Source organism: Chondromyces crocatus, assembly GCF_001189295.1.
GTDB classification, from domain to species: domain Bacteria; phylum Myxococcota_A; class Polyangia; order Polyangiales; family Polyangiaceae; genus Chondromyces; species Chondromyces crocatus.
Window position 1 is genome coordinate 6,449,357 of the sequence record NZ_CP012159.1, and the last position, 230,686, is coordinate 6,680,042.

General features: G+C 70.1%; 143 protein-coding genes (1 of these 143 only partly in view). 52 read left to right on the plus strand and 91 right to left on the minus strand.

The window, feature by feature from the left end; genetic code table 11:
* Positions 1-237 precede the first annotated feature (237 nt).
* Positions 238-1,320 (minus strand): NAD(P)H-dependent flavin oxidoreductase, encoded by a 1,083-nt coding sequence (locus tag CMC5_RS23515; protein ID WP_050436084.1) that lies wholly within the window; start codon positions 1,318-1,320, stop codon positions 238-240.
* On the opposite strand from CMC5_RS23515, the gene CMC5_RS23520 reads away from it, so the two are divergent.
* The 3 genes from CMC5_RS23520 to CMC5_RS46040 all read left to right on the plus strand — a co-directional run bounded on the left by CMC5_RS23520 (position 1,319) and on the right by CMC5_RS46040 (position 4,938).
* Complete coding sequence (locus tag CMC5_RS23520; protein WP_082362723.1) at positions 1,319-2,281, plus strand: C-type lectin domain-containing protein; 963 nt, start codon at positions 1,319-1,321, stop codon at positions 2,279-2,281. The genes CMC5_RS23515 and CMC5_RS23520 overlap by 2 nt on opposite strands.
* 103 nt (positions 2,282-2,384) lie before the next feature.
* The gene (locus tag CMC5_RS23525; RefSeq protein ID WP_050432525.1) at positions 2,385-2,654 is read left to right on the plus strand and encodes a hypothetical protein; all 270 of its coding nucleotides are present in this window, start codon (positions 2,385-2,387) and stop codon (positions 2,652-2,654) included.
* Positions 2,655-3,600: 946 nt separating this feature from the next.
* Complete coding sequence (locus CMC5_RS46040) at positions 3,601-4,938, plus strand: serine hydrolase (RefSeq protein ID WP_050432526.1); 1,338 nt, start codon at positions 3,601-3,603, stop codon at positions 4,936-4,938.
* Between the two features lie 163 nt (positions 4,939-5,101).
* On the opposite strand, the gene CMC5_RS23535 is transcribed toward CMC5_RS46040, so the two are convergent.
* Positions 5,102-5,536, minus strand: a complete 435-nt coding sequence (locus tag CMC5_RS23535; RefSeq protein ID WP_156338821.1) for a hypothetical protein — start codon at positions 5,534-5,536, stop codon at positions 5,102-5,104.
* Positions 5,537-5,718: 182 nt separating this feature from the next.
* On the minus strand, positions 5,719-6,273 hold the full coding sequence (locus CMC5_RS23540; protein WP_156338822.1) for a beta/gamma crystallin domain-containing protein: 555 nt from the start codon (positions 6,271-6,273) through the stop codon (positions 5,719-5,721).
* A 203-nt stretch (positions 6,274-6,476) separates the two neighbouring features.
* Here CMC5_RS23540 and CMC5_RS23545 point away from each other — a divergent pair, with 203 nt between their 5' ends.
* From CMC5_RS23545 to CMC5_RS23585, 9 genes are all read left to right on the plus strand, one after another.
* Positions 6,477-6,938 carry an NUDIX domain-containing protein gene (locus tag CMC5_RS23545; RefSeq protein WP_050432529.1) on the plus strand — a complete coding sequence of 154 codons (462 nt, stop codon included), beginning with the start codon at positions 6,477-6,479 and terminating at the stop codon, positions 6,936-6,938.
* Between the two features lie 150 nt (positions 6,939-7,088).
* Positions 7,089-8,141, plus strand: coding sequence for a hypothetical protein (locus CMC5_RS23550; protein ID WP_050432530.1), 1,053 nt, complete (start codon positions 7,089-7,091; stop codon positions 8,139-8,141).
* 190 nt (positions 8,142-8,331) lie between these two features.
* Positions 8,332-10,506 carry a DUF2169 family type VI secretion system accessory protein gene (locus CMC5_RS23555; protein WP_082362725.1) on the plus strand — a complete coding sequence of 725 codons (2,175 nt, stop codon included), beginning with the start codon at positions 8,332-8,334 and terminating at the stop codon, positions 10,504-10,506.
* Between the two features lie 156 nt (positions 10,507-10,662).
* A complete protein-coding gene (locus CMC5_RS23560) occupies positions 10,663-12,969 on the plus strand; it encodes a type VI secretion system Vgr family protein (RefSeq protein ID WP_050432532.1) in 2,307 nt (768 codons plus the stop codon).
* A 27-nt stretch (positions 12,970-12,996) separates the two neighbouring features.
* Positions 12,997-13,515, plus strand: a complete 519-nt coding sequence (locus tag CMC5_RS23565) for a hypothetical protein (protein WP_050432533.1) — start codon at positions 12,997-12,999, stop codon at positions 13,513-13,515.
* A gap of 14 nt (positions 13,516-13,529) precedes the next feature.
* Positions 13,530-14,519, plus strand: a complete 990-nt coding sequence (locus CMC5_RS23570; RefSeq protein ID WP_050432534.1) for a DUF2169 family type VI secretion system accessory protein — start codon at positions 13,530-13,532, stop codon at positions 14,517-14,519.
* An 8-nt stretch (positions 14,520-14,527) separates the two neighbouring features.
* Positions 14,528-15,463, plus strand: a complete 936-nt coding sequence (locus CMC5_RS23575; RefSeq protein ID WP_050432535.1) for a hypothetical protein — start codon at positions 14,528-14,530, stop codon at positions 15,461-15,463.
* Positions 15,460-16,623 (plus strand): DUF2169 family type VI secretion system accessory protein, encoded by a 1,164-nt coding sequence (locus CMC5_RS23580; RefSeq protein ID WP_050432536.1) that lies wholly within the window; start codon positions 15,460-15,462, stop codon positions 16,621-16,623. Before CMC5_RS23575 ends, CMC5_RS23580 begins: the two co-directional genes overlap by 4 nt.
* A gap of 146 nt (positions 16,624-16,769) precedes the next feature.
* Complete coding sequence (locus CMC5_RS23585; RefSeq protein WP_156338823.1) at positions 16,770-17,696, plus strand: hypothetical protein; 927 nt, start codon at positions 16,770-16,772, stop codon at positions 17,694-17,696.
* Between the two features lie 79 nt (positions 17,697-17,775).
* On the opposite strand, the gene CMC5_RS23590 is transcribed toward CMC5_RS23585, so the two are convergent.
* Positions 17,776-18,651, minus strand: coding sequence for a CHAP domain-containing protein (locus tag CMC5_RS23590; protein WP_050432538.1), 876 nt, complete (start codon positions 18,649-18,651; stop codon positions 17,776-17,778).
* A 477-nt stretch (positions 18,652-19,128) separates the two neighbouring features.
* On the opposite strand from CMC5_RS23590, the gene CMC5_RS23595 reads away from it, so the two are divergent.
* Positions 19,129-20,142: a hypothetical protein gene (locus CMC5_RS23595; RefSeq protein WP_050432539.1), complete on the plus strand. Its 1,014-nt coding sequence runs from the start codon at positions 19,129-19,131 to the stop codon at positions 20,140-20,142.
* Positions 20,143-20,179: 37 nt separating this feature from the next.
* Here CMC5_RS23595 and CMC5_RS23600 read toward each other — a convergent pair whose 3' ends face one another.
* The 11 genes from CMC5_RS23600 to CMC5_RS23650 all read right to left on the minus strand — a co-directional run bounded on the left by CMC5_RS23600 (position 20,180) and on the right by CMC5_RS23650 (position 38,817).
* Positions 20,180-21,046 (minus strand): vWA domain-containing protein, encoded by an 867-nt coding sequence (locus tag CMC5_RS23600; protein ID WP_050432540.1) that lies wholly within the window; start codon positions 21,044-21,046, stop codon positions 20,180-20,182.
* 483 nt (positions 21,047-21,529) lie between these two features.
* Positions 21,530-24,601: a DUF2169 family type VI secretion system accessory protein gene (locus CMC5_RS48635; protein WP_050432541.1), complete on the minus strand. Its 3,072-nt coding sequence runs from the start codon at positions 24,599-24,601 to the stop codon at positions 21,530-21,532.
* Positions 24,602-24,771: 170 nt separating this feature from the next.
* Entirely contained in the window at positions 24,772-25,173 is a 402-nt protein-coding gene (locus tag CMC5_RS23610) for a DUF4150 domain-containing protein (protein WP_050432542.1), read from the minus strand.
* 12 nt (positions 25,174-25,185) lie between these two features.
* Entirely contained in the window at positions 25,186-25,851 is a 666-nt protein-coding gene (locus CMC5_RS23615; RefSeq protein WP_050432543.1) for a DUF3540 domain-containing protein, read from the minus strand.
* Positions 25,852-25,899: 48 nt separating this feature from the next.
* Complete coding sequence (locus tag CMC5_RS23620; RefSeq protein WP_050432544.1) at positions 25,900-26,949, minus strand: pentapeptide repeat-containing protein; 1,050 nt, start codon at positions 26,947-26,949, stop codon at positions 25,900-25,902.
* Complete coding sequence (locus tag CMC5_RS23625) at positions 26,927-29,677, minus strand: DUF2169 family type VI secretion system accessory protein (protein ID WP_156338824.1); 2,751 nt, start codon at positions 29,675-29,677, stop codon at positions 26,927-26,929. Before CMC5_RS23625 ends, CMC5_RS23620 begins: the two co-directional genes overlap by 23 nt.
* 64 nt (positions 29,678-29,741) lie before the next feature.
* Positions 29,742-32,204, minus strand: a complete 2,463-nt coding sequence (locus tag CMC5_RS23630) for a type VI secretion system Vgr family protein (RefSeq protein WP_050432546.1) — start codon at positions 32,202-32,204, stop codon at positions 29,742-29,744.
* A gap of 27 nt (positions 32,205-32,231) precedes the next feature.
* Positions 32,232-34,697 (minus strand): type VI secretion system Vgr family protein, encoded by a 2,466-nt coding sequence (locus CMC5_RS23635; RefSeq protein ID WP_050432547.1) that lies wholly within the window; start codon positions 34,695-34,697, stop codon positions 32,232-32,234.
* Positions 34,698-34,743: 46 nt separating this feature from the next.
* Positions 34,744-37,203, minus strand: coding sequence for a type VI secretion system Vgr family protein (locus CMC5_RS23640; RefSeq protein ID WP_050432548.1), 2,460 nt, complete (start codon positions 37,201-37,203; stop codon positions 34,744-34,746).
* A gap of 361 nt (positions 37,204-37,564) precedes the next feature.
* Positions 37,565-38,035 carry a CHAP domain-containing protein gene (locus CMC5_RS23645; protein WP_050432549.1) on the minus strand — a complete coding sequence of 157 codons (471 nt, stop codon included), beginning with the start codon at positions 38,033-38,035 and terminating at the stop codon, positions 37,565-37,567.
* A gap of 281 nt (positions 38,036-38,316) precedes the next feature.
* Positions 38,317-38,817, minus strand: a complete 501-nt coding sequence (locus CMC5_RS23650) for a CHAP domain-containing protein (protein ID WP_050432550.1) — start codon at positions 38,815-38,817, stop codon at positions 38,317-38,319.
* A 1,064-nt stretch (positions 38,818-39,881) separates the two neighbouring features.
* On the opposite strand from CMC5_RS23650, the gene CMC5_RS23655 reads away from it, so the two are divergent.
* From CMC5_RS23655 to CMC5_RS23695, 9 genes are all read left to right on the plus strand, one after another.
* On the plus strand, positions 39,882-40,892 hold the full coding sequence (locus CMC5_RS23655; protein WP_050432551.1) for a hypothetical protein: 1,011 nt from the start codon (positions 39,882-39,884) through the stop codon (positions 40,890-40,892).
* Between the two features lie 11 nt (positions 40,893-40,903).
* Positions 40,904-41,728 carry a hypothetical protein gene (locus tag CMC5_RS23660; RefSeq protein WP_156338826.1) on the plus strand — a complete coding sequence of 275 codons (825 nt, stop codon included), beginning with the start codon at positions 40,904-40,906 and terminating at the stop codon, positions 41,726-41,728.
* 32 nt (positions 41,729-41,760) lie between these two features.
* The gene (locus CMC5_RS23665; protein WP_156338827.1) at positions 41,761-41,940 is read left to right on the plus strand and encodes a hypothetical protein; all 180 of its coding nucleotides are present in this window, start codon (positions 41,761-41,763) and stop codon (positions 41,938-41,940) included.
* A 1,798-nt stretch (positions 41,941-43,738) separates the two neighbouring features.
* Positions 43,739-50,299, plus strand: coding sequence for an FG-GAP-like repeat-containing protein (locus CMC5_RS23680; RefSeq protein WP_218920049.1), 6,561 nt, complete (start codon positions 43,739-43,741; stop codon positions 50,297-50,299).
* 7 nt (positions 50,300-50,306) lie between these two features.
* Positions 50,307-50,867, plus strand: coding sequence for a hypothetical protein (locus CMC5_RS44870; protein ID WP_156338828.1), 561 nt, complete (start codon positions 50,307-50,309; stop codon positions 50,865-50,867).
* Positions 50,868-51,324: 457 nt separating this feature from the next.
* Complete coding sequence (locus CMC5_RS44875) at positions 51,325-51,501, plus strand: hypothetical protein (protein WP_156338829.1); 177 nt, start codon at positions 51,325-51,327, stop codon at positions 51,499-51,501.
* A 304-nt stretch (positions 51,502-51,805) separates the two neighbouring features.
* Complete coding sequence (locus CMC5_RS23685) at positions 51,806-52,066, plus strand: hypothetical protein (protein ID WP_050432557.1); 261 nt, start codon at positions 51,806-51,808, stop codon at positions 52,064-52,066.
* Positions 52,067-52,473: 407 nt separating this feature from the next.
* Positions 52,474-53,169, plus strand: coding sequence for a S1 RNA-binding domain-containing protein (locus CMC5_RS23690; RefSeq protein ID WP_245677710.1), 696 nt, complete (start codon positions 52,474-52,476; stop codon positions 53,167-53,169).
* A 118-nt stretch (positions 53,170-53,287) separates the two neighbouring features.
* Positions 53,288-53,632 (plus strand): pentapeptide repeat-containing protein, encoded by a 345-nt coding sequence (locus CMC5_RS23695; RefSeq protein ID WP_082362727.1) that lies wholly within the window; start codon positions 53,288-53,290, stop codon positions 53,630-53,632.
* Between the two features lie 78 nt (positions 53,633-53,710).
* Here CMC5_RS23695 and CMC5_RS23700 read toward each other — a convergent pair whose 3' ends face one another.
* A complete protein-coding gene (locus tag CMC5_RS23700; RefSeq protein ID WP_050432559.1) occupies positions 53,711-55,108 on the minus strand; it encodes a hypothetical protein in 1,398 nt (465 codons plus the stop codon).
* A gap of 198 nt (positions 55,109-55,306) precedes the next feature.
* Here CMC5_RS23700 and CMC5_RS23705 point away from each other — a divergent pair, with 198 nt between their 5' ends.
* Positions 55,307-56,896, plus strand: coding sequence for a L,D-transpeptidase (locus CMC5_RS23705; RefSeq protein WP_082362728.1), 1,590 nt, complete (start codon positions 55,307-55,309; stop codon positions 56,894-56,896).
* Positions 56,897-56,983: 87 nt separating this feature from the next.
* On the opposite strand, the gene CMC5_RS23710 is transcribed toward CMC5_RS23705, so the two are convergent.
* Positions 56,984-57,388: a hypothetical protein gene (locus CMC5_RS23710; protein WP_050432560.1), complete on the minus strand. Its 405-nt coding sequence runs from the start codon at positions 57,386-57,388 to the stop codon at positions 56,984-56,986.
* Positions 57,389-57,728: 340 nt separating this feature from the next.
* On the opposite strand from CMC5_RS23710, the gene CMC5_RS23715 reads away from it, so the two are divergent.
* On the plus strand, positions 57,729-58,787 hold the full coding sequence (locus tag CMC5_RS23715; RefSeq protein ID WP_050432561.1) for a hypothetical protein: 1,059 nt from the start codon (positions 57,729-57,731) through the stop codon (positions 58,785-58,787).
* A gap of 200 nt (positions 58,788-58,987) precedes the next feature.
* Here the strand turns inward: CMC5_RS23715 and CMC5_RS23720 are convergent, their stop codons facing one another.
* Entirely contained in the window at positions 58,988-59,422 is a 435-nt protein-coding gene (locus CMC5_RS23720; protein ID WP_082362729.1) for a response regulator, read from the minus strand.
* Positions 59,423-59,850: 428 nt separating this feature from the next.
* Here CMC5_RS23720 and CMC5_RS44880 point away from each other — a divergent pair, with 428 nt between their 5' ends.
* The 3 genes from CMC5_RS44880 to CMC5_RS44885 all read left to right on the plus strand — a co-directional run bounded on the left by CMC5_RS44880 (position 59,851) and on the right by CMC5_RS44885 (position 61,945).
* Positions 59,851-60,408, plus strand: a complete 558-nt coding sequence (locus tag CMC5_RS44880; protein WP_156338830.1) for a hypothetical protein — start codon at positions 59,851-59,853, stop codon at positions 60,406-60,408.
* A gap of 451 nt (positions 60,409-60,859) precedes the next feature.
* On the plus strand, positions 60,860-61,621 hold the full coding sequence (locus CMC5_RS23730; protein ID WP_050432563.1) for an SMI1/KNR4 family protein: 762 nt from the start codon (positions 60,860-60,862) through the stop codon (positions 61,619-61,621).
* Between the two features lie 171 nt (positions 61,622-61,792).
* Positions 61,793-61,945 (plus strand): hypothetical protein, encoded by a 153-nt coding sequence (locus CMC5_RS44885; RefSeq protein WP_156338831.1) that lies wholly within the window; start codon positions 61,793-61,795, stop codon positions 61,943-61,945.
* 57 nt (positions 61,946-62,002) lie between these two features.
* On the opposite strand, the gene hflX is transcribed toward CMC5_RS44885, so the two are convergent.
* Both hflX and CMC5_RS23740 read right to left on the minus strand, forming a co-directional pair.
* Positions 62,003-63,418 carry a GTPase HflX gene (hflX, locus tag CMC5_RS23735; RefSeq protein WP_050432564.1) on the minus strand — a complete coding sequence of 472 codons (1,416 nt, stop codon included), beginning with the start codon at positions 63,416-63,418 and terminating at the stop codon, positions 62,003-62,005.
* A 178-nt stretch (positions 63,419-63,596) separates the two neighbouring features.
* Complete coding sequence (locus CMC5_RS23740) at positions 63,597-65,024, minus strand: WD40/YVTN/BNR-like repeat-containing protein (protein WP_156338832.1); 1,428 nt, start codon at positions 65,022-65,024, stop codon at positions 63,597-63,599.
* 283 nt (positions 65,025-65,307) lie between these two features.
* Here CMC5_RS23740 and CMC5_RS23745 point away from each other — a divergent pair, with 283 nt between their 5' ends.
* Positions 65,308-65,988, plus strand: a complete 681-nt coding sequence (locus CMC5_RS23745; protein WP_063796631.1) for an STAS domain-containing protein — start codon at positions 65,308-65,310, stop codon at positions 65,986-65,988.
* Between the two features lie 187 nt (positions 65,989-66,175).
* On the opposite strand, the gene CMC5_RS23750 is transcribed toward CMC5_RS23745, so the two are convergent.
* The 4 genes from CMC5_RS23750 to glgA form a co-directional block, all read right to left on the minus strand.
* A complete protein-coding gene (locus CMC5_RS23750; protein WP_050432566.1) occupies positions 66,176-69,403 on the minus strand; it encodes a hypothetical protein in 3,228 nt (1,075 codons plus the stop codon).
* 51 nt (positions 69,404-69,454) lie between these two features.
* Complete coding sequence (locus CMC5_RS23755) at positions 69,455-70,942, minus strand: hypothetical protein (RefSeq protein WP_050432567.1); 1,488 nt, start codon at positions 70,940-70,942, stop codon at positions 69,455-69,457.
* Positions 70,939-72,903 carry a hypothetical protein gene (locus CMC5_RS23760; RefSeq protein WP_050432568.1) on the minus strand — a complete coding sequence of 655 codons (1,965 nt, stop codon included), beginning with the start codon at positions 72,901-72,903 and terminating at the stop codon, positions 70,939-70,941. The genes CMC5_RS23755 and CMC5_RS23760 overlap by 4 nt, the downstream gene beginning before the upstream one ends.
* A 73-nt stretch (positions 72,904-72,976) precedes the next feature.
* A complete protein-coding gene (glgA, locus tag CMC5_RS23765) occupies positions 72,977-74,419 on the minus strand; it encodes a glycogen synthase GlgA (protein ID WP_050432569.1) in 1,443 nt (480 codons plus the stop codon).
* A 132-nt stretch (positions 74,420-74,551) separates the two neighbouring features.
* Here glgA and CMC5_RS23770 point away from each other — a divergent pair, with 132 nt between their 5' ends.
* Complete coding sequence (locus CMC5_RS23770) at positions 74,552-75,607, plus strand: RluA family pseudouridine synthase (protein ID WP_050432570.1); 1,056 nt, start codon at positions 74,552-74,554, stop codon at positions 75,605-75,607.
* 45 nt (positions 75,608-75,652) lie between these two features.
* Here CMC5_RS23770 and CMC5_RS23775 read toward each other — a convergent pair whose 3' ends face one another.
* From CMC5_RS23775 to CMC5_RS23820, 10 genes are all read right to left on the minus strand, one after another.
* Positions 75,653-76,102 carry a hypothetical protein gene (locus tag CMC5_RS23775; protein WP_050432571.1) on the minus strand — a complete coding sequence of 150 codons (450 nt, stop codon included), beginning with the start codon at positions 76,100-76,102 and terminating at the stop codon, positions 75,653-75,655.
* Positions 76,103-76,210: 108 nt separating this feature from the next.
* A complete protein-coding gene (locus CMC5_RS23780; RefSeq protein WP_050432572.1) occupies positions 76,211-76,516 on the minus strand; it encodes a ribbon-helix-helix domain-containing protein in 306 nt (101 codons plus the stop codon).
* Positions 76,517-76,533: 17 nt separating this feature from the next.
* On the minus strand, positions 76,534-78,060 hold the full coding sequence (locus CMC5_RS23785; RefSeq protein WP_281180720.1) for a ParA family protein: 1,527 nt from the start codon (positions 78,058-78,060) through the stop codon (positions 76,534-76,536).
* A gap of 169 nt (positions 78,061-78,229) precedes the next feature.
* Positions 78,230-79,792: a bifunctional phosphoribosylaminoimidazolecarboxamide formyltransferase/IMP cyclohydrolase gene (gene purH, locus CMC5_RS23790; protein ID WP_050432573.1), complete on the minus strand. Its 1,563-nt coding sequence runs from the start codon at positions 79,790-79,792 to the stop codon at positions 78,230-78,232.
* 55 nt (positions 79,793-79,847) lie between these two features.
* A complete protein-coding gene (gene lon / locus CMC5_RS23795) occupies positions 79,848-82,343 on the minus strand; it encodes an endopeptidase La (RefSeq protein WP_050432574.1) in 2,496 nt (831 codons plus the stop codon).
* Positions 82,344-82,384: 41 nt separating this feature from the next.
* Positions 82,385-83,641, minus strand: a complete 1,257-nt coding sequence (gene clpX, locus CMC5_RS23800) for an ATP-dependent Clp protease ATP-binding subunit ClpX (protein ID WP_050432575.1) — start codon at positions 83,639-83,641, stop codon at positions 82,385-82,387.
* 310 nt (positions 83,642-83,951) lie between these two features.
* Positions 83,952-84,593 carry an ATP-dependent Clp protease proteolytic subunit gene (locus CMC5_RS23805; RefSeq protein WP_245677712.1) on the minus strand — a complete coding sequence of 214 codons (642 nt, stop codon included), beginning with the start codon at positions 84,591-84,593 and terminating at the stop codon, positions 83,952-83,954.
* Positions 84,594-84,883: 290 nt separating this feature from the next.
* A complete protein-coding gene (gene tig / locus CMC5_RS23810; RefSeq protein ID WP_050432577.1) occupies positions 84,884-86,152 on the minus strand; it encodes a trigger factor in 1,269 nt (422 codons plus the stop codon).
* A gap of 136 nt (positions 86,153-86,288) precedes the next feature.
* Positions 86,289-86,453 carry a hypothetical protein gene (locus CMC5_RS23815; RefSeq protein ID WP_050432578.1) on the minus strand — a complete coding sequence of 55 codons (165 nt, stop codon included), beginning with the start codon at positions 86,451-86,453 and terminating at the stop codon, positions 86,289-86,291.
* A 10-nt stretch (positions 86,454-86,463) separates the two neighbouring features.
* The gene (locus CMC5_RS23820) at positions 86,464-86,835 is read right to left on the minus strand and encodes a hypothetical protein (RefSeq protein ID WP_218920052.1); all 372 of its coding nucleotides are present in this window, start codon (positions 86,833-86,835) and stop codon (positions 86,464-86,466) included.
* Between the two features lie 140 nt (positions 86,836-86,975).
* On the opposite strand from CMC5_RS23820, the gene CMC5_RS48975 reads away from it, so the two are divergent.
* Entirely contained in the window at positions 86,976-88,247 is a 1,272-nt protein-coding gene (locus CMC5_RS48975) for a ParA family protein (protein WP_342673898.1), read from the plus strand.
* Positions 88,244-89,143 (plus strand): ParB/RepB/Spo0J family partition protein, encoded by a 900-nt coding sequence (locus CMC5_RS23830; protein ID WP_050432580.1) that lies wholly within the window; start codon positions 88,244-88,246, stop codon positions 89,141-89,143. Before CMC5_RS48975 ends, CMC5_RS23830 begins: the two co-directional genes overlap by 4 nt.
* Before the next feature lie 46 nt (positions 89,144-89,189).
* On the opposite strand, the gene CMC5_RS23835 is transcribed toward CMC5_RS23830, so the two are convergent.
* The 5 genes from CMC5_RS23835 to CMC5_RS23855 form a co-directional block, all read right to left on the minus strand.
* Complete coding sequence (locus CMC5_RS23835; RefSeq protein ID WP_082362730.1) at positions 89,190-90,215, minus strand: tetratricopeptide repeat protein; 1,026 nt, start codon at positions 90,213-90,215, stop codon at positions 89,190-89,192.
* On the minus strand, positions 90,212-92,968 hold the full coding sequence (glnD, locus tag CMC5_RS23840) for a [protein-PII] uridylyltransferase (RefSeq protein WP_050432582.1): 2,757 nt from the start codon (positions 92,966-92,968) through the stop codon (positions 90,212-90,214). The genes CMC5_RS23835 and glnD overlap by 4 nt, the downstream gene beginning before the upstream one ends.
* Positions 92,965-93,852 (minus strand): CheR family methyltransferase, encoded by an 888-nt coding sequence (locus tag CMC5_RS23845; RefSeq protein ID WP_063796335.1) that lies wholly within the window; start codon positions 93,850-93,852, stop codon positions 92,965-92,967. Before CMC5_RS23845 ends, glnD begins: the two co-directional genes overlap by 4 nt.
* A 173-nt stretch (positions 93,853-94,025) precedes the next feature.
* Positions 94,026-94,727 carry a hypothetical protein gene (locus tag CMC5_RS23850; RefSeq protein ID WP_050432583.1) on the minus strand — a complete coding sequence of 234 codons (702 nt, stop codon included), beginning with the start codon at positions 94,725-94,727 and terminating at the stop codon, positions 94,026-94,028.
* Between the two features lie 453 nt (positions 94,728-95,180).
* On the minus strand, positions 95,181-95,468 hold the full coding sequence (locus CMC5_RS23855) for a hypothetical protein (protein WP_050432584.1): 288 nt from the start codon (positions 95,466-95,468) through the stop codon (positions 95,181-95,183).
* Between the two features lie 60 nt (positions 95,469-95,528).
* On the opposite strand from CMC5_RS23855, the gene CMC5_RS23860 reads away from it, so the two are divergent.
* Together CMC5_RS23860 and CMC5_RS23865 are read left to right on the plus strand one after the other, a co-directional pair.
* Positions 95,529-96,449, plus strand: a complete 921-nt coding sequence (locus tag CMC5_RS23860; protein WP_245677713.1) for an ABC transporter ATP-binding protein — start codon at positions 95,529-95,531, stop codon at positions 96,447-96,449.
* Between the two features lie 38 nt (positions 96,450-96,487).
* Positions 96,488-98,164, plus strand: coding sequence for a protein kinase domain-containing protein (locus CMC5_RS23865; RefSeq protein WP_050432585.1), 1,677 nt, complete (start codon positions 96,488-96,490; stop codon positions 98,162-98,164).
* An 18-nt stretch (positions 98,165-98,182) separates the two neighbouring features.
* Here CMC5_RS23865 and CMC5_RS48640 read toward each other — a convergent pair whose 3' ends face one another.
* The 4 genes from CMC5_RS48640 to CMC5_RS23885 all read right to left on the minus strand — a co-directional run bounded on the left by CMC5_RS48640 (position 98,183) and on the right by CMC5_RS23885 (position 104,144).
* Positions 98,183-100,774, minus strand: coding sequence for a dynamin family protein (locus CMC5_RS48640; protein ID WP_050432586.1), 2,592 nt, complete (start codon positions 100,772-100,774; stop codon positions 98,183-98,185).
* An 88-nt stretch (positions 100,775-100,862) separates the two neighbouring features.
* The gene (locus tag CMC5_RS23875; RefSeq protein WP_082362732.1) at positions 100,863-102,248 is read right to left on the minus strand and encodes a cytochrome P450 family protein; all 1,386 of its coding nucleotides are present in this window, start codon (positions 102,246-102,248) and stop codon (positions 100,863-100,865) included.
* Between the two features lie 341 nt (positions 102,249-102,589).
* Complete coding sequence (locus CMC5_RS23880; protein ID WP_050432587.1) at positions 102,590-103,186, minus strand: 2OG-Fe(II) oxygenase; 597 nt, start codon at positions 103,184-103,186, stop codon at positions 102,590-102,592.
* 22 nt (positions 103,187-103,208) lie between these two features.
* A complete protein-coding gene (locus tag CMC5_RS23885; RefSeq protein WP_050436090.1) occupies positions 103,209-104,144 on the minus strand; it encodes an ornithine carbamoyltransferase in 936 nt (311 codons plus the stop codon).
* A gap of 487 nt (positions 104,145-104,631) precedes the next feature.
* Between CMC5_RS23885 and CMC5_RS23890 the strand changes: the two genes are divergently transcribed.
* Complete coding sequence (locus tag CMC5_RS23890) at positions 104,632-105,780, plus strand: PLP-dependent cysteine synthase family protein (protein WP_082362733.1); 1,149 nt, start codon at positions 104,632-104,634, stop codon at positions 105,778-105,780.
* 133 nt (positions 105,781-105,913) lie between these two features.
* Here CMC5_RS23890 and CMC5_RS23895 read toward each other — a convergent pair whose 3' ends face one another.
* Both CMC5_RS23895 and CMC5_RS23900 read right to left on the minus strand, forming a co-directional pair.
* On the minus strand, positions 105,914-106,528 hold the full coding sequence (locus CMC5_RS23895; protein WP_156338834.1) for a hypothetical protein: 615 nt from the start codon (positions 106,526-106,528) through the stop codon (positions 105,914-105,916).
* An 80-nt stretch (positions 106,529-106,608) separates the two neighbouring features.
* Positions 106,609-107,781, minus strand: coding sequence for a glycosyltransferase (locus CMC5_RS23900; protein WP_050432589.1), 1,173 nt, complete (start codon positions 107,779-107,781; stop codon positions 106,609-106,611).
* A 142-nt stretch (positions 107,782-107,923) separates the two neighbouring features.
* On the opposite strand from CMC5_RS23900, the gene CMC5_RS23905 reads away from it, so the two are divergent.
* Positions 107,924-109,294: an MFS transporter gene (locus CMC5_RS23905; protein ID WP_050432590.1), complete on the plus strand. Its 1,371-nt coding sequence runs from the start codon at positions 107,924-107,926 to the stop codon at positions 109,292-109,294.
* Between the two features lie 762 nt (positions 109,295-110,056).
* Here CMC5_RS23905 and CMC5_RS23910 read toward each other — a convergent pair.
* From CMC5_RS23910 to CMC5_RS48645, 11 genes are all read right to left on the minus strand, one after another.
* On the minus strand, positions 110,057-110,590 hold the full coding sequence (locus tag CMC5_RS23910) for a Uma2 family endonuclease (protein ID WP_342673899.1): 534 nt from the start codon (positions 110,588-110,590) through the stop codon (positions 110,057-110,059).
* 372 nt (positions 110,591-110,962) lie between these two features.
* Entirely contained in the window at positions 110,963-112,060 is a 1,098-nt protein-coding gene (locus tag CMC5_RS23915; protein WP_050432592.1) for a DegT/DnrJ/EryC1/StrS family aminotransferase, read from the minus strand.
* A gap of 79 nt (positions 112,061-112,139) precedes the next feature.
* On the minus strand, positions 112,140-112,553 hold the full coding sequence (locus CMC5_RS23920) for a sugar 3,4-ketoisomerase (protein ID WP_050432593.1): 414 nt from the start codon (positions 112,551-112,553) through the stop codon (positions 112,140-112,142).
* Positions 112,554-112,561: 8 nt separating this feature from the next.
* On the minus strand, positions 112,562-113,527 hold the full coding sequence (locus tag CMC5_RS23925) for an ornithine cyclodeaminase (protein WP_050432594.1): 966 nt from the start codon (positions 113,525-113,527) through the stop codon (positions 112,562-112,564).
* 108 nt (positions 113,528-113,635) lie between these two features.
* Positions 113,636-119,407 carry a type I polyketide synthase gene (locus tag CMC5_RS23930; protein WP_050432595.1) on the minus strand — a complete coding sequence of 1,924 codons (5,772 nt, stop codon included), beginning with the start codon at positions 119,405-119,407 and terminating at the stop codon, positions 113,636-113,638.
* Positions 119,408-119,429: 22 nt separating this feature from the next.
* Positions 119,430-124,814, minus strand: coding sequence for a type I polyketide synthase (locus tag CMC5_RS23935; protein ID WP_050432596.1), 5,385 nt, complete (start codon positions 124,812-124,814; stop codon positions 119,430-119,432).
* On the minus strand, positions 124,811-130,543 hold the full coding sequence (locus tag CMC5_RS23940; RefSeq protein ID WP_063796633.1) for a type I polyketide synthase: 5,733 nt from the start codon (positions 130,541-130,543) through the stop codon (positions 124,811-124,813). Before CMC5_RS23940 ends, CMC5_RS23935 begins: the two co-directional genes overlap by 4 nt.
* 10 nt (positions 130,544-130,553) lie before the next feature.
* The gene (locus CMC5_RS44890; RefSeq protein ID WP_050432598.1) at positions 130,554-144,896 is read right to left on the minus strand and encodes a type I polyketide synthase; all 14,343 of its coding nucleotides are present in this window, start codon (positions 144,894-144,896) and stop codon (positions 130,554-130,556) included.
* Positions 144,897-145,022: 126 nt separating this feature from the next.
* Complete coding sequence (locus CMC5_RS23950) at positions 145,023-145,739, minus strand: thioredoxin-like domain-containing protein (RefSeq protein ID WP_082362735.1); 717 nt, start codon at positions 145,737-145,739, stop codon at positions 145,023-145,025.
* A 1,535-nt stretch (positions 145,740-147,274) separates the two neighbouring features.
* Positions 147,275-148,723, minus strand: coding sequence for a hypothetical protein (locus CMC5_RS23955; RefSeq protein WP_050432600.1), 1,449 nt, complete (start codon positions 148,721-148,723; stop codon positions 147,275-147,277).
* Between the two features lie 12 nt (positions 148,724-148,735).
* Positions 148,736-148,858, minus strand: coding sequence for a hypothetical protein (locus CMC5_RS48645; RefSeq protein WP_281180721.1), 123 nt, complete (start codon positions 148,856-148,858; stop codon positions 148,736-148,738).
* Between the two features lie 528 nt (positions 148,859-149,386).
* Between CMC5_RS48645 and CMC5_RS23960 the strand changes: the two genes are divergently transcribed.
* A complete protein-coding gene (locus CMC5_RS23960; RefSeq protein WP_050432601.1) occupies positions 149,387-150,196 on the plus strand; it encodes a hypothetical protein in 810 nt (269 codons plus the stop codon).
* A gap of 12 nt (positions 150,197-150,208) precedes the next feature.
* Here CMC5_RS23960 and CMC5_RS23965 read toward each other — a convergent pair whose 3' ends face one another.
* Positions 150,209-151,588, minus strand: a complete 1,380-nt coding sequence (locus CMC5_RS23965) for a carotenoid oxygenase family protein (protein WP_050432602.1) — start codon at positions 151,586-151,588, stop codon at positions 150,209-150,211.
* Between the two features lie 294 nt (positions 151,589-151,882).
* On the opposite strand from CMC5_RS23965, the gene CMC5_RS23970 reads away from it, so the two are divergent.
* Positions 151,883-152,488, plus strand: a complete 606-nt coding sequence (locus CMC5_RS23970) for a TetR/AcrR family transcriptional regulator (protein ID WP_050432603.1) — start codon at positions 151,883-151,885, stop codon at positions 152,486-152,488.
* 100 nt (positions 152,489-152,588) lie between these two features.
* On the opposite strand, the gene CMC5_RS23975 is transcribed toward CMC5_RS23970, so the two are convergent.
* The 4 genes from CMC5_RS23975 to CMC5_RS23990 form a co-directional block, all read right to left on the minus strand.
* Positions 152,589-153,707, minus strand: coding sequence for an outer membrane protein assembly factor BamB family protein (locus tag CMC5_RS23975; RefSeq protein WP_082362736.1), 1,119 nt, complete (start codon positions 153,705-153,707; stop codon positions 152,589-152,591).
* Positions 153,708-153,832: 125 nt separating this feature from the next.
* Positions 153,833-154,996 carry an STAS domain-containing protein gene (locus CMC5_RS23980; RefSeq protein WP_245677714.1) on the minus strand — a complete coding sequence of 388 codons (1,164 nt, stop codon included), beginning with the start codon at positions 154,994-154,996 and terminating at the stop codon, positions 153,833-153,835.
* Between the two features lie 138 nt (positions 154,997-155,134).
* A complete protein-coding gene (locus CMC5_RS23985; RefSeq protein ID WP_050436092.1) occupies positions 155,135-155,767 on the minus strand; it encodes a CDP-alcohol phosphatidyltransferase family protein in 633 nt (210 codons plus the stop codon).
* Between the two features lie 49 nt (positions 155,768-155,816).
* The gene (locus tag CMC5_RS23990; RefSeq protein WP_050432606.1) at positions 155,817-158,513 is read right to left on the minus strand and encodes a helix-turn-helix domain-containing protein; all 2,697 of its coding nucleotides are present in this window, start codon (positions 158,511-158,513) and stop codon (positions 155,817-155,819) included.
* Between the two features lie 275 nt (positions 158,514-158,788).
* Here CMC5_RS23990 and CMC5_RS23995 point away from each other — a divergent pair, with 275 nt between their 5' ends.
* Positions 158,789-161,185, plus strand: coding sequence for a PQQ-binding-like beta-propeller repeat protein (locus tag CMC5_RS23995; RefSeq protein WP_050432607.1), 2,397 nt, complete (start codon positions 158,789-158,791; stop codon positions 161,183-161,185).
* Positions 161,186-161,188: 3 nt separating this feature from the next.
* Here the strand turns inward: CMC5_RS23995 and CMC5_RS24000 are convergent, their stop codons facing one another.
* On the minus strand, positions 161,189-161,596 hold the full coding sequence (locus tag CMC5_RS24000; protein ID WP_082363508.1) for a septal ring lytic transglycosylase RlpA family protein: 408 nt from the start codon (positions 161,594-161,596) through the stop codon (positions 161,189-161,191).
* 35 nt (positions 161,597-161,631) lie between these two features.
* Positions 161,632-162,156: a hypothetical protein gene (locus tag CMC5_RS24005; RefSeq protein ID WP_245677717.1), complete on the minus strand. Its 525-nt coding sequence runs from the start codon at positions 162,154-162,156 to the stop codon at positions 161,632-161,634.
* 116 nt (positions 162,157-162,272) lie between these two features.
* Here CMC5_RS24005 and CMC5_RS24010 point away from each other — a divergent pair, with 116 nt between their 5' ends.
* Positions 162,273-163,118, plus strand: coding sequence for a single stranded DNA-binding domain-containing protein (locus tag CMC5_RS24010; RefSeq protein ID WP_050432608.1), 846 nt, complete (start codon positions 162,273-162,275; stop codon positions 163,116-163,118).
* 112 nt (positions 163,119-163,230) lie between these two features.
* A complete protein-coding gene (locus CMC5_RS24015; RefSeq protein WP_050432609.1) occupies positions 163,231-165,666 on the plus strand; it encodes a hypothetical protein in 2,436 nt (811 codons plus the stop codon).
* On the opposite strand, the gene CMC5_RS24020 is transcribed toward CMC5_RS24015, so the two are convergent.
* Both CMC5_RS24020 and CMC5_RS24025 read right to left on the minus strand, forming a co-directional pair.
* Positions 165,667-166,413, minus strand: a complete 747-nt coding sequence (locus CMC5_RS24020; RefSeq protein ID WP_245677718.1) for a sigma factor-like helix-turn-helix DNA-binding protein — start codon at positions 166,411-166,413, stop codon at positions 165,667-165,669.
* Positions 166,414-166,609: 196 nt separating this feature from the next.
* Positions 166,610-167,125, minus strand: coding sequence for a MerR family transcriptional regulator (locus CMC5_RS24025; protein ID WP_245677719.1), 516 nt, complete (start codon positions 167,123-167,125; stop codon positions 166,610-166,612).
* A gap of 437 nt (positions 167,126-167,562) precedes the next feature.
* Between CMC5_RS24025 and CMC5_RS24030 the strand changes: the two genes are divergently transcribed.
* The gene (locus CMC5_RS24030) at positions 167,563-168,399 is read left to right on the plus strand and encodes an alpha/beta fold hydrolase (RefSeq protein ID WP_245677720.1); all 837 of its coding nucleotides are present in this window, start codon (positions 167,563-167,565) and stop codon (positions 168,397-168,399) included.
* Positions 168,400-168,569: 170 nt separating this feature from the next.
* Here CMC5_RS24030 and CMC5_RS24035 read toward each other — a convergent pair whose 3' ends face one another.
* From CMC5_RS24035 to CMC5_RS24045, 3 genes are all read right to left on the minus strand, one after another.
* Positions 168,570-171,014, minus strand: coding sequence for a response regulator (locus tag CMC5_RS24035; RefSeq protein ID WP_050432612.1), 2,445 nt, complete (start codon positions 171,012-171,014; stop codon positions 168,570-168,572).
* 28 nt (positions 171,015-171,042) lie between these two features.
* Positions 171,043-172,455 (minus strand): serine/threonine-protein kinase, encoded by a 1,413-nt coding sequence (locus CMC5_RS24040; protein ID WP_050432613.1) that lies wholly within the window; start codon positions 172,453-172,455, stop codon positions 171,043-171,045.
* A gap of 560 nt (positions 172,456-173,015) precedes the next feature.
* Positions 173,016-174,257, minus strand: coding sequence for an SPFH domain-containing protein (locus CMC5_RS24045; RefSeq protein WP_050432614.1), 1,242 nt, complete (start codon positions 174,255-174,257; stop codon positions 173,016-173,018).
* A 129-nt stretch (positions 174,258-174,386) separates the two neighbouring features.
* On the opposite strand from CMC5_RS24045, the gene CMC5_RS24050 reads away from it, so the two are divergent.
* The 3 genes from CMC5_RS24050 (at position 174,387) to CMC5_RS24060 (ending at position 176,699) form a co-directional block, all read left to right on the plus strand.
* Positions 174,387-175,505, plus strand: coding sequence for a hypothetical protein (locus tag CMC5_RS24050; protein WP_050432615.1), 1,119 nt, complete (start codon positions 174,387-174,389; stop codon positions 175,503-175,505).
* 61 nt (positions 175,506-175,566) lie between these two features.
* Entirely contained in the window at positions 175,567-175,983 is a 417-nt protein-coding gene (locus tag CMC5_RS24055; RefSeq protein ID WP_050432616.1) for a CopG family ribbon-helix-helix protein, read from the plus strand.
* The gene (locus CMC5_RS24060) at positions 175,980-176,699 is read left to right on the plus strand and encodes an SDR family NAD(P)-dependent oxidoreductase (RefSeq protein WP_050432617.1); all 720 of its coding nucleotides are present in this window, start codon (positions 175,980-175,982) and stop codon (positions 176,697-176,699) included. The genes CMC5_RS24055 and CMC5_RS24060 overlap by 4 nt, the downstream gene beginning before the upstream one ends.
* Positions 176,700-176,763: 64 nt before the next feature.
* Here the strand turns inward: CMC5_RS24060 and CMC5_RS24065 are convergent, their stop codons facing one another.
* Positions 176,764-177,027 (minus strand): hypothetical protein, encoded by a 264-nt coding sequence (locus CMC5_RS24065; protein ID WP_050432618.1) that lies wholly within the window; start codon positions 177,025-177,027, stop codon positions 176,764-176,766.
* Positions 177,024-177,599, minus strand: a complete 576-nt coding sequence (locus CMC5_RS24070) for an RNA polymerase sigma factor (RefSeq protein ID WP_169796636.1) — start codon at positions 177,597-177,599, stop codon at positions 177,024-177,026. Before CMC5_RS24070 ends, CMC5_RS24065 begins: the two co-directional genes overlap by 4 nt.
* Before the next feature lie 131 nt (positions 177,600-177,730).
* On the opposite strand from CMC5_RS24070, the gene CMC5_RS24075 reads away from it, so the two are divergent.
* Both CMC5_RS24075 and CMC5_RS24080 read left to right on the plus strand, forming a co-directional pair.
* Positions 177,731-181,801, plus strand: a complete 4,071-nt coding sequence (locus CMC5_RS24075; RefSeq protein ID WP_050432620.1) for an RHS repeat-associated core domain-containing protein — start codon at positions 177,731-177,733, stop codon at positions 181,799-181,801.
* Positions 181,798-183,471 carry a hypothetical protein gene (locus CMC5_RS24080; RefSeq protein ID WP_050432621.1) on the plus strand — a complete coding sequence of 558 codons (1,674 nt, stop codon included), beginning with the start codon at positions 181,798-181,800 and terminating at the stop codon, positions 183,469-183,471. The genes CMC5_RS24075 and CMC5_RS24080 overlap by 4 nt, the downstream gene beginning before the upstream one ends.
* A gap of 35 nt (positions 183,472-183,506) precedes the next feature.
* Here CMC5_RS24080 and CMC5_RS24085 read toward each other — a convergent pair whose 3' ends face one another.
* Positions 183,507-186,287 (minus strand): VIT domain-containing protein, encoded by a 2,781-nt coding sequence (locus CMC5_RS24085; RefSeq protein ID WP_169796637.1) that lies wholly within the window; start codon positions 186,285-186,287, stop codon positions 183,507-183,509.
* A gap of 220 nt (positions 186,288-186,507) precedes the next feature.
* The gene (locus tag CMC5_RS24090; protein ID WP_169796638.1) at positions 186,508-188,907 is read right to left on the minus strand and encodes a VIT domain-containing protein; all 2,400 of its coding nucleotides are present in this window, start codon (positions 188,905-188,907) and stop codon (positions 186,508-186,510) included.
* Between the two features lie 384 nt (positions 188,908-189,291).
* Between CMC5_RS24090 and CMC5_RS24095 the strand changes: the two genes are divergently transcribed.
* On the plus strand, positions 189,292-190,260 hold the full coding sequence (locus CMC5_RS24095; RefSeq protein WP_156338837.1) for a hypothetical protein: 969 nt from the start codon (positions 189,292-189,294) through the stop codon (positions 190,258-190,260).
* A gap of 31 nt (positions 190,261-190,291) precedes the next feature.
* Here the strand turns inward: CMC5_RS24095 and CMC5_RS24100 are convergent, their stop codons facing one another.
* Positions 190,292-195,553 (minus strand): type I polyketide synthase, encoded by a 5,262-nt coding sequence (locus tag CMC5_RS24100; protein WP_050432625.1) that lies wholly within the window; start codon positions 195,551-195,553, stop codon positions 190,292-190,294.
* 963 nt (positions 195,554-196,516) lie between these two features.
* Here CMC5_RS24100 and CMC5_RS24105 point away from each other — a divergent pair.
* Positions 196,517-197,497 (plus strand): hypothetical protein, encoded by a 981-nt coding sequence (locus CMC5_RS24105; RefSeq protein WP_156338838.1) that lies wholly within the window; start codon positions 196,517-196,519, stop codon positions 197,495-197,497.
* Between the two features lie 221 nt (positions 197,498-197,718).
* Entirely contained in the window at positions 197,719-199,098 is a 1,380-nt protein-coding gene (locus CMC5_RS24110; RefSeq protein ID WP_050432627.1) for a hypothetical protein, read from the plus strand.
* 9 nt (positions 199,099-199,107) lie between these two features.
* On the opposite strand, the gene CMC5_RS24115 is transcribed toward CMC5_RS24110, so the two are convergent.
* The 11 genes from CMC5_RS24115 to CMC5_RS24160 form a co-directional block, all read right to left on the minus strand.
* Entirely contained in the window at positions 199,108-201,426 is a 2,319-nt protein-coding gene (locus CMC5_RS24115; RefSeq protein ID WP_050432628.1) for a hypothetical protein, read from the minus strand.
* Positions 201,423-203,972, minus strand: coding sequence for a type VI secretion system Vgr family protein (locus CMC5_RS24120; protein ID WP_063796336.1), 2,550 nt, complete (start codon positions 203,970-203,972; stop codon positions 201,423-201,425). Before CMC5_RS24120 ends, CMC5_RS24115 begins: the two co-directional genes overlap by 4 nt.
* A 97-nt stretch (positions 203,973-204,069) precedes the next feature.
* Positions 204,070-205,080, minus strand: a complete 1,011-nt coding sequence (locus CMC5_RS42975) for a HEAT repeat domain-containing protein (protein ID WP_169796639.1) — start codon at positions 205,078-205,080, stop codon at positions 204,070-204,072.
* A complete protein-coding gene (locus CMC5_RS46045; RefSeq protein ID WP_169796640.1) occupies positions 205,070-205,231 on the minus strand; it encodes a hypothetical protein in 162 nt (53 codons plus the stop codon). Before CMC5_RS46045 ends, CMC5_RS42975 begins: the two co-directional genes overlap by 11 nt.
* Positions 205,228-205,533, minus strand: coding sequence for a hypothetical protein (locus CMC5_RS24130; RefSeq protein ID WP_156338839.1), 306 nt, complete (start codon positions 205,531-205,533; stop codon positions 205,228-205,230). The genes CMC5_RS46045 and CMC5_RS24130 overlap by 4 nt, the downstream gene beginning before the upstream one ends.
* 10 nt (positions 205,534-205,543) lie before the next feature.
* Positions 205,544-209,767, minus strand: coding sequence for a DUF6531 domain-containing protein (locus tag CMC5_RS24135; RefSeq protein ID WP_050432632.1), 4,224 nt, complete (start codon positions 209,765-209,767; stop codon positions 205,544-205,546).
* A 13-nt stretch (positions 209,768-209,780) separates the two neighbouring features.
* Positions 209,781-210,269 carry a hypothetical protein gene (locus CMC5_RS24140; RefSeq protein ID WP_050432633.1) on the minus strand — a complete coding sequence of 163 codons (489 nt, stop codon included), beginning with the start codon at positions 210,267-210,269 and terminating at the stop codon, positions 209,781-209,783.
* 22 nt (positions 210,270-210,291) lie between these two features.
* Positions 210,292-212,469, minus strand: a complete 2,178-nt coding sequence (locus CMC5_RS24145; protein ID WP_050432634.1) for a type VI secretion system Vgr family protein — start codon at positions 212,467-212,469, stop codon at positions 210,292-210,294.
* The gene (locus tag CMC5_RS24150; protein ID WP_050432635.1) at positions 212,466-214,724 is read right to left on the minus strand and encodes a type VI secretion system Vgr family protein; all 2,259 of its coding nucleotides are present in this window, start codon (positions 214,722-214,724) and stop codon (positions 212,466-212,468) included. Before CMC5_RS24150 ends, CMC5_RS24145 begins: the two co-directional genes overlap by 4 nt.
* A 51-nt stretch (positions 214,725-214,775) precedes the next feature.
* On the minus strand, positions 214,776-215,792 hold the full coding sequence (locus tag CMC5_RS24155) for a DUF2169 family type VI secretion system accessory protein (protein WP_050432636.1): 1,017 nt from the start codon (positions 215,790-215,792) through the stop codon (positions 214,776-214,778).
* Positions 215,793-215,925: 133 nt separating this feature from the next.
* The gene (locus CMC5_RS24160) at positions 215,926-216,918 is read right to left on the minus strand and encodes an NAD(P)/FAD-dependent oxidoreductase (RefSeq protein WP_050432637.1); all 993 of its coding nucleotides are present in this window, start codon (positions 216,916-216,918) and stop codon (positions 215,926-215,928) included.
* Positions 216,919-217,745: 827 nt separating this feature from the next.
* On the opposite strand from CMC5_RS24160, the gene CMC5_RS24165 reads away from it, so the two are divergent.
* Entirely contained in the window at positions 217,746-218,651 is a 906-nt protein-coding gene (locus tag CMC5_RS24165; RefSeq protein WP_050432638.1) for a hypothetical protein, read from the plus strand.
* A gap of 268 nt (positions 218,652-218,919) precedes the next feature.
* Here CMC5_RS24165 and CMC5_RS24170 read toward each other — a convergent pair whose 3' ends face one another.
* Complete coding sequence (locus CMC5_RS24170) at positions 218,920-219,186, minus strand: hypothetical protein (RefSeq protein ID WP_156338840.1); 267 nt, start codon at positions 219,184-219,186, stop codon at positions 218,920-218,922.
* Between the two features lie 915 nt (positions 219,187-220,101).
* On the opposite strand from CMC5_RS24170, the gene CMC5_RS24185 reads away from it, so the two are divergent.
* A complete protein-coding gene (locus CMC5_RS24185) occupies positions 220,102-221,244 on the plus strand; it encodes a pirin family protein (protein ID WP_082362742.1) in 1,143 nt (380 codons plus the stop codon).
* Positions 221,245-221,346: 102 nt separating this feature from the next.
* Here the strand turns inward: CMC5_RS24185 and CMC5_RS24190 are convergent, their stop codons facing one another.
* From CMC5_RS24190 to CMC5_RS24210, 5 genes are all read right to left on the minus strand, one after another.
* Positions 221,347-221,820: a hypothetical protein gene (locus CMC5_RS24190; RefSeq protein WP_050432643.1), complete on the minus strand. Its 474-nt coding sequence runs from the start codon at positions 221,818-221,820 to the stop codon at positions 221,347-221,349.
* 186 nt (positions 221,821-222,006) lie between these two features.
* Positions 222,007-223,593 (minus strand): MYXO-CTERM sorting domain-containing protein, encoded by a 1,587-nt coding sequence (locus tag CMC5_RS24195; RefSeq protein WP_050432644.1) that lies wholly within the window; start codon positions 223,591-223,593, stop codon positions 222,007-222,009.
* Positions 223,594-223,824: 231 nt separating this feature from the next.
* Positions 223,825-225,552 carry an ATP-binding protein gene (locus CMC5_RS24200; RefSeq protein WP_050432645.1) on the minus strand — a complete coding sequence of 576 codons (1,728 nt, stop codon included), beginning with the start codon at positions 225,550-225,552 and terminating at the stop codon, positions 223,825-223,827.
* Between the two features lie 189 nt (positions 225,553-225,741).
* The gene (locus tag CMC5_RS24205; RefSeq protein WP_050432646.1) at positions 225,742-226,656 is read right to left on the minus strand and encodes a DNA-methyltransferase; all 915 of its coding nucleotides are present in this window, start codon (positions 226,654-226,656) and stop codon (positions 225,742-225,744) included.
* Positions 226,657-226,994: 338 nt separating this feature from the next.
* Positions 226,995-228,689, minus strand: coding sequence for an alpha-amylase family glycosyl hydrolase (locus CMC5_RS24210; protein ID WP_050432647.1), 1,695 nt, complete (start codon positions 228,687-228,689; stop codon positions 226,995-226,997).
* A 112-nt stretch (positions 228,690-228,801) separates the two neighbouring features.
* Between CMC5_RS24210 and CMC5_RS24215 the strand changes: the two genes are divergently transcribed.
* Entirely contained in the window at positions 228,802-230,139 is a 1,338-nt protein-coding gene (locus tag CMC5_RS24215; RefSeq protein ID WP_050432648.1) for an MFS transporter, read from the plus strand.
* Positions 230,140-230,178: 39 nt separating this feature from the next.
* On the opposite strand, the gene CMC5_RS24220 is transcribed toward CMC5_RS24215, so the two are convergent.
* Positions 230,179-230,686 carry the 3' portion of an SPOR domain-containing protein gene (locus tag CMC5_RS24220; RefSeq protein WP_050432649.1) on the minus strand. It continues 305 nt past the right edge of the window, so 508 of the gene's 813 nt are visible here — the last part of the coding sequence; its start codon lies off the right edge, out of view — the gene reads right to left on this strand; its stop codon occupies positions 230,179-230,181.

Below are 230,686 nucleotides of genomic sequence, written 5' to 3' on the forward strand. Positions count from 1 at the left end.
CGCGGAGAGGCTATCCGGATCCTTGGTATTCCTACAACCCACCGACTGCAGGAACGGTCACCGTCGCGATGCTCGGATCCAGTCGTTCGCGAGGCGTCTTGCCACAGCGCGGTGCGATCCGCCGTTCTTGTCCGACTGCAGCGTCACCATGATCATGCAGGTCGACGCAGGCGCCACTGACGCACGAGGTCATCGCCCCACAGCGCGCGCTCCAGGTTCTGACCGAGCGCCCGCAGATCACGGCCGCAGACGAGACGTGCCTTCTCTCGCCGCGTCGAGCTCCTCCACGAGCTTCTCGACCAGCGTCTGCGCCGGCATCACGCGCGACCACCTCGCCCCCTGCCCAGCCCAGAGTGGCGCGAACTCGGCGCTCCCGGCGCGTGTCGCCGCCGCGTTCAGGGCCTTGCCCGCGTCGTAGGCGACCGGGTAGTCCGCCGCTGCGGGTCGACCCGGGACATCGATCTCCTCGTGGAAGCGGTTGACGATCCCGCGCGCCGGGCGCCCCGAGATCGCCGCGGTGAGCGCCGTGTTCCGCGCGCGCTCGCTGGCCAGCATGGCGCGGTACGCGGCGTCGGCAGCCGACTCCGGACAGGGCACGAACGCCGTCCCGAGCTGGGCCGCCTCCGCGCCGGCCGCGAGCGCCGCGGCAATGTCCTCCCCGCGCATCATCCCGCCCGCCGCCACGACGGGCACCGAGAGCCGCCCCGCCAGACGACGCACCAGCGCCAGCGTGTCGAGGCCTTCGTCCTCGGCTTCCGGGTCGAACACCCCCCGATGCCCACCCGCCTCCACGCCCTGGGCCACCACGGCATCGATCCCGGCCGCCACCACGGCATCCGCCTCCCGCTCGCTCGTTGCCGTCGCGAGCAGCGTGATCCCCGCCGCGCGCAGCGCCTCGATCCGGGTTCGAGACGGCAGGCCGAAGTGGAAGCTCACCACCGAAGGGCGCTCCGACAGCAGCAGCTCCAGCATGCCGTCGTCCTCGCAGAAGCTCCTGTAGATCTCCTGGAGAGCGATGGGCGGGGAGACGCCGAACTCTGCGAAGAAGGGCGCAAGGTGCCGCAACCAGGCCCCCTCTCGGGCCGCGTCACGGTGCGCTGGTCGATGACAGAACACGTTGACCTGGAACGGCGCAGACGTCGCAGCGCGCGTCTCCTGGATCATGGCTCTCGCGGTTTCCACCGTCGCCGCGCCCACCGCGATGGCCCCGAGGGCGCCCGCGTTGGACACGGCAGCTGCGAGCCGTGGCGTCGAGACCCCGGCCATCGGCGCCTGGAGAAGAGGATGCCGGAGACCGATCCGCTGAACGAGCGAACGCATGACCACCACCGCAAGGCATGCGCTCCCGGCGTGCACCGCGCAAGCCCATCCGGCATCCTGCGCCCGCTTCTGGGCCTCGTTCCGCCGAGCGGGTAAGATGAAGCCCGTGACCTCCGCCCTGCTCGACCTGCTTCGCGGCGTGCTCCTCGCATCGGTCGTCGTCGGCTGCGGACGCTCCGCCATCCTGGACACCGAGTTCGACCCGTCCGTCAGCGGTCCGGGCAGCGGTCCTGGAGGCATGGGCGCCAGTGGTCCCGGTCCTGGTGGCGCTGGGCCAGGAGGGGGAGGTCTGGGCGGCATGGGACAAGGCGGTGAGGCCCCTGTGTGCGACATGCCCGAGCCCGAGGTGTGCGATGGCCTGGACAACGACTGCGATGGGCTCATCGACGAAGGCGACCCTGGCGGCGGGGCCGGTTGTCCCACAGGGCTGTCCGGGGAGTGCGGCCAGGGCACGACGACCTGTCAGGGGGGCACGCTGATCTGCGTTCCCGATACCGGGCCGACTCCCGAGATCTGCAATGGGCTGGACGACGACTGCAATGGACTCATCGACGATGGTGTCCCTTGCAATTGCGTTCTTCGCCAGTTCCAGAACCACGAGTATGAGTTCTGCGCGATCGAGCTCTCCTGGGACGAGGCGGCGGCGATGTGCGCGCAGCGGGGCCTGTTCCTGGCCACCCTCGGCAGCCCCCAGGAGAACCAGTTCGTCTTCGAGGCTGCCAGCGCCATCTCCAGCGACAGGTGGTGGATCGGGCTGCGCAGGAACATCAACTCCGGCGCCTGGCAGTGGAGCAATGGCATGCCCGTGACCTACACGAACTGGGCTCCGGGGGAGCCGAACAACAGCGGTGGCAACGAGCACTGCGGCCAGATCAACCGCTTCTACCCGGCCAGCACCTGGAACGACGAGCCCTGCGACACGCCACTCTTCTTCGTTTGCGAGTCCTTCGGCGGGCCCTGACGTCGCCACAGGGCCCTGACCCCCTCGTGCCCGGTGCAGCGGCAGGGCGACTGGGCTATAGGGGGTGCCCTCGAAGGGGGCGGAAGGAAGAGGTCAGCCACCCATGCGTGTCAAGCTCTACGTCAGCGAGCCGGGCCTGTCGGCGTCCCGGCCTCATGAAACCCTCACCGTGAAGGACCGCAGGGCCCTGCGGCGCGCGGCGCGCCGCCTCGCCCAGGAGACCGGCAAGGTGGTCTCCGCGCGCAGCGTCCAGGCGCGCGCGCTGTTCGTGCGGCTCAACTACGGGCCGTTCACGCTCGCCGGCGCGCTGGCAGGCCAGGCCCACGCGCACGGTCCGTACGCGGTCGCCCCCGCGCAAGCCGCGACGAAGTAGCTGCAGCACGGACGGCACGGCATCTCGCCAGCGCCCTCTTCAGGATCCAGTACCGCGAGCGCACCGCTCCGAGCGCATGCCTCGAACCTGAGGGTGGGCAGTTCGCGTGCTTCTGGCGCGATTCGCATCGCCGCCCCACCCACTCCATCGCCTCGACCGTGAAATTTGCTGCAATTCCTCGGAGGGGATGAGCCTTCCCTCGAGGGAACACGGTCCCCCAGAAACTCGGCGCGAGCCTTCCCTCGGAGGAACACCGTCCCCGAAACTTCGGGGAGGGCCTTCCCTCGGAGGAACACCGTCCCCGAATCTTTGGGGTGGCCCTTCCCTCGGAGGAACACTCTCCCCCAGAATTTCGGGGCGAGCCTTCCCTCGGGGGAACACCGTCCCCGAAACTTTGGGGCGGGCCTTCCCTCGGGGGAACACGGTCCCCGAACCTCCAGCCACGGCGTTTTCCTCGGGGCACGCGATGTCCGGGCATCACGCCGCGGGAATCGCCGGGCTCCATGGGGGTTCCTCGTCGGTCGGCGCAGTGCGGGGGTCACGGACCTTCGAGAGGGATGTGGAACGTGCCCCTGGATCCGCAAGGAATGAGTGCCGTCATGACCGGACCCATGAATCCATCCCGATCGTGCCATCTAGCGTTTATCGACATATCGCCTTCGATGTTCGAATGAATGTATCGCTAACGAATCCAGAAAGAATCGTTCCGCATCGAAGGGGAGACGAGCCATTGGAAGGACACGACGCATCTCTTCCCCATCACTCCCGCGACGTGAGCGCAGACATGGGCGCCGTGCGGAACCATCGAGTCTCCGCCCAGCAATGTCGACATGCCCCGCGAGGTTGGATGATCCCCGCAGCGGGAGCCTTCCCGGGCAAAGACGAGGAGGGAGGGATTCCCCTGGGAGGTACTCCTTCGTGCCAAGGCCGGATAGGGTTCCACGCCATGATGCAGCTTGCACCGGAGCGGGCGCTCCCCGGGCGCTCCCTTTCACGCCGCACCGTTCGCGCCGGAGCGCACGTGCTGGCGCTCTCCGCGCTCTGCGCGCTAGCGGCCTGCGCGTCCACGCCGCCGCCCGAGCCGCTGGCGCCTGCCCAGTCCTCTTCCGACCCTGGCCCTCCTGCCCTCGTGACCGGCTCAACGAGCGACGTGCAGCGTGCTCCCAACCCCAGCACCCCGGAGGAAGCGCTGACGCGGTTTCTGACCGCGGAGCGCCCCGAGGAGACCTGGTTCTCGCCGGATTTCCTCGACAAGGTGCCGATCGGCGCCATCGGCAGCGTGCTCACGCAGCTCCGGGACGAGCTGGGGGCGTTCGTGTCCGTCGCCCCGGAAGGCCCGTCCGGCCATGTCGCGCGGTTCGCGCGGGGCACGGTACCGATACGGGCCAAGCTCGACGCGGAGGGGCGCTTCACGACGCTCTTCCTCGCGCCCCCCGAGCAGGATGTCGTGGACTTCGACGGGGCCATCGCGGCCTTGCGCTCGCTCCCTGGAAAGCACCACCTGCTGGTCGTGACGGACGGGAAACCCAGGGTCGAGAGCCACGGCGATGAGCCGCTCGCCGTGGGTTCCGCCTTCAAGCTGGCGATCCTCGCCGCGTTGCGTGGTCAGGTGGACACGAAGAAACGCGCCTGGAAGGACGTGGTGACGCTGAAGCCGGAGCACCGGAGCCTGCCCTCGGGCACCCTTCACGAATGGCCGGCTGGCAGCCTGCTCACCGTGCAGTCGCTCGCCTCGCTGATGATCGCTCAGAGCGACAACACGGCGACCGACGCGCTGATCGATGTGGTGGGTCGGCGGGCGATCGAGCCATTCGCACCGCACGCTCGTCCGTTCCTCTCGACCCGGGAGGCCTTCGTGCTCAAGGCGCAGACCAACGAGGCGCTCCTCGGGCGCTGGGTGAAGGCAGACGAGGCCGGGCGAAGGACGCTGCTCGCCGAGATCGATCGGCAACCCCTCCCGCCCCCCGAGGCGTTCTCGTCCGAGCCGCGGGCCATCGCCGACGTGGAGTGGTTCTTCTCGGCCCGTGAGCTCTGTGGGCTGATGGAAAAGGTCCACGACCTGCCGCTGTTCTCGATCAACCCTGGCCTCGCCAGGGCGAAAGACTGGGAGAGCGTCGCGTTCAAGGGGGGATCCGAGCCCGGCGTGCTGAACCTGACCACCCGCGTGAGCGGCAAGGGGCACACGCACTGTGTGGTCGCAACGTTCAACGATGGAAAGCCCATCGATGAGCGGCGGGTGGTGATGACCTACGGCCAGGTGCTCGCCGCGCTGCGCACTCCTTAGCGCTCCAGCGACGGCGTGTTCCTGCGACAGGGCTCCAGTGACGACTGGAGCCGAAGCAACCCATGGCGAAGTCGAAGTAATGAAGAAGAGACGGTGCCGGCCAGGTCACCCAGAGGTGGACCCCAGCGGCGCCGTCAGCAGCGCGGCTGCGCGTCGTGACGGCTCAGTCGAGCCACTTGCCCACGCCGCTGCTGGCGCAGTCTTTCTGGGCGGTCTCTTTGTCGTACTTGGGGCTCGAGTAGTTCACGAGCATCCCCATGGCCTTGCACGTCCCGACGACGTTGTCGGTCGGGCACGAGGTGACCACGTCGGCCTTCAGCGCCTTGGCGACCTCGGCGATCTTGCCGCCGTCGAGTTTGTCCTTCTCCGCCTCGGGGGCAGCGAGGACGACACACTGCCCCTCTTCACCCGTGGGCGTGAGGTAGCCGATGGCGATCATGCCCGGCTCGAGGCCCTTCTGTGGAGCCGCCGCCTTGGCCGCCGGAGCCGCCGCAGCGCCGGAAGCGGAAGGCTTGGCCGTGTCGTCGGCTGCGGTGCCACCTTCCTTGGAGCAAGCCGTCAGAGCGAGCAAGGTGACCATCAAGAACAGCGTCTTCATGAATCGATTCCTGGAGAGGCGTCTGCCGGGGTGGGCGCTGCGCGCGAGAAGGCCTCGCGCTCCATGCGTGAGGCACCCGGCAGACGTGGTGCCCCACGCGCCGGTACTCCAGCGCGCCATGCACGACAAGATGCTCTCGTCAGGACGACGCGCGATGCCTCGGCGGGAGCTGGGCCCCGTGGTCAGCGACACCGAATCTCGATGGACTCGATGTCCTCGTCGAGGTCGGGTCGACCATGCAGGTCCGCCCGCTTCGCGCCCGCGTGGTACTCGGCGGAGGGTCCCTGGAAGTTCTCGTCCCCCCAGACGATCACCGTGGCGTCAGAGCCGACCATCAAGCTCTCGATCTCGTCGTGCCAGTCTTCGTGCTCGCCGGGGAGCGCCCTCAGGTGGCTCCAGCGACCCGGACCGCAGAGCAGCACCGTGTCGTCTTTGAAGTTCTTGTCTTCCCAGATCTGGACCCAGCACGACCGGCACTCGGGGGGGGTGGTCGGTGGCGTCGCCTGGCCGGGAGCAGGGTTGGGGAGCGCCTCTGGCGGGAGTGCGATGGGTGGGGACTTCGGCCCTGAAGGGGTGTTGACCGCGACGGGCACCTCCGGCTCCACCGGCGCGGGCTGCTGCGCCGGCACGATGGTCGGGTTCGTCGCCGGCTGGCTGTTGCACGCAGCAAGCGGGAGGATGCCGAGCACGGCAGCGACGCCCAGCGCTCGACGGCTCGTTTCGATGAGCTGGTCCATCTCGGGAGGGAGCATTGAGCTGGAGGGCGTGATCGCAAGGGGACAGGTACGCCGGGGAGGTGACCGCCTCCTCGAGCGGGGGCGTTCCTCGCTCGTGGCGCGCGGGTGTCGATGACGATGTCGATGAGGCCTCCAGGGAGCATGGCCTCCGGGGCCGACGGAGAATGAGGTCCAGGAGCGCCCGACCCGCTATCCTTCGTCGGATGTCGCGCTCCGCCGTCGCCGCCTGGTGTTTCGCCGTGATCGTCGTGAAGCTGGGGCGACGCTTCCTCGTCGTGCGCGAGCGAAAGCACGGACAGCTCTGGTACTTGCCCGCGGGTCGTGTGGAGGCGGGGGAGAGCTTCGCCGACGCTGCGCTGCGGGAAACGCTGGAGGAAGGGGGGATTCCCATCGAGCTGGAGGGGATCCTGCGGGTGGAGCACAGTCCGCAGGGCGACGAGGCGCGCTTCCGGGTGATCTTCCTGGCGCGTCCAGCGGGGGACGCGCTCCCCAAGCAGACGCCGGACGAGCACTCCCTGGAGGCCCGCTGGGTGACCGTGGAGGAGCTTTCGGCGTTGCCTCAGCGGGGTCCGGACGTTGCCCGTCTCTTCCGGGAGGTCCTCGGCGGAGCGCCGGTCTATCCCCTCTCGCTCGTGCGACCCGAGGGCGAGCCGCTGCTGCCTTGACCTTCCGGGACCGCCAGGTGCGGGCCTTTCGATGCGCCTCCGGAAGACACACCGGGCAACGGACGATGCGCGACCGACGGGTTCGAGCACGCCCCGCTACATCGACACGAGGGGACGGGAGACGGACGATGTGGACTACACTCGGGGCCGATGGTGTTCCGAGAGCCCGCACGCCAGCATGCCAGGGGAAGCGTCCGCTACGGTCCGTTCCCCGTCCGGACGAGGCTCCTGATCTTCTCGTTCGCCGCTCTCTTGACGGCCATCGTCCTGACGTTCGTGGCGCTCGATCGAGATCGCCTCGTCTGCACACCCGGAGCGCGCTGCTCCCTGTCCAACACGCTCCGGACCCAGATCCACACCTTCCCTACCGCGGCCATCGGTGAGGTGCGCGTCGACGTCCGCTCGAACTCGAAGGGCGTTCCCTACGGCGTGATCGTCCTTTCGCTGGCCCCGACCCAGGAGTTCCGGCTCTCGCAGACGAGCGTGGAGGAGGCGAACGCGGTCGCGGCGCGCATCCGTGCTCGCCTCGCGGCGGGACAGAAGGTCGACGTGGAGGTGGGGGGCTCCTGGTGGGTGCTCGCTCTCGCGGGGGCTGCGCTCCTGCTCTGCTTCTCGCTGGTGGCGGCGGGGCTCCGGGGGTTCGGGGTCTTCCAGCTCGACATCCCGTCCGATCGATCGCGGCTCCGCGTGCAGCGCCGCCTCCTCGGGATCCCCGTGTCGACCCACGAGGTTTCGCTGGAAGGGGTCACTGACGTGCTCATCGAGGGAGGGGCGCTGGACGACGCCTGGCGCGGCCGTGACGAGGCGCCCACGCCGGCCGGACGCCTGGTGCTCGTCGACGCCTGGGGGGCGGTTCGACCAGTCACGTCGACGGTTTTCCCCGGTGCGGCCGTTCACCTCCGCGCGGCCTGTGCGCTTCGCGCGATCCTGGGTATGGTGCCGCAGCGGGGTGGCGTCGAAGAGCATCTCGCCTCGCTGCCCTGGATCACCACGTCGCCGGGCATGCGCGCCGCGTTCTCGTTCATCGGCGCCACGCTGGGAGCGCTCCTCGGCATCGGGCTCGTCGCTGTGGGCGTCCTCCTGGTGGGCGGCCTTCAGCCGAGCGACTCCGACACCTGGGTCTTCGCAGTCGGTGCGGTGCTCGGCGCGCCAGCCGGTGTGGTCTTCGCCCTCTTCGTCACGCGTACGCGACCGCCGACTTGAAGGTCTCCCTCGTTCCGCCGCACCACGACGGCGCGAGTGGGCATCCGTTTCCTCGCACGAGATCACGATCGACCAGGGTCCTCCGGCCAGCGTCGTCCCCCTGGACAGCGGAGATCCTCCGTTCCTCGCATGCCTCGCTGCATGGACGGGGCTACCTGCAGAGCGGGCGGTTGCCCTAGACTCATTGCGCATGGATGTCGTGTCGGCCTGTCCACTGCGCGTCGGGTCCACCCTCTGGCAGCCGCGCGCTGATGCCTGGGCGCTCACGGTCGTCTGCAAGGCCACCTACGAGCTGACACCGGGGGTGTCTCCCCTGGCTCAGGAGCAGGAGGCGCCCAACGAGACCGATAGCTACTGGGACGACGACCTACGCCGCAGCTTGCGGGTCGCGAGCGACATGGTCCCGTTCAAGCGGCGTGCAGACATCCTCCTGACCGGGAGCGCCTACGCACCGGGTCGACAACCCGTCCCGTCGCTGGTGACGCGCCTCGTGCTGGACGAGATCGACAAGGCCATCGCCGTCTTCGGAGACCGAGCCTTCACCTTCGACGGCGAGCTGCGGGAGCCCGTGCGGTTCGTGAAGATGCCGCTTCGCTGGGAACGCGCAGCCGGCGGCAGCGAGTCGAGGAACCCGGCCGGGGTGCCGCCGGACGCGCCTCCGGACGGGCGCGGCCTGATTCCGGTGCCGAACCTGCAGTCACCCGGGGTCCATGTGACGAGCCGGCGCGACGTCATCGAGCCCGTGGGGTACGGGCCCATCGCCCCCACCTGGCCAGAGAGGGCGCGCAAGCTTCACTGGTACGCAGCGCGGTGGAACCACGCTCACTGGAACGCTCAACCCCTGCCCCACGACATCGACGCCGGCTACTTCAACGCCGCCCCGCCGGATCAGCAGAGAGACGAGATCCGCCCCGACGAGCGGCTCATGCTGGAGAACCTGCACCCCGAGCACGCGCGGTTGATCACGGCCCTGCAACCAGTGACCCCTCGCGTGCTCGTCGAGCGGGGCGCCGGCGCCGTGGAGGAGCGGAGGCTCCGCTGCGACACCCTGTGGATCGACACGGACCGGTGCACGTGCTCGCTGATCTGGCGCGCCTACATCCCGCTGGATCATCCCCAGCAACCGGGCCGCGTGGTGCTCTCCCTCGTCGACGAGAGGCACGGCTCCCTCGTCGGCGCGATGTGGCGCCAGGAGACCTCCGCGAGAGCCCCGGAGAGCCCCGCACGGCCCGCCACCTGGGGGGCCAATCCCCTCGCTGGCCTGCCCTGGAGCGACGGTGGTGCTCCCCCTTCGACGCCTGCCGTGCGCGAAGCGATGGTGGTCGATACGTTGAACAGCCCCATGACGGGCATAGAGGCCTCGAAGCCAGCGCTGCCGTTCGTCGGGAACCAGTCCGGGTGGGCAAGCTCCCCTCCCGCAGCACCTGCGCAGAGCACGCCATCTCCCACGGATTCGCGTCGGGCGGGGCATCAGACCGGGCCGATGCTCATGCCCTCACGCGACGTGCTGCCTTTCTCCAGCAACCTCCCGAGCACCACCTCCGCACCACCCATCCCAGGAGAGCCTCCTGCGCTGGCGGCCGTGATGCCCCCCCCGGCCGTGCCGACCTCCGTGGTGTCCCCCCCTGTGACGCCTCCTCCTGCCGTGCCGCTGTCGCCGCTGAGCATGCCGCGTCCAGTCGCTCTGTCCGCCGTGGTGGCGCCGACCGTGGGACAGTCGCTCGGCGCCCCTGCATCGCCGTCCATGCCGACCGCGCCCGAGCACGTCACGCCGTCCGTCACCCAGGGCTTCTCGACGCCCATCACGGCGCCGCCGATGATCGGCCCACTGGCGCGGTTCGAGGCCGACCGTTCGCAAGAGCGCCCGCGCGAACCTGCCGTGATCGTCGAGTCCGCCGCGGCCCCTCTCCACGATGTGCGCGACGAGGTGAGCTTGCCCTCTCTGGAGGAGTTCACCCTGGAGCTGTGCGCCACCCTCGACGCCTCGCTGGCCTTGCGCCCCGAGGACGAGCCACGGCTCCTGAAGGAGAATCAGCTCACGAAGCCCGAGTGGACTCGGCTCCGCGAGGTGTGGGCCTCGGAGATCAAGACGGAGCTACGGCGAGGCCGGAACGGCTCACTCCGCAGGTATGATGCCGCGTACGTCGCTCAGCTCGAACGCGAGCGGGGACCCATCACCCCCGAGGACGTCGCGCGGATGAACGTGGGCACCGATCGCGGCGATCTCGACGCTGTCCTCCGCGACATCGGCCTCCCGACGCAGAGCGCCATCCGCATCCAGCGCACCTGGATCGGAAAAATGGCCAACGATGCGGCGCTCGGCGCATCGGTCCGCAAGGCCATGGCGAAGGCCAAGGCCGAGTGAACCACCCGTCATCGCCCTCGAGACCTCTGGATGGCGGGTTTCGTGTTCATCGGCCGCGCTTGCGATGGCTACATGGGTTCCATAGCATCGAGCCCGCGCACCCCGTGCTGGCCACGTACGACGACGGCCCGCGATCCATCCCAGGGAGACGAGGTCATGGCCAATCCCACGTCGAATCTCTTGTCGGTCCAGATCGAGTCCGGTGACGCCCTCGATGTGCGCACGTTCCACGTCTCGGAGGAGCTCTCCAGGCTCTTCTCCGTGACGCTGGTCGCCCATTGCACCAACCCGGACATCGATTTCGACGCAGCGGTCGGCATGCCCGCGTCGTTCACCATGGTCGCAGGCTCGAACGTCCCTGCCAAGCGGACCTGGGGGGGCGTCTGCACGTCGCTCCAGCAAGTCGCCGTCGAGGTGGACGGCGTGTCCACCTATCAGATCGAGATCGCGCCCCTGCTCTGGTTTCTGACCCAGCGGAGGCGAAACCGCATCTTCCAGCGCCTCTCGGAACTCGAGATCGTCGAGAAGATCCTCGGAGAGTGGAGCATCCCCTTCGAGAAACGCATCCTCTCCGAGCACAAGAAGCGCAAGTACCGCGTCCAGTATGGCGAGAGCGACTTCGCCTTCATCTCGCGGATGCTGGAGGACGCCGGCATCACCTTCTACTTCGATCCGACCACCACCGACAGCAAGCTCGTGCTCTGCGACGCCCCGCAGGCCAACAAGCAGCGCGCTCCGATTCATTTCCACGATGCCCCGATGGACGGTGATCACGAGTTCGTCACGGCGGTGCGCATCGGCCGCAAGGTGCGGCCCGGCAAGTACACCCTGCGCGATCAGGACTACCGCCTCCCGCCCGCCTACAAGGTGATGCAGTCGGCCAAGGCCGGGACACCTCCGGAGGAAGGCCTGGAGCGCTACCACTACGTGCCGGGCTCGTTCCTCATCGAGAGCGACAAGGGCGACGGGACGCCCGTCGCCGACGACAAGGGGAAGTACCGCGCCGACGACCGGGCTGGCGAAGAGTTCGCGCAGAAGCGGCTCGAGGCCAAGCGGGTGACGGCGAAGACGATCGACTTCGACACCAACTGCATCGATCTCGCGCCCGGCGTGGTGCTCAGCTTCCTCGATCACCCGAAGAGCGAGGTCGCGACCGGGAAGAAGCTCCTCGTCGCCACCGTGAGGTTCTCCGGCTCCCACAGCGGCAAGTGGTCCCAGAGCTGCCTGGCCGTCCTCGGCGACCTCCCCTTCCGACCTGCTCTCACCACCCCCAAGCCCAGGGTGCAAGGCGTGGAGACCGCCACCGTGGTCGGTCCCCCTGGAGAGCAGATCCACGTCGACGAATTCGGGCGCGTGCGTGTCCAGTTCCACTGGGATCTGGAGGGGGGCATGAACGACAACTCCTCCTGCTGGATCCCGGTGTCCCAGTCGTGGGCCGGTGGGGGGTTCGGTCACGTGAACCTCCCCCGCGTCGGTCACGAGGTGATCATCGACTTCCTCTCCGGAGACCCGGACCGTCCGGTGGTCGTCGGCCGCGTCTACACCAACTCGCAGAAGGTCCCGTACACGCTGCCTGGGTTGAAGACGCAGAGCGGCTGGAAGAGCCAGACCGTCGGCGGCACGGGCTACAACGAGATCATGTTCGAGGACGCGCCGGGCCGAGAGCTGGTTCGCATGCAGGCCGAGCTGGATCTGACCAAGCTGGTCAAGCGTGACGAGTCGGTGACCCTCGGCCGGGATCGGTCCAAGAACGTCGGCCGAGACGACGCCCTCACGGTCGGCAACGACCGCACCCACACCATCGGCAACGACGAGTCGATCCAGGTCGGCAACAACCAGACCATCCTGATCGGCGTCAACCAGTCGATCACCGTCGGCGCAGATCAGACAATCACCCTCCCCGCCGGCAACCAGACGGAGAGCATCACCGGCAACCGCACGTTCACGCTCGTCGGCGACCTCACCGAGACCATCGTCGGCAACAGCACGCTCACACAGACAGGGAACCAGACCGAGACCGTGATCGGGGACTCGCAGCGAACACAGCTCGGCAGCCAGTCGGTCTCTCTGCTCGGAGACCACACCAACCTCCAGGTCGGCGGTCAGACCTTCGTCCAGGTCGGCGCCCGCATGGAGGTGCAGCTCGGCAACCGCACCGACATCCAGGTCGGCAGCCGGCTCGACGTGCAGATTGGCGGCACCACCCGCGTGGAGATCGGCTCGCTGAACGAAGCGGTGATCGGCGCGCGGAGCGAGGGAACGACCGGCAACTCGACCGAGACCGTGGGCGCGGCCAAGTCGCTCACCTCGGCGACCTGGAGCGTGCAGACCGGTGAGGCGGCGATCCGAGCCGGCGCCAAGCTCGATGCTTCCGCCTCGGAGGTGATGGTGAAGGGGGGGAAGATCAACGTCGAGGCCAGCGGCGAGACGACCATCAAGGGCAGCATCATCCGACTGAACTGAGCGCCCTCCCGCCAGCGAAGACCCCTGATGATCTCTCGAACCCACGACGACATGCCTACCCACGACCCCGCCACGCCGCCCACCGAGCCGATGGCGGCTCGGGATGGACACGACGCTCCTGAAGCGACTGCCAACCCGGCCCCCCCTACGGCGCCCACAGCGGGCGTCGGTACCCTCGCGCTCGCGCAAGGGCACACGCTGATCGTCGCCGGCGGACAGGACCGAAACGTCCTTCAGCTCGTGGATCCCAGCGGCACGGCGAACCTGGAGATCTCCATCGGCCCCGAAGGCATCCGCCTCCTGGTGCGCGGCGCAGACCTCGCCCTCACGACGACGGGTGCCCTCGCGATCGAAGCGGAGCGTTTGTCGCTCCACGGGAAGCAGGGTCTCTCCCTCTCGACCGAGGGTGACGCGCGGATCGAGGCCAGCGGCCAACTCGAGACCGTGGGCCGCAGTCAGCTCATCCGCTCGGCGCGCGGCAATGTCCGCGTCCAGGCCAACGACGACGTCGAGGTCGCGGGTGAGCGTATCCGGCTGAACTCCTGACGGGCGCGAGGGACATGGAACTCCAGAACCACACCCCGTTTCCTGCCCGCCTGTTCCGCACGGCCATCGACGATGACCGCATCGCGGCCTCGATGGTGACGAAAATCACGTACGATCTCCGCGGTACCGAGCTCTCGCCCAGCGAGGAGCAACCCTGGATCCTCTCCGCCGAGCCCTGGGAGAGCGAGTACGGCCTCATCGACACCGATCAGCTCTTCTACCGGGGCGGCGTCGATCTCTTCCTGTTCGGCCACGCCCGCCCGGAGAAGCGTGACACGAAGAGCTTCACCCTCTCGGTCCACGTGGGCACCGCGTGGAAGCGCGAGGTCGCCGTCTTCGGCGTGCGCGTGTGGCGCAAGGGCGTCGGCGGTCTCCTTCCCACGGCGCCGCTCCCCATCGACACCATCCCGCTCACCATGGGCTTCGCGTATGGCGGCAAGGATGCGTGGGACGGCCTCGACATCCCCTACCCCATGAACCCCGACGGCATCGGCTGTTACCTCTGGGAGAACAGCGCCGAGGGCAAGCCGCTCCCCAACCTGGAAGAGCCCGATCAGCTCATCACCACCTGGGAAGACCGCCCCCTGCCCGCTGGCGTGGGCCCCTTGCCCCCCATGAGCGGCATCCGCCTCGCCCGCCTCGCCGGGCCTGCCATCAAGGCGCATGTCGCTGGCAAACCGAACCCCATGGGTGAGGGAGACCCCATCGTCTTCGACGCCACCTTCTTCAACGCGGCGCACCCCCGCATGATCGTCCCCTCCATCGAGCCGGGTACGCGCATCGCCATCAGCGGCGTCACGGGGCGTGGGCCGCTCCTCGTGGATCTGCCCGACCTCCGCCCGCGCGCGCGGGTGCGCTTCGAGGACGAGGTGGACGAGCGCCCCCTCGCCATCGATCAGGTCGGCATCGAGGCGGACAAGGGACGCGTCTTCATCAGCTACCGCTTCCCCTTCCGCTACGTCGTCGTGCCCGAGCAGCTCCGGGAAGCCCATCTCTTCATCTGAGGCCGGCCATGTACTGCAACGTCCTCGTCCATGTGAACCCGATGATCGGCCTGGATCCGCACACGGCGCTCCCGCCGCCGGTCGGCTTGCCCATCATCCCGATCCACGCCCACATCACCGGGGCGATGAACCACTTCGCCATCTGGGGCTTCGCCACCGCGCAGGACAGCTCCAAGGTCCTGTGCGACGGCAACAAGACCATGCAGCGGGGCACGGACATCGGTTTCTTCATCGTCCACGTCCCGATCCCGCTCATCCCTCACTTTCTGCTCCCCATCTGGAACACGCTCACCGGGTCCAAGTCCGAGTTCGGCGTCAACGCCGTGCACGTGGAGGACAAGCCCGTTGCCGTCGCCGTCGCCAAGGTCGTCAACTTCAACCTGAACTGCTTCGGCTCGACCTCTATGCTCCCGGGCGTGGGGGTCGTCATCACCTGGACCAGCGTGCAAGCGAACATGACGCTCGCCGACTTCCTGGCGGGCCTCGTCGCGGCGGTCATCGATTGGGCGGTCCAGTACGGCATCAACAAGCTGACCGGCAGCAAGATCTTCGGGAAAGGCATCGACCGCATCACCGCCCCCCTCTGGCGCCGCATCGCGCCCGCGCTGTTCGAGCGCCTCCCCGCTGGCACCATGCTCACGTCCGCGCTCCACGCCACGGGCTGGAACCGCTACCTCGCCTACTTCGTCGGCAGCCTCCCCGCGGCAGTGATCGGCATCTTCGGGCACGGCTCGCCCCTCGGCTACGGCGCTCCCTGGTCGCTATCGAACCTCATCGACCCTTCGAAGAGGGCGAACGACGCCGTGTACACGTACCTCAACAACAGCTCGGTGCCGCAGTATCCCGGCACCGACGAGACGCCTGCGCCCGCGCCTGCGCCTGCGCCTGGACCGACGCCGACGCCAGGTCCCACGCCTGGCCCAACCCCCACCGGGTCGCGATGAAGGAAACGCTCACCCTCCCTGGCCCCACCGCCCGCCAGCTCTCGGCCAAGGATCCGGACGGGTCGCAGATCCTCTCCGTCGTCTGCAAGCGCACGTACCACGTCGACAGCCGCGGCCGCCTCTTCCGCGCACCGGAGCAGGTCCCTCTGTTCGACGAGGTCGTCCCCCACCCGGACAACCCCACGATCCTCGTGCACGACACGGATCTCGTCGCGTACAAGCCGCTCACCGACATCCTCGTGCTCGGGCACGCCCATGCGCCGAGCCGCGCCACGAGCGTGCTCACCGGCGTGCGCGTCGGCAACCACGCCAAGCAGGTGCTCGCCCTCGGCGATCGGCGCGCGTCCCTCTCGCACACCGGCCTCGTGCTCTTCTCGGAACCCGAGCCCTTCGAGCGCATCCCCCTCGGGTACGACCGCGCTTACGGTGGCATCGACACCGTGACCGAGGCCCGTCTCGGCGATCCCACCGCAGCCCTCAAGGCGTGCATGCCGAGCGAAGCGCAGGGCCCTGGCGCCAGCGAGTACAGCTACCCGCGCAACTTCGCGGGCAAGGGCTACCTCATCGAGCCCACCCCCGAGGCCGTGGAAGCCATCGCGCTGCCCAACCTGGAGGATCCCAACGACCGCCTCACCTCCGAGCGCATCGTCGTAGGCAACACCCGCGCCTGGCCCAGGATGCCCCTCCCCGCTTCGTTCGGCGTCTTCGACTACGGCTGGTTCCCCCGCCTCGGCTACCTCGGCGTGGTCCCCCTCCACGCGCCGGAGTTCGCCGTCTTCAGCGAGGTGCGCCAGGGCTTCGCGCCCGCGTCGATCCTGAAGGAGACCTTTCTGACCGAGGATCCCCAGGTCGACTTCCGGTTCATGTGTTGCGGCTCGCTCGGTCTCTCGGTCCCGTTCCTCGCTGGTGACGAGGCCGTCGTGCTCTACAATCTCCACCCGGAGCTCCCGAAATGGGAACTCCGCCTCCCCGGAGAGCGGCCGGAGATCTTCACCGACGGCCGCAGCGGCAAGCTGAACAAGACCGAGCCCATCCTCCAGACCCTCATCCTCGAACCCGATCACGATCGCGTCACCGTGGTCTGGCGTGGTTGCGCGAAAGCAATCAGGCCCTACCTCCCGATGGAGCTGGAGAAGATGCCGTTCCGGGTGGCGTGGTGACCTCGGAGCGCAAGAAGAGCGCGAGCACCCCCTACCGGACACCTCCAGCGACCAGCGTCGGCGTCCGACGCTTCCAGTACGGGCCGTTTCCTATCCGCCCCGGCCTCCTCGCGTTCGCCCTCTCGACGATCTTGCTCGGGGTCGTCATGTCCGCGGGTGCATTCGACCGGACCCGGATCGTCTGTACGCCGCACGAGCGCTGCCTCGTGGCGCCCGAGGTGGGCTCGAAGGACCACTCGTTTCCCACCGACGCGCTGGAAGAAGTACGCGTCGACGTGAAGCGAACGTCGAAAGGGGAATCCCGGGGGAACCTCGTCCTGCGCGTGACCGGCGTCGGCGAGATCGTGATGTCTTCCACGGGCGTCCAGGAGGCGAACACCGCGGCCGATCGCCTCCGCACGTACCTCGGCGCCGGCCAGCGAGCCGACGTGAAGCTCGGCGGCTCCTGGGGCCTCCTCGCGGCCGGCGTGGCCATGCTCGGCGCTGGTCTCGCATCGGCGTTCCCCTTGCTCCGCGGCTTCGGCTCCTTCCGGATCGACCTCCTCCAGGATGGCTCGGGGCTCCTCGTGCGACGACGCCTCCTCGGCCTTCCTCTCTCGTCCCGGCGGATCCCCCTGGAGGGGATCACCGACGTGGTCGTCGAGGGGGGCGCGATCGACTACCTCTTCCGGCGGCGCTACGAAGTCCCGATCGCTGCCGGACGCGTCGTTCTGGTCCACGAGGACAGCGAGGATCGACCGCTCACCGCGCACCTCGTCCCTGGCACCGTCGTCCACCAGCGTGCGGCCGACGCCCTTCGCGTGATGCTGGGCTTCGAGGACGAGCCCGATCCGCGCCTCGCCGCGTTGCCCTGGATCACCACCCCGCCCAGCCGACGGTTCCAGTACGCCTTCATCGGAGCGAGCTGTGGCGCCATCCTGGGCACCGTGGCCGCTGCGGCGGCCAGCGCCTCCCTGCGCAATGCTGGGCCGGAAGCCTGGAGCCCCTGGCTCACGGGCACGGGCATCCTGCTCGGCGCTGCCGCCGGCGTCGCCCTCGTGCTGTACGCGACGCGCCCGCGCCCCCCCGCCTGAACCGGCCCGGAGGGCGACGTGCACGCAGAGCAGGGGGCGGCGCTCGGGGCCGCGTGAACCCCGAGCCCGACCCCACCCCTCACTTCACGGGCGACACGTACCCGATGATCGAATAGCCCGTGCCCGCCGTGTTGTTGTGATCGACGAAGCCCGTCTCGAAGACCTCACCTCGGCCATTGAAGTTGTTGTCGTAGTTCCCGTGGACGATCTTGAACTGGTTCCCGCTCACCTCGGAGATGATCGCCACGTGCGCGTTGTTCCCCCACAGCACCGCGTCGCCGACCTTGGGCACCACGTTCGTCCCCTTGGCCTTCCAGGTGCCGTTGTTGGTGCCGTACGTCCGGAATGAGGTCACCGCCGCACTCAGGTTCGTCGTCTTCGCCCCCGACTGCCCCCACACATACCGAACGAAATCGGCGCACCACTCCACGCAGCCCGTGCCGAGCTGGGCGCTGAACGTGCTGCAGTTCGGCGCGGCGGCCTCGTAGCCCTTGTAGGACCTGGCCTTCGCGACGATCGCGGCGCCGAGATCCCCGGTGCTCCCGCCCCCACCGGAGCCCCCACCTCCGCCGCCGGTCTGGCCACAGCGGGGCACGCCGGGGATGAAGCTGCTGTAGCCGGTGTACACGTAGGCATCCGTCACATAGCCACCCTTTGCAGGCAGGAAGTTCCAGATCGACGTGCCTTCGATCACCGTCCCCGTGGTCTGGCACTCGATGCCCACGCTCGCCCCCGCATGGACCACCCCCACGATACTGCTGCTCGTATTCGGTCCGGACCGCACATTGACCGAGTCGCCACCCGTATTGAAGATGGTCCCCGTCGCATTGACTGCCGCTTGTTCGGCCATTCCGATCTCTTCGTCTTCGAGATCGAATTCGTCTTCCAGGTCGGCGACGCAGCCGACCAGAGTTCCGAGCCCAGCGAACACCAGCATGAACCGAGAAAAGGACATGAATGCCTCCGAGAGAGCGTGCAACGCCGCATGGGTGACCTGCTGCGTGCCTGCCGCAGGGACGCCGAGGCGCGCTCCATTCGAGACAGGCTGACCAGCGGTGGGTGGGTGTCTCTCTCTTCGAGAGCAATGGCAGTGCCACGAGCGAACAATCGGCCGTCAACCGATGTTTATTGAGAATGCATTGTCGCCGCTGTCCTACACTGGATCCATCGCTATCGAACAAGCTCGGGGAGCATCGATTTGCGTGCCCATGCGGCAACAATGCAGCAGGACTCGGACCATGTGCAACTTCTGCCGGTCAATGCGTCGACCACCTGGATCTCGGCCAGGCCATGTGGTTTTGACCAGACCGATGTAGCCCTGAGTCGACGCGTGGCGCACACCCTTCAATGCGTATCGACGCAGTGCGGCTGGTGAGGCGCTCCTCTGGCGCAAAGCGTCGAGACCTCACGCAGCAATGCGTTACAAGGGGCCATGACCGAGAACCAAACATTCCCCTCCGGCCGCTCACTCCGCCATTTCCCTCACGGCGTGGGCCTCCTGGCATGCCTCTCCCTCGGCTGCGTCGCGCCCATCGCCGAGATCGAACAGGACCTCGGAGTCGCCATGGAAACCTCGGAGGACGAGCTCCAAGGCAGCGCGCTCGAGCTCTGCCCCATTCCAGGGACGCTCGGCGAGCACCTCTCCCATGGCAATCGCTTCGACTACGACCCGCCGGGCATCACCACGAGACGCATCAAGGGTCGCTACGAGCCCGGTGATGGCACCGTGCGCTGGCGAGAGCGCCACGCCGCCGGCAGCTACCTGAAGAAGACGGTGGTCCAGGGGCAGGTGTCCCCCGCGTCTCCCTCCGAGGCCACCGTCACGTACGCCGCCACGACCCGAGAGCGCGACGGGTCCGAACGCACCACCGACGTCGAGGAGATCTGGCAAGACTGCGCCCTGATCCGGTGGACGCGCGACGGCGCCAGCGCCCCCTGGCTGGCTCAGGAAGGCTCCTGGGACGGCCTCCGCTACGCGTACACCCAGGAGCGCATCTCGCGCGCCCGTGGGTACGTCATTCTGCTGGAAGGCGTCCGTCATCCCGACGGGACGTGGAGCGAGGTGTACGAAGACGGCTCCTACCCGCAGGTCGACGAGACCTGGGCCATGGACGCGGGCGGGAACCTGACCATCTCGTGGCTGCGCAACTGGGGGGACTCCTTCACCGAAGGCGCTCACCAACGCTTCTTCGACGGCTCCCAGCATCACCGCGTGGACTACGACATGGAGGCCTGTGCGCCGTGGATCGAGTTCGACGTGGACCACGCCGGCCATGGCACCGGGGAAGCAACCCTCTGCAAGTCGAGGGAGATCCTCACCCCGGAGGGCGAAGAATCGGAAGAGGTCTACTACGTCCCCTGCACGGTGACGGTGACCGCCGGTGTCTGCACCCAGTCGTGCGACGACGGCTCGACCTCCTCCTGTTCCGCGCTGCTCCTCGACTGAAGCGCGACCCAGCGAGAGCCGCTGAGCCTGCAGCGTCTCAGCGCGAAGAGCTCACCCCGCCGCTCTCCCGCGCCAGCGCCTGCATGAGCTCACCGTCCTGATCCGGACCGACGCCCACCGTGTCGAACCGGACCCCTTGCCGCATCGCCAGACGCGCCTCCACGAGCAAGGTGTGCCGGTCCCCCCCGACATTCGCCAGCCCATCCGAGAGGAACACCACCCGCCGCGGCCGCATCGAGTACGCCGTCCGGAGCGCCGGCACGGCCGCGGTGGCGTTCTCCGGCCGCAGGTTCTGGATGAACGAGATCGTCGACAGGCGCGAGATCGGGTTCATCGTGACGAGCTGCGGCGCGAGCTGCGACGCGTGGTCGTGGAAGAAGACCAGGTTGTAGCGCGTCCCATCGGGCAGCATGCTGATGGTGCTGATCAGCTCCGCCTTCGCCGCCTCGAGCTTCGAGTCCTCCACCTGGAAGAGCGAGGGCCCCAGGCCGAGGAAGCCCCCGGGCGCCGGGTTGGTCGCCAGGTTCATCGCCCGCGCCCCGAGCAGCGCCAGCCCTGCGACCGGGTTGGTCACGGGCGGAGAGGTCGTCGCCGACTCCATCGAGCCCGACTGATCGAGCACGAACACCACGTCCTGCGCGCCTTCGAGGGGGATGCCGTAGAACACGGGCGGCGGCCTCCAGGGAACGCCGACGGGCGCGGGCGCAGGCGGGGGCGCATCGTAGGTTCCACCGCCGTGTGCATGCCCCCAAACGCCAACGCCGCCCGTGCCCTGGCCGTGCACGCTGATCACGGGCACCGGCGCCACGACGCGCGCCGTGGCCCGCCCGCGGACAGCGCACCCCGTCGAGGCCAGCGCGAAGAGAGAAGCGACACAGAGCAAGGGGAGCGATGAACGAAGCATCGAGAAGACCTCCAGGCTGAGGGTTCTCCTTCAGAGCATGTGGCGTACCAGCGACGCGCGACCCGCTGCACGCCCTCGCCCATCGCATGTCACGCGCTCGTCTCGTGGCGTGCTCGCGCCCCTCGCGCGGTCCCCTCACCGCGGTCGCCTTCCCCTGGCATCTGCTCGTCCCGGAGCGCTCCCGCCGCGCATTCCATGTGTGGCTTCCAGCAACGCTTCCGTGCGTGGCGAGCGTTCCGCCGCGGTCTCGTCCTGCGATCGAGGGGGGTCCAGTCGGTGTGGCATCGACCCGCGTCGTGGTCGGGCTCTGCTCGCTGGAGCCGCCGTGGGTGGTGTGGGCCATGGCGGCTCCGCCGCGGCGCTGTCAACCAGCGTTTACAGCGCGCAGGGGAGCCGTCCGCAGAGCTGTCAACCAGCGTTTACAGCTGTCTCGCCGGGCAACATCGCGAACACCGGAGCATGCGCCGTGGGCGCCGCCGTGGGTCAGCGCCGCTTCGGTGCCGGCATCGTCGCGAGGGCTGCCGCCGCCTGGCTCGCCGCGGTCCTGTCGGAAGCGACGCGCTTCGTCCACTGCCGCAGGAGAGGCATCAGGGCAGGCCGCTGGATCGCGAGCGCATCGAGCGTCGGGTTGATCTGCCCCTGGGCCAGGCTGAGCACGATCTGCGTGTACTCGTCCCCGCGGATCGGTCCACGGAACCCTTCCACTGCGGCGACGTAAGCCCGGTCGCTGTCCGTCTGCAGCCCATCGTCACCCCGCTCGGCGGCTGCACGGAGCGCCTCCTGCCAGTGCTGCTCGACCGTCTTCCAGGAGCGCTCGGTCAGCGCGTGCGCCTGGAGCACCTCTGCGCGGGGGACCTTCGCTTCGACGATCTCGGCCGTGATCGTCGCGAAGCGCTCGATGGGGTAGTCGTCCAGCGCCACCTCGCCTTCGGGCGCTGCTGCGGCGACGACGTCACCCGGCGCCGGCTCGCTGTTCACGTCACGCAGCTGTCCGGCCAGCGGTCCGATCATCGGCGGCTCGGGTGGACCCCCGCCTGCCGGAGGTGCCACCGCGCCTGGCGACACCGCCAGAGCCCCGAGGGACAACGACGGAGGCACCTCGCTCGTCGAGATCCCAGGCAGCGGCGGGGCCGACCCCTTCGCCCCCCCGGAGACGGACGTCGGAGCGGCCGCCTTCGAGAGCGCAGCAGGCGCCTGCGTCGGGCCCAGGGCCCCCACGGCCCCCGCGGCCCCCGGAGGAGACGCCGTCGCCCTCGGCGCCGCGGTGGGCGCAGGCGGAGGCACCGTTCTTCTGGGATCCCTGGGGGAGGGCCGCACCTCGGGCCCCCTCGTCCCTGCCGCCCCAGGCCGGGGCACGGTCGCTCCTGTCCCCGTGGCGAGCGGCGGCGCAGAGGCGAGCGCCGGCCGCGGCGCCTCGATGGAACCCGTCGAGGCCGACCTCCCCGGCGCTGTCGTCGCTGTCGGCAGAGGGGGCGGAGGTGCCATCTGCGGCGCCGAGACCGCAGGTGGTGCCGTCACGACGGGCGGAGGCGGAGGTGCCGTCTGCCCTGCCGATACGGTCTGCGCTGCCACGGCTGGCGGAGGAGGCGGAGGTGCCGTCTGCCCTGCCGAGACCGCAGGTGGCGTTGCCGCGACCGGCGGAGGAGGCGGAGGTGCCGTCTGCGCTGCCACGACGGGCGGCGGGAGCGGAGGCGCCGCCCGGGGGCCCATCATCGGCGGAGGGGCAGGCGGTGCGGTCAGCGGGGGCGGAGGCTCCGTCCGAACGTCGAGCGGAGGTGGCGGCGGCAACCTGGCCAGCATCGCCGGAGGCGCAGGCTGCGGCGCCGGTGGCTCGGGTACAGTGGCCCCGGGCGTCGACGACGCCGACCTCTGGCTTCCCGCCTTCACGAACGGCAGCGTCGCCCGTTTCTGCATCTCCTCGGGCGTGAGCTGCAGCGTGCCCGTCGTCTCGTCGTCGATGAGATCCAGGGCCACGAGGGGCGCCGAGATCGTGTCACCTGGCCCTCCGGCGCCGAAGCCACTTTCCCTGGGCGCCGGGGCGCTGGCCGCTCCCGCACCGAAGCCCGGCGTCGCTGCGAACCCCGAGGTTGCCTGCCCTGGTGCCCCCTGCCCTGGCGTCGTCGCAGCCTGTCCCGGCGTCACCTGTCCGGAGGCTGCCGGTCCTGGCGCTGGCCCCCCTGGCACTGGCCCCCCTGGCGCCCCGAACCCACGCGCTGTGCCCTGCTGCGTCTTGTACCCCTGCGCCGCCATCGCCTGGCCCACGGTCTGACCCACGGTCGGCTGCGGCGGCGGCGTCTGGCTCGGCCCGCTGGGCACGCCGACCCCCTGGGCCGTCCCCCCTTGCCGCGGCGCCGTCGACGGCCCCAGCCCTTGCGACGTCATCATCAGCTTCTGGAAGCTCGTCAGCGGTGGCACTGCGGCCTGCGCTGGACCCGACCCCGCGGGGGCGGAAGGCGCTGCGGGCTGGCTCTTCACGAACGGCAGCGGCGCCGCCAGCGTCACGTCGAGGCTCTCGCCCGGCCGCAGCACCTTCGTCGCCCCATCCACGCTCTCGTCGCGCCGCGGCTCCACCTTCCGCTGGGACAGCCCCATCTCGCAGGTCACCATCACCCGCCCCGCTTCTTCCGGCGACGACAGCGGCACCCAGCCCCGCCACGCCAGGGTGCACACCCCGCGATCCGTGTCGATCACCAGCGTGTCGCAGCGGAGCTGCACCTCTTTCGGCGTCGTCGCGCCCCGCTCCACCATGGCCCGCGGCGTCACCGGGCTGAGGCGCGTCGTGAGCTTCGGGAAGTACGGGTGCAGCCCCTCCAGCACGATGCGCTCGTCTCCCTGGAGCTGCTCCACGCGCTGATCCGGAGGCGCGGCGTTGAAGAATGCCTTGTCGATGTCGACCGGCAGCGGGCTCGCGTTCCAGTGCCGGTGGTCCCACACGCCGGCGTTCTTGCGCAGGCGGGCCATTCGCTCGGGCCAGATCGGCGCGATGGGACCGAAGCCCACGGGCGGGATCCGGTCCACGGGCCCCAGGAGCCGTAGCCCTGGCGGCTGCAGGTTCGGCAGTGGCCTCAGGTTCCGCGCATCGGGCGGCGCGTGCTGCGGCATGCCCACCGGGTTCGACGTCCCCGGCCCACCGGCGGCGCGCTCCCAGCGCAGCGCCACCCGCGAGAAGCGCGGTTCGGCCAGCAGCCGACCCTCCGACGACCAGGCCCGCTCTCCGTGCACCTCGATCGACTTGTCGATCGCCTCGCCCACGACGAGGCGCACCAGGAGCGGTCCGCCCGCGTGATCCTTCGGCGCGTGCGCGTGACCGACCAGGTAGACGTCGCCATCCTGCTTGAAGGGGACCAGGTCGCTCGCGGCGCTCAGGCTGCGCTGCTCGTCGTCGTTCCAGTAATCGTCGCTCTCGTTCGGATCATCCTGCACGTCCGCGAGTACGGACTCGTCGGGCTGCAGCGCGTACGTCGCCTTGCAGACCACCGTGAGGATGTAGACCCCTCTCATGGGCTGCCAGACGACCGACGCGACGCGCAGCGGGCTGGCTGAGACGACCTCCATCAGGGCCGCGAGTCTATCGCAGGGCTTCCACGAAGCGGCCGGAAAGTGCGGGAAAAAGGCTGCCCGCTCGCTCGCGACCCGGCACCGGGCACTCCGTGCGCGTGCGCGCGTCGAAGGCGCGTCGAGCGGGGCGCTCGAGGCGTCGAGGGCAGGACGTGGAGGTCAGGCGGTCAAGGCGCGAGCAGCAGCACCCGCACCTGGCTCGGGACGATGCGCATTCCCGGTGCGTTCGTGCTGTTGTGGATGTTGACGCTCGTCAGGCGCGTGGCCGGCAGCCCCCCCACCAGGACCGAGAACGCCGCCGTCAGGCTGCGGGTCGGGCCCATGACCGTCCCCGAGGCCACGCCCGTGGCGATGCCGGGATTGTCCCCCATGCTGATGGGGATCATCGTCGCCATGTTGTGGGCCGGGGTGCCGCCGTAGAGCACCGTCGGCACGAAGGGGACCCCGAGCGGTCCGATGGAGAGGTTCGGGTACGGGATGGGGATCGGCGCCGGCGCGGGAGGCGCGGGCGTCATGCACACGTCCGGAAACCCGATGTTCAGCCCGCCCATCTGCGTGTTCGCAAACATGATGTGCCCTCCTCAGCCGAGCTGAATCTGCTTTGCGTCGACCTTCACGAGCTCCTCGGCATGGACCACCGCGTGCTCCGCGCGCAGCGCCATCGTCGTCTCCGCCGCGTAGTCGATCTTCTTCGCCTTCAGGTGATCGATGTCCTCCACCGTGCGGAAGGACCGCTTCACCCGCTGCGACACGCGCTCGAACACGGCGTCGCACACCGAGCCGACCGTCTTGATCGCCTGCACCTCGGCCTTCAGCCGATCACCGAGGTAGCCGAGCTGCTGGACGAAGACCGTCCCCTCGAGCGCGCTGACGCTCAGGGCCTTGCCCACCAGGCTCAGGGAGTCGCCCGAGGTCACGTTCACCCCGCGGGCCGCCCGTAGCCCGAGCTTCCCCTTGCCGACGCGCACCTCCAGGTCTCCGTCGACCTCGATCGTCGTCGCCTCGGCCTCCTCGCCGGGTCGCTCTTCCCCGGTGAGCACGGCGAGCACGAAGCCCCGCCCCTCGCGCCCGAACGAGATCAGCACCTCGTCGCCCACCCGGGGTGCCACCAGGCAGCTCCTGGCGCGCCGCGCCACGCAGTCGAAGTCGCCGATGCGGATCGTCAGCGCCCCCTCCTTCACGTCGACGACCGTGCCTTCATCGAGCGTCACCGGGTGACGGGTCAGCTTGCGTGCGAGGTTCTGCATACTTCTCCTCCAGACTCCGATGAACGTCGAGCGAACGCGGATGCCGTCCTAGTAGGGCGGGTTCCAGTCTTCTGACTCGGCCACCTCTGCCTCGTCTCCGAGGGCCGCGACCCGGCTGCACCAGAGCGTAGCCTCGTCTTTGACCCGGTGGAAGCGCGTCCGGAAGACCTTCGCCCCCGAGAAATCGGCAGCGGAAACGTCGGCATGCGAGAAATCGGCGTACGTCAGATCGCAGCCCACGAACTTCGCCCCCTCGCACTGCGCCCGGTGGAAGATCGACTCCCCCACGGCCGATCCCGAGAGATCGGCGAGCGGCATCCGCGCGTCCGAGAACAGCGAGCGGTTCAGCGCCGCCTTCTGCAAGCTCGCCCGGTCCAGCCGGGCCTCGACGAAGATCACTTGCTGCGCCTGCGCCCCATCGAACCGGGCCTCCTCCAGGATCGCCTTCATGAAGTTGCACTGCCGCACGATCGCCCCCTCGAACGACGCCCCCGTCAGGTCGGCCTCGATGAACTGCGAGAGGGTCAGGTCCATCCCGGCGAAGCTCATCCCCTGGAGCTTGGCCGCGATGAACAGCGTGTTGTCGAAGCGCGCCCCGGTGAAGTCTGCGCCCACGAGCTCCGCCTTGTAGAGCGTCGTCTGCTTCAGGTTCGCCCCGGCGAGCCGCAGCCCGGGCACCACGCACTCCACGATCCCTGCCCGGTCCAGGTTCGCCTCCCCCAGGTCCGCGCGCGTCATGTCGCAGTGCGCGAAGCCACCCACCACGAGGTCTGCCCCCACGAAGCGCGCCTCGGTCAGATCGCACTCGTGGAACTTCGTCACCCCCATGTACCCGTGCTCCAGATCGGCGCCCCGCAGCACCGACCCGCTCACGGTCGCGTGGCGCAGGTTCACCCCCGCCATGCGCGCCCCGTCCAGATCACAGCCGCTGAACAGCACCTCCTTCAGCAGGCTCCCGCGCAGATCCGCCCCGCGGAACGACACCTTCTCGAAGATGCCGCCCGACAGATCCACACCGGCGAGATCCAGCCCCGACAGGTCGACCTCGGAGACGACCTCGCCGCTCTTCACCAGGTCAACGAGGGCGCTCTTGTCCATGACTCTCCTTCTTCGCGCTCTCCTGATCCTTCTTCGCGTTCGCCTGCTCGGCCTGCTGCTGCGCCTGCGGATCCACCGTCGCCGGCTTCCCGGGCCCGCCACCTTCCCTGGGCGAGACCCGCACCTGCGTCACGTTCGCGTCCGTGAAGCACGTCCTGTCGTCGCCCACCGCCCGCAAGAGGTCGGCGCGGAACAGGTTCGCCCCCGTGAAGTCGGCCCGCCCGAGCTTCGCCTTCAGCAGCACCGCCCCCTCCAGGTTCGCCGCGACGAGCCGCGCCCCCGTCAGGTCGGCCCGTGAGAGCATCACGTTCTTCGCCACCACCCGGTACAGGTTCGCCTCCCGCAGCACGCACTTCGACATGTCCGACGAGTTCAAGCTCGCCCCCGTGAAGTCGGCCCGGCTGAAGTCCGTCTCCCGCAGCGTCGCCCCGTCGATCATCGCCCCCGTCAAATCCGCTCCCACGAACGAGCACGGCTCTGCCAGCCGGATCCCCCGTAGATCCGCCTTCAGAAACGACGCCCCGTCCAGCGTGCAGCGCACGAGCGCCGCGTGCTCCAGCGTCACGTGCGCGAGGTTCGCCGAGCGGAGATCCACCTCCGCCAGGATCGCGTGGCTGAACGTGGACTCCCGCAGATCGCACCCGCGGAGCTGGTTGCCTTTGAGGATGCACTTGTCGAAACGCGACAGCGTCAGCGACGCCCCGTCGAGCACCACGTCCGACAGGTCCGCCTTCTCGAACGAGACCCGGTGCAGCGACGCTCCGGTGAAATCCGCCTGGCTCAGCACCGCGCCCCGCAGCGTCACGTCGTCGAGCCTTGCCCCCCGCGCGTACGAAGCGCCCAGGTTCGCCTCGCTCAGATCCGCGCCCGAGAGATCCACCTCGGTGAGATCGCTCCCCGCCAGCACCGCCCGCGAGAGCCGTGCGCCGGCCAGGTTCGCGCGCGCGAGGACGGCGTTCTCCAGGAAGGCCTCGGTCAGGTCCACCCCCCGCAGATCCATGCCCGACAGGTCGGCCCCGCTCAGATCCTGCCTCGAGAGGCTCCTCCCGGCCGCGTGCGCCTCCGCCACCCGCCGCCGCAGCTCCGAGCGCGCCGGCTCCTCCAACCGAGCTGGCCGGTACTCCGCGAGGTGCGCCCCCGACAGGTACGCCTCCCGCGCCTCCTCCTCCGCCTGCCGCAGCCTCGCTTCCGTCTTCGGATCGGCGAGCGTCGCGTCCAGATCCGGCGTCGCCACGTTCGCGTTCTGGCAGAGCGTCTGGATGTCCCGCAGCCGCTCCATCTCCTTGTCCGCGGAGAACTTCGGCGGCCCGGCCCCCTCCTTCTTCGACTTCGCCACCGCCGCGTCATAATCGCGCCCCGCCTCCGCGTAGCGCTTGCGCGTGTCCGCGACGAGCTTCTCCTGCGCCGCGTCCATCTTCCGCTGCGCCTCTTCCAGCTCGCGCTCCGAGCGCTCCACGAAGCCCGGTAGCTCCTCGAACGTCGGCGCCGAGAGCACCTTCGGCCCCTCCGCGTCCGGCACCGTGCTCGGGTCCCCGCCCGCCGCGATCACCTCCGCCCGCACCTTCTCCGCCTCGCGCCGCGCCCGCTCCGCCAGGTTCTTCTGGAGGTGGTTCTCCCGGCGGGTCAGCTCGAACATCGCGTCGATGTCACCGCCCCCGCCCCCACCGCCGATGTTCGGTGGCACGAGATCCCCGTCGCGGAACACCTCCGACGCCTCCCGCTTCGGATCGAGCCGCCGCTTCAGCACCTCGCGGTAGTGCTCCAGCGGACGCCGCTCTGCCGTGTCGTCACACGCGACCAGGAGGTGCAGGATGTCGTCCGCGTCGTCCTCGGCGACCCGCCACAGCCCCCGGAACGACAGCGCAACCCGCTCCAGGTGCGGAAAGATCTGCACCGTGTCGAGCCGCATCGGGATCTCGTGGAATGCCTCGCCTTCGGCCGAGCGCTGCGTCACGAAGCAGCGGCCCACGATCCCCGGCAACCGCCCTTCCAGACGTGGCCGCTCCGGGTGCAAGTTCTCCAGGTAGATCGCCTCGCCTCCCTCGAAGAAGCCTGCCGGGAGCTGCTGATCCTCCGGCGCCGCGTTCCACATGGTCAGGTCCATGTCCTTCGCGAAGCCCGGGAGCTGCTCGCGCATCCACTTCCGGTCGTAGGTGCCCATCTTCGGCCATCGCTGTGCCCACAGCAGCTCGTACGGGCCGAACCCCGCCGGCGCAGGCCGGTCCGAGCGCGACTGGACGAGCGCCTTCGGGTGCTCGATGTTCGGCAAGGGGTGGACCTCGCGCCCGTCCTCGCCCTTCACGGGCGCGACCCCGATGCCCGTCGGGTTCAGCGCGTATCCCTCGCCACCGAACGCGCGCGTGTACCGGATCGGCATCTCGGTGAACGGCGTGGCCTCCCCGGGCACCCCGTCACGCCGCCACACGCGATCGCCGATCACGTACAGCGACTTGTCCAGGCTCCCCACCTTCGCCCGCACCGAGGCCGCCGTTCTCGGCACCGCCCCAGCCGTGTAGCAGCGCCCGTGCACCAGGAACTCCCCGCGCTGCTTCGGCATGCACTCGTCGAGGATGGCCTCCTTGCCCAGCTCCGCCGCCGAGAGGCGCCAGAGATCCACCTCCGGCAAGAGGCGCCGCTCCGCGCCCAGATCGCACAGAACCAGGATCGTCGGGACGAAGTAGTACTTGTGGTCCAGCTCGAAGGTCCGCGTCAGGACCCCGAGCTTCATGGGCTTGATCGTCTTCAAGGTGCGTTCACGTCGTGGAGAGAAAGGCGCGCGTGCACGGGCGCCTTCAGGTGTACGTGTGCATGCCGGAGGGGTGGATCAGCACACCGATGGCGACCAGCCTCACCCCGTTCTCGTCGAGCTTCGCGCCCTCGGCCGTGCTGCGCAGCCCGACCGTCTTCAGGTTCACCCCGTTCAGGCCCATGCTCGTCCCCTTCGCCGACGCCGACACGCCGGTGAACGCGGACGACCGACCCGTCGCCGACATCCTCACCATGAACAGGTTCAGCTTGAGGCCCACGAGGTGGATCTGCACCGGCGCGTCGATGTCCAGGTTCGCCGCCGTGTGCGTGATCGGCCCGGCTGCCACGTGGATCGCCGCCGCGCCCACGTCGATCGTCTCGTCGCCCCCGATCTCCGTCTTCACGCTTCCCCCCACCAGCACGCCCTGCATCGCCCCGGCCTGGATGTTCCGGCTCCCCGCGACCGTCGTCGTCTGGTTCCCCCCGTAGTTCTGGAATGCCAGCGCTCCCACGGTCTGCGTGCGCGTCGCCCCGTAGCCTTCGATCCACCCCGCGGCGATGCTCGTCGACCGCGACGCCCCGTAGGACTCGACCACGCTGCCGCCCACCCCCTCCACGAGCGACCCACCCACCATGTTCACGTGGTTCGCGCCCGTGGTCCTCACCTCGTTCGCGCCGATGATCATCGCCCGGTTGCCGCCGATCACCCGCACCTGGTTCGCGCCGATGATCTCCGTCTGGTTTCCGCCCACGGTCAGCGTGTCGTTCGCCCCTACGCTGACGGTCTGGCTCGCCCCGATCTGCTCGGTGTTGTCGCCGCCCACCGTCATCAGTGCGTTCGCGCCCACGTTCTCGCAGCGCTCGTTCCCGACCACCACCGTCACGTCCTTGCCCGCGTTCACGTAGATCCGCTCCGAGCCGGCCGTGTCCTCGAAGGAGATCTCGTTCCTGACCCCGCCGCCCGGCAGCGCGAGCGACCACAGCGAACTGTGCGTCGGCGCCGTCTGCGGCGGGCGGTTCTTGCCGTTGTACACGCGCCCGGTCACCACCGGCCGGTCCGGATCCCCCTCCTCGAACTCGACGATCACCTCGGTCCCGATGCGCGGGTGCCACAGACCGCCTTGCCCACCGCGTGCGAACGGCTGGCTCACGCGCACCCAGGAGCTCGACGGCTCCTTCGCCCGCCGCGCCGCGTCCGTGTCCCAGTGGAACTGAAGCCGCACCGACCCGAGGGACGCTGCGCCGCCCAGGTTCACCTCGGCCCCGCTCGTCCCGGGCTCCGCCGTCACGAACGCCGTCTGCGCGCCCACGATGCGCGGCCGGGGCGTCACCCGCGCTGGCTGGAACCGGCTCTCCTTGACCCCCTTGCCCCGGCCCCGGCACGCGCACTCCAGCTCCATGTGGAACGGCTCTCCGCCGCCCCCATCGACCTGCACCGACACCACCCCGTCCTGGTGCCCCTCCACCCGCAAGCGCGTCACCAGGTACTCGCCCTCGTACCTGTCCTTCGGGTGCTCCAGCGTGAAGATCGCCCCCGCCGACAGCACCCGCGTGCTCCCCTCGCCCACTGCGAACGACGCCTCGGTGTGCAAGCGATCCAGCCGCGCTTGCGCCAGCGGAAGCCCCAGCTCCTGGCTCTCCAGGAAGCTCCCCGGAAACACGTGCTCGGCAAGATCCCCGTCGCCGCCGTCCTTCGCCTCCGCCGAGATGTCGAGCGCCGGGTTCTCCCAGTTGTGCTCCCCGAGCCGCACCGCCTTCGCGCGCAGCCGCCCGCCCAGGCGGAAGTGCCGCATCTCCCGCGCGTCCTTGCCCGGCCCGAGCACGTCGTCGTCGGCCACCCGCGGCCGGCCCGCGTCCGTGTCCGACAGGACGAGCAAGCTCACCTCGTCCCCGTGCTCGACGTGGAAGCTGACGCCCTCGTCCTCCAGGAGTCGCGACACGAAGTCGAGGTCGCTCTCGTTGTACTGGACCACGTACGGCCGCGCCTTCGGGTTGTCGAGCCGCGCGCCCTTGCCGATGCGCCAGGTGAACCGCTCCTCGGCCGGCCGGTACGAAGGCAGGCCCACCGGCGCATCGAGCATCGCGCCGGACACGAGCTTCATCCCCGCGTCGTCACGCAGCACCGTCTCCACGATCTGTCGCAGCGTCTTGTCCACGAAGATCCGCGAACGCTTCCGGTGGCGCGCCCGCGCGAGCGGCGCCTCCAGCACCACCCGGTAAACCGCCCCCTCGGGCACCTCGGCGGCGTCCTCGGCCTCGGTGATCACCCCGTGCACCAGCTTGAACGCGGGCTGCGAGCCGGTGCTGATGCGCAGGCTCGCACGGCGCCCTACCAGCGAGAGGGGGTCGAGATCGTCGTCCCCCGTCGCCGCGAGGAGCAGCACCTCGTAGCGGAACACCCCGCTCATCGGCTCTTCCCCGCCGAACCGCACCACGCGGAGCCCACCCCACGACCCGAGGGCCCCGCCCTTGCTCTCCCACCCGAAGACGAAATCGTCGAAGCTCATCGCCGTCCCCGTGCCTCTGCCGGCCGCTCAGAGTTTGATGATGAAGGCGCGCCGCAGCTTCACGCCCTTGGTCTGGAGGTGCGCGCCATCGATCCGCGTCAGGAGCCCGTAGGTGTCGATCTGCACCCCCGAGTACTCCAGGTTCAGCCCCGTGGCACTGAGGCTCACCCCCGTCGTCGACGTCGCCAGCCCCGTCGCACCGAGCGAGATGCCACCGACCGTCACGTTATGCATCATGATCTTGAACTTCGCGTCGTTGATGTCGCTCCGGTTCGCGTCCGACGCCGAGTAATGCGGCGTCAGGAAGGCAGCCACGCCGCCAGCCGTCAGCGCGTGGTTCCCGCCGACCTCGGTCTTGATGTTCCCCGCCACGATCCGCACCGCCGCCGCGCCCACGTCCGTCTGCAGGTCGGCGCAGGAGGCGTCCCGGTTTCCCCCCACCAGCTTGATGTGCGCGGCGCCGAACGACTGCGTATGCGCCCCTGCGATCGTCGTCGCCCGGTCTGCGCCCACATCCTCGCTCTCCGACGCGGCCACCGTGGTGGTCAGCGACGCGCCGATCGTCTCCAGCACGCTCCCGCCCACGTTTTCGGTGCGCGTCGCCCCCACCGTGATCACCTGGTTCGCGCCCACGAGGTGCGCCTCGCTTCCCCCGATCATCGTCAGGCTGTTGCCCCCGATGGTCGTGGTGACGTTCCCCCCGATGAGGGCCGTGTCGTTCCCGCCCACGGTGACCGTCTCGTTCACCGCGATGCTGACCGAGCAGCTCCCCCCGATCTGCTCGTCGTCGTTCGCGCCCACGACCATCGACGCGCACGCGCCCACCGTCTCGGACCGGTCGTTGCCGACGTCGGTCTCCATGTCCTTGCCGGCGTTCAGGTAGATCCGCTCGGCGCCCGCCGAGTCGTCGAAGGTGATCTCGTTGTGCGCGCCGCCCCCCGGGCTCGCGTCGGACTTGAACGTGCTCAGCTCCGGCGCCCCGCCCCCGTGCGGCTGGTTCACCCCGTTGTACACCCGCCCGATCACGATCGGCCGATCCGGGTCCCCCTCCTCGAAGGCGACGATCACCTCCGTCCCCACCCGCGGATGCCAGACACCGCCCATCCCGCTGCCTGCGAACGACTCGCTGACCCGCACCCAGGCGCTCGCGGGCTCGCGCGCGAGCCGCGCCTCGTCCGTGTCCCAGTGGAAGCGCACGCGCACCGCGCCCACGTCGATCCCGTCCGGCCCCCCGACGTGGATCTCCGCGCCCTGTGCCCCGGGCGCGGCCACCACCACCGCCGTCTGTGTGCCCAGGATCCGCGGCTTCGGCGTCGTCCGCGCCGGCCGGAACCCGCTCTCCCGCACCGCCGCCCCCTCACCCCGCCGCGCGCAGGTGAACCGCACCGCGAACGGCTCGATCATCGACGCATCTGCCTGGCTCTGGAGCACCCCCGACTGCTCCCCGCGCACCTCCAGCGCCGTCACCAGGTACTCCCCCTCGTGCCGCGCCTTCTTGTGCTCCAGCGCGACGATCGTCCCTGCCGACAGCACCCGCAGCTCCCCCTCACCCCGGGCGAAGCGCGCCTCCGTCTGGTAGCGACCGAGCCGCGCCTCCGCGAGCAGCTTCCCTTGCCCAGCCTGGTCCGGGTAGCCCCCCGGGTACGCCTGCTCGAACAGCGCCGCCCCACCGTCGCCCGCCTGCATCGCCATCGGCAGCTCGGGCTGCTTCCAGTTGTACTCCCCCAGCGCGACGCCCTCGGGCCGCAAGCGGCCCCCCGAGAAGAACGTCCGCACCTCCCGCTCCTTGATGGCCGCGCTCACGATCGCCGGCGCGAGCCGCGTCCGCCCCGTGTCCGCGTCGCTCAGCACCAGCAAGCTCGTGTCCGCGCCGTTCTCGACGTGGAACGCGATCCCTTCTTCCTCCAGCAGCCGCGCGACGAACGCGAAGTCGCTCTCGTTGTACTGCACCACGAAAGGCCGCACCCGCCGGTCGTCGAGACGCGACGGATCCTGGATCCGCCAGGCGAACGCCTCACGCGCCGGTGAGAACCCCGGATCCCCTTGCTCCGGCGCGGGCGCCTCGCCGCTCCCCTTCTGCACCCGAGGATCCCCGAGCAGCACCGCGTCCACGATGTCCCGCAGCGTCTTCTCCAGGAAGATCCGGCTCCGCCGCCGCCACGTCGCCCGCGTCCACGTCGGCGCGAGGATCACCCGTATCGTGCGCCCTTCGGGCAGCGCCGCGAGTTCCTCCGCCTCGTCGACGAGGCCGTGGACCACCTTCCACGCCGGGATCGACCCGGTCGCGATCCGCAGCGACGCCGACTTGCCCGGGAGCGCGCTCACCTGCACATCGCCCATCCCTGCCGCCTCGCGCGCGAGGAGCACGATCTCGTAGCGGTACGCCGACGACATCGCCTCTCGCCCGTGGAAGCGCACGACCTCCAGGGCCGACCACGCGTCGAGCCCGCCCTCGACGCCCTCGCACGCGAACGTGAAATCCCGGTTGCTCATCCGCTCTCTCCGATCGCCGCCACCGCGCTCCGAGCCCTGCGCACGCTCAGCCTTCCACGTCCGGACCGCCGCCCTGGTGATCCACGCCCGAGGCGAGCATCCCCACCGCCGCCAGCTTGATGATCATCCCGGCCCCGTCCTTCTTGAAGCCGTCGGCGCTCTCGCTCACGTACGACTTCGACTTCTTCACGCCCGTCACCGACCGCGACATCCCCAGCGCTTCCAGCGACACCACGTTGATCGACAGGCTCGACCCTGCGGCCGAGATCTTGCCTCCCTTGATGTCGTGCTCGAACGCCGCCGTCGTCAGGTGGACCGGTGCCGACCGCACGATGTTCCCGCTCACCGTCAGGTCCTGCGGGCCCGCGCTCGCGTCGATCAGCACCGCACCCACCCCGAGCGTGCTCGCTCCACCGACCACCGTCGTGTAGTTCCCCCCGATGGCCATCAGCCGCGCCGCGCTCACCTCCAGCGCGTGCGACGCGCACGACTCCGTCACGTTCCCCCCGACCGACACGCTCATGATCGAGCCGAAATCCTCCGTCACCGCCCCGCCCACCGTCGTGATCCGCGCTGCGCCGTAGGTCTCGGTCACCACCCCGCCCACCGTCTCGACCTGGTTTCCCCCCACCTGGACGAGCTGCGCCCCGCCCACCAGGTTCACCTCGTTCGCGCCCACCGTGTGCGTGTGGTTCGCCCCGATGATCGCCGTCGAATTGCCACCGATGGTGATCGTCTGGTTCACCCCGATCGACAGTGAGTCGTTCGACCCCACGCTCTCCGTCCGGTTCGCACCGATGGTCTCGGTGTTGTCCGCGCCGACGATCATCGAGGCGTTGGCCGCGATCCCCTCGCGCCGGTAGTTCGCCACGTCCGTCGCCTGATCCTTGCCCGCGAACACGTGCAAGAGCTCCGAGCCCGCCGCGTCGCCGAACATGATCTCGTTGTACGTCCCGCCCCCCGGGGTCGAGAGCGACTTCATCGAACTCTCGTGCCCACCGACCCGCGCGGGCAAGTTCGCCCCGTTGTAGAGCCGTCCCACGACCACCGGCCGGTCTGGATCCCCCTCCTCGAAGGCGACGATCACCTCGTCCCCCACGCGCGGATGCCACACTGCCCCTTGGCCGGGCCCGGCGAACACCTGGCTCACCCGCACCCACGCGCTCGACGGCTCCTTCGCGAGCCGCGCCGTGTCCGAGTCCCAGCGGAACCGCACGTGAACGCACCCCACGGCGAGCCCATCCGGCCCGCCCACGTTCACCTCGGCGCCCGACGCGCCGGGCGCCGCCGTCACCACCGCCGTCTGCGTCCCCTGGATGCGCGGCTTCGGCGTCCGCAGCGCTGGCCGGAAGTGCGACGCTTCCACCCGCGCCCCCTCCCCGCGCCGTGCCAGCTCGAACCGCGCCGCCCACGGCTTCTCCTGCGCGTTCGACGCCTGCGCCAGCACCCCTTGCTGCTCGCCGCGCACGTCGAGCTGCGTCACCAGGAACTCCCCCTCGTGCGTCGACTCGTCGTGCTCCAGCGCGAACACCGATCCCGCCGACAGCACCCGCACGGCCCCCTCGCCCACCGCGTAGCGCGCTTCCACCTGGAAACGCTGCAACCGCGCCAGCGCCAGCGGCGCTCCTTGCTCCGGCCCGTCCGGATAGCCGCCGGGGTAATGCACCTCGAGGAGCGCATCCGCCGCCCCCTCGCCCGCGGAGACCCCCATCGCGAGCTGCGGCTTCTTCCAGTTGTACTCCGCGAGCGCCACCCCTTCCGGCCGCAGCCTCCCGCCGAGTCGCAGCGCCGCGACCTCGCGTCCGAGCACATTCGCCGCGAGCGGCCCGCCGGCAATGCGCGCCCTGCCCCCATCGTCATCGGCCAGGACCAGCAAACAGGCCTCCTGACCATTCTCGACGTGGTAGCTGATCCCTTCTTCTTCGAGCAGCCGCGAGACGAATGCGAAATCACTCTCGTTGTATTGCACGACGAACGGGCGCACCCGCGCGTCCTTGATCCGCCCCGTCGCCTGGACGCGCCATGTGTACTGCTCCGTGGCTGGCGTGAAGCTCGGCCCTCCGACGTCCTCGTCCACCTCGGCGCCATCGCGGCGGGTCACCCGCGGATCGCCCTGGAGCACCGCGTCGACGATGGCCTCCACCGTCTTGTCGAGGAAGATCCGGCACCGCGTCCGGTGCAGCGCCCGCGCCCAGGGCGGGCTCAGGACCACGCGGTAGAGCATCGCGTCGGGCGCCTCGAACAGCTCCTCGGCCTCGACGACGATTCCGTGCACCACCTTGAACGTCGGCACCGATCCCGTCGCAATGCGCAGCGTCGCCCGCAAGCCCAGAAGATCCCGCGGATCCACTTCCGGATGCGGCGCCTTCACCGCGAGCGTCAGCTCATAGCGGTACAGCTCGGAGATGGACTCGCGACCCTGGAATCGCACGACCTCCAGGTGACTCCAGGCACCGGCCGCTCCCCGGTCCACCTCGCACGCGAACGAAAAGTCGACATCCGCCATCCGCCCGTCCTCCGAAGGCCTGCGCGAGCAGCCGGCACACATCCTCCCAGGTGGTCGCCTTCTCTACAAGCGCCGTCCTGGCCCTCCGATGCAGAACCGCAGCACGTGGGCTGTAAAATCCGGCCGCAGACGCATGGCGCTGCATTGCACAGCACATCTGCGCTGCGTCTCGCGCTGCGCAGCTCGCGCACGACGGACCTTCTGCGTCGTGGTCTGCGAACCCGAAGCCGTGCGACCCGAGAGCCCTTGAAGGCACCCTCGGGTCGTCGCGCAACGCGTCACGTCGGAGACACGCTTTCCGTCACGCGATGGGGCTCCTGGCGTGCCCGAAGCACGCCCCTGGCGCCCCAGCGGCGTGCCCTCACGGCCGGAAGTAGCCCTGGATCTTCAGGCCTGCCTTCGTCCCGGAGCGGGTGCCGCAGCTCCCGTTGGGCCAGTTGCCCTCGGCGATGTGGATGGTCGAACCGCTGACGGAGGTGACGTACGCCACGTGCCCCGCCGAGCTGCCGCTGTTGATCACGGCCACGTAACCTGCCGCCGCCGTCTGCGTGTTGATGATGTTGAGCTTGTCCTGGTACGTGTTCAGCCCGAAAGGCAGCTTCGGCTGACGGCACCGGGCGTACAGCACGCAGTTGCTGCACTGATTGCACGTTGCATTCGACGTGTCCCCGTCGCCAATGGCCAGCTCCTGGTCGTCGGTCTCGACGGCCTCGCCCAGCTCTGCGGCTTCGAGCTCGTCCCCCGCGTCCACATCCACCGCACACCCCGACCACACGAACGCGCTCATGGCGAACACCAGGGCCGACGCTCCGCACTTCGCAAACCACTTCATGGCGTACCTCCTGCGATGACGTTGCAATGGTCACACGACACGCAGCCGCGGGTTCGGGCGGCTCGGGACGGCTCCAGGCGCAACCCACCCGCACGAGCGGCGAAGGCGCTGGGCGCTCACGCGACAGGACGCGCTCGAACGCGCGGATCACCAGGACCCGAGCGAAACGAGCGCACCGAGGCGCATGCAGAGACTCGTTCGTGGGGAGATCGGCCTGGTCTCTGGCCGGATTCGCCTGGCGCCGTCCCCCCCTCGCGGCGCCATGGTGTGGACGAACGTGATCAGGGCTTGAAGTAGCCCACGATCTTCAGCCCGGCCTTGGTGCCGGAGCGGGTGCCGCACTTGCCGTTGGGCCAGTTGCCCTCGGCGATGGTGATGGTCGACCCGTTCACCTTGGTGACATAGGCCACGTGACCGTAGGAGCTGCCCGAGTTGATGATCGCCACGTAGCCGGCCTTCGCGGTCTGCGTGTTGATGATCGCCCGCTTCTGAGCATACGTCGTCAGACCGAAAGGCAGCTTCGGCTGGCGGCAGCGGGCATACAGCACACAGTTGCTGCACTGGTTGCAGGTGGCGCTCGACGTGTCCGTGCCGATCGCGATCTCCTGCCCGTCCTCGCCGATCGCCTCGACCTCGTCATCGAACGCCTCGGTGGCCTCGGCCTCCTCGATGCCCAGCTCGAGCCCCTCTTCGGGGTCCATCTCGACGGCACAGCCGAGGGCCGTGAAGGAGCCAGCGCCCAGGATGAGGGCGATCGCGCTGCACTTTGCCAACCACTTCATGACGATTCTCCTGTGAATGCACGAGCAAGAGCACGGCAACCACCTCTGGCTGCCTGGGGGTCGGGCTCCTCTGCCGCATGGATCATGCGTGATGGGCCCTCGCGGCCCCAGCGCATCGCGGTCACGTGGTGAGGTGTGGACCTCGTCCTTGCTCCGCCCATGCTCCTGGGACACTGCGTGGAGTGTGCACGCGGGTATAGGACTTCGACACGCGAACCGTCAATGCCATTTGACGCCCAACCATGCGAGCTTCCTGCCGTTCCATGCGGTTTTTGCCTCCGCAGATCATTCCACCTTGCCAGCCGAGCGCTTCACCGTGTGACCGTGTAAATGGTGCGCACTGCGTATGGTGCGCACTGCGTAACGCAGCGCAGTCACCGGGGATTCCGGGCACGATGTCGGCTCGCGTCATGGGGTGGAGACGCCTGTGGGGAGCGCACATCGGTGGTGCGCCATGAGGGCCCATTCCGCGTCGATTGCAGGCGACAGCGATGACCATTTCGCAGCACCTGCTTTCACCCGGGAGATCGGGTCACCCCGGTCGCGCGGCGATGGAAGCGACAGCGGTTGCCATTCCCAGCGGTTGCCATTCCCAGCGGTTGCCATTCCCAGCGGTTGCCATTCCCAGCGGTTGCCATTCCCAGCGGTTGCCTTCACCTGGTGAAAGCTCCGACCCGCGCACGATGCGCGCACGACGGATGAACCACGGATCGGAACGCGACGAACACCTGCCCCTCTCCCCCACCACGGGGCGACATGTCGACCGGCGCGACGGGCATGCATGACAGATGGCCATCTGCTTCGCGAACATCACGATGCGGCAGCATGCTCGTTTGATGCATTGCATTGCTCGTCTCATTTTTTTCCTTTCGCACGGACTCGTGCATCCACAGGGCCGAATCCAGCGCTCTCTTTGCCATTGCCATAGAGACGCTTTCTTTGCCGACAAAAGCACTTCCAGTGTCGACTTTCGTCGCCGCACGGACCCTCCGGGTCTTCATCGTCGCAATTGGGTCCTGGTCACCTTGACCGCACCGGGCGCAGCACACGAATGCTCACACTCCGTGACCTCGAAATCACTTCAGCTCCTGGCGAGCCTGGGCTGCCTCGTCGCCCTGGTGACGTGTGGACGTGCCGACGAGCAGTGCGAAGGCCCCTGCTGCGCGGGCGCCTGCGATCCTTGCCGCGACGGGCGCTGCGACGACAAGGACGCGCTCGGGTGGGAGCCTCCCGTGCTGCTCTGGTGGGGTGACGCCGGCGCGCCTGCGCCAGGCTGCCCCGCCTGGGCCCCCGAGGTGGTGTTCGAGGGCGTCGACGGCCTGTCCGCGAAGCAGGAGTGCCCGTCGTGCTCCTGCGGCCCTGCCGCGTGCAAGCTGCCGGCAGGCATGGTCGTGTGGAACGAGTTCATGTGCAACGCGCATGACGTGCCCGACCCGGAGTTCATCCCGTATCTCGCGCCCGACCCCTGGGACGGCTCGTGCGTGACCCGTGAGACGATCCCCAAGGACACCTTCCGGTCGCTCCAGTTCCTGAGCACGACCTTGAGCCCGTGCTCGCCGATCACCGGGCCCGAACCCGTGGTGGCGGAGCCGGTCTGGGAGACGCAAGCGCGCGCATGCGGTGCCGGGAAGATCGCTCCCGAAGACGAGCGGCCACCGGAAGCGCCGCTCACGCCAGCCGGGTTCAAGGAGTGCTTGTGGCGCCAAGGAGAGCCGGGGCCTTGTCCGGCCGATCATCCCGACCGACGGATGTTCTACCGCGAGATCGAGACGTCGCTGACCTGCACGGCGTGCACGTGCGGAGAACCGACGGACGCGAGCTGCATCGCGCTGGTCCGTCTGTTCCTGCGTCCGGAGTGCGACATGACGCCGGGACAGTGGAGCGGGATGGCCATGGACCTCGTGCGCTCTCCTTGCACCGGCACCCTGGGAGGCACCATGAGCCTCAGCATCGGGAGCATGAACGCGATGTGGTACGAGCAGCAGCCTGGCCGCTGTGAACCCGCGGGGAGCGAACCGATCGGTGAGGTGTGGGCGAACGAGCAGACGACGTTCTGCTGTGCGGAGGCGAGATGAGTGGCCAGGAGATGCATCACAGCAGAGCGAAACGTTCGAGGAGCGCGACGTGGTCCGCCCTGATCGCCCTCGCGGCGTTCACCACGTTGCTCCCGGCGGCCTGCAAGACCGGGCGGGTCATGATCTATACCTGCCCTGAACCCTGCGAGACCTGCGACGACCCCTGTCATCCCTGCATCGAGGCCAAGGGCGAGTGCGTGCCAGAGACGCTGTTCGGCTGGGTGGGTCCCGTGCTCCTGTGGGCTGGGCGGCGAGATCTGGAACCACCGCCGTGCCCGGAGCATGCGCCGACGCGCATGTACTACGGCTACGATGGCCTCACGATCGAGCGGGGCTGCCCGTCTTGCTCCTGTGGCCCCATCACGTGCATGCCTCCGAGCACCATGGCTGCGCGTGACCAGCCCGTCTGCACTGGTGATGGGCCGAGCGATGACGATCTGCACCTGCCCGTTCCTGAGACCTGGGATGGTGCGTGCCAGGACGTGCCTGCCATCGCCGAAGCCGACATGGCCGCGCTCGTCGCGTCGGAGGCGCGCGTGGGCGTCTGCAAGCCCAACCTCGGGATGGTGCCTGCGTCGGATGCCTTCGCCTGGGACTTCCACGCGATGGCCTGCGAGAGAAAGCGCATACCGCGCACCTGTCACGACGGCGTGCAGTGGTGCGCGCCCCAGGCCGAGGGGACTTTCGCCAGTGTGTCTATACCCGCGGAGATGAGCCGAATTGCCCTGCCGGCTATTCGAAGCGGCGCGTGTTCTTCGACGGGATCGACGGGTCCCTCGCGTGCTCCCCCTGCACGTGCGAAGCGCCTGCGGTCAGTGCCTGCGAAGGAATCCTGACGGCGTTCAGCGATCCGGAATGCAGCCAGGTGGTGACGCTCGCCAACGTGAGCCTCCAGCAGCCAGCGTGTTCGGATCAGGTGCAACCCGGGGGTCTGCGCAGCCTCTCGCTGAGCTGGCTCCTCGACGAACCTGGCGCCTGCACCCCACGCGGTGGGAGCCCGACCGGCAGGGTCGACGCCGAAGGCCCGACCACCTTCTGCTGCCTCTGAGAGGAGTTCGTCAGTCATCGCGCAGGAGGCTCGCCGGGTCACGCTGCGGCCTGATGTCAGCGCTGGAGTACGTCATCCGACGCAGCAGGCGTCGGGGCGCCACGACGCTTCACGGTGGTCCAGGTGTGCGGCAGACGACGACGCCTGCGCCTTGATTCTCCCATGCGCCCCGACCCGCAGAGCACCGCCCGAGTCCCGTTCGAGGATTGCTCACGTCATCGAGCAGCTCTCGTGCCCTGCGCCGGCGTGCCCCGTGAAGCGGAGCTGGCTCACGCCCACGACAAGCAAGCGCCTTGCACGAGGTGTTCCAGGCGATGCCCGATGGTCGTGCTTCTCGGCTCAGCGGAATGGCTTCCACGCTCGGTCGTCAGCCCCCTCGTGCTGGCGGGAGGAACTCACGCGCAGGTAACGCACGACGACACGGGCGCGGCTGTCGCGTGCTGACCCGTGATGGTCTCGTAACGGTCGAGAATCGCAGCGCTTCGAGGCGTGAAAGACACCTTCGTGGGGAGGAAACGAGTTCTCGTGCCAGTGAATTTGCTGTTCTGATCCGTCATTGCGCTCATCGAGCCAGCGGTTTTGCTTCTCTGGTCAGTGGTTGCGCTTCTCGTGACAGCGAATTTGCTTCGCTGGTCGGTGGTCGCGCTTCACGTGACAGCGAATTTGCTTCGCTGGTCGGTGGTTGCGCTTCACGTGACGTCGAAGGAACTTCGCTTGCCAGCGAACCGCGTTCACGTGACAGGGAACGTCCCTCATCCGACCCTGTGCGCAACCTTGCCTCAGCGAATGCTCGTTCACGTGACGTCGAACGCGCTTCACGTGCCGTCGAAGGAACTTCGCTTGGCAGGCAACGCCGTTCGCGTGACGTCGAACGCGCTTCACGTGCCGTCGAACGCGCTTCGCTTGGCAGGTAACGCCGTTCACGTGACGTCGAACGAATTTCCCTCGGCAGCGAAGCGCATTCACGTGACAGGCTCTTCGCACCATCCTCCCGCATGCGCGAGCCTGCCTCACTGGTGTCGATTCACGACTCAGCGAATGAATTTCGCTGAGCGTCGATCCGCCTTCACGTGCCGTCGAGCCGCCTTCACGTGACGTCGAACGAGTTTCACGTGCCGTCGAACGGATTTCGCGTGGCGTCGAACGAGTTTCACGTGACGTCGAACGAACTTCGCCGAACGGCAAAGGCATTTCACGCGCCAGCAACCGCGCTTCACATGCCGTCGAGCATCCATCCCTCGTCAGTCATCCAGACGCGACGCCACGCACCAGCTGACCCCCCCGCCAGAAAGCACTGGAGGCGAGGTGGAATACGCTGACCGTACGCCCGAGGACCGCGACGCGCTGCTCACGCTCCTCGAACGCACATGGTCCCAGGTGACCAGGAGCGGTCCGGCAGGGGTCACCTCTGCACCGATCCCCTCGGTCGCACAGCCCTTCGCCACGTGTTCGACTCGTCCAGACGAGCCCTTTTTCAAGGAGGAAGCGTCCGATTCGCGTCCCCATCACGTCGAACTCACCCTGGCTCTCTCTGGAGCCGAGGTCGCACACGCCAACGACACGCCCGCACCAACCTCCACGGGCACAGCGACCATCGCAACGTGATGCTCGTCCGCCCTGTGAAGGCTGGCCAGGATGCGAGGGAGGTATCGTTTCGCACGTGTTCACTCTGGAGATCGCACACATCATGCCGATGTCGGCCTCAAGCAGTCAGCATGCTTTCCGCTTCGTATCGGCTTCCTCGCCGCATACCCCTCGGCGCCGTCCCTTCCCCCGAGCGCTGCTTCTCCTCATCGCCGTGCTCGTCGTCGGCGCGTGCAGTGACGCGGGCTCTCTGCTCCTCTGGTCGAGCACCTCCCAGGCCCTCTGGGAGGCCTCCCCGAGCCCGCCGATCCCTCCGCTCCTGTGCCTTGGCCCTGACGACGGTCCCTCCCCGTTCCCGCCTGACCTCGCGCAGGGGCCCACCGCCGCAGCAGGCACCCTTCCAGGCTCCTTCTCGGTCACGAGCACGGGCGAGGCGACGTACACGATCCCGGTTCCCACGCTGCCAGGCCGCGCCGGCGTCGAGCCTTCGCTCGCGATTGCCTACGACAGCGCGCTGGGCGAGGGGCTCCTCGGCATCGGCTTCCACCTGCAAGGCCTCTCGTCCGTCGATCGCTGCCCTCGTAACGTCGCGCAAGACGGTCACATCGCAGCCGTCCGGGATGCCGAGGACGACGCGCTGTGCCTCGATGGGCAACGGCTCGTCCCCGTGGACCCGCAGCCAGGACGGGCGCCGAGGGAGTACCGCACATTCCCGGACAGCTTCACGCGCGTCGAGGCCGACTTCGCGGAGAGCGAGGGGTGGCCGGCGGAGCGTGGGCCAAAGCGGCTGCGGGCACATAGCAAAGCGGGGCTGATCTACGAATACGGTGGAGAATCGTCGGGCCGGGTGCTCGCGCGGGAGCAGGTGGTGCGGTCGTGGCTGCTGACGCGGCTCAGCGACCGGGATGGCAACACGATGGAGGTGGTCTACCGGAATGACCTCCACGCGAAGGGCTATACCGTCGAGCACGCGCCGCAGCGGCTCACGTACACCGGGCACCCGAGGGTGCCGGCCTCGCGCACGGTGGAGTTCACGTATGGGCCGCTGGAGTCGGCGGACGTACGCGTGCTCTACGCCCGCGGGATGGAGCTGCGCCGCTCGCTGAGCTTGCGCTCGATCCAGATGTTCGGGCCGGGGCAGGTGCTCGCCCGAGAGCTGCGCTTCGGTTACGGGCATGGGCCGGCGACGGGTCGTTTGCGGCTGGAGGCGGTCCGGGAGTGCGGGGGAGATGGGACGTGCAAGCCGCCGACGCGCTTCACCTGGCACACGGCTGGAGCGGCTGGGTACATGCAGCAGCAAACGCCTGTGGAGGTGCCGCTGTCGGAGCGCGGGACGCTGATGACGATGGACGTCAGCGGCGATGGCCTCGACGACCTGGTGACGTCGGACATGGTGGTGGAGGCCGGCACGGAGCAGCCGATCACCCGCTGGTCAGTCGCGCTCAACCGGAGCCAGGAGTTGACGCCGGCATTCTTCGAGGCGGCCGCCTCCGGGCAGGAGCAGCCGCACTTCATCGACGGGGAGCCGCCGTACCAGCCGGAGCTGGGGACGCCGCTCGACTACGACCACGATGGCCGGATGGACCTGTTTCTGCACGATGTGCACGGGCAGGCGCTGACATGGGAAGTGCTGCTGTCGGATGGCGATGGGACGTTTACGCGGCGGGACACCGGCGTCCCGCGTCCCTTCACGATGGGCATGACGCCGGCTGGGTTGCGCAGCCCGGATGCGTCGACGCACCTGGTGGATGTCGACGGCGATGGGATGGTGGACCTGCTCCAGTGCTACCAGAGCGCGCACGAGCAGCTCTGGTATCTGCACCGCTGGACGGCGGCGGCAGGAGGCTTCGCGCCGCACGGGGATCGGGTGCATACGCTGACGCCGTACCCGTGCCACGCCGAGCTGCACGCGATCGATATCGACGCGGATGGGCGGGTGGACCTGGTGATGCAGGAGCTGGTCCTCGTCGGGAGCCAGGTGCGGGCAGGGTCGCAGTACGTCGCGTTCTCGTACGAGCTGTCCGATGGAGCGTGGACGCGCGCGCTGACGGGGCTGCGGCTGACGCCACCGGGTGACCGGGTGTTCTTCCTCGACGTCAACGGGGATGGGCTGCCCGATGCGGTGCAGAGCAACCGGGACGATGAGCAGCTGTACACGTCGATGAACACGGGCGCGGGCTTCGTGGATCCGGGGCCGAGCCTGGCGACGCCGACGCTCGGAGCCGCGAGGTTCGTTCGTTTCGCGTCGGTGCTCGATCACAACGCCGATGGGCGGCAAGACCTGCTGCTCGCGATGAGTGATGGGGGCTCGGAGTCGCTGCCCGCGTGGAAGGTGCTTCAGGCGACGGGGAAGGTCGGGCCAGGGACGTTCGAGGTGGTCCATCCCGGGCTGCCGATGGGCATTGTGCTCCAGCAGGACGAGCTGCCCACGCCCGACCACCCGCTCACGCCGCGGGTCACCGATGTGAATGGGGATGGGGCGCAGGATCTGCTCTATGCGTTCAACAACCAGGTCCATGTGTTCGAGAATGTCCTCGGTCAGGAGGATCTGCTCGCGGCCGTGACGGACGGCATGAATGCGCATGACCCGGAGGACGCCGAGTACCTGCCCAACGTGCAGATCCGGTACGACCACCTGATCGATCGTGCTCGGACGACGGCGGGCTTCGAGGACACGACGGGAATCCCGTCACCCGAGCAGCGCACCTACCGGCCTCTGGAGCACAGCGATGAGGACCAGTGCCGCTATCCGGTGCGGTGCGTGGTCGGGCATCGGCGGGTGGTGAGCGGCTATGTGCTCAACAATGGCGCGGACCGGCCGCGCACCTTTCAGGTGGCCTACCGCAATGGCCGCCACCATCGCCTGGGCCGCGGGTTTCTGGGGTTCGGGACGAGGATCGTGCGTGACCTCGACACCGGCGCGGGGACGGCAGAGTTCTACGACAACGTCACGTTTGATGGGGCGTTCCAGGCCTTTCCCTTCCGAGGGCAGGTGCAGCGATCGTGGCGCTGGAGCCCGAGCTTGCCGCTGGACGCGCACAGCGCAGAGCCGGTGTCGGTCGAGCTGCTGACGACGCGGAGCTACCCGGCGCTGATCCCCACGCAGGCGGGGACGTACTTCACGCTCTCGCTGCTGGAGGGGAAGAGCCGTCATCAGGGCACGTTCTCGCCGGGGAGTGGAAAGACGCTCGAAGAAGCCGTGCGCGCTCTGGAGGGGGATCTCGCCTCGCGGATGAGCGACACGCTGCGCACCGTCAGCGACTTCGATCTCTACGGGAACATCCTCGCCGAGCAGACGCAGACTGACGGCGTCGACCTCGAACTCTCGGTGACACGCACCTTCGAGAACGACCCGCTCTCCTGGCGCCTCGGCGAGCTGACGCGAGAGACGACGTGCAGCAAGGCGGGCGGCGAGACCCAGTGCCGGGTGATGCACCGAAGCTATGACGCGCGCGGGCATGTGCGCCTGGAACGCGTTGGGGGCGAGCCCTTCGACCCGGAGATGCAGCTCGATGTCTGGTTCTCCCGGGACGCGCTGGGCAACATCCACAGCACCCGGTCGCGCGACGGGACGGGGCAGGTACGGGCGACCTGCACCAGCTACGACGCGCTGGGCTTGATGCCCCATGCGCACCGCAACCTGGAGGGCCACCAGAGCTACACGCGCTACGACCCAGCACTGGGCGTGCTGCGCGCGTCGGTGGACCCCAACGGTCTGGTGAGCCGCTGGGCCTACGATGGTTTCGGCCGGGTGACGCTGGAGAGCCTCCCAGGGCGCATGCCCACGTCCATCCGGCGTACGTGGACGAAGGACGGTGGAGCGGCTGGCAACGCCTGGAACCTGAAGGTTCGCACCTCCTCGGTGGGCGGCCAGGACGAGACCGTGCAGTTCGATGGTCTCGGGCGTGAAGTGCGCTGGTGGTGGCAAGCGCTCGACGTGGGGGCAGAGCAAGCGCCGCGGATGATGCAGGAGGTCGGCTTCGATGCGCGGGGCGAGCACCTCGCCTGGCGCTCGCTGCCGATCGCGGATCCTGCACCACCAGGCAGCGTGCAGCTCCGGGAAACGTGGTCCTACGACGGAATGGGGCGGGTGCTCCGGCACGTCACGCCGTGGGGGGCGGAGACGACGCACGAGTATGTCGGGCGGGACGAGGTCATCACCGCGCCTGGGCAGGCCGTCACCCGCATCGCCAGTGATCCGCTCGGCAGGCCCATGGCGGTGGGCGATCCTGAAGGTGGCGGCACCCGCTACACCTACGGTCCCTTCGGCGGGCTGCGGACGGTGACCACGCCTGCTGGCGCCACGACGTTGACCGAGCGCGATGCCTTCGGTCGGGTGCGACGGCAGCTGAGTCCGGACCGGGGGGTCTCCACAGCCCACTACGACGGCTATGGGCAGAAGATCTCGTCGCTCGATGCGGCAGGACGCGAGGTCACGACCAGCTACGACACGCTGGGTCGGATCTACAGGCAGGTCGACGAGGACGGCGTCACCGAGTTCCGGTGGGATGACGCGCAGCATGGGATCGGACAGCTCGCGCTGGTGGTCAGCCCGGGGGGCCATCGGCTGCGCTATGGGTTCGACCACGTCGGACGACCAGCGACGACGACGCTGGAACTCGGCGGCGAAAGCTTCACCAGCCGGCTGTCCTACGATCTCAGCGGGCGGCTCAAGCGGATCGAGTACCCGAGCGCGCCGGGGATCGGCAGCTTCGCTGTCGAGCGGGAGTACGATCCATATGGGCGGCTGCGGGCACTGAAGGACGCAGGATCGGGCGCGGAGTTCTGGCGGGCAACGGCCATCGATGCAGGGAACCGGATCACGCGGGAGCGCTTCGGTGGGGGGACGGCCACGACGCTCCGCACGTTCGATGCGGCACGGGAACGGGTGAGCCGCATCGAGACGCAGGCGTCGGGCGTGCATGTCCAGCAGCTCTCCTACCTCTGGAACGATCGCCGCAAGCTCGTCGAACGCTCCGATGGCATCCACGCCAACGTCGAGCGCTTCCGTTACGATCTCCTGGACCGGCTGACGTGTGCGCAGTTCGGGCTGATCAACGCCGCCCTCTGCCAGCGTCCGTTCACCTACGGACCCGACGGCAACCTGCTTCAGAAGCCCGGCGTCGGCGCTTACGAGTACGACCCGGCGCAGCCCCACGCCGTCGCCCGGGCTGGTGGCGCCTTCTATGGCTACGATGCCGTCGGCAACCAGACCTCGCGACCCGGCGCGACCATCGCCTACACCGCGTTCGACCTACCGAAGCGGATCGCGCTCACCAGCGGCGACACCGTCGACTTCGAGTACGACGGCCTCCAGCAGCGGGTGCGCAAGACCACGGCGACGCAGGAGGTCGTTTCCTTCGGTGAGCTGTATGAGCGGGTGACCGATGTCGTCACGGGGGCCGTCGAGCATCGCTACCATGTCCGCAACGACGAGCGCGTCATCTCTCTGGTACGGCGCTCGGCAGCACAGGGCACGCGCACGCTGCACGTCCATGCCGACCACCTCGGGTCCATCGATGTGCTCACCGACGGCATGACCGGGACCGTCGCTGAGCAGCGCAGCTACGATGCCTTCGGAGCACCGCGCCACCCGGACTGGGGCTCGGGGCAGACGGCGTCACCCCACGAGCTGTCCTCGCTGGGCTTCACCGGGCACGAGGCAGACCTCGACCTCGGCCTCGTGAACATGAAGGGCCGCATCTACGACCCGAAGCTCGGCCAGTTCCTCACGCCGGATCCACTCGTGCCGCGACCTCTCTTCGGGCAGAGCTGGAACGCGTACTCCTACGTACTCAACAGCCCGCTGTCGCTGGTCGATCCCAGTGGGTTTCAAGAGCAGCCACCTGCAACGGAAGACGGATGCTCGCAGGGCTGCACCGTCTGGGTGTTCGGTCCCCCGCGCGAGCCGAAGCCGCCCGCGCCGCCCAAGGTCGTCGAGGGCAACTTGGAGGAAGCCGCGGGCGCTGGTTCGACGCAGACGCCGGTGGATGTCGGGACCTCCGGGGTCCGCGGTGGGTGGAGCCCCCAGCTCCCGGCCACGTTGCAGGCCCTGGGTCGCGGCGACGCCATCGCTCGGCGCATCATGGATGGCGTCCGCATAGGCATGGCCAGGATGCTGCTGGAGTCTGCCAAGCTCGGCATCCTGGGTGGCGCCAGTCGCGTCTACGTCGCGTACACGACGATCACGGCCGCCTGGAATGGCTACAAGGAGAGCGGGATCCCCGGCGCCCTCGATGCCGTCAATCCCGCCAGCCAGATGGTCGAAGCCGGCGTGGAGGCCTACGAGGCCGCCGCCGCGGAGGACTGGGAATCCGCGGGCGCCAGCTTGTTCAAAGCCGGGTCGATCGGCATGTCTATCCTGGCCACCGCTGTTGGGGTGGGTGGAGCGCTCACCGCCACCGTAGGGTCCACAGCAAAGGCGGCAGGAAGAGCAGGGGCGAGGCCCACAGGGGGTGTACCGAATCCGCACGGTAGCCGGGGGGGGCCGGCCCACCGAGCGACGATTGAGCGGCGTATCGACGAACTCAGGACCCAAGGCCATCAACACGTTGGCGGAGGGTCCCTACCAGAAGAAGTGATCCCGACACCGGGTGGGTCGAAAACATTCCGACGCCCTGACATCACGATGCTTGCCCCGGATGGCAGAATGTACCGGGAGAACGTCGGCCGAAGCGCAAACGGGGGCCATCCCGTTGCACGTGAGCTACGAGCCTTGGATGATATTGAGGCGGCGACAGGCCAGCGACCTGGCTACACTCCTTACGATCGGTGAGGCACCAGTGGCATCGAAGTCGAAACAGGCATTCATACTTCCGGACGAGTTCTTTGCCCTTCTCGCAGAGCTCACGTCGTCGATGAACCTGGTCGTGGTGCTGCAGCGTAGACGCAGCTTGCGTGAAGCTTGGGATGGGGACCGTCATGCGTTGGCTGGCACAGTTCGCGTATTTCTTGCGGTTGCGGGGACAGTCGACAGTGGTTCGCTGACCGATGAGTCCGCGCCTTCGCGGCTTGGTTGGGTCATGGCTGACGTTCCGAACATTGAAGACGAGAAGCTGTTCGCCATTCAGGTTGGCGCGCGTGGTGATTGGTTTGACAAGGCAACTGGAATGGTGTGTGAGAACAACGAAGCATTGAAACAATTCGGCAGGGTTTGGAAGAAATTCGCACAGAGACTCCGCTTTCCGACGCGAGCGCGCAACATGACGACTGAAGCGGAGTCGTCCTATGCATCAATAGGCTACAGCGCCGGTGCGGCAGATTGGTTCCGTCACGGCAACAGGCTCAGGCAGCGCGGAGTGGAGAATATCGAATTTCTGATTCCTGAAACCATGAGCGGATGATCGTCGCGAGCGCCTCGACAGCGGGGTGCATGATGGGCTGTCCAAACACCACGGCTGGCGCTCGCTGGTTATCGGGACGAGGTCATCACGGCGCCCGGGCAGGCGGTCACCCGCATCGCTGGCGCTCCGCTCGGCAGGCCGATGGCGGTGGATGATCCCGAGGGGGGGATCATCCGGTACACCTACGGTCCCTTCGGGGGGCTGCGCACGGCGACCACACCCGCTGGTGCCGTGACGCTGACCGAGCGTGATGCGTTTGGCCGCGTTCGACGAGAGGTGAGCCCGGACCGCGAGGAACTTCGTCAAGGACTTCTTGGCAGCGTGCCTGACCGGTGCCTGTGCGGACACGAGACGCGCGGCGCAGGCAGCTATGGCTGGACGCTACTTGCCCTTGACGAGTGGATGCCCCTCTTCGAAATCCCAGACGCCAGCGGCTGGCCAGGCTCTGACGACGTGGGTGTTGCTCGTCATCGCCACCCACTCACCCATCGTGATGGCGTATCCAGACGCCGACATTTACCTGTTCCCGCCGGAAGGAATCGAAAAAGTGCGCTACGAGGAGACGCAGCATCACCAGCTCACGCGGGATTTTCTGCTTCACCGGGAGCGGTATCTCGAGCAGCTCTGCAAGTAGCAGGCTGGTCGAGCTGGGATGCGCACGCTCACGTACGCCTACGGTCCGCACGGGTTTCTGGTCAGCACGACCCAGCCATCCATCCTCCCCAGAGCATGCGCGGTAGCCATCGACACCGATGCGCTACCTGATCGCGCACGACCTGCGGCTACGCTGCGTCACCGAGCAGTTTGCGCATCTGCTCGCCATCGCTGTCGGCTGAATCGATGTTTCTTGGCCCGATGAACCCCAGACTGACCCACATCGTGCTGCATGCGGTGTTCGGTCGCGACCGGTGCTACCTGTTCCAGCGGAGGTAAACACCATGAGTGAGGCGGCGAGCCCCATCGCGGAGACATTGGCTGCGGTCGTGAAGGAGTTCCTTGCCAAAGGGTCCAGGTTTGCTCAGACGAAACCAGTGATCCTGGAAACCCTGCGACGCCTGGGCCCCCACCGCCGAGATGAGCTCAAGACGGAGCAAGCCGTCCTCCGCGCCTATTACGCCATGTTCAAGAACGGTACGCTGCACTGGGGGTACGACGCCAACAACCCGGGGCCGCCGTTCTTCCACGTGGCGGACGAGTGACCGAGAGCCCCGCGCCTGGCGACGCCGTTCGAGAGCATCGCCAAGCTCGCTACTCTTCGACCGCAGCCACGCTGCTGAGCGTTCACGAAACCCTGCAAAACGAAGCCTCGCAGCCTCTGGCGCCGTGACATGCGGTGTCCTCGGCCGCGACCCGCACCGAGCAGGGCGAGCCGGTTCGACGCTCCTGGCAGAGCGAGCCTGATGCGCCCCTCGGAGGAGGCAAGTGCGCTGTGGCGAACGTGGTGCCGCTGGCGAAACGTGTCGACGTCGTCGCTCAACTCGTCGAGGTCGTCCGGAGCCGACGAGGCGTGGGGGCCAGGTCGGCCAGGGCGAGCGCCGTGCGCTGGATCGGGGGGCGCTTCGCCGGCTTCTTCCTCGCGGGCACGGGTCGCGCTATGAAGCGGCCCATGCCCCAGGATCCCAAGGAATCGTTCGCCTCCCTGTTCGAGCACGGCACTGGCGGGGTGCGGCCGTCGCGCCGCCACCAGGTCGGGGACCAGATCGAGGTCACCATCGTCGCCATCACCCGCGAGGCCATCTTTGCCGACCTGGGCGGCAAGCAAGAGGGGGTGTTCGAGCGGCCGGCTCTCTCCACGCCGGACGGGGCCGTGCAGGTGGAAATCGGGTCCCGGGTCTCGGCCCAGGTGGCCGGCTTCGACAAGGAGACGGGGCAGGCGCGGTTGAAGCCGCTGGTGGTCCGCGCAGCGCCCGACGGGTCGGCGCCGCAGAAGGCGGCGGGGCCGGTGCTGGTGGAGGGCTCGCACATCAAGGGGAAGGTGGTGAGCATCGAGCGGTTCGGCGTGTTCGTGCAGATCCAGGGGGCGCCGCCGCGCTCGGGGCGGGGGCTCGTGCCGACCGCCGAGACGGGGACGCCGCGCGGTGCCGACCTGCGGAAGGCCTTCACGGTGGGGCAGGACGTGGAGGCGAAGATCCTGAGCGTCGACGAGGTGGGGCGGATCCGGCTCTCGTTCGCGGCCCTCAAGTCGGACGCGGAGCGCAAGGAGTTCGAGTCGTTCGCGAAGGGCACCAAGAAGGAGCAGAACGCGAACCCGAGGAGCCTCGGCACCCTCGGCGATCTGCTGTCCAAGCGCGGCAAGCGCTGACGCTCCGGCCGGGCCCGCGCGGGGCCTGGCGACGCATCTCCCTGCCCGCCGTCTCCCTGCCCGCCGTCTCCCTGCCCGCCGTTTCCCCATCGTATCCTGAGCTGGGAAGGTGGGACGGATGAACCGATCCGAGTTACGCAAGCGCCGGGCGTCCGGTGAGCACGACCTCCGTGGTGTGGACCTGAGCGGCGCGGATCTGCGAGGGTTCGACCTGCGGGGCGCTGATCTTCGCGGTGCCGATCTGACGGAGGCCGATCTGCACAGCACCGATCTGCGCGGCGCCGTGCTGGCGCAGTCCTCGTTCGACGGCGCGAGGCTCACCGGAGCGCGCATGGATGCGAGCACCTGCGAGCGCAGCGGCTTCTCGCCGGACCAGGTGGAAGCGCTGCGGCGGCGAGGTGTCGAGTTCATCCCCCTGGAAACGCTGGCACGGCCGGAGCCGGATCGAGCGCTGGACTCGTGAGCTTCGCAAGCGGCTCTGGAGAAACCTCGACGGCACGCCGACCGAGCCCTCCTGTCGGTGGGGGCTGCGGTCGACGCGTCAGCGCTGGGCGAGGAGGGACGCGACGGCGATGGCGGCGGGCACGGCGGTCGACAGGCCAGCGAGGAGCATCGCCACGGGGGACAGGCGGACGCTGAGCCAGGCGCGGGCGGCGCGCCGGAAGGCCGGTGGGTCGGCCGGGACGAGGAGGCCGACGCGGCGGAGGGCGCCGCGCTCTTCGTGGCGGACGGCGCTGTCGGGGTACGGTGGGGTCTCCGTCGAGGCGCTGCCCCGGGGGGCAGGTAGCTCGTACCAGGACCGGGCGGTGAAGGGCTCGTCGTCGGCGACGCCGGGAGCGACGGGGACCAGGGCGCCGCGCGGGAGCAAGGCGTCGCCGAGGTCGGCGTCGTCGCGCACGGCGCAGAGGTGGATGCCGTGGTCGAGGGCGACGTCGGCAGGGCCGCCAGGGAGCAGGGGGTCGAGGGTCAGGGGGGTGTCGAGCTCGCGCCGCAGGGCGCGGCGGCGGCGCAGGTGCCGCGCGAACCAGACCGGGGCGAGGAGGTAGGCGAGGCCGCCGAGCGGGAGGGCGAGGACGCCGAGAAAGAGGACCGGGAGGAGGGCGTGGAGGCGGGTCGGGGCCGTGAAGGCCGCGGCGGCGCGCTGGATCTGGAAGGGGGGGCTCGCGGGCGGGTAGAGCTGGACGACGCGGACGGCGGCGAAGTGCTCGTGACTGATGCGCCGGAGCTGGACGAGGGGGGTGTTGGCGTGGGGGTTCTGCGCGGCGCTGGCCGTGGGGTCGCCGATGAACTCCAGCGTGGCGAGGTCGGGCGTGCGGGGCGGGAGCAGGTAGCGGGCGGTGCCGTCGTCGAAGGCGATGGCGCCGAGGGGGGACCTGGACCAGCGGAGGTCGCGCAGCTCGGAGGCGGGGGTGGGCTCGGGCCACGAGGGGGGCCAGGCGCGGCAGGTGGGGCGGGCGCTGGCGTCGTCGACGACGGTGCAGAGGCGCGGCTGGCCGTCCTCGGGTGGGAGATCGGGGGCCGCGATGAGGCCGTCGAGGGCGCGGCCCGAAAGGAGGCCGAGGAGGATCCAGCGGCCTCGGCCGTCGAGGGCCGGCAAGGCGATGTCGGGCTGGCCGTCGACGGTCACGCGGATGGCAGGGCCCTGGAGGGTGCGCCAGCTCGCGGGCGCTTCGAACGAGGAGGGGGGCGGCGAGAGGGGGCTGTCGGCGTCGATGCGCCAGCGGACGTGCGGGATGGAGAGGGCGTCGCCGAGGAGGAGGCCGGCGAGCGAGACGGCAGCACCCGCCGTGAGCTGGACGAGCACGCGCAGGGTGCTCGGCGCGCGGCCTTCGCGGCGGGGAAAGAGGAGGATCGCCGTCACCAGGGTCCACAGGACCGCGACCAGGAACCACGCAACGAAATGGCCGCGGACGAGCGCGTCGACGACCCAGGGCCGCATGGGGACGCACGTTAGCCGCTCCTGCTTTCCTCCACGAGGGGCTCGTTGCCGGACGCGCGCGCCCGAGAGAATGCGCGGCGACGTCGCGGGGCCATGGAGAATGCGCGGCGATGTGGCGGGGCCCGGAAGAATGCGCTGCAACGTTGCGTTCGAGGGGCGGCTCGACTTACACCACGGCGGGCCCTCCTCCGTCCCGACATGCGCCTGCTCACCTGCGTCACCTCTGCTCTGCTCGTCACGGCCTGTGCGCCAGCCCAGGACCCGCCAGGGCGGCTCGCACACGGCGACGCCCAGGCGGCGGCAGGGATCGGGCTTCTGGCACCGGGCGCGCCGGGCGCTGCCGAGGCGTCGTCCGCGGCGGTGATCGCGGCGGCGAACTCCGGGCGCGAGGGCGACAGGGACGCGACCTTGCCAGGTCAGGGCGCGAAGATCGCGAGCATCGCGATGCGCACGTGGATCTACGTGGCGCCGGACGATCGGTCGACGAAGCTCGGCTACCTGCGCGCAGGCGCGGTGGTGGATCGGGCGGAGCTGTCCGCGGGGACGACGGGGTGCGCGGGGGGCTGGTACCGGATCGCGCCGCGCGGCTACGTGTGCGTGGGCAAGGGGGCGTCGCTCGCGCTGGATCACCAGGTGGTGGCGGCGGCAGGGCGCGGGCCGCTGCGGGGTGAGCCGGCGCCGTACCACTACGTGATCTCGAAATCGCCGGCGCCGCACCTCTACTTCCGGCTGCCGTCACGACAGGACCAGGAGCGGACGGAGGGGTCGTCGCTCGGGGTGCATCTCGCGCGCATGGGGGGTCCACGGGATCTGCCGCTCGATCCGGTGCCGGAGTTCCTGAGCGCGGGGCGTGATCTGCCGAAGCCGTACGGGGCCGAGGAGAAGCTGCACTACTCGGTGCACACGGGGCGCGCGAAGGAGAGCTCGGCCTACGGGCTGGCCACGGCGTTCGAGTGGACGGGGCGGCTGTTCGGGCTGACGACGGAGCTGGATCTGATCCCGCTCGATCGGACGAAGCCAGCGCGCTCGAGCCAGCTCCGGGGCCTGGTGGTGACGCCCGCGCAGTGGGCGGTGGTGGAGTCGCCGCCGCAGGTGTCGGTGGACGTGAAGTTCGAGCCGGAGCTGAAGGGCGCCGCGGCGATCGTGAAGTCGTACGGCGCGGCGCTGATGCGGCCCGACGATCGGGGGGAGTTCGAGAGCGCGGGGCTGGCCGGGCACCGCTCGGGGTGGCTGCTCACGGGGCGGACCCACGGGGGGCGCAGGGGGCTTCTGGAGACGGCCGAGGGGTCGTGGATCGGCGAAGGGAGCCTGGTGATCTCGCCGCGGCGCGACGATCCGCAGGGGTACTCGAAGAGCGGCCGGAAGTGGATCGACGTGTCGATCAAGCGGCAGATGGTCGTGGCCTACGAAGGGGACCGGACGGCGTTCGCGACGCTGGTGTCGACGGGGCGCGGGGGCATGGGTGATCCGAAGACGACGCACGCGACCATGCGGGGCGTGTTCCGGATCCACACGAAGCACGTGTCGACGACGATGGACGGGGACGACGAGGCGACCGAGGCCTTCGATCTGCGCGACGTGCCGTACACGCAGTACTTCCACGAGGGCTACGCGCTGCACGGGGCCTACTGGCACGACGAGTTCGGCAAGGAGCGGAGCCACGGCTGCGTGAACCTCGCGCCCGCCGACGCGGCGTGGCTGTTCGACTGGACGGAGCCCTCGGTGCCGCTGGAGTGGCACGGGGCGATCAACATCGACGGCGGGACGCTGGTCTGGGTCCACGGCTGAAGCGCTGACGGCGCGCGCTGGCGAGATGCCGCGCGCTGGGTGGGGGGCGCGAGCGGGCGGGCCGAGAGGCGTTCGGGTCGAGTCGCGTTACTGGCAGCTCGCGGGGAGCTGGGCGCCGAGCAGGAAGGAGCGCAAGGTGCCGAGGGCCTGGCGGCCTTGCGGGGAGTTCACCAGGCCGTCACACGCCGCGGCGGCGGAGAGGTAAGCGCCCTTCTGCTCGGGGGGCGCAGAGGCGGCATTCTGGCGCAGCGCCTGGCAACAGCGGCGCACGCCGGTGGGGTCGCCCGTGCCCACGATCGTCTTGCCCGCGTCGGCGCCTGCGTCCTCACCCGCGTCCACGCCGGCGTCTTCTTCGACCGCGAGTTCCATCGTGGTGGTCGTGGTGGTGGTCGTGGTGGTGGTCGCCACGGGCACCGGCAGCTCGTCCTCGTCCTTCTTGCAGCCGACGACGAGCGCGACGGCGAAGCAGCCCGTGAGCGCGAAAGGCACCATGAGACGTCGCGTGGAGTTCATCTGGCCTCTGGATCCCCGATGGATACTGGAAGTTAGGAACTTCTTTGCGGTCGGGTGAGGACGGGACGTCGCACGGCGCTCCCCTCCCCTCGCGATCGGCTGCTGGAAGCGTACGGAGCCACGGAAGTCACCGCAAGCTGGGGCTGGCCTCCCGGCCCGGGGAATCAGGAGAATTTTTCATCGGACCGAGAAACATGAAGGCTCCCGATCGTGTCCAACGTTAGGCAGCGCATCGACCTCCCCCGAGCACCGTCTGGCCCGCGCGCCGCATGGCTGTCGATGCTGCGCGCGCACTGCATGGAAGGAGCAATCCGGGGTCATGAGCAACGCGCAGAAGCTGTTTCCGAGCATCGGGTCCGTCACCTCGTCGGGAGCGCGACGGATGGAAGGCTCGACGGTGTACTCGCTCCAGGCGCTGATCCGGAAGAACGCTTCCATGGCGGCGATCGCCGGGGATTCGTACGCCGCCTTGCCTGCGTCGCGGGCGGAGGACGACTCCGGGATGATCGATTTCCGTGCGCTGCAAGCTCAGCAGCACGAGGTGGTGCAGCACCTCGATGTGTTCCCGCTGGGCGTGCCTCCGGGACGACACGCGATGGCCGATGCGGCGAGCAAGGGGATGGCCACGGCCAGGAGCCCAGCGTTGCGTGGCGCGGTGGGGGCCTGGGTCACGGGCAGCATCATCGCGGGGCTCGGCATCGCGGTGGCGGTGGGGATGCGGAGCTCGGCGGAGGCGCACGGTCCAGCAGCAGCGACAGGGGTGGCCGCAGCAGCGCGGGCGGCTGCGTTGCCCGTGCAGACGGCGTCGTGGTCCGACGGCGCACGCGAAGCCCGGGGATCGAAGGCCGCCATGAAACGTTCGAGCAAGCGGTTCACGTCGTCCACGGGGCGGCGCGCGCCAGGCCCTGGGGTGAGTCAGGCACCGGGAGCTGCGGGGTCGATGGGCATGGCGGGAGGGGTCGCGGGCGGAATGGCGAACGCGGCCTCCGGGACGATGGGCGTGGAGATGGGCGTGGAGATGGGCAGGGCGATGGTCAGCGCCACGGGAACCACCTCGAGCGCGACGCGAGGCGAAACGGCCGGAACTCCCGGCGCCACGGCAGGGAGTGGGCCGGGGATGAAGGGAGTCCAGGCCGAGCCCGTGGCAGCGCTCTCGACGGCTCCGACCGGGCCTGTGGCGGCGCTTTCCAGGAGCCCGGCAGGGCAGCACGCAGGCGGGACCAGCGGCGTCGTGGGATCGAAGCCAGGAACCGGGGGGGAAAACGCGGGGAGCGCGTCGACACCGGAGAAAGCGGGGAATCAGGTGGTCGCGGAGAAGGTGGTGGATGCCTGCCAGGGAGATCTGATGTGCGCGATGCAGCGCGCGGTGAAGCGGTAGGCAAACGCGGACGTCGAGGTGGCCCGCTCCGTCGAGGCAGGTGTGCACGCTCGTGCCTTGGCGCTCATCGAGCGCGTGCGGCGCGAGGATGACCTGTGCGCAATCGTGTCAGCCGTCGAACTGGACCTCACGCTGGGTCGCAGCGCAACGTCGCGGACCTTCCACGCGCTTCAGCTCGGCCGAGGTGGGGTCGAGGTGGCTCAGCTGAGCGCGGGCTGGCTCATGTGCTCGGCGACGGCTTCGATGAGGCGGTTGAGATCGAAGGGCTTGGCGATCGCGGCGCTGGCACCGATCTCGCGGGCCCAGCGGCCGGCATCGACGGCGGCGGTGATCACCAGGATGGGGGCGTGCGGGCCGGGGCGCGCGGCGTACGCGCGCGCGAAGGCCCAGCCATCCATCACCGGCATGCGCATGTCGAGCAGGATGAGGCCGGGGACCTCCTGGTCGAGGAGGTGGAGGGCCGCGGCCCCGTCGGAGGCGCAGAGGACGCCGTAGCCCTCTTCGCTGAGCGCGATGCGGAGCATCTCGCGGATCTCGATGTCGTCGTCGACGACCAGGATCGGCTGTCGCGCCTGATGCGCGCCGTCGGCTCCGGGCGTCGCGCTCGGCTGGTCATCCTGTCGCACTCCCTTCACGCCGGTCCCCTTTCCATGGTCCCCACGTCAGCGGGTTGGCCTCCCAACGATACCTCCGTGGCGCGGAGGCGTTGAAGCGCTCTGCACTCCGTGCGTGCTTCATCGACGCGATCGTCGCGCACGGCGGCGCGCAGGCCCCTTCCATCGATGCCCCGGACGGCGAGGGTGATTCGCGCGATGTGGATTGGCTCGAGCCCGGTTCTCTGGCACCCTGGTATCTGCGGGACAATTGCGCTGGCACGCCGGCTCAGGGGTGGGGAGGCGGGATGGGGGCGGAGGTCCACGATCCGATCATGGTCGATTGTTCACCGTTCGGCAGCCACGAACGGTGTTCCCAGGGGTCGGCGTGGCGTGGGCGACGGGCGGGTCGATGGGCGCTCGGGTGTCCACCGTGCCGGCTGGCATCCCGCTCGCACCTTTCAGCCGAGATGCGGCAACGACATGAGCAGAGCGCCCCGGGTGGCAAGGAACTGCGCAGCACGAGGTGGTGCCCTTCCTTGCGGGGGTGGTCGCTGCTCGTGTCGGCGTGTCTCGCGCTCTCATGGGGCGCAGGCTGTCGCGAGGACCGCACGAACGCCGAGGTTGCCCGCTGGACGCCGGAAGAGGTGCTCGGCGACTCGGTGTGGGAGGCGCCGCCGGGAGCACTGGCGGCGTGCCCGTGCCTGGTGGAGGTGGCGACCACGGAGATCGGTGAGGTCCCTGGAGGGGTGACGGTGACGGTGCGCGCCCAGAGCGAGGCCGCCGTGGCGGAGATCCAGGCGCGCGCGCGCTTGCTCTCCCGGGTGGCAGGGCGAACCCAGAGCGGGGGCGATCCTTGCCCGGTGGTGGCGAGCCGGACCACGGTGGCGCCCGAAGAGCTGCCGGATGGGGTGAGCTTGCTGGTGAAGCCGCGCGACGCGGCAGATCTGGCGTGGCTCCGCGCTGAGACGCGAGAGCGCCTGCGGGAGCTGACCGCTCTCCACGCAGAGCCCGTGGCCGGGCGGTAGGCGCGAGACGGCGACCTCGGGGGATGCCGTGGTTCTCCAGGTTTCCTGCTGATCCATGGACCTGCGACGGTCTACCTTGCGCTCGTAGGCAAGTCGTTCCTCGCGTCGTTCGACGCCATGGTCCCCGCGCTTCACGAGCACCCCAAGGTGGAGGTCCACGAGGTGGTGAGGCCTCCAGCATCACGCGCCGACGTGGCCCGTACGAGGCGGCGCGCGCGAAGCGTCGGCACGTGATCGAGACGTGGTCGGCGTCTCGTTCCCTGGACGCGATCGTGGCCGATCTGGAGAAGGACGAGGGGCGCTGACTCCCTCGGCATGGACTCGTCCTCCCCTGCCCCGCTGACCGCACCGCGCGCGCCGTCCTTCGCGGACCGATCCCACCAGCCAGCACGTCGCGTCGGCTCGTGCCAGGTCGAGACAGGCCGCGGGCCGCCAGGTACCGTGCGTTGCCATGGGCAAGGCGTTTCTTGAAGCGTTCAACACGATGGTCGAAGCACTCCGTGCTCATCCCAAGGTGGAGGTGTACGAGGTGAAGGTGGCCGCGCCGGCGTCGGACGCCGCCATCGCCAGGGCCGAGGCGCAGCTGAAGCGCTCCTTGCCCGACGACGTGCGCGCGTTCTACCTGGCGCACGACGGCGTGTTCCTCACGTGGGGGCTCGCGGGGCGAGCGGTGCAGGATCCGCTGTCGGCCTTCGAGTTCCCCGACTACGGCGCGCCACCCGGGGTGATCAACCTGCTGCCGATCGATCGTGTGTTCAGGCGCTTCTGGGTGGAGCAGTCGTTCATCAACTGGTACGAGCGGCCCCACACCGCGATCTTCGGCGTGGCGGCGCAAGACGCCGACGACGAGCAGCGTGTCCGCGCTGGGCTCGTGGACAGCTTCGGGAACTACCACCACGCCGACATGGTGTTCGGCCCACCCGATCAGCCAGCGCGGATGCTCGTCGCGGGCGATCACGGCGCCGATCTGATGTCGTCGAACGTGTCGAGCTTCGCGACCTACCTGGAGGTGACGCTGGCGATCTGGGGCACGGACCGCATGCGCGCCTACAAGTCCCGGAGGTACGGTCGGCCGAGCGTGCTCGAAGGGCCGCCCATGCGCCCGTCGCTGGACGAGATCATCGCGCGCCTGGAGCGTGACGGCGACGACGATGAGGGCGACGACGAGGGGATGAGCGAGGACGAAGGTCTCGACGAGGAAGGGACGTCGTGATCTCTCCCGCGTCATCGACGAGGGGCCGCTCAGGACGCGAAGATGAGGCACCTCCTTCGAGCGGAAGGTGGGCGCGTCAGGTCCAGGTGGGCTGTGTGTGCGGTGACGAGGCCGCCTCCCGGCTGGGGCGCGGATGAGGGCCGTCGCGCGGGGGCATGGTAGGCTGGGGCGATGGCGCTGAAATGGATCCTCGTCGCGGTGATCGCGGGGCTCCACGTGCTGGCGGTGGTGCTGAGCGCGATGTTGCGGCGTCGGCGCCGGCTGCGGCAGCTCCGCGAGGCGGCAGGTCGACGGCTGTGGGAGGGGTTCCTGAAGCGGCGCTGAGGGCTGCGGAAGGGCGCTGAAGTCCGAGGGCGCGTCGAACTCCGCCCTTGATGCGGCTCAGCGCGAGAGCAGGCTGCGGAGGCGCTCGAGGGCGGCAGGGTGAGCACGGACCTGGAGGCGGCCGCCGTGCTCGTCGTAAGCCTCTTCGAGGACGCGGGCGTTCTCGTAGATCTCGCCGATGAGGTTCTGCTTGCCGTACGGGAGGAGCAGCTCACCGTCGACCATGGCGGCCTCGAAGAAGGCGACGATGCGATCGCGCAAGGCGGCGACGTCGGTGGGGTTCTTCGCGGAGAGAAAGACGGCGTCGGGGTGGAGGGCGCGGAGGGCGTCGAGCTGCTCGGGGGCGACGCGGTCGACCTTGTTCAGGAGGAGGAGGCTCGGGACGTCCCCTGCCCCGATCTCGCCGAGGACGCTGCGGGTGACGGCGAGCTGCTCGGTGTACATGGGGTCGGAGGCGTCGGCGACGAAGAGGAGGAGGGACGCTTCGAGGGCCTCGTCGAGGGTGGAGCGGAAGCTGGCGACGAGGTCGTGGGGGAGTTTCTTGATGAAGCCCACGGTGTCGGAGACGAGGACGCGGGGCTTGGCCTCGGGGTGGAGGGCGCGGACGGTGGTGTCGAGGGTCGCGAAGAGCTTGTCGGCGACGAGGACCTCGCTGCCGGTGAGGGCGCGCATGAGGGAGGACTTGCCCGCGTTGGTGTAGCCGACGAGGGCGACGCGGCGGGCGTCGCGGCGGAGGCTGCGGCGGGTGCTCTGGTCGCGCTGGACGGCGGTCAGCTCTTCCTTGAGCTCGGCGATGCGGTCGCGGATGCGGCGGCGATCGAGTTCGAGGGCGCTCTCGCCCGCGCCCTTGCCGCGCTGGCGCTCACTCGTGCCGCCGGTCTCTCGGAGGCGGGGGGCGACATAGTTGAGCCTGGCGATCTCGACCTGGAGGCGGGCCTCGCGGCTGCGGGCGTGCCGGTGGAAGATCTCGATGATGACGCCGGTGCGGTCGAGGACCTGGACGCCCGTCGCGCGCTCGAGGTTGCGGATCTGGCTGGGAGAAATGTCGTGGTCGATGGCGACGAGGGTGGCGCGGCGGCCAGTGTCGGGCGCGTCGTGCTCGGGCGCGTCGTCGTCGAGGTCGTCGCCATCGAAGGCGTCGGCGTCGATGTCCTCGTCGTCGTCGCCTTCGGCTTCGCGTTGCTCGGCTTCCCAGCGGAGGCGGGCTTTGTCCTTGCGCTGGGGAGCGCTGGAGGCGAGTTCACCTTCTCCGCCGGTGTAGGCGGCAAGCTCGCGAAGCTTGCCGCGGCCGAGGACGGCGGCCGCGCCGAGGGCCTCGCGGCGCTGGGAGAGGGTGGCGATGACGTCGTAGCCGAGGGTCTCGACGAGGCGGCCGAGTTCGGCGAGGTCCGCCGCGTGCTGCTCGTGGTCGATGCCGGGGAGCTGGACCGAGACGAGGACGGCTGCGGGGCGTTCCTGGGTGTGGGTATGCATGAAGCGCGAGAGAGCCCTACCCACCCACCTCTTCGGGCGCAAGGGCTGGCCCGGCGATCGAGGGGTCGTGCCGGGCATCGATCGGTGAGGGCGGCGGCAGTTTGGATGAGGGCGCAGTGACGCGGGGGCGCGCGTGTCCGCAGCGCCGGGGGCGCTTTCGGACGGGAGCGCCGGTGTGTCAGTGACGCCGAGCGCGCCTTCGGACGAGGGCAGCGGCGAGACCGAGCGGGATCAAGGTGAGCCACCAGCGGGAGGAGACGGCGGTGGCTGGCGCGGAGCAGCCGCCCGAGCTGTCTTCTCTGGGGCCACCCGAGGAGGAGCCGCCCGCGCCGGTGGTCGTGGAGGAGGAGGTGGTGGTCGTCGGGGATCCGTCGCAGCTCTTGGCGCCGAGGAGGAGCTGGGTGGGGCCCCACTCCTCGGCGCAATTGCGGGTGAGGCCGCTCTGGTCGTCGCACTCGAGGGGGCCGCAGACCTCGTCGAGGTGGAGGACGGGGGTGAAGGAGCGGCCGCCGTTCTCGGAGAGGCCGACGACGAAGCCGTCACGGAACTCGTCGGCGCAGGCGTAGAGGCCGCGTTCGGTCCAGGTGAGGCACTTGACGCCGATCTCGGCGACCTGCTCGAACTGGAAGGTGGAGGTGGGAGCGACCCAGAGGCCGTCTTCAGGGCCGCCGATCGCGACCTGGCTGCCGTCGGGTGACAAGGCGAAGCCGAGCATGTCGCCCTTGCCCTCGAAGAGGGTGGTCCAGCTGTCGCCCGCGGTGTCGGTGTAGATGAGGGCGTCGGAAGGATCGCCCGGGGCGCGGTTGAGGCGGACGTACACGACGTCGGGATCCATGGGGTCGATGGCGCCGATGTACGGGAGGCTGTTGTCGTCGCTGCCCGGGATGTCGACACGCTCCCAGGTGGCGCCGCGGTCGGAGGTGCGCTGGAGGACGCCAAGGTAGTCGGGGGCGCCGTAGCGACCGCTGATGTAGACCCTCTCGGGGTCGGAGGGCGCGGGATCGAGGGTGAGGGCGAGGAATTCGACGGGGAGGTCGATGCCCGCCTGGGTCCAGGTCGCGCCGCTGTCCGTGGTCTCCCAGAGCTGGGTGAGGAACTGGCCAGCGTCCACGCCGTTGCTGGCGACGGCGACGACGCGCGAGGCGTCGAACTTCTCGACGGCGAGGTCGACGACGTAGCGGTTGCGGAGGGAGGGGTTCATGGTCCAGTCGCAGCCGCCGTTGACCGAGCTGCTGAGGCCGATGAAGAGGCCGGCCGTGATGCGGCCGTCGGCGAGAATGCCGAACATGGGATCCTCGAAGCCGCCAAAGCCGACGACCTTCTCGCAGGTCCACCGCCACTCCCCGCCGTGATCGTGGGTGGTGATGATGCCGTAGGTGGCCCGGACGAGCACGTGGTCGGGATCGTTCGGGTCGACGACGAGAAGGCCCGCCGCGGGGTAGCGGCCGTTGGCGTGGACGTCGTCCGCGGCGAGGAGCAAGGTCGCCGCCGAAACGACGGCAGCCGCAAGGCGGTGGGCGCGCCTGGGTGCGTGTGTCGCAGGTGCGAGGCGGGTCACTCGCGGCAGGCGGGAGGAGGGACGGAGCGGGAGGGAGGAGGCGGGCACGGGGCGATGCTATCGCAGGCCGGGGTCGTACGCCCACGGGTCGTCGGGGGAGCACGTCGTCGTCACATCCGCGAGCGCGTTCGTGGACGTCCGAGCGAATGTTCGGTGAGGTCTGCGGATCGTCGGGGAGCGCGGGTCGCGTGGCCGTGGCAGGCTGTTGACGCTCCGCGCCGGCCCGCATAGACGGAGGGATGCCCCACCGGGCTTCGTGGCGGGCAGGGTCCCCTGCTCGGCGGGCGGGCGTGGCCAGGATGAGGCGGTGCAGGCCGCCAGCAGGACGTCGATGAGCGAAGACAACGAGACGGTGACGATCCCCCTGGCACGGCTCCGTCGGCTGGTGGAGGCCCTGTCCTACGCTTCGGTGGAGGCGTTCGAGGAGGCTCGGTCCCTGCTGGAGTCGCCGACGGAAGACGATTTCGGCGAACTCGAAGGCATCATGGCCGTGTTCCTGAAGGAGCTGCAGTCCGCTCAGGATCTGCGGGCCGCGCAGGAGCAGCAGCGGCTGTTGATCGAGCGGCAGCAGCTGGCGATCCGGGATCTGACGACGCCGATCATCGATCTGTGGGACGACATCCTGACCTTGCCGATCGTGGGCGTGGTGGACACGCAGCGGGCCGCGGAGATGACGGAGCGGCTGCTGGCCCGGGTGGAAGAGCGCGGGACGCGGTGCGTGATCATCGATGTGACGGGCGTGAACGTGATCGACACGATGACGGCCGCTCACCTGGTGCGGATGGTGAACGCTTCGCGCCTGATGGGTTCGTACTGCGTGGTGACGGGGATGCGGCCCGAGGTGGCGCAGACGCTGGTGCAGAGCGGGGTGGAGGTGGCCGGGGTGGAGACGCTGCGGTCGCTGAAGGAAGGGCTGCGGGAGTGCTTCCGTTACCTGCGCTCGGACGCGGGAAGCGTGCGGGTGGGCGGAGAGAACCGGCCGCGCGACACCGAGGTGCAGCCGGCGGGATGAGGCTGGCTGCGGTGGGGGGCTGAGGGAACGCCGAGCAGGGGTGGGGTGAGCCGACGACGGGGCGGCGCGGCGCCAGGGGCTGGCGTGGCGAGGGGTCGCGAGAAGCTCGATGTGGGGTTGAGGGGCTGAGGTGAGCCTGCTGCCGGGCCGAGGAGAGCGGCACGGCAGCAAGGAGCATGGCGTCGAGCTACGGCGTCACGCAGGCGCCGCTGTCGTCGCAGACTTCGGGGTCGTCGCAGGTGTCGGGTTGGCCGTCGAGGGAGGCGTCGGGGAGGCAGGTGCCTTCGGCGCCCGGCAGGTCACAGGTATGGCAAGCCTCGTCGCAGGCCGTGCCGCAGCAGACGCCGTCGGCGCAGAAGCCGCTGGCGCAGTCGTCGTCCTCTGAACAGGTGATGACGAGGGCCGTGCAGGCGCCTGCATCGTCGCAGGCCTCATCGTCGCCACACTCGTCTTGCTGCCCATCGAGCGCGCCGTCAGGGGAGCAGGTGCCTTCGCTGCCGGGCACGTCACAAGCCCAGCAGGCGTCGTCGCAGGCCGTGGCGCAGCAGACGCCGTCGACGCAGTGGCCGCTGGCGCAGTCGCCGTTGGCTGAACAGATGGCTCCCAAGGCGGCAGTGCACGTGCCGTTGCTGCACTGTTCGCCGGGGTCGCAGGTTTCTTGCTGGCCGTTGAGCGAGACGTCGGGTGAGCAGGTCCCCTCGCTGCCGGGCACGTCGCAGGCGCGGCAGGCCTCGTTGCAGGCGGTGGCGCAGCAGACCTCATCAACGCAGAAACCGCTGGCACAGTCGCTGTTGACCGAGCATGCAACCCCCACGTCAGCCGTGCACGTGCCGTTGCTGCACAGTTCGTTGGGGTTGCAGGTGTCTTGCTGGTCGTCGAGTGAGGGGTCGGGGGAGCAAGTCCCCACGCTGCCCGGCACATCACAGGCGTGGCAGGCTTCGTTGCACGCGGTGGCGCAACAGACCCCATCGATGCAGACATCGCTCGCGCACTGAGCGGCCGCGTTGCACGTCTGGCCGTCCACGCGCTTGCACGCGCCATCGTCGCAGACCTCGACGTTGCTGCAGGTGTCTTGCTGGCCATTCTCCAGGGGGTCAGGCGCGCAGGTGCCCACGCTGCCCGTCACATCACAGGCGTGGCAGGGCTCGTTGCAGGCAGTGGCGCAACAGACCCCATCGATGCAGAAGCCACTCGCGCAGTCGGAGGGAGAGTTGCACTGGGAGCCGCCCTCGCCGCTGCACGAACCGTTGTGGCACACCTCGCCGGGGTTGCAGTCGTCTTGCTGTCCCTCGGCCGTCGGAGAGCAGGTGCCCACCAGCCCCGGGACGGCGCACGACTCGCAAGCGTCGCCGCAGACCTCGTTGCAGCAGACGCCGTCGGTGCAGTAGCCGCTCAGGCACTGGGCGCCGTTCATGCACAGCAAGCCAGTGGGGAGCCTGCACTCGCCCATGCCGTTGCACTGAGCGCCTCCCGTGCAGGTATCCGTCGTACCCAGCGGGAGCGGCGTGCACTGGCCTTGCGGGTTACCGCAGCTCACGCAGTCCCCGTAGCAGGCCGTGCTGCAGCAACGGTCGTCGACGCAGAAGCCGCTCGCGCAGTCGACATTGGCGGAGCAGGTCTGGCCGGGAGAGCGCTTGCACACGCCTGCCATGCACACCTGGCCGCCATTCTCCGAGCAGGCGGTGCCGTCGGGGACCGGCGGGTGCGACGGCGTGCCGTTGGTGCAGAGGTCCTGAGTGCAGGTGTGCCCGTCGTTGGGGAGATCCAGGTCGAAGGGATCGAGCTGGATGCCGCCGTTGCCCGTGCATACCGGGCGCCGGCAGTCGCCAAGCGTCGTGTCTTCCTGCGGTGTGCCCGCGGGGACGTTCGTGAAGCCGCAGGCGCCAGCGTTGCACGCCGCGAGGATGCAGACGTTGCTCCCTGGCTGGCATTGCGAGGCCATCGTGCAGTCCACACAGGCCCCCATGCCGCTGCAAAACCGGCCGCCGTTCTGGTTGCAGACCGAGTTGAGCGGCACGTAGACCGTGTCGGGCATGTCCCCGTTGCAGATCTGAAGCGTGCACTGGTTGCCGTCGTCCTGGGGCGTGTCGGTGCCGAGCGTCACCGTGACTGGAGTCTCGGAGGTGCCGCTGCACTGGACCTGCTTGCAGTCCCCTGGCTCCTGATCGTCGTCGGGGAGCGGAGTCCCCGCAGCGGTGTACGCCCAGACGCACTGCTGGCTCGGGTTGCACACCCGTTCGCCGCAGAACGTCCCCTGCCCGCACTGGTCGTTCGCGGTGCAGCCCACGCAGGCGCCGGCACCGTTGCAGTAGAGCTGGTTACCGCCGCCGCACGGGGTGTTGAGGGAGGCGTCGACCGAGCGCGGCTGACCGTTGTTGCAGTCCTGGATGGTGCACTCGTTGCCATCGTCGACGAAGTCCGTGTCGTCCGGCATCGACACCTCGGCACCGGCGCCGTCGCACACCCGCACCTGGCAATCACCGACCGTCTGGTTCGGCACCAATGTGCCAGCTCCAGTGAACACCTGGCCACACACGTGGTTCACGCAGGTGCGCGTAGCGCAGGCGCCGTCATCCGGCAGATTCACGCAGTCGCTGGCGCTGTTGCACTGGCCACACGTCCCCGCGCCGTCGCATACGTCGCCGGACGAGCCGCACGAAGTCTGCGCCGGCAAGGGGACCTGCGTCGGGGTTCCCCCGTTGCAGAGGCCCTGCATGCAGTCGTTCGCCGGAGCCGGCGTCTCGGTCTCATCGACGATCCGCTGCACCTGACCGCTGGAGCAAACGGTGACGCCGCAGTCGCCTTGCTCCTCGACATGACCGATGGGCGGCTCGCCATGCCTCGGGGTGTTCACGCACTGCGAGGTGACCGCATCACACGCGTCGTCGGTACAAGGGTTGCCGTCGTCGCACGAGGGCTGGTCGGGTCCGCACGGGACCACGCACTGACCCGCACGGCAGGCGCCCTGCACCGTGCCGACGGCACATGCGTCGCCATCGGGTTTCGGTGTGTTGCGCGGCTCGCCTTCGACGCACGTGTCGAAGGTGCAGTCGTTGCGGTCGTCGAGCACGTCGCTGTCCGTGGGCTGCTCGCTCGGCTGGCCCCCGACGCACATCAGCACCCGGCAATCTCCTGTGAGCTGCTGCGCCTGCGGGCCGTCAGGCACGAGGTCGGCGCTGCACAGGTTGTCCTCGCCGCAGGTGTCGACGGTGCATGGGTTTTTGTCGTCGCAGTGCGCCGCCGAGGTGCAGGAGCGCTGGTCGCCGGTGCTGGCCGTGCCGCTGGTGGGGAGGCCGCAGCCTCCGAAGCCGAACAGGAGGGCGAGCAGCGCGGAGAGCGAGGCCGCCGCGACGACCCCAGGGCCTCGTCGGTTCAGGCGGGAGCGAGGACCAGGGAGAGAAGTTCGGACGGACATGGGGCAGTTTCCTGCTGGCGAGGATAAGCCAGTTCCGCCCGATTGTGGTCGTCAGCGGCGCTCGATGAGGCAGACGCTCTTGTCCGCGAGAGAAAGCGTCGCGATGCGGTCTGGCGTGACGGCGATGCGGGCGTCGGTCGCGGTAGGGCCGATGGAAAGGCGGGCCGTGATGGTGGGAGGGTCGCCATCGAGGATCAGGAGGGTGCCGGGATCGACGGCAGCGCGCCCCGCGAGGGCGATGAGCGCGGTGCGGCCGTCCGGGGTCTGCGCGGTCGCAACGGGCGCGGTGTCGAGGGGGAGGCGCGCGAGGAGGGCCCCGTCAGGCTCGCCGAGGACGAGGGCTACCCCCGCGGTGTCGACGAGGATGAGGTAGCGGTCGAGGAGGCGCGCGACGCCAGCGAGGCGGCCTTCGGGGGCGGCCGCGAGGAGGGTGAGGTCCAGGGCATCGGGGGAGATGTGGACCAGCTGAGATCCCTGGCGATCGAGGAGGGTGCGCCCTCGCCACGGAACCGAGGTGTGCGGGTCGGCGGGGACCACGTCGAGCGAGGGGGCGGTCGGCAGGAGCCGCGGCGTGGGGTCGAGGTGGAGCGCGAAGGCTCTACGCGACGTGCCGAGGGGCTCCACACGTGGGTCGAACAGCTCGAGCGTGCCGGGGCGCGAGGGGTCGAGCGCGGGCAGGATCATCAAGACCAGCTCGGGGTTGCCAGGCACGAGGCCGAGCTGCTGGGGAGGGCGCGGGAGGGAGAGCGTGCCGGCCATGCGCCAGTCGGCGGTGTCGGTCGAGGTGCCAGGGCCGATGAAGCGGGTGACGCGGCGGCCCGTGGCGCTCGCGGTCAGGAGGACACGGCCCTGTCCCAGCAAGAGAGCGTCGCTTGCGGGACCGCCGGCGTCGAGGAGGGTGAGATCCCAGGTGCGCAGGTCGATGAGAGGGAGCGGGCCCTGGGCGTCGAGGGCGACGAGGTGATGCGGTCCGAGGCGGTGGAGGCGGGCGGGTCGGCCAGGAAGAGGGAGGCGGCGGCGCGTATCGGGGGCGTCGGGCTGGATGGCATGGAGGGCGCCATCGGTGTCGAGCACGAGGAGGGTCGCACCGTCCTCGGTGAGGGCGATGTCGCGGGGGACGACGCCGAGGGGGATGGTGCGAGGTGGATGCCAGGTGGCGGGGCGCGCTGCGTCGGGTGGGACGGGGGTCGAGGCCACGGAGGGACGCGCGGCAGGGGGGAGGTGCGGGGCGCTGGGGGCGGCGTTCGAAGGGAAGGAGTGGACGCGATCGGGCACGGACGAGGTGGAGGTCGATGGCGCGGGAGCGGGAGCGAGAGCGGCGCGATCGGTGTCCGCCGGGAAGGTGAGGAGGCCAGCGAGGTGGGCGCCGCCGAAGCCGAGGGCGGCGCCCGTGGCGAGGAGGGCGCAGGCGATCCCGAAGAGCTGGCTCTGTCCGAGGGGAAAGCCCGGGCGCGGACCGATCCACTGGCGGCAGGCGGGGCACTTGGAGGCGCCGAGCTGGATCGAGGAGCCGCAGCGGGGGCACGTCGGCTTCGTCATCGCAGCACCACGATGCGGCGGGTGCTCGGCGCGAAGGCAGTGGCGAGGTGGCCGCCGAGGCCGTAGCGAAGGCGCTGGAGGGGTTCGCCTCGCACCAGGGGGGTCAGCGTCCGGGTGGAAAGGTCGAGGGCGGTGACGCCCGGCGACGGGGCGTCGAGGAGAACGAGGGCCTGGGTGCGATCGGGGGCGAGCGCGAGCTGGAGGATCGGGGCGCCGAGGTCGAGCTGCGCGACAGGGGTCAAGGTGGTGGCGTCGAGGAGCGTGAGGCCGGTGGAGCGGCAGGCGACGAGGAGGAGGTCACGCCCAAGGGCGAGGTCGATGGCGTCGTCGCAGGTTCGGGCGTGAGGGCCGACGGGGCCGAGGGAGGCGCGAGAGCCGAGGTCGAAGCGGACGAGCTCGCGGCGGGCCAGGAGGAGGGCGACCCCGAAGGCGCCGTTGGGCGCAAGGGCGATGGCGGAAGGCCGCTCGGCGAGCTGGATGCGGTGCGTGGGGCGCGCGTCGGGCTCTCGCTCGGTGGTGGCGTGGAAGGCGACGAGGGCGGCCGGGTGAGGCTCGGGTCGCGAGGCGGGAGGGGCTGGCCGAGGGCGCGAGGTGGCAGAGGGAGACGAAGGAGGCGCGGGCGAAGCCAGGATCAGGGGGCCCTCGGCGGCGAGCGCGTGTTCGCCGGTGGCGTCGAGTGTGAGCAGGGTCATGGGGGCCTCCAGCGCAGGGCGGTAGACGCTGTCCAGGCGGTCGTGCGCGAGGCGGAGGAGGGTGCGGCCCGAGGGGTCCGGGAGGAAGGCAAGGCCGCGGGCAGAGGCGATGGCGATGGGCGGGAGCGCGCTCCAGGTGAGCTCGTGGACGGCGAGGGGCCGCGCGGTGGGGACGTGCACGGTCGCGAGGCGCAGGCGCGGCGTCGCCGGGGAGGCCAGAGGGGTGAGAAGGCGCGGTGCGACGCGCTTGCCGGAGGGCGCTGGATCGGCGTCGGAGGGACGCTCGGGGAGCACGACGAGCATGAGCTCGGAGCCATGGACGGGGAAGAGCGCCTGGGCGCGACTCAGCTCTGGCAGGGTGACGCGGTGAGCGCCTCGCAAGTCGACGATCTGCAGCGCGGCACTGGAAGCGACGGCGAGGCGATCGGGGGCGATGGCGAGGACGTCGGTCGCGTTCGGTGGGGCCGTGAGCGTGGCTGCGACCTCCAGGGTGGTGAGGTGAGCTGGTGAAGGCCGCGATGGTGTGGGCGGCACGTCAGGGGGGGGCGCGGAGGAAGGGGCCGAGGCGCTCGGGGCAGCGGCCGGCAGAGGCGTCTGAAGCGCGCGGTCACGCTGCAAGAAGGGGGCGAGGACGAGGGACAGCACGGTGACGACGCCGAGGGCCGCGGCCCCAGAGAACACCTGCTCGCGGCGCGTCGGCCCAGGCGAGAGGCGGGTGGGCTCGCCGCACGCGGGGCAGGTCGACGCGGCAGGGGTCAGGGACTCTTTGCAGTAGGCGCACGGGGCGGCGGGAGCGCCACGTCGACGCACGGTGGTGGCGCCGGCCGAGGCACCAGGGAAGACGACGGCGGCGACCGTCCACTCGGCGCGGATGCGTCGCGCGGCGAGCGCGATGGCGGCGGAGGTGGAGAGCTTGCCAGCCTTGATCGCCTTGACGAGGAAGTCGCCCCCGACGGGGCCCATCACGCCATCCTCGTCAGAGACGAACCAGCGCAGGAGTTCCCGGACGTGGGCCGGCAAGCCCGCGACCTCACCCGGCGGGAGCGGGGCCGGACTGCCTTCGGGGGGCTCCGGGAGATGCGGCGCGGGAAGCAGATCAGCGACCGGATCCCACGCGGCGCCAGGGAGCCAGGGGTGCCCCTCGGACACCCGGAAGCGGGCGCTGACCCCGATGGTCCCTTCGGAGATCGCGCTGCGGACTTTCTCGATCGAAAGAGGTCCGTAGCCACGTCCCTCGTCGAGGACGTATAGCTCTACGCTGGTCGGCACCGTTCGAAAGGCCGGCGCCCGTCGAGGAAGCCAGCCTGGATGACTCTACCCGAAGTCGCTGGCGGCCGGGCGCCTACGCTTGGAGCACCGAGCGATAGACCTGCGCATACCGCCGGGCGGGGCGATCCCAGCCGAGGTCGAGTCGCATGACGCGGCGCCGCACGGCACCCCAGCGGGGGTGGGTCAGCGCGGCGATGGCACGCTGCGTGGCGCCGATGAGCCCTTGTGCGGTGGGCTCGTCGTAGAGGAAGCCCGTCCCCGTCTCCAGCGCCGGATCGAGGTCGATGACCGTGTCCACGAGACCGCCTGTGCGGTGGGCCACGGGAACGGTGCCGTAGCGCTGGGCGTAAAGCTGCACGAGTCCGCAGGGCTCGTAGCGGGAGGGCAGGAGCGCGAGGTCGGCACCGGCAAGGAGACGGTGCACGACGGGCTCCTTCACGCCACCGAGGTACGCGGCACGACCCGGGGCTCTGGCCGCCGCGGCCTCGAGCTGCGCCATGAGGGCGGGATCGCCTTCCCCTGCGATGATGACGCTCGCGTCCCCGCGCAGGATCTTGGGCAGCGCCGCCGCGAGGAGGTCACTCCCCTTCTGCTCGACGACACGGCTGATCGCGACGAGGAGGGGGCGCTCGGGCCGGATCTCGAGGCCGATCTCCTGGAGGATGGCGCTCTTGCAGCGGCCCTTGTTGGCGATGTCCTCGGCGTCGTACCGCGCCACGAGGGAGGGATCGGTCATCGGGTTCCACACGGCGTAGTCGATGCCGTTCACGATGCCCGAGAGCTTCTTGGCCTGGGAGCGAATGACGCCGTCGAGACGGAAGCCGAGCTTCGTCGTCTGGATCTCGCGGGCGTAGGTGTCGGAGACGGTGGTGAGGGCATCAGCCGCGAGGATGCCGCCCTTGAGGAAGTTGAGCTGGCTGTAGAACTCGAGCCGCTCGGGGTGGAAGTGATCGTCGCCGAGGCCGAAGGTGGCCAGCGCCTCGCGCGGGAAGAGGCCCTGGGAGGCGATGTTGTGCAGGGTGAGAACCGACCGGGTCGGCATGACCGAGCGCTGTTCGCGCAGGAGGTAGCCCGCCATCGCCGTGGGCCAGTCATGCGTGTGGAGGACGTCGAACGGGGTGCCCGTGCGGGCGCGCTGGCGGGCGACCTCCACGACGGCGCGGGAGAAGAGGCCGAAGCGGCGGGCGTTGTCGGGGTACTCTCGGCCGTCTTCGCCGTAGATGCCTTTGCGGTCGAAAAGGCCGGGGATGTCGAGCAGGAGAAGCTCCACCCCGGAACTCAGCCGGCCGTCGTACACGGTGACCTCGGCACGCTCCCCGGGGCCGTCGAGCACCATGGGGGTGAGGCGGCGAGCGAGCATGAGGCCGCTCGACTCGAGCGCCTGGTAGCGCGGGAGCGCGATGGTCACGCGGTGGCCGAGCAGTCGGAGAGCCTTGGACAGCGAGGCGACCACGTCCGCGAGGCCGCCCACCTTGATCATGGGCGCGAGCTCGGAAGCAGCGAAGAGGATCTCCATGCGGCGGCGGGTGTACCACGGAGCCTCGGAGCCGTGGCCCCCCTTTTGAGGGGACCGGAGCGCGCCCCGCTCGGAGCGCGGCGGTGTCCCGGAGACGAACCCCGGGACACCCTGTACAAGACACGGACAGGCATGACCCGGATCAGCGCGCGGCAGCTCGAGGCAATGGAAGGGCCCTTCGGCCGAGGGGTACAGGTGGTGCGGCCGGCGGAGGTGCCCGAGGGGTCGGTGGTGACGGTCCTCCGGGTGCCGCCCGAGGCCGCAGGGATGCGCCTCGACCGCTTCGTGCAGACGCAGCTCCGGAGGACGAGCCGGACGAGGGCCGCGACGATCGTGGCGCGGGGTGCCTACTCGCCGGACGCGCGCCGGTTGCGCGGTGGCGATCGGGTCCGCGCGGAGCAGTGCGTGCTCTTGTGGCGGGAGCCGTGGGACGAGCAGGCGCCATCCGTGGAGATCCCGGTGGTCTTCGAGGACGAGGATCTGGTGGCGATCAACAAGCCGCCGTTCATCCCGGTGCACCCCACGGCGCGCTACCACAAGAGCACCGTGGTCAAGATGCTGGAGGCGGCGCGGCAGGGTGAGCACCTGTACCTCGGTCACCGGCTCGACCGGGAGACGAGCGGCGTGCTCCTCTTGTCGCGCAACGCGGAAGCCGATCGGCGCGTGAAGTCGCAGTTCGAGGCGCGCACCGGGGTGGTGAAGCGCTACCTCGCCATCGCCTGGGGCTGGGCGACGGAGGAGCACTTCCGGGTGGAAGTGCCGCTGGAGCTCGATCCCACACACTCGACCAAGGTGAAGATGCGTGTCGCGCGGCCTGGCGCCGGGCTACCGTCTGCCACGGCCTGCGAGCTGGTCGAGCGCCGCGTGCAGCCCGCGTCAGGGCGCCACTACAGCCTCATCCGATGCACGCTGGAGACGGGAAGGCAGCACCAGATCCGGATGCATCTGAGCACGGTCGGGCTACCGCTGGTCGGCGACAAGCTCTATGGCCCCGACGACACGTTGTTCACGCGCGGGGCCGACGGGTTGTTGACGGACGAAGACCGGCAGACGCTGGAGCTCGAACGGCACGCGCTCCACGCGGAGCTGCTCGAGATGGAGCACCCCATCCGGGGAGGCCGTGTTCGCTTCGAAGCACCGCTCGCCGGGGATCTGCAAGCATTCTGGGACCAGCTCGCGCCCGCCTGAGACGCCACGAGAGACGCTCACGGTCTCCCTGCCGAAGGCCAGCCCTCAGTGGCTCGGTGCTCCACCATGATGAGAGTCGCGGTTGCGCGCCTCCTGGTCGCTCTCCCGGAGCCGCTGCGTCTCGCGCGGGTCGCGCTTGAAATAATGCCGGTTACCTCGGATGCCTGCCGTACCGAAGGCCCCCAGCGCGAGCGCGACGAGCACCGTGATACAGACGACCGCCGCAGTGTCCCAGGCTTCCTTGGACGACGAGGAAGGCGTGGATTGGGGCACCTCCCGCTTGGGCGTGAGCAACGGGTCCTGGATCGCCAAGTTCGCGTGGCCGGGGGTGCTTCTGGACGCGACGATGACGGAGGCCCGTGCGGCTTCCTCCGGGCCTGCAGGATGCGCGTCAGGCAGCAGAGTGAAGGTCCCCAGCGCGAATGCCAGCGCCAGGAGCGCCACGGCGTGCCCTCGCGCAGCACGCTGGGCGCGCCCGGTGGGAGGTCCGGTCACGCTTCGTCCCCAGCAGGAGTCCGACCTTCTGCTCTCCCCTCCCCTTCTGAGACACCTGGAGCCCATTCCAGGAGGGGAATTGCAAGGGACGTACCCCCTCCCGGAAGGTCAGAGTCCGCGCGGAACTTTGTCGAGATCGACCTGAGAGAGTGCGTGCCGGATGAGGGCACTCCGGTTGGCCTTGGTGATGCCGCGGGCTTTCAGCGCGTTCACCATCTCGTCCAGCCGCTCTAGGTCCTCGGTGTACAGCGAGATGCAGATCACCTTGTAGTGCTGCGGTCGTTCGGCAGGGAGCGCCTTGGCCCGGGGGCGTGCTTCTGCCGGCGTGTAAAAGGCGCCCGAGAGCACCCCCTCCACTTCGTCGGGATCGAGCAGGGTCCTCGCGGTACCGCCGCGCTCATCAACGCCTTTCATCTCTGCCTCCCGCTCGCTCACGCGCCCGCCGCTGCGGCGCCGGCCCGGCTGCCCGAAGTCGTTCGCGGGGCGCTCGACGCCTTCGCGTTCCCTGCCTCCGAGCCGGCTTGACCCCGCTCGCGGCTCTCGATGATCCGCTCCACCACGGTGAGGTAGTCGTCCGCGGCGGGCGTCCCCGAGGCGTACTCGAAGATGGTCTGGCCCTGTGCCGGCGCCTCTTTGACCTTGATGGCCTGGCGGATCGGAGGAAGGCAGCGGTCACCGAAGTGCTGCTGCAAGGTGCTCACCGCCTCGCGTGCGATCTTGGCGCGCCCATCGAAGAACGTGGGTAGGACGCCCCAGATCTGGACGGGGTGGTGGAGAAGCGCGTTGACGTTCTTCACGGTCTTGATGACCTGCCGCACGCCGACGAGGGAGAGGTAGTCGCAGGCCACCGGGACGAGCACGCTGTCGGCGAACACGAGAGCGTTCTGGTTCATCAGCGACAGGCTCGGAGAGCAGTCGAGGACCACGTAGTCGTAGCCCGCCGCCGCAGCACCGAGCCTGTCGGAGAGCACGCGGTCGCGGTTCTGCCGCCCGGCGAGGTAGAGCTCGCCAGCGGCGAGGGTCTCGTTCGAGGGGAGCAGGTCGAGGTTGGGGCGCACCGTCTTGGTGGCGTCAGCCACGCGCAGACCCATCACGAGCACGTGATAGAGCGACCGCTCTGCGCTGGCGCCGAGGGACACCGACACGTTGCCTTGGGCGTCGGTGTCGACGAGGAGCACCTTCTTGCCCTTGCTCGCGAGGCCAGCGGCGACGCTCACGGCCGTGGTGGTCTTGCCCGTGCCCCCCTTGTGGTTGAACACGGCCAGATACCGGGGCACGGCCTGGGGAACCGGGGCAGCAGCCGTCCCGGCAGGCTGCGTTCCTGCACCGCGGCGTGCATTCGGTGACGGGACGACGGGCACGGCGACCGCCCCGCCCTGGCGGGCCGGGACCTCCGACGCCTTGCTTCGAGGCGCGGGGGTCGCAGAGGCCGAAGATTGAGGACCCGGGAGGGCCGAGGCGCGCCGCACATCCGCGGAGCCGCCACCAGCAGCGGCCGGGCGAGTGGCTGGGGCGACGCTGGAGGGGGCGCGCGCAGAAGTCTGGCCGAGGCTGGAGCCGCTCGACAGGGGGAGCGGCTCGGCTCCTTCCTGGAGTCCTTCAGCGGCCTCGGCTCCTTCCCGCATCGTCGCCGGGGGCGGCTCGGAGACGGACGCGGCGATGTCTCCGAGACGCACCCCATTGGCCTCGCGCACGACCTGGGTCCTGCACTCGAGGGAGCAGGCATAGTGCCGTTTGCCGGACACGTAGAGGACCTGAGATACCAGGGAGGGCGAGAAGCGCTTGGCGCACGCATCGCACGTGGCCATCGCCTCGCCGTCACCACCGAGCTGGCTCTTCTCGAGGCACTTCTGCGAGCAGAAGAAGGAGAAGCCCCCGTCCTTCTCCTCCATCTGGTAGCGGAACTGGACCTCGAAACCGGTCCCACAGATGCTGCATGTCTCGCTGATTCCAGCCACAGCCTCGCTCCTTGGCGACATCCCCGGAACGCCGGGGCTCGAAACACAGTCGGGTCACGGAGAGGCGCTCGGAGCACCCACCGTGTCGCCGACCATCAACATATAGAAGAACTCGTGGCCAAATTTTCGGCTTCGATATTTATCTGGCCAGCGCGTGAAGTGGAATACTTCAGTGTCGGAAGTGGCGAACGCCGGTGAACACCATGGCCACCCCGGCGCGGTCGGCGGCGGCGATGACCTCGGCATCCCTCACGCTGCCCCCAGGCTGAACGATCGCGGTGATGCCGTGCTCCGCGGCCAGCTCGACGCCATCGGGGAACGGGAAAAAGGCGTCTGACGCGAGAGCGCTCCCGCGCGCCTTCTCTCCTGCTTTGCGGCACGCGATCCGCACGCTCTCCACCCGAGACATCTGCCCTGCACCCACGCCGACCGTCGCCGTCGTCGAGGCGAGCACGATCGCGTTCGACTTGACGTGCTTGCAGACCTTCCAGGCGAGGTCGAGGCCCTCCAGCTCCTCCTCGGTGGGGGCCCGCTGCGTGACCACCCGGCCTGCCCTGACTTCCCCAGCGCCGGTGGCATCACGCTCCTGCACCACGATGCCGCCTCCGACCCGCTTCCAGGTCAGCTCCCGGTGCGCCGCCTCCAGCCACGCGCCCGTCGCGAGGACCCGCAGGTTCTTCTTGCCCCGCAAGAGTTCCAGGGCCTCCTCGGCGTAGCTCGGGGCCACCACGCACTCCAGAAAGGTCTCCACCAGCGCCTCGGCCGTCGCGCGGTCGACCTCGCGGTTGAGCGCCACGATGCCACCGAAGGCGCTGAGCGCGTCCGCCTCACGCGCAGCGCGGTAAGCGGTCACCAGATCGGCCGCCACAGCGACCCCGCAAGGATTGGTGTGCTTCACGACCACGGCAGCGGGCGCCTCGAAATCACGCACCGCCTCCAGCGCGGCGTCGACGTCGACCAGGTTGTTGAACGACAGCTCCTTGCCGCCCGCCCCCAGCGACTCGCTGCGCGCTAGCGTCCCTTCGACGGCCCGTCGCTCTCGGTAGAAGGCTCCACTCTGATGGGGATTCTCGCCGTACCGCAGCGGGTACGCGCGCTCGAACGCGAGGGTCAGGTAGCGCGGATGTGCATCGCGTGCCGTACCCTCCTGCACCTCGGGCAACGCGGAGAGATACCCCGAGACGGCTCCATCGTAGGCCGCCGTGTGCGCGAAGGCCTTGGCCGCCAGCCGACGCCGGGTCGACGCCGACACCTCTCCGCTCTGCTCGAGTTCGTCGAGCACCACCTCGTAGTCGCGTGGATCGACCACCACCGCCACGCGGTCGTGGTTCTTCGCGGCGCTCCGCACCATCGAAGGACCACCGATGTCGATGTTCTCGATGATCTCCTCATGCGCGGCGCCAGGCTCCGCAACCTTGGCCTCGAAGGGGTAGAGGTTGCAGACCACGAGATCGATCGTCTTCCCCCCGATCCGCTGCAGGTCTGCCTCGTCCACGGCGCCCCGCATGAGGATCCCACCGTGGACGCGAGGGTGGAGGGTCTTCACACGACCGTCCATCACCTCGGGAGAGCCGGTGTAGTCCTCCACGGGCACCACCGGAATCCCGGCAGCCACGAGCGCTCGCTGTGTCCCCCCCGTCGAGAGGATTTCGATGCCCCGGGCCACCAGCCGGCTGGCCAGTGCGGCCAGCCCCGTCTTGTCCGACACGGAAATCAGCGCACGTTGAATCATCTCGGGGAGGGCCGTAGCCCCTCCCGATGCTGGGCGCCAGTGACGATCCGGTGAACTAGACGGCGGGAGGCGGAGCAGCCGGGGTCGGCTCGCCGACGGGCGCAGGCAAGGGCTTCGCAGCACCGTCCGGGGTCCAGGGCTCTCCGTCCCGGTACTCGACGACGCTCGTGGCGGGACCGAAGATCGCGATCGGATCGGGCAGCACCAGCGCCTCCCGCAGCACGTCGTCCACGTGCTCCACGAGCACGAGGCGCAGGGACTTCAGCACCCGCCGCGGCACGTCCCGGAGATCCTTCCGGTTCTCCTTGGGCATGATCACCGTGGTGATGCCCCCGCGGTGCGCGGCGAGCAGCTTCTCCTTGAGCCCACCGATGGGGAGCACCCTCCCCCGCAGCGTGATCTCGCCCGTCATCGCCAGATCGCGGCGCGCGGGGACCTTCATCATCGCGCTCACCAGCGCCGTCACCATGGTGACACCTGCGCTCGGCCCATCCTTCCGGACGAAATCCGGGAAGTGAATGTGCACATCGACCTTCTGGTAGATGTCCGCCTCGAGGCCCAGGCGATCGAGGCGCGAGCGCACGTAGCTCATCGCTGCGTGCCCGCTCTCCTCCATCCCCTTCTCCAGGAGCCCGGTGATCACCAGCTTCCCCTTGCCAGGGACGACCGTCGCCTCGGCCGGCAGCAGATCACCACCGACGCTGGTCACTGCGAGGCCATTCACCAGGCCCACCTCGTCGCGCTCCTCACGGCGCCCGAGCCGGTACTTCGGGACGCCGAGGTACGTGGGCACGTTCTTGGCGAGGATCTGCATGGGCTTGTCCTTGCCCTCCGCGACCACCTTCCGCGCCACCTTGCGGCACACGCTTGCAATCTCGCGCTCCAGGGAGCGAACCCCGCTCTCCTTCGTGTAGTGGTGCGTGATCGTCCGGATGGCGCCGTCCGTGAAGTCGAGCTGAACGTCCTCCAGGCCGCACTCCTTGCGCTGCCTCGGCACGAGGTACTTCACGGCGATGTTGAGCTTCTCGAACTCCGTGTACCCGGAGAGCTGGATGATCTCCATCCGGTCCTGCAGCGGAACCGGGATCCCCGACAGCGTGTTGGCCGTCGTGATGAACATCACGTCCGAGAGATCGTAGTCGAGATCCAGGTAGTGATCGTTGAACGTCGAGTTCTGCTCCGGATCGAGCACCTCGAGCAGCGCCGCCGCCGGATCGCCCCGGAAGTCGGTCGACATCTTGTCGACCTCGTCGAGGAGGAACACCGGATTGTTCGTCCCCACCTTGCGCAACGACTGGATCAGCTTCCCGGGGAGCGCACCGATGTACGTGCGCCGATGCCCTCGGATCTCGGCCTCGTCACGCACACCGCCAAGAGAGAGGCGCACGAACTTGCGCCCCGTAGCGCGGGCGATGGACTTCGCCAGGCTGGTCTTTCCCACACCAGGAGGCCCAACGAAGCAGAGCACCGGCCCCTTGAGCTTCTTGGTGAGGGCCTGGACCGCCAGGTACTCGAGGATGCGCTCCTTGATCTTCTTCAGACCGTAGTGATCCTCGTCGAGGATCTTCTCGGCCTCGGCCAGGTCGTACCGCTCCTCGCTCTTCTCGTACCAGGGCAGCTCGAGAATCCAGTCGATGTAGTTGCGCACCACGGTCGCCTCGGCGCTCGTGGGGTGCATCATCTTCAGCTTCTTGAGCTCCTTCTTGACCTTCGCGGTGGCCTCTTTGCTCATCCGCTTGGTCTTGAGGCCCTCCTCGATCTCCTGGATCTCGTTCTTGAACTCGTCGCGCTCGCCACCACCCAGCTCCTTCTGGATGGCCTGCATCTGCTCGTTGAGGTAGTACTCCTTCTGCGTCTTCTCCATCTGCTTCTTGACGCGGCTCCGGATCTTCTTCTCCACCTGGAGAATCTCGATCTCGGCCTGCATCAGCTCGATGAGACGCTCGAGACGCTGACGAGGGTCCTCCATCTCGAGCAAGCTCTGGCGGTCGGCCAGCTTGATCGCAGGGAGGTTGGCGATGATGGTGTCCGCGAGCCGCGACGCCTCGTCGATGCTCTGCACCGTCATGAGAACTTCGGGCTGAATCTTCTTGTTGAGCTTGACGTACATCTCGAAGGTCGACTGCGCCGAGCGCATGAGCGCCTCGACCTCGACCCCGGACGCGGCCGTCTCCGGCACCTCGTCGTACTCGACCAGGAAATAGGCGTCGGTCTGGAGATACCGACGAACACGCGCCCGCCGCTTCCCTTCGACGATGACCTTCACCGTGCCGTCTGGCAGGCGCAACAGCTGCATGATCGCGCCCACGGACCCGATGGTGAAGATGTCCTCGGGCGTGGGATCGTTCGTCTTGGCGTTGCGCTGCGCGGCGAGGAAGATCTCCTTGCCGCGCCCCATGGCCTCGTCGAGTGCGGCGATGCTCCGCTCGCGACCCACGAAGAGCTGCGAGACCATGTGAGGGAAGACGATGATGTCGCGCAGGGGAAGCAACGGCACCACCCCACGCTCGGGGGTGCCTTTGCTCCGCTCACTCTCGTTCTTGAAGAACATCCGCCGGCTTTCTGGGGTGGCTGATTGGATGCGGCGGCGCGTTAAGCGAGCTCCGCCTCCTTCGTATAGACGATGATCGGAGGCTCGTGCTTGAGGATGACGTCCTCGCTGACCACCACCTCCTTGATCCCGGTACGCGACGGGATGTCGTACATGATGTCCAGCATCGAGTTCTCGAGGATGGCTCGAAGTCCGCGCGCCCCGCTGGCACGCTCGAGCGCCTGACGCGCCACCGCCGTCAGCGCGCCGCGCGTGAACTTGAGCTTCACGCCGTCCATCTCGAACAGCTTCTGATACTGCTTCACCAGGCTGTTCTTCGGCTTGGTGAGGATGTCGATCAGCGCGTCCTCGTTCAGCTCGTGGAGCGTCGCGACCATCGGCAAGCGGCCGATGAACTCGGGGATGAGCCCGAACTTCAGCAGATCCTCCGGCTGAACCTCGCTGAGCAGCTCACCCAGCTTGTATTCCTTCTTCGACTTGATGTCGGCGCCGAAGCCGAGCGACGCCTGACCGATGCGGCGCTGGATGATCTGGTCGAGACCGACGAACGCGCCGCCACAGATGAACAGGATGTTCGTCGTGTCCACCTGCAGGAAATCCTGCTGCGGGTGCTTGCGGCCCCCCTTCGGTGGCACGTTGGCGACCGTCCCCTCGATGATCTTGAGGAGTGCCTGCTGCACGCCCTCACCCGACACGTCACGGGTGATGCTCGGGTTGTCGCTCTTGCGGCTGATCTTGTCGATCTCGTCGATGTAGACGATGCCGCGCTGCGCTCGCTCGACGTCGTGGTCGGCGTTCTGCAGCAGCTGAACGATGATGTTTTCGACGTCCTCGCCGACGTAGCCCGCCTCGGTCAGCGTCGTGGCGTCCGCGATCGCGAACGGCACGTTGATGATCTTCGCCAGCGTCTGCGCGAGCAGCGTCTTGCCCGAGCCCGTCGGACCGAGCAGCAGAATGTTCGACTTCTGCAGCTCGACGTCGTCGGAGGACACCCGGCTGTCGATGCGCTTGTAGTGGTTGTGCACCGCGACGGAGAGGATCTTCTTCGCGCGGTGCTGCCCGACCACGTACTCATCGAGGATTGCCTTGATGTCGGACGGCTTCGGCACAGGCGTGGAGCCCGCGTAGGGCTCGTCCTTCTCGACCTCCTCCGCGATGATGTCGTTGCAGAGCCCGATGCATTCATCGCAGATGTAGACCGTCGGTCCTGCGATGAGCTTCTTGACCTCCTTCTGGGATTTTCCGCAGAAAGAGCAGCTCAGATTGCCGTTCGAGTGATCGTCCCGCCTTCGCTCCACTTCGACCCTCAGCTGGTGTGATCGCCGCGCCCTGCGATGAGAATTCCGCTCAGGTCCGGGAAACCACGCTCCGATTCTAGAACGGTGTACTTACCGTCGCAAGCGAACGGGGATCGCTTCTCCCCGTCCCTGCGCTCGGGGACGCTCCGATGAGCGAGCCCAGCAAGAACTCGCTCACGCACCGACGTCATCACTTCGAGATCTCGATAGACGGCCAAACCAGCAGGGCGATGCGCACGCATCCGCCCCCCCCATCCGTGGCTGCTGCATGAAGCGACAGACGAATCGTCCTGCGAGCCGCGATCGGCCCCTACTTCTTGCGTGCCGGGAAGACCTCGTCGATGAGGCCGTATTCTTTCGCCTGGGCTGCGCTCAGGTAGAAGTCGCGCTCGACGTCCCGGGCAATGTCCTCACGACCCTTGTTGGTCGCGTCGACGAGGATGTCGATCAGCGTCTCCTTGATCTTCTTGATCTCGCGCGCCTGGATCTCGATGTCCGTGGCTTGCCCACGCGCGCCGCCCAGCGGCTGGTGGATCATCATCCGCGAGTGGGGGAGCGCGTAACGGCGCCCCTTGTGGCCGGCCGCGAGCAGCACGGCGGCCATCGAGGCGGCTTGACCGAGGCACATCGTCGACACCGGGCACCGGACGTACTGCATGGTGTCGTACATCGCGAGTCCGGACGTGACGACACCGCCCGGGCTGTTCACGTAAACCTGGATCTCCTTGTCCGGATCCTCGCTCTCGAGGAACAGGAACTGCGCGATCACGAGGTTCGCGAGGAAGTCATCGATTTCTGCACCGATGAAGACGATCCGGTCCTTGAGCAGACGGCTGAAGATGTTCCACTCACGCTCCCCGCGGTGGGTCACCTCCGTGACCGTGGGGATGATGAGCGCGCGCTCCCGCTCCACCTGCTCGAGGTGCGGCTGCTCCCGCTCAAGGAGGTGCATGGCTTGTGTGCGGTTTTCGACTCGACGGGTCATCCGGTGCTCCGAGGGTTTCTGCCGGTCGTCGGCAGGTCCCTAGAACTGGGCCAGACTCCGCACGACCGCAAGTATTTGGGCGCTGTTCAGGATTCGCAATCGACCGAGGCTGCCGAGCTGGACCTGGCCCGACGAAGGTGCACGCCAGTCACAGCTCGGCTCCGGACGAACATCTTCCGTGACTCGGTCTCGATGGGGCTCTCGGGTCGCGCTCGGTCCCGAGAGCCCTTGACGTGCGGGCTGACAGAGGCTGGGTCTCAGGTCGCCTCGGTGACCTTCGCCGCTGCCTCGATCATGTCGAGGATCTTGTCTTCGAGGATCATGCCGATGAGGATCTCGCGCTTCTTCGGATCGCGGTACTCGGCCTTCACCTTGGCGACGTTCTTGCCGGTCTGCTCGGCGAGCTCCTCGTAGCCCTTCTCGATGTCGGCGTCGGTGATCTTGACCTCCTTCGCCTTCGCGATCTCGGCCATCAGGAGACCAGCGCGCACCTTCATCTCGGAGTCGAGACGGACCCGTGCTCGCAGCTCGGGCGTCGGGTCGATGCGCTGCCCCTGGCGGCGCGCCGCGGCGAGCAGCTCACGCTCGGCGAGCTGTGCCTGCTGATCGACCAGCGACGGCGGCACCGGAATCGGGTTCGCCTTGCAGATCTCGATGACGAGCTGCTCAGCGACGGTGTCGCTCGCCTTCTGGGTAAGCTCCTTCTCCACCTTCGTGCGAAGCGACGTTCGGAGCGCCTCCAGGCTGTCCTCACCACAGTCCTTGGCGAACTCGTCGTCCACCTCGGGGTAGATCCGCTCGCGCAGATCCTTCAGCGTGATGTGGAAGACTGCGTCCTTGCCGCGCAGCTCGGGGTTCTGGTGCTGCGCCGGGAAGGTCAGGGAGACGTCCTTGTGCTGACCTGGCGTCATCCCGTCCAGCGCCTCTTCAATCTCCTTGAAGAGCTGTCCGGAGCCCACCTCGGTCTCGACCTCCTGGTCCTTCTGACCCATGGACTGACCGCTCACCTCCAGCTGGAAGGTGATGGTCGCGACATCGCCCTTCTTTGCCGGGCGCTCCGGATCGGGAGCCTGGAGCGTTGCGTGCTTCTGGCGCAGCGCGGTGACCTCGGCGTCGACCATCTCGTCGGACGCCTTCACCGAAGGACGCTTCACCTCGAAGCCCTCCCACTTCACCTCTGCGATCTCGGGGCGAACCTCGAAGCGAGCCTTGTAGGAGAAGGACTCGTCGGGGCGGAGCTCGGTCGGCGCTATTGCGGGCTGCGACAGCGGCTGGATTTCCTTCTCGGCGAGCGCCTTGTTCAAGGTCGCATCCACGAGGCGCTGGGCGACGTCGGCGTGGACTCGGCCTCCGTACAGGTGCGAGAGCACATGGCGCGGCGCCTTGCCCGGGCGGAAGCCACGGACGCGCGCGGTGCGCTGCAGGAGGGAGTAAGCCTTGTCGACCTCGCTCCGTACCTGATCGGCAGGCACCTCGACGAGGAACTCCAGGAGCACGGGGGACAGCTTTTCGACGGTGACTTGCATGGCGTATGAGGGCGGTCCTCGTGCCACGCGCCGCCGAAAGGGTCAAGACAGCCGTGAAGTCCGTGAAAAAAAAGGAGCCCCGGCGGAGAGGCGTCCGCCGGGGCTCGGATCCCGGGAAGGATCACAGGGAAGGCTTTCAGTAGTCGTCGTCAGAGCCGTCGAAGCGGTCTTTCTCGAAGTCGAGCTCCGCGTCGAAGGCCCCCTCTTCCACGATGTCTTCCAGCGAGAAGCTCACGCGGCTGGGGCAGAGGTAGTCACGCTCGAACTCGGCATAATTTCGGTAGGTCCTGGGCAGCGTCATCTGTGTCTCCTCACGGCAACGACACGGCAACCACCGAGACGACACGCCGATGGGGTCGGGCGGCTCGGTACAGCAGGGGCTCTGATCCGGCGGAGAGAGGCTGGGTGGAGCGAACGAGCGGGATCACCGGCGCGAACGTCGCGCTGGCGTCGACGCCGCCACGGCTCCAGAACCCTCGCGACAGGATCCGGTCGACCGACCCCCCATCGAGAGACGAAGTCAGCACCTCACCGAGCCGGAACTGCTGGGTAGGCTGCCGAGCAGGACGCCGCGCCGTCGGGTTCTCCCCGCGACCCCGCTTCCACCTCGACGGTGCGACGACCACCAGCCGACCTGGTATCCCAGCAGCCGGCGACCCACTCACACCTACATCCAGCGACATGTCGGTCACTGTAGAGGCTCTCCCGTGGTCGGTGAAAATTCCTGCGTTGATTCATGGGGTGATGGTGTGGTGTAGAGCGTCCCCGCATCTTTCAGCGAGGAGCCGCCTCGTGTATCTGCCTGGGCGGACGCGACATCACGATGCCCGCACCCCGAGATGGGGGCTCGCCCGCCAAGCAGGCTGCAGCCACCCCGAAACCCCCGACGCTGATCTTCGCCGTAGCCAACCAGAAGGGAGGCGTGGGGAAGACCACCACGGCCGTCAACCTGGCCGCCAGCCTGGCGGCTGCCGAGCACCGCACCCTCCTCGTGGACTGCGATCCTCAAGGGAACGCTTCCAGCGGCGTGGGCGTGCGGCCCCGCAGCATCGAGCTGTCCATCTACGACGTGCTCATCGGCCGCGCGGCGCTCTCCCAGGCCACGCTCCCCACCGAGGTGCCCCTGCTCGAGGTCATCCCTGCCACGCAGGATCTGGTGGCCGCCGAGCTGGAGCTGGTCGACGCCCCCGATCGCGCCAACCGCTTGCGTGACGCCATCCGCCCGCACGTCGGCGACTACGCTTTCGTCGTGCTCGATTGCCCCCCCTCGCTCGGCCTGCTCACGCTGAACGCGCTCACGGCCGCCCACCGCGTCATCGTCCCACTGCAGTGCGAGTACTTCGCGCTGGAGGGACTGACGCACCTGATGGCCACCATCGACCGCGTGCGGAGCGTGTTCAACCAGGAGCTGACCGTCGAGGGCATCGTCCTCACGATGTACGACGGCCGAACCTCGTTGACCCACCAGGTGGCCGACGAAGTGAAGGGTCACTTCCGGGTGTTCAACGCGATCATCCCCCGCAACGTGCGCCTCAGCGAGGCCCCCTCGCACGGCAAGCCGGCGCTGCTCTACGACGTTCAGTCGAAGGGAGCCCAGGGCTACCTCAGCCTCGCCCGCGAGATCCTGGAGAGCCACTACGGCCCGATGAAGCGGCCGCGCGCCAAGCCCGCAGCGAAGCCGACAGCACCCGAGGCGCAGAAGTCGGCCACCACCAGCGCGGCGACACCTCCCGCCACCAACGCGCAGGAGCCGGGCGCAGAGAAGCCAGCGTCTCCTGAAGCCCAGAAGCCGCCCGCCGCCAGTGCGACGAAGGCACCCGTCACCAGCGCCCAGGAGACGAGCGCCGCGAAGCCCACGTCCGCCGAGGGCTCCAGGCCAGCCGCCGCACGAGCAGCCAAGACCCCCGTCACCGAGGCGCCCAAGGCCCCCTCCACGAGCGCCGCGAAGACTCCCCTCGCCGAAGACACCAAGGCTCACTCCGCCAGCGCAGCGAAGCCCCCTGTCACCGAAGCTCCGAAGCCGCCCGCCACCGGTGCGGCGAAGTCCGAGCCCGAGCGACGCCCCACGCCCAAGGACACCCGATCGCGAACATGAGTGTGGATCTCAAAGGACAGCGCCGGGCGCTGGGACGGGGGCTCGACGCCCTGCTGCCCGCCCCCGTCGCTGCAGGCACGGCCGAGAGAAGCGTCTTCCTGTGCGCGATCGAGAAGATCGTCCCCCAGAAAGGCCAGCCGCGGCAGTACTTCGACGAGACGGAACTCAAGGAGCTGACCGCCAGCATCCTGGAGCACGGCCTCATCGAGCCGCTCGTCGTGCGGCGAGGGCAGCCCAGCACCGACCAGTTCGAGATCATCGCCGGGGAGCGACGCTGGCGCGCAGCGCAGCGCGCCGGCCTCCGCGAGGTCATCGTGGTGGTCAAGGACGTCTCCCCCAAGGAGGCATTCGAGCTCGCGCTCGTCGAGAACGTCCAGCGCTCCGACCTCAACCCGATCGAGCTCGCCGAAGCCCTCGATCGCCTCCTCCGCGAGCACGGATACACCCAGGAAGTGCTGGCGGAGCGGGTCGGCAAGGAGCGCTCCACCATCACCAACACCCTCCGCCTCCTCAAGCTCCCGCAGCGCATCCGCACCATGGTGATCTCGCGCGAGCTCAGCGAAGGCCACGCGCGCGCGCTCCTCGGCGCCCCCGACGACAGGGCGATGGAGGACATCGCGGACCGCACCATCCGGGGCAAACTCCCGGTGCGCAAGGTGGAGACGCTGATCCGCAACGCCAAGGCCCGCGCGGCCGAGCGCTCCAGCGACGACACGCCCGAAGAGAAGGCCAAACCCCCCGCGAAGGCCGCGTCCACCCGGGACCTCGAGCAGCGCCTCACGCGCCGCCTCGGCACGAAGGTCGAGGTGCGCGATCAGGGCGGCAAAGGCGAGCTGGCCATCCTGTACAGCTCCCTCGACGAGCTGGACCGCATCCTCGCGCTCCTGGAGCGCTGAAGACGGGGGCGACAGGGCGGCCGCACGCCCTGCTCCCCCGGGCCCGTCACTTCTTCCCCAGCTCCTTCATCTTCTCGCGCGCGCGCTTCCCGATCTCGGAGTCGCCCCCCACCTTCGAGGCCTGATCGAACGCCGCGAGCGCGTTCTGCGTCTTCTTCTCCCCCAGCCACGACATGCCCAGGTAGTAGTGCGCCGGCGCGAATTTCGGGTCCGCCTTGATCGCCGCCTGATAGTCCGCGCGGGCTCCCGGCTCGTCCTTCAGCTCGTGGCGGCAGGTCCCGCGACGCACGAAGAGCTCCGCCGCGTCCGGTTTGAGCTGGATCGCCCGGTCGAACGCCTTCACGCAGTCCGCATAGGCCCCGGCGGGCCCCAGCATCCGGCCGACGCTCGCGATCAGCGCCACGTCGTCACCAGCGCCCGCCAGCGCCTTCCGGAGCTGCTCCGCCGCCTTCTCTCCTTGCTTCGCCTCGAGCAGCATCCCCCCGTAGGCGAAGTGCAGCTCCGGGCTCGCCCCCTTGCTCAGCGCTGCCTCGTACTCCTTGCTCGCCTTGTCGTAAGCCTTCTTCAGGCTGTAGGCGTACGCCAGGTTCTGGTGCAACCGCGTCGCGTCGGCGGCCTTCGCCACGGCGGGCGTCATCGCCGCGATCGCCTCGTCCGGCCGCGCCGGCTCCTCCAGGTAGATCGCTCCCAGGTTCACCGCCGCCTCGGCGAGCGTCGGATCGATCTGGAGCGCGTGCTTGTAGTGCTTCTCCGCGCCGGCGAGATCCTCGGTCTTCTCGCTCACGAGGCCCAGGTAATACGCCGCCTCGGCGCTGTCCGGCTTCAGCGAGAGCGCTTGCTCCAGGTGCGGCTTCGCCTCCGCGAAGCGCTCCGCCTTGATCTCCTCGATCCCTTGCGCGAGCGCCTTGTTCGCCGCACTGGCCGACGGGCTCTCCTCCGCGCCGAGCGGCGGATCTGCCACGAGCGGCTCCTCGGGCGGAGGCTGCGACGCGCCACACCCCACCACCACGAAGAGTCCACCGACCAGCGTCGCGACCCCTGCCCGACCCCTGTTCCCGTTCCGCACCCTCATCCGACGATCCCTTCCTCTCTCTCCGTCTCGCGCAGCACCGCCTCGATCCGCTCCCGGATCTCGGCCGTGCGTCGCCCTGGCGCGATCTTCTCCCCCCCCGCTTCGTTCACGTAGAACACGTCGGCCACCCGTGTCCCCTCGGTGTTGATCTTCGCCACCGCGATCGAGAGCCCCACCTGGTACAGCGCGTCGGAGATCGTGAAGAGCAACCCTGGCCGATCCCGGGTGAAGATCTCCAGCACCGAGTGCCTCGGCGAGGCCCGGTTGTCCACCTTGACCTGGGTCCGCACCCGCGGCGACTTCCGCTCCCGGAACGACGCCGCCCGCTGCTGCACCAGCGCCGCTCCCTCCACCTCCCCCGAGAGCACCGCGTGCATGTCGCGAACGAGCTTCGGGATCGAGCGCGCCACCCCCTCCACCCCATCGCCCCGATCACGCACCCAGAAGAGATCCACCGCCTGGATCTGCCCCGCCCCCGTCGTCCGCGAGTGGATCTGCGCCGCGTGCACCACCAGACGCGATGCGGCGATGGCCGCGGTGAGCGCCGCGAGCAAGCCGGGACGATCCCACGCCGCCACGCACAGCTCCGCCGCCTCTGGATGACGCGACGGCACGAGCGCAACCCTCGCCAGCGCCTGCGAGCGCTCTTGCTCCCACGCCACCGTCGCGTGTGCCGCGATCGCCGGCGCCCCGTTCGACAGCAGGTAACGCTCGGGCATCGAGGCCAGATAATCCCTCGTGAACGCGTGCAACTCCGCCCGCTCCGCCTCCTCCGCGAGCGGCACCGACGCCACCGCCCGCGTGGCCTCGGCCACGGCCCGATCGAGCCGCTCGTCGTCGACCACCTGCCCGGCAAGGGAGGCATCCGCCGCCAGGTACAGCTCGTCCAGCATCCGCGCCTTCCACGACGTCATCGACGTCGGGCTGGTCGTCGACAGATCCGCCACCGTGAGCAGGTACAGGTTCCGCAGCCCCTCGCGCCCGTTCACCTCGCGGCAGAACTCGGCGATCGCCGCCGGGTCGTCCAGATCCCGCCGCGTCGCCACGTGGTACATCACCAGGTGCTTCAGGATGAGGTGGCACGCCTCCGCCACGTCCTGCGGTGGCAACCCCAGCCGCGCCAGGATCCCCTGGGCCATCTCCGCACCCCGCTGGCTGTGCTCCGTGCCCCCGATCGCCTTGCCCACGTCGTGCAGCAGCGTCGCCGCGAACAGCACCTCGGGCCGGCTCACCTCCGCCGCCAGCCGGCATGGCAGACCGAACTCCGCCGCCAGATCCCCGCGCGTCACCTCGGCCAGCCGATCCACGGCCGCCACCGAATGAACGTCGACCGTGTACACGTGGTACACGTCGTGGTGGACCCGCCCGACCACCGGAGAGAATTCCGGGATCATCGCCAGCAAGAGCCCCAGCTCGTGCATCTCCCGGATGGGCGAGCCGCTCTTGAGCTGCGTCTCCTTGCACGTCACGAGCAGCGCGAGGAACCGCTGCGCCGCCTCCGCGCTCTCTCGCAGCGCAGCGCAGAACGCGGGCTCCGCCGACGCCCGCGCGATGGCCTCCCGCGTCGGCCCCAGGAGCGGCAACCCCCGCTCCACCGCGACGGAGAACGCGCGCAGCGCGAGCGCCGGATCCGTGCGCAGATCCGGCGGGTTCGCCAGCGCCACGCACCCATCGAAGAGGCGCAGCCCACCGCCCAGATCCTCCTCGTGCCGCCGCCGTCGCGTCAACGTCGGCGTCGCGCGCGTCAGGAGCATCTCCAGCGTGCGGGAGATGGTGCGAGCGCTCCGGTAGTAGTCGCTCATCATCCGCTCCACCGCTTCGTCCCCGGCGCCGTAGCCGAGCGCCGCCGCGCACGCCTCCTGCTTGTCGAACGTCAGCCGATCGTTCCGCCGGTTCGCCCCCGCGTGGAGCAGGTTGCGCAGCCGCCACAGCGTGTCCTCGGCCGCCCGGATCTCTGCCGCCTCCCGCGTGACCAGCGCCCCGAAGCGCACCAGCGCCTCCACCTCGCCCGCGCCCCAGCGCGCCTTGCTCGCCCACCGCGCGATGTCGAGATCCCGGAGCCCCCCTGCCCCGTTCTTCACGTCCGGCTCGAGCAGGTACACCGACCCACCGAACCGCGCGTGCCGCTGCTCCACCTCTTGCCGCAGCCGCTCGATGAACAGCGGCAGCTCCGAGTGCGCGAGCAGCCCGGTCACCGCCCGCTGCCAGAGCGACTCCGACAGATCCCGATCCCCGGCCAGGTGCCGCCAGTCCAGCAGCGTCGTCGCCGACGGCAGATCATCGCGCGCCGACGCGATCAGGTCCTCGATGCTCACCACCTGGTGCCCCACCGAGACCCCCATGTCCCAGAGCGGATACAGCAGCGACTCCACCACCGTCGCCGCCTCCTGCACGTCGCGCGCGATGATGCGCAGATCGAGATCGCTGCGCAGCGCGACGGCGCCTCGCCCGTAGCTTCCCACCGCCGCCAGGGCCACCTCGTCCCAGATGCTCCGCTCCGACGCCCCCCATCCCCCCTCGCGCGGCTCCCGCGTCGCGGAGAACAGCCTCACCAGCAGATCGTCCACGAGCCGCGCCCGCTCCCGCCCGAGCGCGATCCCCACCTGCGCGATCGCCTCCGCCGACGCCTCTCCTGGCACGGCGACCACGCGCGTCACCTGCTCGTCCAGCGCCGCGCGCCCCTCGGCATACGCCGCCCGCAGCTCGGCCACCGCCGACGACGGCCCCGCATGCACCCCCACGACGAAGCTCATTTGCCGCCTTCCTGACCCCCGTGAGGCGGAGGCCACGTCAGCGGCGGTGGCGGCTCGCTCCCCGTACGCGCGCCGACCCGGAATGCCGTCACCCCCGACGCCAGGCGGGCCGTCGCGATCCCCACCCCGCACAGGCGCGGCACCTCGCTCGCCGCCGTGAACAAGAGCCCCCGCGGATCCAGCTCGGCCATCAGCCGCCGCGCCACCGCCTCCCCCGCGGGCGAAGCCAGGTACAGCAGCACGTTCTTGAACAGGATGATGTGAAACCCGCCCCGCGGGACCGTCGACACCAGATCGCAGACCTCGAAGCTCACCAGCGAGCGCAGCTCCTTGCACACCTGCAGCGCCGACCCGTCCACCTCACAGTAGCGCCGCACGTATGCTGGCGGCAGGTGACACGCCGCCTCGGCCGAGTACGTCGCCTCCCGCGCGGCCGTCACCGCGTCCTGCGACCGGTCCACCCCGAGCACGCTGAAGCGCCGCCCCGCGCTCGCCAGCACCATCGCCAGCGTGTACGCCTCTTCCCCCGTGCTGCATCCGGCGGAGAGGCCCGCGATCGGCCGGTTGGGCAAGGTCGGCACCACCGCGCTCGCGATCGCCTCCCAGGCCAACGGATCCCGGTAGAACCGCGTCTCTCCCACCCGCAACGCCGCCACGATCTCTTCGACGGCCGACTGGTTGCGCCGGAGACGCTCCGCCGCCAGCAGCGCGCTGACCCCGAGCCGCTCGGCCTGACACTGCAAGATCGTCAGCACACGATCCCGCACCCAGCCCGGTGCAGCCATGGCCCGCCCCACGCCATGGGTCTGCTCCGCGGCCGCGAGCGCGAGGTCGACCGCGCGATCGACCTCCTGTGACGTGACCTCACCCTGGGGCATGCCCATCCGGGGGCGCAGCTTATCACCCCCTCATCGCACGGGTACCCTGACACAAGGGGATTCCGAAAACATCGAGCTGCCCCGAGCACGGCCTGTCGGGGGCGAACCGACGCATGCTCGGGAGTCAGCCCCCCGGATGCTCGGGGCCGGGGAGCGGTCGACGCCTCCGGACGCGGCGATCAGTCCACGAACATGATGGGCGTCGGGGGGACGCAGGTCGGCTGCTGGAACGAACAGACATGAAGATCGAGGAGCTCGCCGTCCTCGCGCAGGACGAACTCCTGCTCACCGGGAGCCACGCCTTCTCGTTGATGCACGGCATAGACGTGCGTCCCCTCCAGGAGCCCTCCGGGGAGCCGGTCGAAGAGCGGCATCTTCTGCTCGGCGGCCGCTGACGCCTGCGGACCCACATGCGTGATGAAGGCGGAGCCGACACCGTAGGCCCCGGACAGGTCGTCGACACTCAGGGTTCCATCGCTACCCCCAGGCGCAATCCGGATGCTGGCCACCCCGAAGGTTGGCCAGTCGTGCTCGCAGGTGCAGGGCGCCGTGTCGAAGCAGTCCCACATACAGTTCAGGGACTCGTAGGGCGGAGGCGAGATCACGCTCAGGGGGATCTCGACGCGCGCCGCAGCCCCGTCGAAGGCTTGATGGTACGCGATGGCCATGGGTACGATCCGGTTGCTGTAACCGCTGGCTTGCCAGACCACGGCCACGCGGCCTGACGCGATCTCGAGGCCCTCGGCGACGGGCTTCACATCGAAGCACAGAGAATCCGACGGGCAGGGCGTATCGGGCGTCGCGGACGCGTTCGGGTCGTCACCGCTGCATCCTGTGAGGGTCGCCAGCAGCGAAACGGCAAACAGGGCTCGTGCACTCATCGGGTCGCCTTCCTTGTGGTTCCATTCACGTCCGCTGCTCTCGACGGCGTGCGCAGGCTCCTGCGCCCGCGGCTGGAGAGCGCGGTTCTGTCGGACGCACTCAGCACGTGTCGTGCCGCGGAGACGAAACGGCTCGAACGACGGGCATCCAGCGAGACCCCGGACAGGATGACGCCTGACGGAGGCAGATGTCGACGTTCGCTGGCGGATGTGTCGACCGTCGTTGATGCGGTGAACGGACCACAGAGGCAAGAAAGGCTCAGCGAGGATCGCACAGGCGAGCCGTTCGCTGGCCTCGACCCCGGAACACAGGGCTGGGACCACGGCCCACAGCCCCCGCGAACGCGGCTCAGCGTTCGCACCTCCGCCTGGAAGCCCGCGGAGGCCCCGCGCTGCGACCGGAATGGCCGCCCGTCGGCCCCCGGAGCCCCGCTAGCCCCGCTCCCGGACGCCTCAGCCCAGGAACCCGGCGCGCCGCGCCCCGCCGGACTTCGTCCCCCCCTCCAGCGCCACGGCGAACACCGCCTTTGCCGGCACCAGGAACGTGTCGCCCTTCGAGGTACGGGCCCGCACCAGGGCGCCGGTGACCAGCAAGGCCTCCACCCGGGTCACGTTCAGCCCTACCCCCTCGTGCGCCGCGTGGAGCGTCAACGTCCGCCCCTCCGGCAGCACGGTCCAGCCGTCCTTCTCCGTCTTCGCCTCGGCCGCGTCGAGGGCCACCTTCAGGATCTCGTCGATCATGGGAGCGGTTTCCGCCTCGGCGGCTCCCCTGTCAAGCGGCGTGGTAGCCTCCGGCCGACCATGTTGTTCAAACGGAAGGCCCCTCCCCCTCCGACAGGGGCCCAGGACGGCGGAAAGGGGCCCCCTGAAGGCCGCGCCATGCCCCCCGGCTGGCTCGACGGCGACCACCTCTTCGTCGACGACGTCAAGAAATCGTTCGGGTCGACCCACGTCCTCCACGGCATCACCATGCACCTCCGCCGCAAGGAGACCGCGGTCATCATCGGCGGCTCCGGCGCGGGCAAGACCACGCTCCTGCGCATCCTCATCGGCCTCGAGCGCGTCAGCAGCGGCCACATCTGGGTCGACGGCGAGGACATGGGCGCCCTCGACGACTACGAGATGAACCGCATGCGCCAGAAGTTCGGCATGGTCTTCCAGTATGCCGCGCTCCTCGACTCGCTCACCGTGTTCGACAACGTGGCCTTCCCCCTCCGCGAACACCGCAAGCACATGAGCCGCAACGACATGCGCGACAAGGTCGTCGGCATGCTCAACATGCTCGGCCTCGAGAACAAGGAAGAGCGCACCCCCTCCGAACTCTCCGGCGGCCAGCGCAAGCGCGTCGGCCTCGCGCGCGCCTTGATGCTCGAGCCCGACATCCTCATCTACGACGAGCCCACGAGCGGCCTCGACCCGCTCACCAGCCGCATGGTCGACGACCTCATCGAGGAAACACGCGACCGGTTCGGCATCACCAGCGTGGTCATCTCCCACGACATGGCGAGCACGTTTCGCATCGCCCACCAGGCCTTTCTCGTCGTCCAGGGCCGGGTCATCGCCTCGGGCACACCGGACGAGCTGGCTCACGGCGACAACGAAGAGGCCAAGGCGTTCATCGCCGCCTCGGGCGTGGCGACGGATCGTGTACGGCGAGTCGGTGAGACGAACGATCACGAGGGCGCCGCCGTAACGCATCAGGACCGGAGCGCATCGAAGTAGAGGCGAGCCGCGCCTGCACGGGTAACCTGATCTTGGACATGACCGCCGTCTCCCAGCTCATCGGTCAGACGGTCGCTGGCCGCTTCAAGATCACCGGCGTCATCGGCGAGGGCGCCATGGCGGCCGTGTACCTCGGCGAGCAGGACAGCGAGCCCCGCGAGGTCGCGCTCAAGATCATGCGCCCCGAGATGCTCGGGGACGCCACCTTCGTCGGCCGGTTCCGCCGCGAGGCCAAGGCCGCGTCCCGCCTGGATCACCCGAACACCGTCAAGATCCTCGATTACGGCGTCGACGGCCGCCTGCCCTACATCGCCATGGAGCGCCTCTCGGGCGAGGACCTCTTCGACCTCCTCGCCCGCGAGCAGCGCCTCTCCGAGCGCCGCGCCGCGCAGATCCTCATCAGCATCTGTCGCGCCCTCGAGGCCGCCCATGGCCGAGGCATCGTCCATCGCGATCTCAAGCCAGAGAACATCATGATCGTCCCGAGCCCGCTGGCCGCCGGTGCGGAACAGGTCAAGGTGCTCGACTTCGGCATCGCCAAGCTCGTCGAGACCGACGCTGCCCCCACGAACCCGGGCGACGCCCCGCCTTCCAGCGTCGGCACCGTGACGCTCACCCGCGTCGGCCTCACCGTGGGCACCCCCGCGTACATGTCCCCCGAGCAATGCCGGGGCGAAGCCGTCGACGGCCGCAGCGATCTCTACACCTGCGGCATCCTGCTCTACCTCCTCGTCACCGGGCGCCTCCCCTTCCCCGCCGTCGGCTCTCCCTGGGACATCGCCATGGAGCGCCTCCGCCGCCCCCCACCCGCGCCGAGCACCTACGCCCCGCGCATCCACCCTGCGCTCGAAGCGACCATCCTGACTGCGCTCTCCATGTGGCCCTCGCAGCGCCACCAGTCCGCGCGCGAGCTTCGCGAAGAGCTCACGAACACCCTGCCCGATCTGGCCACCGAGCCGCACAGCGGCCTGGCCTCCATCGCCGTCCTCGACGCCGACACCCTGCCCATCTCCATCCGCAACCGCCAGCGCGCCATGGTCCGCTCCCCCCTCAGCGAGCGCGTGGAGGTCGGCGAGCGCCGTGTGGAGGTCGGCGAGCGCCGTGAGCGCTCGGAGAGCACCCCCCCCGCGGCCGCGCCGTGGCTCCCGAAGCACTTCGTCGCCGATGCCGACGGGACGTCCATCACCCCCGACCGCATGCGGGTGATCATCACCGCCAGCGAGATCGACGCCGCCCTCGATCTGGAGGACGGCGAACCCTCCCTGCGCACCCGCCTCATCCCGCAGTCGATGGCCGAGGAAGCCCTAGGTCACCTCCGCGCCGCGCCCCTTCGCACCGAGCGTTCCCGCCTCGCCCCTTCCCCCGAGCGCTCTCGTTCGGCCCCTTCCCCCGAGCGCTCCCGCGCGGCGCCTCCCCTCGAACGCACGCGCACGACCCCCTCTGCACAGTCGACTCCCCCTCCTCCTGCGCCCGCGCCTTCCCCCGAGCCTCCCGCCCTCGAGCGTCCTCAGCTCGCTCCCGTGCGCGCGCTCCCCGCCTCCGATCCACCACCACGCCCCGAGCTCCAGGCCCCTCTCCAGCGCGCCCACCCCACGACCCGCCCCCCACCACCGAAGCACGTCTCGAGCACCCTCGCCGCGCGCCTTGTCGTCCCCCTCGCCCTGCTCATCGGCGTCGCCCTCGGCCTCCTCGCGTTCTTCCTGATGACCCGCTGACGCCCGAGCGCGCCCCTTTCAGCTCGAGAACCGCACCTTCTCCTCGGCCCCTTCCCCGAGCGCCGCCTTCACCGCTTGCGCACGCAGCTCCAGCGCAGCGCTCGGCGGCGACGGCACCACCTCCTCCGCCTCCGAGAGCAGCGCCAGCGCGAACGCGTCCACCGCCGCCTCCACCACCCCCTCCAGCGACTGATCCGAAAGCTCCGCCGGCGCCGGGTGCACCGACACCACCCCCATCAGCACCGCCCGCACCTGGGCCCGTGCCCGCGCCTCCGCGCGCCCCTCCACCGTCACGCCCTCGGGCATGAACGGCTGCGCCACCTTCGCGATCTCCACCGACAGCGGCCCGGACAGCCGCGCGATGAACCGCTCCTGCGCGTACGCCCGCATCCCCGGATCCCGGTGCTTCCGCTCCTCGGGCAGCTCCGCGATCGGCCGCAGATCCAGCGCGAGCTGCCGCCGCGCCCCGCTCACCGCCTGCTCGATCGTCCCCGCCAGCGCCCGCCGCTCCCGCCGCAGCGCCACCCCGGCCGCGCGCAGCCCCTCCGCCCGCGCCCGCGCCCGCCGCGCCGCCTCGCGATCTTCGGCCGCCCGCGTCGACGAAAGCGCCTCCAGCTCCGTCGCGATCTGCGACGCCTTCCGCCGCAGCCCCCGCTCCCGCAGCGCCTCGCTGTGATCCACGATGTGCTCGCTGAACAGCGCCTCCACCGCGGCCCACCCGCTCTCCACGAGCGCCGCCTCGTCGCCCATCCGCCCCTTCAAGGACAGCTTCGCCGAGAACGCGATCGGCGCCGACAGCGACACCAGCCGCGTATCGGCGAGCCCTTGCCGCACGTGCTCCAGCACCTCCGCGAGCCCCCCTTCCCGCAGCCGATCCGCCTTGTTCGCCAGGATCTGCGTCGGCACCCCCAGCGCCTGCAGGTCGGCCAGCACCTTCCGCTCCGACTCCTTCATCGGCGACGTCGCATCCAGCAACCACACCGCCACATGCGCCTCGTCGAACGCCTGCCGCGCCCGTGCCGCGTGATCCGGATCCGGCGCGTTGAACCCCGGCGTGTCCAGGATCTCCACCCGCTTCAGCCGCTCGATCGGCGCGTAGATGAACACCCGCTCCGGCGCCGCCCCCTCCGCCTCCAGCGCCCGCAGCGTCACCTTCAGCTGCCCGTGCGGCACCACCCGCTCGTGCGCCCCCCGCGCCACCACGCGCGCGAACGGATCCGGCGCCCACGCCACCCAGTGCATCGTCGCCGTCGTCGGCAAGACCCCCGTCGGCGCCACGTCCTCCCCGAGCAGCGCGTTGATGAACGTGCTCTTCCCCGCGTTGAACTCTCCCACCACCGCGACGCGCAGCGGGCGCTCCCGCTCCACGGCCAGCGCCTCGATCGCCGCCACCAGATCCAGCCGATCCAGCGCCCGCGCCGTCCGCCGCAGCTCGCTCAGCACCTCGGGCCACGAAGCGGGCGAGAGCGCGTCGAAGTCGGCCCCGGGCTCCGCCAGCGGGATCCACCCACGCACCACCGCGTACCGGAGCTCGTCGGCCCACCCCGCGCTCTCCCCGACCACCGCGTCGAGCGCGTCCAGCGCGCGCTCTCCTTGCCCCGCCGCCGACAGCCGTACCGCCTCCACGATCTGCCAGAGTTCCGCCGGGAGCAGCGCGCGATCCCGCGCCGCGAGCAGCTGCAACGCGTCCAGATCCCGCGTCTCCACCGACAGCCGCAAGAGCGCCACCGCGGCAGCCCGGTCCCCTGCCGCGAGCCCTCGCGCCAGCGCCTTCCGCGCGTCCTCGCGCCGCCCCTCCGCCGACGCGAACGCCGCCGCCCACGCCGGCTCGTCGAACACCCCGAGCGCCCGCACCACCTGCCGCGCCCGATCCACCACCACCACGTCCCGCGACGCCGACACCATCGCCGCGCACAGCGCCGCCGCACCAGGCGCCTCCAGCAACAGCCCCCGCAGCCCCAGATCCAGCGCCTCCTCCGGCCTCCCCTCGATCAGCGCCAGTTGCGCCCGCACCAGCGCCGAGCGCCCGTCCACCGGCGCCGCGTCACCGAGCGACCCCGCCGCCTCCCGCGCCGCCTCCACCTCCCCGCGTGCGAGCGCGCACTCCGCCCGCCGCAGCGCCACCGAGGGATCCGGCGCCCCCAGCCCGCTCGGGATCCGGTCCAGCCACCGCTGCGCCCGGTCCGGATCGCCCCCTGCCAGATCCAGATCGCACAGCTCCAGCAGCGCCTCCCGCCCTGCTTCCCGCTCCTCGGGCGCCGACGCCGCCCGCTCCAGCGCGTCCCGCGCGCCAGCCCACCCGTTGCGCAGCCCTGCGCGCCCCAGCCGCAGCCACACATCCGCGCGCCACGGCACCTTCTTCGACAGCTCCCCCAGCGCCGTCACCGCCTCGTGATCGAGCCAGGCCTCCTCGGCCGCCTCGGCCCACAGCGCGAACCCCACCGCCGACCCTGGCAAGCTCGCCAGGATCGTCCGCGCGTGGGCGCGTGCTGCCAGCGGATCCCCCTTGGCCAGCGCCGCCTCCGCGGACAGCCGCTCCTCTTCGAGCCCCAGAGCGAGGATCTCCACACGACCGAAGAACCGAGAAAGCGCCTCGACGAGCCTGGCCATGGCCGAGATGAAAGGCCCTTCTCGGTGGGCGGATCAAGACCGAAGGCACGGCCGCGCGGACGGCACGGCCCCGCCTCGGCCCTGCGGCTCAAAACAGCACGGGGATCTCGTCGAACCCGCGCAGCACCTTGTGACCCCAGCTCATCTCCTCCGCCGGCCGCGAGAGCCGGAGCGACGGAAAGCGATCGAACAGCACCTCGAACGCGATCTGCCCCTCCAGCCGCGCCAGTGGCGCCCCCAGGCAGAGGTGGATTCCCCGGCCGAACGCCACGTGCCGGCCTGCATCGGGTCGCGTGATGTCGAAGGCCTCCGGGTGATCGAACCGCGCCGGGTCGTGGCTCGCCGCCGCGAGCCCGCACATCACCCGGCTCCCTTTCGGGATCACCGTCCCGGCGATCTCCACGTCCTCCTTCGCGATCCGCCCGGACACCGTGTCGACCGGCCCCCAGAACCGCAGCGTCTCCTCCACCACGCCGCGCGACAGCGAGGGCGACGCCTTGAACCGCTCGAGCTGCTCGGGGTGCGTCAGCAGCGCGAACACCCCGTTCCCGATCAGGTTCACCGTCGTCACGTGCCCCGCCACGTAGATCAAGAAGACCATCGACAAAAGCTCGTCCTCGCTGAGCGCATCCCCCTCCTCCTTCGCGTGCACCATGCGGCTGATCAGATCCTCCGCCGGCCGGTCGCGCCGCTCGACGAAGAGCGCGCGCAGGTACGTCGAGAACTCCTGGAGCTTCCCCAGCGCCGCCTTGTCGAGCCCCCGGCTCCCCCGGTTGATCAGCAGATCCTCCGTCCAGTGACGCACCCGATCCCGATCCGCCTCGGGGATCCCCAGCAGCTCGCTGATCACCGTCACCGGCAGCGGGTACGCGAACGCCTCGACGAGATCCATCCGGCGCTCTCCCGCCTTCTCCCCGCGCGCCGCCGCCGCCGCCTCCGCCTGGTCCAGGAGCCCCTGTGCGAGCTGCACGATCCGCGGGCGCAGCGCCTCCATCGCTTGCGCCGTGAAGCTCGGCTGCACCAGCTTCCGCAGCCGCGTGTGGTCCGGCGCGTCGGTCGTGAGCAAGCTGTCCCGCAGCGGCTTCAGCTCCTCGGCGACCACCGGCTCCTCCGCCAGCTCCTCGGCCGACTTCAGCGCGTGCGGGCACGACGAGAACCGCTCGTCGCGCAGCGCCTCGAACACCTCCGCATACCGGCTCAGGAAGAACACCTCCTTGCCGTAGATCTCCTGGAACGCCGTGCGCCCCTCCGGGTTCTCTTCCTCGTCCGATCCCGTGCTGACCGGGATCGCCACCCGCACCACCGGCCCCTTCTCCCGCAGCGCCTCGTACGCCTCGTACGCCCCTCCCAGGAACTCCGGATCGCCCACGTTCAGCACCGGGATCGACTCACCGCCCTGCGCGTCACGCCTCGACACATCCTCCGTCACGGCACGCAGCGCGCGGGGCTGCTCCTGACTCGCTCTCGTCTCCATGGTGTCCCCCCTCGTTGGTCCCCTGGCTTGAACGGCAGGAGCCTCGCCCGCAAGGCACGAGACGCCCTTTCGCCCCGCGCAAAGCCTCGCATGACCCGCCCGAGCGACCCGGGCGCACCCAGGACGCGAGCCCACGGTGACGCTGTGAGATCAGGTCAGAGACCTGCCCACGCATGAGGTGCCCGGCCTGCGGACGTCCCCCTCACCGGAGCCTCGGATCCCCTGCGCCACGCAGCGACCCGCTCCTCGACGGCCGTGAGCGGTCGAAGCGCACGCATCGGCGCGGAAAGCATCAGGTGGATGCGCACACGTCGGCGCATCGGCGCGTCGCGCGGAAGTCGTCAGTTCGACGGCCGGTACAGCACATCCGAGCGGAGCACGTACTTCGTCCCTCGCGTCACGGACTCCCCCGCGTGGAGCACCATGTGCTGGAACAGGAGCGCCGTCCCCGTCCGGGGGACGATCGTCCGCTGCTGCTCGGGGAAGGTCGTCGCCCCGCCCTCGAACCCCTCGTTCAGGTAGACCATCAGCGTCAGCAGGCTCTTCGCGCCGTCGTCGCGGAAGTACGACTGATCCTGGTGCAGCCCGAAGTGCTGGCCCACGTCGTAGCGGTAGATGCGTGCCGGCACGTGCACGCCGACCACCTCCATCGGCACCAGGGAGCGCCCGTGGACTTCTGCCTTCATCTGCCGTGGCACGTGCGGCAGGACCCGTCGGTACAGCTCCTCCGAGATCGCGGGCTTGCGCAGCACGGCCAGCAGGTTGTTGCGGATCCGCTTGTCCACCACCCGCCCCGACGCGCTGTTCACCGTGCTCGGGATCCAGGCCTCGTCCGGTACCCCGGAGAGCAGCTCGGCGCATTCCGCCGCGGTGTACAGCGCAGGGACGGTCCAGATCAGGGGATGCGTGAAATCGTAGTGACCGGCGTACATCCCCATGGCTATTTTTCGACCTCGTCGATTACACCTGCCGCGCGCACCACAGGAGCACGGCCATCGCGCTCGTCATCTTATGGTACGCCTGACGGAAAGCAATGCTCTGCGGGCCGTCGAGCACCTCGTCCACCACCTCGTAGCCGCGCATTGCGGGCAGGTCGTGGAAGAACAGCGTCCCCTCGGGCCGAGAGACGCGGCGCATCACTTCCTCGGTGATGGTGTACGGCCTGAACTTGTCGAGCCAGTCCGTGTCCTTCTTCGACGCGCCCATCGTCAACCAGCGCGCCGTGTAGACCACGTCGACGTCCTTCGGCAGGTCGTCCATCCGGTGGTGCTGGGTGACGCTGGCCCCGCGCTGCGCCGCGAGCGCCTGAGCCTGCTTCACCGTCTCCTCGTCCAGCCCGTAGCCCGGCGGCGTCACCAGCGTCAGCCGCATCCCCGGCGTGAGCCCCACGGCCAGCGCGAGCGCCGAGGCCGTGTTGTTCCCCTCGCCCAGGTAGAGGATGTGAATGCCGTCGAGCCGCCCCTTCGCCTCCTTGATCGCGCTCAGGTCGCCGATCACCTGCGTCGGGTGCTCATTGTCGCTCATCGCATTCACCACCGACATCACGCCCTGGGCCCCGAGCGCCTTCATCTCGTCGACGGATTCATTCGTCCGCACCACGAGGATGTCGAGGAAATTGGACAGCACCCGGCCCGTATCGGCGAGCGTCTCGCCCGTGACGATTTGCAGATCATTGGGACCGTACGCAATCGTGTGCGCGCCCAGCTTCATCGCCCCGACGGTGAACGCCGTGCGCGTCCGCGTCGACGATTTGCGGAAGTAGATCCCGACGACCTTTCCCTCGAGCGGCTGTCCTCCATCCCACTTCCCCGTGGCGATATCAGTGGAAAGGTCCACCAGACGTGCCAGGACGTCGGGGCCCAGCTCGGCAATCGAGAGGACGTGTCGCGCGCTCATCGCTTCGTTTCCTTCCGTGGCGTCGATCATGAGGGGAATTTGCGCGAGGTGCTGCGTCACCCGAGGCCACGCGGCAGCGTTCGCGATCCCGTGAGCGCGTACCTCAGCCGTGCTGGGCCCGTCAAGCGCCGCCCCGAAATGCCCCATACGCGACGCCATGACGCGACGCCATGACGCGCACGTCGACGCCATGACGCGCGCGTCGGTCGACGCATGACGCGCACGTCGGTCGACGCATGACGCATGACGAACATGCGCATCGACACACGGAAGACACACATCGCGACGCATGCGTGAAGCTCCGCACGACGTGCGCACGCGACCATAACCTTTTCGGGAGCGCGGGCCCCAAAGGGGATGACACAGGATGTGCGTTCCGTTAAGTCTTTCTGTATCGCGCCGCTCCCGTGGCGAAGCGGCGGATCCCCAATCGACGGCCTGCGCGGGTGATTCGACTTCCTGCCGCGCACCAGGGTGAGGACACAGCATGCGGGTGGAGCAAGAGACGCCGAAAGAAAACATTCAGCGAGAGCGTACCCAGTCACTCCGCGGCGCGGCCGAACCAGCGCCGCGCTCGGCGGATCCAGCGCCGCGCTCGGCGGATCCAGCACCGCGCTCGGCGGATCCAGCGCTGCGCGTCTGCGACAGCGTGCTCGACGCCATTGGTAACACGCCTCTCATTCGGCTCTCGAAATTCATTCCGTCACCGAGCCCCCAGTGTTTCGTCAAGTTCGAGGCGATGAACCCCGGAGGCAGCTCCAAGGACCGATCCGCGCGCGAAATGCTGCTCGCGGAGGAGCGCACCCGCGGCCTCGAACCCGGCGCCGTGGTGATCATTTCCACGTCCGGCAATATGGGCATCGGCCTGGCGATGATGTGCGCCTACAAGGGCTACAGGCTCATCGCAATCGTCGACCCCAAGATCTCTCCGGTCAATGAGAAGATTCTGCGCATCTACGGCGCGAAGATCGTCAAGGTCGTGGAGCGCGATCAGCACGCCGGGTATCACCTCACCCGCCTGAAGAAGGCCGAGGAGCTGCGCAACAAGTACCCGGACGCGATCTACATCGACCAGTACGACAACCAATGGAACGCCGAGGCCCATTACCGCACCACGGGCCCCGAGATCGCCCGCGCCCTCGACGGCAAGGTGGCCGCCATCGTCATTGCCGCAGGCACTGGCGGCACGGTGATGGGCATTGCGCGCTATTTCAAGGACCATTACCCCGAGACGCACATCTGGGCCGTGGACGAGCATGGATCGCTGGCGCTGCCCGCGAACAGCATCCCCCAGCCGCGCTATCTCAATGGGATGGGCGCGAGCCAGCGGCCCGCGAATTACGACTACCCCACCTTGCCGAAGTACCTCGACAAGCAGCACTACGTCGGCGCGGCCGAGTCCATCCAGGCAGCGCTCGATCTCGCGCGCACCGAGGGCATCCTCGCGGGCGGCTCGGGTGGCGCGGTGGTGACGGTCATGAAGAACGTCATGCGGCACGCTTACCGCAGCGACCAGAACGTGGTCGGCATCCTCCCCGACCACGGTTCGCGCTACACCGCCGACTTCTTCGACGAGGAGTGGCTGTCCATCCGCGAGCTGCCCGTCTCGCTGGCCGTCGACGGCGACGAGCCTTGACGCGCGTCCCCCTCCGCTGACGCTCGTCTCCCTCAGCCGACGCTTGTGGCCTCACGACGGCGCTTCCGCCTTGCCGAGGCGCGTCTACCCCCCGCTGACGCTCGTCTCTCTCCGCCGATGCTCGCCGGCCTCGCTATGGCGCTTCCGCCTTGCGAAGCTCCACCGCCGCCTCACGCACGAGGAGTGCGTCCGGGCCTGCGACCCGCAGCATGGCGCGCACCACGTCCCCCTCGCGCTGCCCGGTCAAGATGCCGGTCATCGCAGCGGGATCGGTCGGGTCGTTGGGGTTCACCGAGGCACGGAGAGCACCGTCGTCGAAGCGGCCGGTGATCGTCGCCGCGCCCAGCGCGCCTTCCGCCTTCCCGCGCACCTCGCCGCCCGGCTCGATGGTCAGCGTGATGGTGCCCGGCCCTGCGGCGACCTTGCCATCGTCCTTCTGGCGGGCCTTGTCGCTCACCTTCGCGGGGTAGGTCACGACGCCCTTCTTCGCGTCGTACTTCCCTTGCCATTGCTCGACGAGTGGCGCCTTCGCCGCCGCGGCGGCCGACGCGGATGCAGAGAGGCCTGACGCGCTCGCGCTCACGCCCGCGCTCACGCTCGCGGCGGGCGGGGCCGCAGCGCCGCTCGCAGCCGGAGGCGCCTCCTGCGCCGGCTTGCCGTCCTCGCATCCTGCACCGATCGAAGCCAGGCCCATGACCGCGAGCAAGAGCAGGATGCGCGGTTTGCGGGTCGCGTGCGTCGCGTGCATCGCATGCAATGCCCGTCCTGCCTGCGTCGCGGGCGGCACCTGTCCCGCCTGCCTCACCTTCGTCCGGGGAAACCCGTGCATCACGCCACGCCCTTCTGCGAGAGGCCTTCCAGCAACGAGACGACATGCTCGGGCCCGGGCATCGCCGCGATGGCCTGCTTCACGGCGGCGGCGCGCTCGCGGTAGCCCTTCTCGGCGAGCATCTGGCGGACCTGGGCGCGGAGGGTCTCGGCGGTGAGTTCGGCCGGCACGATCGACGTGGCCACGCCGAGCTGGGCGCAGCAGCCCGCCTGGAAGGGCGCGTCTCCGCCCACGGGCAAGAAGAGCATCGGCACGCCCATCGACAGCGCGGCCATCACCGTGTTGTAGCCGCCGTGGGTGATCACCAGATCGCAGCGCTCGAACATCAAACTCTGCGGGATGTAGGGCTCGATGTGCACGTTCGCGGGCTGCGGCCCGAAGCGCGCCGGGTCGAGGTTGCGCCCCACGGTCAGCACCAGGTGGATCGGCTCGTCGCGCAGCCCTTCGAGCAGCGCCTCGAAGATGCCGGGCGTGCTGTTGAACACCGTCCCGAGCGAGGCATAGACCGTCGGCACGTCCCCGAGCTGCTCGGTCCACGCGGGGAGCTTCGCGCCGTCGATGTTGTCGAAGATGCAAGGGCGCACCGGCTGGCTGATGGGCAGGAGCGGGATGTTCTCCGGCTGGTAGCCCGTCGGCAGGATGTGCAGGTAGAGGTCGCCGTACATCCGGATCATCCCCGGATCCGGCGGCAACCCGTGCTCGATCCGCAGCGCGTCGAGCATCTGGTTGAAGCCGAAGTCGCGCAGCATGTCGGTCGGGTAGAACAAGCTGATGCCCGCCGTGGCGAGCGGCACGCCGAGGATCTCCGCCGCGAGCGAGCCCGCAGGCTCCCAGTACTCGCGCACGATCACGTCGGGCGCGAACGCCCTGCCGGCGGCCACCAGATCCGGCAGCATCGCCTTCAGGCCGACGTTGTAGAAGATGTTGAGGAAATAGCCCGTCTGCGCGTCGACGCTCAGCCCCTCGAACTCGGGGAACGATGTCTCCGGCGCCGACTCGAGCCAGTCGATCCCCACCGGAATCGCCTGGAACCCTGCCGCCTCGATGGTCGCGCAATAGGGCCGCGAGGTGGCGAAGGCGACCTGATGCCCCGCCTCGACCAGTGCGCGCGCGAACGGCACCAAGGGGTTGAAGTGACCTGCCGCAGGCTGCGTCGTGAACAGCACCTTCATGATCGCGGCGGACGCTAGCACACGCCGATCGCTGCGAGGTCTGGAATCCAGGCATTTCCGCGCTCGGTTGACGGTGCGGAGGCCGCAGATTACCCTCGGCCCCCCATTCTGACGCATTCACGGCACCCCGAGGGACCGACCGATGGACAGCCCGTCCGATAGCAGCAATGCCGGGGGCGAGCGCACCGGCGGCTCGCAAGGCAATTTCATTGCCGTCCTGCGCATCCGGGATTTCAGGCTTCTATGGCTGGGTCAGCTCATTTCGCAGACGGGCGATTATTTCGCCTATACCGCGATGATGCTGGTCGTGAGCCGCTTCTCCACGCTGCGTGGCGACGGCGAGGGCGATCTGGCCCTGGCGATCTCGTCGCTGATGATCGTCGCCGCCGTCCCGCGCCTCCTGTTCGGTGCGCTCGCTGGCGTGTTCGCCGATCGCTGGCCGCGGCGCCGCGCGATGCTCTTCTCGGACGTGCTGCGCATGGGCATGACGCTGCTGCTCATCCCGGCGTTCCTGTTGAAGAGCCTGACCGCGGTGTACCTGCTGGCGTTCCTGATGTCGACGGTCAGCACCCTGTTCACCTCGGCCAAGGGTGCCGTCTTGCCCCTGCTCGTCCCGCAGGAGCAGCTCATGCCAGCGAACACCATCTCGCAGGTCTCGATGATGGCCGCGAACTTCATCGGCCCTGCCCTGGCAGGCGCCGTCTTCAAGATGCTGCCGAGCGAGAAGCTCTGGATGGTGTTCATCCTCGACTCGTTCTCGTTCTTCGCTTCCGGCGTGGCGCTCTGGCTCATGTCGACGGCCGGAGACGTGCGCACCGACCGCGCGAAGCTCGCCACGGCGGGCGGCCCGCTGCGCCGCGTCGTCGACGATCTGCTCGTCGGCCTCAAAGCGCTCACCCAGAACCGCACCATCTCCGCCCTGGCGATCGTCTGCACGATCTCCTTCTTCGCCGCCGGCGGCCTCCAGGTGCTGTGGTTCGTGCTGCTCAAGACGCGCTACGGCTTCGTCCAGGAGAGCGAGCTCGCCTTCCGCAACAGCATCGTGGACATGGCGTTCTTCACCGGCATGGTGCTGGCGAGCGTCGCCGTGGGCAACGTGCTCTCCAGCGCCGCCCCGAAGTGGCTCATCTTCTGGGGCCTCGTCGTCAGCGGCGTCGCGACGGCGATCGCCGGGCACATGCCGAGCTACTGGGGCCTCGTCGTGTCGGTCGTCTGCCTCGGCCTCTTCGTCGCGCCCATCCAGGCCGGCATCAGCACGCTGACGCAGCTCGTGGTGCCGAACGATCAGCTCGGTCGCGTCGGCGGGAGCATCAGCACCGTCACCGAGGCGGCGATGATGAGTTCCCTGGCGCTGGCGGGCGTCGTCCCGAAGACGCTGGGCCTGGCGAACACGTTCCTCGTCGCGGGGGCGCTCTGCTGGCTCGGCGCCCTCCTCGCCTGGATACGGTTGCCGGCGGTCAAGGCGCAGCGCAACGCGCCCACGGTGACCCCCGGAGAAGCGCAGCCTGCCTGATCCGCGGTGGGCTCCCCCACCTCAGTCCATCGTCGACCTCACCTCGGCGCCCTCGACCCGTCCACCGACGGGTCCTCGCCCAGCCCACCGTGTCCAGGCCCCTTTGACCGGTCGAACACCCCCAGGTCACACGTGCAGCACCCCCTTTGGCCGGTCGAACACCCCCAGGTCACACGTGCAGCACCCCCTTCGACCGGTCGAACACCCTCAGGTCACACGTGCAGCACCCTCTTTGACCGGTCGAACACCCCCAGGTCACACGTGCAGCACCCCCTTTGACCGGTCAAACACCCTCAGGTCACACGTGCAGTACCCCCTTCGACCGGTCGAACACCCAGAGACCACGCGATTCCCCCTGGAAAACGCACGCTCAGCCCCTCTGGGACCCGCCTCGCAGGCAGCCGGCAGAGGGGTCGATTCTGCTCCGGACGCGACGAATTGCGTCCACGCGAGATGTCCGTAGGGCAGATGGACACATCCATTCCGCCACGAACGGTTCGGATCGCATCCCAGGATGCCTGACAGGCGCACCCGACGAGGAACGGGTGACGCCGATTCCGACGGGATGACCGTCCGGTCGGCTGGAGGGTCGTCCGTTCGGAGGGAAGCCCACAGGTCTTCCGTCCAGCAGGTGGATCAGCGAGCGGCAGGTGCGTCTGTCAGCGTCACGACCGCTCTCGTCGCCCCGCGCTCATGGCACCCGTGTGGGCACGGCTCGGTGCCGTCCGCGACTTTGCCTGGGTCGGGTGAGCCTGTGCCGCCTCAGCCTTCGTGGCCGCGAGGTGCAGGGAGCTTCTCGTCCCAGAGGATCGAGAGCGGCAGCTCGATGGCATCGAAGGGCGCGGCCCGCACGACCACATCGCCTTTGACCAGCAGCTCGGTCTCCCATCGCTTCCGAGGGCCCAGGTGCTGGACCTCCAGCGTGCGCTTGATGGGGTCGACCAGCCAGACCCAGGTCACGCCTTCGCGGGCGTAGATCGGGAGTTTGTCGAAGCGGTCGTCGGTCGCCGTGCTCGGGGAGAGCACCTCGCAGATCCAGTCCGGAGCGAGGGAGATCGCCGCCGTGCTGGGTCGGGTGGGCATCCGCTCCCGACGCCAGCCGGCCAGGTCGGGCACCAGCACATCGCTGTCCAGATGCAGCTCTGGCTCGTCGAAAATCCACCATCCCCCCGGACCACCCATCCCGAGCCGGAACGGGGAGCCCAGCATCATCCCCAACGTCGAGGAGACACTCACGTGTGGCGTGGCGGGGCGCGGCGACATGAAGAGGGTGCCCGCGATGATCTCCCCAACCATGTGCGGAGGTACAGCCTCGAGATCGGCGTACGTGGCAACAGCCGGTAGTTTCTTCGCCGGTTCAGCCATTGCGGTCTCCGAGGGGTCTATTTCCTTCCAGCATGGTCATCGACGAATGGCCGCGAGACGCGCGCTGCCTGTTTCTCGGCATTTTCGAGGTCGCTGAGGGGTCTCGGGACGGGGTCTCCAGAGCGTAGAGGACTGTCCGACGGCTATCAACACGTGTTGGTGGTGTGTCGGCTGGCACGATGGGTCGCTGGGAGCCGGCGACGGTGACGTCTGGCCGCTCGGGAAAAGCGTGGCGGACGGTGACGACCGGCTGCGCGTGACGGCTTTCCGCCCGAAGCGCAGACTTTTCCCACGCAGGCGCGCTCAAGCGAAGCGATGGATCGCCTGGATGACGTGCTCCACGGCGTCGTCGGCGAGGTGCGGCCCCATCGGGAGGCTCAGCACTTCGGCCGCTAGACGCTCGGTGAGCGGGAGCGGGGGGAGGCCTGCGAGATCGGCGTAGGCGCCAGCGCGGTGCGGGGGGACGGGATAGTGGATCTGCGTGCCGACGCCCTCGCGCTGGAGGTGCGCCTGGAGCGCGTCACGGCGGGTCGAGCGGATCACGAAGAGGTGCCAGACCGGCTCGGCCCACGCAGGGACGTGCGGCAAGACGAGGCCGGGAACGTCGCGCAGCGCCTCCAGGTAGCGCTGGGCGATCCGGGCGCGGCGCGCGTTCCAGGTGTCCAGGTAGGCGAGCTTCACGCGCAGGAAGGCGGCTTGCAGCTCGTCGAGGCGGGCGTTCATGCCGATCACGTCGCTGTGGTACTTCACGCGCGAGCCGTAGTTGCGCAGGGTGCGCAGGCGATCGGCGAGGTCGGCGTCGCTCGTGACCACGCCGCCGGCGTCGCCGAGGGCGCCGAGGTTCTTGCCCGGGTAGAAGCTGAAGCCGGCGGCGAGGCCGAGGCTCCCGGTGCGCCGGCCGCGGTAGCGCGCGCCCTGGGCTTGCGCGGCGTCCTCGATGACCAGGAGGCCGTGGCGGGCGGCGAGATCGAGGATCGGGTCCATGTCCGCGGGCTGGCCGTAGAGGTGCACGGGCAGGATGGCGCGGGTCTTCGGGGTGATCGCGGCGGCGAGGCGCGCAGGGTCGAGGTTGTGCGTGCGTTCGTCCGGCTCGACGGGGACCGGGGTCGCGCCCGCGTGGGTGACGCCGAGCCAGGTGGCGATGAAGGTGTTCGCGGGGACGATGACCTCGGCGCCAGGGCCGATGTCGAGGGCGCGCAGGAGGAGCACGAGGGCGTCGAGGCCGTTGCTGACGCCGATGCCGTGCGTGGCGCCGCAGTAGGCGGCGAACTCTTGCTCGAAGGCCTCGACCTCGGCGCCGAGCACGTACCAGCCGCCCTCGGCGACGCGGGTGTAGGCGGCGTCGAGCTCGGCGCGCAGCTCGTCGTGGGCGGGGCGCAACTCCAGGAACGGGACCTTCATCGCATTGTCTCCAGAGCGTTCGGGCGGCGCTGCGCCTTCATCCGGCAGGCAGCGTGAGGGACCGGGCTGCGCGACGTGCTCATCGCGATGCCCGGGTCGCGGCGAGGAAGGTTTCGTGATCGCGGATGTACTCGGCCTCGTCGTAGGGTTCCGAGGCGAGGATCAGGCACGCGGCGCCCGGGGAGAAGTCGTACAGCTCGCGCCAGAGGATGGGCGAGAGGTGGAGCGCGCGGGTGGGCGAGTCCAGGAGGAGGTCGTGCTGGGTCTCGCCGTCGTCGAGGCGCATGCGGAAGGAGCCCGCGAGCGGGATGAAGAGCTGCTCCAGTCGTCGATGGGCGTGGCCGCCGCGCTCGGTGCCAGGGGGGACCTGGCAGATGTAGTAGACGCGGCGGATGGCGAACGGGATGTCGCGTGACCCCTCGACGAAGCCCAGGAGGCCGCGCGGGTCTCGGTGCGAGGGGACGTCGAGGAAGCGGAAGGCGCCGAGGGGCACGAGGGGTCCTAGTCGAGCGTGGTGCCGACGCCCTGGGCGCGGGCCTTGTCGTGGAAGTGGCGGGCGATGGCGATGTCGAAGACGGCCATGCCCATGGGGTTGAACAGGATGGGCTGGGCGGGCGCGAAGCCGGCGAGGGCGCCGTGGCAGACGACGTCGACGATGCTCTTCGTGCCCTCCTTGGTGAGGCCCTTCTCCTTGTGGAACACCTCGATGTCGGTCGCCTCGCGGTTCACCTCGTCCCAGTCGTCGACGATCATGGCGTCCTTCATCTGGTCGAAGACGTGGACGGTGTAGTCGCGGAGCGAGACGTTGAGCTGGAGGGAGCCCGGCTTGGCGGGGCGATCGATGTAGGGCGCCGAAGAGACGGTGCAGGTGATGAAGACGTCGGCGTCGTCGTAGGCCTCCTGCCAGGAGCGGACGAGGCCGACGTGCTCGGGGAGCTGGCCTTCGGCGTGGAGGTCGATGGAGCGGGGGTCGTAGATGGAGACCTTGCGCAGGCGGGCGCCGAGCAGCTCCTGGCACATGGCGAGGTGGTAGCGGCCGATGGGGCCGAAGCCGGTGATGCCGACCTTGACCTCGTCGGGGGTGCGGAGCTGGTCGAAGAGGCGGAGGAGGAGTCCGCTGACCGAGGCGGTGCGGATGACGCTGAGCAGGGCACCGTTGACGATGCAGATGGGCGCGCCGGTGTCGGCGTCGTTGACGACGACGACGCTGTGCGCGCGCGGGATCTGGCGGTCGAGGTTGCCAGGGAAGCTCGCGATCCACTTGATGCCCGCCGCGTTGACGTCGCCGCCGAGGAAGGCCGGCATGGCGATGATGCGGTTCACGGGGTTGCGGTAGCGGAGGTACGGCTTGATGGGCTGCGCGAAGTCGCCGCGATCGAGGCAACGGACGGCGTGGTCGATGGAGGAGATGGTCTCGTTCCAGTCGATGCCGAGGGTGTGGAGGTCGCGTTCGGAGAGGTAGAGCATGGGTCGTCCTGGGTCAGGGTGAGGCCTTGGGAGCCGTCGTCCTCGGTCGGCTCGGGGCCTCGGGTCCGTGGGGTACAGCGAAGGTCGCGGCGCGCGTCCCGTCGAGGCTCATAGCTCGATTTCCACCATGTCGTCGTCCTCTTCGACCGCGGCGCCCGAAGGATCGCCGTCGGTGCCGGAGGTGTTCGATCCGCCCGTGGGGTTCGCGGTCGGTGCGAGTATGCGCGCGAGGTGCGCCTGCTCCCACTCGGTGTGGAGGTGCGCCGCGAGGGCGGCGACGGTCGGGTGCTTCCACACGAGGGTGGAGGCGAGGCGGACGGTGAGCGCAGCTTCGAGGCGGGTGCGCAGTTCGAGGCCCATGAGCGAGTCGAGGCCGATGCTGGTCAGCGCCGTCTCGCGCTCGATCTGCGCGGGGTCGAGGCGGGCGACGCTGGCGATCTGTTCGACGACGACGCGCTCGATCATGGCGGCGCGGGCCTCTTCGGGCGCGGCGCTCAAGGCGGCGTCGATGGAGACGGCGGGTGCGGCCTTCTGCGCGCGAGGGCCGCCGCGGACCAGCTCGGCGAGGCGGGTGGAGGTGGCGGCGCGGGGGTGCCTCGACCACTGGCCGCCTTCGAGCGGGATGACGCCGATCTGTGCGGGCGAGGTGGCGCCAGCGTCGAGCAGCGCGCCGAGGATGGCGGTGCCTTCGTCGGGCTGGATGAGGCGCAGGCCGGCGTGCGCGTTGCGGGCGCTGGCGGTGTCGCGGCGGGTGAGGTCCGCGGCCATGCCGACCTCGGCGAAGGCGCTCCAGTCGATGCTGACGGCCGGGAGGCCGAGGGCGCGGCGGTGGTGCGCGAGGGCGTCGAGGAAGGCGTTGGCGGCGGCGTAGTTGCTCTGGCCCGCCGAGCCGACGAGGGACGCGGCCGAGGCGTAGAGGACGAAGAAGTCGAGCGGGAGGTGCCGGGTGAGGGTGTGCAGGTGCCAGGCGCCGTCGGCCTTGGGCTCGAAGACACGCTGGAGGCGTTCCCTTCGCTGGGTGAGGAGGGTGCCGTCGTCGAGCACGCCGGCGGCGTGGAGGACGCCGCGCAAGGGGGGCATGGCGACCGCGGCGGTGTCGAGCATGGCGGCGACCTGTGCGCGGCTGGCGACGTCGGCCTGGGCGGTGACCACGTGGGCGCCGGCTTCGCGCAGGGCGCGCAAGGCGTCGATCTGCGCCGGGGTGGTGGCGCCCTTGCGCCCGACGAGCACGAGGTGGCGCGCGCCGCGCCCGACGAGCCAGGCGGCCGCCGAGAGGCCGAGGCCGCCGAGGCCGCCGGTGATGAGGTAGGTGCCGTCGTTGCGGATCGGCGTCGCGTCGGGCTTGGCGGCGCCACGGCGCGAAAGCGGGCGCTGGGCGAGGCGGCCGACGTGGCGGGTGCCCTCGCGGAGGGCGATCTCTTCGTCGGGGCCGTCGGTGAGCAGCTCCTGCGCGAGGGCGCTCACGAGCGCGTCCTTCGTGCGTGAAGCGCTGGAGGCGCTCGAAGCGCTGGAGGCGCGCGGGGCGTCCGCGGCGGCAGAGGGCGGCGCGAGGTCGACGAGCTTGCAGGAAAGCTCGGGGTGCTCCAGGGCGAGGGTGCGTCCGAGGCCCCAGAGGGGCGCTTGCGCGACGGCGACGGGGGCGGTGGCGTCGCCGAGGCGCTGGGCGCCGCAGGTGACGAGCCAGAGGTGGGGCGTCGCAGGGCGCTCTCGTCGGGCCAGCGCCTGGGCGACGTGGAGGGCGCCGGCGAGGACGTCGAGGGGGAGCGGCGCCGCAGTGGTGGCGCGTGAGGCGTCGGTGGCGAGCGCGGTGTCGGGCGCGGGCGCGTCGAGCTGGGCGTCGACGCCTCGGAGGTACACGACGCCGTGCAGCGGCTGCGGGAGATCGCGCTCGATCGCGTCGAGGAGCCCGTCCATGGCCTCGGGCTGCGCGAGGGGGGCGGTGTAGTGGTGAGGGGCCGTGCGCGCGAAGGTCTCACCGCTGGCGACGCGCGCGCAGGTGTCGCCACGCGCTTCGAGGGCGGCGGCGAGCGGCGCCGCGAGGCCTTGCTGGTCCTCGACGAGGAGCCACGTGCGAGGGCCGGTGGACCCGGTGGGGGCCGCGACGAGCGGCTCGGGGCGCCACACGGGCTCGTAGAGCCAGCCCGACCAGCGAGAGGCGCCGGTGGCGGCGAAGTCCTCACGGGTGGCGCGCTTGAGCCGCAGCCCTTCGATCTCGGCGATCACGCGACCGCTCGCCTCGAACACGCGCAGGTCGACTTCCTGGACCTCGGTGATCTTGGTGTTCGCCTCGGGGCGGGCGCGGAGCACGGCGTGGCTGAACAGGGGGCCTGCTTCCGTGCGGCCGTGGAAGCGCAGGCGCTCCAGGGCGAGCGGGATGAAGGCGGCGTCGGCGTCGAGCGAGGGCAGCGCGCCGGCGACCATCTGGAAGCAGGCGTCGATGAGCACGGGGTGGAGGAGGCCGAGGTCTTCGCCGAGCGCGGACGGGGCGCGCAGCTCGGCCAGGGCCTCGCCGTCGCCGCCGTGGAGGATGTGCACGCCGCGGAAGGCCTCGCCGAGCTGGACGCCGAGGGGCCAGAGGGTCTCGTAGATGGTCTCGGGAGAGACCTCGCGGGTGCAGCGGGCGCGCACGGCATCGAGCGCGGGGGGCGCGTCACCAGGCGCCGCGCTCGGGGGAGACGGCGCGCGGAGCACGCCCGAGGCGTGGCGGCGCCAGGTGGGTTCCGTCTCGTCCTCGGCGGTCTGGCTGGCGACCTGGAAGGGGGCGCCGCTCGGGTCCACGCCGTCGAGGGCGAGGTGGAGGCGGACGGCGTCGGGCACGACGAGCGCTTGCGGGAAGACGACATCGTCGAGCACGCAGCCGCTCTGCCCGAACAGGGTGTCGCCCGCGCAGAGCAGGAGCGCCAGGTGGTACGCGCCCGGGACCACGACGTCGCCGTAGATGCGGTGGTCGTCGAGGTAGGGTGTGAGCGCCGGGCTCACCGACGAGACGAACTGCACCTCACGCCCCGGGCTGGGGAGCCGGCGCCCGAGCAGCGGGTGGGCGCGCGAGGTGGACGAGGCGAGCTGCGCCAGCGGGTCGAGGGGCGGGAGCTCCAGCCAGCAGCGCTTGCGCTCGAAGGGGTAGGTCGGGAGCGGGAGGCGCTTTCGCACGTACGGCATGTCGAAGCCGCGGAAATCGACGGCCACGCCGCGCACGTGGAGCTTGCCGAGGCTCTCCAGCAAGATCTCCCAGTCGTCGCGCCCGCGGCGCAGCGAGGGCAGCCAGAGGGAGGCGCCCTGAGGCGCGCACTCCATGGCCATCCCGAGCAGCGTGGGGTGCGGTCCGATCTCGACGAAGATCTCGCACCCGCGGGCGGCCAGGGCGGCGACGCCCTCGGCGAAGCGCACCGGCTGACGGATGTGCTCGCGCCAGTACGCGGGCTGGGCGATCTCGTCGCCAGCGATCGCGCCGGTCACGTTGGACGCGAGGGGAACGTTCGGCGCAGTGAGGCGCGCCTCCTCGACGATCCGCTCGAAGGCGTCGAGCATGGGCTCCATGAGGTGCGAGTGAAAGGCGTGCGAGACGCGCAGCGGCTTCACCTCGGCGCCGCGCTCGCGCAAGGTGGCGCACGCGGCCTCGACGGCGTCCCGCGCGCCCGAGAGGACGACGCTCTCGGGGCCGTTCTGCGCGGCGATGGAGAGGCGATCGGCGTACGGGAGCATCGCCGCGCGCACGGTGGCGACGTCGGCGCGGACCGAGGCCATGGCGCCGTCGCCGGGCAAGGCGCTCATGCGCTGGCCGCGCTCGACGAGGAGGCGCATGCCGTCCTCGACCGAGAACACGCCGGCCACGCAGGCGGCGGCATACTCCCCCACGCTGTGACCGAGCACGGCGTCGGGGACGACGCCCCACGAGCGCCACAGCATGGCGAGGGCGTACTCCAGGGCGAAGAGGGCCGGCTGGGTGTACACGGTGTCGTCGATGGTGACGCCGTCCGCCCCGCCGAAGAGGATGGGCTGGATCGAGCGCGCGGTGAGCGCGTGGTAGATGGCGTCGCAGGCGTCGAGGGCGGCCCGGAAGACGGGCTGCGTGTCGTAGAGCGCCGCGCCCATGCCCACGTACTGGGCGCCCTGGCCGGTGAACAGAAAGGCGATCTTCGGCCGCCGGGCGGTGGGATCCGCCGCGCCGAGGAGGCAGCCCGCGGGCAAGCCGGCGGGCGGGATCGTCGCGCGCGCCGGGGCGCTCGCCACGGAGATGGGCAGCGCCGCGAAGGTGCGCAGCGTCTGCTGGAGCTCGTCGCGCGTGCGGGCGACGAACGCCAGGCGGTGGGTGAGGTGGGTGCGCCCGCTGGCCACGGTGTGACAGACGTCGGCGAGCGACGCTTCGGGATCGGTGTCGAGGTGCCTTTCGAGCCGCCCGGCTTGCGTCCGGAGCGCCTCCGCGCTGCGCGCCGAGAGCGTGAAGAGATGTGCCGGCCGCTCGGCGGGAAGCGACGCCGGGACCATGACGGGCGTGGGCTCGTACGGGCGGGGGGCCTCCTCGACGATCACGTGGGCGTTCGTGCCGCTCAGGCCGAAGGCGCTGACGCCGGCGACGCGCGGTCCATCGTCGGACGGCCACGGGCAAGCCTCGGTGGGCACCCGCAAGGCGAGCGCCTCCCAGGCCACGTGCGGGTTCGGCTTCGTGAAGTGCAGGTGGGCCGGGATGGTCCGGTGCTGGAGGGCGAGCACGACCTTCATGAGGCCGGCGATGCCCGCCGCGGGTTCCAGGTGGCCGATGTTGGTCTTGACCGATCCGACGAGGAGTGGCGCGGCGCCAGTGCGGTCGCCGAGCACCCGTCCGAGCGCTTCCAGCTCGATGGGATCGCCGAGCGGGGTGCCGGTGCCGTGCGCCTCGACGTAGCTCAGCTCCGCGGGCGAGATGCCGGCGTTGTCGAAGGCGGTGCGGAGCAGCGCTTGCTGGGCGTTGCCGTTCGGGACCGTGAGCCCGCTGCTCGGGCCGTCGTGGTTGACGGCCGAGCCGCGGAGAAGGGCGAGGATGGTGTCGCCCTCGGCGAGCGCGGAGGAGAGGCGCTTGAGAACCAGGACGCCGCAGCCCTCGCCGCGGGCGTAGCCGTTGGCGCTGGCGTCGAAGGTCTTGCAGCGGCCGTCGGGCGACAGCGCACGGGTCCTGGCCAGGAACACGGTGGTGGCCGGGGAGGTCATCACGTGGACGCCACCGACGAGGGCCACGTCGCACTCGCGGGCGCGGAGGCTCTGGCAGGCGAGGTGCGCGGCGACCAGCGACGAGGAGCAGGCGGTGTCGATGGACATGCTGGGCCCTTGCAGCCCGAGCACGTACGAGAGGCGGCCTGCGGCGAACGAGGCCCCTCGCCCGGTGCCGTCGTACACGTCCATCAGCTCCATGCGCTCGGAGGTCAGGGTGACCTGGCCGTAGTCGCCCTGGCTGATGCCGACGAAGACGCCGGTGCGCCCGCGCGGGAGCGCCGCCGGGGTGAGGCCGGCGTTCTCCAGCGCCTCCCAGCTCACCTCGAGGAGCAGGCGCTGCTGCGGGTCCATGCGCTCCGCCTCGCGCGGCGAGATGCCGAAGAACGCCGGGTCGAACCCATCGACGGCATCCAGGAACCCGCCGTGCCGCGTGTAGGTCTTGCCCACGGCGTTCGGGTCCGGATCGTAGACGGCGTCGTGGTCCCAGCGATCGCGGGGCACCTCGCGGATCGCGTCGGTGCCGCGCACGAGCAGCTCCCAGAAGCGCGCCGGGGTGTCACAGCCGCCCGGAAAACGGCAGCCCATGCCGACGATGGCGAGCGGTTCGCTCTTCTCCTCCTCGGACGCGCAGAGTCGGGCTTCGAGATCCTGGATCAGCAGGAGGGCCTGCTGGATCGGCGAGATTTGCGTCATGTCGCGGCTCGGGGTTGGAAGCTCAGGATTGCGGTCGGAACCGGGAGACGAATTTCTCCGAGATGACGCCGGCCACCTCGTCGTCGGAGAGCTGCGCGACCCGGTCGACGTCGTCGGGGGACGGCTCCGGGCGCAAAGCCCATGTGCGGGTCGAGAGCGGCCCCGAGGCCCGCGCCGAGGCGGGCGGCAAGCCCCGCGTCGACGGCGGGACCAGCGAGCGCATGGACGCGGGCGGCAGCGTCTGCGAGGAGGGCACCAGCGAGCGCATGGACGCTGGCGGCAGCGTCTGCGAGGGGGGCACCAGCGAGCGCATGGACGCGGGCGGCAGCGTCTGCGAGGGGGGCACCAGCGAGCGCATGGACGCGGGCGGCAAGGTGTACGACGGCGGGAGGGTGTGCGTCGAGATCGGGGCGCCAGCGCGCCGGGTCGAGGGCGGCGCGCTGTCGGCGAACAGCTCGACGAGGTGATCGGCGAGCTGGGTGACGCTCGGGTGGTTGAAGATCAGGGTGGGCGAGAGGGGGCGCTCCAGGCTGGCCTGGAGGCGGTTCTTCAGTTCGACGGCCATGAGCGAGTCCATGCCGAGATCGGCGAAGCCGCGGTTCGGATCGAGAGGTTGCGTCGGATCGCGGCCGAGCACGGTGGCGACCTCGGTGGCCACGTGGTCGAGGAGGAGGCTCTGGCGCTCGGTGGGCGTGGCGGCGCCGAGCTTCCGGACCAGGCCCGCACGCGCGGAGGGGTTCCGCGGCGTGGTGAGCGAGGTCCGCGGGAGGATGTCGCGGAGCAGCGAGGGCTGTCCGTCGGCCTGCGCGAGCCAGGTGTCCCAGGCGATGGGCAGCACGGCGGCCTGCGGCGTCCCGTGGGCGAGGAGGCGCTCCAGGGCGACGAGGCCCTGCTCGAAGCCGATGACGCCGAGGCCTCGATCCTGGAGGCGCTCGCGGAGGCGCAGCTCGAGCTTCGCGGCCATGCCGGCTTCGGCCCAGGGGCCCCAGTCGATGCTGAGCGCAGGGAGGCCGAGGGCGCGGCGGTGGTGCGCGAGGGCGTCGAGGAAGGCGTTGGCCGCAGCGTAGCTGCCCTGCCCTGGCGCGCCGAGCATGGACGCGGCCGAGGAGAACAGGACGAAGAGGTCGAGCGGCTTGCCGGCCGTGAGGGTGTGCAGGTTGAACGCGCCCGAGACCTTGGGCGCGAGCACGCGCGCGAAGGAGGTCCAGCCGAGGCGCTGGATCACGCCGTCCTCCACGATGCCAGCGGCATGCACGACGCCGCGGAGGGGGGGCATGGTGGCGTCGAGGTCGGCCATGAGGGCCGCGGCGGCTTCTGGATCGGCGACGTCGGCCTGGAAGAGGCGCGCCTCGGCGCCAGCGTCGGCGAGGGACGCGAGCGCGGCGCGCGCGGCCGGATCGTCCGGACCGCGGCGGCTGACGAGGGCGAGGTGGCGGGCGCCCTGCGCGATCATCCAGCGAGCGACGTGCAGGCCGAGCGCGCCGAGGCCGCCGGTGATGAGGTAGGTGGCGTTCGCGTGCAGCGGGGCGCTCGGCGCGGTCGCGCGCTGGGCGGGCACGAGCCGGCCGACGTAACGGATGCCGTCGCGCAGCACGATCTGGTCGTCGGCGTTGCCGGTGGCGATCTCGGCGAGGATCGCGGCGGCGTCGTCCCCTGCCCTCCCCGCGGGCGGGAGATCCAGGAGGCCTCCCCAGGCTTCGGGCAGCTCCAGGGCGACGACCCGGCCGAGACCCCAGAGCGGCGCGGCGGTGAGCGCGAGGGGCGACGGCGTGGCACCTGCGGCGACGGCGTTGCGGGTGACGATCCAGGTGCGGGCGCCGTCGAGCAGCGCGCTCTTCGCGAGGGCCTGGAGGAGGTGGAGCGCCGATGAGCATGCGTCGTGCTGCGCCGTCACGAGGGCGTCGTGGGTGAGGGCGTACGTGGCCGGTGCGTCCACACAGAGCAGGTGGACGACGCGGGTCAGGGTGCGCACGCCGTCCTTGCGAAGCGCGTCGACGAGGGCATCGAAGTGCTCCGGCGCGCGCGGATCGAGCTGGAAGGCGTGCTCGCCGAGGGGCTCCCAGGTCGGGCCCGGGTGGACGAGGACGCAGCGCTCGCCACGTTCGCGGAGTTCCCGTGCGAGCGCCTCTGCGGTGTCACCGTCCGCGTCGTCGCCACTGCCCTGCCCGCGCGCAGCGAGGAGGAGCCAGGCGCTCGACCCGCGCGAGGCCGGGGGGTCGTCGGCGGCGTGCGCCGTGCGCGGGCGGGGCTGCCAGGAGAGTTCGTAGAGCCACGGCTGGACGGCCTCGATCGCTGCTTGCTTGCGGTGCTCGGCGACGAGCTGGTCGAGGACGCGAGGGAGCAAGCGCTCCTCCTCGGCGGAGAACTTCACGCCTCGGGTGACGTGCGCGGCGAGCGCCGGGACCTCTCCGCGCTGGATCAGATCGAGCACGGCGGTGGTGGGGGCCGTGAAGGTCGGGGGGGTGGCGCTGGCCGCGACCCCCGGCGACGTGTCGACCACACCGCGCGTGGACGCGGCGATGTCGAAGGCCACGCCGGTCGGGCCGGGCGCCCCGGTCGCGCGGGTCGTTCGCGGGGTCGTCGCGGCGCTGGCGGCGATCTCGTGCCAGGGCTTCGCCGCGCGCGACCAGTAGCGCTGGCGCTGGAACGGGTAGGTCGGGAGCGGCACGCGCTTGCGCGGGTACGGGGCGTCGAAGGCGCGCCAGTCGACCTTGACGCCGCTCACGTGGAGGCGCGAGAGGCTCTCCAGGAGCACCCGCCAGTCGTCGTGTCCCTTCCGCAGGGAGGGGAGCCACAGGTCCCCCGGTTCGACGCCGCACGCGGAGCCCATGGCGACGAGGGTGGGGTGCGGGCCGATCTCGAGGAAGATGCGACACCCGGCGGCGCGCAAGGTCGCGATGCCCTCCTCGAACCGCACGGGCTGGCGGGCGTGCTGCTGCCAGTACACCGGGGAGCCGAAGTCGTCGCCGGCGAGGGCACCCGTGACGTTGGAGACGAGGCCGATGCTCGGCGGCGAAGGCGGAACCTCGACGGCGAACTCGCCGAGCGGGGCGAGGATGGGCTCCATGAGGGGCGAGTGGAAGGCGTGGGAGACGGTCAGCGCGCGGGCTTCGACTCCCTGGGCGCGGAGCGCGTCGCAGACGGCCTCCACCTCGTGGCGCGCGCCGGAGACGACGACGTTGGTGGGGCCGTTGATGGCGGCGATGGAGACGCGCGCGAGGTGGGGCTCGATGGCCGCCTTCGCGGTGGCGAGATCGGTGCGGAGGACGGCCATGGCGCCGTCGCGGGGCAAGGCCTGCATCAAGCGGCCCCGCTCGACGCTGAGGCGGAGGCCGTCGTCGAGACTGTACGCGCCGGCGACACACGCCGCGGCCAGCTCGCCGACGCTGTGACCGAGCACGTAGTCGGGCGTGATGCCCCAGGACTTCCAGAGCGCCGCGAGCGCGAACGCCACGGCGAAGAGCGCGGGCTGGGTGAAGGCGGTGTCGTCGAGGGGCGAGGTGTGGCCCTCGTCGGGGTAGAGGACCGAGAGGAGCGCGCGATCGAGCTGCGGGCGCAGGAGGGCGTCGCACTGGAGGAGGGCGTCGCGGAAGACGGGCTGGGTCTCGAAGAGAGACCGCGCCATGCCGACGTACTGGGCGCCCTGACCCGTGAACAGGAAGGCGATGGGCGCGCGGCCCAGGGCGGGCTCGACGAGGCCTTGCACGCTGCCGGGCGGCGTCTCGCCGCGGGCGCAGGCGTCGAGCGCGCGCTGGAGCTCGGCCGAGGTACCGCCGATGACGGCGAGGCGGTGGTCGAAGTGGGCGCGGCCCGTGCTCGCGGTGAAGATGAGATCGCCGAGCGGGGTGTCGGGGTGGCGCGCGAGGTGGGCGGCGAAGCGCGCGGCCTGGGCGCGCAAGGCGTCCTGGGTGCGGCCGGAGAGCAGGAGGAGGTGCGCGGGGCGCTCGGGCGCCGGGGTCGACGCTGCCGCAGCGGACGACGCTGCCGCAGCGGGGGACATGGCGACGGCGGGCGCAGGGGTCGGGGCTCGCGTCGGGGCTCGCGGTAGCGGCGCCTCCTCGACGATGAGGTGAGCGTTGGTGCCGCTCATGCCGAAGGAGCTGACACCGGCGATGCGGGGCGACCCCCCGGCAGGCCAGGGGCGCGTCTCGTGCGGGAGCACGAAGGGGGTGCCTTCGAGGGAGATGCGCGGGTTGAGCGTGTCGAAGTGGAGGTTCCGCGGGATGGCCTGGTGGTGCAGAGAAAGCACGACCTTGAGCAGCCCGGCGATGCCCGCGGCCGCCTCGGTGTGGCCGAGGTTGGTCTTCACGGCGCCGAGGATGCACGGGGTGCCGTCCTGGCGCGGAGCGCCGAGGACCTTTTCGAGGGCCTCGAACTCGATGGGATCGCCGAGGGGGGTGCCCGTACCGTGGGTCTCGACGTAGGCGATCTGGGCGGGCGTGACGCGGGCGTTGCGGTGGGCCTCGCGGAGGAGAGCCTGCTGGGAGAGGACGTTGGGGGTGGTGAGGCCGGTGCTGCGGCCGTCCTGGTTGACGGCCGAGCCGCGGATCACCGCCCAGATGCGATCGCCGTCGCGCTGGGCATCGGAGAGGCGCTTGAGCGCGACCATGCCGCAGCCTTCGCCGCGGACGAAGCCGTTGGCCTGGGCGTCGAAGGCCTTGCAGCGGCCGTCCGGGGAGAGGCCCTGGGTCTGCGCGACGAGGTGCATGGTGAGCGGCGAGAGCAGGAGGGTGACGCCGCCCGCGAGCGCCATGTCGCTCTCGCCCAGGCGCAAGCTCTGGCAGGCGAGGTGCACGGCCACGAGGGACGAGGAGCACGCGGTGTCGAGCATCAAGCAAGGCCCCTGGAGGCCGAGCACGTACGAGAGGCGGCCAGCGGCGAAGCAAGGGCCGTTGCCGGTGGTGGCGTAAGCGTCGATGTCGTCCCACGAGGAGGTGACGACGTGCTGGTAGTCGTGGGTCATCATGCCCACGAAGACGCCCGTCTTCGATCCGCCGAGGCGATCGGGTGCCACGCCGGCGTGCTCCAGCGCCTCCCAGCTCACCTCGAGCAAGAGGCGCTGCTGGGGGTCGAGGTCCATGGCCTCGCGCGGGGAGATGCCGAACAGCTCGGGGTCGAAGCCGTCGATGGTGTCGAGCAGGCCCGCCCAGCGCGCGGCCGGCGTCGCGGAAGGGATGACCCCTTCCGGCCAGCGGTCGGCCGGGATCTCGCGGACGGCGTCCGTGCCCGCTTCGAGGACGCGCCAGTAGGCCTCGGGGTCCTCGGCACCACCCGGGAAGCGGCAGGCGAGACCGACGATGGCGATGGGCTCGGAGCGCGCGCGCTCGGCGGCGGCGAGCTTGGCCTCCATCTTTTCGAGGGCGACGAGGGCGCGATCGAGCGGCGATGGACCGGCGTTTGGCTTCATTGAAGGAGCGCCTCCAGGGCGGCGAGTTTGTCGTCGAGCAAGGCCGTCTTTTCGTCGTCGGTGAGATCCTGGAGCGCGGCCATCCGTTCTTCGGTGGCAGCTTCCTCGTCGCGCGCGGCGGGGTCTTTCGCCGGCGTGGCGTGGAGGGGCGTGGGCTCGGCGGTGAGGTCGAGCTTCTCCAGGAGGTGCGCGGCGAGCGCGGCGATGCTCGGGTACGTCCAGACGAGGGTGGCGGAGAGGGTGATGCCGAGGATGCTCTCGAGCCGGTTGCGTAGCTCGAGACCCATGAGCGAGTCGATGCCGAGGCCCTTGAGGGGCGCCTCGGGCTGGATGCGCGCAGGGTCGACGCGCACCACGCGGGCGACGTGCTCGCAGAGGAGCTGCTCGACGAGGGCCTGTCGCTTCGCCGGCGTGCGCGCCCGGATGGCCGCGAGGATGCCCTCGTCGCCGGTCGGAGGCTTCCTCACGGCAGCGCGCCCGACGAGGCGGGCGAGGCGCGGCGCGCTCGCGATCTGCGGGTAGAACGCGACCCACTGACGGAGGTTCACGCGCGCGACGCCGAGGTGCGCCGCCTCGCCCGCGGCCCCTGGCGCGCCCGCACCACCGCCGAGCAGTCGGCCCAGGAGGGATGCGCCCTCCGCGGGGGTCAGGTGGCCGAAGCCCTGCTGGGCAAGGCGGCTGTCCGTGCCAGCACGCGCGGCGATGCCCGCCTCGGAGAAGATGCCCCAGGCGATGCTCAGTGCGGGAGCGCCGAGGGCACGCCGGTGGTGGGCCAGGGCGTCCATGAAGGCGTTCGCCGCGGCGTAGTTGCCTTGACCAGGCGCGCCGAGCAGGGCCGCCGCCGAGGAGTACAGGACGAAGAAGTCGAGCGGTGCGCTGCGGGTCAGCTCGTGCAGGTTCCAGGAGCCCGCGATCTTGGGCTGCATGACGCGGTGGAAGCGGGTGAGATCCTGGGCGGCGAGCAGGCCATCGTCGATCACGCCGGCTGCGTGCAGCACGCCCCGGAGCGGCGGCATGGTGCGCTGGAGGTCGTCGAGGAGCTGGGCGAGCTGAGCGCGATCGGCGACGTCGAGGGCCGCGATCCGGACCTCGGCGCCGGCCGCTTCGAGCGCGCGGACGGCCTCGATCTGGGCGGCGGTCGCCGCGCCGTTCCGGCCGAGGAGGGCGAGATGGCGCGCGCCGCGCTCGACGAGCCATGCCGCGACGGACAGGCCCAGGCCACCGAGGCCGCCCGTCACGAGGTAGGTGGCGTCGGCGCGCACCAGGGTCGCTCCCGCCACACCGACGTCACCTGCCGTGTCCACGGCGTCGCCCGGGGAGGCCGCAAGGGTGGCGCTGCGGCCGAGACGGCCGACGTGGCGTCCCGTCGCCCGTAGCGCGAGCTCGTCCTCGCGGACGCCGGAGAGCAGCTCGCGCACGAGCGCGTCCACCTCGTCGGGCGGGGCGTCGGGATCGAGATCGACGCGGGAACAAGGCAGCTCCTTGTGCTCCAGCCAGATGGTGCGCGCGAGGCCCCAGAGCGGCGCCTGGGCCACGGAGACGGCACGCCCGCTGGCATCGACTGCCTGAGCGCCGCGCGTGACGAACCAGAGCCGCGGCGGGGTGCGGAGGTTGCTCCGGGTGAGGCCCTGGACGAGGTGGAGCGCGCTCCCGCAGATCCTGCGCTGGTCCCGGTCGAGGGAGTCCAGCGTGGTCCGCTCCGCAGGCGTCGCTTCGAGGGCCCACAGGTGGAGGATGCCTGCGCACGGGACCCCATCCGCGAACGCTGTCCGGAGGAGGGCGTCGAACGCGGCCGGAGCGTCGATCTCGACGCGGTGGACCTCCAGCGAGGTCGAGGAAGAGGCCGAGGAGACGGCGCGGACGACGCTCTCTCCCTGGGCCGTGAGCGCTGCGGCCAGAGGCTCGGCGAGGCCACCGTCGTCGCCGAGGATCAGCCACCGTCCCCGGGGCGCGCGTGCCGCGATGGGACCGTCGGCGGGGGCAGCGAGCGGCTCGCGCTCCCACGTCGTGGTGAGCAGCGAGGTGTCGTCCGTGGCCGCTTCCGGCGGCGGATCGAGGCGCTGGAGGCGGAGGCCGTCCACCTCGACGAGGAGCCGACCGTCCGCCCCGAGGAGGCCGAGATCGGCCTCGAAATGGCCCTCCTCGACGCGCGCTTCAGGGATGCGGCCGTGGCTCCACAGCTCGCCGTCGGGGCGGCGATGGATCTGCAAGCGGCGGAGGCCGACGGGAATGGCCGGACGACCATCGTCACGGGCCTCGACCATGGCCGCCATGAGGACGTGGAAGCTCGCGTCGAGGAGCGCCGGATGGATGCGGTACGCAGCGCGCTGGGCGGCGACGTCCTCGGGCAGGCGGATCTGGCAGAGCGCCTCCCCTGCCCCCTTCCAGGCGCGGAGCACACCCTGGAACGCGGGGCCGTAGGTGATGCCGCGGTCGGCGAGCGCCTCGTAGTAGGCCGCGCGATCGAGCTCCGTGGCGCACCGAGCGCGCACATCGGCGAGCGCCTCGGCGAGGCGCCGGGGCTCGGCGCTCGGCGTGGGGTCGAAGGTCGCGAGTACGGGGGTACTCGTGGCTTCGGGCTGCCAGCGGATCTGTCCCGTGGCGTGCACCGTCCACTGGACGTCGTGCAGCCGCCCTTCGGCCCCCGCGCGGCTCGCGATGCGGAACGAGGCCACGCCCGGCCCGTGCAGCTCGATCACCGTCTGCACCGCGATGTCCTCTCCGATGCGGAAGGTCATGGCCTCGCGGAAGGACACCTGCTCCAGCGCGAGGGTCTCCACGCCGAGGGCGTCCCACGCGGCGGCCACCGCCATCTCGAGGTAGGCCGAAGCCGGGAGCACCGCGGCGCCCTGCACCTGGTGATCGGCGAGGTACGCGAGCGCCGACGGGCCGATGGAGGTCTCCCAGAAGCGGGTCCCGGGGTGGAGCGACGAGGTGAGCCGGGCGCCGAGCAGCGGGTGGGCCCCCACGACCGCGTGGCTCGCAGCGGGCGCCATCCAGTAGCGGCTGCGCTGGAAGGGATAGGTCGGGAGCTTCGCGCAGCGTGCCGTCGCCGGGCTCATGGCGGCCCACGCAATGGGATAACCGCGGGTGTAGAGGGTGCCGACGGCTTCGAGCAGCGTGGCGCGCTCGGGTTGCTCGCGGCGCATGCTGGCGGCGACGGTGACCTGCCCGGGTCGACGGAACGTGGACTCGATGGCGGGGAGCAGCACCGGGTGGGGGCCCAGCTCGACGAAGAGGGTGATGCCGTCGTCGTGCAAGCGCTGGACGGCGCGCGCGAACTGGACGGGCTCTCGCAGGTTACGACCCCAGTAGGCGGCGTCGAAGCGGCCCCCGTCCTCCAGGGCCCCGGTGACCGTGGAGTAGAGGGGACACCGCGCGGGCTCGGGGCGCAGCGACCCGAGCGCGTCGACGAGCCTCGGGACCAGGGGATCGACCTTCGGGCTGTGCGCGGCGACGTCGACCTTCACCCGGCGGCAGAAGATGCCCTCGGCTTCCAGGGTGGCGAGCAGGGCATCGAGCGCTGCGGGGTCGCCAGCGATGCCGATCGAGCGCGGGCTGTTGATCACCGCGATCGAGAGCAGGTGCTCGCGTCCGGCGAGGCGCGCGGTGGCTTCCTCCTCGGTCAGCTCGACGACGCCCATGGCGCCCTGCCCGCTGATCTCGTGCAGCAAGCGGCTCCTGTGACAGACGAGGCGCGCCGCGTCCTCCAGGCCGAGAACCCCAGCGACATGCGCCGCAGCCACCTCGCCGACGCTGTGGCCGACCACGGCGTCGGGCGTGACGCCCCAGGACCGCCACAGGGCGCTCAAGCCGATCGCGATGGCGAACAAGGCGGGCTGCACGACGTCGATCCGCTGGAGCGCGGGGGCATCGGGATCGCCGCGCAGCAGGGCGGTGACCGACCAGTCCACGTGGGCGCGAAGGGCAGCGTCGCACGCGGCGATGGCCTCGGCGAAGACTGGCTCCTCGGCGAGGAGCTGCCGCCCCATGCCCACCCTCTGGCCACCGTAGCCAGGGAAAACGAAAGCGACCCGGGGGCGCACCTCGGAGGTGAGCCGAGCGCTGCTCGTCCCGGGGTGGGCCTGACCCTGGGTGAAGGCGCGGAGCGCGGCGCCGATCGCTTCGCGATCCTGTCCGACGACGGCGAGTCGGTGCTCGTGGTGGGTGCGGCGGGTGCCGGCGGTGAACACGAGGTCTTCGAGGGCCCGCGGGTCGTCGCCGAGGCCATCGAGGTGCTGCTGATGGGCCCGCGCAAGGGCGGTGAGGGCCTCCGGGCTGCGGGCGGAGAGGGGCAGGACGAGGGGGCGCTTCGCAGCGTCGTCGGAGGGCGCGGCGTGCGCGTCGGTGTTTGCGGGGGGACGCGGGGCCTCTTCGAGGACGAGGTGGGCGTTGGTGCCGCTGATCCCGAACGAGCTGACGCCGGCCATGCGGGGGGCGCTGCCCGCGGCCCAGGTTCGCTCTTCGCGCGGCAGGGCGAACGGGGTGCCATCCAGCGAGATGCGGGGGTTCAGCGTGCGCAGGTGCAGGTGGCGCGGGATGACCTCGTGCTGAAGGGCGAGCACGGTCTTGATGAGCCCCGCGATGCCGGCCGCGGCTTCGAGGTGGCCGATGTTCGTCTTGACCGAGCCGAGGGTGCAGGTGGACCCGTCGACGCGCGGCGCGCCGAGGACCTCCTTCAGGGCCTCGAACTCGATGGGATCTCCGAGCGCCGTGCCGGTCCCGTGCGCCTCGACGTAGCCGATCTGGGCAGGTGAGACGCGGGCGTTCTCCAGCGCTTGCCGGAGGAGCGCCTGCTGCGAGAGCACATTGGGGGCCGTGAGGCCGGTGCTGCGGCCATCCTGGTTGACGGCCGAGCCGCGGATGAGGGCGACGATGGGATCCCCGTCGCGCAGGGCGTCGGAGAGGCGCTTGAGCACGACGACGCCGCAGCCCTCGCCGCGGACGAAGCCGTTGGCGCTGGCGTCGAAGGCCTTGCAGCGGCCGTCGGGCGAGAGGCCCTGGGTCTTCGCGAGCAGGCGCATCATCACCGGGGAGAGCAGCAGGTTGGCGCCGCCGACGATGGCCAGCTCGCACTCGCGGTTGCGCAAGCTCTGGCAAGCGAAGTGCGCGGCGACGAGCGACGACGAGCAGGCGGTGTCGATCGACGCGCAGGGGCCCTGGAGGCCGAGCACGTACGAGATGCGTCCGGCGGCGACGCTGGAGAGGTTGCCGGTCAAGGCGTAGGCATCCAGCTCGGGCATGGCGCGGGTGAGCACCTGCCGCTGGTAGTCCGTGGTCGCGATGCCGACGAAGACGCCGGTACGGCTGCCGACGAGGCGATCGGGCGCCTGCCCTGCGTTCTCCAGCGCTTCCCAGGTGACCTCGAGGAGCAAGCGCTGCTGGGGATCGAGGCTCTCGGCCTCGCGCGGGGCGATGCCGAAGAAGGCGGGGTCGAAACCGTCGACCGCACCGAGGAAGCCCCCCCAGAGCGTCTCCGGGGGTTCGTCGGTGCCACCGTCGGTGCGCCAGCGCTCCGAGGGGATGCGCTGGATGCCGTCGACGCCCTCGCGCAGGGCGCGCCAGAAGGCCTCGGGGTTCGTCCCGCCGCCAGGGAAACGACACCCCATGCCGAGGATGGCGATGGGCTCGCTCTGGGCCGCTTCGAGCTTCTTGAGCTGCGCCTTCAGCTTCTCCGTCTTGACGAACTGCTGTTCCAGGAGCTGACGGAAGTTGACCGGTTCGGGCATGTGACTCTCCTCAAAGCTCCTCGCCTTGACCATCCAGCTCGCCTTGGACCAGGGCGGCGAAGTCCTCGTCGGACATGCCGGCCAGGTTCTGCTCCATCAGGTCGTCGTCGGCTGCGCCTTCCGCATCCGCGGCCACCTCGATCGCCACGTCGGGCCGCCCCGCCGCGTCGGCGCCTGCACCCGGCGCACCAGCGGTCCCTGCTCCGTGACCGATCTTGCTGCCGAGGTGCTCGGTCAGGGTGGCGATGGTGGGGTACGTCCAGACCAGCGTCGCCGACAGCGTGAGGCGGAGGCCGGCCTCGATCCGGTTGCGCAGTTCCAGGCCGGTGAGCGAGTCGATCCCGAGGCCCTTGAAGGGCGCATGGCGCTCGATGCGCGCGGGTTCGAGCTGGAGCACCTGGCCCACCTGATCGCGGAGGAACTGTTCGAGCAGCCCAGGGCGCGCCTCGGAGGGCGCGGCGTGCAGGGCGTCGAGCACGGCAGAGCGGCCACCGCCGCGCGGCTTGCCCCGGGTGGCGTCGCGGGCGAGGTCCGAGAGGAGCGGCGAGGAGGCGGCCTGCGGGTAGAACTCGATCCACTGGCGCACGTCGAGCGCGAGGACGCCGAGCTGGTCGCCGCCGACCGCGAGGAGGTGGCCGAGGGCGTCGTTGCCTTCCGCGGGGGAGAGGCCGCGCATGCCACGCTGCGCGAGGCGGGAGCCGCGGTTGTCCTGCGAGGCCGCGAGCCCGACCTCCGAGAAGGCGCCCCAGTTGACGCTGAGGGCAGGGAGACCGAGGGCACGCCGGTGGTGCGCGAGGGCGTCGAGGAAGGCGTTGGCCGCGGCGTAGTTGCCCTGCCCGGGTGAGCCGAGGAGGGAGGCGGCGGACGAGTAGAGGACGAAGGCGTCGAGGGGCAGCGCCTTCGTCAGCTCGTGAAGGTTCCAGGCGCCCGCGATCTTCGGGGCCATGACCTTGCGGAAGCTCTCCAGGTCCTGTGCGGTGAGGAGGCGGTCGTCGAGCACGCCGGCGGCGTGGATCACGCCGCGAAGCGCTGGCATGCGCTCGGCGATGCGCGCGAAGGTGGCGGCCAGCGCGCCGCGATCGGCGACGTCGACGGCCTCCGTGAGCACGGTGGCGCCCAGCGCTCGAAGCTCGGCGAGGGCGTCGTGCTGCGCGGTGGTGGTGGGGGCACTGCGGCCGAGGAGGGCGAGGTGGCGTGCGCCCGAGGTGACGAGCCAGCGCGCGAGGGAGAGCCCGAGCCCGCCGAGGCCTCCGGTGATGAGGTACGTGGCGTCGGCTCGGACCGCGAACGCGGGGTGCGCCGCAGGCCGGACGGGGACGGTCGGGGAGTCGAGGGTGACGACGATCTTGCCGATGTGGCGCGCGTTCACCATGTGCTGGAAGGCGTCGCCGTGGGCCGCGATGGGGAACGCGGTGTGCGGGAGCGGCTGGAGCGCGCCCTGCTCGACGAGCGCGAGCATCTCCTCGAACAGCGCGCGCACGCGCTCGGGGCGCTTGCGGCTCATGTCCATGAGGTCGACCAGCGCGAAGGAGAGGTTGCGCAGGAAGGGCCGCAGACCGAGCTGCGCGTTGGCGACGTAGTCGCGCATGCCGAGCTCGATGAAGCGGCCATGGTCGCGGAGCAGCTCCAGGCTCTTGGGGATGAAGTCGCCCGAGAGGGAGTTCAGGACCACGTCGACCCCCTCGCCCTGGGTCCAGGCCTGGATGTCTTGCACGAAGCGCAGGGAGCGGGAGTCGGAGATGTGCTGAACGCCGAGGGCGCGCAGGTGCGCGTGCTTCTCCGGACTGCTGGCGGTCGCGAAGATCTCGGCGCCGACGTGGCGTGCCCACTGGACGGCAGCGAGGCCGACGCCCCCCGTGGCCGCGTGGATGAGGATGCGCTCCCCCGGAGCGAGCCGCGCGACGTGCGCGAGGGCGTAGTACGCGGAGAGGTGCGCGATGGGGAGGGTCGCCGCTTCCTCGGGCGTGAGGCGTGCGGGTTTCGGCAGCACCAGGGTGGCCGGGGTGGTGACGAAGGAGCCCATGGTGCCGCGGGCGACGGCAACGACCTCCTGGCCTGGCTGGAGGTGGGTGACGCCCTCGCCAACGGCGACGACGACGCCCGCGCACTCGCCCCCGAACGGGAGGGGCTCGTCGGGGTTGGCGTTCGGAAGCGCGCCGAGCGCGAGAAGCACGTCGCGGAAGTTCATGCCCGCGGCCTGGATCCGGATCTCCACCTCGCCGGGCCCCGGGGGGCGGCGCTCGGTGGTGCGGAGGGCGAGGCGATCGAGGACGCCAGGCTGGTCGCTCTCCAGGCGGAACGCGAGGTCCGCCGCCGGCACGAGGGTGGGCGTGTCGACGGTCGCGGACGCCTCGGGGGCGCGTCGCTGGAGCCGCGCAGCGAAGCGGCCATCGAGGCGCAGGGCGATCTCCTCTTCGTCCCGCGTGCTGGCGAGCAGCTCCTGGAGGAGCGCGTCGGCTTCTCCTGGGGTGGGCTGCGCCGCGAGATCGATGCGGGTGCAGTCCAGCTCCGGGTGCTCGTAGGCGATGGTGCGGGCGAGGCCCCAGAGGGGCGCCTGGGCGATGGAGACGTCGCGGTCCGAGGCGCCGACGCGATGGACACCGCGCGTGACGAGCCAGAGGCGCGGCGGGTTCCTCGTCACCCTGCGGGCGTGGGCTTGCAGGATCTGCAAGACGCTGCCGCAGAGGGCAGCCTGGTCGTGCTCCAGCGAGGCCAGGGTGGTGGCCGCGGGCGAGGTGGCGTCGAGGCCGAGCAAGTGGACGATGCCGCGGCAAGGGACGCCGTCGGCCGAGGCGCGCTCCAGCAGCGCGTCGACCTCGGCGGGGGTGGAGAGGTCGCTCTCGACGGCCTCGACACCGGCCGGAGGCGCCACGCCACGAGGGACGACGGCGAGGGCCGGGATGCCCTGCTCGACGAGGGCCGTGAGGAGCGCCTGCGCGGTGCCGCTCCGGTCCGCGAGCACCAGAAAGCGTCCCGCCGTGGGTGACGCGGCAGGCACGGGCGCGAGGGCCGGCTGCCAGTGCAGCGAGAGGTAGAGGTCGTCGTCGGTACGCCGAGGTGCCTCCAGGAACTGCACGCGCAGGCCGAGGGCCTCGGCGATCACCTGGCCATTGCCATCCAGAAGGAGCACGTCGCCCTCGACGGCGCGCGCGTCGGCGGGCAGGTCACGCAAGCGCGCGTGACACCAGACCTCGGCGCCAGGGCGCTGGAAGAGGCGGACGCGCTCCAGCGCGACAGGCACGGCCGGGCCGCCAGGGCCCGACGCGGACACGGCCGCGCTGAGCGTCTGGAAAGCGGCGTCGAGCAGGGCGGGATGGAGCGCGTACGGCTCACCGGGATCCGCCGGCTGCAAGCGGGCGAGGGCCTCGCGGTCTCCTCGCCAGAGCTGCTGGACGCGCTGGAACGCCGGGCCGTACTGGAGCCCTTGCGCACCGAGCGCCTCGTAGTGGTGCGCCGCCTCCACCGGGGTCGCGCACTGCCCCTGCAAGGCTTCGAGGGACGTCCGTGGCGGGGTGACCGCGCCCTCGGCCGTGGGGGTCGCCGCGCGCACCAGCACCGAAGCGTGGAGCGTCCAGTCCCGCGCCGTCGCCTGCGGGTTCAGGCTGGAGATGCGCACCGAGAGGCCCCCTCCCCCTTCCTCGGTCAGCGCGATCTGCACCGTGGTGGGCTGCCCTTCGTGCAGTGTCAGCGCCTCGTGGAAGGTCAGCGTGTCGAGGACGTGGACGCCAGCGCCGAGGGTACGCTCGGCAGCCGCGAGGGCCATCTCCACGTAGGCCGCACCGGGAAGCACGGCGGCTTCCTGGATCCGGTGATCGGCGAGCCACGAGGGAGCATCCGTTCGCAGCTCGGCTTGCCAGAAGTGCGTTCCAGGCTGCGTCGATGACGCGAAGGCGCCACCCAGCAGCGGGTGATCCCCTCCGCGGGGGGCCCCGTCGCGCGTGGCCTCCGGGTCGGACACGTCGTCCAGCCAGAAGCGCTCCCGCTGGAAGGGATAGGTCGGCAGGGAGGCGCACTGGCCTCCCTCGGGGTACAGCCCCTCGAACCGGACCGGGTAGCCGCGCGCGTACAGCCCTCCCAGCCCGCTGAGCAGCGACCCGCGCTCGTCCTGGCCGCGTCGCACGCTGGCGACACCGGCTGCAACGTCTTCCCCCGCCTGCCGCAGCATCGGCTCCATCGCCGGCAGCAGCACCGGGTGCGGGCCCACCTCCACGAACAGCGTGTGACCGTCGTCCAGCAGCTGCTGCACCGCGCGCGCGAACTGCACCGGCTCACGCACGTTCCTCGCCCAGTACCCGGCCGTGAACGCGCCGCCCTCCTGCACCCCGCCCGTCACCGTCGAGTAGATCGGGCACTGCTCCGCCTGCGGGGAGAGCCCCTTCAGCGCTTCGCGCAGCTCTGGCAGCAGCGGCTCCACCTGCGGGCTGTGCGAGGCCACGTCGATCTTCACCCGACGGCAGAACACGCCCTCCGCTTCCAGGCTCGACAGCAGCGCGTCCAGCGCCTCCGGGTCCCCCGAGATCCCTGTCGTCTGCGGGTTGTTCACCACCGCCACCGACAGCAGGTGCTCGCGTCCTTGCAGCCGCTTCGCCACCTCTTCCTGAGGCAGCTCCACCACCCCGATCGTCCCCTGCCCGCTGATCCGGTGCATCAGCCGGCTGCGGTGACAGACCACCTGCGCCGCGTCCCGCAGGCTCAGCACACCGGCCACATGCGCCGCCGCGATCTCGCCCAGGCTGTGGCCCACCACTGCGTCCGGCGTCACGCCCCACGAGGCCCACAGCGCCGCCAGCGAGACCCCCACGCCGAACAGCACCGGCTGCACCACGTCCGTTCGCTCCAGCGGCGGCGTGTCCGCGTCCCCGCGCAGCACTGCCGACAGCGACCAGTCCACGTGCTCGCTCAGCGCGGCCTCGCACGCCGCGATCGCCGCTGCGAACACCGGCTCCTCCGCAAGCAGCTGCCGCCCCATCCCCACCCACTGCCCACCGTACCCCGGGAACACGAACGCCACCCGGGGACGAAGCTCGGGACCGACACGCCCCGCGCTGAGACCAGGATGCGCACGCCCCTCTGTGAAGGCGATCAATGCCGCGGCGATCTCCGCGCGATCCCGGCCGACGGCGACGGCGCGGTGATCGTGGTGAGCCCGGCGCACACCGGCCGTGTAGACCACGTCGCGGAGGGCCGAGACGTCGTCCTTCAGGGCGCCGAGGTGCGCCGCGTAGAGCGAAGCCAGAGCCGTCAGGGCCTCCGGGCTGCGCGCGGAGAGCGGGAGCAGAAGCGGCAAGCGCACGGCTGTTGCAGCCGCTTCGACCGCTTGGGCGGGCGCCTCCTCCAGCACCACGTGGGCGTTCGTTCCGCTCATCCCGAACGAGCTCACGCCTGCCACGCGCCGCCGCTCCCCACGACGCCAGGGGATGCGCTCGGTCGGGATGTAGAAGGGCGTGTCGTCGAGCGAGATGCGCGGGTTCAGCGCCTTGAAGTGCAGGTGGCGGGGGATGGTCTCGTGCTGGAGCGAGAGCACGACCTTGAGGATCCCGGCGACCCCGGCGGCCGCTTCGAGGTGGCCGAGGTTCGTCTTCACCGAGCCGATGGGGCACGTGGAGCCGTCCGCACGCGGGGCGCCCAGCGCGGCCTTCAAGGCCTCCATTTCGATGGGATCGCCGAGGGAGGTCCCCGTCCCGTGTGCCTCGATGTACCCCAGCTCCGAGGGCTCGACGCGCGCGTCCGCGAGCGACTGGCGCAGGAGGGCCTGCTGCGAGAGCACGTTGGGGGTGGTGAGGCCGGTGGAGCGGCCATCCTGGTTGACCGCGGAGCCGCGGATCAGCGCGATGATCCGGTCGCCGTCGCGCTGCGCGTCCGAGAGGCGCTTGAGCACCAGGACGCCGCAGCCCTCGCCGCGGACGAAGCCGTTGGCGCTGGCGTCGAAGGCCTTGCAGCGGCCGTCGGGGGAGACGGCTTGCGTCTTCGCCACGAGGTACATCGTGGTGCGGGAGAGCATGACGTTGACGCCCCCCGCGAGCGCCATCTGGCTCTCGCCCTTGCGCAAGCTCTGGCAGGCGAGGTGCACCGCGACGAGCGAGGAGGAGCACGCGGTGTCCACCGCCAGCGTGGGGCCTTCGAGGCCGAGGACGTACGCGAGGCGTCCTGGCGCGAAGCACGTGGCCGTGCCGGTGGCCGAGTAGGCGTCGAGGTGGCTCACGCCGCGGGCGGTGACGCGGCGCTGGTAGTCGAGCGTCATCATGCCGATGAACACGCCGGTGCGGCTGCCGACGAGGCGGTCGGCGGGCTGGCCGGCATGCTCCAGCGCCTCCCAGGCGACTTCCAGGAGGAGCCGCTGCTGCGGGTCGAGGCTCTGGGCCTCGCGGGGCGCGATGCCGAAGAACGCTGCGTCGAAGGTATCGACCTGGTCGAGGAACCCACCCCAGCGCGTGCCGGGCAGGTCCTTGTCGGGTGCGCCGACGGGCCAGCGCTCGACGGGGATCTCGCGGACCCCATCGACGCCTCGCTCCAGAACCTGCCAGAAGGCTTCCGGATCCGTTCCGCCGCCCGGGAGACGACAGCTCATGCCGATGATGGCGATGGGTTCCGTCGCCAGGCTCTCCTGGGCCGCGAGCTCGTCCTGGAGAGCGTCGATGGTGGCGAGCGCTTGCTGGAGCTGCGCGTCGTGGGGCGTTCCCTCCGGAGCGCGGGTCGCGTCGGGCGCTCCGGGGAGCGAGACGCGGGCGGGAGCCCCGGGACGAGCCTCCGCCAGGGCGGCCCGGGCGGAGGTCACCACCGTGGAAGGCGCCACGCGCGGGGTGACCTCCAGGGTGGGGAGGAGCTGTTCGAGGAGGTGCTCGGCGAGCGCCGCGACGCTGGCGTACGTCCAGATCAGGGTGGCCGAGAGGGTCAGACCGAGACCCGCTTCGAGGCGGTTGCGCAGTTCGAGGCCGGTCAGGGAGTCGACGCCGAGGTTCTTGAAAGGGGCGCGCCAGGCGATGCGCGCAGGGTCGAGCTGGAGAACGTGAGCGACCTCGTCACGAACGAAGCGCTCCAGGGCGGCGCGGCGGGCGGCTGGGGCGACGGCGCGCAGGGCTTCCCGGGCGGTGCCGCGCTGGGTCGCCGCGCGACGCCCCCGGGTGACACCGCGCGCGAGTTCGGAGAGAAGCGGCGAGGAGGCGGCCTGCGGGTAGAACTCGATCCACTGGCGCAGGTCGATGGGCACGGCGCCGAGCTGGGCGTCGCTCGCGCCGAGCAGGCGGCCGAGGATCGCGACACCTTCGGCAGGGGTGAGGCTGCGCAGGCCGCGCTGGGCGAGGCGGGTGCCACGGCTGGCCTGGGCGGCCGCCATGCCGGCTTCCGAGAAGCTTCCCCAGCCGATGCTGATCGCGGGGAGGCCGAGGGCGCGGCGGTGGTGCGCGAGGGCATCGAGGAAGGCGTTGGCCGCGGCGTAGTTGGCCTGGCCTGGAGAGCCGAGGAGCGCCGCCCCCGAGGAGTACAGGACGAAGAAGTCGAGCGCGGTCTCGCGGGTGAGGGCGTGAAGGTTCCACGCGCCCGCGACCTTCGGCGCCATGACCTTGCGGAGCTTCGCGACGTCCTGCTGCAAGAGCAGGGCATCGTCGAGGACACCGGCGGCGTGGACGATGCCGCGCAAGGGGGGGAGTGTGGCGCGTAGATCGTCCAGGAGCTGGCCGAGCTGCGTCGCATCCTGGACGTCGGCCTGAGCGACCCGGACCGACGCGCCGGCCTCGGCGAGCGCGGCGAGCGCCGCGTGCTGCTCGGGTGTCGTGGCGCCGCTCCTGCCGAGGAGGACGAGGTGACGCGCTCCCTGGTCGACCATCCAGCGCGCGATCGAGAGGCCGAGTCCGCCGAGGCCGCCGGTGATGAGGTAGCTACCATCCGCGCGGAGGGCGGGGTTCACCGCGTCTCCCGCCGAGGCCAGCGCCGAAGCGGGCACCTCGCGCGGGGTCTCGGCGCGCCGCAGGAGCCGCGCGGCGAAGCGGCCATCGGAGCGCAGGGCGATCTCTTCTTCGTCCCGCGTGGCCGTGGACAGTTCCTGGACGAGGGCGTGAACTTCGTCGGGCGCAGGCTGCGCGCCGAGGTCGATGCGGGTGCAGTCCAGCTCCGGGTGCTCGTAAGCGAGGGTGCGCGCGAGGCCCCAGAGGGGCGCCTGGGCTGGCGCGACGCGCTCGTCCGAGGGGACGACGCGGTGGACGCCACGGGTGACGAGCCAGAGACGCGGCGGGTTCCTCGAGGTCCTGCGATCGAGGGCCTGCACGAGGTGGATCACGCTGCCGCAGAGGACGGTCTCGTCACGCTCCAGGGAGGCCGCCGTGGTGGCCTCGGGCGGGGTGGCGTCGAGGCTGAGGAGGTGGACGACGCCGCGGCAGGGGATGCCCTCCGCGAAGGCGCGTTCGAGCACGGCATCGAGGCCGTCGGAGCGCTCCGGATCGAACGCCACGGTCTCGACACCGGTCGGGAACTCCACGCCGTGGGGCACAGCGGCGAGCGCAGGAATGCCATGCTCGGCGAGGGCTGCGAGCAGGGCCTGCGCCGTGCCGCTCCGATCCGCGAGCACCAGAAGGCGCCCTGGTGAGGGCGGATCGGCGAGAACGGGCGCGAGCGCAGGCTGCCAGTGCAGGGAGAGGAACAGGTCCTCCTCGGCGCGCCGCGGAGCCTCCAGGAGCTGCACGCGCAGGCCGAGGGCCTCGGCGATCACCTGGCCATCGCCATCGAGCAGGAGCACGTCCCCCTCGACCGCGCGCGCGTCGGCGGGCAGGTCACGCAGGCGGACATGGCACCAGACCTCGGCGCCCGGTCGCTGGAAGAGGCGGAACTGCTGCAGCCCGACGGGCATCACCGGGCCACGGTGGCGGGCAGCGGGCATCGCGGCACTGAGCGTCTGGAACGCGGCATCGAGCAGCGCCGGGTGCACCGCGTGGAGCTCGTTTCCTTCCACGGGCTGCAAGCGGGCGAGGGCCTCACGGTCCCCTTGCCAGAGCTGCTGGATGCGCTGGAACGTCGGGCCGTACTGGAGCCCTTGCTCACGGAGCGCCTCGTAGTGCTGCGCGACCTCCAGAGCGCCGGGACACTGCGCTTGCAACGCCGCGAGCGACAGGGGAGCGGGCGTCGCCTCGGCCTCTCCGGCAGCACGCTGCACGGTGGCCGAGACGTGCAGCGTCCATGCCTGATCCACGGCCTGCGGGGCGAGGCTCGAGATGCGCAGCGAGAGCGTCCCCTGCCCTTCCTCGGCCAGCGCCACCTGAACGGTGCGCGGCTGGTCTTCGTGGAGCGTGAGCGCTTCATGGAAGGTCAGGGTGTCGAGGGGGTGGACCCCTGGGCCGATGGCCCGCTCGACCGCGGCCAGCGCCATGTCCACGTAGGCGGACGCCGGAAGCACGATGGCGTCCAGGATCCGGTGGTCGGCGAGCCAGGCGATCGCCGGAAGGCGCAGCTCGGTCTGCCAGAAGTGCATTCCGGGCTGCGTGGAGGGGCGGAACGTGTCCCCGAGGAGCGGGTGGTCGCTCTCGCCGTGGCTCCATCCGGCGCTGGCGCGGACGAGCGGCGCGCGGTCCAGCCAGAAGCGCTCCCGCTGGAAGGGATAGGTCGGCAGCGAGGCGCACGGGCTGCCCTCGGGATACAGCCCCTCGAACCGGACCGGGTAGCCGCGCACGTGAAGCTGCCCGAGCGACAGGAGCAACGCCGCACGCTCGTCCTGGCCGCGCCGCAAGCTGGCCACGCCCGCTGCGACGTCGTCTCCCGCCTGCCGCAGCATCGGCTCCATCGCCGGGAGCAGCACCGGGTGCGGTCCCACCTCCACGAACAGCGTGTGCCCGTCGTCCAGGAGCTGCTGCACCGCACGCGCGAACTGCACCGGCTCTCGCACGTTTCTCGCCCAGTACCCGGCCGAGAACGCGCCGCCTTCCTGCACCCCGCCCATCACCGTCGAGTAGATCGGGCACTGCTCCGCCTGCGGCGAGAGTTCCTTCAGCGCTTCGCGCAGCTCTGGCAGCAGCGGCTCCACCTGCGGGCTGTGCGAGGCCACGTCGATCTTCACCCGGCGGCAGAACACGCCCTCCGCTTCCAGGCTCGACAGCAGCGCGTCCAGCGCCGCCGGGTCGCCCGAGATTCCTGTCGTCTGCGGGTTGTTCACCACCGCCACCGACAGCAGGTGCTCGCGTCCTTGCAGCCGCTTCGCCACCTCTTCCTGAGGCAGCTCCACCACCCCGATCGTCCCCTGCCCGCTGATCCGGTGCATCAGCCGGCTGCGGTGACAGACCACCTGCGCCGCATCCCGCAGGCTCAGCACACCGGCCACATGCGCCGCCGCGATCTCGCCCAGGCTGTGGCCCACCACCGCGTCCGGCGTCACGCCCCACGAGGCCCACAGCGCCGCCAGCGAGACCCCCACGCCGAACAGCACCGGCTGCACCACGTCCGTTCGCTCCAGCGGCGGCGTGTCCGCGTCCCCGCGCAGCACTGCCGACAGCGACCAGTCCACGTGCTCGCTCAGCGCGGCCTCGCACGCCGCGATTGCCGCTGCGAACACCGGCTCCTCCGCAAGCAGCTGCCGCCCCATCCCCACCCACTGCCCACCGTACCCCGGGAACACGAACGCCACCCGCGGACGCCCTCTGGGCGCCACCTGGGCCGACACGAGGCCGGCATGCGCTTGCCCATCGGTGAACGCGCCCAGTGCCGCAGCCAGCTCCTTCGGGTCACGCCCCACCACGGCCATCCGGTGATCGTGGTGCGCGCGTCGAAGCGCCGCCGTGGAGACCAGCGCCTGCAGCGCTTCAGGCGCATCGCCCAGGGAATCGAGCTGGCCTTCGTAAAGCTTCGCCAGGGCGAGCAGCGCCGCGTCACTCCGGGCGGAGAGCGGCAGCAGCGCCGGGAGTCGCACGTCTCGCGACGCGGTCACTTCCCGCAAGGGCGCTTCTTCCAGCACCACGTGGGCGTTCGTGCCGCTCATCCCGAACGAGCTCACCGCGCCCACGCGCCTGCCCTGCCCGCGCTCCCAGGGGATGCGCTGGGTCGGGACACGCGCCGGGACACGCTCCCAGGGGATGAAGGGGCTCGGCACGTCGAAGTGTCGGTTGGGCGGGATCTCGCCGTGTTGAAGCGACAGGACCACCTTCATGAGACCGGCGATGCCGGCGGCCGACTCCAGGTGGCCGATGTTCGTCTTCGCCGTCCCCACCCACAGCGGAACGTCGGCGGGTCGGTCTTCACCGTAGACCGCGCCGAGTGCGGTGATCTCGATCGGATCGCCGAGCGGCGTCCCCGTGCCGTGCGCCTCGACGTAGGTGACCTCGCGCGGCGAGATGCCAGCGCGGTCGAGGGCCTTCCGGATCACGGCCTCCTGCGCGGCGGCGCTGGGCGCGGTGAGGCCGTTGCTGGTGCCATCCTGGTTGATGGCCGTCCCGCGGAGGACGGCGAGGATGGGGTCACCGTCTGCGAGTGCGTGCGAGAGGCGCTTGAGCACGACGACGCCGCACCCTTCACCACGCACGTACCCGTCGGCCGCGGCGTCGAACGCGCGGAGGCGGCCCGTGGGCGAGAGCGCGCGGAGTTGCGAGAGCGCGATCAGGTTCTGCGGCGAGAGGATGAGGTTCACGCCGGCGGCCAGAGCGAACCTGCACTCCCCGGCTTGCAAGCTCTGGCACGCGAGGTGGACGGCGACGAGAGACGAGGAGCACGCCGTGTCGATGGCGACGCTCGGCCCGGTGAGTCCCAGCGCGTAGGAGAGGCGGCCCGCGGTGATGCTCGTGGCGACGCCGGTGAAGGCGTGCGGCCCGATCCTGGCCGGGTCACCCGAGCGCATGTGGGCGTCGGCGTAATCGTCCGTGGATACGCCGACGAACACGGCCCCTTCGACGCCGTCCCCGCCACCGACGACCTGCCCCGCGCGCTCCAGCGCCTCCCAGCAGACCTCGAGCAGCAAGCGCTGCTGCGGGTCCATGTCGGTCGCCTCGCGCGGGGACACGCCGAAGAAGCCGGCGTCGAAGGTGGCCACCTCGTCCAGGAAGGCGCCCTGCCGCGCGTAGGTCTTGCCTCGGACGCCCGGCGTCGGGTCGAAGCAGGCGTCGATGTCGAAGCGGCTCTTCGGGACCTCGCCGACCGCGTCCACACCGTCCAGGAGGAGCTGCCAGTACGCCTCGGGGCGGTCGGCGGCGCGCGGAAACCGGCACGCCATGCCGATGACGGCGATGGGCTCGTCCACGGCGCGCTCGTGGAGCGGGGTCGTCACGGCGCGAGGGGGAGCGTCGTCCCCCGCGAGGTGGAGGCTCAGCGCGTGGATGCTCGGGTGATCCCAGGCCGAGGTGGGGGGGAGCGCGCGCCCGAGCCAGTCGCCCAGCTCCGCCGCGATGGCCACCCCAGCGGCCGAGTCGAGACCGAAGCGCGCGAACGGGGCGCGGATGTCGATGCTCGCCGGGCTCACGCCGAGGCGGGTCGCGAGGTGGTCGATGAGCCAGGCCCGGGTCGCGTCGTACGATTTCGAGAGGGCAGGTGTCGTGGGCGAGAGGGCAGATGCCGCGGGCGACCTCGGGCGCTCTCCGGCGCCGTCACGGGCGCGCGCGGGGGTCGTCGCCGGGATCGGGCTCGTCCAGCGCGCGACCTCGTCGAGTGCTCCCGCCGTGAAGCCGTCCTTGCAAGCGCGTCGCTGGATCTTGCCGCTCGACGTCTTCGGGATGGTGCCAGCAGGCAGCAGCGCGATCGCGTGCACCTGAAGGTCGTGACGCTCGGCCACCGCCTGGCGGATGGCGCCGAAGACCTCGTCGCGCTGTTCCTGCGTGGCGCCCGGCGCGCCGTTCTTGCCCGTGCGCGCGAGGGCGGTCTCCACGACGAGGCCGAGCCGCTCCTCGTCCCCCACGTCGATGGAGAACGCGGCCACGCCACCAGGCCGGACGGCGCCGTGCGCCTGCTGCACCGACCACTCGATGTCCTGCGGGTACCGGTTCTCACCACGGATGATGATCAGGTCCTTGACGCGGCCGGTGATGAACAGCTCGCCATCCGCGAGGAAGCCGAGATCACCCGTCCTGAGGAAGGGCCCCTCGCCCGTGTCGGCGAGGTGGGCGTGGAACGTCTCCTGCGTCGCCTCGGGGCGGTCCAGGTACCCCAGCGCCACGCAGTCGCTCGCGAGCCAGATCTCCCCCACGGTGCGCGGGGGACACTCGGTCGCCGTGCTGGGCTGGACGATGGCAATCCGCGCTCCCAGCACTGGCCGCCCGCAGCCCACCACGGTGCGCCCGGTGCGATGCTCGGAGGGGACCTCGACCACTTCTCCCCGCTGCGCGAGCGCCGCCGCGTCCACCGAGAGGGTGCGCGGCCCCTTCTGGCCTCGAGGCGCGCTGACCGTCAGGCTGGCCTCGGCGAGGCCGTAGCAGGGAGCGTGCGTCTCCCAGCGAAAGCCACAGGGCGCGAAGCGCTCGTGGAAGCCCTGGAGCGTCTCCATGCGGATCGGCTCGGCGGCGTTGTAGGCCATGCGCCAGCTGCTCAGATCGAGGCGCTCTCGCTGCGCGTCGGTCACCTTGCGGAGGCACAGCTCGTACGCGAAGTTCGGCCCGCCGGCGTGGGTCGCGCGGTAGCGGGTGATGGCCATGAGCCACTGAGCAGGCCGTGCGACCAGGGTCCCCGGGTGCATCAACACGCACGGGTAGCCCGTGTAGATCGGCTGAAGGATGCCGTGAATCAGCCCATCGTCGTGGTAGTTGGGGACCCAGATGACGGCTCTGCTGTCCTCGTCGTAGGACTTCGCCTCGCGCACGGCCTCGGAGATGGCGAGCAGGTTCCCGTGGCTGATCAGCGTGCCCTTGGGGGCGGTGGTCGACCCCGAGGTGTACTGCACGTAGGCGACTGAGCCTCGCCCGGGCTCGGGACACCGCCATCGTCCGTCGGCGTGGGCCGAGGCCTCCTCGACGGCCAGCCAACGAAGCTCGCCCAGCGCGGGAGACGCCTCGATCAGCGAGGGAGAGAGCGCGAGCCCCGCCCGGTCGGTCAGGACCGCGACGGGACGCGCGTCCTCGACGATGCCCGTGAGGCGGGGCAAGGTCCTGGCGATCCGGGACGGGCTCGGTGGAGGCGCCGGAATGGCGATGGCGCCAGCGTACAGGCAGCCGAAGAAGGCCGTGACGAAGCCGAGGCTCGCCGGGAAGAGCAGGACCACCCGCTTCCCTTCGAACCCGAGCGACTGAAGCTGTGCCGCGATGGACCGGGCCGCCGCATCGATCTCTGCGTAGGTGAGGTGCCCGTCCTCCGTCTCTCCGTCTTCCTGGAGGAGGGTGAAGGCCCTCGTCGAGGGTTGATGCTCGGCTCTCCACCGGAGCAGGTCGACCAGTGACGAAACCTCGGACGGTCGTAGCTTCATGGGCCTCTCAGTCCACGCCGACGAGCAATCTTCTGCAGACGGTTCAACGAGGAGACCAGCGATGAAGGCGCGCTCCCTGCCCGCGAACGCTCGGTGCGCAGGCGGGGCGCTCTCACCGCGATGGCGCTAATCCGCGCATTCCGGGAGCGTGCCGCCGGACTCCGCGACATCGACGCCGTCGAAACAGGTCAGCTCGGGGCCCTTCCCGTAGACCTCGGCGACGAAGGCGGCCAGCGAGGTCGGGTCGAGACAGGTCGCGGTGTACGTCGCTCCCCATGCAGAGGCAGCGATCGTCGTGGGAAGCTTCGGATCCGGCGTGAGCAGCAAGCGATTGCGAACGACCGGGATGTTCATGCTGCAGAAGACGTCGTCCGGGTAATCATCCATGACCTGTTCGAGCATGGCGACGACCGAGGGACACGCGCCAGAACAGCGGTAGGACAGGACGACACCACCGTGCTCCTGGTTGTGAACGTACATCTCGCGCGCTACCGGCACCGTGTAACGCCTGAAAGCCGCCCACCTCGGCCAGTGGTCGCCACTGCTCGGTGGATTCGCCGCAAATTCGAGCGAGGAGCACTCGTCGAGGTGATTCGCCGATTCGACGGGGATTTTTCTGGCGATAACAACCTTGCACTCGCTCTCACCAGGCAATGGCTGCGCGCCCGGGGAGAGCGTCTCGATTTCCGCGCCCTCGGGCACGGTCGAGGTGGTCCCATTCGGCGTGGGATCAGCGTCGTCACCGCAGCCGGCGAGGCTCAAACCGACGCCGAATGCCAGAAGACGAACGACTCCGCGAATCGAGGCACCTGCATGCCTCCAATCACCCAACACCGCCATCATGCACCGACCCTGCCTGGTTCTGAAATAGGGCTATGGTTAGTTCCGAACCACTATATTTACCAGGCCCAAGCGTTGCAAGCGTCAACATCTCGCAGAGATCCGTGGGTCACGGCACGTCCCCGCTTTCCCTCTTGGACAATTGTACTCTTGCCGAAAGGCGGTCGAGATCCCGCAACATCGTGATGCATTCACCGACGCATCGTCGTGACGATCCGCAGCGCCGCGGAGAGAAGCCGTCGTTCGACGGATGGAGACCGTCACTCCACGTTACGGTCTACAGACCACCGAATACGACAACAGTGAATGGATCCAGCCAGGATGACTGCGCATGCATGAGTTCGCACTCGACGCTCGCGCGTCGCGCACGTGCCCTGCAGCACAACCTCCGAGCGGTGCGGTGAAGGCTCGTTTCAGAAGGCTCGAGGGAGAGGACCCGTGAGCAGATTCATCCAAGCGCGATGGTTCGCGGCAGAGCGGATCCGATGGCCGCGCCGACCCATCAGCGAGCGGGCTTGTGCAGGGAAGCGGCAGGCGAGATCGTCACGGGCCCTGACGACAGCAGGGCAACAGGAGGGGCGACAGGAGAGCGGTCGTCACCGCGTGCCAGAATCAGAAGCCCGTCGCCCCTCGCGCTCCCGCAGGTCGCTGCCCCAGCGTTACTCCGCCGATCGCTTCGCGGTGAGCGGGGGGCAGGCCTGGGAAGACGGGGCTAGTACCGTGTTCCCCAAGTTCGTCCTGGGTCCTTGGCCAAGCGATCTGCGAAGAAAGCAGGGGTAGCGACCATCGGGAGCGTAGGGGCCGATAGGCCCCTGATTCAGGGTACGCAGTACTAGTCGCACGCGCCCGTCGACGAGCAGTTCACCGCGCAGTTTTCGCTGCATTCCTTGATGTCACACGAGCCGTTCGCCTGGCAATTCATGATGCACCCATTCCCAGGGCAGTACATGACGCACGAGCCGGTGCTCGAGCAATCGGCGGTACACCCACCTTCCGGACAGTCGAACTCGCAGGTACCGGAGGATTCGCAACGGAATGCGCAGCCAGGACCGTCGCAGGTCCGCTCACATCGTCGTTCGTCGGAACACACACAGTCTTCACCAGCCTCGCACACACCGCGAGATACGCTGCAGCTGGCGGCAAGGGCCATCAGAGCAGCGATCGCAGGAATGGCAATGAGGCGCTGGAGCATGGATCTTTTCATAGAGTGAGTAGCCTCGCTCGGGACCCTACCAAACGGATCGCGCGCCTGTCCAACGACGAGCAGGTTTCTTCACGTCGCTTTTCGTCGTTCCTCCTCGGCGCGAATGCAGGCGACGCGCCGCAGCACGGGGCATTCTTCCCCATGTCACCGTGGCCAACGGTTCACGATGACGGGTCAGGGACCGACCCCCGCGGCACGCCACATCGCGAATTCGATGAGACAGGATGCGAATGTCGCTTCAATCGTCGTGCCTCTCCAGTGGCACCCGGCTCGAACGGTGAAATCGAATGCGCATTGCACGCCGCGTGCAGGAGGCGCCCCGCGCCCGGTCGTGTCAATCGGCCGCGCGCGGCGGGACGCGACGCAACACGACGTACGGGAGTCCCGGGACACGGCTCTCGATGAGGGGAGCGAAATCTTCTTCGATGTGGGGCAGGTGCGCCAGGTAAAGCTCCGTGCCGCGAGCGAAGCGCGACGCGGTCCAGGGGATGCGCAGCGGCTCCCCCTCACGGAGGAGGAGCACCAAGGTGTCGACGCCGCGCGCGTCGAGCAGCGTCGGAGGGATGCGCTTGGTCGTGTGACCCCCTCGAAGGGCGGCGATCGCAGGATCGGTGACCCCGGCGAGGTCGACGAGGGTGGCCTCGGGCGCAGCTGCCCCGAGCCAGCCGATGTCCACGGCCGCGATGGTCTGGGCTCGGGAGAGCGGCTCCCGGAGCGCCTCGATGAGGGCGGTCCGAGCGTCGCCGACGCGGGCCGCAGCGGGGCCGACCTTGACGAGCGCGAAGAGTTCGCCAGCGAGCGCGAGCGCAAAGCGGGCTGCCGTGGCGCGGCGATCGGAGACCGCGGCGAGATGAGCGGCGGCGAGCGCGGTCGCAGGCAAGGCGGGAACGGCGAGGCGCGAGAGGGGCATCCAGTCGCCCCCGGCGAGGGCGATCGCGGCGAAGTGGGTGAACACGGCGGCGATCAGTCCCCGTGGCCAGGGGGCCAGGCGCCGCGCAGCCAAGGGGGCGAGGAGCGCGATCGGACCGCAGAGAAGAAAACAGGCGAGTGCGTACCGGGCACCGAGGGTCGCATCCGGCGCTTTCGCGAGGGCCGAGAGGGGCGCAGGACGACCGAAGAGCGCGGCGCGGAGGAAGGCGACCGCGAGAAAGGGGGTCACGGCGAGGCCGAGCTGCCATGCCCAGCGCGCGAGCGGCGACGGCGACGCTGGGTGCGTGGGGTGATGGGGAGCCCAGCCGGCAGCTCCGGCGATCACCAGCGAGAACGGGAGCAGCTCGGGTCGAAATCCAGCCGCGAGGCCGGCGCAGGCTGCCCCCGCGCGCGCAGCGCCCAGCTCGGGCAGCGCCGCGGCGAGGGCGGCCAGGGCGGCGATCAGGCCCGTCTCCATGCCGGAGCCGCTCCAGGCGCCGAGGGGAGCTGACGCGGCGACGAGCGCAAGCGCGGCGAACCGGATCGGGCGCTCCGAGCTGCGCGCGATCGCCGCGCCGAGGAACGCTGCACCGAGGAGCCAGGCGACCACGCCGAGGAGCTTCGCCGCGGCGAGGGCGGCGAGGGGGCCGCTTCCAGCGAAGGGGGCCAGGAGATGCGCCCAGCCGAGGGGGGTCACGCCGTCGGTCACGGGGCCCGCGGCGTTGAGGCGGTAGCCGTGGCCAGCCGCGAGGTTGGCTGCGTAGCGGGCGGAGATCAGGGCGTCATCCACCGTGAAGCCGCGCAGGGCGAGCGCAGGTCCGAGCGCGCTCGACGCTCCGGCCAGGGTGCCCAGGATGACGGTTCTGCGCTGCACGCGGCGCGGATGCTACGCGAGGCGCACGAGGATGGATCCGGCAAAGCCGAGCGCTTCGTGGGCTGGAGCCAGCGCTTCGTGGGCTGGAGCCAGCGCCTCGTGGGGGGGAGCCAGCGCTTCGTGGGGATGGGTCACGGATCGTGCGAGGGTTCCGGGGGGTGATGGGCGTCGGCGACGACCGGCTGCAAGCGCACCACGGTCATTGGCGAGGCCACCACGACCTGCTGGTAGCGGCACGACGACCTGCTGGCACCATGCCGCGGACTGCTGGCACCGTGCCGCGGGCTGCTGGCACCGTGCCGCGGGCTGCTGGCACGACACCGCGGCATGCTGCGTTCCCTGGAGGGCTCGGCCTGCCCGCGGGGTCTCTCGTGTGGATGAGCGACGCGGAGGTGCGACGGGCAGGGCCATGGGCAGGGGCGTACCGCTCGTCACGTCACGAGCGAGGAGCGGGAAGACTCCACCATTTACAGGGGCAGCGAAGTGAGACGCTCTAGTCTTGCTGTAATGGCGCTTCGTTGCCGGCCTTTGCGGTGGCAATGGTGGCCTCGGCGCTCACGTAAGTCACGGAATCGACTGGGTCTCTCGATTTCGCCGGGCGGGCTTCCCACGGCGACCTGGAAGGGTGGGCCAGCAGCCCGATGCGGCGTTATAATCCGGCCCATGTCCCTCCCCGCTGCCCTGCTGTCCGCCATCGAGCGGCACGGCTGCTTTTCTGGCTGCTACCGCAGCGACTCCGAGGTCCTGACCTGCATCGATCCGACACGACCGCTCGAACCCGTGGTCTCCGTCGCCTGTACCGATTGCCTCACGTTCCACCCGGGCGCTCTGGCGAGCTTGCTCCCGCTCGGGATGACGGGGAACGCACTCGCGGCGGCGCTCACCGCCCATGTGCGCACCTTGCGGTCGTACCGCTGGGCTGCAGGGGGGTACCACACCAAGGGCGGCGGGTTCTGGCTCAGCGCGGCGTACTACGGCGACGGGCTGTTTCTGGTCGATGCGTCACGCAATCGCAGCACCCGCACCGATGTGGAGGTGCTGGCCGACGCCTTCCGTCATGGCGTGCTCCAGCCCGAGGACCCGCGCATGGTGGACCCTTCGCTCTACACGTCGGAACTCTCCTACCTGAACATGCACGCGCCGATCACGAACATCCGGACGAAGCAGGACCTCCTCGCTTCTCCGCAGCGCAGCGCCACACCACGCCAGAGCTTCCAGCGGGTCTCCATCGTCGAGTTCCAGCCGCTCGTCGCGGCCCTCGCGTCGGCCCCGTCCACCTCGACGCCTGCCCCGTCGGCGCCCTCGACCCCAGCGATCCTGTCGGTCCCGCCCACGCTACGCCCTGCCGGGACGGCGCCGCGCTCCTCGGCGCCGCCGCGACCGCTGACGGTGGGTCAGCTCTGCCCGAGATGCGGGAGCGAGGTCCAGGAGCGGCCTCTGTTCACGGGGACTTACCTGGCCTGTCGCTGCTGAGCCGACCCTCGCTCAGGTCGGACGGAGGTCGGGGTCGTCCATCACCCAGCTCCCGTGGAACCCCAGCGGGACGCGCGAGGGCAGATGAATCCGGGCGAGCGGCTCGCCCGTGAGATCCTGCGCGGCGAGGATCACGAGATCCGCCGCATCGCGTTCGGGATGGTGGACGAAGGCCAGGAGGTATCCGTCATCCTCGTCCGTCGCATCGGCACGCGGCACGAACACGGGCTCGCTCGCAGCGGCGTGAAGCCCGAATTCCCGGGTCACGGTCACACCGCGCTCGAAATCGTGCTTGATCAACGCATTGGTGGTGGCCTCCACGGGCGCGCTGCTGCCGCCTGGCGTCATGGCACCGATCATGGGGCCACAGCACACGGTGTAGCCGTACCGGTAGGGTCGTGACACGAAGCGCTCGTTCACGCGGGGGAACTCCTGGATGCGCGCGTCGAGCGGGTGGCTGCGGACGGTGCCGGCCACGGGGTCGAGGGTCCACCGCTCCAGACTAGGGGGCGGAGCTGCGTGCGCATTGGCATCGAACGGGCCTGCATAACGCATCAGATCGACGATCACCCGACCTCCCTCGTCGTAGGCGTTCATCGTGTGGGAGACGTAGCAGGGTGGCAGCTCCATCCAGCGAATCTCGCCGCCACGGCGAGGCAAGAGGCCGACGCGTGCCGGATGCGCGTCATCCCAGAAGAAGGGTGTGAGTTCACCTCTCGAAATGGCTTCCATCCGGTACCGGACCGAGTGGTCGTAGATGACCACGTGGTCTTCGGTGAGCGCGAAGTCGTGCATGAGCGAGGCGCCGGCCACGGGGAGATTCGTGGTTCGCGCGACGGCGCCCGAGGGGTCGACCACCAGGTACTGCACGTGATCCAGCCCGCCCACGTAGGCCACCGCGTGCAGCTCGCCGGTGCGAGGATCGAGCTTGGGGTGGGCCGTGAAGCCTTCCTGCCGCGTCCCGAGAAAATCGAAGACCCCGACCGTCTCGAGGTCGTGGGTGAGTTCGTAAATCGTGGCGCCGGCCTCGATCAGCGCGAGGATGCGGCCAGCGTGGCTCACCACGTGGGTATTGGCAGCGAAGTCCAGATCCGCGGCGACCGGCGCTCCTCGACGTGGCTCGCCGAGCCGATCGGCCACCGCGCCGGAGCGGACCCAGCGATTGCGATACCATTCGGCCCGGCCCTCTCGGAGCCGCACGCCGTGGATCATGCCCTCACCACTCATCCAGTGGTGTCGGTGTGGGTCGGCCACGATCGCGGGATTGGGGCCATTGCGGAAGTAGCGGCCATTCAGCTCGGGAGGAATGCGGCCGGTGACGGGGAGGTGATGCTCGGTCACCTCCTCTCGAACGGGTGCGAAAGGGCCTTCGAGGTAGGGATTCGTCGACATGCGCCGTCCTTTCACGTTCCACGGAGGGGGCGGTGCAGAAGACGCAATGGTCCCCAGGAACGGAGGTCGCCGTCACCGCGCCTCGTCCCCCTCCCCTGCCCCTCTCGGCCTGTCTGCGCCCCATGCCAGACGAACGCCGACACACGAACACGACGGCGGCCTTCTCGACCCGTCCACGTGCCCGAAATGAAGGACAGGGGAGCGCTCCCCTGATGGTTTATACGGACGTATTATACAAACGTATAAACCGGTTGGGCAAGACGTTTGTAGGAGCGTGGGTTAGAGGTCCGGCCCGTGGGACATCGAGAGAACCTGCTGGCTGGCGCCAAGCAGTGCTTGCTGGAGCGAGGGTACGCACACACCACGGCGCGCGACCTGGTGGCGGCTTCAGGGACCAACCTGGCGTCGATTGGCTACCACTTCGGCTCGAAGGAGGCCTTGCTCAACGAGGCGATGATCCTCCTGCTCGATGAGTGGGCCACGGAGATGGAGCGGATCCTTCGGGCCGAGCCCGCGGCCGATCCGGCGCAGCAGTTCGAGCTCACCTGGTCGCGGATGCTCGCGTCGTTCGCGGAAATACGGCCGGTCCTGGTCGGCAGTGTGGAGGCCTTCCCTCAGGCGGAGCGGGTCCCGGCGCTGCGGGAGCAGCTCGCCCAGGCCCACGAGAAGGCGCGCATGGGGCTGGCAGCCATGTTCCACGCCGCCCAGCCCACGAAGGACGAGCGCGCCGTGCGTGCGGTCGGGTCCGTGCACCTGACGCTGCTGATCGGGGTACTGATCCAGTGGCTCATCGATCCGGCGCGCGCGCCGACGGCCTCCGAGCTGGCCGAGGGGTTGCGGCAGGTGGCCGCCACGATGCACCCGGCCTCCACGATGCACCCGTCGGAGCGGGAGCGGTGAGCAGTGAGCGGTGAGCGGTGAGCGGTGGGCGCCCAGGCGCGGTGGATGCCCGGTGGCGTCTGTCGGGTGACCGATCAGCTTTGTCGGGCGCGGAGTCGCGTCAGGGGAGCGACGCAGGTGCGACGGCCTGCCAGGCCTCCTCGCCCGTCGGGATGTCGATGGCGCGCAGGGAGCCGCCGGCGATGACGACGAGGCGTCCATCCGAGGCGTCCATCGCGGGGATGTGGGGACCCGCCCAGCCTGCAGGGCGCTCGTAGAGGACGTTGCCGGAGCCGACGTCGATCCCGACGAAGCGCATGCGGCCCGCGCCTCCGCCGTCGGAGCCGGCGACGATGACGATGCCTCCGGCCACCACGAGCATGAGTTCGGGGCTGGCGCCGGGGGCGCGGGCGTCGAGGGGGCGCGTCCAGACGACGGTCCCCGCTTTGAGGGCTTCGAGGGTGAGCTTGGGCGCGCCTTCGGTGGCCGCCGAGAGCCGCAGGGAGAGTTCTCCGACGGGCACGAGGCGGGGATTTTTGGTGCGGTCCCAGCGAGGGCCGGCGAATGCGTCTGGGGTCGGCGCCGAGGGGCACGCGATCATCGCGCCCGTCGCTCGCTGCAGGCCGGTGGCGACGCCGCCGCGGGAGAGCACGGTGATGCATCCCTCGCCGACGGAAAGCGCTTCGGGCTGACCCGGGAGATCCACGCTCCAGCGTTCGGCGCCCGTGCGCGCGTCGAGGGCGCGCAGCGAGGCGTGACCCGCGCCAGCGAGGATGGTGTCGGTGTCTGCGCAGCCCAGCACGTGGCGACCTTTCCCGGCAGGCGATGCCCAGATCCCCTCTCCGGTGCGCCCGTCGACGACCGCGACGCGGCTCTGGTCCTTTCCGTCGGACATCCAGACCACGGGATCGAGGGTGCCATCCCCGTTCGCATCGACGAAGCAGAGGTCGTCCCGGTACACCTCCAGCGCCAGGCCGCGGAGAGCGCGCGAGGGGGTGCGGGCGCTCAGCGCGCCACGCGAGGGGCGGGTGCCGTCCGGCGGTGGCTCGACCTGGATGAAGAAGAGGACGGCGAACCCGAGCGCCAGGGCGACCATGCCACCGACGGCGAGCATCCGTACGGCGGGAGAGACGGCTGGAGGTAGCTGGAGCGGTGGATTGTCGGCCCCACACTGGGGGCAACGGACATTCTCCGAGGGCTCGCCCTCCACCGCCGCCGCGCACCCCTTGCACCACCGCATCGCGTCGAGTGTACGTCGAGGGCCGCGCGGCCCGGAAGGACGTCGTCGTCCTGGCGTCGGGAGATCGTGGCCCGCCGCTCGGAATCACGCGGCGGCGGGAGCGATGGACGGGTGGAGGCGGCGGTTCAGGGCCGCGCCCGCGCCCTCGATGGCGCCGGCGCCGGCGCGCGACAGGCCTCCAGGCCCTGCCGCAAGCTGCGGAGGATGACGAACCCTTCCGCGTGGATGCCCGCATCGATCAGGGCCCGCGCGACCTCCGGGCGGACGCCGGTGAGCACGGGGCGTGCGCCGAGCAGGGTCACGGCGCGAGACAGGCGCTCCAGGGCGGCAGCGCCCTCCAGGTCGAGTGCCTCGGCGCCGGTCAGGTCGAGGATCACCTTGGCCGCGGTGCGCTGGGAGATGGCGGGGAGCAAGCGCTCGGCGAGTTCGTCGCCGCGCGCGGCGTCGATGAGGCCGATGAGGGGCACGGCCAGTGTCCCTTCCCACACCTCGAGGATCGGCGCCGAGAGGGTGACGATCTGCTGGCGTTGCTGCTCGACGAGGGCGAGGGAGCGGTTGAGTTCGTCGATGAGGCGGCGCTGTGCCTCGACTTCCACTTCCGCCTTGCGCTGCGCGGTCAAGTCGAGCTGCTGGACCAGGACGGCTCGACCCCCGGTCACCGGATCCGTCGTCGCGCGCGCCTCGACGAGGTGCAGCCGTTCGTCGTCGGGAGGGCCGACGGGGATCTCCGCCGAGAACGGCACGTGTTCTCCGGTGAGGACACGCAAGATGGCCGCGGAGATACCTGGATCCGGAAACAGTGCATCGAGGCGGGTAGCGCTGTGCGTGGCACGCAAGGCCGCAGGGTTGTGGAAGAGGATGTGTCCTTCCCCATCGACGAGGCTGATCAAGACGGAGGTGTGACGGACCGCCTCCACCCCGCGCACCATGGAGTCGTCGATGCCTGCCTGACGAGGGAGCGCCTGGAACAGGATGCCCGTGCGGCCGTCGTCGAGGCGCACGCCCTGACCGTGCAGCGTCATGGTGGCAGGCACGCCGCGTGGGTAGAGGGTCCAGTCCTCCTCGACGGTCTGACCGTCGAGGATGGCGCGCAGGTAGTTCTCGAGGCGGGTACGCGTGGACGCCGACAGATCCGAGAGATCCCGCGAGAGCAGCTCTGCCCGATCCGAAGCCCGCCAGAGCGCGACGGCCTTGCTGTTCGCCCAGGGAAACCGGCAACGCTCGTGATCCCAGACCCAGGTGGGGAGGATGGACAGCTCGAGGGCCGAGAGTTGCTGTTCGAGGCTCATGAGCGGGCCCATGCTTCTTACGATGCTCGCGCGTCATCCGCACGCTTCGCGGACCGCTGGGTAAGCCACGTCGCGTCCGGCGTGCGCGGCGTGACAGAAGGCGAACGCTCCGGATGAGCGGCCTCGGGCAGCGCAGGACTACGGCTTCGGGATGCGCAACGTCGCACTGATCATCGCATTGCCGCTCAGCACGAAGAGCAGGCTGAGGGGGTGAAGGACGCCAGGACCGAGGCGGATCTCGCCGAGCCAGAGTTGCTCGTGGACGTGGCCCATCGAGAACAGGATGCCGAGGACGAGCACCAGGAGCAGGCTCGAGGGGATCGGGGTGCCCTGGTAGTACTTCACCTTGCCGCTGTCGTCGCTGAGCGACGCGGCGGTGACGTTGTACCTGGCAAGACGGCTGATCCCGCAGCAGACGAAGAAGACCAGCGCCACCATGTCCCAGGCACCGCGCAGGCCCAGGGTGTATCCGAGCACAGCGGGGGCGACACCGAAGGAGATCACGTCCGCGAGCGAGTCCAGATCGGCGCCGAGGGGCGAGTGTTTGCGCCGCCAGCGTGCCACCGTCCCATCGAGGATGTCGCAGATGAGCGCGAGGGGCAGGAGACCCAGGGCGAACCACACGTAGGTCCGCTCGTGCGTGTCCAGGTAGTTGAGGCAAAAGAAGAGGGAGAGCGTTCCACTCGCGGCGTTGCCCAGCGTGATCAGGTCAGCCAGGACGAAGGAGCGGAGCATCGAGAAGCGGCGCGGGCGCTCGGACGCAGGGGGCATGGGGGTCCGGGAAGCATGCCACATGCCTGGACATACTGCGGTGCTTCCATCACCCGGAGGTGGGCCTGGGCGGGACCGGGGTGTGCAGCGGCTGCGCGGGGGCGGACACGATCTCGACCCAGCGCTGCGCCTCGGCGTGTCCGCGGGCGTCGTCGAGGTCAGCACCCGCCAGCGCTGCGCGGGCCAGCACGAGCGCCTCGCTCGATCCTGCGAAGAATGCTGCGCGGGCCGCAAGGATGGCGAGTCGGGTCCTCGCTGGACCGAAGCCGCTCAGGGTGGCGAGCTGAAGTCCGGTGTCGGCTTCGACGGCGGCCTCATGCGTGGCAGAGTTCGTCGCGTCGAGCGCCTCCACCCCTCCTTCGCGTCGTATCGCCTCTCGGGCGAGGCCGATCCGGGCCGCGAGTTCGTGACAGCGCAACGCCGCCTCGACTTCTCCGGAGACGGTGACCCAGTGGCGCGCTCGTGTGAGGCTCTCGGTGGCTGCAAGGAGGTCGCGCTCTTCGAGGAGGGCATGACCCAGCAAGGCGTGGGCATGAGAGGCATGTCCCTGCCAGCCGAGGTGTTCGCACTGCCCCAGGATGCGGCGTGCCGTGCGGCTGGCGTCGCCAACGTGGCCCAGGGCGAGCTCGCGCTCGGCTTCCCAGAGCCCACGGCGGGCGGTCAGGCGATCGCCGAGGGAGCGGGCCGCGGCGAAGGCATCGGCTGCGGCACCGTCGTCGCCCAGGTCGTGCAGGATGGCGGCACGCAGCGAGAGACCCCGGGTGATGTGGGCCGGGTGGGTGTCACGCTCCGCGATGGCGATGGCGCGGTCGACGAGGGCGAGCGCGCTGCGGAGTGAGCCTGCGAGGCGCTCGGTATATGCAAGGGTGCGCAGGCCCGTGGTGAGGTGGATGGGCTCCTGGAGGTCCTCGACCAGGCGGTTGTGGGCCTCGTAGCAGCGGCGAGCAAAACCCAGCTCGCCGAGGGCTGCTGCATAGAGGCCGCGCTCGTAGGCGAGCTCGGCGCGAGAGAGGGGGGGCAGCGCTTCGGGCAGGCGATGCGGGTCGTCGTCCTGCACGCCGTCGGCCTGGCGATCCAGGTCGGTGGCGGCGGAGAACGCGCGCAGGACGCGGGCGCCGCGGCTCATCTCGCCAAGGACGAGGCCGAGATGAGAGAAGCCTCCGAGGCCACGCCGGTAGACATCCCAGGCGTCCACGGCGCGCCCTTGCTCGAGGAGCTGGCCGATGAGGGCCTCGTGGAGTTCGAGGGTCGCGGTGTCGCGCGGAGCATGACGCGGAGCCCGCAGGAGGGAGCCTTCGCTGGAGGAGGCGAGGGCCGCAGCGGCTGCTGGTCGCAAGCCTGCGGCCAGGGCGCGGAAGTGATCGCGAACGAAGGGGTGGGTGGAATAGAGAGGTCGCTCGGCACGCGCAACGAAGACCAGGCCGAGGCGCTCGAGCCGCGCGAGGCCGCGTCGTAGCTCGGCGATCCCCCATCCGGCGAGGGTGCCTGCGAGCATGCCTCCGGCGCGCACCATCGTGAGGAGCGCTTCTTCCTCGGCGGCGGCAGGGAGCAAGGACAGCCGGGCCAGGAGATCCCGCTCCGAGGGAGGCAAGGCGTCCGCATAGGCGGAGAGGATCGAGGCGAGGCGACGGGCGAGGGCATCATCACGGGCGGCATCGACCAGGGCCGCACTCCGGAAAGCTGCGGGGTCGCCACCGAGCAAGCTGCCGACATAGGAGCCGAGCACGGCCACCGAGAGTGCGTGCCCGCCGGAAGGGGCGGAGAGGCCACGGAGGGTGTCGTCGTCGCCGCGGACGCCCCACGCGCGAAGCAGGTCGGAGGCCTCACCCGAGGAGAGCGAGGAGAGCGGGAGGGAGCCCGCGCCATCGCCTGCCCAGGGGTCGAGATCCGTCAGGGAGAAGCGCGAGGTGACGAGCGCGCGGGCGGCGCCCAGCCCTCGGGCCAGGGCGCAAAGGAGGCGTCGGAGGAGAGGATCCACGAGTTCGCCGTGAGCGCGCCCGCCCCCCCCTTCGGCCTGAACGACCTCGAGACCATCCAGCGCCAGGAGATGAGGAGCGCCGTCCCGGAGCGCCTCCTCCAGCCGGAGCAGGCGCTCTCCCGGGCCGCTCTCTGCACCTCGTGCGAAGTAGCGGAGCGCCTCGGCCAGGAACGACTCGATGCGCTCGTCTTCGTAAAAGCTCCAGACGAAGACGCCGCCTCGCTGCGGGGCATCTCCGAGCTCGGCGAGCGCGCGGTCGAGGACCGCGGTCTTGCCCGCACCGCCGACGCCGAGGAGCGTGAGCACCCGGGGCGCGGGGCGCGGGGCGGCGATCCACGGGCTCAGCATGGCCAGCAGGGGAGCGCGTCCGACGAAATGCTTGGCACGCTGGAGAGCATGCACGTGGAGGGGCACGAGCGTGGTCGGCGGTGATGCTGGTGGCGACTCCGGCGCGGGCGAAGGTGCGGAGGGTGGAAGGGAGGTGGAGCGCGGAGGCGTGGGGGTGGGGCGCTGATCGTGCGCGAGCGCGTTGGTGTCGAGGAGCAGCTCCTCTTCCGTCAGGCCGAGTTCGACGCAGAGGCGTTCCAGCATCCGGCGTCGTGTCGGGTGACGCACCGAGAAGCCCTGACGCGGGTCGTTCACCGCGCCGGACTCGTAGCGCCGGTACGTGCGGACATCGACGCCGACGGCGGCTGCGAGCTGCTCCTGCGTGAGGTTCAGATCGAGCCGAGCGCGGAGCAGGGCTTCGTGGTGGAACACCTGCGGCATGAGGCACGACGATGATGAAGGAGTTCCGCCGGGCGTGTCTACCGGGCCAGGAAGCACGGCCAGCGCAGGTGGCGCCCGCGCTCGGAGCTGCCGGCCGGCAGGTGAGCGTCGCGCGAGCCCCGCACGCGCCGTCGGCGGGGGGAGGCGTCGCGCTGGATGGCCGGAAAAGTGAGGGGGCGGCGCCACTAGCCGCACGCCGCCAGCTTGTCCAATCCACGGCAATGCGCGCACAAAAGTTAGGAAAGGTGCCCACCCTGCCTAGCATCCCGCAGCGGATGCACGGACTGTCTCTCGTCGCTGACAACACCCTCCCCTCCTCGCCCGAGCCGGCCCTCCTCCATGAGCTCCTCGAGCTGCTGGAGCGCTCGCCCCGGGAGCGTGGAGCCCCGGCCTGGATCGAGGATCCTGCGGCGCTCCCTCTGCACGCCGAGGCGGATCCGGTCGCCTTGATCTGCGATCTCGCCGATGCGGTCGCCGACGTGGCCACCGGCCGCCGCGGGCGCGCCGTGGTGCGCCTCTGCGTGGAACCGGAACCCTGGGAACTCGGCCTGGAGCGCGCCGGGCGCGACATCCACGCGACCACGTTCCAGGGTGGAGAGGTCCCCGCCGTCGCGCTGCACGAGCGTCGGGTGGCGGGCCAGGGCCTCTGCGCGTTCGTGCTGGCCGCGCTCGATCGCGCGGGCCGCAGCGCCTCCCCCACGCAGGTGCCTCGGCTGGCTGCCGCGCGGCGTCGCCTGGAGGGGGCGCTGCCGTTCCCCGACGAAGAGGCCACGACGGATCTCGCCGTGGTCGGTGTGGAGCCCACGGGCGAGATCCCCGTCGTCATCGCGTCCGAGGTGCTGCTGCGTTCGAACACCGCCCCGGAGAGCGGAGGCGCCACCGAGAGCCGCAGCAGTGGCGCAAAGTCGGTGCCGCCGCCCGTCCAGCGCTCCGACCTGTTCTCGTTGCTCTTCCGAGGGCGGGTGCGCGTCGCGGTGGGCGAGCATGCTCGGGAGCTGCCCGACGTGCTGGTGTTCGTCGTGGCCGAGCAACTGACGGCGCTCGCGCTGGAGGCGCTGGATGCCTGGACCCGTAGCCGGCCTTACCACCGCCGCGTGACGGCTGGCGGGGCGCTCCTGGGAATCCGGGTGCATGGGGAGGGTGGGCTGTCGCTGAGCCTGGGGCTTTCACGCCCGCGGGAGGTGGGCCCGTCGCGCGGCAGCGATCGCGGGGAGTCGCGGACGCAACCCTGGACGTTCCCTGCGGTGGATGTGGCAGCGCTCGCCCAAGGGGTGATCGCGTTCGGCAGGGCGCTGTGCCGGACCCTCTCGCGGCGCGATCGGTCGCAGGCCTCGAACCTGCGGCTCCACGCGTTCCGTGCGCGGGTGCGGGAGCTGTCGGAGCGGCTCCGCGAGGTGACGCGCAACGACGCCAAGATCAACGAAGCGCCGGAGAGCTACCGGGCCTTCGCAGAAGCGACCCGGGCCGCCGCGGCCCAGGCGACCGCCGATACGTTCTCGAGGACGCGGCTCCGCTTCTCGGCGCGCTGGGTGACGGCGATCCCGTCGCTCGATCTGCGCTCGACGTTCCTCTGCGGGGACGTGCTGGTGGCGGGGACGGCCAGAGAGATCTGCTGCCTCGATCGACGGACCGGGGAGCTGGTGTGGCAGCAGCCTGCCCCTCGGGCGGTGAGCGTGATGACGCCGGTCGGCCTGGGTCGGCTCCTGCCAGACGGGACGCTGTGCCTGCACGACCTGACGAGCGGCGAGGTCGCCTGGTCCACGCGGCTCTCGCCACGCGCCGGGGGCAGCGCGGCGGGGGCGGTGGTCAGCGCGCCCGGGTTGCCGCGTACGCTGATCGTCAGCGAGGGGGCACGGCACCTGGCGGCGGTGGATCTGCACGGAGGCGATGTGCGCTGGCGCTATGCGGCGCGTCGGGGGGAGAGCTTCCGGCTGCGGCGCGCTGGCAAGCTGGTGGTGGTGGTGAGCGGGGAGCCTTCGCTCTCGGCCCTGGACGTGCTCACGGGTGAGGTGGTGTGGCGCTTCTGTGATCGGCTGCGCTTCAACGCGCCGGTGGCCGTGGATCACGACGCCCTTTTCGCGCTGGCTGGCGATGGCGCGCTGGTGGGGCGAGGCGGAGCACGCCTGCATCACCTCGATCCGTGGTCCGGTGCAGCGCGGTGGAGTGTGGATCTGCCGGCACACGGCGCTCCCGTCGGCGCGCCGTTGCTCGCAGCAGAGACGGTGTGCGTGGTGACCCATGGTCGCCGCGGGACGGGGCTGGTCGCATACGACCGACAGACCGGCGCCGCGCGGTTCGATGTGGCCATCTGTGCCGGAGCGGCGTCGTGCATGGTGGTCGACGACGTGATCGTGGTGAACAGCGAGGGCGGCGAGCTGATCGGGGTCGGCGCGCTGGACGGCCAGATCCGTTACCGTCACGTGTTCGGCGGGGGTGCGGAGGGGGATCGACCTCGTCGTCTGGAGCCGGTGCTGCGCTCGGGCGCGCTGTTCGTTCCCCAGAGCGAGGTGCATGTGGTGCGCTCGCGCGATGGTGCCCCGCTCGGAAAGGTTCCGACCGATCTGATCCCGGATCTGCTTCGGGTCGATGAGCGCTGTGACGTGTACGTCGCCGAGGAGAGCGGGCACATTGCCGCGTTCACCGCAGGCCCTCGGCTCAGCCTGGTGTCCTGAGCGTCAGCGGCGCGAGGGGGGCTTCGACACCACCACCACGGTGACGTCGACCACCCCCTCGCGGATCATGCCGATGGCCTCGGCAGCCTTGCGCGAGAGGTCGATGATCCGCCCCTTCGTGAAGGGGCCGCGATCGTTGATCGTCACCCGGACGCGCCGACCATCGGCGCGGATCACGTCGACCACCGTGCCGAACGGCAGCTTCCGATGCGCCGCCGTGAGGAGGCCGGGCCGATAGGGCTCGCCGCTGGCGGTGGACCGGCCCGCGAGGCGATCGCTGTAGTAGCTGGCACGGCCGCGCTCTCCCTGGATGTCGCCGGAGTCACCGGAGGCAGAAGGGGGCTCGGACGCAGGGCTCGTGGGCACTACGGGGGGGCGGCTGGTCCCGCTGCTGCAAGCAGCCGTCAGCATTCCGAGGAGGCCGCAGAGGGGCGCGACGAGCGACCTCACCCCTCCCCCTGGGCAGGCTGGCCGAGTGCCATGGCTGCTCCGCCGGACGTCGCGGCGAGCGGCAGATGCCGTCGAGGAAGGGCGTTGCCGTCAGCAGCCGCGATGAAGTCGGCCTTGGCCCGGATGAACCGCGCGATGGCCCGAAAAGGCACGCCCGTGGGGCAGATGGCCTCTTTCTGTTCGAGGACCTCGTCAGGGACGTGGCGAAGCGCCAGGGCCGCCGCGTCGAAGTCCGGCATGCTCCGCGCTGAAGCCAGCACGACCGCCATCAAGCCTGGATAGGCGCCGCGTGACGCTGCGATGCGCTCTGCCTCCCCTGCATCGCAACGACCGCAGGCGATGCAGCTGGAAAAGGAGGTGAGTTCCTCACGTTCGCCTGCGGTGAGCGGTGGGAGGCGATCCGCGTCGTAGTTGTCGTGAAAGAGCGCGAGGCCAGTCTTCCTTCCGCCGAGACGCGCGAAGAGCACCTTGACCAGGGACCAGGCCAGAATCACGAGCGCGAGTGCGCGACCGGACAGCACAGGCGGGGTATAGCATCTTCGAGGCCCGTGCCAGCAGCGCACCGCCGCGTGCGCCCGGTGCCCCGAAAGCCCGCCTCATGCCACGCGCGGTATGGTAAGAGGCGGCCGGAGGCCTCTTGCTGGACAGTACCCGCATCCCTCTCCTTCTCTCCTTCGTCCTCCCTCTCGCCGCTTGCGGTGGGGGCAACGGGGACGCGCACGCCGACCCGCTCGCGAACGTCTACGGAGATGGCGAGCGCCTCCCACAGGTCCTCGGACAGCCGAGCTGGCTCGACCCCGACGATCAGGACAGCGCGCGCTGTTCCTACCCGTCGGATCGTCCGGTACGGGTCACGGGCGTCGCCGTCGTGGCCATCGACCGCTACGACGAGACCAGCCAGGGCGCGACCGGCAACTACTACGTGCAGGATACGTACGCACAGGCGAACCACGAACCCGTGGAGGGCGATCCCGTCCCCGGGTTCGGCATGACCGTCTTCAACCCCTCGTTCAGCCCCCCCGACCTCCGCCTCGCGGAAGGCGATGTGGTGGACGTCACGGGGGTGATGATGGAGTTCGCTGGGCCGGTGACTGGGCGTTTCCCCTTCTGCCGGACGCTGCCCGAGATCGGGGGCACGATGTCGTTCCGCTTCGAGAACGCCCATGTGGAGTCGACGACGGTGCCGCTCACCGCGCTGCGCGGGTACGAGAGCGCCCGACCTTACATCGGCATGCTCGTCCGCCTGGAGAACGTGGAGATCGCTGGCAATCCTTCGGAGAGCAGCGGCCGGTACTCGGCGGCGATCAACATGGGCCAAGGCGTGGAGGCGAGCGACATCGTTCGGATCTCCAACGAGCTGTACGATCTGAAGGGACAGGGGCCAGCGCTCCAGGGGTCGTCGTTCCGCGCCGTCACCGGGGTGTTGACCTATTTCTATGGCTTCAGGATCGCACCGCGCTCCCCCGCGGACTTCGAGTTCTGAGTACGCTCGGCGGATGACGTGCCCGAAGCGCCGCGTTCGCGCTCCGAGGTCGGGTCGCGCAAAGGGTCTTCCAAGGTCTGACGCGTCCCTCGGGGCGGGTCCCCTCCCCTCGATGCGCTCGCTCGCCGGAGCTTGGCTCGGGCCCGTCGTCGTCGGCGCGCTGGGGCTCCTCGTCGGTGCCTGTCAGCAGCAGCCACCAGTGCCCCCGCCCGTGCAAGCGTTGCTCCCGACACCCGAGGGCAGCGTCGGGCAGATCGAGGTGCGCCGTCTCGATGAGCGCCCACGTTTGGCGCTCGTGTCGAGAGAAGGAGACCCTGCACCCGCGCTGGTCGCAGCCGTGGCCACGGATCTCGGTCCTGCGGCGACGGTAGCCCTCGCGAGTGTCATCGAGGGGCGGCTGCGAGCGACGGGTCTTGAACTCGAGGTTCAAGTGGACCGAAGCGCGTTCCGGGTGGTCGCACGCCCGAGAGGCAAGGAGCAGGTGGCTTCGTTCCTCGGCGCCCTCGCTCGCGCGTTCGCCCAGCCCATCGCGGTCGACAGCCCCGAGCTCGCGCTGGCGAAGCGGCGCCTGCTGGGACTGCGCGAGATTCCACTCGACGCGCCCGAGCTGCTGCCGGTCGCAGCCTGCACGGGGCGCGTGGGGCTCGCCGGGAATGAACCGGTCCCGGACCTGTCCACCCCGGCGGGCGCGCGGGAGCTGGAGGCGTGGCGTCGCTCGGCACTGCACGCGGCGCGCACGTCGATATCGGCCGTCGGTCCAGCCGCGTTCTGCGAGGAGACCGCAGCCGCGCTGGAGCGCGCCGGGGCCTGGCCGGCGGGCGACGAGCCCACGGATCCATGGCCCACGGCCGATACGGTGGGCGCCCATTCCTCGCTGCAGCTGGGTGATCGTAGCGCGCGCCTCACCGTGGCCGTTCGTGTCCCGAATGCGCGCTCGGCCGCGTATACCGCCGAGCGTCTCGGCGCCATCAGCTCCCCGCTGCGAGCGCGTCTGGCTGCGCTCTCGATCCCATGGAGCCCTGTGGAAGTGCTCGGGGTGGCGCGCCCACGCGGCGGCTGCATCAGCGTGACGGTGGAGGCGGCAGCGATGCAGGGAGGTACACCTCCGGAGGCAGCTGCGGCGGCGGTAGCGGCCTTGGTGCGTCAGGAGATCCGCACCGAGCTGGCCTCGTCTCCCTCGACCGGCGTCGTGTCCAGGCAGATTCTCACCGCTGCAGATGCACGGGACGCGGCCGCACGCGCCGCGTGGTGGGCGCTGTCCAGTGTCGCGCGTGATCAGCCGGAACGATGGGCGACGGTGCTCGCCGTACCACCACGCCGAGATCCGCCGTCGAGCGGTGAGACCTCGGTGGGCGCACGCTTCGACGTCGAACTCGGGCGGGCTCTCACGTCCGCTGCCCAGCCCTCGGTGGAGCGGCGCACCCTGGTCGAGCGCGGCCAAGGAGAGGTGTGGGTCTTGCTCGCGAGCCCCTGTGGCGTCGTCGAGGAAGGTGTGAGCGATGCGGGGGCGACGGCGCTCGCTGCGCTCTCGGCAGTGCAGCCTCCCTGGGAAGGCAACGTGGCGCTGGAGCCATGGATCACGCCCGAAGGCATCGGCGTCATCGCCCACGCACCGCTCGACGACGAGTCCGAGACGCCCGCCGATCTCGCGCGCCGGGTCGCGGATGCCGCGGCGCGCGCACTCACGGGGACCACGGCAGAGTCGACGGCGCTGTCGCTCGCACGGGTCGCCGCGCTCGGACATCTGGAACGAACCGCCGGTCCTGAAGCGGCCGCGATGGGGACATTTGCCGCGGCCATCGCGCCAGATCATCCCTCGTGGGTCGAGCCGTTCGGCCTCTGGGAGCGCGTTACGGGGAGCGCATTGCATGCCGCACGTCATCGCTGGCAGGCGCTCGCGACCGGACCTCTCCGCGTTGCGGTCCTCGCGAACGCGGACGCTGCACAGGCCACCGCGGCGGCGATGGCCACCGAGCGGTGGATCGCGCCCAGGACCGGACAGCGAACATGCACCGCGCCCGAGCTCGGCACACCACACCCGGGGCGCTACACGACGGCATTGCCCAGGGAAGCAGCGCTCGCACAGGCGCTCATCGGCGCACCGGTGGGTCAGGGGACGCTGGAGCTGGCGAGACTGACGGCTGCGGCGCTCGATGGCGAGGGAGGTCTGCTCGCGACGACGCTCACCGACGCAATCGGCACTCGCGCAACGGCGCGGGTCATCGGAGGCTCCCGCGCCGCTGCGCTGGTGGTCGACGTCCGTACATCGGCGGATCGGCTCGAAGCTGTCACCACCCGGCTTCGCGAGCTGCTCTCCGGCCTCTCGCAACGGCTCACCGAGAGCGACCTGAAGCGCGCCGAAACGAACCTCGCCAGAGCAGAGCGCGATGCACGCACCCAGCCCAGGCGGAGGCTGATCGACCTGTGGCGTGACCGGGCGCCCACGGGGAGCGCCCCTGCGCGGGTCGGCCTCGCCGCGTGGCGCGCCTGGCTCGCGACAGCGCTCGCCGAGGGCGCCCTGATCAGCGTCGAAGCCCGCCCGGAGTGATCACTCGCCGCCGTCGAACTCGACGGCATCCTCGCTCGCTGCCAGCGCGCGATCACCGCCGAACCCGTCGCCGTCCTCCATGTCGTCGTCGAGGTCCTCGTCGTCCAGGTCCTCATCGGCGTCGTCCACTTCGGGCCGGTTCAGCACCGGAAGGCGGCGCTTGCCGACAGGCCCTTCATCGACGTAGTCGCGCAGCGCGTTCATGTCGCGCAGCGCCTCCAGCTTTGCCAGCGCCTTGACCTCCACCTGACGGATCCGCTCCCGGGTGAGGTTCATGATCGCACCCACGTCCTCGAGCGTGGTGCCTCCCCGATCGGCGATGTCGAGCGCGCAGGACTCGTTCATCTCCGACGCCTCGAGATCGGGGAAATTGAGCTTGATCGCCCCCGTACGTGGCGAAACATCCAGGTACAGGTGGTGCTTGCACGACACGTAAGGACAGGGCCTCGGACCATCCACACATTCCGCGCGGGTACGCGGCTTGTAGTAGTCGGTCTCGGGGTAAAGCATCCTTCCGATCTCGAGCTCGCGCTTCGTCATCCGCTTGACGCTGATGGTTCGCGCACGCACCTCGCGCTTGCGCCGCGAGCGACGCTGCTCGCGGGTGACGGCGCTGGCCGATGTCGCCAGCTCGGCCTTGCGCGCCAGCGCGCCTTCCACGACCGGCCCCCCGAGCTCCTCGAGCTCGACGTCACCGGCCTCGGCCCCTGCACCCTCGAACACCTCCAGCCCGCTATCAGACACCATCGCCATGCGCCTGCCTCCGTTTTCCGCTCTGCGCACGCACGACCGCCCGGATGCGCGAGTCCGAGCCCGCGCGCCGAATGGTCGTCCAGTACTCTCCGGCGGTTCTCGCCGGACCATCGATCGCCATGAAGCGCACGCGGACAGGCCCGACCCGTCCATGCACGCCGCTACATTCGAACCGCTGACGCCCCTCGAATTAGGAGGAAGCAGCCTGCTTTGAAGACATCAATCCTCTCGAGAGCCGCGCCTGAGCCATCAAGCGCTCCTCGAGCATGGTGAGCTTCGCGACGAGCTCACGCGCCAGGACCTCAGCCGTGCTCAGGTCCTGCGCGATGGCTCGCCCACTCGTCTCACTTCGCCGCTCTTTTGCGGCTTCCTTGAGTGCATCGAAGACCTTCGCCATCGTCCGCTCCAGCTCTTCGATGTCACCCCTGACGAACAGGAACTCCCTCTGGATCTCCTCGATGGTGTAGTCCTGCGCCATCATGTCCTTGATCCGCTGGATCTGTCGGACCACGCTGGCCGGATACATCCCCTGGGAGCCCTGATGCTTGCCTTTTCGGCCCACCCGCACACTTCGCGGGAGCAGGCCGAGCTGCACATACTTCCTCAGCGTCGCTTCGCTGAACTTGAGCCCGTGAGCGGCGAACAGGTCGAGGATCTCACTCGACGTGATCCCCTGGGCGTGCTCCTGCTCGATGCGATCTAGCACGTCGTCGGGGATCCTCTGCACACCGGCCTCCCGAGCCGTCAGGGGCGGCGGCACCGCCGCTGCCCAACCAACGCGCGCGACTGTATTCCACTGAATGGAATACAGTCAATTAGCCGTGCGAAAAGAATGCTGCTCCGTCCGGCATTGCCTCGATTGCAAGGGTTTTCTGATCATGGTGGGACATTCTATGTCCCATGATGAAACCCGTGCTGGTTGTTCTGTGGTCGAGGCTTACGTGTGCTTTCTCACTGGGAGCGGAGTCATCGTCACGAGAGGACGGACGAGGCGAGAGTTGAGCGTCAGCGGACTTGGACACGCACCTTGTCATACATCCGGTTGCCGGGACAAAAGGGCTGGTACGCTCCGGTCACATGGTTGCTGTTAAGGAGGACCGCCTGAGGCTCGGCAGAACTGCCCCGCAGGCGACGACGAGTCGGGTGCTTGATCATGTCGTGCGGGATGTCACCGCCAGCGGGGTCCGGATGCGGGTGCTGGAGGCAGGCGCCGACACCAGCCCTGCACTGGTGCTCATCCACGACTTCCTTACGAGCCGTCTGGCGTTCGAGGACATCATCGGGCCGCTGTCCACGCGCTTTCATGTGCTCGCCCCCGATCTTCCTGGCTTCGGCGAGAGCGAGAAGCCCAGCGCAGCCCGGTACGCCTATGGCATCGAGGCTTTCGCCGAGGCGATCGCCGACCTCATCGCGGCCTTCGGGGTCGGCAGGGCTCACCTCTGCGGTCACTCCCTGGGTGGCGCCGTCGCCATCACCCTGGCAGCAGAACACCCGGAGCTCGTACAGCGGCTCGTGGTCGAGGATTCGCTCTGTTACCCGTTCCCGATGGGGATGAGGAGAAAGCTGCCCCTCGTCCCGGTGATCGGGGGGATCTTCTTCAAGCAGCTCTGGGGGCGCGCCCTGTTCCGCTCCTTCTTCCGTGATGAGATCTACGGGCGCCATGCGACGTTCCCTGCCGCTCGCGTCGAGCGCCACTACGAGCTGTTCAACGGCCCCTCGGCCCGAGAGAGCGCGCACGCCGTACTCCGCGCCGGGCTCGACGCGCGGCCAGTGGTGGCCCGGCTCACCCGTATCGCCACCCCGACGCTGGTGGTGTGGGGGCGCGACGATCGGCTCTTCCCTGCCGTGAGCGCCCAGCGACTGGCTCGGGAGATCCCCGGGGCGCGGCTCGAAATCATGGACGCCGGCCACTCGCCGCACGAGGAACGTCCTCGTGAGTTCGTCGCGCTCCTGACGCAGTTTCTGGAAGGCAGACGCTGATGCCAACGGGGCACGGGGGGAGCACTCAGCTCACCCGACGGAGCCCCTTCGCGCCCGTCAGGGATCTCGGTGCACTCGGCGCGCGCTCTCCGCTCCGGTGATTTTTCGACCCACGGTTGAGACGCCACACAGCGACACGCACTCCGCCTGACTGAGCCGACGAGCGGGACTCAGTGCATCCCGGCGAGGGCTTTGCATTCCGCGTTCAGCTCCGAGTCGGGAGGCGCGAGCTCTGCGCATTTCCGGAACGACGCCATCCCACCGCGCCCCGCCGACTGCTCCGCGGCGCCACGGAGGTGCCAGGCGCTCGCGCTCCCTGGCGAACCTGACGTCAGCTGCTGCGCGAGTTGCACGGCGCGCGCCCCCTGCCCGGCTTCCATCGCCCGCATGACCCGCGTCGTGAGAGGCGCCTTCTCGTCATCGACGAACCCAGGACCACCAGCCGGCTTCGCGGTCGCGGCTCCGGTCGCCGCTGGTGCGGCCGAAGCTGTGGAACTCGGCGAGCCCTGCGCCGTGGCCGTCGTGGCGCCGTTCGGCTCCGCCGTCAGGCTCGGCTCGGCCATGAGGCTCGGCTCCGCCGTCAGGCTCGGCTCGGCCATGAGGCTCGGCTCCGGCTCTGCGCTCGCCGTGTGTACCGCCGCCGGGACTTCATGACCGACCGCGGGAATCGTGGCGACCGATGAACCCGACGCCCCCACGCCCGAAGGCTCGGGAGACGCGCTGACCTCCACCGTGGAAGGCCTGGCGCCCTTCCTCGACCGGTTCACCGCCCAGATACCGCCGATGCTCAGCACGAGCCCGACCACGACGCCCACGACCACCCGCAGCAGTCGCGCACGCCTCGCTTCACGTTCCGGATGCCCAAGCGTCGCTCCCAGCGCCGCGGCCTCCTCGTCCACATCCTCTTCGTGCTCGGCATGCCGCCGCGGGGGCTGCACAGCGCCTTCTTCCGGCGCGTGCCCACGCGCACCACGCACCTCACTCGAGGCCGTGGGTCCCCCCTCGTTCGCGGGGATCGCAGGATCGACCACCGCGATCCCTCCCTCACCGCCCGCTCGCTCCCCTTCGAGCACAGCGAGCGCCGTGGGTTGCTGCGCTTCCCGGGTGGCCTCCTCCTCGACCTCAGCGCGAACCGGAGCCTCAGCCGAGTCCCCCGGCGGGATCTCCCGCGCAGCCTCCATCACCGCCACGGGAGCGAACACGCGGTCCAGCGCATCGCGCGTCAACGGTCCCACAGGGGTCGCGCGGTCCCCGGTTTCGACTTCGGTCCCTCTCGACGCGTCCCCAGCCTGGTCCCCCTCGGACGCGTCGTCGCTCGGGCCCACCGCGACCCCGACCGCCGCTGGCTCTCTGTCCCCTTCCGTCACGCCACGGTGCAAGACCGCCGCCTCCATCGTGGTGTTCACACCCGGCGCCGGCGCGTCCGCGCTCCCCCGGCCCGGCAGCGAGAGGCCCAGCGGCTGCACCGAGAGCGGAGCGGGGACCACCCCACCATCCTCCGCGAGCTCGTCTCCAGTCGAGGACAGCGGCCCCTGCTCGGCATCGCTGCCTTGCCCCAGGCTCATCCTCCGCAGCCGCGGACCGAGCGTTGGCGGACCGTGGAACTCTTCCTGGCCGGTCTCCGGATCCACACTGGGAACCACGTCTTCGGTCGCTCCCGCGGGCGCTGCTGCCGGCACCAGGAGCCCCTCGAAGTACAGCTTCGAGATCGTCGCCAGCGTCGACAGATCCTCGAACGGCGACGTATCGACCACCTGCATCAACGTCCGCCGCCCATCGAACAGGCGCAGGATGCCGTTCAGCTCATCCGGGATCTCGTTCAGCCGCTCGAGCAGCTCCTCGTGATCGACCTCGAACAGCGTGCTGAGCGGCGGCAGCGCCTCCAGAAGTCGCCCCCACTCGTCCACCCGCCGCATCCCCTCCATGAGCAGCCCCTGCGTCGAGGCGTCGATCACATCGGGGCACTCCACCTTGCAGAACTCGACCTCGAACGTCCCCTCACTCCAGAGCAAGGCACGGTAAACCGCCTCCTCCCCCGCGAGACGCCCCAGCGTGGCGTCCACCACCTTGCCATCGCGGAAGTAGATGTGCGCCTCGTCCTCCCCGCTCGCGAGGTGGACCACGCCGCTCTTCCGGCTCACCTCGAAGGTCTGCAGCAGGTCGACCACGTTCATGTCCGCGATCGCCCCCGAGAACCGCATCCGCCCACTCGGCCCCGAGCGGGTCGTGAAACCCTCCCGCTCTCGCCGTGCCAGGAGCAGCTTCACCCGCGCGATCAGTTCACGGACGAAGATGGGCTTGGTGAGGTAGTCCTCGATCCCGAGCTCGAGCCCCCGGATCTTGTCCTCGATCGACTTCTGGCTCGTCAGGAACACCACCGGGATCGAGGCCCACTCCGCGTGCTCCTTCATCCCACGGACCAGACCGTAGCCGTCCAGGTTCGGGAGCCGGCTGTCCGTGAGGACCAGATCGGGCGTCGACACCTCGAGCTTGGCCAGCGCGTCGGCGCCGTCCTTCGCCGTGGTGACGCTGTACCCGGCTTTCCTCAGGCTGACCTCGAGGACGCGCAGGCTGCGTGGATCGGCGTCGACCAGGAGCAGTTGTTGCTTCGCCACCTTGGATGTTTCACCCGCCGCGCGGCGGCTATTTCGTGTTGCGCCAGGGGTCCACGAGGTCGCCCGACTCTCTCGGCTTCGCCGTGGTCGCAGGGGTCCCCCGTCCGGCTCCCTGCCCCTGTCCGGTGAGCGTCGAGACGTTCGAACCACCGGAACGTGGTGCCACGCCAGACACGGCGCTCACCTCCGCGCTCACGGCCCCCACGGCCGTCGGCACGCTCGGCACCACGTTTTGCGCTGCGCTCGTCGAGGGAGCAGCAGTCGGCTCCAGGAGCGACGCGGAAGCCTCCGACGTCCGCGACCCCGAAGCGCCAAGCGCGGTCTCCGGGTTCTCGACCGTTCCTTGCAAGGCCCGCACCCCGAGCAGTGCCGCCACCGGCAACACCACCGCGGCGACGCCGAGCGCGACCCACGTCGACCTCGACTTCGAGGAGGGCGGCGCATCCACTTCCCTGGGAAGCTGCACGGGCCCGAGCATCGGGTTGCTGTCCCGGAGCCGCATCGCCGGACGCCGAGGACGCTCACCTCCGCTCCCTGCCGCCGCCTCCTTCGGGTTGGTCAGCGCCAGCTCGAGCGCATCGGCCAGCTCCGCCATCGAAGGGAACCGTTCCTCGACACGCTTCGCGAGGCAGCGCATCACGAGCGGCCCGAACGACCCCAGCGCCGCCGCATCGGGCGCGACCCGCTCGAGCGGCTCGGGTACGGCGAACATATGCTTGGTGAGCACACCCATGTACGTGTCGGCTTCGAAAGGCACCCTGCCCGAGAAGCACTCGTACATGATCACGCCGAGCGCATACACATCGGTGCGCGCGTCCACGTGCTTCCCTTCTGCTTGCTCCGGGCTCATGTAATGCGGCGTCCCGAAAACCATCCCCACCCGGGTCAGCCGACGGTTGCCCGCCACCTTGGCCACACCGAAGTCGAGCAGCTTCACCACTTCCGCGTCCCCTTTGCGGACGATGAACAGGTTGTCCGGCTTCAGATCCCGGTGCACCACCCCCGCCTTGTGCGCGGCCTCCAGCGCCCGAGCGCACTGGATGAACAGCGGCGCGACCCGAGCCGGCGTCACCAGCTTCTCCGCGCGGAGCAGCGCCCCGAGTGATCGGCCCTCCAGCAGCTCCATCACGAAGAACGGTCGGCTCACGTCCTTCGAGCCTGCGTCGATCGACCCGAAGTCCATCACCGTCACGATGTTCGGGTGCCCGATCCCTGCCGCCGCCTTGGCTTCCTGGGTGAACCTGGCGACCAGATCAGGGTCCTTGGCGATGTCTCGCCGCAGCACCTTCATCGCCAGCGTCCGCCCCAGCGTGGCGTGGCGCACCTCGTACACGGTGCCCATGCCGCCCTCGCCCAGTAACGAGAGGACCTCGTAGCGCCCGCCCACGATCGTCCCGATCAGCGGATCGACGCTGGGACTCCAGTCCAGCGCATCGGCCAACGTCGCACCGTCGAACGGGCAGAAACGTGCATGCGTCGACGAGAAGGTCTGCTTGCACTGGGGGCACCATCGAGCGCGCGAAGGAGGCTGCTCACTCTTCGGTGGTGTCGGAGGTGGCCCATCGCCTGCACTCCCTGTCGCGGGATTGCCGCCACCGGGGACGACGCCAGGGTGCATACGCAGCGTGGAAGGCACCTGGCGAGTTTAATACACCTCGCCCAGACCCGTCGCCTTTGTATGTGCGGACCCAGCCATGGCGCGCTGCAGTTCGATGCATCCACCAGCGAACGCACGTGAGCACAGGCCTCTTGCCACTCGCCATCGTCGGCCTGGTGCGCGGCTCAGCTCTGACGCGGAGCAGCGGAGCCTTCAGCCTTTCGAGATGATGGACGTTGGCTCACCAACGAAAGGAGGGAATTCACACGAAGCGCGGACAAAGAAGTCAGCCCCGGACCGGCTGGTCCAGGGCTCGTTTCAGCAGGAGAGGATGAACTTCCGAAGATGACGTCGTCGACCGGACGGGTCGACGGGCGTGCGGCTCGGGAAGCCCGAGTCCTTCGTCAGATCTCTTCGAGGATCTTCGCTTTGCGTGCCTGGAAATCCTCTTCGGAGATCAGGCCCTTGCTCTTCAGCTCAGCGAGCCGCTGCAACCGCTGCTCGACCGTCTGAGCCCCACCGGCGCCCGCGGCTGCGGCGGGCTGCGGCGCGCCAGGGTACCCTTGCGGAGCGCCCGGATAGCCCTGTGGCGCGCCGGGGTAACCAGGAGGGGCGCCGGGGTAGCCGGGCGGAGCGCCCTGAGGAGGAGCGCCAGGGTAGCCCTGATGCCCGTACCCCTGCTGGTGCGCCGGGTTCATCATGTGCGCCATCCCGACGCCGACGGCCATCTGCGCCCCGAGGCCCGCGACGCCAGCGTCTCCACCTCCCTTGGCCATCCCCTCGCCCGCACCGAGCATTGCCTGCCCTGCGGCGTACTGGTTCCAGCCGCCGGCCATCTGCGTGTAGCGCGCATCCTGACCGAACTTCTGGTCCAGCTCGAACTGCTTCGCCCGCGCCTGATCGGCAGCGATCCCGACCCCGCGCCGAGCCTCGCCGCGCGACTTGTTGGCCTCGCGCAGGAGCTTCTGGTCCTCGGCCGCGAAGTTGATGTTGAAGTTGCCGATCTCCAGCACCCGCACCCCGATCTCCTCGAGGTTCGGCGCCGACTGAACGATGCGGGCGGCCAGCTCCATGCTCATCCCGCCGAGGTTGAGCAGGCTCTTCTGCTGCTGCGCGCAGGTCTGGGCGATCACCGTCTTCACCGACATGAAGAACTTGCCCTTGATCCAGCTCAGGATGACGTCGTTGTCGTTCGCGCCGGCCGCCTGCCCGTGGTAGCCGATGACGAAGCGCACCGGGTCCACCACCACCAGCGAGAACTCGCCGAAGATGCGGGGCGTGACGAACTCGTAGAGGATCGGATCCTCCATCGACTCCAGGGGACCGCCGAACGGCAGACCGCGCACGGGCTGGGTCTTCACGAAGAAGACCTCCGCGATGAACACGTCCCCGCCCGTGAACTTGTTCACGAGGTTGTTCAGGAACGGGATGTTCTGGCTCTGCAGCGTGTGCCGGCCGGGCGGTAGATGACCGACGTAGCGCCCGTCCTTGAAGAACAGGGCACACTCGTCGCTATCGACGGTGAGCTGCGACCAGAAGGGGATGTTCTGATCCGGATGCTTGTAGACGATGAGATGTTTCAGTGCATCCGGGCGCGCGATCATCATCTCGCGGACGCCGCTCTTGACGAAATCCAGAATCCCCATGTCGCGCTCCCTTTCGCTTCTTCCCGCCCGCTTCCGTGACGCGCGCCTTGCGGGCGTACGGCCGCCTCAAGATAATCCCCCCCGGTCGGGTCAGCAATGCCCCGGCGAACACAGAAGGACCAACATTCGATGATCCCGCCGATCGACATGGGCACGCTCTCCCCGCCCGCCCAGAAGATCGCCCAGCCCGCCGCACCGCAAAAACTGCAGGAAATGGCCGCCCGCGGGGTCGCCCCAGGCATGAAGCCGGGGGAACTGACCACCGTCCTCGTGCTCCTCACCACGAGCGAGCGGGCCTCCGTACGCGAGACGGCGGAGCGCACCCTGGCCGCCCTCCCCGATCCCATCCTGACGGGGGCACTCGGCAGCGACCTCCCGCCCCTCGTCGTCGACCACCTCGCCAGGCTGTACCCCGCGCGGCCCCCCGTGCTCGAGAAGCTCCTGGCGATGCCCCGCATCGACGCGGAGACGCTCCTCCACCTCGCGTCCACCGGCAACGAGACGGTCACCGAGCTCATCGCCGTCAACGAGGAGCGCCTCCTGAAGAACCCGCGCGTCATCGAGCGGCTCTACCTGAACAAGAACACCCGCATGTCGACGGCCGATCGTCTCATCGATCTCGCCACCCGGAACCAGGTCGAGCTGACCGGGATCCCTGCCTGGCGAGAGGCGAGCACCGCCATCAAGGAGGAACTCATCGCCGAAGCTTCGGACGAGCCGACCCCCGACGACATGCTCTTCCAGGAGACGGATGCGCTCGCCGAGCAGCTCACCGACGACAACCAGGGGAGCGATACGCACAAGGAAGACGAGGAGGGCAAGGAGCACGTCGAGGAGAAGTTCCTCCCGCTCTACAAGCGCCTCGCCGACATGACCATCTCCCAGCGCATCCGCCGCGCCATGCTCGGCACCCGCGAGGAGCGCATGCTCCTCGTCCGCGACACCAACCGCCTCGTCGCCAGCGCTGCCGTCCGCAGCCCTCAGATGCAAGAGGACGACATCGCCCTCATCAGCCGCAACCGCAACATCTCGGACGAGGTGCTCCGGGTCATCGCCACCACGGCCGAGTGGATGAACAGCTACACCATCAAGAAGAGCCTGGTCGAGAACCCTCGGACCCCGGTCATGGTCGCGACCAAGATGGTGCCGCTCCTCCGCGAGTCGGACCTCAAATCGATCTCCAAGAGCAAGAACGTCACGTCGCCGGTGAAGGACGCCGCGCGCCGCCACCTCGACCGACGCAAATGAAGATGCCTCCTCCCTGCCTGCCTGTGCCTTCTCTTCTCCTCTCACGACGAGCCCACGCGCGATGAGCGACCTGGTCCGATTCGGCGTGGCCATGGACCGCAGCCTGCTCGGCGACTTCGATCGGCGCATCGCCGGAAGGGGTTACGAGAACCGCTCCGAAGCCCTCCGCGATCTCATCCGCGCCGACCTCACCCGCGCCGCGTTCGAGGGAGGCGCCCGCGTCGCCGCGACCCTCACCCTGGTCAGCACCCCCTCCGCTCGCGAAAACGGTGGGCGGCTTGCCGAGATCGAGCGCGAGAACGCCTCCCTCATCGTCGCAAGCCTCGTCGTCCCCCTCGACCGGGAGCGCACCATGCAGGTCACCGCGCTGCGCGGCCGCGCCTCCGATCTCGCGGCCATGGCGGGACAGATCGGTGGCCTCAAGGGCGTCCTCTCCTGCGAGCTGTCCGTTGCTGCCCCACTCCCGGAGCCAGCGTGAGCGCCCCTCGCCGCGTCCTCGTCGTGGGCGCCACGGGCCACCTCGGCAGCGCCATCGCCCGCGCGCTCGCGCGCCGCGGCGACCAAGTCGTCCTCACCGCCCGCGACGCCGAGCGCCTCGAAGCGCTCGCCCACGAACTCGCGCACCTCACCATCCCTCACCCGCCGCCCCCCCGCATGATCAGCGCCGACCTCCGCGCCCCCGAAGGACCGGCGCACCTCGCCGACGCCGTCCTCGCCACGGGTGGCCTCGACGACCTCGTGCTCGCCGGCGGCCCCTTCCCACGCACCCCCTTGAACGCCCTCTCCCGGGAAGCGCTCCTCGACGCCCTCACCGTGCACACCGTCGCACCGCTGCTCCTCGCGAACGCCCTCGCCGAGCAGCTCACCCTCAGCAACGGCGCCATCGTCGCCCTCAGCGATGCGGGCGTGACCCGCCCTTACCCCAACCACCTCGCCTACCTCGCCGCCAAAGGCGCCCTCGAAGCCGGCCTCCGTGCCCTCGCCACCGAGCTTGCCCCCCGCGTCCGGGTCAACGCCCTCGCCCTCGGCATCGTCACCGATCCCGAGTCCGGCCACGATCCCGCCCGCGCCACCCGCCTCGCCGCCCGCACCCCCATGGGGCGCTTCGGCACCCCGGAAGAGGTCGCCCACGCCACCCTCGCCTTGCTCGATGCCACCTGGACCACCGGCGAAGTCTGGGGCGTCGGCCGCTGAAGCCAGCTCGTTCGCCGACAGCGGCAGCGATCACACGCCACCGAGCCCCCTCACCTCCCTCGCGCTACGCCTTTCGATTTCGAATCCGCAACAGCACCGCCCGCGCCGTCGTCGAGAGCCCCTGTGGATCGAGCGCCGCTTCCATGGCCCGCAGCCGCAGCGCCCGCTCGTAAGCCTCGGCCCGTCCTGCCTCGTCCAGATCGTACCAGGCCGGATGCGACTGGATGTTCCCGTGCGGATCCCGCCCCCGGAACGCGCCAGCCGCGGCCTCGATCAGCCGCTCCCGCTCCTCGTCGCTCCCGCTCGGCGGATCCGACGGCGTGCTCATGACAGCTCCACCGCCAGGTCGACCTGCTGACGCTCCAGGCACTCCGCCAGGAGCTTCCGCGCCCGCGTGAAGTTCTGCAGGAAGGTGTTCGTCTTCATCCCGAGACGCGCGGCGATCACCTCGTCAGGCTCGGATCCCCCTGACGAAAGCCGCGCCATCAGAACCTCTGCGGGCTTCCCTGGCAGCTTCTCGCGGCACGCTTCGATCACCCGCCGCAGCAGCGGATCGGGGCCCACCGGCATCACCTCCCCTTCGCTCGCGGCGAGCGCCCGCTCGATCGCCTCATCTTCCACGGGCGTCGCGCGCGCACGGCGCACCTCATCGACGGACAGGTTACGCGCGATCCGCAGTGCCACCCGGAACAGGCTGTTGGGACGACCATCCGGCGTGTGCCGCGGCGCCACCTGCCACACCCGCAGCAGCGCCTCCTGAAGCACCGCCTCCACGTCGACCCGCGCCGCGAACGAGCGCAACGACGACCGCAATGCCGGCTCTGCCCCGGCGAGCCACTGCCCGAAGGCGTCCGCATCACCGTCGGCGATGGCGGTCAGGTGAGCGTCCAGGTCCAGCATCGAAGGCCTGAGCATGCCACGAAGTGGACCCCAGGTCCCCGCTCCTGTCGGCCGACCGAACGAGGATTCGCATCCAGGGTCCAGACGCCTGATCTACCCTGAGTCGTCGCTCGACCCTTGGAGGAGTCCCTATGGCGAGAACTGCACCGCTCCCGAACTTCCCCGCCATCCCCGGCATGAACCCCGGAATCTTCATCCTGGGTGGCGGCGGTGGCCACGGCGGTGGCCGCGGCGGCCGTGGCGGAGCGGACGGCCAAGGAGCCGATGGCCAGGGAGGCCAGGGAGGCGACAGCGCCAGCGAGGATGGTCGGGGAGCGGGGGCCTCGGGCACCGGCTCGGGGAGCGGCTGTCCCAACCCGGCACATGGCGGTGGGGGTCAGATCAGCGCCGGCGATCCCGTCGACGTGGCGACCGGTCGCGTGTCCACCATCCCCGCCGTGGACCTCGTGTTACCCGGTCCGATGCGGCTCGTCCTCACGCGGGAGTACTCCTCCTTCGCCGTCGAGCGCGACGTCGGCCTCGGCTTCGGGTGGACCCACGCGCTCGCCTGGGAGATCGAGGAACGCCGCCGCCATCTCGTCCTGTGGCGGGGAAACGGCACACGCGAGCAGATCCCGCGCCCCGAACCCGGCAGGTCGACATGGCTCTCGCCTGCGCGCTCGATCGCCTCCGAGGAAGGGTTCTACGTCCTGCGGGACGAGCACGGGTGGAACCGCTATTTCCGGCGGGTCGGCTCCGGGGATCGCTACCTGCTGTTCCGCATCCAGAACCGGTGGGACCACCGGATCGAGCTGGAATACGATCAGGATGGCCAGCTCAGCACGATCACGGATGCGGTCTTCCGAGCAGTCCACGTCCGCCGTCACAGCTCTGGACGCATCGCCGCCTTCGAGGTGCGCAACGGCCCCCCCGGTGCGGAGTACGTGCGCTTCTACTCCTACCGGTACGACGACGCGGGAGACCTCGTGGAGGTAAAGGATGCCGAGGGCGCGGTCACCCGGTATCGCTACGGCGACCACCTGCTCACGCACGTCGTCCACGCTGACGGGCTGACCGTCCGGCACCGATACGACGAGCAACGTCGCTGTGTCGAGACGTGGGCGGAGTACCCGGAGGGTCGAGATCCCAGCCTCGACGAAGGGGTCGCCGAGGTCCTCGCGGACGGGAGGACGGTCGCCAAAGGCGTCCTCCACTGCACGATCGACTACCACGGCGACGTCACCGAGGTCGTCGATTCACGGCAGCTCCGACGCTACGTCATCAACGAGCACAAGAAGGTCGACAAGGGCTGCTGGGGAAGCGCCGTCTGGACCCAGACGTACGATCCCTGGGGCAACCTCGCCTCCTCGACCGACCCGGAGCTGGCGACGTGGTGCTGGAAGCGGGATGACTGGGGACGCGTCGTGACGTCACAGGATCCCATGGGGAACACGACCGAACTCGAGTACGACGAGATGGGGAACCTCGCCGTCATCCGTGACGCCCTCGGCGTGGCGACGCACTACGAGCACGACGACCGGGGAGCGCTCACCCGCGTGTGGGACGACCTCGGGGACATCGTCCAGTACCGCCATGATGGCCTGGGCCACCTCGTCGAGGCGCTGATGCCGAATGGTGGCACGACACGAATGGCGTACGACGCCCACGGCAACCGGATCGAGATCGTCGAGCCAAACGGCGGGGTGCGTCGTATCCGGTACGACTACCTGGGCCGCGTCCTCGCCCACGTCGACCCAGCCGGCGGAGAGACGCGGTACGCTTATCATCTCTCCGGACGCCTCCACACGGTGATGTACCCGAACGGCGGTATGGAGGTGTTCGAGCACGATCCCGTCGGGCGAGTCCGGCGCATCCGCGACGCGAACGATCGCGTCTTCGAGCTGCGCTGGGGGGGCTACGACGTGATCCACGAGGTGGTCCGACCAGACGGTCGTTCCATCAAGCTCCGCTACGATCGCGAAGGCGACCTCCTCCGGGTCATCAACGAGGCGGGAGAGGAGCAACGGTACGAGCGCAGCGCCTCGGGCCGCATCATCGGCGAGCGCACCTTCGACGGGCGCCACTACGCCTACCGGCACGACGCCGCGGGTCGCGTGACGCAGGTGCGGAGCGCCGGCCTGCAGACCTGGAACTACACGTACGATGCGTGCGGGCGCCTCGTACGTCGCGAGCATCCCGACGGCGCGCTCGACGAGATCGATCGCGATCCTCTCGGACGCGTGGTCGCAGCGCGAGCCGCCGGCATCGAGTGCTTGCTCACCTACGACGCGCGGGGGGTCCTGACCCGCGAGACGGTGCTTGGCTCGGTCGAGACCAGCGTCGTCGACTACGTCAATGATCTGCTCGGCAAGCCCGCCGAGGTGCGCTCGTCCCTCGGCTTCCACGAGAAGGTCGCTCGGGACCCCATGGGGAGCCCGACGCGCATCCAGCTCGGAGACCACCATGCGATCCGCTTCGATTACGATCCGTGCGGCACCGAGGTGCGACGAGAACTGCCCGGGGGGGGAGCCATCCTCTCCGCGCCCGAGGCCTTCGGGCTGCTCGCTCATCGGCGCGTCACCCTCGCGGGGAGCTTCGATCTCGCGGGTGAACCGGACTGGATCGGGCCGGTCCCCCCTGGAACGGTCTGGCAGAAAAGCTTCTCTTACAGCCGCGGAGGTGAGCTGAACGCAGAACACGATCCGCGGTATGGCTCCACGCGTTACGAACACGACCCCCTGGGGCAGCTCGTCGCGGTGATCCCCCCCGACATGCAGGCATCGATGTTCGGATACGACGAGTCCGGCAACCGCTTCGCGTCGCAGGGAGAACGCTACGAGCCAGGGGGGAAGCTGAGCGCACGCGGGGCGTTCGAGTACATCTACGACGCCGAGGGCGCGCTCATCGAGCGACGAGATCGGAAGGGAGCCGACCCTCCCTGGCGGTATTGCTGGTCTGGTGCTGGTCTCCTCGAGGCGATCGAGCGGCCCGACGGCGTCAAGATATCCTTCCTCTATGACGCGTTCGCGCGTCGGGTGTCGAAGAAGATCGAGGGACCTGGCGACGTCGCCCAGGTCCACAGGTACGTGTGGAGCGGCGACGCACTCCTGCACGAGGTCCGCCAGTACGTGTCCAGCAGCGGCGAGCCCGCGGTCGAGGTGCGCACATACTGCCATGGTCCCAACGCCTCGGTGCCGATGGCACAGCGCACCGACCTCGAGATCGGCGGGCGCAAGGAAGAGGGAGCATGGGAGTTCCTCGTGACCGACGCCAACGACGCCCCGGATGCCATCGTCTCCGGGCGCGGAGAGATCCTCGCGGAGATCCACATGGACGCCTGGGGCAAGGTCACCCCGGCGACCCGCTCGGCGACGCCGTTCCGCCACCCGGGACAGTACGAGGATCGAGAGACCGGCCTTTTCTACAACCGGTACCGCTATTACGACCCGGATCTCGGCAGGTACATCAGCCCAGATCCCATCCGGCTCCAGGGATCCCTGCGCGGCTATACGTACGCCGACAACCGCCCCGAGACGGCCATCGATTCCGATGGTCTGCAGACGACCGTCACCATCACCCGCCGCGACGGCACGACGGTCGAGCGCAGCCAGGGCGACGAGCAGCCCTACCACGTCGCTGTCGATCGAGCGCTGTCCCCCTGCACCGCGCACACCGCAGGCGCACCGCGTGTCGTACCAGAGACGGCCAGCGCCGCAGAGTCTGGCGGCCGACGCCCTTCGGCCTGCGCCGAGCCGGCAGCGCTGTCCGGGCACCTCCGGGACTGGGAGACCCGCAATTGCCCACCGCGCGCCCCGATTCATCCGGATTCCGATGACGGCCGCCGCTCCCTCGGCGATGCCCTCGACGAGATCAGCCCGGAGAACGGGATCGCCGCGCGCGATCAAGCCAGCAACCCCATGGCTCCTTGCGCCAACTGCAGCCAGTCGATTCCGAACCTCTGGGGCCTGACCGGACCGGGCGCACGCCCCCCCAGGGACGTGATCGCGCCTGGCTATTCGCCCCAGACCATTGCTGCCATGAACCGCGCCGCGGCAGCGAACAGGCCGATGGACCCAGGTCCCCCGACGCAGCGATTCACCCCGCCACAGGCATCGACACCGAGCTACAACCAGCGGCTGCGCGACCACAACCAGCGGACCGGAGACAACCGCGTGGTGAACACCTGGAATCCGACCTCGGGTTGGGGCTCTCAAGCGCCATGACCGTCGCGTCCCCGCTCTCCGAACGCGCCCTTCGCTTCCTCGTCGCACGCGGCTGCATGCCACCCGGCTGGAGCCGCGAGCGGCTGGACGACTGGCTCATCCGCCATCAGATCCCCCCCTTCGCGTCCCTCATCGCCTGGGAGCAGGCCCTGAACGACGTCCGCGAGCGCTTCTACCTCCCTCGCAGCGCCTGCAGCGCCACCCCTCAAGGCTGCCGGCAACGGATGTCGAACCGCCTCGTGGCGTTCAGCAGCTACGAGGCCTGGACCATGAAGCTCGCGTCCGGTGCCCCCCCTGTCCTCGAACGCGACGGAGCGACGCTGGTGCGCTTCGGTTCCGCGGCGCTCGGCCGACATCTCTACCTCGACGAAACGGGCCACGTCATCGAACTCAGCCCTCCCAACCTCTCGCGTGCTCGCATGGTGGCGCGGACGCCCTTCATCCACCTCGAGCGCGAAGTTCTCCGCACCATCACCCGCGAGGCGCCCGCGGAGCTGCGCTGCGAGGGCGACGTCGCGGAGCGGCTCGCGGACGCGCTCGACGTCCACACCCTCCCTGAAGCCTCCGACGACCTCGAGCAGATCAACGGAAACGACCACATCATCGTCCAGCAGACGAACCCCTGGTACGCGACCGTCTTCCTCCTCGACGTGGCCGAGGCCCCGAAGCTCGTGCGGGTCCTCGCAGAACTGGGCACACGCGCCCGGATCCACGGCCCCGCGCCCACCCTCGCCCTCGAACCCCTGGATGCGGCGCCTCCTCTCCCGACGCCCGTGGCGGGCGCCGTACAGCTCTGGAGCTTCGGCCACACCCGCGGCGCCATCTCCCTCGAAGCCGACGCACTGGTGCAGATCACCGGGCGCACGACGGAGGCCCGCCGCCTCGTCGTCGCCCCCGCGTCCCCCCCGATCGAGCACCGCCGCTGCTTGCTCGCCGACGCCGCTCTTCAGGACTTCTCCCCTCGCGCGCGTGACTACCTGCGGGCGATGCGGGCGCGACGCGATCCCATCGAGATCCCCGAGGGCGACGAGCTGGAAGAGGCGCTCGCACGCTGGGGCCTCCGCTCTTACGACGCCCTTCGGCAGGCGAACGCCACCTGGGGCGGGTTTGCCTGGGGCGACGAGCCACCGAACCAGATCGGCACCCTCGCCTTGCTCACCGCGTACTTTCCCTTCCCGGAGCAGCCGCTTCCCCCACGCCTCCCGGGCAGCCCGCGCGACCTCGGCCTCTCCTGGGAAGGCCGCGAGCTGGTGATGATCGGTGCGACGCCGAGCACCACGATGTACCTGGATCACGACGGGACGCTCATCGAGCACGAGGCCACGGTCGACCAGCTCTTTCCGAGCGCGTCCAGCCTGCGCCACCGCATCGAGTTCGAGGCCGCCCTGGAGACGGTCACGGGACAGAAGGGCCAGTTCCTGGAGCACGCGCTCCCCGGATCCATCGGCGCCCCCCTCGCCCACGCGCTGGGGTTGCCGGCCGTCCCCGAGGCCAGCGACGCCATCCGGTCCTGGTGGATCGGCGAGCACGTGTCCATCCAGGAGCTGTTCGCTCCTCTCTCCGGTGAGCGCATGACCGTGGTCTTCGCCACGGACGACGACCAGCTCGCCCACGCCATCCAGCTCGCCGAGGCCGCGGAGCAGACACGCGGGACCGATCCGGGGGGGTGAACGCCGTGGACCCATCCCCCCCCGACCCCGGACGCTCACAGGGTGATGTGCAGCGTCTCTTCCCCTCGACGCAGGCTCACCCGCAGCAGCCGCGCCCCGAGCGGCTTCTCCAGCGCCACCGCGAGCCGCACCACCTGCCCTGGCGCGATCTGGCCCGCCCGCGTCGACGACGTGAGCACCGCCCGCACGACCAGCCGAGAGCCATCGTCCAGGAACAGCTCCACCTCGCCCTCCGGTGACCAGCCGAGCGACGACCCTTCCACGGTCGCTTGCAGCACCAGCACGTCTCCCTTCTGGAGCACCACCCGGCCCTGGAGTGTGCGCTCCGAGAGATCGCGCTGCGGCGCGTCGTCCTCCATCTCCGCAGCGTCGTCCTCCATCTCCGCAGCGTCTTCCTTCATCTCCGGAGCGAGGAGCACCGGAGCGGCCGTCTCCGGCTCCATCGGCGGGGCGTCCATGAAGCGCCCCGTCGCATCCTCCAGATCCGACGGCCCTCCGCGGTGAAAGCTCTCGGCTTCCTCCGCCAGACTCGGCGGCGCCGACGCCACGGCCCGCTTCCTCGAGGCGAACGCAGACCCGTCGTCCGACGCAAACGCCCCCTCGTCCGGTCGCCTCACCGAGCTCCGCGCTTTCTCGGCCTTGCCTCCCCCGAACCCCGCGTCCTCCTTCACGCGCCCTCCGCCCCCGAGCGCGGGCGGTGCCGCCCCTTGCGCGCCCGTCGACGCCCGCGCCTCCGCGCGCATCCCCACCTGCGCCGGTGGCGGCGGCGGCGCCCCGGGCATGCTCATCTTGCCCTTCGCCATGGGCGCAGGCGCAGGCGCGCTCGGCGCCATCACCGCCCTCCGAGGCATCATCGCGCCCAGCCTCGGCGCCTCCTCGGCCAGCACCCCGGGCCCAGCCGACGTCGCCCGCAGCCCGACACCTTCCGCGCTCACCCCGAACGGCAGTTCGTGCGGCATCCGCTCCTGCCGTGTCGGCGCCCCCGGATCCACCATCACCTCCGACGACACCGCCACCCACGACGTCACCCGCGTCGCGATCTGGAACGCGATCCCGACCTTCTCCAGCGCGGCATCGATCTCCTCCCGCGGCGCTCCCCCCCCGAGCCGCATCTCCAGATCCTCCGCCGCCTCTCGCCCGAACAGCGCCCCCGCCGCCGAACTCCCCTCACCGCGCACCGTCGCCGGCACCTTCACCCGCTGCTCCCAGCCCCCGGTCGCCGTCCTGCCCTGCACCAGCAGCTCGCCCCCCTCCGGCCGCAGCGACACCCCCACCAGCGCGGGCGCCCCTGCGAACAGATCCGGCAACCGCGCAGGCGCGTGCCCCAGCACGGCCGACCCGCCGATCGACAGCTCCACCACGAGCGGCGCCCGCGTCCGCCGCAGCACCCGCTGCGCCGCCGGCTCCGGATCCTCCCGCAGCCCGATCACCACCTCGATCCCCCGCCCTGCGCGCGCCGCCGGCCCGGTCAGCGACCGGTTCACCGCCGACCCGACCCCCACCGTGTGCAGCCGCGATCCCGCCGGCAGCCGCTGCAGGATTGCCGCCACCACCTCCGCCTCGAACCCGATCTGCCCGTCGGTCACCAGCACCACCTGCCGCTGCACCTCCGCGCGCAGCCCGTGGAGAGCGCTCAAGATCGCCTCCGTCATCTCGGTGCTCCCGCTCGCGCGCAGCCCCTCCAGCCAGGCGATCACCGACCGCTTCACCTCCTCGGTCGCGAACACCGGCTCCTTCTGGAACCGCCGCGCCTGGCTCGAGAACTCGATCAGCTCGATCCGGTCCTCCGCGCGCAGCGACCGCACCAGCGCCGACGTCACCCGCACCGCCTGCGAGAGCGGCTCACCGCCCATCGACCCGCTCGTATCGAGCAGCACGATCATGTCCCGCGCCACCGAGCGCATCGCCGCCTCGCTCGCAGGCGGCACCAGCGTCAGCAACCCGTAGGCTGCCTCGTCGCCGGCGGCCCGGCCCTCCACCGGACGCCCCACATCGAGCGACACCCCCACTTCCGGCGTCGCCACCGGCCACTCCACCACCAGATCCCGATCGAGCCGCGCGCCCTCGCGCAGCGTCACCACCGCGCCCTCCAGCCCTCGTGACGACACCTCGACCGCGTGCGATGGCGACGCCGGTTTCCCACCGCCGGGCAGCGCGTCCCGGATCACGCAGACCAGCGACGCCCGCGCCGCGAGCGGCCCGTCCGCCACGTCCTGCGCCACCCGACCCGCGTCTTCCACCCGCCCCGGCTCGCCCAGGTACCGTGGCGCGACCACCGTCGGGAACCGCCACGCCCATGCCCCTCCACGCGCGCGGCCGGCGCCGCCCTCTGCCTCGGCGCCCACGCCCTCGTCGGTCCCCTCCAGCCACACGAGCCGCTGATCGAGCGTCACCTCCGCCACCACCTCCGCGCCGGGCGGGATGTTGCCGATCGCCTGCGTGAACAGGCTCGACCGCTCCTGCTCCAGCAGCGCCGCGCTCCGCCCTTCCACGAGCGCCTCCTCGTACCGCGCCCGCGCCTTCATCCGCCCATCGACCTCACCGACGATGCGGCGCCCCCCCACCCGGAACGCGAACCCGCTCACCGCCGCGTCCGCGGGCAGCGGCAAGCTGTACGTCACCTCCAGCGGCTCGGCCCACGCGTTCCGGAACGTCTGCTCCAGCACCACCTGCGCCACCCCACCCCGCGCGTCGACCGACACCGTGGTCCCGAGCAGCGGGAGGACACGCCCTCCCGTGGCGACGAGACGGGCGCCGCTCGAGGGCGCCGAGACGGTGAACGGCTTCGCTTGCGATCCTGCGGTCGTCGCGCTCATGGGCATCATCATGGCTCTCTCTTTTCCTTGCTGACCTTCGCGTCTTGCTGGCCTTCACGTGACCAACGAGCGAGGCCCCCGACCAGTGACAGAAAAAACGGGAGCCCTTCGATCTCGTGCAGCCCCCCCCGACCCCCTCACCACCGCATCCCCCCCTGGACCTCCAGCGCGCAATCCTTCTCGACAGCGCGCTCGTTCCCCCTCAAGACCTTGACCGCCATCAGATCTCGATGTGCCAGTCCACGTCGCCTCGTCGCAGGGTCACCCGGCGCAGCGGTGACGCGAGCGGCGCGTCCAGCTTCATGAACAGCCGCAGCTCCTCCGCGCGTTCGAGGCGCATCGCGGGTGTCGTCAGGCGGGACTCTGCTTTCACGATCACCACGGATCCATCTTCCAGGTGAAGCTCCACGTCACCTTCGGGAATCCAGTCGAAGTACATGGCCTCCGCTTTCGCTCGCACGAGCAGGACATTGGGCTTCTGTATCGACACCCAGCCGCGGAGCGTGATCACGTCGCGCTCGGGAGGCGCCCCGTACACCGGCCCGCCTCCGTACACCGGCCCGCCTCCGTACACCGGCCCGCCCCCGTACGCCGGACCGCCTCCGTACACTGGCCCGCCTCCGGCTGCGCCGTAGGACGCCATCGCCCCACCTCGCCCATCCAGGCTCGACGCCATGGGCGCCATCGCCGCCACCATGGGCGCCATCGCCGCCACCATCGGCCCCCGCAGACCCACCCCTTCTGCACTCACCCCGAACGGCAGCTCGTGCGGCATCCGCTCCTGCCGAGTCGGCGCCCCTGGATCCACCGTCACCTCCGACGACACCGCCACCCATGACGTCCTCCGCGTCGAGATCTGGAACGCGATGCCCAGCGTCTTCAGCGCCGCGTCGATCTCCTCGGAAGGCGCCCCACCACCGCGCTGCGTCTCCAGATCCTCGGCGGACTCCCGCCCGAAGAGCGCGGCGGCCGCCTGACTCCCCTCACCTCGGCCCGTCGGCGGCACGGTGACCTGCTGCGCCCAGCTCCCCTCCGCCGTCCTCCCTTGCACCAGCAGCTCACCCCCCTCCGGCCGCAGTGACACCGCCACCAGCGCCGGGGCCCCGGCGAACAGATCCGGCAGCGCGGCCGGCGCGTGCGCGAGCACCGCCGACCCCGTGATCGACAGATCCACCACGAGCGGGGCCCGCGTCCGCCGCAGCACCCGCTGCGCTGCAGGTTCCGGGTCCTCGCCCAGGCCGACCACCACCTCGATCCCCCTCCCTGCGCGCGCCGCCGATGCCGTCAGCGAGCGGTTCACCGACGACCCCACCCCGACGGTGTGGACACGCGAGCTGGACGGCAGGCCCTTCGCGATGGCCGACACCACCTCCGCCTCGAACCCGATCTGCCCGTCGGTCACCAGCACCACCTGCCGCTGCGCCTCCGCGCGCAACCCGTGGAGCGCCTCCAGGATCGCATCGCGCATCTCGGTGCTTCCCCAGGCGCGCAGCCCGTGCAGCCAGGCGATCGCCTCCTGCTTCACCTCTGCGGTCGCGAAGCTCGGCGCGGACCTCCAGCGCCGCGCCTGCACGGAGAACTCGATCAGCTCGATCCGATCCTCCGCGCGCAGCGACATCACCAGCGCCGAGACCACCCGCACCGCCTGCGCCAGAGGCTCCCCTTCCATGGATCCGCTCGTGTCGAGCAGCACGATCAGATCACGCACCACCGGCTGGAGGGCTCCATCACCTGCTGGGGGCAGCAGCGTCAACACGCCGTACGCCGCCTCGTCCCCGCTGACCCGGCCCTCGGGCGGTCGCCCCCGGTCGAGCGACGCGCCCACCTCCGGCATCGCCGCCGGCCATGCGACCACCACGTCCCGATCCAGCCGCGCCCCCTCGCGGAGGGTCACCACCACCCCCTCGGACCCCCGCGGCGAAACCTCGATGCCATGCGAGGTCGACGTCGGCACCCCGCCCATGGGCAGCACGTCCCGGATCACACAGCGGAGGGATGCCCTCGCCTGGATGGCCCCTTCGGCGACGTCCTGCACCACACGCGCCGCGTCGTCCACCCGCCCGGGCTCCCCCAGGTATCGCGGCGCGACCACCGTCGGAAAGCGAAAGGCCCACGACCCTCCGGGTCCCCCCCCGTCCGCATGGACCTCTCCCTCACGCGCCCCCTCGAGCCACAGGAGCCGCTGGTCGAGCACCACCTCCGCCACCACCTCTGCGCCGGGCGGGATGTTGCCGATCGCCTGCGTGAACAGGCTCGACCGCTCCTGCTCCAGCAGCGCCGCGCTCCGCCCTTCCACGAGCGCCTCCTCGTACCGCGCCTGCGCCTCCTCTCGTCCTTCGACCTCGCCCACGACCCGCCGTCCCCCCACCTGGAACGCGAACCCGCTCACCGCGCCGTCCGCGGGCAGCGGCAGGCTGTACGTCACCTCCAGCGGGTCTGCCCAGGGGTTCCGGAACGTCTGTTCCAGCACCACCCGCGCCACCCCGCCCCGCGCATCGACCGACACCGACGTCCCGACCAGCGGAAGCTCTCGATCGCCGGTGGCGACGAGGCGGGCACCGCTCGAGGGCCCCGAGGGGTTGGACGGCTGGGGCCGAGCATCTGCGGTCGTCACGCTCACGGGCATCATCATCGCCTCTCTTTTCCTTGCTGGACCTTCGCGCCTTGCTGGCGCGTCGAGCGCCCAACGAACGAGGCCCCCCACCTGTGACAGAAAAAAATGAGACCCGCTCACGATGGAGCCACGGCAGCTCCAGAGGACCCACGCCCCCTCGGATCTTTCCCTCGTCGGCAGCTCCACCGACGCCGACGTCCCGAAAGTGCGACCCCCTCTGCCATCATCGATGACGGATCCATGCTCTGAGACGTTTCATCTTGCATCAACGCGACCGTTCACATCCCGTGATCCTCCCGGCTCGTGCCCGGGATCGTCTTCGGTGAGCCGGACGATGCGCGATCCAGGGTCTGGATCCGCGTCCACGCGGCACCGGGAAGGGATCGCTTCATGCGCACTGGAATGACACACGCCCTCTCGGGCACGGGGCTGCTCTTGCTCGCCCTGGCCGCATGTTCGAGCAACGGAACCGACGATGTGGGTGGTGGAGGCCAGGCCGCAGGCGGCGGTCAGGGCGGCACCACGACCAGCGGCGGCCCTGGAGGAGCCGGGGGGAGCGAGAGCTCGTGCGTGCCTGGGCCGGGTTCACCTTGCTGCTCTCCCGATGAGACGAGCTGGATCGGGACCATCGATGGCAACGCCGTCGACGGTTGTTACAACGCCACGAGGATCTGGCCAGAGGGCCGTTACCTCGACATGGAGATCGACTTGCAAGGGGTCGTGCGCTTCTACGGCGCCCAGACGTTCACGGAAGACAACGTCGGCAGCCCGGTGTCGGCCTCGAGCATTTTCCGCACCCCCCAGGAGGGGCCGCTCGCTGGCACCTGGTTCTGCTCGGGCCAAGGCACCTCGGTGACCCGGCCGCCCGTCGACTCCTCGGCCGGCACCTCGTACACCCTCGCGTCGCTCTCCCGGCTGGGCACCTGCTCCGGAACGCCCGTTTCCGGGAGCGTGGAGATCTGCAGAGGACCGTCTGGCACCACCTCCTGCTCGGGCTCACGGAGCAGCCTCACGGGGACCATCGACGGGGTCGCCATCGATTTGACGGCCAGCTTCAGCGGGTACAGCTCCTCGGACGATGGAGTCCTCACGACGTGGCGGCCGAGCGTGGATGATTCGGGCTACAGCATCGTGGTGATCAGCCAGCAGAACACCGTCGTCCGTGGCTACATCGTCACGCCCATCGCGGGGCTGGATCGAGGGGCGGTCTACTGCATCGGCGGCGGCACCGCCTCCGTACCGGAACCGGGAAGCGGCGGCTTGCTACGCGCGACGCTCACCGACCTCTCCTTCGTCGGCCGGTGCTCGGAGGCGACCCCCGTCGAAGGGGAAATCTCGGCATCCCGCCCGGCCCCCTGAGGCAACCAGCGACCCGGCCCCGCCGCGCGGCTCACGCTTCCGCCTGCGCTCGCCCCGGCCCACGCCCCAGCGCCGGCCCTTGTCGCCCCTCTGGCTCCGCCGGCCCCCCTGGCACCGCCCAGAGCTCCCGGAGCAGCGGGACGCCTCCCAGCGCGCTCCCTCGCAGCCGCGCTCGGTCCACCCCGAAGGGCACCAGGTGCGGCTCGACGCGGGTGAACAGCTCGTCCAGCAAGCGCAGCCCCGTCGCCTGGGACAGCGGCATCAGCCCCAGCTCCCGGCAGCGCTGGAGCATGTGCTCCTCGCGCCCGGCGATGCCCACCTCCCACGGCCCCCAGCCCAAGCTCGACGCGGGCAGCCCCCTGCGGCGGCGTAGCTGCGCGAGGCTGTCGAGGACCGCGTTCGCGGCGGCGCAGGCCGCCATGCCGGGCAACGAGAGGAACGACCCTGGCGACGAGATCATCACGAAGTGCTCCAGTGGCGTCTCCTTCAGCGCGTGGTGCAGGCTCCACGCCGCCTGCGCGTTCTCGGCGAGCACCCGATCGAGACCGTCGGCATCGAGGTCTCCGAACGATTGCTCCTCCAGGTGGGCCGCGCAGTGGATCACCCCGCGCACCGGGATCCCTCCCCGCTGACGGTAGCGCGCGAGGACCGCCGCGGTCTGCTCGGGGTCGGTCAGATCGACCGACAGCGTGGTCACCGCCGCGCCTTGCCCCCGGAGCTGCTCCATCACCGCCAGATCCGTCTCCGTGAGCGCGCTGCGCCGCCCCAGCAGCAAGAGGTTCCTCGCCCCGCGCGCCACCATCCAGGACGCCACGCTGCGCCCGATCCCGTCCAGCGCGCCCGTCAGCAGGTGGACACCATCGGCACGGAACCTCGGCGTCGGCGCGGCGGTGGACGGTGGCAGCGGCTGGAGCCGCAGCACGTGACGGTCTCGCCCCCGCAGCGCGATCAGATCCTCGCCGTCGTCGGCCAGCAGCGCATCCCAGAGGGCCTCGATGGACGGCGTGGCGCCCACGTCCAGGAGACCGCCCCAGAGCTGCGGCGCCTCCTGCTGGCCAATCACCCGCATCAAGCCCCACACGGTCGCGGAAAGGGGCGAGAGCGCGCCGTCACCGGGCGTGACCAGGTGCGCGTCCCGGGTCACCGTCCACAAGCGCAGCGGCACCCTTCGGCTGGCGAGCACCTGCGCCAGCAGGAGCAGCGCATGGCAGGGCGCTTGCGGCGGCTCGGCCCTGTCGTCCAGCGCCCACAGCACGACGAGCCCCTGGGTCTCCGCCGGGATCGACGCCACGAACTGCGCCATCTCCGCGGCCGAGAGCGGCATCCACGGGAGCTGCGTCGCCTTGCCTCCTCGACGCAGCAGCTCCCCGACGAGCTGCGCCCCGAGCGCCCCCCCGCCCAGGATCGCCCAGCGCGACGCCGCGCGCCGCGAGGACCCGAGCCGTGACGAGGTGGGCTGCGGCGAGAGTGACCGCGAGGAGACCGGCCCCGCGCCACCGCGCCGCGACGACACGGGCCGCGTCGACACCGGCCCCGCGCCACCACGCCGCGACGACACCGGCCTCGTCGACACGGGCCGCGTCGACACCGGCCCCGCCCCTCCGCGCCGCGACGACACCGGCCTCGTCGACACCGGATCCGGATCCGCAGGCACCGACGAGGTCGACCACGACGAAAGAGACCGCGACGACACGAAGGCGAGCCGCGACGCCGCCGACCGCGAGGTCGCGGACCAGGGCATGGGAGGCCGCTGCGCCAGGGACCGCGCGGGCACAGGGAGCGGCGCCTCCTTCCAGACGGGCCGGCAGACGGCCGTGGTGACGGGGGCGCCCTCCTCGTGCCCCGCCGCCCGCAGGAGCACGAAGCCCCGCACCTGACAGACGAGCTTCCCCTCGGCCGTGTGCGCGTCGATGTCGCTGCGCAGCGACCCATCGGTGGTGACCTTCAACGTCACGTGGGCCACGACCCGCCCCGACAGCCGCCCCGACACCCGCAGCGACTCGATCCGCGTCGGGAGCCGCCCCTCCGTGACCTGGACCGCGTCCGTCAGCCCGACGGCCTGGATGGCGAGCGGCGACTGGAGGATCCCCTCCAGCGCCGCCGGATGGAACGTCATCCCCTCCTCCGGCGCTGGCAGATCGAACTCGCAGACGGCCTCCTGCGCGCCGATCGAGGCCCGCAGCATCGAGCGACACAGGCCGCGGAAGGAGAAGCCCATCCGCTCGAAGGCCCCGTACAGGGCGTCCTGCTCCAGGCCCTCTCGGCAGCGGATCTGAGCCGCCACCAGCGCGCCCACCGCACCGAACTGCCCTGGCGGCACGGCGCGGAGCCTCGCCCGCGCGGCGAGCACGAAGCCCGGTTCCTGGGTGGTCTCCGACACGTACACCCGCGCCTCCAGCGCCTCGCGATCGACGTGGGTCTGCACGCGGAGCGCCGACTCCGCGTCGAGCGGCAGCGCGTGGCGGAACTCCAGCGCCTCGATGGCGAAGCCCACCCCCGGGAACATCGCCTGCGCCGCCGCCGCGATGACCTCGGCGAACAGCGCCTCCGGAAGCCGCGCGTCGCCCATCCGCGCTCGATCCAGCAGCCACGGAAGCTCCGCCACCGAGAGATCCGCGTCCCACACGTCGCCCCCTTGCGGCTGACGTTCGCCGAGCAGCGCCCCGCCGCGCCTCGAAGGACGGCGGGGGATCGCCTCCGGCGCCAGCGTGCAGCGCTGCGGGTGCCAGGGATAGGTCGGCAGATCGACCTTCCGCGCGCCCGGGTTCAAGGCGTGCCAGTCCAGCTCCACCCCGGCCTCGAAGAGCTGCCCGAGCAGCTCCGCCACCCGCTGGCTCCCCCGGCACGCGAACACCCGCCCTCGGGCGGGGCCCACCCACCGCTTCAGGCCCGCGGCGAGCGATGCCCTGGGGGAGACCTCCAGGAAATGACGGTGGCCACGCTGGAGCAGCTTCGCCACCGCGGCATCGAACCGGAGGGGATCGACGAGGAGCCGGGCCCAGTAATCGACGTTCACGCTGCCCGGCCCGAGCTCGCCCCCCGTGACGGAAGAGAACAGCGGCACCTCGGGATCGGCCCCGACGATGGCCGCCGGGCTCGCGGCCAGCGCCGCCCGCACCGGCTCCAGCATCGGCCCGTGGTACGCGATCCCGCAGCCCAGCACCTTGCAGGGGACCCGCGCCTTCCGCAGCGTCGAGGCCACCAAGGAGAGCGCCTCCGCAGGCCCCGACAGGAGCAGGGTTTGCGGGCTGGTCAGGCCGGCGCACACCACCCCGTGGCCTTCTGGCAAGGTCGCCAGGCACGCGTCCACCGTCTCCTGCGTCGACGCCACGACCAGCAGATCACCGCGCGGCTCCACCCTGCGCAGCGCGCTCCGGCCCGCGTGCAGCAGCGTCAGCGCGCGCCGCAGATCGATCACCCCGGCGAGGTGGAGCGCGGCCATCTCGCCTGCGCTCTGCCCGAGCAGCGCCGCGGGGCGCAATCCCGCATGCCGCAGCAGCGCCGCGAACGACACCTGCGCCGCGAACCGCCCCGCTTGCATCCCCGGATCGAGCGGCGACCGCAGCGCCTCCCGCAGCGACTCGCCGGACAGCTCCGACCAGATCGCCTCGCATGCCGCGAACGCCTCGGCGAAGGCGGGCCAGCGGTCGAACAGCGACACCACGTCGTTCCAGCCGTCGCTCCCCATGCCCGGGAACACCCAGACCAGGTCGCCCCCGGGCTCGCCCACCGGGACCGGCGAAAGCTCGCCCAGACGCGCGTGCAGCGCCTCCGGGGACGAGAAGACCACCGCCGCCCGCACATCGAACCGCTCGCGGGTGGTGGCGATGCTGAAGCACAGGTCTCCTGGCTCCTCCTTGCCACCCGAGCGCAGGTACGACGACAAGACCTGCCCCAGCCGCGCCAGCGCTGCCGCCGACGGCGCAGACAAGGGCAGCACGTGCTCCTTCGCGTCGCCGGCCGTGGCGCTGCGCTCCGTGTCGCGCTCCGGCTCGTGGCTGCCGAGCACGATGTGCGCGTTGGTACCGCCTCGCCCGAACGCGCTGACCCCGGCGAGCGCCCGCTCCTCGGGGAGCGCCATGGGCTCGGTGGGGACGCCGAGGCCCAGGGCCTCGAAGGGGATGTCGGGGCTCGGCGGCGTGACGTGCACGTTGCCGGGGACCTGCCGGTGGCGCACGCAGAGCACCGCCTTGATCAGCCCCGCGATCCCAGCAGCCGCCCCCGTGTGACCGATCACCGGCTTGCTCGTTCCCACCACCAGCGTGCGCGGGCATCCGGGCTCGCGGCGCAGCACCGTCCCCATCGCCTCCGCCTCGATCGGGTCTCCGGCCGGCGTCCCGATCCCGTGCGCCTCCACGTAGTCGACCTGCTCGGGCGGGATCCCCGCCTGCGCGAAGGCCACGCGGATCACCGACTGTTGCGCGTCACCGCGGGACCGCGCGCCCTTCGTGGTGCGCCCTTCCTGGTTCACCGCGCTCCCGTGGATCACCGCGAGCACCGGATCGCCGTCCAGCAGCGCGTCCTCCAGGCGCTTGAGGATCACCACCCCGACCCCCTCGCCGCGCACGTACCCGTCCGCCGCCGCGGAGAAGCTGCGGCACCGGTGCGTCGGCGACAGGCCGCCCCCGCCGCACGCGAGCCCCACGACATCCTGCCCGCGCAGGACGCGGCTCCCCGCCGCGATGGCCAGCCTCGTCTCCCCTCGCCGCAGGCTCTCGCACGCGAGATGCACCGCCACCAGCGACGACGAGCACGCCGTGTCCACCGTGAGCGAGGGCCCGCGAAAGTCGAACACCTGCGACACCCGGTTCGACACCGCGCCCCCCGCACCCCGGGCCGTGGACGGCGGCGGCTGCCCTGGCTGCCCGCGCCCGAAGGGACGCTCCTCGGGCGCGAAGGCCCCCACGAACACCCCCACCGCCTCTCCCGCAAGCGACGACGGGACCACGCGCGCCCGCTCCAGCGCCTCCCACGTGACCTGGAGCAAGAGCCGGAGCTGCGGATCCAGGACCGTCGCCTCTGCCGCGTCGATCCGGAAGAAGGCGGCGTCGAAAGCGTCGAGGTCGTCGAGGAATCCGCCCTGCGGCACGAGCCATCGCCCAGGGGACTCGACCGAGAGCGCGCCCAGGATCGCCGACCAGCGCTCTTCCGGCACCGGCCCGATCGCGTCACGCCCGCTGTTCAGCAGCGTCCAGTACGCCTCCGGAGAGCCGACACCGCCAGGAAAGCGGCATCCCATCCCGAGAATCGCCACCGGAACCGCACCCTTCACCCCCACGCCCGGCTGAGTCATGGCCTCGCCTCTCCTTTCTCGTCATCGTCGGTGAAGCTTCTCATCGTCGGTGAAGCAGAGCGTTCTCCGCCTCCGCCTGCGTCTCTTGCGTGCTCGTCTCCGCCTGCATCCGCGGCGCGCTCCACGTCGGCTCTTCGCTCGGGCAGATCACGCATCACTGCCACGACCGCCATGACCGCCCGCCGCGCCGACGGCCTCGCCCCGCAGAGACGCCTCGCGCCGAGGATCCCGGCGCGGCGCCTGGCGCGCGTCGTCCCACTCACGTCGGCCCTGCACGCCGCCGCGAGGCCGCCCCTGACGGCGGCATGGTGCAAGTGAATCCGTTCGAGATGATGGTGAAGCGATTGGAATCTCAATCACGAATCATTGCTCTACAGCATCATCGACGGCAACCATTCTCGACGGCAGGAGCGCCTCCATCGGACTGTCGGGAGACGCCTCTGGCCAGCACGGCGTGTTGCGAGAAGGGATGCACACGCAGCGTGCGCGGCGTCGACCGTGATGACGCGACGCTGGGTCCTCGTGGGGGGGCGCGGGAGGTGCCCGCGTCACCCTGTTATCATGAGCACGGGCGAGCGAAGGTCAACGCCATTGTCATTGAACGATGGCTCGATGTGCAGGCATTTCCCCGCCCATCCCGTCGCGGCCGGACGACCCTCACCCCTCGCCGCGAACGGGCAGCGCATCACGCCATGATCTCGCGGTGATCACGACCGCCCTGGAGGTCTGGACGCTCGGGGCGATGCGAGCGCGGCCCCCTCACGCTTCGAGGTCGGCCTGCGCGCGGCGAGCGCCCAGCGCCCCCCTCGACATGCACCGTCAGCCCGGGCGAGTCGCCATGCACCGTCAGCCCGGGCGAGCCCGATCGACCCGGGTCGTCACTTCGCCATCACGTACGCGTACGATTGCGCGTGCGAGAGAGCCCAGGACCGCCTCTCATGAGTCCGAACGAGGAGATGTGTCATGCGCACTGGAAGGCCGCTTGGGTTGCTGGGCGTGATGCTGGGCGTGATGCTGGGTGTGATGATGACGATGACGGCGCTCAGCGCGTGCTCGGACGACGGGCGCGGAGGCACCGCGACCACGGAAGGCGCGGGTGGCTCGGGTGCCGCAGGCTCGACGACCACCTCGGGAGGCGCGGGGGGGACCGGCGGCGATCCCTCCTGCCTCCCCGAGCCTGGCGCGCCCTGCTGCGCGCCGCCCGCCATGACCTGGCTCGGGACGATCGACGGACAGACCATCGACAGCTGCCATCCCCCGCCGGGCGTCCATGTGGACGGCCATGTCCTCGAGGCCAGGGTGGACGCGCAGGGGTTCGTGCGCTTCCGCAGCCCGCAGCCGTTCACCTCGGCCAGCGTGAGCGTCCCGGTGCAAGCCTCGGCCATCGCTCGCTTGCCGGACGAGGGCCCGCTCGCCAGCACCTGGCTCTGCGCAGGAGAGGGAACGACGGTGACCCGCGCAGCCGACCCCTTCGAGGGCGCCGAGTTCACGCTCGCCTCCCTCTCCCTTCTGGGCACCTGCCCTGGAACGCCCGTCTCCGGCAGCTTCGACCTCTGCTGGGCCCCCGGCGGGGCTGGCTGTCCAGGCGGCAGCAACGCCTTCACGGGGAGCCTCGACGGGACCCCCATCGACTGGTCGGCCGATGTCGTCGGGCTCGGCATCTCGCTCCCCGACGGCAGCCCGACGACCACCTGGGAGCCTCTCTTGCGCGCCAACGAGCACGCCCTCCGCGCGGTGAGCCAGCAGGGCACCGTGGCGGATGGCTACCTCATCACGCCCCTCGGAGGGCCGGACGGCGGCGCGGTCTACTGCATCGGCGGCGGCACCTCGACGTACGCGAACGACGTCCTGATCGCGACCCTCACCGACCTCTCCCTGCTCGGCCGGTGCTCGGAAGCCTCTCCCGTGGACGGAGAGCTCCTCGCCACCAGATCCAGCCCTTGACCCACGCCGCAAGGCCCGGCCCCCGCGGCTCTCGCGCTTTCACGGCAACCCGATTTCGAGTGCTGCCAGCGCCCGCCCTGAAGACCACGCCGTCGTCACCCGCCCCCCAAGCAGTAGTCGCCGCCCCCTGATCCGCCGCGTTGGCTTGTCGCTTGCCAGCTCATGCACCATTGTCTCAAGCTCGACAGCGCCTCGAGCACCCATCCCTGGAGCGCAGCCGCATGACCCATCCCCCCATCGCTCCTCCAACCCTGGCCCTCTCGCCCGAGCCTCGCCTGCTCGGGCTCCCGCTCTCCCGCTATGCAGGCGTGCAGGCAGGCCTCGCCGAAGGCCTCCCTCTGGATCAGGTCCTGGCCCATGAAGGCGTGGACCCCCGCACCTATGCGGCAGCGGCCCCCGCCTGGGCCGAACGACTCGCCGACGCAGACGATGGCGACGACGAAGGGCTCGAAGCCGCCTATGAGGAGCATCTCGCACGCGCCCGGGAGCGATACGCGCAGCGCGTCCTCCCCCTCGCCGACGACTTGCACGCTTGGCTCACCTTCTTGCGTCACTTCTCCAGCGATCCGGATCCGCCGGCGCTGCTCGCGAAGGTCGGACTGCGCCTGCAGGATGTAGCTCGGCTGCAACGAGACTGGGGGCGTCGGCTGGCCGCACAGCCGGATCTGCTACGCGAGGCGGCGAGCGCAGAAGAAGTTCCACTGAACCCCTTGCCTCGGATCGTGCTCGAAGCAGCACGACCCGCGCCGCCCGAGCCGCTGGACGAGGCCGCACTCCAGGACCTCACACCACGCCGCGACGACGACGACGACGACGACGACGACGACGACGACGACGACACCACGTCGGAAGCCCCACCGCTGTTCGTGCCGTTCGAGGCGCAGGAGTCCGCCTTCCGGAAGCCCGAGACCACAGGGGCAGCAGCAGCGACAGAGGTGACGCAAACGCCAGAGGACGAAGGCGAAGGAAAGACACGGCGGACGCCAACCTCTACCGCGGACGCAGACCTTCGGAAGGCCGCGGTGGCGGCGACGGTGACCCTGGCACCGCCGCCCCTCGCGCCGGGCGGGGCCTTGCCCTTCCGAGACGATCCGGCCGCACTGGTGCAATTCCTGGCGGCCGTGCCGCCCCCCGACCTGGTGCCGCCGCGCGACCGGACCGCCACGCCAGCCTGGGGCGAGGGCACGGTGGCGGCTGCGTTGATCACGGCCGGGCCGGCGCTCCCCTTCGAACAACCCGCTACCGCGGCCGAGGCCTGGTGGGAGGCGCCCGAACTCGAGGCCGACCCAGTCGTGCAGACAGCGCTGGCCCCGCTGACAGCGTCGGGCCCGGCACTGCCATTCCGTCCCCCCCCACCCACCTCGCTGCCAGGCCTGTCGCTGGAGCAATACGCGTCGCTCTGCGCAGAACTCGCCGTCTACCCGAACGAGTCGGAGTCAATCTTCAAGCTGTACGGACTCGGTGCTCCGGAGGCACGCCGCGCGGTCGACACGGCCTGGAAGGTGCGGCTCGCGCAGGAGCCAGGGCTCTACGCAGCGTGGCAGGACCTGTACCGGCGGCACCTGACGCTCCTCGTCGCTCGACGCGGCGTGCAGGGCTGACCCACCGCATCACCGTATTGCAGCAGGCAGTGCAGCGAGCGCCGCGCGAGGCCCCGCTCCGAACGCAGCGAGATTGACCACGACCGGCACGCCCATATGGGCCCCGAGCTCATCGAGGCGCAGCGCGATGGCAGCAGCGGAGAGGCCCTCCGAGGCGCACTCCGAGGCCACAGCGCGCAGGGACCAGAGCTGCCCGCCGCGATACCGCCCGCCGACGTCCAGCCCGAGGCGAGGGAGGGCATCGCGCCACCTCGCCGCGTCGAGCCGATCGTCCTCCGGAACGGCAGGACCGAAGAGCGTGACGAGCGCCGCCGCCGCCGCCTCGTCGAGCTCCGGATCGTCGAGGTAATGGAGGAGCCAGGCCCAGGAGCCGGGACTTCCGAGGCGTGCGACGGCATCGAGCAAGTCCTCGTCGGGCGGGGCGCGCCGAACGATGGCCTGAGCCGCCGCGAGATCGGCGGGAGAGCCGCGGAGGACGAGAATATCGAGAGCGCGAGGGCCGAGCGCGCGGGCGAGGCCTCCCCCTTGCCGGATGTCCTCGTAGACATCCGACAAGCCCCACAGCGAGAGCAAGCGCGCCGCCTCCCACACGAGAGCCGGCTCGGAAGCGCGGAGCAGCGCGCGCGCGCGCGGGATGGCCGTGTCGTCGCGCGGGCCACGAGCGAGGGCGCGCAGCGCTGCGGCGAGGACCTGTGGCTCCGTGTCATCGAGCGCTCGCGAGAGCGCCACCGGGACGAGCAGCCCAAGGCGTGAAGCCACCTCGACACCGATGGCGCGCGCAAAGGGCGAGGCATGAACCGTGAGACGCGAGAAGACGTCCGCCGGCTCTCGGTATGGCGCGATCACCAGCGCGTCCGCGACCGGCGCGAGCACGTCCTCACCGCCCTCCTGCGACGCGAGCAACGCGATGAGCTCCTCGGCAAAGGTCGGGCCCTCACAGGCGGCGAGCGCCAGCGCTCCCGCCGCCAGCATCCAGGGGTCGTCCTCACCGTCTTCCTCGGCCTGGAGCGCTATCCCACCCGGACGCGCACTGGCCTCCGCGATCGCATCGAGCTGGGCAAGAAGGCGCGCATCGATCTCCGGGCGCTCGGCGAGGGCGAACGCGCGACGGTGGCGGAGGAGCATGCCGAGCCGCTCGAGACAACCGGCGACCACATCGCCATGGAAGGCTTCGATCTGCGCTGCGGCATCGCGCCGGTCCATGGCATCTCTCCGCTCGACGGGGAGGAGCGGCACAGGACGATCTCGGGTGGCACGGCGCGGCGCGGGTTCCGGCCCGACGAGCGCCGGATCGCCAGGCGCTGCCTCCAGGAGCGTGACCACGCAAAGACCACGGGTGCCGTCCGCAGAGATCGCCCAGGCGCCGATCGGAGCCGCAGCCGACGGACCGAGACCTTCGGGGAGCGCGTCGCTGCGAGCGACCGCGAGACCGAAGACGAGGTGCGCCGCGCCCGCCGCAGCGCCGAGCCACCCGGCGTCACTCTCCAGGCAGAGCAGCGCGGCCTCCGGCGCAATGGCCCGTACGCAGCGGGCCGTCGCCAGCGCCCACTCGCGCTGGCGAACACCAGCGACCTCGTGAGGTCCGAAGACGGCGCCGAGAGGCCCGAGTGGAGCCACCCGTTCGAGGAGCGAGCTCATGGCGCCGCCGTCGATGACGGCGTCGTTGTCGTCGTTCGACGCCCCCGACGCAACCGAAGCGAAGCGCAGCTCCGCGAAGGGCCGGACGCCGCGACGCGCCGCCTCTTGCGGCGAGGCGAGGACGACGACCGCTGCCGCCTCCGAGGGGCGCGGAAGATGAGCGTCCCAGGGGGATTCAGCCACAGCACGGAAGGCCGCGAGCGCCTCGACCGAGGCCAGGGAGTCCACGGCGACCACGACGACAGCCCGCTCCGGCTCGCGTGCGAGGAGGGCCTCCGCCTCGGCGAGTGCGAGGAAGAAGCCCGCCGCGCCGGTCCTCCGCACGGCCTCGCCCGAGGCGACGCGGGCGGCGAGGGCTCGCTCGACGACGAGGCGATCCTCGTCCGAGAGACCCTCCCGAGGAGCGGCAGTACAGACCAAGAGCTGAGGCGGCGCACCAGCCCCCGCAACACGCCACGACGCGAGGGCGTCGTCGAGCGCCTGGCCAGCGAGGGCGACGAGACGCTCAGCGAGGGGTACACCGGCAGGAATCCACGGGCAATACGCGACATCGATGCGCTCGCCGGCGGCATCAGCGATCTCGCCAGGGGCAGCCGCGCCGGTCTCTGCGCGCACGAAGAAGGCATGCTCGGCGGGGCGAAGACCGACGGGGGAGACGAGACCGATGCCCACGATCGGGACGGGCCTCATCGGGTGGAGGCCTTCTTCGACTGAACCGCCTTGCCGTTCACGACCACCTTGCTCGCCTTCAGCGTCACGCCCCCCCCATGCACTGCGACGATGCTGCCCCCGACCTGAAAGACGACATTGCTCCCTTTCAGCTCGATCGATCCTCCCGCCTGGATCGTGAGGGCCCCGCCCGCCTTGATGTGGTGCTCACCGCCGGCCTTGCTCTTGAGCGCGCCGGCCACGCTGAGGTTCGCAGCACCGCTGATCGTCCGGCCGATCACCTGGGCCGCCTTCATGTGGATCGCCGCCGCCGTATCCGAGGAGATGCCGCCCGTCGTCCGGCTGATCTTGACCGCCTTGGTGCTGTGGCTCCCGCCCACCGAGATGCTCGACGCGCCGAGGGAGGTCCATTTGATCGAGCCCGGCGTGGCCATGGCGCACAAAGCGCCGATGCCCTCGAACATCACCCCATCGACGATCGTCTTGCGATGCCCTGGCCCTATCGCGACGCCGCTCGCCCCCTGGGCCGCAGCCCCGCTTCCCCCGCCCCCTGCTGCGGCGGCCCCCTTGGCCTGCAGAGCGCGCTCCGACCATGGGGTCAGCCCCGCAGCATCTGCGGCTGCAACAATCGCGTCTCCGCCCGGAAGCTTACCGACGCCGAGGCTCACCCCTGAACGCGCGAGCGCCAGGAGCGCGCCTTGCTCCTTGTTGTCGCGATAGCCATCGTACACGGACTTGCCGATATCAGCCGCAGGCGACAGAAACGGCCCCACGAACGGGATTGCTGAGGAGCCCTCGATTGCCGCCGCCACGGCGAACTCACACACGCCGGTGACCGGGTTACCCACCTGCTCGACGAGCGCGCCCCCGATCAGCACCGACTCGCTCCCCACGGTGGTCAAGCCCGAGGCCCCGACCGAAATCGACTGACTCCCCCCCACCGTGGCCGACTGCGAGCCGACCTCCAAGCTCAACGCATCCTTGACCGAGACCGTCTCGTCCGAGCCGACGGTCCGTGTCTGACTCCCCTTCACGGTCGCGACCTCGAACCCGACGGTCTGGGTCTTCATGTCGTTGCCGACCGTCGTCTTCTTCGCGAAGCCAGCATCCCAGACCATGTGCTGCCTGCCCGCCGCGTCATCGAAGTGGACCGCATTCCTGCGCCCCCCGCCCGGCGAACTCTGCGTCGAGAGCGCCGTGATGGTCTTGTTCGCAGGCAGCGGGAATGGCGGCGGCTGCTTCGCGTTGTACGCTCGCCCGAGCACGAAGGGCCGGTCAGGGTCACCGTCCTCGAAGCCGACCGCGACCTCCCACCCCACCCGCGGGATGAGCATCGGCCCCGCGAGGCTCGGCTGGAGCACGCGCACTGGCCGGCTGCTCTGGTGGTCGGTGGGTCCCGTGCGGTCCCAGGGAAAGCGGACGTGGACGTGACCTGCGGCATCGGTCTCGATCTCCACCTTCGACGGCCCGGTGATGATGGCCGGATGGATGCCGGAGATCTTCGGCCGCGGCGTGACCACCGGGAGCCGATAGCGGGTGCCACGCGGAATGGCGGTCACGCTGATCGACGCCGGCCGGTCCTCCTGCACGTCCTGCCGCCACGCCGAGCGAACCTCGACGACGAGCAGTTCCTCCTCGGGCCGCGCGGTGCCAGCGTAGTCGTCCGTCGCCTCCAGCCGGGTCGAGAGACCGGGCGCGAGCGCCATGGAGCTGGTCTGAAAGCGATAGCTCAGCGCTTCCGCCCGGAGACCCTCCAGGAGTACACGCGCCCGCGCACTCCCCTCGGCAGGCGTCGCGAAGCGCCCTGGAGCACGATAGACCTCGACGCCCTGCTCGCCGGCAAGGCCGGCCGTCGCCACCCCTTCGAGCAGGAGGGCGGGCTTCGCAGGATCGTAGTCGCGCAGCGTGACCTTGCCCGGACTCCGCTTGCGGAGCGCGACACAATCGTACGCAGCAGGACGATCCTCCAGAAGCTGGGACCCATCCGCGAGCGCGAGGACCGCATCCTCGGCAGTCGGAGCCGAGGTGGAGTCATCCTCCAGGACGAACGCATCCTGGCCGTCCCGCGCCTCGAACCGGAAATAGAGCCCCTCCTCCTCGCAGAGGCGTCGGACGAAGGCGGCATCATCTTCGGCGTACTGCGTGGTGTGATCACGCTCAGCGTGCGGGTCGAGGAGGTGTCTCCTGAAAGCGTCCCCCTGAAGGCCGGCTTTCTGAAGGACCTCAGTGACGATGTCAGGCACCGTCTTCTTCCGGAAGATACGGCTCTGCCTGCGGTAACGGAGGACAGCAAAGGCGGACTCGACGATGGCACGATAACGGCGGCTATCGGCATCCTGAGCGGTGGCCAGAGCAGTAAATGAAGTGACGATGCCGTGAACCGGGCGCTGGCCGAAGGCGCCGACGAGAACGATGGCGGCGGGCTGGCCGAGGAGCGCGTCGGGCTCAACGGGCTCAGGGGAAAGGAGGTCGAGCTCGAACCGAGAGACGTGGCCGAGACGCTCCACGCCAGAAAGGGCAGTGACTGAAAAGGGGGCGCCGGCGCAAAGGAAGAGGGGAGTGGTCATAGATTCTTCGTGCTCACGGCCGAGTATGCTCGGTCTAAGACCCAATGGCTTCCCGGGCCATGCAGCCCAGCGAGCCTTCCTGTGAGGGGAGCGTCCGTCATGCGCTCCGCTGCCTTGATCGGTTCAGGCTCAACAGCACGTCTGCTGCGGTGTTTCTCACAATCGGTGACGGATTTCGCGAGAGTTCCACCAACCCGTCGACCGCCTCATCGTCTTCGTACTCACCCAGCGCGAGCGCCGCAGAAGCCAGAGCGTGGGGGCTTCCAGAAAGCCGCCCCGCAACGGCCTCCTTTAGCGCGCGAAGCACATCCTTCGAAGGGAAAGACGCAAGCGCCTGGGCGGCCGCAGCACATACGACATCTGAGGGATCATGCTGCATGCTATTCACGATGGGCATGCGTGCCCGCTCATCGCCGACATTGGCGAGGGCCGAGATGGCGACCGCACGAACGTGCTCATTGCTGTCGCCTAGTACACCCAGCAACAGATCGACAAGATTGCTCGGTCGGTAAAAGGCCAGGCGACGAACTGCGCTACGACGGACGTTGGGTTCCTCATGAGCGAGATCGTGTAGCGCGATGCTCGTTCGGTGCTCCACGAGCGCCAGGGACGCGGCGTCCTGCCTCTCCGGGCGCTGGCGTAGGTCTTCGAGCGCCCATTGCGCGAGCTCTGCCCACTTCGTCCCTTCCCAGCTTCGTGCGATCAGTACCCAAAGCGCCTCAAGCCGTGGCCGGTTCAGGTGTGCCAGCGATTCGATTGCCGGCTGTTGCACATAAACGTCGTCGTCGTCGACGAGCTCGACGAGAGCATCCAGCGCCCTGTCATCATCATGCTCACCCAGGAGACGCGCGACGATCTGCCGTGGAGGACGAGATCGCTTCTGGCGACGGACCTCGTCCAAGAGAGTGTCGAGGACGTCCAGAGTGGCCCGTCCTTCGAGTCCGCGTAGTGCGGCCTCGCGAACATCCTCCGAAGGATCGCGAGAGATTACATCAAGAAGGTGTTCGAGGACCTCAGGCTCCGCGCATTCCCCCAGCCCATCCATCACAAGCACACGGTTCCTCGCGTCTTCATCCTGCAGAAGCGATTTAATAAATTCACCAGACATGGTCAGATCCGAACGCTCGATCCATTGGCGCAAGGGGCTCGGGGGCGAGGAGGTCGACCTCGGAGTGGTAGGGCAGGTCGAGGCGCTCCACGCCGGAGAGGACATCGACGAAGAGGAGGGCATCAGGGCAGAGAACGAAGGAATTGGTCATCCACCCCAACCCTTGAGGTACTCGTCAAAGGGGATGTCACCATACTGCTCTCCGCCGACTTCGACGTACTCGCCGATCTCGGGGTAGACCTGGTCCCCCTCCACAATGACCTGGATATTATGTCGTGCGTGGTCAGCCAGAAACTTCCACAGGATCCTATTCAGCTCGGTGTTGCCGGAATTGAGCGGCACATCCTGCACTGCGGCGTGGAACCGGGTAATCTGATAGTTCTCGTGTAGAGCTTTTCCAAGCCACAGCGTGGTCCTGCACGTATGGCACGCCATCCATCCAGAGAGGCTCATCTTCTCACCATCACGGGCAACCGAGCGGCCCGTTGTACAGCTCGTTTCCGTTGGGATCCGCGATTATAATCGTCACGTTCTTGTATTGCGATCCGCGATCGGGTCGTGAGCCCCTGAACCGCCTGACCATTCTCTCAGCATCAGAGCCCGAGGGCACCTGGACAAACACGTTCGACGCCTGCTTCTTGGCTGCATGTCCGACCTCCCTATTGAACGAGCCCTGGGCGCCACCCGCGATGCATTTCACCTCGCACTTCCCGACGACCTGTCCCGTCGTATCTGTGAACGTGACGTCGCCTCCTGCTTTGCCAGGTCCACCGACTTGCGCCGTGCTGCCAGCGGGTCCCGAACCAAGCACTGTCTCGGCATTCGTTTTTGTCAGTGGGAACTGCGGGTTCGAGTCGGAGATGAGTACGCTGACATCGTTTGGAGTGAAGGTGCTAAGCCCGAATGGATCGGTCCTACAGGTGGGAGCGCCATCCCATGCGCATGCATTCATCCCCCCCAGGACGTTGAGCGGATCCGGGCTCAGCCACCTCCCCAGCGCCGCATCGAAGTACCTGAACCGCGTGTAACACAGCCCCGTCTCCCCATCCTCGTACTGCCCCAGCAGCCGGAACGGGCTCTCCACCCCCCCGTGGCGTGGCGTCGCCTTCGGATCGCGCCACACCTCCACCACCTGACCCCACGCCGAGTGCGCCGCCGACCAGGCCACCCGCCCCTCGGGATCGATCAGCTCCTTCGGCGTCCCCAGGTGGTCGTTCACGTACGTGAACACGGCCCCCTGCTCCGCTTGCAGCAGCGGCACGAAGGACCCGGGCACGTGAACGAACACCCGCGTCCACGGCTGGTCGGGTGACGGCCCCCGCCGACCCGCAAACTCGTCCGCAGCCCGCTGCGCTGCCGTCCGGTGATCGGGCGGCGCCTCCACCCGACGGCCTGGCTGGATCTCGGCCGCGAGCACATCGCCGTCCCACAGGAACTCCGTCACCTCCGCCTTCGGCAGCGCCTCCTTCCCCTGCTCCAGCGCCAGCCGCACCATCCGCGGGTAATCCCCCCGCGCCGCCGGCAGCACCTCCTTGCGCACCCGCCGCCCGAACGCGTCGTAGGTGAACAACACCCGCCGACCATCGGGCAGCTTCACCTCGCGCAAACGATCCCGGCAATCCCAGACGTAGCCCGTCGCCTCCGCACCATCGACCAGAAGCCCGTCGGCCTCCCGCACCTGCGGAACCTTCCGCGTGCGACGCCCGCACGCGTCGTTCTCGAAGCGCGCCTCCTGCGTGCGCGTGAGCACGTTCCCCGCACGCAGCTCCCACGGCGCCCCACGCCCCGCTTGCCCCAGCTCGCTCAGGATGTTCTGCAGCGAGCCCGTCACGTCGTACTCGAACACCTCGCTGCGGTCGCCGCGCGCGGCCTGCACGAGCTGACCGACGGCGTCGTAGCCATACCGAGTGCTCCCCCAGCGGGCATCGTCGATCTGCGAGACCCGCCCGAGCGGATCGTGGTGCCAGCGGCGCTCCGCGAGCACCCTGGGCGCGCCGCCGCCTGGCTCCGGGGCGCTGACGCGCTGACCGGCCAGGTGATCCATCGCATCGTAGGAACTCTGGATGTCGACGCCGCTCGCATGGAGGTGCTTGCGGATCTCGCGCCCGAGCGGATCCCGATCGATCGTCACCACGTGACCGTCGTGCTCCACCGCGGCCAGCGCGCCGAGGAGATCATGACGGTACCGCGTGGTCTCACCTCCTGGCAGAACACGCGCCGCGCGACGCCCGCGCTCATCGATCGCAAAACGGATCTCCCGCCCGTTCTGGCGCTCCGCCACCAGCCGCCCGAAGCGGTCCCGCTCGAAGACGTTGACGACCTTCCCAGGAGCCTCCGTCAGGACGGCCTGGAGCAGCCGGCCCAGCCGATCGCGCTCGAAGACGATGTCCCCATCCGGCGACCGATCCTCGACGAGACGACCCAGCGGATCGTGAACGAATTCCCGGAACGTCCCGTCCGGGGAGTCGACGCGAGAGAGGTTCCCCGCCTTGCTGTAACGGTACTCGAGCCGCCGCCCATCGAACGTGTGCTCCTCGACGACGCGGCCTGCGCGGTCGTAGACGAAGCGGTACAGCTCCGCGTGCGGGTTCTCGATCTCGACGAGGCGCTCGTCGCTGTCGTAGCGGAACCGCCACGCCAGCCCATCGGCCTGCACGAGCCCGGCGAGCACGCCCGTGCCGCGGTACTCCATCGCCGTGCTCTGCCCCAGCGCGTCGGTGAAGCGCGCGACGTTGCCCAGCGGATCGTAGGTGGAGCAAGAGCTGGTGCCGTCGGGATACTGCACGGTGACCGGCTGGCCCAGCCGATCGTAGTCGACCCGGGTCCTGCGGCCGAGCGCGTCGGCGCGACCCACAGGGCGCCCGAGCGCGTCGTGCGTGTAATGCGTCGCAGCACCGCGCGCGGTGCGCTCCCACGCGACGTTGTGGTGCGCGTCGTGGCCGTAGTCGACGAGCAGCCCCTCCGGCCCGAAGATCCCGGTGAGCCGACCCTCGCGATCATGGGCGAACGACGTCGTGAGCCCGGTCGGGTAGGTGACGCCCTTCAACGCGCCGTGGCCATCGTGCGCGTAGGTCGTCACCAGCCCATCGGCCCCGACGCGCTTCGTGGGGAGGTCGTCCTCGTATTCCCAGACCGTCTCGTTGCCCGCCGGATCGAGGACCTTCGTGCGGTTGCCCCGCACGTCGTACGCGAAGTGCGTGGTCTGACCTGCGGCGTTCGCTTCGGAGAGCAGGAGCTGATCGTCGTCGTACGCTCTGACGAGGGCGAACTGGCCGTCCAGCGTCTCCTCGCGGAGGACCAGGCCGTCCGCGTTCCAGGTGTACCGACGGGCCTCGTTCGTACCGCTCGTGGTGGTGACACCGCTCTCGCGATCGAAGAACAGCTCGACCTCGTGCAGACCACCGTCGCCCCAGGTGCGGACGCAAGCGCCCGTATCGCCGTCGTACTCGTAATGGAAGGACACCCCGTTCTTCAGGGTGGTCTTCACCATCCGGTGGTGACTGTCGTACTCGTACCGATCCGCGTGCCCGAGGGCATTGGTGGCGACCGCGAGCTCGCCCGTGGGGTGGTACGCATAGTCGAACCAGGTTGCGAGCGAGGGCGCAGGCGGCGCCCCCTGAGCGGGCGCAGCGGGAGGCGCGGCCCAGACCTCCATGCGGATCAGGCGTCCCTTGTCGTCACTGGAGAGGCGGATCTCCCGGCCAGCGGTGTCCGTGATCCCGACGAGGCGCTCGCCCTCGTACTGGAACAGCACGGCGTGCTCGTACGGATCACGGATCGCGCGGAGCAGCGCGCGGCCCCCCCGGGCGGCGGGGAGAAACTCGCTCGTGCGGCGCGTCTCGTGGTCGTACACGGAGAAGCCACCGTGGCGATCCATGCGCAGGGAGAGCCGCTCCCCCCGGTGGAAGCTCGGCTCCTCGCTCTCCGCGCCTGCGAAGTGCGCCACGCGGCCGTCCCCCATCCGCAGCATGGCCCCGCCCTCGCGAAGCTCGATCCACTGCTCGTGAGCATGGACCCAGCCGCCACGCCCGAGTGCGCCCCGCTGCCCGGCGCGCGCCGACGAGTAGCTGCGGTGCCAGAGGATCGGGATCAGCCCAGGCAGCGCGAGGTCCACCGCCTCATCGACGACGTAGCCGGTGGCCACATCGACCGGGTGACCCGCCTTCGTACACTTCTTCGCGCACTGCGGAGGTAATGCGAACTTGCCCTTCTTGTCTCCCTTCGCCCCCTTCCCCTTCTTGCCACCCGCGCCCCCCCCGCCGAACGCCTTGATCAGCGGCACCGTCACCTGCGCGACGGGCATCATGTCGGTGGGCACGTTCATCCGGACCATGTCGCCGGTCGCGGAGACCGGCTTCCCTCCGGCCTTGGTGCGGCTGGAGCCCTGGATCACCGGCGCCTTCTTCCGCACCGCGCGCGTGACGATGTCGCCGCCCGTGGGCAGGGAGGGCTGGTTCGCGGGCGGGTCGACCTTCATGACGCTGCCCTTGACGACGACCTGCTTGCCGCCCGCCTTGAGCTGCTTCTTGGTCTTCTTCGCCGTGGCCGTGCGCGCCGTGTAGACGTACGGGATCGGCACCGGACCGGCCGGTGGCGTGGGCGGGTTCAAGCTCGCCGCGGGTGTCGAGACCGCGGTGTGACCGCTCCCCTTGGTGGCGATGTCCTTGTTGCCGACGGTCGTACCCATCTCCGCCCTCCGCCTACGGCAGCTCGACCAGCGCCGAGAGGACGCGCACCACGGCCGCGACGTCGAGCGTCATCCGGTTGCCGACCATCTTGATGACGCCCCGCTCGTCGAGCCGGATCGCCGAGGCGCCGACGCGCAGCTCGATCCCCTCGTCGGCCTGCACCTCCACCCGGCGCCCGCGCACGCGCACGGCGCCATCGGCCTCGCGCGCCGGCGCGCTGGCGGTCTGCAAGGCGCCCAGGATCAGGGCGCCCGCAGGGCCTGCCGCGACGAGCACGGTGCGGCGAGCGCGGAAGCAGTCGTCGAGCAGGGCAGGATCGACCTCGTCCGCAGGGCGGGCGCGCACGAGCGTCCCGTCGAGCAGGCGCACACGCCACGCATCGCGCGAGCGCACCTCGATGCGCCCGGGATGCACGCCTCTCGCGAGCGCCTCCACGACCGGCGCCTCGGGCGCCTTCGCCACCGCCCTCGTCTTCACCCTCGAGACCGCCGCCTTTGCCATGGATCCGCTCCGCACCTCTCGCTCAGCCGTTCGTCAAATCCCCGGTGACCACGCTCTCCATCGAGCTCTTGAGCGCACCTTTGACCGTGATCTTGCCCTGCTCGATCACGATCTTCACGCCGCTGGCGTGCAGGGTGATCTTGCTCTTTGCAACGAACGAGATGGAGCTTGCCTTCGCGCGCAGCGAGCCACCCACCTTGTACTTCGCCGCGCCACCGAAGCTCTCCACATGACGCGCGCCGGCCTTCACCTGCTGCGCGCCGTACGTCTCTTTCAAGCTTCTCGCCTTGAGCGACACCTCGCGGGCACCGATGGACATGAGCCCGCCGACCACGAGGGAGGTCGCGCCGAGGACACCCGTCGCGGCGGAGAGCCCCCCGATCTCCTGCCAAGATCCCCCCACCGCGACGGTCGAGAAGCCCGTGACGTGGCGGTCGATCCCCTGGATTGCGACCTCCGCCTTGGCGGCGCCGACCATGCGCGAGAGCGTTGCGGCCTGCGTCTCGTGATCCCCGCCGATCAAGAAGAGGCGCATACCCCCGACCTGTACCGACTCGGTGGCAGCGCTGATGACGTGATTGCCCTCGATCGAGAGGCTGCGGTCCGCCGCGATGGTGTAGGTCTCGGCGCCCTGCACCTGGACGGTCTTCGCGATCCCGACGGTCTCGGTCCGGGTCGAGCCCACCGCCTGGACATCATCCGCCGTGACGGTGGAGACCTTGTCGTTCTCGGTCCGCTCTGTGTAGTCGCGGGAGGCGTCGAGGTACATGCCCTCGGCCCCCGCCGCATCGTCGAAGGTGAGCACGTTGGCGCCGCCGCCCCCGGGCGTGGTGCGAGAGCCGAACGCGCTGCGCACCTTCTTGCCAGGCAGACCTTCAGGGGGCACGCCCTCGGCGTTGTAGAGACGGCCGAGGGCGTAGGGCTCGTCCGCCGAGGGCCCCTCGAAGCCGAGCAGGACCTCCCAGCCCACGCGCGGAAGGAAGAAGCCACCGGTGGTCGGCGGCTGAACGGGCCGGACCCACGCCGAACTCTGGTCGTCCATCGCCCGCTCCCGATCCCAGCGGAGGTGGACCTTGATCCGCCCCAGGGCGTCGGGATGGATCTCGCCGTCTGCAGCGCCGGTGACCACCCCGGTCTGCATCCCGCCGAGCGTGGGACGCGCGCACCTCGCGGCTCGGTACGCCGACGCCGCCGGGACCGCGACGAACTCGGCTTCATGACGACGGCCCTCCGGGTTCCCCGGCTCGGCATCGAAATCGATCCCGCGCTGCGAGACCTCGACCACCAGCCATCGCCGACCGAGGGCCCCCGCCGCATCTCCGGTGAGCTGGAAGGTGGCGCCAGGGAAGAGGCGGCGGCAGTTGCTCTTGCCACGCAGGACGAAGGCCCGGGCGCGGGCCTCCTCCAGGCGGATGGCGGCCAGCTCTTGGCCCTTGTCGGGCCTGATGTACCCAGCGGCGTGCTCGTAGAACTCGAGCGGACCGCTTCCGCTCTCGACACTCGGATCGGCGAGGGGGTGCGAGAGGTCGACATCCCGGAGCACCACCCTGTCTGTGACCGTGGCCCGGGTGCTCTCGACGGCAAAGATGGCCTCGGGCCCCACCAGGCCAGCCTGCTCCCCCTCCGCGAGCGCGAGGGCGTCGCCGCCAGGGACAGGGGGATAGGCGCCGGTGTGGTCGGAGAGGACGACGACGTCGCGGCCCTCGTCTTGCTCGAGGTGGAAGAGCACGCCCTCCTCGGCGAGGAGGCGGCACACGAAGTCGAGGTCGGTCTCGAAGGCCTGGACGCACTGGGCGCGCGGCTCCGCGGAACGCGACAGGCGGCGCTCGACGTCGAGGTGGTGGGCGCGCAAAACCTCCTCGGCCAGCGCGATGGGATCCTCGCCGACCCTGACGCGGTGGTCCACGGCATCGGCGAGGAGCGCGAGGCGAGGGACGAGGGTCACGCGGTAGCCGCGGCCGCGCGCCTCGATGGCGTCGACGACGGCGCGGAAGACCCGGGGTTCGAGCGGGTCGCGGAGCGTGAAGCGGGCCGCTTGTCCGAGGAGCGCCTCCGCCACGAGCGGGGTCCGATCGGCCACCTCCAGCTCGACGTCGACGCGATAAGGCGCGAACACCCGCTCCTCGGAGAGGAAGGACCGGACCCGGAGCGGGGCGTCCGTACCATCGATGGTCAGGGCGTAGCTCGCTTCGAGGCTCATCGTCCCACCTTCGAGGTCACCTTCTTCTGGGTCTTCGAAGCATCGAACTTCAGCTTGCCGTTCTTGACCTTGAGCTTGCCGCCGAGCGTCATGGCCGCCCCCGCCTTGATCTTCAGGGAGCCGCCCGCCTTCAGCGTGATGGTTGCGGCCTCCACGAGGAGCTGGCCGCCCGCCTTGATCTTCATGCTGCCTCCCACCTGGACGCGGACGACGCCGCTCACGTGGGTGACCACGTCGGTGCCCGCCTTGTCCTTCGCGCTGCCCGCCGTGATCGTCTTTGCCCCTTTCACGGAGTCCGCATACGACGCCATCGCCTTGAAGCTGCGCGCGGCGCCCACCTCCTCGGTGTGCGCCAAGGCGACCGAGCAGTTCGTGCCGAGGCCAGCCGCGGTGATCAAGCTGCCGCCAATGATCTGGGTGAACGCTCCCTGAACCACGGTGTTCGACTGGTTGCACTGGAGGGCGTACGCTCCGCCAATCAGCTCGCTGTAGCTCCCCTTGGCGACGAGGAGCTGGTTCCCCGTGACGCTGTGGGTATCGATCGCACCGATGCTCTCCTCCCGCGCCCCGTGTACGGTGAGCGAGGCGTCGCCACCGACGGTGATCGACTGGAACGCTCCAACCGTGATCGTCTGGCCGCCCGTGATGCCGAGGGTCGAGGACTTCTGCACGTCGTGCGATTCGGTGGCGCCGATCTCCACCGTATGGGTCCCCCCGACGGTCACGGTCTGGTCCTTGGTGGCGTGAATGAACGTCTCCATCTGGCCCGCGTCGTCCGAGAAGCGGATCTCCTGCGTCGTACCATCCCGCGGGGAGGTGGCCGACTGGAGGCTGGTCGTCGCCTTCTTCCCTGGCATGCCGTACGGCGTCGCGGCGGCTCCGTTGTAGACCCGGCCGAGCACGAAGGGGTGATCCGGATGGCCGTCGACATAGGCGACGGGGACCTCCATGCCGACGCGCGGCAGGAGCATCGAGCCGCCCATGTTCATCTGGAGGGAGCGGACCCAGTGAGAGGATCGATCGTCGCCCACCCCGGAGCGATCCCACGGGAAGCGGACCTTGACGCGGCCGAGATCGTCGACGTGGATCTCGTCGCTCGGGGATCCGGTGACGATCGCCGTCTCCAGACCGTCGATGCGCGGCGCGGCTCCCGTCGGGGCCGAAGCGCGTCGCTCACCGTCCGAGCCCGGGACAGGCGCAGGAGGCGCAGGCCGGAACGCGCTCGTGCGCGAGAAGGGCACCAGCTCCACCAGGTTGCGATAAGGACGCGCCCCCTCCGCGACGTTCTGGCTGGCCTGATGGAGCTCGTGCCGCACGCGGACGACGAGGTGCTCACCGTCGAACGCCTCCTCGGCGGCCCCCGCGATGCGGACCACGCGACCCGGCTGGAGCCGCGCGCAGCCGCTCCTGCCGTCGAGCCGGATCGCGAAGCGCCGGAGCTGCTGGAGCCGGATGGCGGCGCGAGCCTCGGCCGCTTCGGCGTTGCTGACGCGCGCAGGGAACTCGACCACCTCGAGCGCGCCCTCGCCGGCGGCGCCCTCGATGGCCACGTCGGGCTGACAGAGATCGAAGTCCCAAAGATGGACGCGCTCGGGCGCGAGCGTCACCGTGCGCGACAGCTCGAACAGGGCGCTCGCGGTGTGGGCCATGCCGCTCGGATCCTCGAAGCGGATCGTCGGGCCGCCCTCGATGGAAGCATGGGCGCCTGCGCTGTCACCGAAGACGACGAGCGGCTCACTGCCCTTCTGGTGATCGAACCAGACGTTGATCCCCTCCTCGGAGAGGAGACGCGCGATGAAAGCCCAGTCCGACTCACCGTACATGACGGTGTAAGGGCGCCGCGCATAGCGCCCGGAGAGGCGGAACGAGACGGAGGAGGAAGGGTAACCGGCGTCGGACAGGACCTCGGCGACGATCTCCTGCGTGGTCCTGTCCCGGAAGACGCGATACCCCGCGCGCAGGGTGAGACGGTGGAGCCATGTCGACAGGGTGAGACGGTAGCGGTGGCCATCCCGATGCGCCCCGGCGTGGGTGGCCTCCACGACGACGAGCGGGATCGACCGCGCCCCACCTTCACCGTCGCCGATCGCCAGGGAAGCGGGAGCACCGAGGCTCCGCTCCAGGGCGAGGTCGCCGTCGTCCGACAGGACGCTGACGTGCCAGACCGGGAGCTCGGACATGGCCTCGTCGCCGTCGATGCGCACGACCCTCGTCGGGCCGAGCGCGTTGCAGCGCAGCATCGCCTGCTCGATCATCGGAGCCCTCGTCGCGCCGAGCGACGCAGGTCGCCCGCGGGGATGCCAGGGTCAGCCATCGATCCTCACCTCGCGCAGGAGCGTTCTGCCCCGGCCCTTGGAAAATACGAGCCGCGCCGTCACCTCGAAGCGCGCCCTGCCCGGCTCGACCAGCACGAGATCGACGACGGGCCGGCCCTCTTCCCAGCGACCGTCGTCGCGCCGCGCCATGACCGAGACGTCGATGGCGGGCAGGTCGAAGGCGAGCAGGCCCTTCTCGGACATGCCAAGGATGCGGATCTCGTCGCCCGGCGCGAACGGTGTGGGGACCTGAAGCGAGGGGTGGGCGACGTTGTGGTGCCGGAGATCGAAGTCGACCGGGGAGAGGGGTAACCGGGTCCGCTGCCACGCCTCGTCGAAGGTGCCGGCGAAGGCGGCGCGGGGAAGCCAGCTCGTGGAGATGGCGCCGTAACCGACGGGCTCTGGCCGGTCGGATGCGGAGGTGATGGGATGCGCGGGATGCTCGATGGTGGGTGCGGGCTGCCCCTCGAGCTCACCCGAGCTCCTGGCGACGCCGCGGCCGACGGGGTTCCGCGGCTCCAGGATCGAGGCGTCCGTGGCGGTACCACCGTAGGCGTATTCGTAGAGGATGCGCCGCCGCTCGAAGGGGGCAGCAGGCCCCACGGCGATGCGGCCCAGGGAACGGTAATAGACCCGCTCTCCGTGGACACGCAGCGGCGCGCGCTGCTCGCGGACCTGGACCATGACATCGACGAACGAGACGGGCTTGCTGGCGATGGCCTCCCCCACGATGACGAGATCGCCGCCTCGTTTGCCGGGCGAGAGGTCGGACGGGTAGCGAATGCTGCTCTCGGTCGGAGCGCCAGGCAGAGGCGGGTCCGCCTCGGAGATCGGCGCATGCAGGACGTCGGCGACCCGAACGGGGGCCTGCTCGTCCGCGAGAACGACACGACCCTGAGCGCGCACGGCGAAGGTGCCCTTCACCAGGGTGACCACGACCTCGCGGCCGTCCGGGGAGACGAACGGCGCCGCCAGGGCAGCGTAGGGCGTCCCATTGGAGAGGCTCATCGCTCTCCTCGCCCACGGACGCCTAACGCTGCACGAGCTCCCGACATCACCCCCCTCCGGGAAATGCTGAATTCAATCGTTCTATCGATGGATCCATGCCTTGGTCAACCAAGCGCGCTCACTTTCCCGCCCCCTACCCTCCCGCCTCGGCCGCCACCTGCGCCGCCAGCGCTCGCCCCGAGAGCCACGCCGCCTCCACCCGCGCCCCCAGGCAGTAGTCCCCGCACACCCCGATCCGCCGCGCCGGATCCCAGAGCGCCGCCTCCCCGAGTGGCTGCTCCGTCCGCGCGTGCATCCAGCGGTGCGTCGCCACGTGCAGCGGCGCCTCCGACACCCCCGTCGCAGCCACGAAGGCCCCGAGCAGCATCGACTGCACCTCGGCGGGATCCCGCTCGACCATCCGCTGCGACCACGCCGGCGAGGCGTGGACCACCCAGCGGTCCGGCGGCGTGTCGGCCCCGGGGCGCGAGTTCTCGCGCGCGATCCACGCGAGCGGACCCGCCTCGAAGCGCTGCACGTCGGGCGCGTCCACGGACTTCGCGAACGCCACCATCAACGTCCAGCAGGGCAGAAGCGTCACCGCCCCCACTGGCTCCGCGAACGGATGCCCCGCGGCCAGAAGCAGCGGCGCCGCCTGCGCTGGCGGGATGGCCAGCATCACCGCGTCGAACCGCTCCACCACCCCGCCGGTGTCGAGCACCTCGCCCGGGTAGGCCTCGGCGGCCGGGACCACCCGCACGAGCCACCCGGCCTCGTCGTCCTGCAGAAACAGCACCTGCTCCTGCAAGCGCACCTCGGCCCCGCTCTGCTGCGCCAGGTGACGACCGAGCACCGACATCCCGGGCACCCCCGTCCACCGCCCCTCGCCGGCCGCGTCCCAGGGCGCCATCACCCCCGCCTCGGCGAGCCCGGCGAGCAGCGCGCCGAACCCCGGGTCCCGCGCGGTCACGTACTGCGCCCCGTGGTTGAAGCGCATCGCCCCCTCCCGCCGCGTCGCCACCCGACCGCCCACGCCGCGTCCCTTGTCGAACACGGTGACCGCGACACCGAGCGCCGACAGCTCCGCCGCACAGGCGAGCCCAGCGATCCCAGCGCCAATCACCGCAATCCGTGCCCTCTCCGTCATCCTCGCATCATCCTACGAGCCAACGCCCTGGCCCAGAACGCGGCCGTGCCGAGGCGTGTCGAGGCCTTGCTTCGTCGCCTCCCCAGCCCCTCGCCCTCGCCTCCCCCAGCTCACAGCCCTCGCCTCGTCCCCGGCGTTTACCGGCCACGACGCCAGGTTCCCTGCCCTCGCCACGGACCCAGCGTGCCCTCCAGCCGTGGCCGGCGCCCTTCCGACCGCCAGGAACCCCTCCGACATCGGGAGCGCCGACCCCTTTCGGACCCCGACCCTCCCAGCGACCCTCGAACGACCACCAGGTTCCGAGACCCACGAGCCCTGTCGTCGGTCGCCGAGGCGCTTCCCGCCCCTCCGAATCCCCCCGGCATCGATCGACGGTGGCATTCCTTGTGTGCCGAATGACACCAGCAACGATCGCCGACCTGGTTCAGAGCGCTCTGAATCCCCCTCGCATCGGTCGACGACGGGGGGGTTCGGAGCGCTCTGAATCCCCTCGGCATCGGCGACGCCCCCCACTCCGCGCCTGAATGGGTGCGATCTTCGTGGCCAGGACCCGTCGGCGCTTCCGGAATGCCTCCAGCATCGATGCTGGGCCGAGGGGCGACGCGCGGAACGTGGCCGTTCTTCCTCCACCGCGCCGGTCGCTCCACCCCGGCGGGGGTCGAGGGCCCTGGTGATTCCAGCACCACGCGAAAGGAAGACGAAGTTCGGCTCCTGGGTTGCCGGTGAAACAGGAGTGGTTACTGCTGATCCCGCTCGCATTGCGGCCGTGGAGCGCGTCCGACGCAGCGTCACGCCCGCCATGCATCACCCAGCCGGAGGATCGACCCATGGCCGCCAGGACCTTAGATGCACGCCACGCCCTGCTCACCCTCTTCCCGCAGGTTCGCTACACGCTGAAGCGGCTCGAAGCCCACCCGCTGGGAGCGCCGCACATCGCCACCTTCGAGGCGCTCGCTGCCGAGGGACTCCAGGTGCTGGCCGCGGAGCTCGGGATCATCGACGACATCACCGGGGCGCAGGCGCTGGTCGACATCGCCGACGACCAGCTCGACGATTTCGCGGCGCGGGTGTCGAAGGCGGTGCTCACGCTGACCGGGGACGACCGGGAGCACCCGCTGTACCTCCACTATTTCGGGTCGAAGAACCTGGCCACCTTCAAGCGGCCGGTGCTGGGGGCGCAGCTCGTGAGCATGCGCAAGTGGGTGCAGTCGCTGACGGAGAGCGAGCACGCCACGCTGCAAGCCCTGGTCCCGGAGCTGACCCAGCGCATCCAGCAGGCCGAGGCCGCGGTGCAGACCCGCGAGGAGGCGCGGCAACAGAACCGGATCTTCCGCGACGTGGGCGAGCGCTACCAGTGGGTGGAGCGGGTGAACGCCGCCCGCAAGGTGCTCTACGGGGCGCTGTCCCAGCTCCCGCACCAGCAGACGGCCTTGCCCTCCGATTTCGCCGATCAGTTCTTCCTCAAGGACCTCAAGCGGAAATCCGACGAGGAAGAAGAGGCCGAAGAGACGGTGGCGTCGATGCTGGCGACGATCCAGGCGCAGCGCGACGCGCTCGTCGCCTCCGAGAAGCGGCTCGCAGAGCTGGAGAAGGCCGAGCTCGCGGCCAAGAAGGCCGCCGCCGAGCGCGCAGCCCAGCTCGCCCAGCTCGAGGATCTGACCCGAGCGATGATGACGCTGGAGAAAGAGCACGCGGCACTGAAGAAGCAGCTCGAAGCCACGATGAAGGGCTGAGCGCCACAGGCCACGGGCCACGGGCTACGGGCACCAGGCCACGGGCCAAGGACCACGGGCACCAGGCCACAGGCCACAGGCCACAGGCCAAGGACCACGGGCACCAGGCCACGGGCCGCAGTGGCATTTTCTCGAGTTCACCCGCCAGCGAGGTCGGGGGCGAGCGCGCTCACCCCCGACGACTTCCCGGTCGAACTGCCGACGGCTCCCCGATCGAACAGCACGATCACGCGAGGCGCGCACCGTGCGCCGCGTGGGACGTACGCCGTCAGTAACAGATGGGAGAAGGTCCGTTGCAGATGCAGAGCTGCGTGCCCGCGCAGCTCCCCCCTGGACATTCCACGGTGCAGATCTCCTGGGAAGGTAGCTGCGCCAGCTCCTCCGTCGTCTGCACCTCCTCGTCGCTCTCCGCGACGCGTTCCGTCCGGTTCGCGTCGGGCTGCGGCTCGTCCTCGGTGTCGGCCAAGCAGCCCGCCGACGCCAATGCGACGACGAAGAGTGAAAACACCGAAATGGTCCCCAATGCATTGCTCATGGCGTGCCCCCTCCCTGATGGTACGCGCGACCGTGCGACGCGAGCACCAGCTCGCCACGCACTCGACGCGCACCTCGAACCAACATACTGCCGCACCGGGCATCACGCAGGCCCGATTGAAACTATCGTGTCGGAGCTTGGCTGGTCGGTGGCCCCCACGGCAGAGACAGGCGTCGTCCACGATTGCGCGTCCATTCGGTACGCCGAATGCAAACACCGCAGACCGAGGGCTCTGGCAAGGCGAATGCAACGGGATGAAGCCGAGCGCGAGAATGCCGACGCGCGGGCAACCCTCGCACGATGGCGCCGTCACGAGGGACCGTGCTGCGCCTGCGCGTCGACGGTGCTGCACCAGCACGCCGATCGAGGCTGCACCAGCACCCCGATGGTGCTGCGCCAGCACGCCGTTCGAGGCTGCGCCAGCGCGCCGCTCGAGGCTGCGATCCAGCAGTAACGCTCACGAACCGCCAGGCGCCGACGCTCACGAACCGCCAGGCGCCGACGCTCACGAACCGCCAGGCGCCGACGCTCGCGAACCGCCAGGCGCCGATGCTCACGAACTGCCAGGCGCCGACGCTCGCGAACCGCCAGGCGCCGACTTGAGTCGTCGGTCTGTCCTCCCGGACATGCTTTGCGCGCCCAGCGGGCGCTGCGTGACCTGCGCGACCGCCCCGCTGGAGACCGGTCCTGGAGAGCGCGCGGCGCTGGCTCGCCAGCTCGAACCGCGCTGTTCCTGCTCGTCGAGGCCGTACGTCGCCTCGCAGGAGGCAGGGCGCGCCCGCTCGCCGAACGCCTCGGTGCCCCGGAAATCAGGCGCGCGCCCGCGCATCAGGGCAGGAGGGGCCGCATCGTTGCTGGGAGCCGAACGCGGTGTTCGCCGGAGGGGCCGTGGTGTTGCTCCGAGGGGCCCTTACAATGGCCGGCATGGATCGTCGAACTGCTCTGGGAACCATCGCCACGGCGCCGGTGCTGGCAGCCTGCGCCGTCGCTGAAACGTCAACCGCGCCGGTCCCGGCCTCCGAGGACGAGGCGCTCGCCGAGAGGGATGTGGTCCGTACCATCGAGACGCTGGGTGCGCCGCCCTGGAAGACGGTCGACCCGTTCCTGTTCTGCGTGCACCACGACGACGCTTACCCGGCCGGGAACGAGCGGCTCGGGCCGGCAGCGTCGCTCGCGGGGCGCGACATCGGGCAGGACTTCGCAGGGAAGGATGGCTGGCGGATGTACCACGGGGACGTGGTGCCCGGCTTCCCGGCCCATCCGCACCGCGGGTTCGAGACGGTGACGGTGGTGCGCCGCGGGCTCGTGGATCACTCGGACTCGCTGGGCGCGACGGCGCGCTACGGGCGCGGTGACGTCCAGTGGCTGACGGCGGGCAAGGGCATCCAGCACTCGGAGATGATGCCGCTCGTGAACCAGGAGACGCCGAACCCGCTGGAGCTGTTCCAGATCTGGCTGAACCTGCCGCGGGCCGACAAGATGGCCGAGCCGCAGTTCGTGATGATGTGGGGCGACACCATCCCGAAGCGGGTGGTGCGCGACGCGGCCGGTCGAGAGACGGAGCTGACGGTGGTCGCCGGACGCTACGAGGACCTGACGCCGCCCGCGCCGCCGCCGAACTCGTGGGCGTCCCGCGCCGAGGCCGACGTGGCGATCTGGACGCTGAAGATGGCCCCCGGGGCGCGGTTCACGCTGCCGGCGGCGAAGCCGGGGACGAACCGGACGCTGTACTTCTTCAAGGGAAGCCAGCTCCGCATCGGGCCGCGGGTGGTGCCAGGGAAGCGGCTGGTGGAGGTGCGCGCCGATCAGGCGGCGCTGCTGGAGAACGGGTCGGACGAGGCGGAGATCCTGGTCCTGCAAGGGAAGCCGATCGGCGAGACGGTCGCGCAGTACGGGCCGTTCGTGATGAACTCGCAGACCGAGATCCGGCAGGCGTTCATGGACTACCAGCGGACGCGGTTCGGTGGGTGGCCCTGGGGAAGCCAGGGGCCGGTCCACGCGCGGGAAGAGGGTCGGTTCGCGAAGCACCCGGATGGGCGGCTGGAACGGGCGACCTGAAGCCCCGTGAAGCCCTGGCGACCTGAAGCCCCGTGAAGCCCCGGCGACCTGAAGCCCCGTGAAGCCCCGGGGGGCGGAGGGGCCGGAGGCTGGGCCGGTCGATCAGAAGGGGTTCTGCTGGCCGTCGTTGCGCGCCTGGGGGGGGGCATCTGCGGGGGGAGCGCCGTTGTCCTCGGCGGGCGCGGCAGGCGCGGCAGCGGGCTGCTCCACGCCGATGCAAGCGAACTTCACGCGCCACTCGACGACGTCGCGGCTGGCGGAGTCGGTGTCTTCGTACGAGACGCGCCGGCTGCGTGACGTCACGGAGGAGGAGCTGGACGACGAGTTCACGCCGACCACCTCTTCACCCTCCTCCACGATCTCGAACGTGCCAGGGCCGCCGCAGGTCTCGGACATCAGCTTCTCGCCATGGATCATGGCGTAGTCACGGTGCCCCTGCAGCGCGAACTCCCCGCCCGCCTTCGAGCGCCGCACGAGACGAGCGCTGGCCGAGGGGTGAGGGATGTAACAGGCAGTCGCGAAGAGAGACGCCAGGGAGGCCGCGACGACGAGCTTCGAGCAGGCACTTCTGATCATGTTGATGCCACGATTAACATCGGCGCATTCCCCCGAGCAAGCCGGGGCACATCGCCGACGAGGTCGGATCCGCGTCGTCGCATCGGCGTGTCTGTAGAGGGATGGCGTCACCGTAGCGAGATGGCCGTCCTCCCGCGGCGTCACCGCGGGTTACGCGCTGCGGCGGCGGCTGCGGCGGACCCGGCGTCAGCGCGCGTGTCGGGCTTGGCGTCGCCGGATGCGGCGGCTCACGCCGAGCGATGTGGCGAGGGCCAGCGCGAAGGCCCAGGGTGCCGTGTCGCTGCCACCTCCAGCGACGACGCAACCGCACCCTTCGTCGGTGCCGCTACTGCCGCCCGCGGCCCCTGCCCCACCCTCTCCTGCGCCGCCGGCGGAGCCCCCTGCACCGCCTTCGCCAGCGCTGCCGCCGCCTTCGCCGCTGATCCCGAGGCCCTTGAAGTCGTCCGCGAGCTGCCAGCCGCGGTTCGTGCCTTCGCCGGCGTAGGCACCACGGAAGCGGCCGTCGCCCTTCGCGATGCCGTTGAAGTCGCGGTCGTGGTCGACGTCGCCGGCGAAGGGCACGAGGTCGAGGGCAGCGCCCTGGGCCTGGCCTTCGCGGGGGTAGAAGTCCATCTGGCCGAGGACGCGCGAGGGGGCGTTGACGATCTCGGCGGCCTCGGCCTCGGTGTAGACGAGGTTGCCTTCGTCGACCTGCACGGAGCCGGTGACGCCCTGGCCCGCGAAGAGGAGGTTGCCGACGACCATCGCGCCCTCGCTGGCCTCGTGCGCGAAGCGGATGCCGCGATCGGCGCCGTAGACGGTGTTGTTGTAGACGTGCGCGAGGCGGAGCGGGAGGTCGTGGTTGGCGAGGACGAGGGCCGAGGAGGCAGTATCGACGAAGACGTTGTCGTGGATGCTGACGCGGCCGGAGGCCTGGAGATGGGCCTCGCGGGGGTTGTGGAAGAAGAAATTGCCGAAGATCTCGTAGCGGTTCTGGGCGCCGAGGCCGGTGTCGGGAAAGCCGCCGACGAGCAAGGTGGGGCGGTCGCCGTCGGGGCTCGGGGCGTCGCTCTTGAGGAAGACGTTGTCGCGGATGACGGTGGTGGTGGGGTCGGTAGGGAGGCCGTTGTTGAGGGGCCAGGGGGTCTGGTGCTTGATCTGGAGGGCGTAGCCGATGGGGTTCCGGATGAGGTTCCGCTCGATGAGGCCAGCGACGAAGGGGCTGCCGCCGTTGGAGTCGCCGAGGTACATGCCGGTGCCCGCGCCTTCGATGAGGTTTCTGCGGATGATCCAGCCCCAGGTGGGGGCCTTGGTGGAGATGGCGACGGTCTGCTGGGAGCCGCCGTGGCCGCGGAAGATGCAGTCCTCGATGGTGATGTGGTGGACGAGGTTGGCGTTGCCGTTCTTGGCGCTGACGCCGAAGACGCTGGGGAGGTTCTGGCCGTCGATGGTGAGGTTCTTGACGACGATGTGGCTGGAGGCGGTGATCTCGACGGTGTTGCAGCAGCCGTTGCCGAGGAAGATGGCGCCCTTGTCCGCGGGGCCAGTGATGGTGATCGGGGCCTCGGGGGTGCCGTTGAGGCTGAGGAGGTCGAGGCTCTGGAGGTAGGTTCCCGCGGCGAGGTGCAAGGTGTCGCCAGGCTGGAGGGTGGGGACCAGGGTCTCGTAGGTGCTGGGGTCGGCGTCGATGTCGGCCGCGAGGGCGTCCCGGGGCGAAAGGACGAAGGGAAGCGCGGTGGCGGCGAGGAGGAGCGGGAGGAGGCGGGGGGCCCGGGGGCGCGGAAGGAAGGCCATCCTGCGAGGGTAGCGCAAGCCGGATTCGAGGAGCGAGCCCGAGCGCTGCCCCGGACCTCTCCATGCCCGTGAGGAAGAGAAGCGCTCCTCCCGACGGCTCTGGCAGGGGCTCACAATGCCGTTCGGTGCGAAATGGGGCGGCGTCGGGGACCGTGATCGACGAGACGTCGTGGATGCGGAGGAGTTCGCCGCCTCGACGACGGCAATCGTCGACTGGCACCAGGCTGATTTCTAGCGGCGTCCGGTGGACTTCTTGGACTTCGTACGAGTCGGTCTCCGGGAGGCCGGCTTGCTCGACTTTCGTGTCGTGCGCGTGGGCATTGCCTTGCTCGACTTCCGTGTCGATTTCACGGCCATCGATTTGCTCGTTGCCCTGGGCGCCGCTTTGCTCGCTGCCTTTCGAGGTGGTGTGTTCGACGGCCTGGCCTTCGCCTTCGTCTTCGCCTTCCCGGATCGGGGCGCCGAGGCGGGGGGGGATGAGGCAGGCGCTGCCCGTCGTGACGAGGTGCGCAGGGGCGAGCGGCGGTCCGGCCGGGGCGACGACGAGCGAGGGGCGGCGGAGAGAGCGTCCGCCGCGATCTGTCCGAGGGCGTCCGTCAAGGCCAGCTCGAAGCCGCGCGAAACATCGCCATGGCCCGAGCGAGCGTGTGTGATTTCGTGGAGAAGGGTGCCAGCGAATTCATGAAGTGACTCCAGCTGGTCGCGCTTGATGATGATCCGCCGCGTCGCCCTCTCCCAGACACCGAGCGCATCATCGTTTCCAGCGTCGTTCGGTCTCATCGTGCTCGAGATGAGCACCGTCTCCACGATGGGAGGCCACCCTCCGACGAGGCCAGCGATGTCGTCGCGACGCTCGAAGATGGCTTGCTCGGCAGGGGTGAGGGACTCGGGCTCGATGAAATCGAACGAGAAGCTGTCGCACCACTCTCTGGCAAACTGGTCGAGCCCGCGCACGGGCGCCCCCGTGTGATCGCTCAAGCCAGACAGTTTGGCGCGGATCGTCTCGGGCAAGGAGATGATTCGATGTCCATCGTTCCGAGCATTCTCCACCATGCTCGGCGCCTCCTGAAGCTCTCTGGAGGAGACGAAGACGACCTTTTGCGCCTGGTTCAGGATCTTGCATGCGTGCACGGCCACGCCGCCCCACTTCACTTCGTCCCGTGCCGTGCCTCGATCGAGGTTCGCGATCTCGGTCGCCAGAATCTCGAATACGGCAGGGCTGTGGCACGCGAGCAGCATGTTCTGCACACGCTCGGTATAGGCAGCACGCCCCACATGGGTCCGCTCACGGTTGAGGGCCTTGTTCATGGCAGCGGTGAGGGACGTGATGTTGTAGGAGCAGGCGAAGTTCTCCTCCTCGGCCGCGAGAAGGCCCTTCACGTAGACACGGCCGGGTCGACCGTGAACGCGCCGCAGGATGTCTCCGTACCGGGTAGTTCCCAGGACCTCCTCCTCCGAGAACCTCAGGAAAAAGCTCTTGGCGGCGGCCATCTCCGCAACGTCGAGTCCGCGCAGGACCACTTCGGTTCCAACGCGGGCCGGGTTGCTGGGCGGGTGAATGACGCCGTGCAGCGTCCGTAGCTCCGCGAAGTCGTGCTTGGGTCGTTCGGCGAGCGTGATGTCACCGTGCTTCGAGCGGATCTCGATGGAGATCCCACGGCGGTGGAACGTGGCCAGGGCGTCTTTCAGCCCCATGCCGAACTTGCCGATGACCTTCGAGGAACTGGCGAGCTTCTCCTCGTTCTCGTTCTGAAGGAGGTGCTCGTGACGAAGACCACGGCCCTGATCCCGGATGATCCAGCCTTCTGCCGTCTCCGCGATGACGATGTCGCGGGTTTCTGTGAGGGCCTGCTCGTCCAGCGCGTTGGCGATCAGCTCGCGGACGGCATGCCTCGGTGACCAGGCTTCGAGGATCTCGCCGATGTTGAGATCGAAGAACTGCGGCTTGTGCGTGCTCAATGTTCAGCCCCCCTTGGCTCGGATCCCGAAGGTAGGGCATGTGATTCCGGCGAGCGTCTGTATCTTCGGGTGACGCAACGCGCGGTGGCGGCTGGCGATGCCGAGGTGGCGCTCGGTCGATGGTCGGGCTGCGGCAACGGAGGACGCGCCGCACGTCCCGATCGCCCCCGTCCGAGGGCCCCGGGAGGCTCAGCCCTGGGAGCGCTTCACGCCGAGACGGCGCTCGGTCATCTGCACGTACTTCTCGTCCATGTCGCAGAGGATGGCGTGGCGGCCGAGGCGCTGGCACACGGCGCCGGTGGTGCCGGAGCCGCACATGGGGTCGAGGACGGTGTCGCCAGGGACGGTGGTCATCTCGATGAGGGGTTCGAGGGCCTTCTCGGGCTTCTGGGAGGGGTGGCCTTGCTGCTCGCGGCGTCCGACGAAGCCGATGATGAGCGCGGCTTCGATGACGCTGGGCGGTCCCGGGAGGTAGCGGAGCTTGCCCTGGCGCTGCTTCTCGCGCTGGGCTTCGTTGAGGAAATGCTCGGGGTGGAGGCGGGCGTCGCGGTGGGCGAGGTGGAGGCAGGCGTTCTGCGCGCTGCGCCAGCCGCGGATGACGGAGGGGCAGTTCTTGAAATACCAGGTGAGCCACGCGGCGAGGGTGTGCGTGGGGGGGATGCGGCCGATCTGGTGGGCGACGATCTCGGGGAAGCCCCAGACGAAGACGTGGTCGGAGAAGCGCGCGGCCTCGGCGACGACCTCGGCGAGCCAGTCGTGGTAGTCGGGGCGCTCGCCGCCGATGCCCTTGTTGTACCAGGGGTCGAGCATGGTGACGGTGACGCGCTCGCGCTGGGCGCGGAGGGTGGTGAGCACGTCCGCGGGCGGGAGGATGACGAGGTGACCTGCGGGCGGCGCGGAGGCGGAGGGCGCGGAGGCGAGCTGTGCAGACGAGGGGCGAAGAGAGCGTTTCACCGGCGCGAGGCGCGCAGGCTTCTTCTGCGTCGAGGTAGGGGCCGACGTCTTGCGCGGTGTGGACGCGACGGCCTTGCGCTTCGTGGTCGAGATCGGGTGTGCCGGGGTGGATGTCGTCTTGCCGGCGGTGGTGGACGCGGCGTCGCGCATCGTGGAAACGGTCGCGGCGCTTCGCGTCGGCCTGACGCCTTTCGAGCTTGGCGGAGTGGGCGCCGGCGTCTTCTCGTCGATGGTTCGAGACGCGGGCGCTGCCCGGGGACGCTTCGGCCGTCGTGGCGCAGTGGGGGAACCCATGAAGGCCGCTCGTACGGTGCCGGGGGTGCGTTCGTCAATGACTGGTGCGCTTCGAGTGGCACGCTCGGTTCGACAGGTACGCTCGGAGCGAGGGGTACGCTCGGAGGCACGCCTCGGGACGAGCAGGCTCCAGAGGTGAGCGCGCTGGAGGAGTGTTGCCGTTCAGCGCTGCACCGAGCTGGGCGCCGTCTCCGTCAGGGGGAGGCGTCGAGAATGACCGCTTCCCAGGGGCGAAGTTCGATGTCGCGGGAGGCGAGGAGCTGAGGTTCGTCGCCGGTGCCGTGGGTGGTGAAGAGGGGGCGACGAGGGCCGTCGAGGTACACGCGGTGGGGTCGGTCGCTGGTGTTGAGCCAGATGTCGAGCGTGTCGGTGCCGTGCTGCCTTCGGTAGCCGAGGAGGGCGTCTTCGTGCGGGCGCGCGTCGAGAAGCGTGAGGGTGCCGAGGGAGAGGGCGGGGCGCGCGCGGCGGAGGCGTAGGAGGCGGCGGTAGTGCCAGAGGAGCGAGGTGGGATCGGCGTCCAGGGTGGCGACGTTGACGCGCGGGTGATCGGGGTGAAGGGGGCGCCAGGGGGTGACGTGGAGCGGGCTGAAGCCGGCGCCAGGGGCGGCGGTCCAGGGCATGGGGGCGCGGCTGACGTCGCGGTTCAAGGTGATGCCGGCGCGGGTGAGGAGGCGGGCGGCGGTTTCAGGGGCCCAGCGGTAGCGGGCGGCGAGAGGATCGAGGGCTTCGGCGAGGGGGATGTGGGGGCCGCGGAGGCCGAGTTCTTCGCCGTAGTAGATGAACGGGAGGGCGCGGGCGGTGAGCTGGAGGGTGGCGAGGAGGCGCATCCGTCGTTCGTCGCCATCGAGGCGGTCCAGGATGCGGATCTGGTCGTGGTTGCCGAGGACCCACGTGGGGAGGTGCGGCGCGGGGAAGTCGCGCTCGAGCTCCTGGAGAAGGTGGCGAAGGGCGGGCGCGGCGGCGCGGGTGCGCAGGGTCTTGAACAGGAAGACGGCGTGGAGGCCGGGGGCGTTCGAGGGGCCGAGGTAGCTGCGGAGGCGCGCGGGAGAGCCGAAGACTTCGCCGACGAGGAAGCGGTCGCCCGGGAAGCGGTCGCAGACGGCGCGGAGGTCCCGGGCGAAGGTGAGGGTCTCGGGGAGGTCGGAGGTGTGGAGGCGGCGCTGGAAGAAGCCGTCGGGGGTGCGCTCGGAGGGGAGCGGGCGGAAGGAGAAGGGGTTGTCGCGGAACGCTTCGTCTTTGTAGAGGGCGTTGAAGATGTCGAGGCGGAAGCCGTCGGCGCCGCGGTCGAGCCAGCGGGCGGCGACGTCGAGCATGGCGGCGCGGACGTCGGGGTTCCGGTAGTTGAGGTCGGGCTGGAACGGGAGGAAGGAGGCCCAGTACCAGGTGTCGGTGGTGGGGTCGTGCTGCCAGCCGGAGCCGCCGGTCATGGCCTTCCAGTTGTTCGGAGGGGTGCCTCGCGGGGGAGGTCCGGGGCGCTTGCCAGGGCGCCAGAGGTAGTGGTCGCGGTGGGGGCCGCTGGGGTCGCGGGAGGCGCGGAACCAGGGGTGCTCGTCGGAGGTGTGGTTCAAGACGAGGTCGAGGACGACCTTGAGGCCACGGGCGTGGGCTTCGCGGAAGAGGCGGAGGGCGTCGTCGAGGGTGCCGTACTCGGGAGCGATGGCGTCGTAGTCGGCGATGTCGTAGCCGAAGTCGCGCTGGGGGCTGGTGAAGAAGGGGGAGATCCAGAGGGCGTCGACGCCGAGGTCGGCGAGGTAGTCGAGCTTGTCGATGAGGCCGGGGAGGTCGCCGATGCCGTCGCCGTTCGCGTCGGCGAAGGAGCGCGGGTAGACGTGGTAGACGGTCGCGCGCCGCCACCAGGGCGCGGTGTCGGGGGCAAGGGCGTCGACCATGGGGGGAGGATGGTGAGGGCGCGGGTGGGGCGTCAAGCGGTGGGCGGGCGTGTGGTGATCTGGGTCGGGGAGCGTGGCGGGACCGTCGTCTCTGGGCGTAGCCTGCGTGGTCATGGTCCACGGGGCGTCGGCGCCGGGTCGCGAGGAGCGCGCGATCACGGCGCGGGATCGGGTGGTGCTGGGTCTGCTGGCGGTGGTGACGGCGCTGCTGTTCGCGGATCAGAACCTGATGGCGCCGAACCTGACGCAGATCGCGGCGGAGTTCGGGTTCGATGCGGTGGAGCGCGACACGAAGCTGGGGAGCGCGATCGCGGCGGCGTTCTTCCTGGTCGGCGGGCTGATGTCGGTGGGCGCGGGCTACCTGACGGATCGGTTTCCGCGGAAGTGGCTGTTCGTGGGTGTGGTGGTGGTGGGCGAGATCCCGTGTCTGTGGACGGGGTTCGTGCGGAGCTACGAGGAGCTGTTCGTCGCCCGGATGCTGACGGGGATCGGGCTCGGGGCGGCGATGCCGCTCCTGTACTCGCTGCTGGGCGACTACTTCTCGGCGAGGGTGCGCGCTTCGGCGTCGGCGGTGACGACGTTCGCGATGGGGATCGGGATCGCGGGGGGGCAGGTCCTGGCCGGGGCAGTGGGTCCGGAGCACGGGTGGCGGCTGCCGTTCGTGCTGGTGGCTGCGCCGAACTTCGTGCTGGCCGGGGTGGTGGCGCTGGTGATGCGGGAGCCGCAGCGGGGTGGGGCCGAGGCAGTGCAGGTGGTGAGCGGGGGGCAGAACGAGCGGGTGGCGCTGGCGGACTGGAAGGCGCTGCTCCGGGTGCGGACGAACGCACTGCTGTTCCTGCAAGGGCTGCCCGGGTGCGTGCCGTGGGGGATGCTGTTCACGTTCTGGAACGACTACTTCGCGCAGGACAAGGGGCTGGGGGTGGGGCCAGCGACGCTGCTGGTGATGGTGGTGGGCGGGGCGGTGATCGGGGGGAGCTTGCTCGGGGGGCTGCTGGGGAACCACGTGTACCGGCGGCGGCCGAACGCGCTGCCGGTGCTGTGCGGGGTGGCGGCGATCGTGGGGGTGCTGCCCGCGCTGGCGCTGATCAACACCCCGGCGCACACGGGGGATGGGGCGCCAGGGATGGGGGCGCTGATGGGGCTGGGCGCGGTGATGGGGCTGGTGATCAGCATCCCGAGCGCGAACATCCGGGCGATGCTGGTGAACGTGAACCCGCCCGCGGCGCGGGGGTCGGTGTTCGGGCTGTTCAACCTCGCCGATGATCTGGGCAAGGGGCTGGGGCCGTTCCTGATCGGGCCGCTGGTGGCCGTGCTGGGACGCACGGGGGCGTTCAATGTGGCGGCGAGTCTGTGGGTGCTGTGCGGGCTCGCGCTGCTGGCGGCAGGAAGGACGTTCGCGGGGGATCAGGAGGCGATGGAGGCGGGGCTGCGCGCGCGGCAGGGGGGATGAGGCGCGCGCGACGGTGAGGAGGGAGAGAGGGGGCGCGCTTCAGGCGTCGTCCTGGGTCTCCTTGATCTTCACCGTGGTCTTGGGCGGGTCGACGATGAAGGTGACGAGGCGCTCCTTGGCCTCGAACTCCTGCCGGTAGATGACGGCGGAGTGCTTGTGCTTGAAGGGGCCGATGCGGACGCGGTGCCAGAGGCCACGGCCCTTCACGTAGGCAGGCTCGACGTAGGCGTGGTGGCCACGGCGGCGGAGGGCGGCGGCGAACTTCTCGGCGTCGGCGGGCTCCTTGAAGGAGCTGACCTGGAGCTGGAAGTTGCCAGGGCTGCCGATGGCGACCTCCTGGCCGCCTTCGCGAGAGACGTGGCGCGCCATCTCGGTGAGCGCGTCCTTGCCCTGGGCGATGGGCTCGAGCATCACCTGCGCGGGCAGCTCGACGACGGGGAGCTTGTCGGCGGCCGGCGGAGGCGCGGTGGGAGCGCCCGAAGCCAGGGGGAACGGGAGCGCGGGATCGGCCTTGGGGCGCTCGCGCACGGCTTCGAGGGCGGTGGTC

Excerpts from the sequence above, each read along its gene's own strand:
- CMC5_RS24050 (WP_050432615.1), top strand. The coding sequence starts at position 174,387 with ATGATCCCGCCGATCGACATGGGCACGCTCTCCCCGCCCGCCCAGAAG.
- CMC5_RS23585 (WP_156338823.1), top strand. The coding sequence starts at position 16,770 with ATGTCCGCGGGTGCATTCGACCGGACCCGGATCGTCTGTACGCCGCAC.
- CMC5_RS23635 (WP_050432547.1), bottom strand. The coding sequence starts at position 34,697 with ATGAGCAACCGGGATTTCACGTTCGCGTGCGAGGGCGTCGAGGGCGGG.
- CMC5_RS24115 (WP_050432628.1), bottom strand. The coding sequence starts at position 201,426 with ATGAGGCCCGTCCCGATCGTGGGCATCGGTCTCGTCTCCCCCGTCGGT.
- CMC5_RS23890 (WP_082362733.1), top strand. The coding sequence starts at position 104,632 with ATGCGGGTGGAGCAAGAGACGCCGAAAGAAAACATTCAGCGAGAGCGT.
- CMC5_RS23565 (WP_050432533.1), top strand. The coding sequence starts at position 12,997 with ATGATCTCTCGAACCCACGACGACATGCCTACCCACGACCCCGCCACG.
- CMC5_RS23690 (WP_245677710.1), top strand. The coding sequence starts at position 52,474 with ATGCCCCAGGATCCCAAGGAATCGTTCGCCTCCCTGTTCGAGCACGGC.
- CMC5_RS23555 (WP_082362725.1), top strand. The coding sequence starts at position 8,332 with ATGGATGTCGTGTCGGCCTGTCCACTGCGCGTCGGGTCCACCCTCTGG.
- CMC5_RS23570 (WP_050432534.1), top strand. The coding sequence starts at position 13,530 with ATGGAACTCCAGAACCACACCCCGTTTCCTGCCCGCCTGTTCCGCACG.
- glnD (WP_050432582.1), bottom strand. The coding sequence starts at position 92,968 with ATGAGCTTCGTCGTGGGGGTGCATGCGGGGCCGTCGTCGGCGGTGGCC.
- CMC5_RS23700 (WP_050432559.1), bottom strand. The coding sequence starts at position 55,108 with ATGCGGCCCTGGGTCGTCGACGCGCTCGTCCGCGGCCATTTCGTTGCG.
- hflX (WP_050432564.1), bottom strand. The coding sequence starts at position 63,418 with ATGCATACCCACACCCAGGAACGCCCCGCAGCCGTCCTCGTCTCGGTC.
- CMC5_RS24195 (WP_050432644.1), bottom strand. The coding sequence starts at position 223,593 with ATGGCCTTCCTTCCGCGCCCCCGGGCCCCCCGCCTCCTCCCGCTCCTC.
- CMC5_RS23695 (WP_082362727.1), top strand. The coding sequence starts at position 53,288 with ATGAACCGATCCGAGTTACGCAAGCGCCGGGCGTCCGGTGAGCACGAC.
- CMC5_RS23930 (WP_050432595.1), bottom strand. The coding sequence starts at position 119,407 with ATGACGCAAATCTCGCCGATCCAGCAGGCCCTCCTGCTGATCCAGGAT.
- CMC5_RS23620 (WP_050432544.1), bottom strand. The coding sequence starts at position 26,949 with ATGGACAAGAGCGCCCTCGTTGACCTGGTGAAGAGCGGCGAGGTCGTC.
- CMC5_RS46045 (WP_169796640.1), bottom strand. The coding sequence starts at position 205,231 with ATGACCAATTCCTTCGTTCTCTGCCCTGATGCCCTCCTCTTCGTCGAT.
- CMC5_RS23995 (WP_050432607.1), top strand. The coding sequence starts at position 158,789 with ATGCACGGACTGTCTCTCGTCGCTGACAACACCCTCCCCTCCTCGCCC.
- CMC5_RS23780 (WP_050432572.1), bottom strand. The coding sequence starts at position 76,516 with ATGAAAGGCGTTGATGAGCGCGGCGGTACCGCGAGGACCCTGCTCGAT.
- CMC5_RS23815 (WP_050432578.1), bottom strand. The coding sequence starts at position 86,453 with ATGACGCTGCCCAGGACCTACCGAAATTATGCCGAGTTCGAGCGTGAC.
- CMC5_RS23590 (WP_050432538.1), bottom strand. The coding sequence starts at position 18,651 with ATGTCCTTTTCTCGGTTCATGCTGGTGTTCGCTGGGCTCGGAACTCTG.
- CMC5_RS24140 (WP_050432633.1), bottom strand. The coding sequence starts at position 210,269 with ATGGCAAAGGCGGCGGTCTCGAGGGTGAAGACGAGGGCGGTGGCGAAG.
- CMC5_RS44890 (WP_050432598.1), bottom strand. The coding sequence starts at position 144,896 with ATGAAGCTACGACCGTCCGAGGTTTCGTCACTGGTCGACCTGCTCCGG.
- CMC5_RS23715 (WP_050432561.1), top strand. The coding sequence starts at position 57,729 with ATGAGCAACGCGCAGAAGCTGTTTCCGAGCATCGGGTCCGTCACCTCG.
- CMC5_RS23925 (WP_050432594.1), bottom strand. The coding sequence starts at position 113,527 with ATGCTCTACCTCTCCGAACGCGACCTCCACACCCTCGGCATCGACTGG.
- CMC5_RS23980 (WP_245677714.1), bottom strand. The coding sequence starts at position 154,996 with ATGAGCCTCGAACAGCAACTCTCGGCCCTCGAGCTGTCCATCCTCCCC.
- CMC5_RS23560 (WP_050432532.1), top strand. The coding sequence starts at position 10,663 with ATGGCCAATCCCACGTCGAATCTCTTGTCGGTCCAGATCGAGTCCGGT.
- CMC5_RS46040 (WP_050432526.1), top strand. The coding sequence starts at position 3,601 with ATGATGCAGCTTGCACCGGAGCGGGCGCTCCCCGGGCGCTCCCTTTCA.
- CMC5_RS24015 (WP_050432609.1), top strand. The coding sequence starts at position 163,231 with ATGCGCTCGCTCGCCGGAGCTTGGCTCGGGCCCGTCGTCGTCGGCGCG.
- CMC5_RS23705 (WP_082362728.1), top strand. The coding sequence starts at position 55,307 with ATGCGCCTGCTCACCTGCGTCACCTCTGCTCTGCTCGTCACGGCCTGT.
- CMC5_RS24100 (WP_050432625.1), bottom strand. The coding sequence starts at position 195,553 with ATGACTCAGCCGGGCGTGGGGGTGAAGGGTGCGGTTCCGGTGGCGATT.
- CMC5_RS23960 (WP_050432601.1), top strand. The coding sequence starts at position 149,387 with ATGTCCCTCCCCGCTGCCCTGCTGTCCGCCATCGAGCGGCACGGCTGC.
- purH (WP_050432573.1), bottom strand. The coding sequence starts at position 79,792 with ATGATTCAACGTGCGCTGATTTCCGTGTCGGACAAGACGGGGCTGGCC.
- CMC5_RS24080 (WP_050432621.1), top strand. The coding sequence starts at position 181,798 with ATGACCGTCGCGTCCCCGCTCTCCGAACGCGCCCTTCGCTTCCTCGTC.
- CMC5_RS24055 (WP_050432616.1), top strand. The coding sequence starts at position 175,567 with ATGAGCGACCTGGTCCGATTCGGCGTGGCCATGGACCGCAGCCTGCTC.
- CMC5_RS23990 (WP_050432606.1), bottom strand. The coding sequence starts at position 158,513 with ATGCCGCAGGTGTTCCACCACGAAGCCCTGCTCCGCGCTCGGCTCGAT.
- CMC5_RS23950 (WP_082362735.1), bottom strand. The coding sequence starts at position 145,739 with ATGATGGCGGTGTTGGGTGATTGGAGGCATGCAGGTGCCTCGATTCGC.
- CMC5_RS23595 (WP_050432539.1), top strand. The coding sequence starts at position 19,129 with ATGACCGAGAACCAAACATTCCCCTCCGGCCGCTCACTCCGCCATTTC.
- CMC5_RS24000 (WP_082363508.1), bottom strand. The coding sequence starts at position 161,596 with ATGCTGACGGCTGCTTGCAGCAGCGGGACCAGCCGCCCCCCCGTAGTG.
- CMC5_RS23835 (WP_082362730.1), bottom strand. The coding sequence starts at position 90,215 with ATGAGGGTGCGGAACGGGAACAGGGGTCGGGCAGGGGTCGCGACGCTG.
- CMC5_RS24130 (WP_156338839.1), bottom strand. The coding sequence starts at position 205,533 with ATGAGCCTCTCTGGATGGATGGCGTGCCATACGTGCAGGACCACGCTG.
- CMC5_RS24170 (WP_156338840.1), bottom strand. The coding sequence starts at position 219,186 with ATGAGCAATGCATTGGGGACCATTTCGGTGTTTTCACTCTTCGTCGTC.
- CMC5_RS23805 (WP_245677712.1), bottom strand. The coding sequence starts at position 84,593 with ATGCACCTCCTTGAGCGGGAGCAGCCGCACCTCGAGCAGGTGGAGCGG.
- CMC5_RS24095 (WP_156338837.1), top strand. The coding sequence starts at position 189,292 with ATGCGCACTGGAATGACACACGCCCTCTCGGGCACGGGGCTGCTCTTG.
- CMC5_RS23630 (WP_050432546.1), bottom strand. The coding sequence starts at position 32,204 with ATGAGCTTCGACGATTTCGTCTTCGGGTGGGAGAGCAAGGGCGGGGCC.
- CMC5_RS23885 (WP_050436090.1), bottom strand. The coding sequence starts at position 104,144 with ATGAGCGCGCGACACGTCCTCTCGATTGCCGAGCTGGGCCCCGACGTC.
- CMC5_RS48635 (WP_050432541.1), bottom strand. The coding sequence starts at position 24,601 with ATGGAGGTCGTCTCAGCCAGCCCGCTGCGCGTCGCGTCGGTCGTCTGG.
- CMC5_RS44885 (WP_156338831.1), top strand. The coding sequence starts at position 61,793 with ATGGCGCTGAAATGGATCCTCGTCGCGGTGATCGCGGGGCTCCACGTG.
- CMC5_RS23895 (WP_156338834.1), bottom strand. The coding sequence starts at position 106,528 with ATGCACGCGACGCACGCGACCCGCAAACCGCGCATCCTGCTCTTGCTC.
- CMC5_RS23525 (WP_050432525.1), top strand. The coding sequence starts at position 2,385 with ATGCGTGTCAAGCTCTACGTCAGCGAGCCGGGCCTGTCGGCGTCCCGG.
- CMC5_RS23640 (WP_050432548.1), bottom strand. The coding sequence starts at position 37,203 with ATGGCGGATGTCGACTTTTCGTTCGCGTGCGAGGTGGACCGGGGAGCG.
- CMC5_RS24070 (WP_169796636.1), bottom strand. The coding sequence starts at position 177,599 with ATGCTGGACCTGGACGCTCACCTGACCGCCATCGCCGACGGTGATGCG.
- CMC5_RS23710 (WP_050432560.1), bottom strand. The coding sequence starts at position 57,388 with ATGGTGCCTTTCGCGCTCACGGGCTGCTTCGCCGTCGCGCTCGTCGTC.
- CMC5_RS23940 (WP_063796633.1), bottom strand. The coding sequence starts at position 130,543 with ATGCCCGAACCGGTCAACTTCCGTCAGCTCCTGGAACAGCAGTTCGTC.
- glgA (WP_050432569.1), bottom strand. The coding sequence starts at position 74,419 with ATGGAGATCCTCTTCGCTGCTTCCGAGCTCGCGCCCATGATCAAGGTG.
- CMC5_RS23750 (WP_050432566.1), bottom strand. The coding sequence starts at position 69,403 with ATGTCCGTCCGAACTTCTCTCCCTGGTCCTCGCTCCCGCCTGAACCGA.
- CMC5_RS23855 (WP_050432584.1), bottom strand. The coding sequence starts at position 95,468 with ATGATCGACGAGATCCTGAAGGTGGCCCTCGACGCGGCCGAGGCGAAG.
- CMC5_RS24145 (WP_050432634.1), bottom strand. The coding sequence starts at position 212,469 with ATGAGCCTCGAAGCGAGCTACGCCCTGACCATCGATGGTACGGACGCC.
- CMC5_RS23865 (WP_050432585.1), top strand. The coding sequence starts at position 96,488 with ATGACCGCCGTCTCCCAGCTCATCGGTCAGACGGTCGCTGGCCGCTTC.
- CMC5_RS23935 (WP_050432596.1), bottom strand. The coding sequence starts at position 124,814 with ATGAAGCCAAACGCCGGTCCATCGCCGCTCGATCGCGCCCTCGTCGCC.
- CMC5_RS24165 (WP_050432638.1), top strand. The coding sequence starts at position 217,746 with ATGGCCGCCAGGACCTTAGATGCACGCCACGCCCTGCTCACCCTCTTC.
- CMC5_RS23755 (WP_050432567.1), bottom strand. The coding sequence starts at position 70,942 with ATGACGAAGCCGACGTGCCCCCGCTGCGGCTCCTCGATCCAGCTCGGC.
- CMC5_RS24065 (WP_050432618.1), bottom strand. The coding sequence starts at position 177,027 with ATGAGCACGCCGTCGGATCCGCCGAGCGGGAGCGACGAGGAGCGGGAG.
- CMC5_RS23965 (WP_050432602.1), bottom strand. The coding sequence starts at position 151,588 with ATGTCGACGAATCCCTACCTCGAAGGCCCTTTCGCACCCGTTCGAGAG.
- CMC5_RS23600 (WP_050432540.1), bottom strand. The coding sequence starts at position 21,046 with ATGCTTCGTTCATCGCTCCCCTTGCTCTGTGTCGCTTCTCTCTTCGCG.
- CMC5_RS23580 (WP_050432536.1), top strand. The coding sequence starts at position 15,460 with ATGAAGGAAACGCTCACCCTCCCTGGCCCCACCGCCCGCCAGCTCTCG.
- CMC5_RS48640 (WP_050432586.1), bottom strand. The coding sequence starts at position 100,774 with ATGGCCAGGCTCGTCGAGGCGCTTTCTCGGTTCTTCGGTCGTGTGGAG.
- CMC5_RS23905 (WP_050432590.1), top strand. The coding sequence starts at position 107,924 with ATGGACAGCCCGTCCGATAGCAGCAATGCCGGGGGCGAGCGCACCGGC.
- CMC5_RS23875 (WP_082362732.1), bottom strand. The coding sequence starts at position 102,248 with ATGGAGACGAGAGCGAGTCAGGAGCAGCCCCGCGCGCTGCGTGCCGTG.
- CMC5_RS23615 (WP_050432543.1), bottom strand. The coding sequence starts at position 25,851 with ATGCAGAACCTCGCACGCAAGCTGACCCGTCACCCGGTGACGCTCGAT.
- CMC5_RS23820 (WP_218920052.1), bottom strand. The coding sequence starts at position 86,835 with ATGTCGCTGGATGTAGGTGTGAGTGGGTCGCCGGCTGCTGGGATACCA.
- CMC5_RS23685 (WP_050432557.1), top strand. The coding sequence starts at position 51,806 with ATGAGTGAGGCGGCGAGCCCCATCGCGGAGACATTGGCTGCGGTCGTG.
- CMC5_RS23660 (WP_156338826.1), top strand. The coding sequence starts at position 40,904 with ATGCATCACAGCAGAGCGAAACGTTCGAGGAGCGCGACGTGGTCCGCC.
- CMC5_RS23575 (WP_050432535.1), top strand. The coding sequence starts at position 14,528 with ATGTACTGCAACGTCCTCGTCCATGTGAACCCGATGATCGGCCTGGAT.
- CMC5_RS23845 (WP_063796335.1), bottom strand. The coding sequence starts at position 93,852 with ATGGGCATGCCCCAGGGTGAGGTCACGTCACAGGAGGTCGATCGCGCG.
- CMC5_RS23540 (WP_156338822.1), bottom strand. The coding sequence starts at position 6,273 with ATGGACCAGCTCATCGAAACGAGCCGTCGAGCGCTGGGCGTCGCTGCC.
- CMC5_RS24185 (WP_082362742.1), top strand. The coding sequence starts at position 220,102 with ATGGCCGGCATGGATCGTCGAACTGCTCTGGGAACCATCGCCACGGCG.
- CMC5_RS24190 (WP_050432643.1), bottom strand. The coding sequence starts at position 221,820 with ATGATCAGAAGTGCCTGCTCGAAGCTCGTCGTCGCGGCCTCCCTGGCG.
- CMC5_RS23830 (WP_050432580.1), top strand. The coding sequence starts at position 88,244 with ATGAGTGTGGATCTCAAAGGACAGCGCCGGGCGCTGGGACGGGGGCTC.
- CMC5_RS23625 (WP_156338824.1), bottom strand. The coding sequence starts at position 29,677 with ATGAAGCTCGGGGTCCTGACGCGGACCTTCGAGCTGGACCACAAGTAC.
- CMC5_RS24210 (WP_050432647.1), bottom strand. The coding sequence starts at position 228,689 with ATGGTCGACGCCCTTGCCCCCGACACCGCGCCCTGGTGGCGGCGCGCG.
- CMC5_RS23850 (WP_050432583.1), bottom strand. The coding sequence starts at position 94,727 with ATGAGTGCACGAGCCCTGTTTGCCGTTTCGCTGCTGGCGACCCTCACA.
- CMC5_RS23610 (WP_050432542.1), bottom strand. The coding sequence starts at position 25,173 with ATGTTTGCGAACACGCAGATGGGCGGGCTGAACATCGGGTTTCCGGAC.
- CMC5_RS24160 (WP_050432637.1), bottom strand. The coding sequence starts at position 216,918 with ATGACGGAGAGGGCACGGATTGCGGTGATTGGCGCTGGGATCGCTGGG.
- CMC5_RS23650 (WP_050432550.1), bottom strand. The coding sequence starts at position 38,817 with ATGAAGTGGTTGGCAAAGTGCAGCGCGATCGCCCTCATCCTGGGCGCT.
- lon (WP_050432574.1), bottom strand. The coding sequence starts at position 82,343 with ATGTTCTTCAAGAACGAGAGTGAGCGGAGCAAAGGCACCCCCGAGCGT.
- CMC5_RS23645 (WP_050432549.1), bottom strand. The coding sequence starts at position 38,035 with ATGAAGTGGTTTGCGAAGTGCGGAGCGTCGGCCCTGGTGTTCGCCATG.
- CMC5_RS44880 (WP_156338830.1), top strand. The coding sequence starts at position 59,851 with ATGCGGCAACGACATGAGCAGAGCGCCCCGGGTGGCAAGGAACTGCGC.
- CMC5_RS42975 (WP_169796639.1), bottom strand. The coding sequence starts at position 205,080 with ATGTCTGGTGAATTTATTAAATCGCTTCTGCAGGATGAAGACGCGAGG.
- CMC5_RS24075 (WP_050432620.1), top strand. The coding sequence starts at position 177,731 with ATGGCGAGAACTGCACCGCTCCCGAACTTCCCCGCCATCCCCGGCATG.
- CMC5_RS24205 (WP_050432646.1), bottom strand. The coding sequence starts at position 226,656 with ATGCGCGACGCCGCGTCCACCACCGCCGGCAAGACGACATCCACCCCG.
- CMC5_RS24150 (WP_050432635.1), bottom strand. The coding sequence starts at position 214,724 with ATGATCGAGCAGGCGATGCTGCGCTGCAACGCGCTCGGCCCGACGAGG.
- CMC5_RS24105 (WP_156338838.1), top strand. The coding sequence starts at position 196,517 with ATGCGCACTGGAAGGCCGCTTGGGTTGCTGGGCGTGATGCTGGGCGTG.
- CMC5_RS24215 (WP_050432648.1), top strand. The coding sequence starts at position 228,802 with ATGGTCCACGGGGCGTCGGCGCCGGGTCGCGAGGAGCGCGCGATCACG.
- CMC5_RS24110 (WP_050432627.1), top strand. The coding sequence starts at position 197,719 with ATGACCCATCCCCCCATCGCTCCTCCAACCCTGGCCCTCTCGCCCGAG.
- CMC5_RS24045 (WP_050432614.1), bottom strand. The coding sequence starts at position 174,257 with ATGGGGATTCTGGATTTCGTCAAGAGCGGCGTCCGCGAGATGATGATC.
- CMC5_RS24135 (WP_050432632.1), bottom strand. The coding sequence starts at position 209,767 with ATGGGTACGACCGTCGGCAACAAGGACATCGCCACCAAGGGGAGCGGT.
- CMC5_RS23515 (WP_050436084.1), bottom strand. The coding sequence starts at position 1,320 with ATGCGTTCGCTCGTTCAGCGGATCGGTCTCCGGCATCCTCTTCTCCAG.
- CMC5_RS23975 (WP_082362736.1), bottom strand. The coding sequence starts at position 153,707 with ATGCGGTGGTGCAAGGGGTGCGCGGCGGCGGTGGAGGGCGAGCCCTCG.
- CMC5_RS24085 (WP_169796637.1), bottom strand. The coding sequence starts at position 186,287 with ATGAGCGCGACGACCGCAGGATCGCAAGCGAAGCCGTTCACCGTCTCG.
- CMC5_RS23900 (WP_050432589.1), bottom strand. The coding sequence starts at position 107,781 with ATGAAGGTGCTGTTCACGACGCAGCCTGCGGCAGGTCACTTCAACCCC.
- CMC5_RS23985 (WP_050436092.1), bottom strand. The coding sequence starts at position 155,767 with ATGCCCCCTGCGTCCGAGCGCCCGCGCCGCTTCTCGATGCTCCGCTCC.
- CMC5_RS24120 (WP_063796336.1), bottom strand. The coding sequence starts at position 203,972 with ATGACCACTCCCCTCTTCCTTTGCGCCGGCGCCCCCTTTTCAGTCACT.
- CMC5_RS23745 (WP_063796631.1), top strand. The coding sequence starts at position 65,308 with ATGAGCGAAGACAACGAGACGGTGACGATCCCCCTGGCACGGCTCCGT.
- CMC5_RS23860 (WP_245677713.1), top strand. The coding sequence starts at position 95,529 with ATGTTGTTCAAACGGAAGGCCCCTCCCCCTCCGACAGGGGCCCAGGAC.
- tig (WP_050432577.1), bottom strand. The coding sequence starts at position 86,152 with ATGCAAGTCACCGTCGAAAAGCTGTCCCCCGTGCTCCTGGAGTTCCTC.
- CMC5_RS23550 (WP_050432530.1), top strand. The coding sequence starts at position 7,089 with ATGGTGTTCCGAGAGCCCGCACGCCAGCATGCCAGGGGAAGCGTCCGC.
- CMC5_RS23520 (WP_082362723.1), top strand. The coding sequence starts at position 1,319 with ATGACCACCACCGCAAGGCATGCGCTCCCGGCGTGCACCGCGCAAGCC.
- CMC5_RS23535 (WP_156338821.1), bottom strand. The coding sequence starts at position 5,536 with ATGAAGACGCTGTTCTTGATGGTCACCTTGCTCGCTCTGACGGCTTGC.
- CMC5_RS23545 (WP_050432529.1), top strand. The coding sequence starts at position 6,477 with ATGTCGCGCTCCGCCGTCGCCGCCTGGTGTTTCGCCGTGATCGTCGTG.
- CMC5_RS23770 (WP_050432570.1), top strand. The coding sequence starts at position 74,552 with ATGACCCGGATCAGCGCGCGGCAGCTCGAGGCAATGGAAGGGCCCTTC.
- CMC5_RS23910 (WP_342673899.1), bottom strand. The coding sequence starts at position 110,590 with ATGGTTGGGGAGATCATCGCGGGCACCCTCTTCATGTCGCCGCGCCCC.
- CMC5_RS23915 (WP_050432592.1), bottom strand. The coding sequence starts at position 112,060 with ATGAAGGTCCCGTTCCTGGAGTTGCGCCCCGCCCACGACGAGCTGCGC.
- CMC5_RS24155 (WP_050432636.1), bottom strand. The coding sequence starts at position 215,792 with ATGAGCCTCTCCAATGGGACGCCCTACGCTGCCCTGGCGGCGCCGTTC.
- CMC5_RS23880 (WP_050432587.1), bottom strand. The coding sequence starts at position 103,186 with ATGGGGATGTACGCCGGTCACTACGATTTCACGCATCCCCTGATCTGG.
- CMC5_RS48975 (WP_342673898.1), top strand. The coding sequence starts at position 86,976 with ATGCCCGCACCCCGAGATGGGGGCTCGCCCGCCAAGCAGGCTGCAGCC.
- CMC5_RS24020 (WP_245677718.1), bottom strand. The coding sequence starts at position 166,413 with ATGGTGTCTGATAGCGGGCTGGAGGTGTTCGAGGGTGCAGGGGCCGAG.
- CMC5_RS23730 (WP_050432563.1), top strand. The coding sequence starts at position 60,860 with ATGGGCAAGGCGTTTCTTGAAGCGTTCAACACGATGGTCGAAGCACTC.